Annotated in this window: 198 protein-coding genes and 3 pseudogenes (2 of these 201 only partly in view); 160 read left to right on the plus strand and 41 right to left on the minus strand. The window is 28.5% G+C overall.

Features of this window, described 5'->3' with window-relative positions; genetic code table 11:
- Window positions 1-870: the 3' end of a calcium-translocating P-type ATPase, PMCA-type gene (locus J2Z24_RS02435; RefSeq protein ID WP_035151624.1), read on the plus strand. 1902 nt of this gene lie to the left of the window's left edge; 870 of the gene's 2772 nt are visible here — the last part of the coding sequence; its start codon lies off the left edge, out of view; its stop codon occupies window positions 868-870.
- A gap of 46 nt (window positions 871-916) precedes the next feature.
- On the opposite strand, the gene J2Z24_RS02440 is transcribed toward J2Z24_RS02435, so the two are convergent.
- The 6 genes from J2Z24_RS02440 to J2Z24_RS02465 form a co-directional block, all read right to left on the minus strand.
- A complete protein-coding gene (locus J2Z24_RS02440) occupies window positions 917-1714 on the minus strand; it encodes an HAD hydrolase family protein (protein WP_035151627.1) in 798 nt (265 codons plus the stop codon).
- Between the two features lie 23 nt (window positions 1715-1737).
- A complete protein-coding gene (locus J2Z24_RS02445; protein WP_035151630.1) occupies window positions 1738-2853 on the minus strand; it encodes a cysteine protease StiP family protein in 1116 nt (371 codons plus the stop codon).
- Window positions 2854-2870: 17 nt separating this feature from the next.
- Window positions 2871-4235, minus strand: coding sequence for a phosphoribosyltransferase family protein (locus J2Z24_RS02450; protein ID WP_035151631.1), 1365 nt, complete (start codon window positions 4233-4235; stop codon window positions 2871-2873).
- Window positions 4174-5259: an HpcH/HpaI aldolase/citrate lyase family protein gene (locus J2Z24_RS02455; RefSeq protein ID WP_035151634.1), complete on the minus strand. Its 1086-nt coding sequence runs from the start codon at window positions 5257-5259 to the stop codon at window positions 4174-4176. Before J2Z24_RS02455 ends, J2Z24_RS02450 begins: the two co-directional genes overlap by 62 nt.
- A 262-nt stretch (window positions 5260-5521) precedes the next feature.
- On the minus strand, window positions 5522-6055 hold the full coding sequence (locus J2Z24_RS02460) for a hypothetical protein (protein WP_035151636.1): 534 nt from the start codon (window positions 6053-6055) through the stop codon (window positions 5522-5524).
- Window positions 6056-6189: 134 nt separating this feature from the next.
- Window positions 6190-6393: a cold-shock protein gene (locus J2Z24_RS02465; protein WP_035151638.1), complete on the minus strand. Its 204-nt coding sequence runs from the start codon at window positions 6391-6393 to the stop codon at window positions 6190-6192.
- A gap of 490 nt (window positions 6394-6883) precedes the next feature.
- Here J2Z24_RS02465 and hcp point away from each other — a divergent pair, with 490 nt between their 5' ends.
- The gene (hcp, locus tag J2Z24_RS02470; protein ID WP_035151641.1) at window positions 6884-8596 is read left to right on the plus strand and encodes a hydroxylamine reductase; all 1713 of its coding nucleotides are present in this window, start codon (window positions 6884-6886) and stop codon (window positions 8594-8596) included.
- 119 nt (window positions 8597-8715) lie between these two features.
- Here the strand turns inward: hcp and J2Z24_RS02475 are convergent, their stop codons facing one another.
- The 3 genes from J2Z24_RS02475 to J2Z24_RS02485 all read right to left on the minus strand — a co-directional run bounded on the left by J2Z24_RS02475 (window position 8716) and on the right by J2Z24_RS02485 (window position 9889).
- Window positions 8716-9159: a hypothetical protein gene (locus J2Z24_RS02475; protein WP_241393008.1), complete on the minus strand. Its 444-nt coding sequence runs from the start codon at window positions 9157-9159 to the stop codon at window positions 8716-8718.
- Between the two features lie 35 nt (window positions 9160-9194).
- Window positions 9195-9638 (minus strand): cell wall hydrolase, encoded by a 444-nt coding sequence (locus J2Z24_RS02480; protein ID WP_035151644.1) that lies wholly within the window; start codon window positions 9636-9638, stop codon window positions 9195-9197.
- A gap of 107 nt (window positions 9639-9745) precedes the next feature.
- Entirely contained in the window at window positions 9746-9889 is a 144-nt protein-coding gene (locus J2Z24_RS02485) for a hypothetical protein (protein WP_173680551.1), read from the minus strand.
- Between the two features lie 255 nt (window positions 9890-10144).
- Here J2Z24_RS02485 and J2Z24_RS02490 point away from each other — a divergent pair, with 255 nt between their 5' ends.
- The 20 genes from J2Z24_RS02490 to J2Z24_RS02585 all read left to right on the plus strand — a co-directional run bounded on the left by J2Z24_RS02490 (window position 10145) and on the right by J2Z24_RS02585 (window position 31395).
- Entirely contained in the window at window positions 10145-10681 is a 537-nt protein-coding gene (locus tag J2Z24_RS02490; protein ID WP_035151647.1) for a histidine phosphatase family protein, read from the plus strand.
- A 90-nt stretch (window positions 10682-10771) separates the two neighbouring features.
- Window positions 10772-11431 (plus strand): COG3650 family protein, encoded by a 660-nt coding sequence (locus J2Z24_RS02495; RefSeq protein ID WP_051593425.1) that lies wholly within the window; start codon window positions 10772-10774, stop codon window positions 11429-11431.
- Window positions 11432-11577: 146 nt separating this feature from the next.
- Window positions 11578-11856: a hypothetical protein gene (locus J2Z24_RS02500; RefSeq protein WP_035151651.1), complete on the plus strand. Its 279-nt coding sequence runs from the start codon at window positions 11578-11580 to the stop codon at window positions 11854-11856.
- 200 nt (window positions 11857-12056) lie between these two features.
- Window positions 12057-12758, plus strand: a complete 702-nt coding sequence (locus tag J2Z24_RS02505; RefSeq protein ID WP_035151652.1) for a TVP38/TMEM64 family protein — start codon at window positions 12057-12059, stop codon at window positions 12756-12758.
- A 62-nt stretch (window positions 12759-12820) separates the two neighbouring features.
- On the plus strand, window positions 12821-14353 hold the full coding sequence (locus J2Z24_RS02510; RefSeq protein WP_035151655.1) for a GTP pyrophosphokinase: 1533 nt from the start codon (window positions 12821-12823) through the stop codon (window positions 14351-14353).
- A 15-nt stretch (window positions 14354-14368) separates the two neighbouring features.
- Window positions 14369-15514 carry a THUMP domain-containing class I SAM-dependent RNA methyltransferase gene (locus J2Z24_RS02515; protein ID WP_035151657.1) on the plus strand — a complete coding sequence of 382 codons (1146 nt, stop codon included), beginning with the start codon at window positions 14369-14371 and terminating at the stop codon, window positions 15512-15514.
- A gap of 49 nt (window positions 15515-15563) precedes the next feature.
- Window positions 15564-17009, plus strand: a complete 1446-nt coding sequence (locus J2Z24_RS02520; RefSeq protein WP_035151659.1) for a DEAD/DEAH box helicase — start codon at window positions 15564-15566, stop codon at window positions 17007-17009.
- Window positions 17010-17222: 213 nt separating this feature from the next.
- Window positions 17223-17390 carry a zinc-ribbon domain-containing protein gene (locus J2Z24_RS02525; RefSeq protein WP_027623829.1) on the plus strand — a complete coding sequence of 56 codons (168 nt, stop codon included), beginning with the start codon at window positions 17223-17225 and terminating at the stop codon, window positions 17388-17390.
- 160 nt (window positions 17391-17550) lie between these two features.
- Window positions 17551-18465 carry a transposase gene (locus J2Z24_RS02530; RefSeq protein WP_035147696.1) on the plus strand — a complete coding sequence of 305 codons (915 nt, stop codon included), beginning with the start codon at window positions 17551-17553 and terminating at the stop codon, window positions 18463-18465.
- A 343-nt stretch (window positions 18466-18808) separates the two neighbouring features.
- A complete protein-coding gene (locus J2Z24_RS02535) occupies window positions 18809-19636 on the plus strand; it encodes an ABC transporter permease (RefSeq protein ID WP_035147697.1) in 828 nt (275 codons plus the stop codon).
- A gap of 1 nt (window position 19637) precedes the next feature.
- Complete coding sequence (locus J2Z24_RS02540) at window positions 19638-20420, plus strand: ABC transporter permease (protein ID WP_035147699.1); 783 nt, start codon at window positions 19638-19640, stop codon at window positions 20418-20420.
- A 16-nt stretch (window positions 20421-20436) separates the two neighbouring features.
- Entirely contained in the window at window positions 20437-21474 is a 1038-nt protein-coding gene (locus J2Z24_RS02545) for an ABC transporter ATP-binding protein (RefSeq protein ID WP_035147700.1), read from the plus strand.
- A 16-nt stretch (window positions 21475-21490) separates the two neighbouring features.
- Entirely contained in the window at window positions 21491-22549 is a 1059-nt protein-coding gene (locus tag J2Z24_RS02550; RefSeq protein WP_035147702.1) for an ABC transporter substrate-binding protein, read from the plus strand.
- A 21-nt stretch (window positions 22550-22570) separates the two neighbouring features.
- Window positions 22571-24277, plus strand: coding sequence for an adenine deaminase (locus J2Z24_RS02555; RefSeq protein WP_035147705.1), 1707 nt, complete (start codon window positions 22571-22573; stop codon window positions 24275-24277).
- An 18-nt stretch (window positions 24278-24295) separates the two neighbouring features.
- On the plus strand, window positions 24296-25609 hold the full coding sequence (locus J2Z24_RS02560) for an amidohydrolase (RefSeq protein WP_035147707.1): 1314 nt from the start codon (window positions 24296-24298) through the stop codon (window positions 25607-25609).
- 119 nt (window positions 25610-25728) lie between these two features.
- Complete coding sequence (locus tag J2Z24_RS02565) at window positions 25729-26406, plus strand: SIMPL domain-containing protein (RefSeq protein ID WP_051593225.1); 678 nt, start codon at window positions 25729-25731, stop codon at window positions 26404-26406.
- Window positions 26407-26512: 106 nt separating this feature from the next.
- Window positions 26513-27736 (plus strand): MFS transporter, encoded by a 1224-nt coding sequence (locus tag J2Z24_RS02570; protein WP_035147709.1) that lies wholly within the window; start codon window positions 26513-26515, stop codon window positions 27734-27736.
- 88 nt (window positions 27737-27824) lie between these two features.
- Window positions 27825-28229: a large-conductance mechanosensitive channel protein MscL gene (gene mscL / locus J2Z24_RS02575; RefSeq protein WP_035147710.1), complete on the plus strand. Its 405-nt coding sequence runs from the start codon at window positions 27825-27827 to the stop codon at window positions 28227-28229.
- An 88-nt stretch (window positions 28230-28317) separates the two neighbouring features.
- Window positions 28318-30504: a DNA topoisomerase III gene (locus J2Z24_RS02580; RefSeq protein WP_035147711.1), complete on the plus strand. Its 2187-nt coding sequence runs from the start codon at window positions 28318-28320 to the stop codon at window positions 30502-30504.
- Window positions 30505-30540: 36 nt separating this feature from the next.
- Window positions 30541-31395, plus strand: coding sequence for a mechanosensitive ion channel family protein (locus tag J2Z24_RS02585; RefSeq protein ID WP_035147712.1), 855 nt, complete (start codon window positions 30541-30543; stop codon window positions 31393-31395).
- Window positions 31396-31511: 116 nt separating this feature from the next.
- Here the strand turns inward: J2Z24_RS02585 and pdxT are convergent, their stop codons facing one another.
- Both pdxT and pdxS read right to left on the minus strand, forming a co-directional pair.
- Window positions 31512-32093, minus strand: coding sequence for a pyridoxal 5'-phosphate synthase glutaminase subunit PdxT (gene pdxT, locus J2Z24_RS02590; RefSeq protein WP_035147714.1), 582 nt, complete (start codon window positions 32091-32093; stop codon window positions 31512-31514).
- Between the two features lie 2 nt (window positions 32094-32095).
- Window positions 32096-32965, minus strand: a complete 870-nt coding sequence (gene pdxS, locus J2Z24_RS02595) for a pyridoxal 5'-phosphate synthase lyase subunit PdxS (RefSeq protein ID WP_035147715.1) — start codon at window positions 32963-32965, stop codon at window positions 32096-32098.
- 165 nt (window positions 32966-33130) lie between these two features.
- Between pdxS and J2Z24_RS02600 the strand changes: the two genes are divergently transcribed.
- The 6 genes from J2Z24_RS02600 to J2Z24_RS02625 all read left to right on the plus strand — a co-directional run bounded on the left by J2Z24_RS02600 (window position 33131) and on the right by J2Z24_RS02625 (window position 39053).
- Entirely contained in the window at window positions 33131-33577 is a 447-nt protein-coding gene (locus J2Z24_RS02600) for a cytochrome b5 domain-containing protein (protein ID WP_051593226.1), read from the plus strand.
- Between the two features lie 42 nt (window positions 33578-33619).
- Entirely contained in the window at window positions 33620-34480 is an 861-nt protein-coding gene (locus J2Z24_RS02605; protein WP_035147927.1) for a hydrogenase small subunit, read from the plus strand.
- A gap of 17 nt (window positions 34481-34497) precedes the next feature.
- Complete coding sequence (locus tag J2Z24_RS02610) at window positions 34498-35922, plus strand: nickel-dependent hydrogenase large subunit (RefSeq protein WP_035147716.1); 1425 nt, start codon at window positions 34498-34500, stop codon at window positions 35920-35922.
- A gap of 21 nt (window positions 35923-35943) precedes the next feature.
- Entirely contained in the window at window positions 35944-36378 is a 435-nt protein-coding gene (locus tag J2Z24_RS02615; protein WP_278320954.1) for a hydrogenase maturation protease, read from the plus strand.
- Between the two features lie 205 nt (window positions 36379-36583).
- Window positions 36584-37630, plus strand: coding sequence for a DNA polymerase IV (locus J2Z24_RS02620; RefSeq protein ID WP_035147720.1), 1047 nt, complete (start codon window positions 36584-36586; stop codon window positions 37628-37630).
- A gap of 121 nt (window positions 37631-37751) precedes the next feature.
- Window positions 37752-39053: an NCS2 family permease gene (locus J2Z24_RS02625; RefSeq protein ID WP_035147722.1), complete on the plus strand. Its 1302-nt coding sequence runs from the start codon at window positions 37752-37754 to the stop codon at window positions 39051-39053.
- A 94-nt stretch (window positions 39054-39147) separates the two neighbouring features.
- On the opposite strand, the gene J2Z24_RS02630 is transcribed toward J2Z24_RS02625, so the two are convergent.
- On the minus strand, window positions 39148-40449 hold the full coding sequence (locus J2Z24_RS02630; RefSeq protein WP_035147725.1) for a DUF4097 family beta strand repeat-containing protein: 1302 nt from the start codon (window positions 40447-40449) through the stop codon (window positions 39148-39150).
- The gene (locus J2Z24_RS02635; RefSeq protein WP_051593228.1) at window positions 40449-40928 is read right to left on the minus strand and encodes a hypothetical protein; all 480 of its coding nucleotides are present in this window, start codon (window positions 40926-40928) and stop codon (window positions 40449-40451) included. The genes J2Z24_RS02630 and J2Z24_RS02635 overlap by 1 nt, the downstream gene beginning before the upstream one ends.
- Before the next feature lie 296 nt (window positions 40929-41224).
- Between J2Z24_RS02635 and J2Z24_RS02640 the strand changes: the two genes are divergently transcribed.
- From J2Z24_RS02640 to J2Z24_RS02655, 4 genes are all read left to right on the plus strand, one after another.
- Window positions 41225-42208 carry an HD-GYP domain-containing protein gene (locus tag J2Z24_RS02640; RefSeq protein ID WP_035147727.1) on the plus strand — a complete coding sequence of 328 codons (984 nt, stop codon included), beginning with the start codon at window positions 41225-41227 and terminating at the stop codon, window positions 42206-42208.
- A 138-nt stretch (window positions 42209-42346) separates the two neighbouring features.
- Window positions 42347-42691: a cupin domain-containing protein gene (locus J2Z24_RS02645; protein ID WP_035147728.1), complete on the plus strand. Its 345-nt coding sequence runs from the start codon at window positions 42347-42349 to the stop codon at window positions 42689-42691.
- Between the two features lie 186 nt (window positions 42692-42877).
- On the plus strand, window positions 42878-43561 hold the full coding sequence (locus tag J2Z24_RS02650) for a response regulator transcription factor (protein ID WP_035147730.1): 684 nt from the start codon (window positions 42878-42880) through the stop codon (window positions 43559-43561).
- A gap of 1 nt (window position 43562) precedes the next feature.
- The gene (locus J2Z24_RS02655) at window positions 43563-44990 is read left to right on the plus strand and encodes a HAMP domain-containing sensor histidine kinase (RefSeq protein WP_051593229.1); all 1428 of its coding nucleotides are present in this window, start codon (window positions 43563-43565) and stop codon (window positions 44988-44990) included.
- A 32-nt stretch (window positions 44991-45022) separates the two neighbouring features.
- On the opposite strand, the gene J2Z24_RS02660 is transcribed toward J2Z24_RS02655, so the two are convergent.
- Window positions 45023-45946, minus strand: coding sequence for a glucosaminidase domain-containing protein (locus J2Z24_RS02660; protein ID WP_035147732.1), 924 nt, complete (start codon window positions 45944-45946; stop codon window positions 45023-45025).
- A 342-nt stretch (window positions 45947-46288) separates the two neighbouring features.
- On the opposite strand from J2Z24_RS02660, the gene J2Z24_RS02665 reads away from it, so the two are divergent.
- Complete coding sequence (locus tag J2Z24_RS02665; protein ID WP_035147733.1) at window positions 46289-47659, plus strand: MATE family efflux transporter; 1371 nt, start codon at window positions 46289-46291, stop codon at window positions 47657-47659.
- Window positions 47660-47738: 79 nt separating this feature from the next.
- Here the strand turns inward: J2Z24_RS02665 and J2Z24_RS02670 are convergent, their stop codons facing one another.
- A complete protein-coding gene (locus tag J2Z24_RS02670) occupies window positions 47739-48488 on the minus strand; it encodes an MBL fold metallo-hydrolase (protein WP_035147735.1) in 750 nt (249 codons plus the stop codon).
- 198 nt (window positions 48489-48686) lie between these two features.
- Here J2Z24_RS02670 and J2Z24_RS02675 point away from each other — a divergent pair, with 198 nt between their 5' ends.
- Window positions 48687-50054: an APC family permease gene (locus tag J2Z24_RS02675; RefSeq protein ID WP_035147737.1), complete on the plus strand. Its 1368-nt coding sequence runs from the start codon at window positions 48687-48689 to the stop codon at window positions 50052-50054.
- Between the two features lie 428 nt (window positions 50055-50482).
- Window positions 50483-51319: a PrsW family intramembrane metalloprotease gene (locus J2Z24_RS02680; protein WP_035147739.1), complete on the plus strand. Its 837-nt coding sequence runs from the start codon at window positions 50483-50485 to the stop codon at window positions 51317-51319.
- Window positions 51320-51389: 70 nt separating this feature from the next.
- Here the strand turns inward: J2Z24_RS02680 and feoB are convergent, their stop codons facing one another.
- Together feoB and J2Z24_RS02690 are read right to left on the minus strand one after the other, a co-directional pair.
- Window positions 51390-53552 (minus strand): ferrous iron transport protein B, encoded by a 2163-nt coding sequence (feoB, locus tag J2Z24_RS02685; RefSeq protein ID WP_035147741.1) that lies wholly within the window; start codon window positions 53550-53552, stop codon window positions 51390-51392.
- A 22-nt stretch (window positions 53553-53574) separates the two neighbouring features.
- Window positions 53575-53814, minus strand: coding sequence for a FeoA family protein (locus tag J2Z24_RS02690; protein WP_035147742.1), 240 nt, complete (start codon window positions 53812-53814; stop codon window positions 53575-53577).
- 286 nt (window positions 53815-54100) lie between these two features.
- Between J2Z24_RS02690 and J2Z24_RS02695 the strand changes: the two genes are divergently transcribed.
- From J2Z24_RS02695 to J2Z24_RS02705, 3 genes are all read left to right on the plus strand, one after another.
- Complete coding sequence (locus tag J2Z24_RS02695) at window positions 54101-54568, plus strand: iron dependent repressor, metal binding and dimerization domain protein (protein WP_035147743.1); 468 nt, start codon at window positions 54101-54103, stop codon at window positions 54566-54568.
- 194 nt (window positions 54569-54762) lie between these two features.
- Window positions 54763-55341 (plus strand): TetR/AcrR family transcriptional regulator, encoded by a 579-nt coding sequence (locus J2Z24_RS02700; RefSeq protein WP_035147746.1) that lies wholly within the window; start codon window positions 54763-54765, stop codon window positions 55339-55341.
- 1 nt (window position 55342) lies between these two features.
- Window positions 55343-56968 carry a SulP family inorganic anion transporter gene (locus tag J2Z24_RS02705; RefSeq protein WP_035147747.1) on the plus strand — a complete coding sequence of 542 codons (1626 nt, stop codon included), beginning with the start codon at window positions 55343-55345 and terminating at the stop codon, window positions 56966-56968.
- Window positions 56969-57172: 204 nt separating this feature from the next.
- On the opposite strand, the gene J2Z24_RS02710 is transcribed toward J2Z24_RS02705, so the two are convergent.
- Window positions 57173-58054 (minus strand): SDR family oxidoreductase, encoded by an 882-nt coding sequence (locus J2Z24_RS02710; RefSeq protein WP_035147748.1) that lies wholly within the window; start codon window positions 58052-58054, stop codon window positions 57173-57175.
- 233 nt (window positions 58055-58287) lie between these two features.
- Here J2Z24_RS02710 and J2Z24_RS02715 point away from each other — a divergent pair, with 233 nt between their 5' ends.
- The 20 genes from J2Z24_RS02715 to J2Z24_RS02810 all read left to right on the plus strand — a co-directional run bounded on the left by J2Z24_RS02715 (window position 58288) and on the right by J2Z24_RS02810 (window position 80533).
- Window positions 58288-60201: a response regulator gene (locus J2Z24_RS02715; RefSeq protein ID WP_051593230.1), complete on the plus strand. Its 1914-nt coding sequence runs from the start codon at window positions 58288-58290 to the stop codon at window positions 60199-60201.
- A 296-nt stretch (window positions 60202-60497) separates the two neighbouring features.
- Window positions 60498-61085: an HD-GYP domain-containing protein gene (locus J2Z24_RS02720; RefSeq protein WP_156950228.1), complete on the plus strand. Its 588-nt coding sequence runs from the start codon at window positions 60498-60500 to the stop codon at window positions 61083-61085.
- 30 nt (window positions 61086-61115) lie between these two features.
- Entirely contained in the window at window positions 61116-63146 is a 2031-nt protein-coding gene (locus tag J2Z24_RS02725) for a methyl-accepting chemotaxis protein (RefSeq protein WP_035147750.1), read from the plus strand.
- A 200-nt stretch (window positions 63147-63346) separates the two neighbouring features.
- Complete coding sequence (locus J2Z24_RS02730; RefSeq protein ID WP_035147753.1) at window positions 63347-64144, plus strand: Na-translocating system protein MpsC family protein; 798 nt, start codon at window positions 63347-63349, stop codon at window positions 64142-64144.
- 32 nt (window positions 64145-64176) lie between these two features.
- Window positions 64177-64845, plus strand: coding sequence for an HD domain-containing protein (locus J2Z24_RS02735; RefSeq protein ID WP_173680522.1), 669 nt, complete (start codon window positions 64177-64179; stop codon window positions 64843-64845).
- A 230-nt stretch (window positions 64846-65075) separates the two neighbouring features.
- Complete coding sequence (locus tag J2Z24_RS02740) at window positions 65076-65318, plus strand: acyl carrier protein (RefSeq protein WP_035147756.1); 243 nt, start codon at window positions 65076-65078, stop codon at window positions 65316-65318.
- A complete protein-coding gene (locus J2Z24_RS02745) occupies window positions 65315-66784 on the plus strand; it encodes an AMP-binding protein (RefSeq protein WP_035147758.1) in 1470 nt (489 codons plus the stop codon). The genes J2Z24_RS02740 and J2Z24_RS02745 overlap by 4 nt, the downstream gene beginning before the upstream one ends.
- Before the next feature lie 31 nt (window positions 66785-66815).
- A complete protein-coding gene (locus J2Z24_RS02750; protein ID WP_241393009.1) occupies window positions 66816-67931 on the plus strand; it encodes a LuxE/PaaK family acyltransferase in 1116 nt (371 codons plus the stop codon).
- Window positions 67924-69228, plus strand: a complete 1305-nt coding sequence (locus tag J2Z24_RS02755) for an acyl-CoA reductase (RefSeq protein WP_035147763.1) — start codon at window positions 67924-67926, stop codon at window positions 69226-69228. Before J2Z24_RS02750 ends, J2Z24_RS02755 begins: the two co-directional genes overlap by 8 nt.
- 192 nt (window positions 69229-69420) lie before the next feature.
- A complete protein-coding gene (locus J2Z24_RS02760; RefSeq protein WP_085059046.1) occupies window positions 69421-70911 on the plus strand; it encodes a sigma-54 interaction domain-containing protein in 1491 nt (496 codons plus the stop codon).
- A gap of 300 nt (window positions 70912-71211) precedes the next feature.
- Window positions 71212-72663, plus strand: coding sequence for a 4-hydroxyphenylacetate 3-hydroxylase family protein (locus tag J2Z24_RS02765; protein WP_035147765.1), 1452 nt, complete (start codon window positions 71212-71214; stop codon window positions 72661-72663).
- 152 nt (window positions 72664-72815) lie between these two features.
- Window positions 72816-73100: a NifU family protein gene (locus tag J2Z24_RS02770; RefSeq protein WP_035147767.1), complete on the plus strand. Its 285-nt coding sequence runs from the start codon at window positions 72816-72818 to the stop codon at window positions 73098-73100.
- Complete coding sequence (locus J2Z24_RS02775) at window positions 73100-73366, plus strand: hypothetical protein (protein WP_035147769.1); 267 nt, start codon at window positions 73100-73102, stop codon at window positions 73364-73366. Before J2Z24_RS02770 ends, J2Z24_RS02775 begins: the two co-directional genes overlap by 1 nt.
- A gap of 13 nt (window positions 73367-73379) precedes the next feature.
- Complete coding sequence (locus J2Z24_RS02780; RefSeq protein WP_207714642.1) at window positions 73380-74672, plus strand: acetyl-CoA hydrolase/transferase family protein; 1293 nt, start codon at window positions 73380-73382, stop codon at window positions 74670-74672.
- A gap of 17 nt (window positions 74673-74689) precedes the next feature.
- Entirely contained in the window at window positions 74690-76063 is a 1374-nt protein-coding gene (locus J2Z24_RS02785) for a membrane protein (protein WP_035147772.1), read from the plus strand.
- Between the two features lie 152 nt (window positions 76064-76215).
- Window positions 76216-76950, plus strand: coding sequence for a hypothetical protein (locus J2Z24_RS02790; RefSeq protein WP_035147774.1), 735 nt, complete (start codon window positions 76216-76218; stop codon window positions 76948-76950).
- Window positions 76951-77033: 83 nt separating this feature from the next.
- On the plus strand, window positions 77034-78044 hold the full coding sequence (locus J2Z24_RS02795) for a patatin-like phospholipase family protein (RefSeq protein WP_051593231.1): 1011 nt from the start codon (window positions 77034-77036) through the stop codon (window positions 78042-78044).
- An 83-nt stretch (window positions 78045-78127) separates the two neighbouring features.
- Window positions 78128-79267, plus strand: coding sequence for an aminotransferase class V-fold PLP-dependent enzyme (locus J2Z24_RS02800; RefSeq protein WP_035147775.1), 1140 nt, complete (start codon window positions 78128-78130; stop codon window positions 79265-79267).
- Window positions 79268-79278: 11 nt separating this feature from the next.
- Window positions 79279-80226: a hypothetical protein gene (locus J2Z24_RS02805; RefSeq protein WP_035147776.1), complete on the plus strand. Its 948-nt coding sequence runs from the start codon at window positions 79279-79281 to the stop codon at window positions 80224-80226.
- Window positions 80227-80254: 28 nt separating this feature from the next.
- Window positions 80255-80533: a putative Se/S carrier protein gene (locus J2Z24_RS02810; RefSeq protein ID WP_035147779.1), complete on the plus strand. Its 279-nt coding sequence runs from the start codon at window positions 80255-80257 to the stop codon at window positions 80531-80533.
- 111 nt (window positions 80534-80644) lie between these two features.
- Here J2Z24_RS02810 and J2Z24_RS02815 read toward each other — a convergent pair whose 3' ends face one another.
- The 4 genes from J2Z24_RS02815 to J2Z24_RS21235 all read right to left on the minus strand — a co-directional run bounded on the left by J2Z24_RS02815 (window position 80645) and on the right by J2Z24_RS21235 (window position 85363).
- Window positions 80645-81637 (minus strand): glycosyltransferase, encoded by a 993-nt coding sequence (locus tag J2Z24_RS02815; protein ID WP_035147780.1) that lies wholly within the window; start codon window positions 81635-81637, stop codon window positions 80645-80647.
- A gap of 16 nt (window positions 81638-81653) precedes the next feature.
- Window positions 81654-82631 (minus strand): CgeB family protein, encoded by a 978-nt coding sequence (locus J2Z24_RS02820; protein ID WP_035147782.1) that lies wholly within the window; start codon window positions 82629-82631, stop codon window positions 81654-81656.
- A 100-nt stretch (window positions 82632-82731) separates the two neighbouring features.
- Window positions 82732-83718 (minus strand): glycosyltransferase family 4 protein, encoded by a 987-nt coding sequence (locus J2Z24_RS02825; RefSeq protein ID WP_035147784.1) that lies wholly within the window; start codon window positions 83716-83718, stop codon window positions 82732-82734.
- 100 nt (window positions 83719-83818) lie between these two features.
- A complete protein-coding gene (locus J2Z24_RS21235; protein WP_207714643.1) occupies window positions 83819-85363 on the minus strand; it encodes a beta-propeller fold lactonase family protein in 1545 nt (514 codons plus the stop codon).
- Window positions 85364-85588: 225 nt separating this feature from the next.
- On the opposite strand from J2Z24_RS21235, the gene J2Z24_RS02835 reads away from it, so the two are divergent.
- The 3 genes from J2Z24_RS02835 (at window position 85589) to J2Z24_RS02845 (ending at window position 89090) form a co-directional block, all read left to right on the plus strand.
- Entirely contained in the window at window positions 85589-87160 is a 1572-nt protein-coding gene (locus tag J2Z24_RS02835) for a hypothetical protein (RefSeq protein WP_035147786.1), read from the plus strand.
- 148 nt (window positions 87161-87308) lie between these two features.
- Window positions 87309-88613, plus strand: coding sequence for a VanW family protein (locus tag J2Z24_RS02840; RefSeq protein WP_051593232.1), 1305 nt, complete (start codon window positions 87309-87311; stop codon window positions 88611-88613).
- Window positions 88614-88679: 66 nt separating this feature from the next.
- Window positions 88680-89090: a hypothetical protein gene (locus J2Z24_RS02845; RefSeq protein ID WP_156950230.1), complete on the plus strand. Its 411-nt coding sequence runs from the start codon at window positions 88680-88682 to the stop codon at window positions 89088-89090.
- 228 nt (window positions 89091-89318) lie between these two features.
- On the opposite strand, the gene J2Z24_RS02850 is transcribed toward J2Z24_RS02845, so the two are convergent.
- The 4 genes from J2Z24_RS02850 to J2Z24_RS02865 all read right to left on the minus strand — a co-directional run bounded on the left by J2Z24_RS02850 (window position 89319) and on the right by J2Z24_RS02865 (window position 92949).
- Entirely contained in the window at window positions 89319-90299 is a 981-nt protein-coding gene (locus tag J2Z24_RS02850; protein WP_035147793.1) for an acyl-CoA dehydratase activase, read from the minus strand.
- Window positions 90280-91377 (minus strand): 2-hydroxyacyl-CoA dehydratase, encoded by a 1098-nt coding sequence (locus J2Z24_RS02855; protein WP_035147795.1) that lies wholly within the window; start codon window positions 91375-91377, stop codon window positions 90280-90282. Before J2Z24_RS02855 ends, J2Z24_RS02850 begins: the two co-directional genes overlap by 20 nt.
- 52 nt (window positions 91378-91429) lie before the next feature.
- A complete protein-coding gene (locus tag J2Z24_RS02860; RefSeq protein WP_035147797.1) occupies window positions 91430-92356 on the minus strand; it encodes an acyl-CoA dehydratase activase-related protein in 927 nt (308 codons plus the stop codon).
- Window positions 92357-92487: 131 nt separating this feature from the next.
- Window positions 92488-92949 carry a hypothetical protein gene (locus J2Z24_RS02865; protein ID WP_051593233.1) on the minus strand — a complete coding sequence of 154 codons (462 nt, stop codon included), beginning with the start codon at window positions 92947-92949 and terminating at the stop codon, window positions 92488-92490.
- Between the two features lie 217 nt (window positions 92950-93166).
- Here J2Z24_RS02865 and J2Z24_RS02870 point away from each other — a divergent pair, with 217 nt between their 5' ends.
- Window positions 93167-94369, plus strand: a complete 1203-nt coding sequence (locus J2Z24_RS02870) for an EAL and HDOD domain-containing protein (protein ID WP_035147799.1) — start codon at window positions 93167-93169, stop codon at window positions 94367-94369.
- A gap of 51 nt (window positions 94370-94420) precedes the next feature.
- On the opposite strand, the gene J2Z24_RS02875 is transcribed toward J2Z24_RS02870, so the two are convergent.
- The gene (locus tag J2Z24_RS02875; RefSeq protein WP_035147801.1) at window positions 94421-94987 is read right to left on the minus strand and encodes a TetR/AcrR family transcriptional regulator; all 567 of its coding nucleotides are present in this window, start codon (window positions 94985-94987) and stop codon (window positions 94421-94423) included.
- A 191-nt stretch (window positions 94988-95178) separates the two neighbouring features.
- Here J2Z24_RS02875 and J2Z24_RS02880 point away from each other — a divergent pair, with 191 nt between their 5' ends.
- Both J2Z24_RS02880 and mnmM read left to right on the plus strand, forming a co-directional pair.
- Window positions 95179-96213, plus strand: coding sequence for a type I phosphomannose isomerase catalytic subunit (locus J2Z24_RS02880; RefSeq protein ID WP_035147804.1), 1035 nt, complete (start codon window positions 95179-95181; stop codon window positions 96211-96213).
- A 37-nt stretch (window positions 96214-96250) separates the two neighbouring features.
- Window positions 96251-96820, plus strand: coding sequence for a tRNA 5-(aminomethyl)-2-thiouridylate-methyltransferase MnmM (gene mnmM / locus J2Z24_RS02885; RefSeq protein ID WP_035147807.1), 570 nt, complete (start codon window positions 96251-96253; stop codon window positions 96818-96820).
- A 106-nt stretch (window positions 96821-96926) separates the two neighbouring features.
- Here the strand turns inward: mnmM and J2Z24_RS02890 are convergent, their stop codons facing one another.
- Window positions 96927-97430 (minus strand): SEC-C metal-binding domain-containing protein, encoded by a 504-nt coding sequence (locus J2Z24_RS02890; RefSeq protein WP_035147808.1) that lies wholly within the window; start codon window positions 97428-97430, stop codon window positions 96927-96929.
- Window positions 97431-97665: 235 nt separating this feature from the next.
- On the opposite strand from J2Z24_RS02890, the gene J2Z24_RS02895 reads away from it, so the two are divergent.
- From J2Z24_RS02895 to J2Z24_RS02910, 4 genes are all read left to right on the plus strand, one after another.
- Window positions 97666-98670 carry an acyltransferase gene (locus J2Z24_RS02895; RefSeq protein ID WP_035147809.1) on the plus strand — a complete coding sequence of 335 codons (1005 nt, stop codon included), beginning with the start codon at window positions 97666-97668 and terminating at the stop codon, window positions 98668-98670.
- A gap of 517 nt (window positions 98671-99187) precedes the next feature.
- Window positions 99188-103141: a cell wall-binding repeat-containing protein gene (locus J2Z24_RS02900; protein WP_051593234.1), complete on the plus strand. Its 3954-nt coding sequence runs from the start codon at window positions 99188-99190 to the stop codon at window positions 103139-103141.
- Window positions 103142-103224: 83 nt separating this feature from the next.
- Window positions 103225-103680: a hypothetical protein gene (locus J2Z24_RS02905; RefSeq protein ID WP_035147810.1), complete on the plus strand. Its 456-nt coding sequence runs from the start codon at window positions 103225-103227 to the stop codon at window positions 103678-103680.
- Window positions 103681-103734: 54 nt separating this feature from the next.
- Complete coding sequence (locus J2Z24_RS02910) at window positions 103735-107598, plus strand: hypothetical protein (RefSeq protein ID WP_051593235.1); 3864 nt, start codon at window positions 103735-103737, stop codon at window positions 107596-107598.
- Window positions 107599-108230: 632 nt separating this feature from the next.
- Here the strand turns inward: J2Z24_RS02910 and J2Z24_RS02915 are convergent.
- From J2Z24_RS02915 to J2Z24_RS02930, 4 genes are all read right to left on the minus strand, one after another.
- Entirely contained in the window at window positions 108231-111701 is a 3471-nt protein-coding gene (locus J2Z24_RS02915) for an autotransporter outer membrane beta-barrel domain-containing protein (protein ID WP_035147811.1), read from the minus strand.
- A 360-nt stretch (window positions 111702-112061) separates the two neighbouring features.
- A complete protein-coding gene (locus J2Z24_RS02920) occupies window positions 112062-112853 on the minus strand; it encodes a hypothetical protein (protein ID WP_035147812.1) in 792 nt (263 codons plus the stop codon).
- A 15-nt stretch (window positions 112854-112868) separates the two neighbouring features.
- Entirely contained in the window at window positions 112869-113729 is an 861-nt protein-coding gene (locus J2Z24_RS02925) for a tyrosine-type recombinase/integrase (RefSeq protein ID WP_035147814.1), read from the minus strand.
- 265 nt (window positions 113730-113994) lie between these two features.
- Entirely contained in the window at window positions 113995-116001 is a 2007-nt protein-coding gene (locus J2Z24_RS02930; protein ID WP_035147815.1) for a methyl-accepting chemotaxis protein, read from the minus strand.
- Between the two features lie 247 nt (window positions 116002-116248).
- Here J2Z24_RS02930 and J2Z24_RS02935 point away from each other — a divergent pair, with 247 nt between their 5' ends.
- From J2Z24_RS02935 to J2Z24_RS02990, 12 genes are all read left to right on the plus strand, one after another.
- Window positions 116249-116977: an Ig-like domain-containing domain gene (locus J2Z24_RS02935; RefSeq protein ID WP_051593236.1), complete on the plus strand. Its 729-nt coding sequence runs from the start codon at window positions 116249-116251 to the stop codon at window positions 116975-116977.
- Window positions 116978-117163: 186 nt separating this feature from the next.
- Entirely contained in the window at window positions 117164-118045 is an 882-nt protein-coding gene (locus J2Z24_RS02940) for a hypothetical protein (protein WP_035147816.1), read from the plus strand.
- 264 nt (window positions 118046-118309) lie between these two features.
- On the plus strand, window positions 118310-120031 hold the full coding sequence (locus J2Z24_RS02945) for a cell wall-binding repeat-containing protein (protein ID WP_085059048.1): 1722 nt from the start codon (window positions 118310-118312) through the stop codon (window positions 120029-120031).
- 201 nt (window positions 120032-120232) lie between these two features.
- Window positions 120233-120670 carry a MarR family winged helix-turn-helix transcriptional regulator gene (locus J2Z24_RS02950; RefSeq protein WP_035147817.1) on the plus strand — a complete coding sequence of 146 codons (438 nt, stop codon included), beginning with the start codon at window positions 120233-120235 and terminating at the stop codon, window positions 120668-120670.
- Window positions 120671-120708: 38 nt separating this feature from the next.
- On the plus strand, window positions 120709-122025 hold the full coding sequence (locus J2Z24_RS02955) for an efflux RND transporter periplasmic adaptor subunit (protein ID WP_051593237.1): 1317 nt from the start codon (window positions 120709-120711) through the stop codon (window positions 122023-122025).
- Window positions 122026-122046: 21 nt separating this feature from the next.
- Window positions 122047-122751, plus strand: coding sequence for an ABC transporter ATP-binding protein (locus tag J2Z24_RS02960; RefSeq protein ID WP_173680671.1), 705 nt, complete (start codon window positions 122047-122049; stop codon window positions 122749-122751).
- Window positions 122752-123963, plus strand: a complete 1212-nt coding sequence (locus J2Z24_RS02965; RefSeq protein ID WP_035147822.1) for an ABC transporter permease — start codon at window positions 122752-122754, stop codon at window positions 123961-123963. It abuts the gene before it with no gap.
- 85 nt (window positions 123964-124048) lie between these two features.
- Window positions 124049-125284, plus strand: a complete 1236-nt coding sequence (locus J2Z24_RS02970) for a TolC family protein (protein ID WP_051593238.1) — start codon at window positions 124049-124051, stop codon at window positions 125282-125284.
- 18 nt (window positions 125285-125302) lie between these two features.
- Entirely contained in the window at window positions 125303-126424 is a 1122-nt protein-coding gene (locus J2Z24_RS02975) for a TolC family protein (RefSeq protein ID WP_035147824.1), read from the plus strand.
- Window positions 126425-126704: 280 nt separating this feature from the next.
- Complete coding sequence (locus tag J2Z24_RS02980; protein ID WP_035147826.1) at window positions 126705-129635, plus strand: YhgE/Pip family protein; 2931 nt, start codon at window positions 126705-126707, stop codon at window positions 129633-129635.
- A 134-nt stretch (window positions 129636-129769) separates the two neighbouring features.
- The gene (locus J2Z24_RS02985; RefSeq protein WP_035147827.1) at window positions 129770-131881 is read left to right on the plus strand and encodes a leucine-rich repeat domain-containing protein; all 2112 of its coding nucleotides are present in this window, start codon (window positions 129770-129772) and stop codon (window positions 131879-131881) included.
- A 299-nt stretch (window positions 131882-132180) separates the two neighbouring features.
- Window positions 132181-134262, plus strand: coding sequence for a leucine-rich repeat domain-containing protein (locus J2Z24_RS02990; protein WP_162175682.1), 2082 nt, complete (start codon window positions 132181-132183; stop codon window positions 134260-134262).
- Window positions 134263-134564: 302 nt separating this feature from the next.
- Here J2Z24_RS02990 and J2Z24_RS02995 read toward each other — a convergent pair whose 3' ends face one another.
- Window positions 134565-135488 carry a transposase gene (locus tag J2Z24_RS02995; RefSeq protein WP_051593239.1) on the minus strand — a complete coding sequence of 308 codons (924 nt, stop codon included), beginning with the start codon at window positions 135486-135488 and terminating at the stop codon, window positions 134565-134567.
- 226 nt (window positions 135489-135714) lie between these two features.
- Between J2Z24_RS02995 and J2Z24_RS03000 the strand changes: the two are divergent.
- Window positions 135715-136108 (plus strand): annotated as a pseudogene (locus tag J2Z24_RS03000) (beta-eliminating lyase-related protein); the annotation flags it as partial.
- 460 nt (window positions 136109-136568) lie between these two features.
- On the opposite strand, the gene J2Z24_RS03005 reads toward J2Z24_RS03000, so the two are convergent.
- The 3 genes from J2Z24_RS03005 to J2Z24_RS03015 all read right to left on the minus strand — a co-directional run bounded on the left by J2Z24_RS03005 (window position 136569) and on the right by J2Z24_RS03015 (window position 139037).
- Window positions 136569-137441: a pyridoxamine kinase gene (locus tag J2Z24_RS03005; protein WP_035147832.1), complete on the minus strand. Its 873-nt coding sequence runs from the start codon at window positions 137439-137441 to the stop codon at window positions 136569-136571.
- A gap of 44 nt (window positions 137442-137485) precedes the next feature.
- Complete coding sequence (locus J2Z24_RS03010; protein ID WP_035147833.1) at window positions 137486-138418, minus strand: radical SAM protein; 933 nt, start codon at window positions 138416-138418, stop codon at window positions 137486-137488.
- Between the two features lie 112 nt (window positions 138419-138530).
- Entirely contained in the window at window positions 138531-139037 is a 507-nt protein-coding gene (locus J2Z24_RS03015) for a nucleoside-triphosphatase (protein WP_051593241.1), read from the minus strand.
- 218 nt (window positions 139038-139255) lie between these two features.
- Here J2Z24_RS03015 and yqeC point away from each other — a divergent pair, with 218 nt between their 5' ends.
- From yqeC to J2Z24_RS03060, 9 genes are all read left to right on the plus strand, one after another.
- Window positions 139256-140011: a selenium cofactor biosynthesis protein YqeC gene (yqeC, locus tag J2Z24_RS03020; RefSeq protein WP_035147835.1), complete on the plus strand. Its 756-nt coding sequence runs from the start codon at window positions 139256-139258 to the stop codon at window positions 140009-140011.
- A gap of 28 nt (window positions 140012-140039) precedes the next feature.
- Window positions 140040-140609, plus strand: coding sequence for an NTP transferase domain-containing protein (locus J2Z24_RS03025; RefSeq protein ID WP_035147836.1), 570 nt, complete (start codon window positions 140040-140042; stop codon window positions 140607-140609).
- 15 nt (window positions 140610-140624) lie between these two features.
- Window positions 140625-141500, plus strand: coding sequence for a selenium-dependent molybdenum cofactor biosynthesis protein YqeB (yqeB, locus tag J2Z24_RS03030; RefSeq protein WP_035147837.1), 876 nt, complete (start codon window positions 140625-140627; stop codon window positions 141498-141500).
- The gene (locus J2Z24_RS03035; RefSeq protein ID WP_035147956.1) at window positions 141490-142293 is read left to right on the plus strand and encodes an XdhC family protein; all 804 of its coding nucleotides are present in this window, start codon (window positions 141490-141492) and stop codon (window positions 142291-142293) included. The genes yqeB and J2Z24_RS03035 overlap by 11 nt, the downstream gene beginning before the upstream one ends.
- Window positions 142290-143369: a FecCD family ABC transporter permease gene (locus tag J2Z24_RS03040; protein ID WP_241392933.1), complete on the plus strand. Its 1080-nt coding sequence runs from the start codon at window positions 142290-142292 to the stop codon at window positions 143367-143369. The genes J2Z24_RS03035 and J2Z24_RS03040 overlap by 4 nt, the downstream gene beginning before the upstream one ends.
- On the plus strand, window positions 143366-144139 hold the full coding sequence (locus J2Z24_RS03045) for an ABC transporter ATP-binding protein (protein ID WP_085059050.1): 774 nt from the start codon (window positions 143366-143368) through the stop codon (window positions 144137-144139). The genes J2Z24_RS03040 and J2Z24_RS03045 overlap by 4 nt, the downstream gene beginning before the upstream one ends.
- Window positions 144140-144152: 13 nt before the next feature.
- Entirely contained in the window at window positions 144153-145262 is a 1110-nt protein-coding gene (locus J2Z24_RS03050) for an ABC transporter substrate-binding protein (RefSeq protein WP_035147841.1), read from the plus strand.
- Between the two features lie 133 nt (window positions 145263-145395).
- The gene (locus tag J2Z24_RS03055) at window positions 145396-145857 is read left to right on the plus strand and encodes a hypothetical protein (protein ID WP_051593243.1); all 462 of its coding nucleotides are present in this window, start codon (window positions 145396-145398) and stop codon (window positions 145855-145857) included.
- Window positions 145858-146100: 243 nt separating this feature from the next.
- Window positions 146101-147684, plus strand: coding sequence for an ABC-F family ATP-binding cassette domain-containing protein (locus J2Z24_RS03060; RefSeq protein ID WP_035147842.1), 1584 nt, complete (start codon window positions 146101-146103; stop codon window positions 147682-147684).
- A gap of 118 nt (window positions 147685-147802) precedes the next feature.
- On the opposite strand, the gene J2Z24_RS03065 is transcribed toward J2Z24_RS03060, so the two are convergent.
- A complete protein-coding gene (locus J2Z24_RS03065; protein WP_051593244.1) occupies window positions 147803-148228 on the minus strand; it encodes a winged helix-turn-helix transcriptional regulator in 426 nt (141 codons plus the stop codon).
- 269 nt (window positions 148229-148497) lie between these two features.
- Between J2Z24_RS03065 and J2Z24_RS03070 the strand changes: the two genes are divergently transcribed.
- The 3 genes from J2Z24_RS03070 to J2Z24_RS03080 all read left to right on the plus strand — a co-directional run bounded on the left by J2Z24_RS03070 (window position 148498) and on the right by J2Z24_RS03080 (window position 152093).
- Entirely contained in the window at window positions 148498-149274 is a 777-nt protein-coding gene (locus tag J2Z24_RS03070; RefSeq protein ID WP_035147844.1) for an enoyl-CoA hydratase-related protein, read from the plus strand.
- Window positions 149275-149310: 36 nt separating this feature from the next.
- Window positions 149311-150867 carry an acyl CoA:acetate/3-ketoacid CoA transferase gene (locus J2Z24_RS03075; RefSeq protein WP_035147845.1) on the plus strand — a complete coding sequence of 519 codons (1557 nt, stop codon included), beginning with the start codon at window positions 149311-149313 and terminating at the stop codon, window positions 150865-150867.
- An 86-nt stretch (window positions 150868-150953) separates the two neighbouring features.
- Window positions 150954-152093, plus strand: a complete 1140-nt coding sequence (locus tag J2Z24_RS03080; RefSeq protein WP_035147847.1) for an acyl-CoA dehydrogenase family protein — start codon at window positions 150954-150956, stop codon at window positions 152091-152093.
- Window positions 152094-152307: 214 nt separating this feature from the next.
- On the opposite strand, the gene J2Z24_RS03085 is transcribed toward J2Z24_RS03080, so the two are convergent.
- A complete protein-coding gene (locus J2Z24_RS03085) occupies window positions 152308-153090 on the minus strand; it encodes a DeoR/GlpR family DNA-binding transcription regulator (protein WP_035147849.1) in 783 nt (260 codons plus the stop codon).
- 291 nt (window positions 153091-153381) lie between these two features.
- Here J2Z24_RS03085 and J2Z24_RS03090 point away from each other — a divergent pair, with 291 nt between their 5' ends.
- From J2Z24_RS03090 to J2Z24_RS03305, 47 genes and pseudogenes are all read left to right on the plus strand, one after another.
- Window positions 153382-154536 (plus strand): iron-containing alcohol dehydrogenase, encoded by a 1155-nt coding sequence (locus J2Z24_RS03090; RefSeq protein WP_035147852.1) that lies wholly within the window; start codon window positions 153382-153384, stop codon window positions 154534-154536.
- A 5-nt stretch (window positions 154537-154541) separates the two neighbouring features.
- A complete protein-coding gene (locus tag J2Z24_RS03095) occupies window positions 154542-155387 on the plus strand; it encodes a class II fructose-bisphosphate aldolase (RefSeq protein ID WP_035147853.1) in 846 nt (281 codons plus the stop codon).
- 51 nt (window positions 155388-155438) lie between these two features.
- Window positions 155439-156425, plus strand: coding sequence for a 5-dehydro-2-deoxygluconokinase (gene iolC / locus J2Z24_RS03100; protein WP_035147964.1), 987 nt, complete (start codon window positions 155439-155441; stop codon window positions 156423-156425).
- Between the two features lie 32 nt (window positions 156426-156457).
- Window positions 156458-157246, plus strand: coding sequence for a 5-deoxy-glucuronate isomerase (locus tag J2Z24_RS03105; protein ID WP_035147854.1), 789 nt, complete (start codon window positions 156458-156460; stop codon window positions 157244-157246).
- Window positions 157247-157262: 16 nt separating this feature from the next.
- Entirely contained in the window at window positions 157263-159197 is a 1935-nt protein-coding gene (iolD, locus tag J2Z24_RS03110) for a 3D-(3,5/4)-trihydroxycyclohexane-1,2-dione acylhydrolase (decyclizing) (protein ID WP_035147856.1), read from the plus strand.
- 36 nt (window positions 159198-159233) lie between these two features.
- Window positions 159234-160241 carry an inositol 2-dehydrogenase gene (gene iolG, locus J2Z24_RS03115; protein ID WP_035147859.1) on the plus strand — a complete coding sequence of 336 codons (1008 nt, stop codon included), beginning with the start codon at window positions 159234-159236 and terminating at the stop codon, window positions 160239-160241.
- Window positions 160242-160351: 110 nt separating this feature from the next.
- Window positions 160352-161248 carry a myo-inosose-2 dehydratase gene (gene iolE, locus J2Z24_RS03120; RefSeq protein WP_035147860.1) on the plus strand — a complete coding sequence of 299 codons (897 nt, stop codon included), beginning with the start codon at window positions 160352-160354 and terminating at the stop codon, window positions 161246-161248.
- Between the two features lie 30 nt (window positions 161249-161278).
- On the plus strand, window positions 161279-162307 hold the full coding sequence (locus J2Z24_RS03125; RefSeq protein ID WP_035147862.1) for a Gfo/Idh/MocA family protein: 1029 nt from the start codon (window positions 161279-161281) through the stop codon (window positions 162305-162307).
- Between the two features lie 197 nt (window positions 162308-162504).
- Window positions 162505-164085, plus strand: coding sequence for a solute:sodium symporter family transporter (locus tag J2Z24_RS03130; protein ID WP_035147967.1), 1581 nt, complete (start codon window positions 162505-162507; stop codon window positions 164083-164085).
- Window positions 164086-164296: 211 nt separating this feature from the next.
- Entirely contained in the window at window positions 164297-165967 is a 1671-nt protein-coding gene (locus tag J2Z24_RS03135; protein WP_035147863.1) for a M14 family metallopeptidase, read from the plus strand.
- Between the two features lie 185 nt (window positions 165968-166152).
- On the plus strand, window positions 166153-167904 hold the full coding sequence (locus J2Z24_RS03140) for a cell wall-binding repeat-containing protein (RefSeq protein ID WP_051593245.1): 1752 nt from the start codon (window positions 166153-166155) through the stop codon (window positions 167902-167904).
- Between the two features lie 265 nt (window positions 167905-168169).
- Window positions 168170-169912 carry a gamma-glutamyltransferase gene (gene ggt / locus J2Z24_RS03145; RefSeq protein ID WP_035147864.1) on the plus strand — a complete coding sequence of 581 codons (1743 nt, stop codon included), beginning with the start codon at window positions 168170-168172 and terminating at the stop codon, window positions 169910-169912.
- 23 nt (window positions 169913-169935) lie between these two features.
- Entirely contained in the window at window positions 169936-170571 is a 636-nt protein-coding gene (locus J2Z24_RS03150) for a DUF6305 family protein (protein WP_035147865.1), read from the plus strand.
- Window positions 170572-170623: 52 nt separating this feature from the next.
- On the plus strand, window positions 170624-171898 hold the full coding sequence (locus J2Z24_RS03155) for a TRAP transporter large permease subunit (RefSeq protein WP_035147866.1): 1275 nt from the start codon (window positions 170624-170626) through the stop codon (window positions 171896-171898).
- A 16-nt stretch (window positions 171899-171914) separates the two neighbouring features.
- Window positions 171915-172058: a hypothetical protein gene (locus tag J2Z24_RS03160; RefSeq protein WP_173680486.1), complete on the plus strand. Its 144-nt coding sequence runs from the start codon at window positions 171915-171917 to the stop codon at window positions 172056-172058.
- Between the two features lie 17 nt (window positions 172059-172075).
- Window positions 172076-173203, plus strand: coding sequence for a succinylglutamate desuccinylase/aspartoacylase family protein (locus J2Z24_RS03165; protein ID WP_035147869.1), 1128 nt, complete (start codon window positions 172076-172078; stop codon window positions 173201-173203).
- 275 nt (window positions 173204-173478) lie between these two features.
- The gene (locus J2Z24_RS03170; protein WP_035147870.1) at window positions 173479-174198 is read left to right on the plus strand and encodes a succinylglutamate desuccinylase/aspartoacylase family protein; all 720 of its coding nucleotides are present in this window, start codon (window positions 173479-173481) and stop codon (window positions 174196-174198) included.
- 1 nt (window position 174199) lies between these two features.
- Window positions 174200-175345, plus strand: a complete 1146-nt coding sequence (pgsB, locus tag J2Z24_RS03175) for a poly-gamma-glutamate synthase PgsB (protein WP_035147872.1) — start codon at window positions 174200-174202, stop codon at window positions 175343-175345.
- The gene (gene pgsC, locus J2Z24_RS03180; protein WP_035147873.1) at window positions 175335-175778 is read left to right on the plus strand and encodes a poly-gamma-glutamate biosynthesis protein PgsC; all 444 of its coding nucleotides are present in this window, start codon (window positions 175335-175337) and stop codon (window positions 175776-175778) included. Before pgsB ends, pgsC begins: the two co-directional genes overlap by 11 nt.
- Complete coding sequence (pgsW, locus tag J2Z24_RS03185) at window positions 175775-176851, plus strand: poly-gamma-glutamate system protein (RefSeq protein WP_051593246.1); 1077 nt, start codon at window positions 175775-175777, stop codon at window positions 176849-176851. Before pgsC ends, pgsW begins: the two co-directional genes overlap by 4 nt.
- Window positions 176844-178241 carry a sensor histidine kinase gene (locus tag J2Z24_RS03190; protein WP_051593247.1) on the plus strand — a complete coding sequence of 466 codons (1398 nt, stop codon included), beginning with the start codon at window positions 176844-176846 and terminating at the stop codon, window positions 178239-178241. The genes pgsW and J2Z24_RS03190 overlap by 8 nt, the downstream gene beginning before the upstream one ends.
- Complete coding sequence (locus J2Z24_RS03195; protein WP_035147875.1) at window positions 178213-178836, plus strand: response regulator; 624 nt, start codon at window positions 178213-178215, stop codon at window positions 178834-178836. The genes J2Z24_RS03190 and J2Z24_RS03195 overlap by 29 nt, the downstream gene beginning before the upstream one ends.
- Window positions 178837-178946: 110 nt before the next feature.
- Complete coding sequence (locus J2Z24_RS03200) at window positions 178947-180032, plus strand: hypothetical protein (RefSeq protein ID WP_035147878.1); 1086 nt, start codon at window positions 178947-178949, stop codon at window positions 180030-180032.
- A gap of 22 nt (window positions 180033-180054) precedes the next feature.
- Window positions 180055-181551 (plus strand): cell wall-binding repeat-containing protein, encoded by a 1497-nt coding sequence (locus J2Z24_RS03205; RefSeq protein ID WP_051593248.1) that lies wholly within the window; start codon window positions 180055-180057, stop codon window positions 181549-181551.
- A 45-nt stretch (window positions 181552-181596) separates the two neighbouring features.
- Complete coding sequence (locus J2Z24_RS03210; RefSeq protein ID WP_035147880.1) at window positions 181597-182286, plus strand: YveK family protein; 690 nt, start codon at window positions 181597-181599, stop codon at window positions 182284-182286.
- Between the two features lie 237 nt (window positions 182287-182523).
- Entirely contained in the window at window positions 182524-183294 is a 771-nt protein-coding gene (locus J2Z24_RS03215) for a tyrosine-protein phosphatase (protein ID WP_035147881.1), read from the plus strand.
- Window positions 183295-183308: 14 nt separating this feature from the next.
- Window positions 183309-184046: a CpsD/CapB family tyrosine-protein kinase gene (locus tag J2Z24_RS03220; RefSeq protein ID WP_035147884.1), complete on the plus strand. Its 738-nt coding sequence runs from the start codon at window positions 183309-183311 to the stop codon at window positions 184044-184046.
- A 485-nt stretch (window positions 184047-184531) separates the two neighbouring features.
- A complete protein-coding gene (locus J2Z24_RS03225) occupies window positions 184532-185170 on the plus strand; it encodes a sugar transferase (RefSeq protein WP_372440067.1) in 639 nt (212 codons plus the stop codon).
- A 208-nt stretch (window positions 185171-185378) separates the two neighbouring features.
- A complete protein-coding gene (gene loaP / locus J2Z24_RS03230) occupies window positions 185379-185885 on the plus strand; it encodes an antiterminator LoaP (protein ID WP_051593249.1) in 507 nt (168 codons plus the stop codon).
- Between the two features lie 96 nt (window positions 185886-185981).
- Window positions 185982-186893, plus strand: coding sequence for a glucose-1-phosphate thymidylyltransferase RfbA (gene rfbA / locus J2Z24_RS03235; protein ID WP_035147886.1), 912 nt, complete (start codon window positions 185982-185984; stop codon window positions 186891-186893).
- Window positions 186894-186914: 21 nt separating this feature from the next.
- The gene (gene rfbB, locus J2Z24_RS03240) at window positions 186915-187970 is read left to right on the plus strand and encodes a dTDP-glucose 4,6-dehydratase (RefSeq protein WP_035147889.1); all 1056 of its coding nucleotides are present in this window, start codon (window positions 186915-186917) and stop codon (window positions 187968-187970) included.
- A gap of 47 nt (window positions 187971-188017) precedes the next feature.
- A pseudogene (locus tag J2Z24_RS03245) lies at window positions 188018-188131 on the plus strand (dTDP-4-dehydrorhamnose 3,5-epimerase); the annotation flags it as partial.
- A 400-nt stretch (window positions 188132-188531) separates the two neighbouring features.
- Window positions 188532-188666, plus strand: coding sequence for a hypothetical protein (locus J2Z24_RS21570; protein WP_276512133.1), 135 nt, complete (start codon window positions 188532-188534; stop codon window positions 188664-188666).
- A 689-nt stretch (window positions 188667-189355) separates the two neighbouring features.
- Window positions 189356-189547 (plus strand): annotated as a pseudogene (locus J2Z24_RS21745) (dTDP-4-dehydrorhamnose 3,5-epimerase family protein); the annotation flags it as partial.
- Window positions 189548-189563: 16 nt separating this feature from the next.
- The gene (locus J2Z24_RS03255) at window positions 189564-190556 is read left to right on the plus strand and encodes a glycosyltransferase family 8 protein (RefSeq protein ID WP_035147890.1); all 993 of its coding nucleotides are present in this window, start codon (window positions 189564-189566) and stop codon (window positions 190554-190556) included.
- Between the two features lie 47 nt (window positions 190557-190603).
- Window positions 190604-191704, plus strand: coding sequence for a glycosyltransferase (locus tag J2Z24_RS03260; RefSeq protein ID WP_035147891.1), 1101 nt, complete (start codon window positions 190604-190606; stop codon window positions 191702-191704).
- Window positions 191705-191706: 2 nt separating this feature from the next.
- On the plus strand, window positions 191707-193122 hold the full coding sequence (locus J2Z24_RS03265) for a lipopolysaccharide biosynthesis protein (protein WP_035147892.1): 1416 nt from the start codon (window positions 191707-191709) through the stop codon (window positions 193120-193122).
- Window positions 193123-193467: 345 nt separating this feature from the next.
- The gene (locus tag J2Z24_RS03270; RefSeq protein ID WP_181573765.1) at window positions 193468-194379 is read left to right on the plus strand and encodes a hypothetical protein; all 912 of its coding nucleotides are present in this window, start codon (window positions 193468-193470) and stop codon (window positions 194377-194379) included.
- A complete protein-coding gene (locus J2Z24_RS03275) occupies window positions 194372-195547 on the plus strand; it encodes a polysaccharide pyruvyl transferase family protein (protein WP_035147897.1) in 1176 nt (391 codons plus the stop codon). Before J2Z24_RS03270 ends, J2Z24_RS03275 begins: the two co-directional genes overlap by 8 nt.
- Window positions 195540-196535: a Coenzyme F420 hydrogenase/dehydrogenase, beta subunit C-terminal domain gene (locus J2Z24_RS03280; protein WP_051593251.1), complete on the plus strand. Its 996-nt coding sequence runs from the start codon at window positions 195540-195542 to the stop codon at window positions 196533-196535. The genes J2Z24_RS03275 and J2Z24_RS03280 overlap by 8 nt, the downstream gene beginning before the upstream one ends.
- A 2-nt stretch (window positions 196536-196537) precedes the next feature.
- Window positions 196538-196753: a 4Fe-4S dicluster-binding protein gene (locus tag J2Z24_RS03285; RefSeq protein ID WP_035147898.1), complete on the plus strand. Its 216-nt coding sequence runs from the start codon at window positions 196538-196540 to the stop codon at window positions 196751-196753.
- Window position 196754: 1 nt separating this feature from the next.
- Window positions 196755-196883, plus strand: a complete 129-nt coding sequence (locus J2Z24_RS21865; RefSeq protein ID WP_372440064.1) for a hypothetical protein — start codon at window positions 196755-196757, stop codon at window positions 196881-196883.
- 6 nt (window positions 196884-196889) lie between these two features.
- Window positions 196890-197060, plus strand: a complete 171-nt coding sequence (locus J2Z24_RS21870) for a GDP-mannose 4,6-dehydratase (protein ID WP_372440065.1) — start codon at window positions 196890-196892, stop codon at window positions 197058-197060.
- A gap of 369 nt (window positions 197061-197429) precedes the next feature.
- The gene (locus tag J2Z24_RS21875) at window positions 197430-197579 is read left to right on the plus strand and encodes a hypothetical protein (RefSeq protein ID WP_372440066.1); all 150 of its coding nucleotides are present in this window, start codon (window positions 197430-197432) and stop codon (window positions 197577-197579) included.
- A 46-nt stretch (window positions 197580-197625) separates the two neighbouring features.
- Window positions 197626-198618: an NAD-dependent epimerase/dehydratase family protein gene (locus J2Z24_RS03295; protein WP_035147901.1), complete on the plus strand. Its 993-nt coding sequence runs from the start codon at window positions 197626-197628 to the stop codon at window positions 198616-198618.
- A gap of 1131 nt (window positions 198619-199749) precedes the next feature.
- Window positions 199750-200991, plus strand: a complete 1242-nt coding sequence (locus tag J2Z24_RS03300; protein WP_035147902.1) for an ABC transporter permease — start codon at window positions 199750-199752, stop codon at window positions 200989-200991.
- A complete protein-coding gene (locus J2Z24_RS03305) occupies window positions 200984-201658 on the plus strand; it encodes an ABC transporter ATP-binding protein (protein ID WP_035147903.1) in 675 nt (224 codons plus the stop codon). Before J2Z24_RS03300 ends, J2Z24_RS03305 begins: the two co-directional genes overlap by 8 nt.
- A 62-nt stretch (window positions 201659-201720) precedes the next feature.
- On the opposite strand, the gene galU is transcribed toward J2Z24_RS03305, so the two are convergent.
- Window positions 201721-202626 (minus strand): UTP--glucose-1-phosphate uridylyltransferase GalU, encoded by a 906-nt coding sequence (gene galU, locus J2Z24_RS03310; protein WP_035147905.1) that lies wholly within the window; start codon window positions 202624-202626, stop codon window positions 201721-201723.
- Between the two features lie 457 nt (window positions 202627-203083).
- On the opposite strand from galU, the gene J2Z24_RS03315 reads away from it, so the two are divergent.
- The 13 genes from J2Z24_RS03315 to J2Z24_RS03375 all read left to right on the plus strand — a co-directional run bounded on the left by J2Z24_RS03315 (window position 203084) and on the right by J2Z24_RS03375 (window position 222044).
- Window positions 203084-203605 carry a VanZ family protein gene (locus J2Z24_RS03315; RefSeq protein WP_035147906.1) on the plus strand — a complete coding sequence of 174 codons (522 nt, stop codon included), beginning with the start codon at window positions 203084-203086 and terminating at the stop codon, window positions 203603-203605.
- A gap of 118 nt (window positions 203606-203723) precedes the next feature.
- Window positions 203724-206300: a cell wall-binding repeat-containing protein gene (locus tag J2Z24_RS03320; RefSeq protein WP_051593253.1), complete on the plus strand. Its 2577-nt coding sequence runs from the start codon at window positions 203724-203726 to the stop codon at window positions 206298-206300.
- 22 nt (window positions 206301-206322) lie between these two features.
- Entirely contained in the window at window positions 206323-208575 is a 2253-nt protein-coding gene (locus J2Z24_RS03325; RefSeq protein ID WP_035147908.1) for a cell wall-binding repeat-containing protein, read from the plus strand.
- A 170-nt stretch (window positions 208576-208745) separates the two neighbouring features.
- Window positions 208746-213596: a DUF5050 domain-containing protein gene (locus J2Z24_RS03330; protein ID WP_051593254.1), complete on the plus strand. Its 4851-nt coding sequence runs from the start codon at window positions 208746-208748 to the stop codon at window positions 213594-213596.
- A 188-nt stretch (window positions 213597-213784) separates the two neighbouring features.
- Window positions 213785-215110 (plus strand): transglutaminase domain-containing protein, encoded by a 1326-nt coding sequence (locus J2Z24_RS03335; protein WP_051593255.1) that lies wholly within the window; start codon window positions 213785-213787, stop codon window positions 215108-215110.
- 108 nt (window positions 215111-215218) lie between these two features.
- Window positions 215219-215920, plus strand: a complete 702-nt coding sequence (locus J2Z24_RS03340) for a hypothetical protein (RefSeq protein ID WP_035147909.1) — start codon at window positions 215219-215221, stop codon at window positions 215918-215920.
- 167 nt (window positions 215921-216087) lie between these two features.
- Window positions 216088-216921, plus strand: coding sequence for a response regulator (locus J2Z24_RS03345; protein WP_085059053.1), 834 nt, complete (start codon window positions 216088-216090; stop codon window positions 216919-216921).
- Between the two features lie 47 nt (window positions 216922-216968).
- On the plus strand, window positions 216969-217661 hold the full coding sequence (locus tag J2Z24_RS03350; RefSeq protein WP_035147910.1) for an Ig-like domain-containing protein: 693 nt from the start codon (window positions 216969-216971) through the stop codon (window positions 217659-217661).
- A 391-nt stretch (window positions 217662-218052) separates the two neighbouring features.
- Complete coding sequence (locus tag J2Z24_RS03355; protein ID WP_051593256.1) at window positions 218053-218862, plus strand: SLAP domain-containing protein; 810 nt, start codon at window positions 218053-218055, stop codon at window positions 218860-218862.
- A gap of 16 nt (window positions 218863-218878) precedes the next feature.
- Window positions 218879-219940 carry a cell wall-binding repeat-containing protein gene (locus tag J2Z24_RS03360; protein ID WP_035147913.1) on the plus strand — a complete coding sequence of 354 codons (1062 nt, stop codon included), beginning with the start codon at window positions 218879-218881 and terminating at the stop codon, window positions 219938-219940.
- Window positions 219941-219959: 19 nt separating this feature from the next.
- Window positions 219960-220772, plus strand: a complete 813-nt coding sequence (locus J2Z24_RS03365; RefSeq protein WP_035147914.1) for an SLAP domain-containing protein — start codon at window positions 219960-219962, stop codon at window positions 220770-220772.
- A gap of 234 nt (window positions 220773-221006) precedes the next feature.
- A complete protein-coding gene (locus J2Z24_RS03370) occupies window positions 221007-221558 on the plus strand; it encodes a manganese efflux pump MntP (protein ID WP_035147915.1) in 552 nt (183 codons plus the stop codon).
- Window positions 221559-221618: 60 nt separating this feature from the next.
- Window positions 221619-222044 carry a Fur family transcriptional regulator gene (locus J2Z24_RS03375; RefSeq protein WP_035147918.1) on the plus strand — a complete coding sequence of 142 codons (426 nt, stop codon included), beginning with the start codon at window positions 221619-221621 and terminating at the stop codon, window positions 222042-222044.
- A gap of 13 nt (window positions 222045-222057) precedes the next feature.
- Here the strand turns inward: J2Z24_RS03375 and J2Z24_RS03380 are convergent, their stop codons facing one another.
- A complete protein-coding gene (locus tag J2Z24_RS03380; protein WP_035147920.1) occupies window positions 222058-222387 on the minus strand; it encodes a hypothetical protein in 330 nt (109 codons plus the stop codon).
- Window positions 222388-222479: 92 nt separating this feature from the next.
- On the opposite strand from J2Z24_RS03380, the gene J2Z24_RS03385 reads away from it, so the two are divergent.
- From J2Z24_RS03385 to J2Z24_RS03395, 3 genes are all read left to right on the plus strand, one after another.
- Window positions 222480-222878, plus strand: a complete 399-nt coding sequence (locus J2Z24_RS03385; protein ID WP_035147922.1) for a DUF6762 family protein — start codon at window positions 222480-222482, stop codon at window positions 222876-222878.
- A 198-nt stretch (window positions 222879-223076) separates the two neighbouring features.
- Window positions 223077-224135, plus strand: a complete 1059-nt coding sequence (locus tag J2Z24_RS03390) for an HD-GYP domain-containing protein (RefSeq protein ID WP_035149730.1) — start codon at window positions 223077-223079, stop codon at window positions 224133-224135.
- A gap of 124 nt (window positions 224136-224259) precedes the next feature.
- On the plus strand, window positions 224260-225285 hold the full coding sequence (locus J2Z24_RS03395) for a rhomboid family intramembrane serine protease (RefSeq protein ID WP_035149733.1): 1026 nt from the start codon (window positions 224260-224262) through the stop codon (window positions 225283-225285).
- A gap of 90 nt (window positions 225286-225375) precedes the next feature.
- Here J2Z24_RS03395 and ftsH read toward each other — a convergent pair whose 3' ends face one another.
- Window positions 225376-227118 (minus strand): ATP-dependent zinc metalloprotease FtsH, encoded by a 1743-nt coding sequence (gene ftsH, locus J2Z24_RS03400; RefSeq protein WP_035149735.1) that lies wholly within the window; start codon window positions 227116-227118, stop codon window positions 225376-225378.
- 333 nt (window positions 227119-227451) lie between these two features.
- Between ftsH and J2Z24_RS03405 the strand changes: the two genes are divergently transcribed.
- The 4 genes from J2Z24_RS03405 to J2Z24_RS03420 form a co-directional block, all read left to right on the plus strand.
- Window positions 227452-228447, plus strand: a complete 996-nt coding sequence (locus tag J2Z24_RS03405) for a YkvA family protein (RefSeq protein ID WP_035149737.1) — start codon at window positions 227452-227454, stop codon at window positions 228445-228447.
- Window positions 228448-228527: 80 nt separating this feature from the next.
- Window positions 228528-228980: a ribonuclease HI gene (gene rnhA / locus J2Z24_RS03410; RefSeq protein ID WP_035149740.1), complete on the plus strand. Its 453-nt coding sequence runs from the start codon at window positions 228528-228530 to the stop codon at window positions 228978-228980.
- Window positions 228981-229070: 90 nt separating this feature from the next.
- Window positions 229071-229235, plus strand: a complete 165-nt coding sequence (locus J2Z24_RS03415) for a YtxH domain-containing protein (RefSeq protein WP_111947832.1) — start codon at window positions 229071-229073, stop codon at window positions 229233-229235.
- Between the two features lie 248 nt (window positions 229236-229483).
- Window positions 229484-230686 carry the 5' portion of a helix-turn-helix domain-containing protein gene (locus tag J2Z24_RS03420; RefSeq protein ID WP_035149743.1) on the plus strand. Its footprint extends 102 nt past the window's final position, so 1203 of the gene's 1305 nt are visible here — the first part of the coding sequence; the start codon lies at window positions 229484-229486; its stop codon lies beyond the right edge, outside the window.

Below are 230686 nucleotides of genomic sequence, written 5' to 3' on the forward strand. Positions count from 1 at the left end.
CAAGCTAATGAAGAAGTAGTTGCAGTTACTGGTGATGGTATTAATGATGCACCAGCGCTTACAAAAGCAGACGTTGGAATTGCTATGGGTATAGCGGGAACAGAAGTTAGTAAGAATGCTGCAGATATAATATTAACTGATGATAGCTTTGGTACAATTGTTCAAGGAATAAAATGGGGACGTGGAATTTATGAGAATTTCCAGAGGTTTATACAGTTCCAGATTACAGTAAATATCGTTGCATTTTTAACTGCTATATTATCAGTTATTTTCGATTTTGATATGCCATTTACCACAATACAATTATTATGGGTAAATATAATTATGGATGGTCCACCAGCCTTGTCATTAGGATTAGAAGCTGTAAGAGAAAAAGTACTTAACAAGAAACCTATAAATAGAAATTCAAGTATAATTACTAAGTCAATGATCACTAGTATGATTTTAAATGCATCATATATTACAGCCATAATACTCATTCAAATGAAGTTTAATATATTAGGTGCATCTACAACTATGGTTGGAAAAGCTAGTGAAATGGAAACTGTTTTATTCGGAATATTTGCTTTTAGTGCCTTATTCAATGCATTTAACTGCAGAGAATTTGGATTAGATAGCATTATACCTTATTTTACAAAGAATACTATTGCTATAAAAATTATATCAATTACAGCAATAGTACAGATTGTAATTACAGAAATGTTTTCTAATTTCTTTAATGCAGTACCATTAAGTGTTAATATGTGGCTTAAGATTATAGGGTTATCTGCATTGGTTATAGTTGTAAATGAAATAGTAAAGGTTGTATTAAGACTATTTATACCTACAAGCAACAAGATTGTTGAAGATTCTATGGGTATAAATTCATAAATAAAGTTACCCACTGGATTTTTTCCAGTGGGTATTTATTATAACTTTAACATACTAATTTTAAAATTCTTTCAAGGAATTCTTCACTACAGAGTAATCCTTGTTCTTTAGTGTAATATATATTATTATGCATATTTAAATTTTTTCTATATAGCTCTTGTATTTCTCCATGAAAGGGAACAATTCCATACATTGAATTAGATAACATAGGCAAATCTAAATATGAATCACCAGCGGCAATAAGTTTATGTTTATTTTCAAGAGTCATAATATACTCTAAAGGAGACCATTTATTAATAAATTTAGGGATGATATATACCTTTTTATTATTTTTAATTACAGAATATCCTTTTTTGGCACATAACTCATTAAGACTTTCAAAGTGATTAAAATCTAAATAATCACTTTTTAATACAGCATATAGAAACAACTCATCACAACAACGATAGGACTTTACATAATCGCTATTTAAAAAGAAACCACATAATTTTATTAGCTCTTTTGGAGAGATTATAGATTTCATTTTAGAAGATATTATTTTTTGCCATTGTAAATCTATTTGTTCATCTCTTAGTATAATTCCACCATTTGCAACAACTGCATATTTTATAGGAATATTATTATTGAAAATTGATATTCTTTTATATTGTTCAACGGATCTAGTAGTAGTGGGAATGAATAATATCTTTTTATTAATCGAATTTAATAAATGTATAGATTTTTTAGTCATATGAGATATGTTTTTGTTATCCTTTTTTTCTACTGTTATTATATCTTTTATATCAGGTTTCAAAAATGAATTTGAATATATAAGAGTTCTATCTAAATCAGAAGCAAAAATCATTTAGAATCACATCCTTAGTTTAATTATAAATCCCCAAAACCTTTAGGCTTTATTATGCCACAACAAGAATAAGACATATTTTTATAAGTCTCAATAGGAACGTTTCTATCTTCAGCAAGCTTTATTATATGCTTTAAATTAGGATTTTTCATGGAATCCACTAAAATCTTCCAAGGGATTCTTCTTAATAAAACACGAGTAGTTTCCCCTACACCAGGTTTTATAAGATTTATGTCATCTATCCCTAGAATTTTCTGGATTCTATGCACATCTTTAAGCCCTTTATAATCAGCAGTATCATTATTAAGTGATTCTACAGACAAAGGAATTCCAAGGCTATTATCTATTAATTTATATTGCTCAGTTATAGTATCAATGAAAAAATTAGATACGTCTATATCTGTCCATTCTTTATAAAATTTAGCTCCATGAAAGTCATTTTTTGAAGTAATATTTTTATTATAAACGGTTCTACTCATTAATCCTGAAACTGTGGAATTTAAACAAGCACTTGGTATCAAGAAGTCTTCTCTAGTTGCATATGTATTAGAGCAATAAGCTGGATCTGAGAGAACAGCAAGATCAGGATTAAGCTGTATATTATGATCCTTGTAAAAATCTTTACAAGCTTTTACTAAAGTATCTTGAATAACCCCTTTACCTGTCCAGCCATCTATAAATTGAAGCTCACAATTAGGATGAGTTTTAAGTATATAGAAAATAGCATTTTCATCTATACCCCTATCTCTGATTATGGAAATACTATAATGAGGTAAAGTTATATTATATTTAAACTGAATATAACGTTTAATAAGTATTCCAATAGGGGTACCAGCTCTAGCAAGGGAAACCAATATAAGGTTAGTGCCTCTTTTACTAATTATTTTTTCGCTTAGTAAAGCTACATATTGAGCTAGTTTATATTTTATATCATCTAATGTTTTATAAAATATATCCATATACTCCTTGGTAGGATGGTATTCAATAGGGAGCATTTCTGAATAATGAACTCCACTTTGAATAGCATTTTCTCTAACTTCATTACTTTGCTCAGTAATAAGCCCAGTAATTTCTTTTAAGAGAAATATAACATCATTTTTGGAATAACTTCCAGATAATAAAATATTATTTTTAAACAAAGTAGTTCCTCCTTTATTTATAGGGATTGCCAACTTACAAATATAATTTCTTTAATGTTAAATGAACTAAAAATTCTTTTAAATTCTTCCTTTTTACATCCAGCTATAGGTTTTTCAGTAAATAAAAAAACTTGTTCATAAAAGTCTTTTGGAATATTATATAAATAATTTAATATATGTTCATCATCTATACTATTAAATACTATTTTATTTTTTATAGCATAATCTGAGAAATTTCTAGAGAAAATAGGGCTCCTAGTAGTGGAATGAAAATACACTTTTTCACCAAGTTCTGCACTAATCATACAAGGTATATATATGAATTCTCCAGTACCTAGACAGAGACATTTCCCTTTTCTTCGTTCTTTTTTTAATAGATTTCCTATATCTTTTATATCTTCTATTAATTTTATCTGCTCATCAGATGTAATACCAAATCTTCCTGTATAGGGATGAAACCCTTCTATTAGCATTGAGTTTTTTAATATTATATCTTTGTGCAATATAGTTGAATTTTTAGCAATTTCAATTACAGAGTCTACTTTGTTTGTGTCTCCTTTTTTTATGCAATTAATAGTTCCTTTAATTAAAGAACATACGCGTATATCTAAATCTTTTAGTTCATGAAACATATTTATATGTTCATCATCTCTCCAATCTAATATTGATATAATACCAAAGGATTTAGCAGAAAGATTTTTTATCAAATTCAATGCGGTGTTTCCAGTAGTTAATTCATCATCAATAAGTACAATATCATCAAAGTGATTAAAAAAATCTGAACACTTTGGGAAAAGAAGATGATCAGTAGCATGAGAATGCTCTTCCTTAAATAAAAAGCTAGAAGGAATACTTTTAATATTTTCTCTTGTAGTATGTATATATTCTGCATTAGAAAAATTGTTAAATATAGATTGAGCAATACCAGTAGCAGTTTCAGCAAAGCCTATAAATAAAGTTTTATTATTCAATTTTAATGGATGTTTTATAATTGACAATGCTGAGTCTATTAAAGCTAACTTAGAGGAATCTAAATTAGAGCCTACTCCTTCTAAATAACATGAATCTTGTAAATAACATAAGGCTTGTACTAAAATATTAATATCAGGATAAATAATTCCTTCACGTTCTTCTAACCAGAGTCTTGCTAAAATTGCTCCTGATAATTTCAGAACATCAGGATGAACAGGAATATGTTTACCTATAATTTTACTAACAAATATAAATTCCCTTTTTATATTTTTTCTTAAAGCCATATTAAAAAGATTTTCTATAGGCATATTGTAAAGTTTTTTGTTTATTTTTAGCAACACTTCTAAATTAGAGTCTATAGGAATTGTTATTTGCGTATCTGATAATGTCTTTGTATGATTTACCATCATTTAAAACCCCCATAATACTTGATGTTAATAGTATCTCATGAGCCCATTTAAGATGGGGCTTCACTTCATTCATTTTGTTAGAATAAGAACTTTTTATTACGCCATCACTTATAGAATTTACGATAGATTCGGCATCAAGAAAATCTTCTTTAGATACGGCATATAAAGAATTAACTATATTTACTTGATTAGGATGTATTACTGTTTTACCCAATAGGCCGTTTACTTTATCTAAAAGAATCTCTTTAACTAACGGGCTAGAATCCAAATCTTGTGGTACGTCAAAATATTCATAAACAGGCCCAGAAATTATATATTCATCTCGTTTAAATACATTTAGAATATCAGAAATGCAATCACTAATTATAGATAAATCATAAATTGTACAATTTCTATTACGGCGTAAACTGAAAATACCTGAAAGATCTGTTCCACCTAATCTGATATTTAAAACTAATTCTTTGTAGGAATCTAGAAGGTATTTTATTTTAATTAATTCTTCAATTCTTTTTTCTTTAAATGCTACAGCTGATGTTTCAAGAATTGGCATTATATATAAGTTTTTATTGTTTTTATCATTATATATTTCTAATGTTTCTAAATGTTTTTTACCATTATATATATCAAATTTAGGTAGAACAAAACCGCAAAGTCCTATCAATTTTGAATTATCAAGAAACATTAAGAACTGATTATGACTTCTAGTCCTTATAAATATCATTGGAAGTTTATCTATAAAGGTATTATCAAGCTCTATAGCCGTTTCTATTTCATTAAAAAGTTTAATAACATTATTTTCAGCTTCATGTAAAAGACTGGTGGGTATGGAGTCTTCTAAGCAAATTACCACAGTGCAAGCAGTGGTAGAAAGAATATCTTTTAAGAGATTTTTTCTAGTTCCCCCCATATATAAGGCTGCTCCAACAGCATGAGAAAGAATTTTTTTACTAGAGTATAGTCCATAGCTTATTGGTTTTTTAAAAAAAAGTTCGTCATTATTCTCTACAAAGTTAAAATACCTCATATTAAGTTCCTTTCATAAATTTATACTTTGGTAAATACAATATTAAACAATATTTATATTAAAATACTTTTATTATATGACATTGAAACAGCATAGTCAAAGTTTTTTAATCAAATCTGATTATATGAAAAGTATATTTAAAAAACCATCAATACACATAGTGATAGTAATGATGGCTTTTTAAAGTACTTATAAACTCTATTATCATTTTATATGAGGATATTAAATTAGAAAACTATTATATGTGGAATAGGTAGATCTGTTAATGATAAGTTTTTCTATAAGAATTACTAGAGGCTTTACGTTCTGCATGGAAAATCATATCTTTCATAATTTCTTTATATCTTTGAGAAACTTCAGGACAGACTGTTAATATAGAGTCTATTACATAATCAATATTAGTATCATCTAATTTTTTTGCAGTACTACCATCATCAAGGGTTATAATTTCACTATCTAGAGATTTATATATGGTGTTTATAATTGGTGAGCGCATAACTTCATCGTTTTCTATAGAATTATCTGAAAAGTATAATGTTTCATCAATTACTACAAGACGACCATAAACGTATTCCTTTTTATGATATGTTTTATCCTCTTTAGAGTCGATACAATCATATTTTGTATGTTCTACATGTTTTATGTCAAGCTTATAAGCATCCTCTTTTCTTGTCAAAACACATCTTATTTCTAAGTCTAGTAATCTATCTTTTATATGTTCAGAAAAATTTTCTCCTAGGTCAGAAATAAGGCGCTTTACGGATATTGTTTTTTGCATTTTATAATTTTTTTTCACTATAAATATTCTCCTTCTAATTATATTTTTAACTTATACACTATTAGAAAATGTGTATAATATAAAGACCACCTTTATAAAGGTGGCTGAACATAGCTGTGCATATTAAAATTTAACAATGTATAATATCATTATTATAATTTTACTACATTAGCTGCTTGAGGACCTCTAGGGCCTTGTTCTATATCAAATTGAACTTTCTCACCTTCTTCAAGATTTTTTCTTGGGGCATCACTTTGAATTGCAGTGAAGTGAACAAAAACATCTTCTTCCCCTTCAACTTGGATAAATCCAAATCCTTTTTCAGAATTAAACCATTTTACTGTTCCAGTTTTCATTAAATTACCGTTGTGTAAAACTTATAAAACTTTATAAAAAAATTATAAAGTTTATGTTTACTTCCCAATTCATAGTGTTCAGTTTTGTAAAATTCAAATCTGTTTGGTCCAACACTCCAAGGGCTTAAATTCGGATGTAAATCACCCTAAATATCAGAATTTTTACTTTATCCTATGGCTGCCATTGCTAACACCCACATTTTCTATGAAATTTAGCCATAAGCACTGTTGCACTTTAGGATAAGTTCTTCTGAAGATAACGGTTTTTTCAACTCCTTTTATAATTTATTTGACCATATACTTATACTACTAGTATACCACAATAAACAAAAATTAATAAAAATTTTTGTTTTTGTAACATCTGTTACTGATTAAAGTGGAGTAACTTAGTATAATTTAAAATGTAAACAGCAAATAAGAATATAATAATTGCCTATTATAAAAGAAAAATATTTATTATAAAAAAATAAATTTTTAGGAGGAATAAATAATGAGTATGTTTTGTTATCAATGTCAAGAAGCAGCAGGATGCAAGGGGTGTACAATAAAAGGTGTCTGTGGAAAGACTGAGGATCTAGCAAAAGCACAAGATCTATTAATATATATATTAAAAGGAATATCTGTTTATAGTGTTAAAGGAAGAGAGGTTGGACTAGTTAATAAGGAGGTAGATAACTTTATAACAGAAAGTTTATTTGCTACCATAACTAATGCTAACTTTGATAGAAATGTATTTATAGAAAGAATTAAAAAAGGGTTAAAATTAAGAGAAGAATTAAAAGAGCAGGTTATTAAAGCAGGTGCAGATTTAGGAAGTTCAAATTCAAATGAAAATTGGTTAAAGAAAATGCTATCATCTGTAGGACTAAAGAAAGAAGAAGAAGCTAAACTTCCAGATGCGGCTATTTGGTTTGCAGACAATGCAGAAGAATTTAATAAAAAAGCGGAAACAGTTGGAGTATTATCAACAGAAAATGAAGATATAAGATCATTAAGAGAGCTTATAATATATGGAGTAAAGGGTTTGGCAGCTTATGTTAAACATGCTAATCATTTAAGATATGAAAATGAAGAAATAAATGGTTTCATGCATAAAGCTTTAGCAGCTACTTTAGATGACACTTTAACAGTTAATGATTTAGTGGCATTAACATTGGAGACTGGTAAGTATGGTGTAGATGGTATGGCGCTTTTAGATAAGGCTAATACTGAAAGTTATGGTCATCCAGAATTAACAAAAGTTAATATAGGTGTTAGAAATAATCCAGGTATATTAATAAGTGGACATGATTTAAGGGATTTAGAACAATTACTAAAACAAACAGAAGGAACAGGAATAGATGTATATACACACAGTGAAATGCTTCCTGCTCATTATTACCCAGCATTTAAAAAGTATTTACATTTTGCAGGTAACTACGGAAACGCATGGTGGAAGCAAACGGAAGAATTTGAGAAATTTAATGGTCCAATTCTTATGACAACAAACTGTTTAGTACCACCAAAAGATTCATATAAAGCTAGAGTTTATACAACAGGCGTGGTAGGATTTGAGGGAATAAAACATATAGATGCAAATAAGAAAGGAGAAAAAGATTTTTCAGCTATAATTGAACATGCTAAAAAATGTGCAGCTCCAACTGAAATAGAAAAAGGAGAAATAGTAGGAGGATTTGCCCATAATCAGGTATTTGCGCTAGCAGACAAGGTTGTTGAAGCAGTAAAGAGCGGATCAATAAAGAAATTCTTTGTTATGGCTGGATGTGACGGAAGAGCTAAGAGCAGAAACTACTATACAGAATTTGCTGAAAAGCTTCCCAAAGATACAGTTATTCTTACAGCAGGATGTGCTAAGTATAAATATAATAAATTAAATTTAGGTGATATTGGAGGAATTCCAAGAGTACTTGATGCTGGTCAATGTAATGATTCATATTCATTAGCTTTAATAGCATTAAAATTAAAGGAAGTATTTGAATTAGAAGACATAAATGAATTACCAATAGCTTATAATATAGCTTGGTATGAGCAAAAAGCTGTAATAGTATTACTTGCATTATTACACTTGGGAGTTAAGAACATTCATTTAGGACCAACTTTACCAGCATTTTTATCCCCAAATGTAGCTAAAGTTTTAGTAGATAACTTTGGTATAGGTGGAATAACAAATGTGGATGATGATATTAAGATGTTCTTAGGATAAATAATTAAAAGGTTCTATGCTAAATTAGCATGGAACCTTTTTTACAATGAATATTTATAATTATGGGTTATGTTTTATATAATAATAAAAATAGGGCTAAATAATTTAAATAACTTAACTTATTCTCTACAGAGCATAAGTTTTTGTTGATCATTAAAAATTCTTACAAATTTAATTGAATATATATCACACATTAATAAATCATTTGTTCCAGATTCTCTTATGACAATATAACTAATTCCAACCTCCATTAAAACACCTTCACGGTCAATTAGCATATTAGTTCCAATTAAGAATTCTATTTTTATATATTTTCCTATTTGAGTGGTTAACCAGCCTTGAGTATAATTTGTATCTCTCTTAACGGGAGGTCCTGGTTCAAGTTCAAAGTCAGGAGCTCCAGTAGAACCAGGAGTCAGTGGAGTAGCTGGAATATTTATTGGACCAGGAGTAATGGGAGTAATCGGAATATTTGTAGGACTAGGTGTAACATTAGAAGGCATCTGATATTGTTGATTAGGAATCATTGGACATTGATACATGTTAGGCATTCTATAAAACAAGCAAATTCCTCCTTTTAAATTATATTTATTATAGATTAAGTTTGAGCATAAAGCTCAGTTGGATTATAAAAACAATGGTCGCCAACTCTAACTTGAAATGTTCCTGTGCCATTACGAGGGAAAATAGTGGGACAGGTTTGGACAAACGGATTAAAATACCATAAAGCACTACCAGTAGTATATAATCTATTTCCGGCAAGAGCCCAATCAGCAATTTGGTAATGTATTTCTTCAGGGGGACTAGCCCAAATAGTTTGAGGATTAGGTACCCCTCTTAATATAGAAGTTGCACAATCAAATTGACCTTTTTGAAATATAACTTTTCTTAAATCACCTTGGCATACTCTAAGATACTCACCATAAGGAACATTAACCCTATTCATTACTACTGATGCAACGGCTTTCATCCCATTTTCACCTTCGCCGCCAGCTTCGCATTTTATAATCCTAGCTAATAATTCTCTGGCACTATAAGCCATTATAAACTCTCTCCTTAATTAAATTACAGTAGTAGTATATTCATATAGTTCATAAAAGGTTCTTAAAAAAATCCCTTATGTATAATTACATAAGGGATTTTAAAATTTTAATTTTTATTTCTTGTTCCATTTTCAGCATATTGCTTACTAGAATTTCCTCTATTCATATAGCCATTTTTAGCATTTCTACTATTATTACTGGAAGCTTCTGCAGATTGATTTATGGTTTTCATAGTTTTTTTAACTGACATAAATTAATCCTCCCTATTTTGAAGTTTATATTATTATTACATGTATATTTAAAATTATACCTAGTTACTTAAAGTTTATTTACCATATAAAGTAAAGTACAAATATACATTTTTTTATATTGTATAACTATAATATATTATAAAAAGTAAATTTTTTAAGAATATAATATATAGTTATGTAGATTATATTATGTAGATATAATCTGTTGAATAAAATAATCTGTTTTTATTAATATTATAGAATGGAGATAAAATATGAAGATAGGACTTGTAAGACATTTTAGAGTAAATTTAAAAAGGAAATATTTTATGACATCAGAACAATATAATCAATATAATAAGCAGTATGATATATCAGAAGTTATAGAAAATGAAATTGTTATAGATAAAGAGTGGGATAAATGTTACTGTAGTAGCTTGCCAAGAGCTGTTAATACAGCTAAGACTATATACCATGGTGAAATTATCATTAGTGATAAATTAATAGAAATCCCTGCAGCAGCTTTAATAAAAACCAATATTCCATTACCCTATTATCTATGGGCAATATTAAATAGAATAGCGTGGATTAGAAATAATGTTTCTCAACCAGAAGGAAGAACAGAAAGTTTAAAAAGAATAAATGAAGTTGTTGATGAAATATTAAAAGAGAAAGATAAAAATATTTTAATTGTAAGTCACGCAGGAGCAATGTACGAAATACGAAAGATACTTATAAAAAAAGGATTTAAAGGAAATTGGTTTTTAAAAGCTAGAAATGGCATACTTTATACTTTTACAAAGGATGAATAATATTAAATTTATAATCTCTTTATATGAATATATTACCTTAATATTCAAATAATAATGCTGAAAATAATTTTTCAACAAAGGAGATAGGATATGAAAAAGTGTAGGATATTATTAATTATAAGCATTATTATATGCATATTAGGGATGAATGATTCCAAAGGTGTTATATTAAATTCCATAAGTGTAAATACAGATAATGTAGTAGATTCAAAGGAAAAGAATAATAAAGATATAATAAAGCTTAAGAGTGTAGATAACATAGATTTATCAGAGATTCAGTATTTTATTTCAGAGCAAACAAGAGATTCGAGACTTGAAGAAGCTATTGCTAAAGTTTATAATTTGCAAAAAGGTAAAGATAAATTTAGGTATTATTTTAATAGGGTCCAACTTAATGATAATATTGAACCAGAAACATTTGTATATCTTGTAGGGCCTCAGTTTTGTGGAACGGGAGGGTGCAGTGCAGCAATTTTCAAATGTGAAAATGGAGAGTACAAGTTGCTTTCAAAGGTTACCCTTGTTAACAACCCAATAATAATTACTAATAATTTTACTAATGGATATCGAGATATTATTATGTATGTTTCAGGTGGAGGAGCTAAAGAAGCTTATAGTATAATTAAGTTTGATGGAACTTCATATCCACAAAATCCATCACTTCAACCTAAAGTAAGCCCAGGAACAAAGCTAGAAGGACCTGCAATAATTGCAGATGATATTACAAAAAATGTTGGAATAGAATTTTAAAATAATATTTTAATTTAAGTAGCTCTGTATATTATATGTATGGAGCTTTTAATTTGTACAAAAATTTACTTTGAATTATAATTAATAATTATGATAATATTAGGATTAGTAAAAAAGTATTGCAGTTTAAGAACGGGGAGGAAAACATGGTTAAAATATGGGGAAAACTAATAAAGGAAAATAAAATTATTAGAGATGAAGTAGCAGAATCTAATATTGATGCTAGCTATCAAGAAAATCTAAAAGCATGTATTATAGAATTATGTGACAAGTTTGATATTTCGAAACCCTATTGGTTACCAAATAATTTAGAAGAATTTAATAGAAGAGCAAAAACTGAGTTTAACTCAGATAATTTTATAGAAGAATTAGATTTTGATAAATTTGTTATAGAGGAACTAGATTTGGAAAAGAATAATTCTTAAATTAGTATATGTAATAAAAGCATATGTAAATAAACCCTAGAGTTGATCTAGGGTTTATTATTTTTATTAATGATTAAAATATATTTAGTACTTAGAATAATTATTTAATAAAAACTTAAGTATTTAAGAAGATGAATTTAAGAATTATATAGTAATATTAATAGAAAAGCTAAAGGATTTTAGCAATAATGGAGGAAAAAATGAGAAATATAATAAAGCTTTCAAAAAAATACAAATCTATAGTTATATTAAGTTTTATAGCATTAATATTAATTATGCTAGGTTATATTTTTAGAGAAAAATTAGAATATATTCTAAGCTTATTAAAAGACAAAAAACAAATTGAAGATTTTTTACTTTCTATGGGTTCATTTTCTATAGTGGTGTTTATTCTATTACAAATGCTTCAAGTTATAATATTTTTTATACCTGGAGAAGTAATACAGACCATAGGAGGATATGTTTTTGGAACATGGAAAGGGACTTGTTTGTCCATATTAGGAATAACCATAGGAGCAGCCATATTATTTTTAATAACAAGAAAATATAGAGAAAGATTAGTAAATAAAGTTGTAAGTAAATCAATAAAGATACAATTTGAAAAAGTGTTAAATTCAAAAAAATCAAGTCTAATAATTTTTTTAATTTATTTGTTACCGGGTATGCCAAAAGATGTAATGATTTTATTGTGTGGTTTATCTAAAATATCATTTAAAGATTTTATGATATATTCCACATTAGGAAGAATTCCAGCTTTGATTTTATCATGTTATTATGGAGACAGTATTGCTTTGGGAAATAAATCTATTATAATAATTGCAACTATAATAGTAGCTTTGATAGCTATAGTAGGAATAATGTTTAAAAAAGATATTTTTAGGAAGTTGGAAAGAATAAATTAAAACTATGATATAATTTGTTTATATTTATTTAATGGAAGTGTGGAGTTGTTGGGGGGATTTTTGTGGAACTAAGGATGTTTAGCTTTATTGAAGAAGCTATGGAGTATTTAGAGAATTTTAAGGAAGATTTAGAGATTAGTTGTAAAGATATAGAATTATATTTTAGAGAAATTCTATCAGTAAATGATGAAGGATATTTAAATATTAATTCTAGAGTAAAATCTGCTGGAAGTTTAAAAGAGAAAATTCTTAGAAATAACTATTATAAGAAGTACGAATCGCCAAAAGAACTTTTTTCAAAGTTATCTGACCTTATAGGAATAAGAATAGAATGTAGATTTATTGAAGATGAAAAAAATATATATAAGATTTTAAAAAAGCACTTTAATAAATTACATTGCGATGGATATTATTACAATACCTCAAATAAAAATTTAAGACTTAATTTAGCATGTAAACAACCACAGGAACAAAAAAACGGATTTGAAATATTTAGAATTGATGGAGCCTATGAATATAATAATAAAATAATTAATTTTGAACTTCAAATTAAGTCATTGGTTAATATATTTTGGGGGGAGATTGAACATAAAGTAATTTATAAAAATAATAATTATATAATTGTAGATGATTTTTTTAAGGATATAATGGCATCTGTTAAGAAAAATCTAGCTATGATAGATAATCAGCTTTTAATTATATACAATCAGGTTAATAAATTAAATACTATTGATCCAGTTGCTAGAAAAAATCAATTAGAATCAGTAGCGTCTAAAATAATTTATGATATTTTTTCTGTAAAGATGAAAAAGAGTATAGGGTTTATTGTAGATTTTAGGGAATCCTGTGATGCTATAATAAAATATATTTTTCGTACAAATAGTACTGAGAATTCACAGGACTATAATAAAGCTTTGTTAAACACATTGTCTAGACTAAATGACATTGGAAAAAATCAAATGGACTTTAATCGTGAAATAAAGTTTGAAGAAGAAATATACTTTGATGATGAATTTTCCAATATTATAGGCAGCAGTATATTACATTCTATAAATAAGGATTTTCAATGGAATTTGTTTTTTAGAATATTATTTGAAATAGAACTTGGAAACAATGTTGAAGATTTTAAAACTTATATAAAATTTTTAAGAAGTACATTATATTATAATGATTGTTTTTTACAATTATACAAATTGTTTAGATCAGAGGAAGCAGAGATTATAATAAATTCATTAATGAAGAACATAGCATATAGTTTCAAAGATATAGATTCAATAACTTTTATATATGATACTAATATAAAAAAAATAAAGAATAGTATTGAAGAAGTAGTAGAATTAATATGTAAAAATATTAATTCTTTTGAAGAATGGAAAGAATATAAACATCTTTATTTAGAGTTACTTATGTTGAAAGTGTTATCAGTCTTTAATTGTAAGGTTAAAGTAAGTAAGGTAAAAGAGTATATAGAAAAAGTTAAACAATATCCTGAAAAAATAGAAATAAGAAAAGGAATTTTAGAATATATAGATAAGCTAGAAACACTACATGAAATATCAGTAGCAGAAACTATAAAGATATTTAAAGTAAAATAGAATAGGGGAGATAAAATGAATTATACACTGATTGCAACAGCAACCTTTGGTCTTGAAAAGGTAGTAGCTGATGAATTAAAGGAACTAGGCTATGACAATCTTAAGGTAGAGAATGGAAAGGTTACTTTTGAAGGAGATGAGATGGATATAGTCACTTGTAATATGTGGCTAAGAACTGCAGATAGAGTACTTATAAAAATGGCTGAATTTAAAGCTGAAACCTTTGAAGAATTATTTCAAGGAACTTTAGAAGTAAATTGGGGGGATATTATACCTATAACTGGTTTTATGCACATAGTAGGAAAGTCAGTTAAATCTAAGCTTTTTAGTGTGCCAGATTGCCAGTCTATAGTGAAAAAAGCTGTAGTTGAAGCAATGAAGAGGAAGTATAGAAGAGATCTTTTTCCTGAAAATGGAGTAGAATATAAAATAGAAGTAGCAATACTTAAGGATATAGTAACTTTAACCCTTGATACCACAGGACAGGGATTACATAAGAGAGGATATAGACAAATGGCTGGGATAGCGCCGATGAAAGAAACTTTAGCAGCAGCATTAGTGCTTTTAAGTAAATGGGAACCATCAAAATTATTGGTAGATCCTTTTTGTGGTTCAGGTACAATAGCAATTGAAGCAGCTATGATTGGGAAAAATATAGCACCAGGACTTAATAGAAATTTTATATCTGAGCAATGGGACATAATATCGCAAGATTTGTGGGAAGATATAAGAAAACATGCTAGAAATTCTATTAATGATAAAGAATTTAGAATATTAGCTTCAGATATTAATGGAAAAGTGCTTCAAACTTCAAGAGAAAATGCTAAAAAAGCTGGAGTAGAAAATTACATATCTTTTCAAAAGTTAGATGTAAAAGATTTCTCCTCTAAAAAAAAGAGAGGATTTATAATAACTAATCCTCCTTATGGAGAAAGAATTGGGGAATTAAAAGAAGTTGAAAATTTGTATAAGGTAATGGGGGAAGTATTTCAAAACTTATATGATTGGTCTTATTTTGTAATTACATCACATCCAGAATTTGAAAAATATTTTGGTAAAAAATCTGATAAAAATAGAAAGCTCTATAATGGAAGAATAAAATGTTATTATTACCAATATTTTGGACCAAAAGAAGAGAAAAAATATAATTATGAAAAATAATTATTTCAAGATGTTTAAAATAAGAACTTGCTAAAAAGAGGTAAAAGATATGGAACAATTAAATTTTAAAAGTTTTCATTTAAGCCAAGAAATATTAAAAGCTTTAAAAAAGCTAGAATATAAAAAGCCGTCTGAGGTTCAAGAAAAAGTTATTCCATTAGCACTTAAAGGAAAAGATATTATAGTAAAATCAGAAACTGGTAGTGGAAAAACTGCAGCCTTTGCTATTCCAATTTGTGAACGAATAGAACTAGAAAGAAAAGAACCTCAAGCTTTAGTACTTACTCCAACTAGAGAATTAGCAGTACAAATAAAAGATGATATTTCAAATATAGGAATATTTAAAAGAATAAGATGTGCAGTGGTTTTTGGTAAGCAGCCTATGAGTATCCAAGTAAGAGAATTAAAACAAAGAATACACATTGTTGTTGGAACTCCAGGAAGAATTTTAGACCATATTAACAGACAAAACGTAAATTTAACTAAGATAAAATATCTTATTATAGACGAAGCAGATGAAATGTTAAATATGGGATTTATTGAGCAGGTTAAAGCTGTAGTAGAAGCTTTACCCAATAATAGAATAACTATGTTATTTTCAGCAACTATGCCTGAAGCAATTGAAAAATTATGTAGTAAGTATATGAATGATCCTATTAAAATAGAGGTCAATCCAGAAAAACTAACAACAGAAAATATAAAACAGTTTTATTATGAAGTTGAAGAAGATGAAAAGTTCAGTTTACTAAATAATATAATATATACTGAAAGACCACAAAGTTGTATTTTATTTTGCAGTATGAAAGAAAGGGTAGATAATTTACTTAAAAAGATGCAAAGTAAGGGCTACTCATGCAATGCGTTACATGGCGGAATGGAACAAAAAGATAGATTAGATACAATGGAAAATTTTAAAAGGGGAGAATTTCGTTTTTTAATAGCTACAGATGTAGCTGCCAGAGGAATTCATATAGAAGATATAACTCATGTTATAAATTATGATGTCCCTTTAGAAAAAGAAAGTTATATTCACAGAATTGGAAGAACAGGGCGTGCAGGAAATAAGGGAATAGCTATTACATTTGTATCATCTAGAGAAATAAAATTCTTTAAAATTGTTGAAGATTACATAGGATATAAAATACCAAAAGGAGAAATTCCTTCAGAAGATATGATACAAAAAGGAAAGATAATTTTTCAAAAAGAATCTAAAGTTAAACTTAAACCGAAAGTTGATAATAAAAACAAATTAAGTGAAGATATTACAAAACTATATATTAGTGCTGGAAAGAAAAAAAAGATAAGACCAGGAGATATAGTTGGAACTATAATAAGCATTGAAGGTATTAATATAAATGATATTGGAATTATAGATATACAGGACAATATATCTTATGTTGATATCCTTAATAAGAAGGGAAATATTGTATTAAAGGGTCTTCAAACAAAAACTATAAAAGGTAAGAAAGTTAGAATAGAGAGGGCAATAAAGTAGATAATAATTGTTTTGTATATAAATGTTAAAAAAAATTTAGTATTTAAGATTTAACTATTGATTATTATATTTAAATATGATATATTAATTAAGTAGTTGTAGTTTATACAATTATTTATCAAAAGATTTAATATGATGAACAACATTCCCTCTTTTTAGGAACGTAATGTGAATCAGATTTTAAATCTTAATTAAAAAAGGAGGAATGTTGAAATGGCAGATAAGACTTTAGTATGTAAAGACTGCGGAAAAGAATTCATATTCACAGAAGGAGAACAGGCGTTCTACAAAGAAAAAGGATTTGAAAATGAACCACAGAGATGTGCTGATTGCAGAAGAGCAAGAAAGCAACAGAACAACAATAGAGGATTCAGAAGATAGTATTAATTAGTACTATATACCCTATAAGAAGAAATTCTTATAGGGTTTTTTAATTTAAGGAATTAGAGAATTAGGGACAGTTCTCAATTATTAGGGTTACTTGAATATTAACCAAAAATTTGGCAATATTATTAGATAAAAAGCTAAGAGGAGAGATAGTATGCCAAGATGTGCTCGTGTTAAAAATAATAATTCAATATTTCATATAATGATACGAAGCATAAGTGAGATTTCTTTATATAAGGAAGATGAAGATAAAAATAAATATTTAAGTTTGATAAAAAAATATAAGAATGTCTTTGGGTTTAAATTATATGGATACTGTTTAATGAATAACCATGGACATTTAATTATAGATGTAAATGGATCAGATATTTCTAAAATAATGCATTGTATAAATCAATGTTATGCTCAATATTTTAATAAAAAATATAAAAGAAGAGGCCATGTTTTTCAAGATAGATTTAAAAGTAAAATAGTAAATAACAATAAATACTTAGTTACATTATCTGCATATATTCACAATAATCCAATAGATATAAAGAAATATGAAAAATGTCCTGAAAATTATAAATATTCTACTTTAGGTATATACTTAGGAATTAGAAGTGATAAGTTGAGAATTGTAGAAGAAGATTTTATAATGCAATTATTTGGTAGCAATGTTGTTAAGGCAAGAGAAATGTATGTAAAATTAGTTTATACGTGTAATGATAAGTATATAAAAGAAAATATAAGATTCAAAAATGAAAAGAGTGAATATAGAAGTGAAAGGGTTATATCAGTAAAAAATTATAATCCAGAAGATATAATAGATTTTGTAATAAAATATACAGGAATAGAAAAAAGAAAGATATACTTTAAAAATTTAAGAGAAGCTACAGAAAGTAGAGCATTATGTGTATTATTAATGCGTCATTTTTGTAATTTTTATTATAAGGATATATGTAAAACTATAGGTAACATAACTTTGTCCAGAATTTCTAAATTATGCTCGATTGGCATTAATACCATTTGTAGTAAGAGAAAATACAACAATATAATAGAAGATTTTTTAAGTTCTCAGACTGTTTAAAATAGCTATATGAAATTAAAAAATAAAAAATTAATAAATAAATATTTAATAATAAAAAGTACAAGCTAACTAATTTAAGTTTAATAAAATTTAAATTAGCTAGCTTGTTTTTATTATTAACAAAAAGCAAAGTAAAAGTATAATTAAGAGTTTCAATAAAATTAATATATAAACTTAAAGTTAAAACTGTTTAGAACTGTCCCGAATTTCTATTGACATAAAGAGAGGTTGATGTTAAAATCAAAAAAAGAATAATAAATATTTTATACATAACATTATTCGTATTGATACGAATAATGTTATGTATAAAATATATGAATTATTAATATAAAGGAGAGTACAAATGAAAAAAAAGTGGTCTTACATTTTACTTATTCCGGGATTATCTATTATTTTGTTTTTTTTAATCTTTCCTATTATAAATAGTATTATGCCTACATTTTTTACTAAGGGAAGTTTAAGTTTAGAACAATATAATAATTTTTTTAGGGATAAGTATTTTATGCAAATTTTTAACAGAACATTAAGGATATCTTTATTATCTGCACTTATATGTATGATATTAGGTGTACCAGTTGCTTATTTCATTTCACGAAGTTCTAAAAAGCTAAGAGGATTACTAATAGCCTGTACTGTATTTCCTATGTTAACTAATTCAGTTGTAAGAGCGTTTGCTTGGATGAATATTTTAGGTAAGAATGGAATGATTAATAAAGTGTTAATGTCGTTTAACATAATAGATCAACCATATAAGCTTCTTTATACTGAATTTGCAATCCTGGTAGGAACTGTGTATCTATTTTTGCCCCTAATGATTGTATCCTTGGTTGGAGTTATGGAAAATATAGACAATGATTTGTTAGAGGCTGCGGAAAGTCTTGGAGCAAATAGATTAAAAGCTTTCTTTAAAGTTGTATTTCCCCTAAGTATACCGGGGCTTATTGTAGGAACAGTGCTTGTATTTACAGGAGCTCTAACTGCTTACACCACTCCTCAGCTTTTGGGTGGAAATTCAAATATGGTTTTAGCTACACTAATTTATCAAAAAACCATGAGTCTTGGAGATTGGAATGGAGCAGCGGTGGTTTCTACGGTAATGATATTAACTACTCTTTTAGTAATAGGAACTATAAACAAATTAGCATCTAGGCTAAATGAAAGGGGTGTGTAATATGAGAAAAAGCAAATTTTTATTAGCATTTTCTATATTGATTTATATATTCTTATTTGCCCCATTAATTATAATTGGTGTGACAGCCTTTGGAGGAGAAAGCTATATAGCATTCCCACCGAAAAGTTTTAGTATAAAATGGTTTGTTAATATATTTAACTCAGAAGCATTTATGACTACACTAAAAACTAGTATGGAAATCTCTCTTATAGCAACAATTATAGCACTTATTTTGGGAATACCTGCTGCTTATGCATTGAGTAGATTTAACTTCAAAGGAAAGAGTATTTTAAAAAATTTCTTTTTTTCTCCAGTTATTATACCTGGAATTGTAGTGGGATTTTCATTGTTTCAATTTATGATAATAAAACTAAAGTTGCCTATATATACAAGTTTATTAATAGGACATACCATAGTTATTATTCCTTATATAATTAGAGTTATAGGATCAAGCCTTGAGGGATTTGATTATGCAATAGAAGAAGCCGCTATGAGCTTAGGTGCTGGAAAAATGCAAACTTTTTTTAAGGTTGTATTTCCAAACATTACTTCTGGAGTTATTGCAGCTTTTATGTTAGCTTTTATCAACTCTTTTAATAACGTGCCAGTATCTATATTTTTAACAGGTCCAGGAGTTAGTACTTTGCCTATAAGTATGATGAGTTATGTAGAATATAATTATGATCCTACAGTATCCGCTCTTTCTGTTTTATTGATGATTATGACTATAGTTGTAATGTTTATAGTAGAAAAAACTTTAGGATTAAGCTATTTTTCAAAGTAATATTTGGAGGTATAATATGGAATTAATTAATTTAAAAGATATAACTGTTTCCTATGATGGAAAAAATAATATTCTAGAAAAATTAAATTTGAAAGTAGAAAAAGGGCAATTAGTTTCACTTCTTGGACCAAGTGGATGTGGAAAAACTACTACACTTAGGGTAGTAGCTGGATTTATAGAACCAAATTCAGGTCAGTTTATTTTTGACAATAAAGATTATACAAAAATACCTGTGCATAAAAGAAATTTTGGATTAGTTTTTCAAAGCTATGCATTATTTCCTCATTTAAATGTTTTTGATAATGTAGCTTTTGGATTGAAAATGAGAAAACTAGATAAGAAAGTTATCGAAGAGAATGTAAATAGAATTTTAGAAGTGGTGGACATGAAGAATTTTGCTAAACGATATCCAAAGGAACTTTCAGGAGGACAAAGACAGAGAGTTGCTATAGGAAGATCTTTAGTCATAGAGCCTAATTTGTTACTTTTAGACGAACCTTTAAGCAACCTTGATGCAAAATTAAGATTAAAAATGAGAGTTGAAATAAGAAAACTACAGCAGGAATTAGGAATAACAACTTTATTTGTTACGCATGATCAGGAAGAGTGTTTTTCTATATCAGATAAAGTAGCAGTTATGAATAGAGGAGTGGTTGAGCAATTTGATACTCCTGAAAATATATATTCTAATCCAGCTACAGAATTTGTTGCTAGATTTGTAGGGTTTGAAAATTTTATAGATTTAAATCATTTAGAAGAGAATATCTATCAAGGAATAGGTGAAAATAAATTTAAAGTTGAAGCTGAAAGAAAGAACAATGAAAGTATAAAAGGTACTATTAGGCCAGAGGATATACAAATTTTACATGAAAATAAAGATGAGAACACAGTAGATGGAATTGTTGAAATAAGGACCTATTTAGGAAAGGCTTATCAATACAATGTAAAAACAGAACTTGGAACTTTAGTTCTAAATGAATCAAATGATATAGTTTATAAACAGGGAGATAATGTAAAACTTTATCTGCCATCAAATAAAATAATTTTAGTTTAAACTTAGGAGGGTAATTATGAAAAGAAGATTTATAGCACTAACATTAGCTTTAACTACTGTATTAGCATTTACTGGTTGTGGATCATCACAAAGCAAAAAAGAAGGAAAAAGTGAAGAAAAGAAATTAGTTATATCCACTTGGGGACTAAATGAAGACAAACTTAAAGAAAATGTTTTTAAACCTTTTGAAGAAAAACATAATGTAAAAATAGTATTAGAAACAGGTAACAATTCAGAAAGATTAACAAAGTTAAAAAATAATCCTAATTCAGAAGTTGATTTAATGTATCTTGCAGAATCTTTTTCAGAGCAGGGAGCAGAAGAAGGTTTATTTGATAAGGTAGATTATAGTAAGGTAACTAATTCAGAAAAAGTAAACGCAAAGGCAAAATCTATAATTGAAAGTGGCTATGGTCCAGCTTATACACTAAACAGAATAGCAATAGCTTACAATCCAAAGAAAACAGGATTTGAAATAAAATCTTGGAAGGATTTATGGAAGCCAGAACTTAAAGGTAAAATTGCAATACCAGATATAACAACAACCTTTGGACCAGCTATGGTTTATATAGCAGGAATAAAAGCTGATGTAGATGTAAAAAAGGATAAAGGAGAAGCGGCTTTTAAACAATTAGAAGCATTAAAACCAAATGTAGTAAAAACTTATAGTAAATCTTCAGATTTAACTAATATGTTTGCTAGTGGAGAAATTGTAGCAGCAGTAACAGCAGACTTTGTATATGGCAATATTAGTAAAGTAGCCCCAGATGTAAAATATGTAAATCCAGCAGAAGGAGCTTTTATAAACTTTAACACAATAAATATAGCTAAGAATTCAAAAAATAAAGAGTTAGCTTTAGAATTTATAAATTATGCTTTAAGTGAAGAAGTACAGTCAAGAACAGCAAAAGGTCTTGGAGAATCTCCAGTTAATGTAGATGTAAAACTTTCAACAGAAGAGAGTAAAAATTTAACATATGGAGATGTAATAGAGAAGTCAAATACTATAGACTATAAATTTGTTAACCCATTAATGAAAGATTGGATAGATAAATGGAATAGAATATTAAACTAATTATTTTATAAGGAGAGAAAAATGGAAGTAGATTTATTAATCAAAAATGTAAAAGTATTTAATACTTATATGAAGAAATTCATAAACGAAGATGTAACAGTATTAAATGGAAGAGTTTTTTATATAGGAAAAGATCAGGACAATAAACTACAGCCTAAAGAAATAATTGATGGAAAAGGAAACTATTTAATTCCTGGATTAATAGATATTCATATGCATATAGAAAGTTCCATGACTACTCCATTTCAGTTTTCTCAAGCAGTAATTCCACATGGGGTCACCACTATAGTGGCTGATCCCCATGAAATTGCTAATGTTTTTGGAATTAGAGGAATAAAGGCTTTTATGAATAAAGATGAAGAAATTAAATTAGATATATTTTATGGTATTCCAAGCTCAGTACCTTCCACATCATCTAACCTGGAAACTACAGGAGGGGTTATAAAAGATAGGGAAGTACTTGAGCTTTTAAATTACAATAAAATTCAGTGCCTAGGAGAAGTAATGAATTTTAAGGATTTAATTGAAAATGAAAATTCAACTATAAATAATATCATAAAAATTATTAAGGATAAAAAACCTTATATTCCTTTAGAAGGACATTGTCCTAAAATACAAGATATAGAACTTGCACAATATATTTATAGGGGGATTGATGGAGATCATACGCAACAAACCCCAAAGTCCTTAGAAGAGAAAATAAAAAATGGAATGTTTATTGAAATTCAAGAAAAATCCATGACGCAGGAAAATATGAATTATTTAGTGGAAAATAATTTATATGAACATTTTTGTTTTGTTACTGATGATGTAATGGCAGATAAGTTATTAGATGGACACTTAAATAGATTGTTAAAAAAAGCTATAAGTATGGGAATGAAAGCTGAAGATGCTATATATGCAGCTACATATACTCCAGCTAGACGAATGGGATTTAAAGATAGAGGAGCAATCGCACCAGGAAAAATTGCAGACTTTATTATACTTACAGATTTAAGTAACTTTAAAATATCTAGAGTATATAAAAAAGGTGAAATTGTATATGATGGACATGCAGTATATAAAGAGAAAAAAGGAAGTTTTCCAGAGAGTTTTTATAATAGCATACATCTAAATCTGTTAAATTATCAGGATTTTAAAATAACAGCTCCTATAACACAGGGGGAAATAAAATGTAACATAATGGAAGTTAAAAACAATACTACTTTTACAGAAGAAAAAGAAGATTTTTTACAGGTGGTTGATAAAAAATTAAATTGGGAAAAATCTTCTTATTGTCTTATTGGAGTTTTTGAAAGGTATGGGAAAAATGGAGGAAGAGCCTTTGGACTAGTTGGAGGAGATGTAATAAAACAGGGAGCTATTGCTACAACTTGGGCTCATGACCACCATAACTTGATGGTAATGGGAAGAAATGTAGAAGATATGGTGTTAGCTGCAAATCATATTATAGCAAATCAAGGTGGATACTGTGCTGTACACAATGGAAAAATTTTAGCTTCTATAGGATTACCAATTGGAGGTATTTTGTCAGAAGAAAGAATTGATACATTGGGAGAAAAGCTGAAAAACTTAAGAAGTACAATAGAAAGATTAGGATACAAGCATAATAATGAAATAATGTCTTTTAGTACGTTGTCTCTACCTGTTAGTCCAGATATTAAAATTACAGATAAAGGCATCATAAGAGTTAAAAGTCAACAAATAATTTCTTTATTTTGCGAGTAATATAATGGGGAGATAGATATGAATGGAATTTTAATTAAAAATGTTACTATTATAACTATGAATAAGGATAAAGAAATAATTGAAAATGGAGTTGTAGTATTAAAGGATAAAAAAATAATAGATATAGGGGACGGTTCATTAGAAAATAAATATGAAAGTTTTTTTGTTATAGATGGCAATGAAGGTATTTTGATGCCAGGTATGATTAATTGCCATAGCCATGTGTCCATGATAGCTTTTAGAAGTTTAGGGGATGATGAGCCGGATAGATTAAAAAAGTATATTTTTCCTCTTGAAAAAAGATTAGTGGACAAGGAATTAGTGTATAATGGGGCTAGATATGGGATATGTGAAATGCTTCTTTCAGGAGTAACAACTTTTTGTGATATGTATTATTATGAAGATGAAGTAGCAAGAGCAGCAAATAGATTAGGAATAAGAGCTGTTTTAGGAGAAACAATAGTGGATTTCCCATCACCAGACTCAAAAGAGCCTTACGGAGGAATACAATATTGTAAAGAGTTTATAGAAAAGTGGCATAAAGATGAGTTGATAACTCCAGCAGTAGCGCCACATGCACCTTATACTAATGATGATGCTCATTTAATTAAGGCACATAAACTTTCAAAAAAATATAATGTCCCATTAATAATGCATGTAGCAGAAATGGACTACGAATATAATAAGTATAAGCAAGAGTATAATATGACTCCCGTTCAGTACCTAGATAATCTTAAAATATTAGATAAAAATTTCATTGGAGCACATTTAATTTTAGTAGATGACAATGATTTAGATATATTAGAAAAAAGACATATAGGAGTTTCTCATAATATAGGAGCAAACTCAAAAGGCGCTAAAGGAGTAGCTCCTATTGTAAAGATGTATGACAGGGGAATGAAAGTAGGATTTGGAACTGATGGCCCTATGAGTGGTAATACATTGGATATAATAACGCAAATGCCTTTAGTAGGCAAAATACAAAAACTTTTTAATAAGGACAGAACATTATTACCTGCAAAAGATATTGTGGATATGGCTACAATGGGAGGTGCAAAAGTTCTTAATTTAGAACATGAGATTGGAAGTATTGAGATTGGAAAGAAGGCAGATTTAGTTATTTTAGAAACTGAATCAGTTAATATGCAACCAATATATGACTATTATTCAACTATAGTTTATTCAGCAAATCCAGCTAATGTAGATACTGTAATTGTAGACGGAAAGATTATAGTAAGAAAGAAAAAGATTTTGCATATAGATTTTAAAAACATAAGAAAAAGCTTATTGAGTATGAAGAATAAAATAATATCTACAGTCAAGGAAATTTAGAATTTAGGGACAGTTCTCAATTAATTCAATTCAAAATATATTAAATGTTATAGATAACTATTAATGGATTATTTCATAAGATGTAAAGAGAATATTTTTAAAGGGAGAATTTATATTTTATGATGAATTGTAATTTTTATAATCCTAATGTACCTTATTCTACAATGAAAGATGGTATAAAAAAAGGGGAAATGAGGGTAAAAGGAATAGGTACTATAAAGTTACAACCTAATATAGCTAGTGTAAGTCTAGGAGTCATAACGGAGGATAGAAGTTTAGAAATTGCTCAAAAAGAAAATGCACAAATCTCCACACAAGTTTTGAGTGGATTAATGCATATGGGAATACCTGAAAAAGATATAATGACAGGAAGTTATACTATTGATTCGCAGTATGATTATATTGAAGGAAAACAAATATTTAGAGGATATAAAGTTACCAACACTTTTATTGTAACTATAAGAGATATAGATAAAGTAGGAGCAATAATTGATGAATCAGTTAAAAATGGAGTGAATAGTGTTAACAATATAAAATTTACTGTAGATGATATTTCTATATATTATAATAGAGCATTACAGTTAGCAATAAAGGATACTATTGTAAAATCTAGACAAATTGCCGAAACTTTAAGAATTAAAGTAAATAGAACTCCATCTAATATTGTTGAAGAAGGTTATGATCAAATGGCACCAGAGCCAACTACACTAAAAATGTACGCATCTGTCACTCCAATAATGCCTGGAGAAATTCAAATTATTGCAAGGATAGAATCGGTATTTAATTATAACTTATAAATAGAATGTAAAGTTTGGAATAACTTTAAATATGATATAATAATTACAATAAGAATTATTGATCATTTAAAGAAATATATTTACAAACTATATAGGGTGAAAGATTATGAAAAAAAATAGTATGATAAATAGTTATTTTCCTGCACTTAAACACAAGGATTTTAGATATTTTTGGATAGGCTCAATGGTTTCATTAATTGGTACATGGATTCAAAATACTGGTCAGGCATGGCTTGTGTTAACACTAACTAATTCTTCATTTAAGTTAGGATTAGTTAGTGCTTTACAATTTACTCCAGTTCTTATATTCTCTATATTTGCGGGAGCACTTATAGATAATATATCAAAAAGAAAAATTTTATTATTTACACAAACTTCCTTTATGATTTTAGCATTTATCTTGTCATTTTTAGTATTTACTAATAAGGTTCAATATTGGCATGTATTAGTACTAGCAGTCCTTTTGGGATGCATTAATACACTAGATATGCCTACAAGACAATCTTTTATGATAGAGCTAGTAGGTAAAGAGAATTTATTAAATGCAATAGCTTTAAATTCTTCTGTTTTTAATGGAGCTAGACTCATAGGGCCAGGTATTTCAGGCATTATGATTCATTATTTTGGATTCACATTTTGTTTTTTATTAAATGCATTAAGTTTTATACCATTAATATATGGAATACATAATATGAATGTAAAAGAAAATAATAAAATCGCAAATAATAAAAAAAATATACTAAAAGATGTTAAAGAAGGACTCGTATATATAAGAAAAAATCCAATTATATATAGAACAATTTTGCTTATAGCTATAGTAGGAACTTTTGCTATGAATTATAGTGTTTTAATACCTTTACAGGCGAAAATGGTTTTAAATGAAGGTTCAAAAGAATATGGTTATTTAATGTCAAGCATGGGTGCAGGATCTTTTATTTCAGCAGTATTAGTAGCTGCAAAAAGTAAAAAGGGACCTAAAAAATTATTATTATACTTTAGTGGTACAATTATTTCTTTATTTCTAGTTGGAATAGGATTTACCAAATCTTTTTCAGTAAGTGCATTATTTTTATTTATAATAGGAATATTTAATATTTTATTTACTACTACAGCTAATTCTAGAATACAACTAAATGTTAATGATGAATATAGAGGAAGAGTTATGAGTGTTTATTCTTTAGTATTTACAGGCGTTACACCTATAGGTAGTTTATTTACTGGATATATAAGCAATACGTTTAATGTATCTTTTACATTTATTCTAAGTGGAATTATTACTACAATACTTGTGTGGATACTTTTTATTATTCCTTATAAAAAGATTTCATAAAATTTTATTTTTAATATCTATCTAAAATAATTTATAATAAATGAGAACTATTAATTTATGCATTTTATTAGTGAGGTGTTAAATTATTATGCTTAAAAATATAACTAAAGAATTTAAACAATTTGCAATTAAAGGAAATGCTATTGATTTAGCAGTTGGTGTAGTTATTGGTGGGGCATTTGGTAAAATAGTTTCATCTCTAGTTAATGATATTATTATGCCTTTTGTTGGAGTATTAATTGGTGGAGTTGATTTTACTAATTTAGCATGGAATGTAACTTCTATAAAAGGAAAATTAATTTCTATAAGATATGGACAATTTATCCAGTCTATAGTAGATTTTGCTATTATATCTTTTTCTATTTTTATTTTTGTTAAAGGTATAAATTCTTTTAAAAAGAAGGAAGAAGAAAAAATAGAGCCTCCTTCAAAAACTAATGAGGAATTGTTACTAGAGGAAATAAGAGATATTTTAAGAGCTAAAATGGATTAATACCGGATTAAACTGGTATTAATTTTTTTACTTTTACCACTCAATTTATGTTAATATTAGTTATAGTTATTTTGAAAGGAATGGTTACATGAGTAAGATATTAGTGCTAGCTGAAAAACCTTCTGTAGGAAGAGATTTAGCTAGAGTTTTAAATTGTAATAAAAAGAATAATGGATATTTAGAAGGAGAGAAATATATAGTAACTTGGGCACTAGGACATTTGATTACACTAGCTGATCCAGAAGCTTATGATGAAAGATACAAGGCTTGGAGAATTGAAGATTTACCTATGTTACCTTCTAAGTTAAAGCTTGTTGTTATAAAACAAAGTGGTAAACAATTTAATGTAGTTAAAGCACAAATGAATAGAAAAGATGTTAATGAAATTGTAATTGCTACAGATGCTGGACGTGAGGGGGAACTGGTAGCTAGATGGATAATAGAGAAAGCACATGTAAATAAAAAAATAAAGCGTTTGTGGATTTCTTCTGTTACAGATAAAGCTATAAGGGAAGGTTTCAATAAATTAAAAGATGGTAGAGATTATGAAAATCTTTATTCATCTGCTGTGGCCCGTGCTGAAGCAGACTGGGTTGTGGGAATTAATGCTACTCGAGCGTTAACTTGCAAATATAATGCTCAACTTTCCTGTGGAAGAGTTCAAACTCCGACTCTTGCTATAATTGCTAAAAGAGAAGAGGAGATTAAAAACTTTAAGTCTAAAGATTTTTATGGTATTACTGCTGTGACTAAAGGATTAAAGTTAACTTGGCAAGATAGTAAAACTAAGGATATTAGAGTTTTTGATAAAAGTAAATGTGATAAAATATTGCAATCGTTAAAAAGTAAAGATGCTGAAGTAATGGAAATTGATAAGACTTATAAAAAAAGATTTTCACCTGGGTTATATGATTTAACGGAGCTTCAAAGGGATGCTAATAAAATTTTTGCCTATTCAGCAAAAGAAACTCTTTCTATTATGCAAAGACTTTATGAAAATCATAAGATATTAACTTATCCCAGAACAGACTCAAGATATATTTCTACAGACATAGTTGATACATTAAAAGACAGAGTTAAAGCATGTGGAGTAGGCCCTTATTCAAAGGTGGCTTTTAAGGTTTTAAAGACCTCAATAAAGGGGAATAAGTCTTTTGTGGATAATAGCAAAGTTTCAGATCACCATGCTATTATACCAACAGAACAGTCTGTTTCATTAAGTTCATTAAGTGATAAGGAAAGAAAAATATATGATTTAGTAGTTAAAAGATTTTTAGCTGTTCTATATCCACCTTTTGAGTATGAACAAACCACAATAAAAGCTAAAATTGGAGAGCAAATGTTTATTGCAAAGGGAAAAATGGTTATTTCTCAAGGATGGAAAGAAGTTTATGAAAATAACTTTGAAGAAGATGCTTTAAAAGAAGAAGTTTCAGAGCAAATATTGCCTAATATAAATAAGGGGGATATTTTAAAGATATCTACTATTTCTCAAACTAAAGGAGAGACTAAACCACCAGCTCCATTTAATGAAGCAACATTACTTTCAGCAATGGAAAATCCAGTAAAATATATGCAAGGAGAAAGTGAGTCTTTAAAAAGAACTATTGGTGAAACAGGAGGTCTTGGAACTGTTGCTACAAGAGCTGATATTATAGAAAAATTGTTTAATACTTTCTTAATTGAAAAAAGGGGAAAGGATATTTTTGTAACCTCAAAAGGCAAACAGCTTTTAGAATTAGTTCCAGATGATTTAAAATCCCCTACATTAACTGCAGAATGGGAACAAAAATTATCTTCTATTTCAAAAGGATCTCTTAATAAAAATGTTTTTATTAATGAAATGAAGAATTATGCAAAAATAGTTGTTAATGATATAAAAAATAGTAAAGAAAAATTTAAACATGACAATCTTACAAGAAATAAGTGTCCTGAATGTGGCAAATACATGTTGGAAGTTAATGGTAAGCATGGGAAAATGCTCATTTGCCAAGATAGAGAATGTGGTTATAGAAAAGCTGTTACTAAAATAACTAATGCTAGGTGCCCAAACTGTCATAAAAAATTAGAGCTTCGTGGCGAAGGTGAAGGAAAAATATTTGTATGTAGTTGCGGATACAAGGAAAAACTTTCAGCTTTTAATGAAAGAAAGAAAAATGATATCAGTAAAGTTACAAAAAGAGATGTAGCAAAATATTTAAAAGATCAGAAAAAGGCAAATGAAGAGCCAATAAATTCTGCTTTAGCGGAAGCACTTGCAAAACTTAAGTTCTAAAAAGTTATTAAAGGGAAATTATAAAAGGTGGCTTAAATGGAGGAATTTAAATCTATTAGTTTAAAGTTTGCAGCAGTTGGAATACTACCTAAATTTTTATTAACTATAGCTTTATTAATAGTTCTTTATTGGATAAATAAAATTATAGTTAACTATATTGATAATATAAATTGGAGTTCTAAAAGAACAATAAAATTTAAAAAAATATTTTCTACTTTTATAAAGGTAATATTTTTAATAGTAGTAACTCCTATATGGGTATATGAATCAAAAGATATTTTAACATTTATAGGTCTTTTTTCAGCAGGTATGGCTTTTGCATTTAAAGATTTAGTATCTAGTTTTTTAGGATGGTTAATAATTAATTCTCATAAACCTTTTGTAGTTGGAGATAGAATTAAAGTTGGAGAGAGTATAGGAGATGTATTGGAAATAGATTGGTTCTATACAACTATAATAGAAGTAACTGAAACTAATAAAATATATGGGCAAAGTACAGGAAGACTTGTATATATTCCTAATATAAAATTACTTTCTACAGAAGTGATAAATGAAACAACTTCATTTCCTTATACTTGGAATGAAATGCAACTTGTACTTACTACAAATAGCAATTGGAGAAGAGCTAAAGAAATAATATTAGATGTAGCAGGTAAAGAACTTGGAAATATAGAGGAAGAAGCAAAAGAATCATTAGATATAGCCTCAAAAACCCATCCTATATATTATCAAAATCTTTCACATACGGTTTATACATCAATTGATATTGGAAAGATAATACTTACTTTAAGATTTATATGTGGTTCTAGAAATTTTAGAAATTTGGAACATAATATAATAGAAAGTATTCTTATAGAATTTAGTAAATTTGATGATATAGAAATTAAATAACTATTAATGTTACATTAGAGATAATAAAAAGAGGGACTGTCTCACAATAAAATGCAATATGAGAAGTCCCTTATCTGTTTTATAGCCAAATCTTATTTAGAAACTTAATCATATGGCTATTTTTTATTAAATTCATTCATACACATAGCTAAAAAATATTTATGGAATTCTAGATTGTTAGTAAGCTCTGGATGAAAGGAAGTAGCTAGCATATTTTGTTGTTCAGTAGCTACGATATTTCCATTAAGATTACAAAGTATTTTAACATTATTAGAGACCTCAGTAATAAAAGGAGCTCTTATAAAAACTAGGGGAATAGGATTAGGAGATATATTGTTAATAATCACTTCAGTTTTAAAACTATTTATTTGACTTCCATAGGCATTTCTTTTAACAGTTATATCCATAACTCTAAGATGTCCATCAAATAAGTCAATATGTTTAGCCAATAGAATCATTCCGGCACAGGTCCCCCATACAGGAAGGCCCGATAGAATTTTTTCTCTTAAAGGTTCTAACATATTACGCTCTTTTAAAAGCTTTGACATAGTAGTACTCTCTCCACCTGGAAGAATAATTCCTTGTATATTTTCTAAATCTTTAACAGTTTTTACTTCTACACCTTCATGATTCAATGACTTTATATGATTAATATGCTCTATTACTCCACCCTGTAATGACAAAACACCTATTCTCAATATTACCAACCTCTTTCTGAATATCTATCTTTAATTTCAGATAGCTCTAAGCTGTTCATTGCTTCTCCAAGGTTTTCTGAAACTTCTGCAACAACTTTTGGATCATTGTAATAAGTAGTAGCTAAAACTATTGCTCGTGCTCTTACTTCAGGATTTTCTGATTTGAATATTCCAGAACCTACAAAAACACCTTCTGATCCAAGTTGCATCATAAGAGCTGCATCTGCTGGAGTTGCTATTCCACCTGCTGCAAAATTCACAACAGGAAGTTTCCCATTTTCCCATACATACTCAACTAAATTAATAGGAGCAGCTATTTCTTTAGCTATGGTCATAAGTTCTTCTTTAGGAGCATTTTTAATTTTCCTAATTTCATCCATCATACATCTCATATGTTTTACAGCTTCAACTACATTTCCGGTACCAGCTTCTCCTTTCGTTCTTATCATAGAAGCGCCTTCACCTATTCTTCTTAAAGCTTCTCCAAGATTTCTTGCACCGCAAACAAATGGCACTTCAAAGTTTAATTTACTTATATGATAGGAATCATCAGCAGGAGTTAAAACTTCACTTTCATCTATAAAATCTACACCTATTTCTTGTAGTATTTGTGCTTCAACAAAATGACCTATTCTTACTTTAGCCATTACAGGAATGGATACAGCTTTTTTTATTTCCTTAATCATTGCAGGGTCAGACATTCTAGCAACTCCGCCTTCTTTACGAATGTCTGCAGGAACTCTTTCAAGAGCCATTACAGCACAAGCACCAGCTTTTTCAGCAATTTCAGCTTGTTTAGCATTTACAACATCCATGATGACTCCGCCTTTTAACATTTGAGCTAAATTTTTGTTTAATTCATATCTTTCCATAAAAAAACCCCCTTGGTTTAAATTCATTAATCTAATTATAATAAAGTATTGATAAATATAAAAATGTACCCATACATTTTGTTTGAAGAATACTATTATTTATTCAAAAGATTTATTTTTAAACATATACATATTAAGAAGAAATAAATTGAAAGGAGAAATAAATTGAGAATTTATAATAATTATAAATTTGATCTTCAAATCATGAGAGAAATAATTTGGAGAAGTCATTATTATAGAAAAATCATGAATTATATTCAGTGTCCTATTCAAAAGACATATTATAAAAATCTATTATTTGCAGATATAGGGGTTACTTTGAAAACTGTAAGTAAAATTTACAATAACATAGAGATAAAAAATAAAATCAATGAGTATAGACAAACTAAAGAATTTACATTAGAAGAACTGTCAAAGTATGATGGAGCTGTTGGAAATCCTGCTTATGTAGCTATAAATGGAGTAGTTTATGATGTGAGTTATGAAGCTGCTTGGGGAGGGGGAAGTCATTTTGGTCTTCTTGCGGGAAATGACTTAACAGCTCAATTTAATGGATGTCATGGAAATATAGATATACTAAAAAACTTGCTGAAAGTAGGCATTATAAAATAAGTATAGAAATTCTAGGGAGGAATTATATTGATAGAAGGAAATATGTGTCCTTTTATTTCCAAAAAAGAATCTACAGCTAAAATTATTTCAGAAGAGGTTATAAAATTAATAGAAAGAGAAAAGATTAAAAAAATTAATGCTATGTGGATAGAAGTAACAGGATGCTCGGGAAATATTATATCTTTTCTAAACGGAGAAAATCCAGGGTTAATATATATATTAAAGAATTTAGTCAACTTAACTTACAATAATAGTATCATGAGTCAGGAAGGACAGGGAGCATTTTACCAATTTTTAGATACACTAAATACGGAATTTATATTGTTGGTAGATGGAGCAGTATCTACCAAAGACAATGGACTATATAATATTATAGCTAAGTATAATGGAAAAAACATTACTGCTTTAGAAGGAATAAAAATGGCAGGAGAAAAAGCAAAACATGTATTATGTGTAGGAACTTGTGCATCATATGGTGGAATTTCAGCAGCAAAACCTAATCCTTCAGGAAGTAAAAGTGTAAAGGAAGTATTAAATAGGGAAGTAATAAGACTGCCAGGATGTCCTTGTCATCCTGATTGGGTAGTAGGCACATTAGCTCATTTAGTTGGATATGGACTACCAGAGTTGGATAGCCAAAGTAGACCTACTATGTTTTATGGAGCAACTATTCATGATACATGTACGAGAAGAGGATATTTTGATAAAAAAATCTTTGCAAAGAAATTAGGGGATAAAGAATGTATGTTTAAATTGGGGTGTAGAGGACCTGTTACAAGAACAGATTGCCCTATAAGAAAGTGGAATGGATATGTAAATTGGCCTATAGGTGATAATACTCCATGCATTGGATGTGCACAAGCATATTTTCCTGATGGAATGGAGCCTTTTATTAGATATTAATAAAAATGGAGGATTATATGAGTAAGAAAATTACAATTGATCCAGTTACCAGAATAAGTGGATTTTTGGAAATAAATGCTAATTTGGAAGGGAATTTAGTTACGGATGCTACCACTAGTGGATTATTATTTAGGGGATTTGAAAAAATGCTTAAAGGAAGATCTCCTTTAGATGCTATATATTTTACAGAAAGAATATGTGGAATTTGTTCTACTGCTCATGCCATGTCCTCAAGTTTAGCTTTAGAAGATGCTTTGAAGGTATTTCCAGATAAAAATGATAGATATATTAGAGATATATTGCATGGCTTCGAATTTCTTCAAAATCACATAAGACACTTTTATTTATTTGTAATTCCAAGTTATGTGAAATTACCGGATATAAAACCTATATATCCACAGGAATATAAAGATTTTAGGATACCTAGCAATTTAAACGAAAGAATAAGTAAAAATTATATAAAAGCTGTGGAGGTTAGTAGATTAGCTCATGAAGGTTTAGCAGTTTTAGGTGGTAAAGCACCTCATAATCATGGAATATTTGTAGGAGGAGTTACAGTAAACATAGATTCCTATAAGTTAGAAAAGATAAAGTCAATTATTGCATCTATTAATGATTTTGTTAATAGTTGTATGCTAGAGGATGCATACATTATCGCTAAATATTATCCAGATTATTTCTATAAGGGAGTAACTTACAATAACTTTATGAGTTATGGAGTTTTTTATGATTATGAGGATAAAAATTTGGACTATGTAACGCCAGGAGTAAGTGTTGATGGTAAGCTTTATCCTTTAGAGCCAGATAAAATAACAGAAAATATAAGATATGCTTGGTATGTAAGCGATAAGAATGTAGAAAAACCCCAAGAAGAGGTTAGTCACAATGATATTGAATTAGTAGATTTGTCTAAACAAGGAGCATATACTTTCGTTAAAGCACCTAGGTATGGAGGAATACCTATGCAAGTAGGACCCTTAGCAAGACTCATTATAAATGGAGAATACAAAGGAGGAAATGGCACAATGGATAGGATAATTGCTAGGGCAATAGAAACAAAGAGAATTGGAGAAATTTTATTAGCATTAGCAGAAAAAGTTGAAATCAGAAGAGCTAATCAAAGAGTTTATGAAATACCAGATGATGCTTATGGTGTAGGATTAGTAGATACTACAAGAGGAGCTTTAGGACATTGGTTATCCATAGAGAATAAAGTAATTAAAAACTATGATATTATAACTCCTACTGTATGGAATTTATCACCTAAGGATGAAAAAGGTTTTTATGGAGTGACAGAAAAGGCTTTGATAGGAACGAAAATAGGAAATATAAAAGAACCTATAGAACTAGGAAGGATAGCAAGAGCATTTGATCCATGTGTATCTTGTGCTACTCATGTAATATCAAATGGATATAATATTATGGATGTTAGGGTGGTTTAATATGGGGTAAAGATTATAGCTATAGGAAACATGCTAATGGGAGACGATGGAGTGGGAATTAGTGTGGGGAAAAATATAAAAGATAAATTAAAAGGTAAAAACATAGAAGTAATTATAGGAGAGACAGATTTTGAATATTGTATCTCTAAAATAAAAGATGATGACTTTATATTTATAATAGATTCTATTATAAGTGAAAAAGAATGTGGAAGCATCACTGTTATTCCAATGAAAGATTATATATATAATGAAAATTTATATTCACAACATGGTTGCAATATACTTACAGCTCTTAATTTATATAACAAAAATATAGAAGGTTATATTATAGCTATTGAAATAGAAGAAATAAAATTTCATTTCGGTATTACCAAGTCTTTAGAAGATAAACTAGGATATATTTCAAATGACATAGTAAAAATAATAGAAAAAATATTAAAGTTTAGAGTACTTTAAATATATAAGACATATATATAATTATAATATTTTGGTAATTTATAGGAAAATTATCTAAAGTATATTATCCGGGGGATCAAATAGTATTAAGAGTGGTTTGGCAAAAATTAGTTAACAAACCGCTTTTATTTTTTAAGTAAATTCTGTATTATAGATAATGAGATGTTATAAAACTGTAGATAAAATATTAAAAGGATTGATTTTCATGGATAAAGTTATTATGCATGTGGATATGGATGCATTTTTTGCCTCTGTAGAACAAATGGATAATCCAAGTCTTAAGGGTAAGCCAGTAATAGTAGGTGGAACAGGGGAGAGAGGAGTGGTAGCTACTGCATCTTATGAAGCAAGAAAATATGGTGTTCATTCGGCTATGCCAATGTTTATGGGAAAGAAAAAATGCCCATTTGGTATATATTTACCAACAAGACATGATAGATACAAAGAGGTTTCAAAAGAAGTATTTAAAATACTTTACTCAATAACTGATTTAATAGAACCTTTATCCATAGATGAGGCTTATTTAGATATAACAGGAGCACCTATGAAACCTATAGATGCAGCTTTGCATATAAAGAGGACAGTACGAAAAGAAATGGGTCTTACTATTTCTGTTGGAATTTCTTATAATAAATTTTTAGCTAAGCTTGCTTCAGATTGGAATAAGCCTGATGGAATAAAAATTATAACTAAAGATGAAATACCAGATATACTTATGCCTTTACCTATAAAAAAAGTTTATGGAATAGGGAAAAAATCTGTCCATAGATTACATAACATAGGTATTTTTACAATAGAAGATATGTATAAATTATCAAAAGAGTTCTGTGTTGATTATTTTGGAAAATTTGGAATAGATATATATGAGAGAATTAGGGGAATAGATAATAGAGAAGTAGAAGTTTTAAGAGAAAGAAAGTCTATAGGAAAAGAAATTACATTAAAAAAAGATATGAATGATAAAGAGGAAATGAAAAGATATTTGCAACACTTTTCACAAAGAGTTTCATCTATATTAAAAAGCAAAAATTTATGGGGTAAAACAGTAACTATAAAAATAAAAACTTCTCAATTTATAAATCATACCAAAAGTAAAACAATAAATAATTATATAAATGATGAAAAGACTATATATAGTATAGCATGTGTAATATTAGATGAAATGAAGATAGAGGATAGCATAAGACTTATAGGATTAACAGTATCCAACTTAACAGAAAATAAAATAGAACAACTTAAATTTGATTATTAGTTATTATATATCATATAATAATTATAATGTACCCTTATTTAAGATAGTGGATTTTATTGTAACTATTATATAAAAGGGGTATGGGCGGGAGAGGGATAGAGAAAAAAGGAAGAGAGAAGATTTGAAAGGAAAATTTAATAATCTATTCAGATTAAAAGAACACAATACTACAGTGAAAGGAGAAATAGTAGCAGGTCTAACGTCATTTTTCGCTATAGTATATATTATTGCAGTGAACTCCAGTATATTGTCAGATGCAGGATTACCAATAGAAGGAGCAGTTATTGCCACAATATTATCTTCTTTTGTTGGATGCTTAATTATAGCTTTTATGGCAAATGTACCAGTTACTATTGTACCTGGTATGGGGGTAAATGCATTATTTTCATATACTATTGCAGGGGTAATGGGACTTTCATGGAAGGAAGCATTAGCAGCGGTATTTATATCAGGAATTGTATTTTTTATAGTTGCTTTTACAAAATTAGCTACCATGTTGACAGAATCTATTCCAACCTCTTTAAAGGAATCTATAACTGTAGGAATTGGTCTTCTAATTACGTTTATTGGATTACAGAAAAGTGGTATTATAATTGATAGCCAGAGAACTTTTGTAGCCTTAGGACATTTAAGTAATCCAGAAGTATATGTAACTTTTATCAACTTAGTTCTTACATTGACCTTATTTATAATGAACGTACCAGGAAATTTTCTTATTGGCATGATAGGAGGAACATTTATTGCTTATTTTTTTGGACTTGTGGATATGTCTGAGCTTACATTTTCAGGTTTTTCTGTAGAAGGTTACAAGCAAGTCTTTTTTAGTATGGATTTTAGTAATATTGCTTCATTATCCTTTTGGATTGCAGTATTTTCATTAACTTTAGTACTTGTTTTTGAAAATTTAGGATTGCTTCATGCTCACGTCAACGTTATGTTAAAACAACCACATAAATATAGGACTTCATTTAAGGCTTGTGCAATATCTGCTATTACTTGCGGAATACTTGGAACAAGTCCTACAGTAGCAACAATTGAAAGTGCAGCGGGAATAGCAGATGGAGGGAAAACTGGATTAACATCTGTTATAACGGGAAGTTTATTTTTAATAGCATTATTTTTTCTTCCATTTATAAAGATAATACCTAATAGTGCTATTTCACCAATATTAATTATAATTGGTGGATTAATGATGAAAAATACATTAAATATAGATTTACATGATTTCACAGAAGGATTTCCAGCTTTTTTAACTATAGTTATGATACCACTTACATTTAGTATTGTAGACGGTATGGCTTTTGGATTCATTGCTTATCCAATTGTTAAAATAGCTAATAAAAAAGCTAGAGAAGTTTCTATTCCTATGTATGTAATTTCAGTTACATTTTTCATTAACTTTATATTACATGCAGTTTCATAATTAAAAAACATTAAATATGAACTAATAAAGACTAAATATGAAGAATTTTACTCCATATTTAGTCTTTATTAGTTTAGTAAATTACTTTGTAATTTTATCTAGAATTAATACTTATGCTTCCATTATCATTATATATTTTTATAGGAATATTATTGTTACCAATTATTTTATCAATAGATTCCTTTTCGTTATTTTCAGATTTATTTATAGGTAAATCTAAGTCACTACTTATTTTACCAAATTTAGTATCTAGTATAAAATGACCAGTTTGTTCTTTAGGAAGTGATAAATTAACATTTCCGTATTTACTAGTTAAAGTTATATCTTTATTTACAGTTTTTGAACTTTCAAGTTTTGTGTCACCATTATTATTGGCTATATCTATTTTTCCAGATATATTAGATGCATCTATGAGACCAAAAGAATTTTTTCCATTAAGAGATCCGTTGACTTTAACTACTTCTAAGTCTCCATTTTTTGATTGAGTAGTTACATTTCCGCTTATATTGTTTATAGAAGTTTTTCCAAAAGAATTTTTCACATCTAAAGATCCAGTAATATTAACTACTTCTAAATCTCCATTTTTCGATTGAGCAGTTACATTTCCATTTATATTGTCTATAGAAGTCTTTCCAAAAGAGTTTTCTATAAGTAAATTTCCAGAGATATTTTCTACTAATATAGAACCGTTTTTATTTGTTACTTTAAGTCCTTTAGATAAGTTTTTAACTTCCATATTTCCAAAAGAACTTAATACTTCTGCATATATTTTTTCTGGAAGTTTAATATGAAGATCTAAATTAACACGCATAGAATTACCATTAAAACTATCAGATTTATTATTAGCACTTATTTCAATAGCATTCTTTTCTGATATTTTAACTAAGGATTCTGATAATTTTTTGGCTTTACTTTCATCATTGCTAAATATCTCTGAATTTGCTGTTATCTCTATATTTTTACTTGAAGATTTATCAATAAATATATTTCCTGACTTAGTATTTATAATTGCTTTATTATGATTTTTAGGATCAATGGTATAGTTTTTGCTAAAACTAGATTGATATTTATAATGCCAGCTTTCTGGATTACGAAATTTTATACCGTCTTTAGTGAAATCAATAACATTACTACTAATAAATAAAACACCACATATGGAAAATAATACAAAGAACATAAAAATGCTCGTACCACTTAACTTTAATTTTTCGTTATTTTTTTGAGACATATATCCAGAACATAAAATTTCAATTCCAAGTAATATTAATATAATAGGCCAAAATCTTATCAAATTGCCCAATAGAGACATATCAATTATATTACCAATCATAAACATAATTCCTATAAGAACTAGAGTTAAACCTAGTGTTAGAGAACCTACTTTCCACTGACGCATTATTGAGAGTCCTCCTTTTTACCAGGTAATAATAATTTTCTATTTCCCATAAGAAGCTTAATTCCTATTCCTATAAATATTACAGAAGATATGATTGTTTTTATATAATGTTCTGTTCTCCAACTTAAATCTATGTCAAGAATAGGGAAAATTACATTTCTTAATAAAGCTATTGATCCAATTGCTATAAGAATATAAGCAAAAATTTTATTACCATTTCCATTGAAAGAAATATTAAAATGAACAGTATCTTCTGGTATAATTCCTGAATTTAAAATTTTTCTTACATCAAAAATACTATAGAACCATATTACCGGAAGAAATATTGAAAATAAAGGTATATTAATCCAATCATGTAAAGTCATTAATAGGAAAAATGTAACCATAATTTGTATTCCTTTTTTTTGTAATCCTATATACATATGCCCAGCACCAGGAATTAAAGAAAACAAAAATGCCCAAAACTTTTTATTTTGCATAACAGTCATCTCCTTAAATAAATTTAATTTTCATTTGTATATAATATATAATAAACTTCTTAATTAAAAGTCAAAGATATTATTAATATTTTCTTAATTTCCTTCTAACATTTTTATGGTAATTATTGAAATAAATTTAAAATAATAAATTATTTATATAAAAAACGTTTATATTTGTCATATAAATATGATTTATGTATTAAAATATCATAATATGCTATAATATAGATATTAATGGAATTAAAGTTAACATTATAACATAATTATTACTATGAAATGGAGGCGGGATATAAAGTATGAAATTAGTACTTGTTAATGAAAAAATAATCAATAAGGTTCTTGCTACCCCAATATATGCTCAGGACGGAAGAATATTTTTGAATAAGGGATATGTTTTTACCTCTAGCATTATAGAAAGGATTAAAAATTTTGGAATTAATACTACATATATAGAGGATGAAAATAATGATTTAACTGTAGAACATATTTTAGATATGCCTATTAAGTTAAAAAATATTGGGATTTTAAAAGATGTTTTTGAAAGAGCAAAAAAAGAAAAAAAAATAGAAGAAAAAATTCTATCTTTTATGATAGATGAGATTATTAATAATGTTAATTTATCTGAAAATGCCTTTATGTTTAATGACATTGTAAAAAATAATAATGATATAGAATTATATATACATTCTATAGATGTTTGTATTCTATCAGTTATACTTGGTATTAATAGAGGATATAATAAAAAATACCTAAAGAACTTAGCAATGGCAGCTCTTCTTCATGATATAGGAAAGATGTTTTCACAAGGAGATGACCATGTAAAAGAGGGATATAAGTTTATTAAAGGAACAAATAGTTTTCCACCTACTGTATATATGACAATATATCAACATCATGAAAATGAAGATGGTAGTGGATATCCAGAAGGAATAGATAGAGAAAAAATATATGAACTATCAAAGGTTGTACATATATGTGATTACTATGTAAACCTTATAAATGATATAAATAAAAATTTAATAAATGAAACTATGGAAAAAATAACGGCTCAAGCAAGTTCAAAGTTTAGTGAGGATGTATATAAGGATTTTATAAAGTCGATTTATTGTTATCCTAATGGATTACCTATAAAATTGAATAATGGACTAGATGGAACAGTAGTTATGCAAAATAAGAACTATCCGTTAAGACCTATTATAGGAGTTTTCGTAAATAATGAACCTAGACTGATAAATTTAATGGACCATCTAACCTTATTTATAGATAAAATAATATTATAAACAAGTTTAATATGATTTGGATAAAAAGAAATATTAGAAACATAATAAAAATATTATAATTGGTATCTCAAGTTACAGAATTTTAAGTATTAAGATACTATACTATAATTGTAGAAATTAATTAAGGAGGTATATTTTATGAATAAACATCTTATTAAAAATATAGATTTCGCAAAGGTTTTAGATATGGAATCATTAGTTGATTATCAAGAAGGCAAAGTGATAAGTAGAACTTTATCTCAAGGTAAGGCTTCTAGTATAACATTATTTGCCTTTGATAAAGGAGAAGAAATAAGTTCTCATTCATCTGGAGGAGATGCTATGGTTTATGTACTACATGGAGAGACAGAAATCACAGTAGGAGAAGAAAAGTTTAATGTTAAACAAGGAGAAACCATAGTAATGCCAGCAGGAATTCCTCATGCATTATATGCAAAGGAACAATTTAAAATGCTTTTAATAGTTATATTTTCTCAGGATTAATTATAGTTAGAAAAATTAACTCAAAACAGTCTTATATTATGAGACTGTTTTATTTTTTTATAAAATCTTTATAATTATGTTTTATTATTAAAAGATAGCATAATTTTTTACACAGATTTAAAAGGAAATAAATTAATTATATAATATATATAATAATTAATTTAAAAAATTAGAGAGGCATAAATTATGAAAGAAAAAATACTTGTAGTAGATGATGAAGAGGAAATAGTTTCTTTTATAAAGGACTATCTTCTTTTAAATGAATATGAGGTTATAACAGCCTTTAATGGAGAAGAAGCTATAAGAAAAATAGAGTTAAATCCAGACTTAATTTTATTGGATATAATGATGCCAGGAATAGATGGATTTAACGTTTGTAAAGAAATAAGAGATAAAATAAATTGTCCTATTATTTTTTTAACAGCAAAGAATTTAGAAGATGATAAGATAAAAGGGTTACTAATAGGTGGTGATGATTACATAGTAAAACCTTTTAGCCTAAAAGAATTAAAAGCAAGAATAATAAGTCACATAAGAAGAGATAAAAGATTAAATGATTTTAAAAATAATAATAAAACAAAGTTTGGTGACCTTTATATAGATATAAAAGGAAGACAAGTATATTATAAGGATGAGACAATTCCTATGACAAAAAGGGAATTTGATATAATTGAATTTTTATCATTAAATTCAGGACAAGTTTTTTCAAGGGAATATATATATGAGAAAATATGGGGATATGATGGAGAAGGAGATACTTCTACTATAACAGAGCATGTTAAAAAGATTAGAGCTAAATTTAGTAATATTTCAAAGGAATTAGATTATATCAAAACCGTATGGGGAATAGGATATAAGTGGGAGAAATAAAATGATAGAAAAACTTTCTTTAAAAAAGCAATTTATAATTTCTTTTATAGCTATAATAATTACAAGTATGTTATTAAGTTTTATGACTTATACAGTAGAACTTTTTCTTATATCAAAAAATGTAATATATCCAAGTAACTATTATGAAAAACAAATACCAGACATAGAAAAAAAAATAAATGAGAAAGGAATTGATATTTTAAATAAAAATTCCAGGAAATATATAGAAAGCATTGTCCCTCTACAGGGAATAGAATATATAGTTTTAGATAATAGAAAATACATTATATATAATACATATGAAAAAGATTTAAGAAAATATATTAAAAATAATAATAGGCCATTTGCTATACCCATTGGATTTCAGAAAGGTGCTAGATTTATTCCTATAAAAGAAAAAGAACAGATAAAAGGTTGGATTATACTTACTTATAATTTAAAGCCTTCTGTTGAAAACCAATTTTTTAATAGGTTTGTTCAGTATATGGACGTAATTATAATTATGATGCCATTTCTTTATATTTGTATAACTACCTATATATTTAGTAAAAAGCTTCATAAAAGAATAATAACTCCTTTAAATGAGCTAAAGGCAGCTTCACATAAAGTTAAGAATGGAGATTTAGATTTTTCTATAAATTATTCTAATTCAAATGAATTAGGAGAGCTTTGTGAAAGCTTTGAAGAAATGAGAAAAGAACTTAAAAATTCCTTGGATGCAAAATGGCAAATGGAAAGAGAAAGAAAAGAGAGTACATCTGCTATTGCCCATGATTTAAAAACGCCTTTGACTATAATAAATGGACATGTAGAACTTCTTTTAGAAAATGAAAATTTTAGTAAAGATTTTATAAAAAAGTATTTACAGGTTATAAAAGATAACACAGATAGAGCTAATAAACTTATAGAAAAGATTAATACATTAGCTAAAGTAGACTCAGTACAATTTAATTTAAATTATGAAAAAGTGAATTTAAAAAAGTATATAAATACAAAATACAATGAATATAAACTCTTATGTAATAATAAGAAAATAAAACTTAATTTAAATATTGAGGACAGAAGGGAAAAAGAAAAAAATTTTAATATAGACATTTGTGTTCTTTCAGAAATACTGGATAATATAGTTGTAAATAGTATAAGGTTTACAGATAACAATGGAGAAATATATTTAGATTTGGTTATTGATGAGAATAAAATAAATTTCAAGATAGAAGATACAGGTAAAGGTTTTTCTAAAGAAGATATAAAAAATTTATTTAAAATTTTCTATCAAGGGGATAAATCAAGATCTAAAGAAAAGGGACATTCGGGATTGGGACTTCATATATGTGAAAAGTTAGTTAAAAAGCATGGAGGAGAAATAAAAGCATATAATAGTGAAAAGGGAGCGGTAGTAGAGTTTTATATTGATAAATTCTTAGATTAAGAGCTTTAAGAAGGGTATCCTTCTTAAAGCTCTTAATTTTTAAAAAAGTCTAGTTGAGTTTTACTATCTATAAGTTGTAAATTATATTCTCTTATAATTTGGGTAAGAAGATCTGCATACATGTTTTTACCATTTTCATCTTGTTTTGTACTGTAACCTGCTTTGTCAATTGACGTAGCCTGAGTTATATAGTTAACAGCGTTGAATACACCATGTTCTTTATATCTTTTGTTGTTTTTAAGAAATTGTGCATAATCATCTAAAGAGTCTTTTTTAGATGCATAGGCTCTAAAAGTAGCTATTATAGTATCATTATAGTTTTCAGAGGTTTTCATTTTTACAGTTTTACCTTTCCAAGATTTTGTAGATTTTATTCCAAATAAATTATTGTAATCTGAAGAAAGGTCAGATTTTCCCCAGTTAGATTCTAGTATAGCTTGTCCGATAGTTATAGATGGAAGAATACCATAGTTGTTGTATATGTTTATAGCTGAAGGAGTTAATTCATTTATAAAATTTTTTTTATTTTCATCTACATTTACTAAGTATTTATCGTTTAGAAACTCTAAGAATTTATAAACCTTATCTTTTTCTTTATCATCATAAGAAAGATTATTCATAACCTCTTCTAAAGATAATAATTGATATTTGGAATTTTTAAATTTCTTTGTAGAATTATTTATTTCTATAAAATCATTAGCTATTTTTTTTGACTCTTCCATATTTGATTTTGAAAAATCTTTATTTATTCTAATGGCGTCTATGGCAGCTACATATTTCCAATTCACTTGAAGTGTATTTTTACTTACTTCATCAGAAGCTTTGATATAAATTTTCATAGATGATATAGGAAAAACATCTTTTGGAGAGTGAAAAATATCTGAAATTCTAAATATAAGCATTATAAATATGGTGAAAAATACAATTTTAAATAATAATTTTTTTAATTTTTTCATATAATCACTTACCTTATCCTAATTTGATATACTTTTTTATTATAACAAAAATTTATAATAATTTTGTAAAATAAAATATTTTTTAATAAATAACAACTTGAAATAATATTAAACATATAATATAATTGGTAAAAGTAGTAATACCCTTATATTCGTAATTAAATATTAAATAAATTATTTTTATATATTGCAGTTTGTGTAATATCATAAAAGTGAAGAAGCAACCACTTTGAAAAAACTTCAAAGTGGTTTATTTTTTTACTATATTTATCTTTTATTTTATAATATGAAGATTAAATATATGAGAGTATAAACAATTAGTAATGAAAAGGAGAATGTGATTTGGAAAGTGTTACAAGAAATTTATTTAAGGACAAGGAGTTTTTTAGAACCTTATTTAAATTAGCTCTACCTATTATTATACAAAATTTTATAGCATCCTTTTTAAATATGATAGATACTATAATGGTTGGTAGATTAGGAGAAGCACAGATAGCTTCTGTTGGTATAGCTAATCAATATTTTTTACTTTTTAATTTATTGGTATTAGGCACTTTTAGCGGCTGTGGTATATTTATATCTCAATTCTGGGGAAAGAGAGATATAAAAAATATAAGAAGAATATTAGGGTTAGCTCTTATTTCTGGAATAATTATTTCTCTTATTCTTGCAAGTATGGCAGCTATATTTCCTACACAAATAATTTCTATATTTAATAAAGATCCTAAAGTAATCTTATATGGATCTCAATATCTAAAAGTAATATGTATAAGTTATATCTTTACAGCTATAACTTTAGCTTATAGTGTTTCGTTACGCTGTGTAGGTCAAGCAATAGTTCCAATGCTAGTAAGTGCTGTAGCTTTACTATGTAATACATTTTTTAACTATATATTTATTTTTGGAAAATTTGGAGCGCCAGTTTTAGGGGTAAAGGGAGCAGCCTTAGCTACATTAATAGCAAGAATTATTGAATCAGTATTATTAGTAACATATGTATATAAAACTAAAGGAGTTTTAGCAGCTAAACTAGGTGAAATGCTAGATTTAACTAAGGAATTTATAATAAAAGTTGTATCAACAGTTATACATGTAGTGCTCAACGAAGCATGTTGGGGATTGGGAACCATAGTTTATTCAGCTGTATATGGAAGAATTGGTACAAAGGCAGTAGCATCTGTACAAATTTGTACAACAGTACAAAACTTATTTATGGTTATAACTTTCGGTATTGCAAATGCAGCTACGGTTATGATAGGTAATAAAATAGGAGCCAATAAAGAAGACTTAGGAAAGATATATGCAAAAAGATTTTCTATAATTGGATGTACAATAGGATTATCTTTAGGAATATTATTATGGATAAGCTCTTCGCACATATTATCACTTTTTAATGTATCCAACGAAGTTTTACATGATTCATTAATAATACTTCGTATAACTTCTATTATTATGATCATAAGAGTGTTCAATATTATACTTATAGTAGGAATTTTAAGAGGAGGAGGAGATGCAAAGTATTCTTTAATGGTGGAAGCTTTTACAATGTGGTGTATAGGAGTTCCATTGTCTTTGATAGGTGCTTTTCTGCTTAAATTTCCAGTTTATTGGGTAGTTGCTTTAGTAACTATAGAAGAAATAGTAAAATGTATCGTAGGACTAACCAGATTACTATCTAATAGATGGGTAAGAAATGTAGTTTTAGATATGTAGAATTTAATAACGGTGTTAATTATGTGAAAAAATGCTACTTTACCTGTGGATAATTTAAGTAAAGTAGCATTTAATTTTATTAAGTTAAATTTATAATTTGCCCTCTAGAGAATATTTCTATTATATTAGTGCTAATTTCATGACTACTTTCAAGAATTTTATTTTTAAAGTCCTTTGTAATAGAGTTTTTAGCCCAAAAGTGCATAGGAATAAACATTTCGGGGTGGATTTTTTCTATAAAATATTTACCGCCTAAATAACTAAATTCTTCCAGTCTTGGATCTACAGGAAAAAATGCAATATTGATGTTTTCGCCCTCTAGTTTAGTTATCTCTTTTTTAAAATCTAATTCCATTTTAACTCTTTCTTCTATAGGATCCTCTTTCCAATTCCACCAGTTAAGGTCTCCGGCATGAAATATAGTAAGTCCGTCAACTTTAACCAAGAAAGCTACTCCTATATCTGTAGAGTGAAAGGTTTTTATGTATATATCATCTAATTGTAAATCTTTATTTTCCCATATAGTATAATAATTATTCTTATATTCAGGAAGGGTGATATCACTACTCAAAATATACTTTATTTCAGAATTATATTTTTCCCAATCTAGTATAACTGGATTAAAATGATCATGATGTCCATGAGAAGAAAAAACAAATATGTTCTTTTTATTTTTAATATCATCTAATCCAACTACGCCGTTTTGTAGATTCATTTCTTCTCCCATTGGAGTATTATAGTAATAATCAAATATTAAAAAATGATTAGTTGTTTCCACTGCAAAGCCATCATGATATAAATAATGAATTTTAGCTTTTATTTCATTCATATTATTATACCTCCGTAATTTATCTAATTATTAATAATTAACTTAATATAATATTATATCATTATAATATTTATAATATAAAGTCAAATTTATAGGGACAAAAAATTATTGACATTAATTGCATACTTATGCTAAATTAAAGCGGAAATTGTAATTTATATGACTTTTAATTGTTTGGGAGAAAGGAATGGGGAATTTATGAAAGAGAAAGAAGAGGTGCATTTAAAAAAAGGATTAGGACTTATATCAACTACTGCTATAGTAACTGGAAATGTTATGGGATCAGGAATATTTTTGTTAGTAGCATCATTATCCCAGGAATGTAGTCCAGGTTCTGCAATGATTGGATGGATTATAAGTGGATTGGGAGCTATTTTTATGGGATTATCTTTTGCAAATTTAGGAGCAAAAATCCCTAAAACTGGAGGCCCTTATGAGTATGTAAAGCAAGCTTTTGGAGATTTTGTGGGTTTTACAAATGCCTGGTTGTTTTGGAATTCTTATTGGATAGCAATTATTGCATCCTTAGTGTCAGCTACAGCTTATGTAGCTGCATTTATACCGTTTTTAAATGAAAATAGATTAGCTGCATTTTTATTCACAAGTGCAGTGTTATGGATATTTACATATATAAACATAAAAGGAATAGAAGAAGCAGCTGTATTTCAAACTATATTAACTACAGCAGTAATAATTTTATCTATAGTATTTGTTTTTGTAACAGCACCTAAATTTGATATAAAAAATATAACACCTCTTTTTTCAGAGAAAAAGGGGTTAGGCTCAGTAAGTGTAGCCGTTTCAATAACATTATGGGCTTTTTCAGGTTTTGAAGCTGCGGCAGTTTCGGCAGGAGAGGTGAAGAATGCTAAAAGAAATGTAAAACTTGCTACTATATTAGGCATAGGGATAAGTATTATATTATATTTAACTTTAAGTTTTTCTACTATGGGAGCTATAGATTCTAAGGATTTAGCTAAAGTAGATGGAAATTATGTAGAAATATTAGCACCCTATTTTGGAAATAAATTTGCTTATATAGTTATTATAACAGAACTTATAAGTATATTTGGAACTGCTTTTGCAACAATATTAACCACAGCTAGAATGTCTTATGCAGCAGCTAAGGATAATATGTTTCCCAAAATATTTCAAGGGGTTAACCATAAATATCAAACACCATCTTCATCATTAATAATAGCAGCGGTTTTAGGAAATATATTACTTGCAATGAATTATACGAAAAGTTTATCTCAGTTGTTTACTTTCATGATACTTTTATCAAATTTATCCTGTTTGCCTATATATGCATGTACATCCTTATCAGATATAAAGTTATGGAGAAAAGAAAATAAAAAATACACAAAATTTCAATTAATTAAATATTCAATAATACCAATACTAGGATTTATATATGCATTATGGGCAATATATGGTTCAGGCTTAGAAAGCATAATTTATTGCTTAGTATTAATGGGTGCAGGGGTTCCACTGTATTTTTATCAAAAAAGAAAAAATATATCAGTTATAGACAACAAAGACATATATATTGATTTGTTAGAATAAAATTATAATTTAGGCTCATATCTTAAATTTAGAAATAAATTTAAGATATGAGCTTAAACTAATTTTAACTTAGAATTATTAATAAATCTTCTTATTTCTGTAGCTAATTTATTCGATGACTACCCGCTCTAATACTCACATCTTCTTTAAAGTGGGAGTAAAGAGCGGATACGTCCCTGGATAACGATTTCTAAGCTTCAGTGGAAGTAAAAACTCCTTCTGAAGCTTAGAAATCTGTTTATCAAGAATATAAATGGACGGAATTAAAAAGCTTATTATACAATAAAAAAATGTATATTATCTAAAACTTATATTATAGAAGGATGCTTAAAGAATTTAAAGGTGAGTATAGGGAATAATAGAGATAGCATAGAGAATAGTAGACAGATAACTAAATTAGTTAAGTGTGTACGGAATGAGGTTTTATAATGGAAGAGAATAGTTTAATAAAGAGAAGTAGCTACAAGCAAATAAGAAGATATAAATGGTACAAATTATTCATTATAGGGCTTATAACCTATATATTAGGATTAGTAGTTTTAATATGGACTGGAAATTCTATATTATTCCCTTCAGTAGTTATGTTAGGAAATTTTCTTATACCTGTAACATATGTGGCTTTCTTTTATGAAAGAAGACGTTTTAGTAATGTAAATATGACAGATACTGTAGCTAGTTTCTTTTATGGAGGATTTTTAGGAACTTTTGCAGCAGCTATATTAGAGCCTATTTTTATTACAAGCTTAAATTTTAGAACTGCTATAATAGTTGGAATTATTGAAGAATTTACAAAGATTTTAGGAGTATTATTTATATATAGACGCAAAAGGCATAGTCTAGAGATAGATGGCATAATCTTGGGAGCGGCAGCAGGCATGGGATTTGCGGCTTTAGAAAGTATAGGATATGCTTTTACATTTTTTTTAAAGAGTAGAGGAAGTTTATCGCTTACTGTTTATATTACTATGTTAAGGGGAATTTTAGCTCCTTTAGGTCATGGTACTTGGACTGCTATTTTAGCTGGAGTATTTGCTAGGGAAAATATTAAGGGACATTTTATCATAAATAAAAAGGTTATAAGAGCTTATATTACAGTAGTTTTATTACATGGACTTTGGGATGCTATACCTTCTCTTATGGCAATCATTATGCCAACAGGGATAGCTGTTTTTATAGGAGAATTTATAGTAGGTTTTACAGGTATCTTTATTCTTATGAGACTATGGTTTGAAGCTAAGAAACAGGCAAGAGAAAGTATAGAATAAAATAAATACCTTATTCATATATGTACTAAGGTTTTATATGAATAAGGTTAATTTTATAAAGTAAAATTTATTATGCTAATCCAATTAATCTTACAAATTGAGTAAAAACAAAGCATATACTTATACCTGCTATTGTAGGTACTAGAAAAGATACTAATGTCCACTTTAAACTTTTTGTTTCTTTTTTTATAGTTAAAAGTGTAGTGGCACAAGGAAAGTGCATCAAACAAAACAACATAACATTTATTGCTGTAAGTAAAGTCCAACCATTTGAAACTAATAAATCTCTTAAAGCTGATAGGTTTTCTAACTCTAACATTGAACCTGTAGCCATATAACTCATTATTAAAATAGGCATAACAATTTCGTTAGCAGGAAGTCCAAGTATAAAAGCCATAAGTATATAACCGTCCATGCCAATTAAATGAGCAAAAGGGTCTAAAAATTCTGCAGCATGAGTAAGTATGCTCATATTACCAACTTTAATATTTGCAAATATCCATATTACAAGTCCAGCTGGTGCTGCAACTATTATAGCTCGGCCTAATACAAATATGGTTCTATCAAGAATTGATCTTACAATTATTCTACCTATTTGAGGTTTTCTGTATGGAGGAAGCTCTAATGTAAAAGATGAAGGAACTCCTTTAAGTAATGTCTTTGATAAAATCTTTGAAACTAAGAGTGTCATAATGACACCAAATACTATTATGCCAGTAATAGTTAGAGTAGCAATTAGGCTTTTTTTATTGTTACCTGCAGATCCAGCAATAAATATAGTAGTAATAGCAATTAACGTTGGAAAACGACCGTTACAAGGAACAAAGAAGTTGGTAATAATAGCAATTAACCTTTCTCTTGGAGAATCTATTATTCTACATCCTACAACTCCTGCAGCATTGCATCCAAAGCCCATGCACATAGTTAATGCTTGTTTACCGTGAGTACAAGCTTTTTTAAAAAAGTTATCTAAGTTAAAAGCGACTCGAGGCAAATATCCTAGGTCTTCTAGAAGTGTAAATAGTGGGAAAAATATGGCCATAGGAGGAAGCATAACGGATATAACCCAAGCTAACGTTTTATAAACTCCAAGAACCAAAACTCCATGAAGCCATTCAGGCCAACCTTTACTTAAAAATAAATAAGTAAGTTTATCTTCTATAATGCCAAACATATTAGCAAGTGCTTCTGAGGGATAGTTAGCTCCTACAATTGTTATCCAAAATATTATAGCTAACATGCATATCATGATTGGAATACCAAAAATCTTAGAAGTTAGTATATTATCTATTTTTCTATCAAAGTCATTATAGTGTTTGTTCTCAAATCGAACTACTTTATTACTTATCTCTTCACCTAATTTAACAATATTTTCTACAATTTCATCTCTTAAGTCATGTACTTTTATAGAACAATTTGAACAGGATTTACAATTGCAATCTAGTGTAGTATCAATATTATCCAAACAAGTTAATTTTTTTTCTATATCAAAACCTATATATTTATTTATAGAATTCAATATAGTTTTATCATTATCTAAGAGTTTTAAGCATAGCCATCTATTATTTACTTTATCTCCTATTAAAGAGTTTATTCTCTTTTCTAGAGAGTTTATTTCATTTTCTATAAATTCATTGTATTGAACTTTTAATGGATTAGTTTCAAGTTTCCTTTGGGAAACTTGAAAAACTGCTTCCATTAAATCATCTAAGCCTTCGCCATCTCTTGCATTAGTTCCTATCACAGGTACTCCTAAAAGCTTTGATAGTTTATTAATATCAATATGAATTTTTTTTCTTTTGGCTTCATCCATTAAATTTACACAAACTACTACTCTATCCGTCATTTCAAGGATTTGAAGTACTAAATTTAAGTTGCGTTGTAAGGAAGTAGCATCTGTCACTACTACAGTAGCATGAGGATTAGCAAAGCATATAAAATCTCTAGCAATTTCTTCTTCAGCAGAATTAGAAAGCAAAGAATAGGTTCCAGGTAGGTCTACTAAAATAAAATTTTTATCTTTGAATTTGTAATTACCTTGAGCTGTGGTTACGGTTTTACCAGTCCAGTTACCAGTATGTTGATTTAATCCAGTTAAGCTATTAAATACAGTACTTTTACCAGTGTTTGGATTGCCAGCTAAAGCTACAATAATGTCATCTGGCGAAGTTAGATTTAAATCTAACATTTCTTTTAAAGCACCTGATCCAGTAGATTGACTAGTTAGGCCCATGATTTAACCTCCAAATAAATTATTACATTAATTCAACTAATATTTTACTTGCTTCTTCAGAGCGAAGAGCAATTACTGTACCACGTATTTCATAAGCTATAGGGTCACCAGAAGGGCTTTGTCTTAAAGATTCCACCTCTGTATCTGTAATTAGTCCAAGATCTAACATTCTTCTTCTAGAAATACCTTGTGAAGTTAGTTCCTTAACTTTTGCAATACTTCCAATAGGAATAAGATTTAAAGGAATAAGTGTATTTTCCATAAAATATACCTCCATTATATTTAATTAAATGACTACTTATAATCATAGAAAAAAGTTAGTCACGTGAAATTTTTAATATATCTATTCATAATATATTACTAATTAATTAAAAAGGTTACACATATTATTTATAGAGTACAAATAATAAAACTTTTATTTTGCTATTCTACAGAAAAAACTTTAATTATATAAATAATAAAGGATAGATGTGGAGAAAAGTTTACTTATTATTAAAAAAATTTGCAGTTTTAATTCTCAATTATTAAGTAAAAAAGGAGGGAGTTATTTGGGTAGAGATAATTTCTATACGGTTCGAGGTTATGAAATTTTAGAAAAAGAAAAAACTTTATTGACCCATAGCATGGAAGACTATTTGGAGATGATTTATAGAAAAAGTATTAATGAAGGATATACAAGAATTAGTATATTAGCAGAGTGTTTAAATGTACAGCCGTCCTCTGCTACAAAGATGGTTCAGAAATTAACTAAGTTAGGATGTATAGATTATAAAAAATATGGATTAGTTAAGTTGACAAACAAAGGTAAAAGTATTGGTGAATTTCTTTTAAATAGACATAAAATAATAGAAAATTTTTTTCAAATCATTGGAGTAGAGGATGAATTGTTAGTTAATATTGAGCTTATGGAGCATAATATAACAAAGGATGCTTTGTATAAAATTAAGAGATTAAATAATTTTTTTAAAGATAATAAAGAAGTTAGAGAAAGATTTTTAGAATATAAAAATAGATAAAAAATTGTATTTTAAATTAGGCTAATGATAAATATATTTTGTCATTAGTCTTTTTTATTTATAACAGAAATTTAGCACTTGAAAATATTTATAAAAGTATCCTTGACAAATGAATAATAAAGTATATACTTTAATAAGTAAGACTTCCTAACGTTAGGTAGGAAGATGATAAGTGAATTTAAAGGAGCGTTAGTATGTATACAAAGCAAAAAATAATGAATTCCGCATTTCATTTATTTGCCCAGAAAGGTTCAGATTTTTCATTAAATGAAGTGGCAGAAGAAGTAGAAATAAAAAAACCATCTATTTATGCTCATTTTCAAAGTAAAGAAGAATTATTACACAAAGTTATAGATAGAGAAATAGACACTTATTTTTTGAAAATAAATGACGAAATGGATAGTTTTTGTAAGAATGAAGACAACATAGAAAAAATATTAAAGAAAACATTTATGACTATATTACATTACTATGATTCTTTAGATAGATTATATTTTTGGAAAAGGATAATACTTTTGCCCCCTAAAGGATTTGAAGTAGAATTAATAGAAAAGTCTAAAGAATTGTTTAATCAACGTTATAATTTAGTAAAGAATCTTCTTTTAAAAGCTATAGAAGAAAATATAATAAGAAAACAATGTATTGAGACTATTGCATTAAGCTATTTTTCTACAATTCATGGAATATTAGCTAGTGTAATTATTTATAAAGAAAAAGATCTAACTCATTATTATGATAGTATATGGGAAAATTTTTGGAGAGGAATGAAATAAAATGTTTATGCCAAAGTTATTTTCTATTGCAAAAGAAGAAGGATTAGAAAAAGGACAATTGATGAAGGATTTTATTGCAGGAATAATTGTAGCCATCATTGCATTACCTTTATCAGTAGCCTTAGCTATTTCATCAGGAGTATCACCAGAAAAAGGACTTATTACAGCTATAATAGCAGGATTTTTCATATCTTTATTAGGTGGAAGTAAAGTACAAATTGGAGGACCTACTGGAGCCTTTGTTGTTATTGTGTATGGGATAATTCAAAAATATGGGATTGAAGGATTAACTATTGCAACAATTATGGCAGGAGTATTTTTAATAATTTTTGGTTTGCTAAAGTTTGGAGATTTAGTTAAATATATACCTTATACAATTACCATAGGATTTACTGCAGGAATTGCAGTGGTGTTATTTTCTACACAAATTAAAGATTTTTTAGGATTAAGTATCAATAAAGTTCCTTCAGAGTTTTTACCTAAGTGGTATAGTTATATAACTAATTTAAATACATTAAGTTATTCAACTGTTATAATAGGATTAGTATCTTTACTTACTATAATTTATTGGCCTAGGATAAATAAAACTATTCCAGGCTCATTAGTAGCCCTTATAGTTGCTACGGTAGCTGTAAAGTTATTAAATTTACCTGTTGAAACTATAGGAAGTCGTTTTGGGCAAATCTCTTCTAGTATACCTAAACCAGTTATACCTAATATGAATATGGAAGTAATCAAAGGATTAATAGGACCAGCCATGACAATTGCCATCCTAGCAGGAATAGAATCATTGCTTTCTGCTGTAGTAGCGGATGGTATGATAAGAGATAAACATGATTCAAATGCAGAATTAGTAGCACAAGGAGTAGCAAATATTGTTTCTGCACTATTTGGGGGAATACCAGCTACAGGAGCTATTGCCAGAACTGCTGCTAATGTTAAAAATGGTGGTAAAACTCCAATAGCAGGAATAATACATGCTATTACTCTTTTATTTATTATGCTAATATTTATGCCTTATGCTAAGCTAATACCTATGACTACTTTGGGAGCTATTCTTATAGTAGTATCTTATAATATGAGTAATTGGAGAACATTTAAAGAACTTTTAAAAGCACCAAAAGGAGAAGTGGCTGTGCTTTTAACTACTTTTACATTAACTGTAGTATTCGATTTGGTTGTAGCTATAGAAATAGGCATGGTATTATCTATGTTCTTGTTTATGAAAAAAATGTGTGATCATACAAAAATAAGTCCTATAATTTCTGAAAAGGAATTAGATAATAAGGTATTACTATATGAAATAAGGGGACCATTCTTTTTTGCAGTGTCACAGAATCTTAAGAATGTTTTAAATGAAATAAAGAGTGAAACTAGAGTTGTAATATTAAATATGAACAAGGTTCCAGTTATGGATGCATCTGCCTATAATACATTGAATGATATTTATTCTCACTGTAAGAAAAACAATATAAAACTTATTTACTCAGAAGTTCAAGAGCAACCTATGAGACTAATTAAGAGAATGAGTAATTTTGCAAAGCAGGAGGAAAAGAGATTTTTTTCTAGTTTAAATGAGGCATTAAGTGAAGCAAGAGAACTTATAAGTATAAAGTCTATGAGTTAACTTCATTTGAATAGATAGAATAATAAAATTTTAAATTAATATATTTTGAAGTGTAAATGTAAAAGATAGTATTAATAAAAAGGGACCATCTCACAATGCATAAAAATGTAATATGAGAGGTCTCTTCTCTGTTTTATAGGCAAATTATATTTAAAATACATTTTTGCTATTTTAAAATATTTTTGTATAATAATTTATTTTGTTTTATGCGTTAACAATTTTTCCTCCATTTAAATGAATTATTTCTCCTGTAATAAAAGAAGCATCATTGGAAGCTAAGAATACATAAGCTCCTGCCAGTTCTACTGGTTGCCCAGGTCTTTTTAGTGATGTATCATTGCCAAATGTAGCAACTTCAGCAGCTTCAAAGGATGAAGGAATTAATGGAGTCCATATAGGACCTGGTGCTATAGCATTAACTCTTATACCCATATTTGCAAGAGAAATAGCCATTGAACGAGTAAAAGAAACAATAGCTCCTTTACTAGAAGAATAGTCAATTAATCTTTCATTTCCTTTATAAGCAGTAATGGAAGCCGTATTTATAATAGAGCTTCCTTCTTTTAAATAAGGCATTGCAGCTCTTACTAAATAAAACATACTAAAAATATTTGTTTTAAAGGTTTTTTCAAGCTGTTCATCTGTAATGTCTTCAATACTGTTTTGTGCGTATTGTACTGCTGCATTATTAACCAATATATGAAGGCTTTTAAATTCATTTATAGTTTTTTGTATAACATTGTTACAAAATTTAGAATCTGTTATATCACCAGGAATTAGTAAACATTTTCGTCCTAATCCTTCTATTATTTTTTTAGTTTCCTCAGCATCTTCATGTTCATCGTAATAAACAATAGCTAAATTTGCACCTTCTTTAGCATAAGCTACAGCCACAGCTCTTCCAATACCACTGTCGCCTCCAGTAATTAAAGCAACTTTATCTTGTAATTTATTAGAGGCTTTGTAGTTTGTGTTATCAAAAATCGGTCTTGGATTCATAGTACATTCTATTCCAGGATGTTTAGTTTGCTTTTGTGCAGGTATAGACTTTGGAAAACTATTAATAAAATCTAGTTCTTTATCCATTGAACTTCGTCCCTTCTAAAAATATTTTCAAAAATTATTATTAGTAATTTCATATAAAAAATACCTAAGATATAACTAAATGAAAAAGTATGATGAAATTATGTTAAAATTGTTAAGAAATATTGAAGTTATTGTATTATAATGGGAAAGGTGATTATATAATAGTATTCACAAATATATTTTAAGATAGAAAAATTATTCAACAATTATGGAAAGGAAAGAGAAAATTACATATGAATAGAGAAAATAAATTAGAAATAGATTATGGATTAAAAATGATGCTTCAAAATTTTGAAAGTGTATCTGTCTTAATTTTAGATAGATCATATAAATATATTATGTTAAATAATAACCATAAGGAATTTATGAAAGAATTACTTGGAATAGAAATAGAAGTAGGAATGAATATTTTAGATATAATTTATAAGAATGTAAGAGATGATATTAAAGAGAATCTAGTGTTTAGAATAAAGCAAAAGTTAGAAAATGCTTTTAACGGAAATAAAGTGATTACTAATGAAGAACTATTAGTAAAAAAAAATGAAATAGAATATTTTCAAGCAGAGGTAATACCAATTAAAGATAGTAATGGAAGTATTTATGCAGTAGGAGTATATGTTTTAAATATAACTGATAAAATTAATTCTATGAAATATTCTCTTAAAAAAAAGTTAGATATATCTTCTGAATATGATGAAAAATCTAGCTTCCTAAGAAATATAAGTCATGAAATAAGAACCCCTATAAATGGGATTATTGGATTGACAGATATATTGTTAAAGGATGAATTAAATTTTAAACAAAGACAGTATATGATGTCAATTAGGCATTCAGCAGCTTCTTTACTAGAAAATATCGAAAACATATTATATAATTGTAAAAATGAATCTAGTAAACTGCAGATACAATATAAAGAATTTAATTTTTATAAATTTATAGATAATATTAAAAATATATTTTTAGCTAAGGGAGAAGAAACTAAAATAAAAGTAAAATACAGTATTGGTGAAGATATTCCACAATGGATTATTGGAGATGATCTGTTATTACAAAGATTATTAATAAACTTAATTTCAAATTCTTTAAAATTAAGTAGTTCAAGGGAAATGGAAGTTAATATAACAAAAGAGAGTAAATTTATATATCATTATAATAAAAAAGGTATTAGATTGAGATTTACAATAAAATACTTAGGTCATGAGTTAAATAAAAAAGATACTATTCAAATTATAAAAGAACTAATAAAAGATTTAGATGGAAATATTGAATTTAATAGTAATTACTCTAAGAATAAAATCAATATGGATATTCCTTTTATATTATCTAATAAAGTTGAAGAAAATATTGGAGCTGATGGAATTAAAGAAAATATTGAATTGGGAGCTAATGAGGGAATTTGTGAAAACAAGTTTAATGAGTTAGATAAATTAGAGAATATAAAGATATTAGTAGCTGAGGATAATCTAGTAAATCAGATGGTAATTAGTGAATTAATAAAAATATTAGGATGGGAAGGTAAAGTTGTAAATAATGGTAAGCAAGCAATAGAAGAATTAGAAAATGACAACTATAATTTAGTCTTAATGGATATTTCTATGCCGGAGATGAATGGATTAGAAGCAATGAAAATTATTAAAAGTAAAAAAAGATTTAAAGAAATACCTATCATAGCGTTAACAGCTTATGCATTAGTTGAGGATAAGGAAAAACTTATAGAATTAGGAATGGACGATTATTTATCAAAGCCAATAGATAAAGAAAGATTATATTATATGGTAAACAAACATTTAAACTTAGACAATGAATATTTTAATGGATTTAGAAGATTAGAGAAAGTTTTAGATGGAAATACTGAACTCATATTTGAATTAGGAAATAAAATAATTCAGATATTTTCTAAAGAACAAATGAATGAAATAATAGAATTATCAAATAATGGACAAATAGTAGAGCTAAGAGAGGTAATACATAAGTTAAAGGGAGCAATTTCTAATTTTAAGTTAACAGAAATTATAGAGGCTTTAAATAACATTAAGGAAAAGGCTATTAATGGAGAGATATATTTAGTATATGAGTTAACTGATAAAATAAATAGAAATATAGAGAAATTTCAAGAAAAACTTATAGAATACTGTAATAAACATTAATTTTGCTAATATTGAATTTAGTAGAAAATTGACTTATAAATTGTTATAGTGTAAAATCTTAATGCAGGTATTGAAGTGAATGTATCAATAAGACTAATGGAAAGTAAGAAATTATTTTGCCGTAAGTATATTGATATTTGTAAGATACATGAAAGTAATATATGTTACTGGTATGATTGATAGAGGATAAGTTTTTATTCTGCTAAATATAAACCAGCGTAATTAGTTTTTATATTAAAAACTAATTGTGCTGGTTTTTTTGTTTTTTATATTAATTGGGATTAGGGGGATATATTATGGAGATGAATTGTTCAATAAACAATGATTTTAAGGTTGTAAAGGATGAAAAGATAAGCTTAGAAACTTTTTTACATAGTAAAAGAGTAGCCATATATGCAAAGAAAATAGCACAATCTATGAATTATTGTTCTAAAGAGATTAATATTTTAATTTTGGCTGCATTATATCATGATATTGGAAAATCAAGGGTACCATTAAATATTATTAATAAAAAAGGAAAGTTAACAAGTTTAGAATTTGAAACGGTTAAAATGCATGCTAAGTATGGTGCAGATATATTAATGGAAAATAGATATTCTAAAGATTTTTGTGATATTGTTAAATTTCATCATGAGAACTATGAAGGTAGTGGCTATCATAATCTATATAGAGATTCTATTCCAATTGCTTCTCGTATAATTCGAATAGCAGATGTTTTTGATGCATTAACTACAGATAGGCCTTATAGAAAAGCTTATACAGTGGAAAATGCTTTAGAAATAATGTTATGTGAAAAACATATATATGATCCCAAAATATTTAATATATTTATTAAATATATTAGTAAAAATATAAAAAAACCTTTATTAAAAAACATATCATAAAACATATAAGACATAGCATGGAGGTATGGAATGAAGATAAAGAATAAAGTTATAAAAAAAGATAATTTTACTAGTTTTAGTACTATAATAATGCTGCAAATACTTATATTAATTATAGTTGTCTGTGGTTTTTTAGGATTTATATCCTATAAAAGCTCATCAACTGCCTTAAATGAATCTATAAAAAATACATTAGAGAGAAGAACCAATGATGGAGCAAAATTTTTATCTGCTAAAATAAATGAAAAAATCCAAAGATTGAATGTAATTGCAAGTTGGAATGAAATGAAAACAATGGATTTAGCTAAGCAGAGAGAAGAACTAAAAGAAGAAAGCGAAACAAAACTTTGGGGATTTGAAAGATTCAAAATTGTAAACCTAAAGGGTGAAGTATTTAACATTGATAATAACATGGTTAAACGTATATCAGATAAATATTTAAAGCAAATAGTTCAAGGGCAAACTTTCATAATAGATGATGAATTTTATAAAATTAAAGATATAGACGTTATGGATATATGTGTACCTATAAAAGATGCAGGAGGAAATGTAAAGGGAGCTTTAATAGGAGCTATAGATTTAAATTATATAAATAATATAGTTGTGGATATGAAATCAGGAGATGAAGAATCAGCTTTTGTTCTTAATAAGGAGGGGGATTATATTGCTGATGATGACATTAGTTTAGTTTTAAACAAAGAAAATGATATAAAGAATTTAGAGAAAAAGCCAGAATTAAAACAACTTGTTGAATTAGAAAAAAAGATGATTAAGGGGGAAATTGGATTTGGTACATATATATATAATGGAGTAGAAAAATTTATGGCATATAGGCCTATAGCAAATACTAATTGGGTTATAGGAATAGCAGTATGCAAAACAACATTATTTAAAAATATTTATACACTAAGAAAAATTATAGTAATTATTACGATTATATTCATTGTTATAGGAATAGCAGTGGCCAAATTAATTTCTAGTAGAATTAAGAAACCTCTTTCAAAGATGCAAGAACATGTAGAAAAATTAGCCACATACGATTTGAGTTATAAAAGTGAAACAGATAGTAATAATGAATTTGGGGAAACAGCTAGATCTTTAAATAATGCTTGTGATATATTAAGTAAAACTATAGAAAATGTAAAAAATAGTACTGATGATATAATGAATAGTAGTAGCAATACAAAAGAAATGTTTGAAGAAGTAAATGAACAAATTCAGCAGGTAACCGCATATACAGAGGAAATCTCAGCAAGTATGCAAGAATCTTCAGCAGCAGTAGAGGAAGTCGCATCTATGGCTGAATCTGTAAAAGAAGATGTAAAAATCAATGCAGATTCAGCGCAAAAAGGTTTAGAACTAGCTTCAAATGTAGAAAAGAATGCAGAAAAAGTTAATAAAGATATGTATGAATCCATGAATAGAGTAGAGAACATATATGAACATTCTAAAGAAAAATTAGAAAAATCAATACAGGATGCAAAGGTTGTTAATAATATATCTGAAATGGCTAATAGTATTCTTGAAATTGCAGAAAAAACTAACTTATTAGCATTAAATGCAGCAATTGAAGCAGCAAGGGCAGGGGAACAAGGAAGAGGATTTGCCGTTGTAGCAGAAGAAGTAAGAAAATTAGCAGAACAATCATCTAATGCTGTAGAGAAAATACAAAATGATGTAAAGACAGTATTAAAAACAGTACAAGAACTTTCTAATTCTTCAGAAGATGTATTAAAATTGCTAGGGGAAGATGTATTAAAAGATTATAGAAAGCTTATAAATATAAGTGTTCAATATAAGGAAGATGGAATTTCTATTAAAAATATTACTGAAGGTTTTGCTAAGGCTTCAGAAAGTATATTAATATCTATGGAACAAATGGCTAAAGGTATGGAAGACATAGCAACTTCTGTAACTGAAGTTGCAAGCTCATCAGAAGATATAGCAAATAATGTAAGTGATATTGGTAAAAAACATAATATTATATTGGAAGATGCTAAACAAAATGAAGTAAATGCAAAAGAATTATCTAGTATTATTGAAAAATTTAAAACAGAATAATCATGTGTTATAAAAAGGTATTTAATTTGTGTTAAATACCTTTTTATAATTAATAATTATATTAAAAGCAACTTAAACAATAAAAATTTGAACATTTAATACAAATTTGATAAAATTAGCTTAACAATGAGAGATATGCAAAATTAGGCCATTCATAGAATACTTAAATAACATATTTAAGATGAGGTGTTTATAGAAGAATGGACAAAGTTAATAAAATAGTTAATAATATTAAAGTCTTATATGTAGAAGATGAAGAAATAACAAGGATTATAACTAAAAAAATTCTAAAAGAATTTGTTGGTAAATTATTTATAGGTAAGGATGGCAAAGAAGGACTTGAGTTATTTATAAAACATAGGCCTCAAATTGTTATATCAGATTTAAGAATGCCTAGCATGAATGGAATAGAGATGATAAAAAGAATAAGGGAAATGGATGGAGAATGTGGCATTATCATAAATACTGAAGTTGAGGATATAGAATACATATTACAAAGTGTGGATATAGGCATTGATAAGTATTTAGTAAAGCCTATAGAAAAAGAAGAATTGTTGGAGTCTTTATATAAAGTATTATCTAAGGTTGTTAATAGAAAAAAGAATAATAATAAACTATATGAGATTTCAGAACTAACCAAGGAAGAAAAGCAAAATATTGAAGAGGAAATAAAAGCAAAGATTCCATCTTTCTTAAAAAAAGTTACAGGAAAAGGGCCAAAAGATACTCAAGTATTTTTTTCAGGAAGTATTATAGACATAAAAACATATGATATACTAACTCCTATGGAAAGAACTTTACTGAAGAATAGGGATAATTTAATGTTAGTTAAGTATTATAGAAGGTTGTTTTATAAGGAAATAGTCAATGATTTAATAAAGTTGATTACAGAAATTATAGGAATAAAAGTATCAGTAAGTAAAATTCACATAGATCCATTTGAAAATTTAGAACAGATTGTTCTTGAAGTTCAATTTGATAAAATTTTTAAAAGATAAGTAGGATTTTTATTATATAAAGGAGTAATAAAATGGACAAAAAATATGAAGAAATATTAAATATAGTAGAAAAGGAGTTATCTTGTTCTGCTCATAATATTCAGCATATATTAAGAGTTCATAATATATGTTTATATTTATCAAAGTATGAAGATAATGTAGATGAGGAAGTATTGACATTGTCAGCTTTACTTCATGATATTGCAAGAGTAAAAGAGGATTTAGACCCAGATAGAAAAATCAAACATGAAGTTTTAGGAAGTGAAATGGCTGAAAAAATATTAAAAGATAAAGGATATTCAATAGATAAAATTAAAAAGATAAAACATTGTATATTATGTCACAGATTCAGAAGCGGTAATAAACCTGAAAGCATAGAAGCAAAGATTTTATTTGATGCGGACAAGTTAGATGCCATAGGTGCTGTGGGATTAGCACGAGCTTTTATGTTAGGAGGAGAATTTGGACAAAGTGTATACTTAGATATATCGCCAGAAGAATACATTAAGGAAAATATATTGGAAAATGGAAGGATAAAAGATTTTAGTAAGCATTCTGTTAATATGGAATATGAGTTAAAGATGAAAAAAGTACCAGAAAGACTACATACTAAAAGAGCTAAAGAGATAGGGGAAGAACGATTAAAATTTATAGAAATGTTTTTTAATACAATTAAAGAAGAGATAAAGGGAAATAAATAATTTAGCTTTGTAAAAGTGTTGCTAAAATGCAATTTGTTGCATTTTAGCAACACTTTTATAATTTATAAATATATAAGCTTTATAAAGGAATATTACTAGCTTATATATTTATAAATTTATATATATTTGTTGCAAATCTGCAATTAAAGCTTTAGATTTATTAATGTTTAAGCACTGGTATGGTTATTGCTCTATTATAATTATAAATAATAGAAAATGGGAGGATTATTATGAATAACATAGATAAACTTAACAAAATATTACGTGATGTTTTTAATATTAAGGATGATTGTTATACAAAAGATGAATTAGGACCAGATGAAATAGAAGGATGGGATTCATTAGCACACGTTGATTTAGTTACTAATTTGGAAGAACAGTTTGAAATTTCTTTGGATGTTATAGATATATCTAGGATGTATACCATTGGGGATATAAAAAATATACTTAAAAAGTATGGGGTTTCAATATGAATTTTTCAGATTATATTTTTCAGTTTTCATCACATTATAATAAGAGTGCTGTTATAGATAAAGAAGAATATTGTTATAAATATATATATTCTAAAGTAGAAAATGTGGCTAATACATTAAATAACAAGGGATTGACTAGGAAAGATTCAGTTTTACTTATATCAGAAAATTCTATATTTTTTATAGAAAGCTATTTTGGCATTATAAAAAGTGGAGCTATATGTGTTCCTATAAATCCTAGTCTAGGACAAGAACATATAAAATATATATTAAATTCATTGAAAATAAGACATATATTTATTGAAAAGAAATTAATGAAAAACATAGAGAATTTATTAAATGAAGATATAGAAATATATACAGAAGAAGATTTAAAAAAACTAGGAGACATTTTTTTAAATACAGAGATTGAAAGTAATAAATCTGATGATGTAGCAGTTATATTATTTACATCAGGTTCTACAGCTAGGCCTAAAGGAGTAATGCTTACACATGAAAATCTAATAAGTAATACAAATTCTATTATAGAATATTTACAATTAAGTAAAGTAGATAGAATAGAAGTAGTGTTACCATTTTATTATTGCTATGGAACATCTCTCCTTCATACTCATATTAGAGTAGGGGGAAGTTTAGTCATAAATAATAGATTTATGTTTCCAGAAACCGTATTAGATGATATAGATAAGTATCAATGTACAGGCTTTGCTGGAGTACCAAGTACTTTTCAAATACTTTTAAAAATGAGTAATATAAAAAATAGAAGCATGCCTTCTTTACGATATATAACCCAAGCAGGAGGGAGAATGGCTAAAATATTTATAAAGGAATTAATGAATATTTTGCCCCATGTAGATATTTATATAATGTATGGACAAACAGAAGCCACCGCTAGATTATCCTATCTTCCACCTAAAATGTTAGAAAGCAAAATGGAGTCTATAGGCAAAGGGATTCCAGGAACAGAATTAAAAGTTATAGACAAGGACGGAAAAGAAGTAAATGTAGGAGAAGTTGGAGAAATTGTAGCCAAGGGAAAGAACATAATGAAAGGATACTTTAATGATGAAGAGGAAACTAAACGAGTATTGAAAAATAGATATTTATATACTGGGGACTTAGGAACTGTAGATAAAGATGGATATATATATATTGTGGGTAGGGGAAAAAATATTATAAAAAGTGCAGGCAATAGAATAAGCCCAAAGGAAATTGAAGATGTAATTTTACGAATAAATGAAGTTATAGAATGTGCTGTTATAGGTATTGAAGATGATGTTTTAGGAGAAGCAGTAAAAGCATTTGTGGTATTAAAGGATAAATTATTAAATGATAAGTATATTATAAATTATTGTAAAAATAACTTGCCTAGTTATAAAGTACCTAAGGTTGTTACAATATTAGATGAACTTCCTAAAAATTCCTCTGGGAAAGTAATTATAAATGCTCTGAAAGGAATGGATTAGCAATAAATGTATAGCAAAGTAGGTGAATCTATTGAATAATTATAATAAAGTACAACAGCTTATGTTTAATAAACTTTTTCAAATAACACAACATGAAAAGGAAAAGGCTTTAATTGAAATTTTTAAACAACAGCTAGAAAGAAATAAAAAAAATAAAAATATAGAAAGTATGTACAATAAATTGGGATTTGATATTAAATATTTAAATACATTAGATGATATTCCATATATACCAGTAAGTATGTTTAAACAGTTTGATTTATATACTTGTGAAAAAGAAGAAGTAGTTAGAGTATTAAATTCTAGTGGGACTACTAAAGGGGTACCAAGTAAAATATATATTGATAAAAAGACAAGCATAAGGCAATCTCAAGCTCTTATAACTACTTTAACGCACTTTTTAGGAGATAAGAGGAGACCACTATTAGTTATAGATAGTGAAAGCTCAAATAGCAATTCCTCTAATTTGACTGCTAGGGGCGCAGCAATTAGAGGAATAAGTAATTTTGCCAATAAAATAGTATATGCCATGGATAATGAAGGAGAAGAATTAAAAATTAATTTTGATAGAATTTCAAAGTTTCAACAAGAATATGGAAATGAAGACATATTGGTATATGGATTCACATATATAATATGGTCAAAATTTTTAAATCAACTTAAAGAAATGGGGAAAAAGTTACACTTTAATAAAGGGAAAATATTACACAGTGGAGGATGGAAGAAGCTTATATCTGAAAAAGTTACTAAGGAAGAGTTTAATAGAGAACTAGGAGAATTATTTCATATAGATTCCAATAGTATTATAGATTTTTATGGAATGGTTGAACAACTGGGAGTTGTATTTATTGACTGTGAATGTGGATATAAGCATGTACCAGACTTTGCTGAAGTAATAATTAGAAACATAAACAATTTGGAGGAAGTAGAAATAGGAGGAAAAGGATTAATACAAGTGATGAGTACTTTAGCTTCAAGTTATCCTGCTCAAGCCATTTTAACAGAAGATATAGGAGAATTAGTTGGAATAGATGATTGTAAATGTGGACGAAAAGGAAAGTACTTTAAATTCATATCTAGAGTTGAAAAGGCAGAAATAAGAGGATGTGGGGATACTTTTGCAGAAAGGGAGAAAAGAGATGATTAAATGCTACACATTAAATGGAGAATTTTATGATAATGGAAAATCCTTTACTGACTTTAAAGAAATTTGTGAATCATTAAGAAAAAATGGAGAAAATATTAAAGAATTTCCTTTAGAAGCAATGATACAAATAATAAATGAATACAGTAAAATAATATCTAAAAACAAGGAATTGTTGAAACAGGAAGGAATACCTTTTTTATGCTTTTATTTAAAAAAGAATAATCTTGAAAAAGTAATAAATTTAAATCTAAAAAATAAGGATTTTTTAGATAAGTTTATAGAAATAGAAGAAGGAAGATTTATTAAAGCCCAAAGAAGAGGTTTAGCATGTCATTGGATTTCAGCAAATGTCGCCACATTGGGAATATATTCTATATTTCAATCTCTTATTTGTAAAAATTATAATTTAGTAAAAATTCCCCTAGAAAGTATGCAATTAATAACAAAACTTTTAAAGCCATTGAAAAAAATACAGGTGAATTTTAATGGAAAGGAATACTTTGGAGAAGACATCCTAACCAATATTTGTATTGTTAATTTTCCCAGTTCTAACTTACAGATTAACAGGGAAATGTCACAGAATGCAGATTGTAGAATATTTTGGGGTGGAGAAGAAGCTTTAAATTCTATAAAAAAACTACCTCAAAAAACTACCTGTAAAGATATAATATTTGGTCCTAAATATTCTTTTGCAGTGTTTGATAAAGAAGCTATAGAAAGTATAGAGTTAGAAAAATATTTAGAAAATTTAGTTATAGATATAATAAATTTCAATCAAAAGGCTTGTTCATCACCTCAAGTATTATTTTTAGAGAAAAGTTCTATATCTATAGAGGAAGTTAGTCATAGACTTATAAAAGTTTTTAATAAAGTGAATAAAAGATATCCAGTCAAGCATATGGATGAATTTACTGCAGCTTCAATAATAAATAAAAGAGGAGAATATTTTTTAAGTTTAGATAAGATGATTCATTGCAGTAAGGGATTTGATTACACTATTTTACTAAATAATGATCTTAAGTTAGAAGAACCTATAGGAGGAAGAACCATATTTATAAAAGAAGTTAGCAACATTTTTCATATAAAACAGCTTATTACTCCTAGAATTCAGACTATAGGTATTGCTATGAAAAATAAAGAGAAAATAGTAGAGTTTAGCCATGAATTAACCGCACTAGGAGTAGATAGAATAGTAAAAGTAGGATATATGAATTTATATGATACTCCTTGGGATGGTACTTTTTTAATTAGTGAATTGGTAAGATGGTGTTCAATTAATGTAAGTGGAATGATATAACATAAAGATGGCTAAAGCTATGTGAAAAGCTTTAGCCTAACAATTTCATATAGCAATATAATTAGTTTGAATATTTTAAATTTTATAAAATTCAATTGTTTAATTTGTTAATTAAACTTATAATATATTTTAAAAGGGTGATTTGTGTTAAGGAAATTAAAGAATATTACTGAATTTGAGGTGATATTATTAATGAATAAAAAACACACATTTATAGGAGCTAAAGCATTAGAAAATAACAATGAAAGGAGTCCTAATAATAACTTAGACAAAATAATTAATGAGCTAGAAAAAACCAAATCACTATGTAGTGAATTAGACGCTGTAATAGAGTGCTCTTATGACGGTATATATATTACAGATGGACAAGCCAATACTTTAAAGATAAATAAGTCTTATGAAAAAATTACAGGACTTACAAGAGAGTATATGATTGGTAAGAATATGAAGGATTTAGTTAAAGAAGGAGTCATATCTCAGTCAGGTACATTATTAGTAATAAAAAGTAAAAAACCTACCACTATAGAACAAACCTTTAAAACTGGTAAAAAAGTTTTGGTATCTAGTAGTCCCATATTTCATGAGAATGGAAACATAAGGATGGTAGTCACCAATGTTAGGGATGTTACTCAACTATATGAACTTAAGGAGCAACTAGCTAAAAATGAAGAATTAACAAAAAAATATTATTCAGAGATAGAGGCCATGAGAAATCAACTTTTAAATTCTTCTGATATAATAGCTCAAGACAAGAATATGCTAGACACTTTAAGAATAGGCAAAAAAGTTGCCAATGTTGATACTACTGTACTTTTGTTAGGAGAAACTGGAGTGGGAAAAGAAGAGGTTGCAAAATATATACATAAGAACAGCAAAAGATGTAATAAGCATTTTATAAAAGTAAATTGTGGAGCTATACCAGAAAATTTAATTGAAAGTGAATTATTTGGATATGAGAAAGGAGCCTTTACAGGAGCAAATAAAGAGGGAAAAATTGGGTTATTTGAGGTAGCAGATGAAGGAACTATTTTTTTAGATGAAGTAGGAGAACTCCCTTTGGATATGCAGGTTAAACTCTTAAGAGTTCTACAGGAGAAGGAAATTGAAAGAGTAGGAGGGGTAAAGCCTATAAAAATAGATGTAAGAATACTTGCAGCTACAAATAGGAATTTAGAAGAAATGGTTTCAAAAAAATTATTTAGAGAAGATTTATATTATCGATTAAATGTTGTTCCCATTGAAATACCACCACTAAGAGAGAGGAAAAAAGATATAGTACCTTTGGTGGAACATTTTTTAAGTGAATTAAACAAGAAATATAATTTGAGTAAAAGATTTACCTCAGTAGCTATGCAAAGCCTTTTACAATATAATTGGCCGGGAAATGTAAGAGAGCTTAAAAATATAGTGGAAAGAGTGGTTATTATGAGTAGCAATGACGTAATACTTAAAAGTGATTTGCCAATAAATAATACATTTAATTTGCTTGAAGAAGAAATAGGAAGTATTGATGAAGAAGTAAATCTAAAGGAAATAGTAGAAAGATTTGAATTAAAATTTATAAATAAAGCTTTTGAAAATTATAAGAATGTAAGAGATGCAGCAAAATATTTAGGAATGGATCCTTCAACTTTTGTAAGAAAGAGAAAGAAGTATACAGATAAATATATGTTGCAAAAGTGAAATTTGTTGCATTTATGCAAAGAAATTAATTTTAACACATTTATCTATAATCATAAGGTTTATAAACTTGTATAAATTTTACATATCAAAGTTTGTTGCTTTTATGCAACAAACTTTGATATTTTTTTGTCAATACAAATAAAGTTTATAATATTAAAATCACTGAAAACGTTACAAATTCGATGTTTTAAAAATTTTCTAAAAAGTTATTTTAAAAAAATATTTTTGGCACAGTACTTGCTAAATATATAAGTGTAAAGAAAATAAAAAAAGATTGAAATAGGAAAGGGATGGTTTTAAGTGGCTTTAATGACAGGGGAAAAATATGTGGAAAGTCTTAGAAAACTTAATTTAAAGATTTATATGTTTGGAGAAAAAATAGAAAATCCAGTGGACAATCCAGTGCTTCGTCCATCAATGAATTCAGTTAAAATGACTTATGATTTGGCTCAGATGCCAGAATATGAAGATTTAATGACTACTACTTCTACATTAACTGGAGAGAAAATAAATCGTTTCTGCCATATTCATAATAGTGCTGAAGACCTTATTAAAAAGGTAAAAATGCAAAGATTATGTGGGCAGAAAACAGCAGCTTGTTTTCAAAGATGTGTTGGTATGGATGCTTTCAATGCTGAGTATAGTACTACATACGAGATAGATAAAGCACATGGAACAAACTATCATGAAAGATTTAATAAATTTTTAGAATATGTACAAAAAAATGATTTAACTGTTGATGGGGCTATGACAGATCCAAAAGGAGATAGAGGATTATCACCAAGTAAACAAGAAGATCCAGATCTTTATTTAAGAGTTGTAGAAAGAAGACCAGATGGCGTTGTGGTAAGAGGAGCAAAAGCACATCAAACTGGTATTTGTAATTCTCATGAAGTTTTAGTTATGCCAACTATAGCTATGAGACCAGAAGATAAGGATTATGCAATTTCATTTTCTATTCCAACAGATACTGAGGGCGTATTTATGATAATAGGACGTCAATCCTGTGATACTAGAAAACTAGAGAAGTCTGCAGATATTGATGTGGGAAATAAAAATTTTGGAGGAGTAGAAGCTTTAACTATATTTGATAACGTATTTGTACCAAATGAAAGAATATTCTTAAATGGAGAAACTGAATTTGCTGGAATGCTTGTTGAAAGATTTGCAGGATATCACAGACAAAGCTATGGTGGATGTAAAGTTGGAGTTGGTGATGTTCTTATAGGAGCAGCAGCACTGGCAGCCGATTATAACGGAGCAGCTAAAGCTTCACATATTAAGGATAAACTAATTGAAATGACTCATTTAAATGAAACACTTTATGCTTGTGGAATTGCTTGTTCTGCAGAAGGATATAAGACTGAGTCAGGTAACTATATAATAGATTTATTGCTTGCTAATGTCTGTAAGCAAAATGTTACAAGATATCCATATGAAATAGCTAGACTTGCTGAAGACATAGCAGGTGGATTAATGGTTACTGCTCCATCTGAAAAAGATTTAAGGCATGAAAAAATAGGACCTTATGTTGAAAAATATCTAAAGGGTGTAGCTTCTATTCCAACAGAAAATCGTTTGAGGATATTAAGGCTTATTGAAAATCTAACTTTAGGAACAGCTGCAGTAGGATATAGAACAGAGTCAATGCATGGTGCTGGTTCACCACAGGCACAAAGAATTATGATTGCAAGACAGGGGAATTTAGCTCATAAGAAATCATTAGCAAAGGCTATTGCCAATATTAAGTAGGATTAGCTAAGGAAAAGATAGTGACTTTTAGAGAATAGAATATAGAGTATATTAAATGAATTCAACATATCAGTAGATGGTCTCTATAATCTATTCTCTAATATTTGTAAAAGTTGAATATCAATTTTTATAGAGAAATGGAGTTGTGGCCTATGATTTCAGAAGTAGAAAAAACAATAGATAGAGAAATAAGACCCTATCTTAGAGAACATTATGGTGATATACAGTTATTAGATATTAAAAATGGTATTGTTCAAATTAAATTAATAGGACAATGTAGTGGCTGTCCATCAGCTAAATATACAGTGGAAGATGTAATTGAAACTAAATTAAAGGAAAGATTTGCAGAAGTAAAAAAAGTAGTTCTTATAAATGAAGTTAGTGAAGATTTATTGGATATGGCAAGAAAAATATTAAATGTCAACAAGGTGGTCTAATGAAAGTAGGTATAAAATATTGCGGTGGATGTAATCCCAAATATGATAGAACAAATATTGTTACTAAATTAACAAAGCAGTATGACAATTTAATAATAAATTTAGCTAAAGAGGATGAAATTTATGATTTTATTATAGTTTTATGTGGATGCACTAGTTGTTGTGCTAAAGATGAAAATTTAAAAAGTAAGTACGGAAAAATTTTTGTAAGTAGTGAAAATGATTACTATAAGATTTCTAAATTTCTTGATGGAATAGATAAATAGGAGGGGAGTTATTTTGGAGAATATATATAAAAGTAAAATAGTTTCTGCAGAAGAAGCGGCTAAAAAGATAAAATCAGGGGATAGAGTTGTATTAGGACATGCTGTTGGAGAACCAGTAGCTGTTATAGATGAAATGATAAAAAATAAAGAAAGATATAGCAATGTAGAAATTGTTCATATGGTAGCTATGGGAAAGGCTGAGTATGCTCAGTCAGGTATGGAGAAATATTTTAGACATAATTCAATATTTGTAGGTAGCACCACAAGAGAGGCTGTAAGTTCAGGTAGAGGAGATTTTACCCCATGTTTTTTTTATGAAGTACCGAAATTATTTAAAGAAAGCTTGCCAGTAGATGTAGCTTTAATTCAAGTTACACCACCAGATGAACATGGATATTGTAGTTTTGGTGTTTCAGATGACTATACTAAACCGGCGGCAGAATGTGCAAAAACTGTAATAGCAGAAGTCAATAATCAAATGCCAAGAACCATGGGAGATTGTTTTATACACATTTCGGATATAGATTATATAGTTGAAAGGTCACATCCAGTTATTGAACTTAAACCAGCTAAAATAGGTGATGTAGAGAAAGCTATTGGAGAAAATTGTGCATCATTAATAGAGGATGGAGCTACACTTCAGTTAGGAATAGGGGCAATTCCTGATGCAGTATTATTATTCTTAAAGGATAAGAAGGATTTAGGAATTCATTCAGAAATGATATCAGATGGAGTAGTGGAACTTGTGGAAGCTGGAGTTATAACTAATAAAGCAAAAACATTACATCCAGGTAAGATTGTTGTAACATTTTTGATGGGAACAAAGAAATTATACGATTTTGCCAATAATAATCCAATGTTAGAAATGTATCCAGTAGATTATGTAAATGACCCAACAATAATAATGAAAAATAATAAAATGGTTTCAATAAATTCATGTGTTCAGGTGGATTTGATGGGACAAGTTGCTTCAGAGAGCGTAGGATTAAAGCAAATAAGTGGAGTTGGAGGACAGGTAGATTTTGTAAGAGGGGCTAACATGTGTAAGGATGGGAAGTCTATTATGGCTATGCCAGCAACTGCATCAAAAGGAACAGTATCAAAAATAGTTCCAATTTTAGATGAAGGCGCTACAGTAACTACATCAAGAAATGATGTGGACTACATTGTTACAGAATATGGTGTTGCTCATCTTAAAGGAAAAACATTAAAACAAAGAGCTAGAGCATTAATAAATATAGCACATCCAAGTTTTAGGGAAGAATTAATACAAGAGTTTGAAAAAAGATTTCATAGTAAATTTTAATAAGAGGAGGAAATTATATGGCCATGCAAAGAGAACATGGAAAAGAGCACCCTTACTTATCCGCTGGCTTATTTAAAATTAGGCTTCCCTTTGTTCATTATAAGTGGGAATGGTCTGAAGCATTACAAGCTATATTAATGTGTGCTACTTGCCTTGGAGCTATTCCAATTTTAACTGAAGTTTTAGGTATATCCTTTGAATTAGCCTGGGGAATGGTTATAATAAATGGATTGTTATATTGTATGCATGCACTATTAGGAGACCCTGTGGTACCAGGTTGGATAACTCCATCTATTCCGCTTACTACTGCATATTTAAGTAGCTTTGCTATAGGAGTTGACAGAATACACGCATTAATAGCTTTACAACTTTTAGTAGGTATAATATTTATTATTATGGGTATAACAGGAATGGCTAGTAAGCTAATAAATATAGTTCCTAATTCAATAAAAGCTGGTATTTTACTTGGAGCAGGTTTTGCGGCTATAATGGGTGAATTTAAAGTTAGCGGAAGATATGGTAAATATCCAATAGCTATCACAATAGGAGTTATATTTGCATATTATGTTTTATTTTCAGAGGGCTTCAGAGCTTTGAGGAAGAAAAGCAAATTCCTAAATATAGTAGGTAAATATGGTATGTTACCTGCTATTATTGTAAGTATAATAGTGGGACCTATTGCAAAGGAATTACCAGTACCTAAAATAGAAATAGGTTCAGTTATTCATTTGCCTAATATTTCAGAGATGATAAAAACTATAAGTCCATTTGGAATAGGGTTCCCAAAAGCTCAATTATTTATATCAGCTATACCAATGGCAATTATGGTATATATAATAGCCTTTGGAGATTTTGTTACAGGAGAAGCTTTAATAAAAGAAGCTGATGAAATAAGAAAAGATGAAAAAATTGATTTCAATTCAAATAGATCAAATTTAATCAGCGGTTTTAGAAATGTAGTAATGGCATTTATAACACCTTATGTTCCTTTATGTGGTCCGCTTTGGGCAGCTGTAACAGCAGCAGTTTCCCAAAGATATAAAGAGGGACGTGAAGCAATGGATTCTATATTTGGTGGGGTAGGAACTTTTAGATGGGTAACTTTTATATGTGTATCTTTGGTTCCTATAGTATCACTTGTACAGCCGGTATTACCTGTAGCATTATCATTAACTTTACTAGTTCAAGGGTATGTGTGTACTAGGCTTGCAATGGATATATGTTCTACAGATTTAGAAAAAGGTATTGCAGGAGTTATGGGAGCAGTTTTAGCTACTAGAGGAGCAGCTTGGGGATTAATAGTAGGAATTATCCTTCATATTACATTAAGCGATTTAAAGAAAAATAAAAATGTAGTAACAAATTCTCAGGCTTCTACTGAAGTAAAATAATTATAGAAAAAGCTATTTTTCGTGTAATGCACGGAAGATAGCTTTTTTATCTTAAAAAGCTAAATTTACAATTATATACTTTTGATAATTAGTAAAAGTATATATTATATGTTAAAATTATGATATAAAAATATATTTTGGGGGATAGTTCTATGTATGAAGAGACTTGGAATAAGTATGTGAAAGGATTGAAATTTTTATTACCATTCATTTTGGTACAGGTGTTGTTTGAAATTATTAGTTTTAAAATTTTTAATAATATAGGAGTTGATAAATATAATTTTATCACAGAAGGGGAAAATTTAATAAGAAACTCCATAGGAAGAAATATTAAAGAACTGATAACCGGAAACTTAGCATTAATTATATTTTCTTTGCTTGTTGAACCATTGTTTTATTCATTTGTGATGATAATTATGAAAAAATTAATAACTGATAAAGACGTTAATTACACAGAAGATTTTAAAGTAAGTTTAAGTTTTTATTTAAGGTATTTAGGATTAACTATAATTATTGGTGCTATTTTATTAGGAACGATGCTTTTAAGTCTTTTTGCTATGGTGGTTATATTTGTATTTTTTTTAATAATTATTTTAGTAATATATCTTGCTATAGCAGTAACTCCATGTAGTGCTTATTTAATATATTATGATACAACACCAGAAGAAGCTTTAAGTAAAGGAATGGCTTTAGGAAAGAAGTATTTTTGGAAAATATTATTATTAAGTATTATAATGGGGGTACTTAATAGGTTTATAGATGTAGGTCCAAATGCTAGCATTATAGGTTATGTAGCAATAGCTTTTATAAGAACAAGTGTGAAATTTTATTTACTTATGTTTACTATGAATATTTGTAAAGAAGAAGAAATAATAGAAGGATATTAATTTATAAAAAAATCATGTCATCTGAAAATTAAAAGATGGCATGATTTTTATTTTCCCATATATTAATTATGGGAGGGAGCTTTATGAAAAAGATGGCAGATGCAGTTTTTGAAGGAGGAGGGATAAAAGCAGTAGCTTTTGCAGGAGCACTAAAGATTATGGAAGATAGAGGATTTACATGGAGAAATCTAGCAGGAACTTCCGCAGGAGCTATAATAGCTTCTCTTGTTTCTGTAGGATATACTGCAAAAGAAATTCAAAGTCTTATTCAAAATATAGATTATAATGATGTAGTAAAAAAGAGAGGAATTACAGTACCGGTAATTACCCCAGCAATTAATTTAATAGTAAATAAGGGAATAAATAAATCAGATTATATAGAAGAATTTATAGACAAACTATTATACGAAAAAATGAAAAATAAATTAAAAGAAAAAAGAAAAGTAAAGTTTAAAGATCTCATTATTCCAGGGGAAAATGATATATTGATTAATAATTCTAAATACAAAAGAAAGTATAAGCTTCATATAATTGCAGTAGATGTCACAAGAGAAAGGATGCTGATACTTCCTGAGGATATAAGATATTATGGTATGAATCCAGATGAGTTAGATGTTAGTTTAGCAGTAAGGATGAGTATAAGCATTCCTATATATTTTAAACCAGTAGTAATAAAAAATATTTTGGATGGGGAAAAGTATTTTATAGTAGATGGGGGGATTTTAAGTAATTATCCTGTATGGATTTTTGATGTAAATGGAGAACCACAATGGCCTACTATAGGATTTAAATTAACAGATACAGAAGAGAAATGCAAAAAAAACAAAATGAATACTATAGTAGGTTTTTCAAAAGCACTTATAGAAACTATGTTAAAAAGTGAAATTGATATGAATGTTATACAAATGAATAATTTAAGAACAATTGAAATTGATACTCTAGGTGTAAAAACAACTGATTTTAAAATGTCTAAAGAAAAAATGATGGAACTATACGTATCCGGGGAAAATTGTGCTGAAAAATTTTTAAATGATTGGGAAGAAAATTATAGTGTATATTTAAATTTAAGAAAAGCTTACTCTAAAAGCATATAGACTAAATAACTGTTACACATAACCATTGATAATAAATAATATATTAATATGAAAGAGATAATCTTTAATTTAGGGGGAACATTATGATATATGTAGATAATGCAGCAACAACTTATCCAAAGCCTAAGGAAGTATATAAAGAAGTCTTAGAGTGCATGGAAAAATATGCTGCAAATCCAGGGAGAAGTTCACATGATATGGCAATAAAGTCTCAACGAAAAGTGTGGGAAACAAGAGAAGCTATAGCAGATTTTTTTAATATAGATAATCCTTTAAATATAGTATTTACATCTAATGCCACAGAAGGGTTGAATATAGGAATTAATGGAGTACTAAAATCTGGTGATCATGTAATAAGTACAGTTATAGAACATAATTCTGTATTAAGACCCTTGACTAATGCAAAAGAAAAAGGTGTTGAAGTTACATTAGTTGATGTGGATAAGTATGGAAACTTAAATATAGAAAATTTAAAAAAACAAATAAAAAATAACACAAAACTTATAGTAATAAATCATGCTTCTAATGTTTTAGGAACTGTACAAAACATAAATTTAATAGGGAATATAGCTAGAGAAAAAGAAATATTATTTATGGTAGATGCATCACAAAGTGCAGGAATTTTAGACATAGATGTAAATAGGGACAATATTGATTTATTAGCTTTTCCAGGTCATAAAGGACTTCTGGGACCTCAAGGGACAGGGGGATTGTTTATAAGAGAGGCAGCTTTGGCAGAACCATTAAAATATGGAGGAACTGGAAGTAATTCTAATTTAATAACTCAGCCAGAATTTGCTCCAGACAAATTTGAAAGTGGAACATTGAATGTCCCAGGCATTGCAGGATTGTGTGAAGGAATTAAATTTATAAAAAAAGTGGGAAGAGATAATATAGAGAAACATGAAAAAGAGCTAATAGAATATTTACTAAAAGAATTAAAAAAACTGCCTTATATAAAAATATATGGATATGACTCTTATAAGAATAGATGTGGTGTTGTATCTATTAATATAGATAATATAGACAGTTCACAAGTAGGATATTTACTAAATAAAAAGAATATAGCTGTTAGAACTGGATATCATTGTGCTGCATTAATACATGAAATAATAGAAAGCAATAAATGGGGAACCGTAAGAATTAGTCCAGGATATTATAATACTTTTAATGATATAGAACAGGTAGTTACAGCAATAGTAGATATATATAATGCTAAATAGGGAGGTTTCTTGTGAATGATATAAGGGAGTGGGCAAAGGAATATTGTATAAAGAATAATATAAAGTATAAAGACTTATTATATAAATCTTTAAAAAATTATAAGAATTATATAGAAAATGATTGGAAGCTGGAAGATTATATAAATAGCAAAAACTTTAAACAAGCAGTGAAAAAATTAAATAGTTTGCTTAATGAAAATAGTGATAACTGGATTTTAAGAGTTATAAATAATTTTAATGATAAAGTGAATTATTGTGATGAGTATAAAGAATATTTAAGAGAAAATATAATAAATGGACAATGTGAATTATTACAGATAAAAAAAGGAGATATAATAAAGGCCTATTGTATAATAAGTTATGAGGATGATAATTATGGTAAATATGCATTTTTGCATAAAATAAATTTTATAGAAAAAGCAAATATGGCAGATTATAAACTAATAGAAGAAAAAATTATCAAGTATATTAAAAGTAAATCTATTATGTACATGGATAGGATTCTTATAAATGCAGACGAAGAAGATATAAAAAAAGCAGGATATTTTTTATTAGCAGATAATGTATCTGTGAAATTAAATGCATTTAGTAATAATAGCGAAATAGATTATAAATATGAGCAGTGTGATAATATACCAGAAAATTATTATTGCATTTCTAATACAATGCCCTTACGATTAGAAAAAAAATTAAATCAAAGTTATAGATTGTGTTTTAAAAAAGGAGAATTTTATATATCCTTTAAAATTTTAAAGGATAATAGCTTAGTTAATATATATATAAATAATGATAGTAGAAATAATGACTATTTAGTAGAACTATATAATACAATAAGAAGTTTCATGTTTAATAAGGGAGTAAAAACAATATACACCTCAATACCTAAAAAGCATATAATATTAATAAATAAAGACTTTGAAATTACAGGAAATATCCTTTGGATTAGAAAGAGTATTTAATCTAAAGTGTTATGGGAGTGAATGTGGTATGGCTTACTATAATAATGATAATAAGGAGTATATTGTTGTATTTCAATCCTACAATGGAGCAATTTACTTATATAATAAATTACTAAGAGAGAGATGTAAGGCAGAAATTATATCAACTCCTTGCAGAATATCAGCAGGATGTACCCAATCTATAAAATTTAAATGTGAATACATGGATATAGTTCAGAAAAATCTAAAACTATACAATATACCTATAAAAGGAATATATGAAATAGTAAAAAGTAATAAAAGATTCAATTATGTGAAAATTATGTAAAAAACAAGTGTAAAAATAGAGTTTCAAATTTTATATGCTCCCCTTATGGCAACAGTTTTTGTTATTTAAACTGTCTATCACAAGGGGAGCATTTTAATTTAGGAAACTCTATTATATTTTTAATTCTTTTTTTAATATGTCCAATATCTTATTGGTACGGCTACTCCAGCTATTATTTTCAGCGGTTTTTATTCTAAGGTTAATTAAATTTTTATCATTTTCATTTATAGCTAAATTGATATGCTTTTTAAAGCTATCTTTACTATTAGCAATATAACATAAATTAGAAAAATTAACTACTTCTTTCATAGCAGTACTCACAATAGGTTTTCCTGAACTCATATATTCATATAATTTTATAGGATTACACGCATTAGTCATGCTATTTATTTGAAATGGTATTATGCAACAATTAAAGTTGTTTATATAGTAAGGAATATATTCGTAATTCTTAACTCCTAAAAAATATACATTGCTTCGGAGTATAGGAAAATTATTTATATTGTACAAAGGACCTACAAAGACAAAATTGTGACTTGAGTCTTTAACTATATGATTTATAAGATTCCAATCTAACCAAGAGGCAACTGCTCCCACATAGCCTACTATCTTTTTATTTTTTGGTAAATCACGAGGAGTGAAAGTTTTGGATTTAGAAAAGTTATCTAAATCCACTCCATTATTTACAAGATAAACTTTATTATGCATTCCTTTAAATTTATCATATAATTGTTTGGAAGATGTAAATACTATATTAGCTCTGGAAAGCATGGAATTTATATGTCCAGACCAAGATGAAAATTCATGAGTAGCATCATCTACTACATCATATATTACATAATCATGTGGTATTTTATCAATATTAGATACTTGGTCAGGAGAAGAACACCAAAGAATAATAGGTCTGTTTAGATATTTAGAAGTAATATTATAATTTGCTCCAATTATATTTAAGTTATTATTTTCTTTTTTTATATAATTGCCTTGTTTTGACTCTATATAATAAACAGTATGTCCTTTTAGGCTTAGTTGTTTCATTATTTGTTGAGGTCTCTGAACCATCCAATTATAAGGAACCGTGGGCATTTGAATAAAGGTAACCATACTTATCCTCCTATAATTAGTTTTCCCATATATTTCTTAGTTTCATTTCTTTTATAAGGGAGTCTATTTTATTATTGTAATTATGATATAGAGAGCATTGAAGCTGTCCATTTTTAGCTATTTTAGTCCTATCTTTTTTGTGTTTTAAATAATATTCTATATATTTTAATGTGTCATTAGAGTTTCTACACCATACTAAATGCTTTTTATTTGTAAAGTATTTTTCTAATGAAGGAACATATTGAGATAAATAAAATCCACTACAACCCATTACTTCAAAAGTCCTCATACTCATCATGGTACTAGAATTACCTACGGAATGAAGTCCCAATATTATTTTTGCAGTACTATATGCATTAGGAATTTCTTCATAATTACAATATCCACCATAAAACTTTTTATCTAATATAAATTTTTGATTATCATCAAACCACCAATCATTTCCATATACTTTTAAATCATAGTTTCTTTCAATTAAAGGTTTTAACATTATGTTATTTCCATAAATTCTAGTTGCATGCCTTGAATAATTGTTACCTATAAATATTATGTCATGGTCAAATTTTTTATCATATATGCCGGATTTATGAAAAGTGTCGTTGATTCCAAACATCATAAACATGGCATTTATCCCATAGCGTTTATAAATAGGAATACATTCTATGGATGTAGTTAATGTTAAGTCTGCATTTAATGCATGAGGTAAGGAAACAGACTTAAAATCTACAGGATCCTCTATAGCCCAATAGATATATTTTATGTTGCTGATTTTTATCTTATATAGAAAAGCATTTATATTATTTATAATACACATACCTGCATTAAAAATCGCATTGGGTTTAAATGATTCAATTTCTTTTACTAAAGTGCTGAAATTACCATTTGATATATCAATATATAATTGACTATATTTAACTTCTATATTTTTCTTTTCCATAATAGGGCCTATTCCATATTTAACCAAGGGAGAATCCTCTAAAAATAGTATCTTCATAAGATGTACACCTCCATATTATTTATAGTATTCTTTTTATATAATTTAAGTTACTGTAAAAAAATCTGATACCACTTTTAAATAGGCATCAGATTTTTCTTTATATTAAATTACAATAACTATCATAAAGAGGGGATACACATTTATTCCAATTAAAGTTTTTTGCTATATAATGAGAAAGGTTCACATTGTTATCACTTTTTAATGCTATTTCAATTGACTTAAATATACTATCATAATCATAGGGATTACAATATATAGCCATGTCTTTAAAATATTCATTTGCACTTCCCTCTATAGTAGATACTATATTACAGCCATTTATAGCTGCCTCTAAAGAAGATAGGCCAGGAGTTTCCACATAAGATGGAAGGGCATGAACTTTAGCAGATTTATATATATTATAAATATGGTGATTATTTATAAAGCCTAAGTAATGAACATTATTAAAAGCTATGCATTTATTAAAATAATCTTTATCATTAATACTGCCTGCTAATAATAATTTAACTTTTAATTTATTACATATTTCAGCTAAAGCTAATTGATTTTTCCTAGGGCAAATTCTTCCAACACATAAAACATGATTTTCTAATTTATTTTCACTATCAATATTAGAAGAAAAAGACTTTGATTTAGGGATTTCTATACCATTATAAATAACAGTATATGGTAATGGAACTTTGAAATCTTTTTTTATAAGCTCTCCTTCAATAATACTATTTGGATACATCATAGTACAGGAGTTCAAAATTTCTTTTCTATAGGGATCACACTTTTTCCAAAGACTTATACTTTTAGAATCATGTATATAATTATAATATTTATTTAAATTCCAATATATAGGGGAAATAACTATAGGTTTATTATAAAATTTAGCTATTTTATAGTATTTATATGTTTCTCCCATTCGAGTTAAATTAAATAAGTGTATTAAGTCATAATTAGAATAGTTGGTTATGTTACCATTATTAATATCTATGTTGACTTTCATATTACGTAAATATTCTGCTGTTTTTAATAGTTGCATAGAATCTCCGGCAAAATTTTTTAAGTAGTCATTTCTTATACAAAACAACACTTTCATATAGGGAGCCTCCAAATTTTATATTATTTAAACTATAAAATTTAAGGAGCTGAATGTTACCAGCTCCTTAAATATTAATTTTATAGATAAAGTGTATTTTTTATAGTTGACAATTTATATCTTCATACTGTGGTGGGAAGAAATCCTCTGGGAATGGAGTTTGTGTAAAATCTAAGAAAATTTCACAAACATCTTCTGGAACAGGGCCAGTATAATCTTCACATTCTGGAGGTTCTGGGCAATACCCAAATGCAGGAATTAATAATTGAACCTCACCAACAACTTTTATTACTATGAATACTCCAGCTGCAAATACGATGTCTTCACCAGATATAATAGGAGTATTTAGTAAGTTAGTTCTTGTTTCTAAGACTATATCGAAGTTAAATTCATCACGAGATTTTGGCATAAACATAATAATATCTTTTGATATTGGAAGTAAAGATGTTTCTAAAGTTGAACCATTGTTATATTTGATAGTTACAGGAACATCAATTGTAAACTGTACTCTAGAAAAGTTAGGTCTTTCATCTAAAGGAGTTACAATTAGGCTTCCAGGAACTATTGTTCCATTACCAAATGTTACACTTTGGATACTATCAAAGGTAGTTCCAACAGGTGGTTCTATAACTACGTTATTTTGGCAATCCCTTGATTGGCAATGAGAGAATACTTTATTTGCAAGTATGCATACTGATTCAGTTATATCGTCTAACTGATAACTATCTGTTAAGTCAATAGGATCTCCAGGAGAAATTGAAGTACCTAAATATCCTGCAGCAACATCAAAAGGAACATCAGCTAATCCAATAGAGCCTTCCACAGTTTTGGTTGCTATATCTATTATTGTTAATGCTCCACTACCATTAGTAGCTAATAACTTGGTAGCATCTGGTGTAATAGCAAGCCTTATAGGTTGAATTGTAGGAATAGTTGTTGCAGATACATCATAATTTAATGTATTAATTAAAGTAATGTCATTTGATCCATTATTAGCTACAAATAAAGTTGTTCCTATCATTGCCAGTCCTTGAGGATTTGAGCCTGGGGTAAGAGGTATAGTTATTATTGTAGTAAAGGTAGTTAAATCAATAACTGATATTGTACTATCACCTGTATTGCTTATAAAGGCTCTCTTACCGTCTTCTGTAATTAATATATAATTTGGATTTAATCCTACAGGTATAGTTGCTATTGGATTCAAAGTAGAAGTACTAAATATTTTTACTTTATTATTGTCTAGAACTAATAATTTGCTTCTATCTGGTGTAACTTTAAGGAATGTTTCGTCTATAAAGCCAGGTATGGTTCCAAGTAATAAACCACTAGCTGTATTGTATATGCTAACTTCTGAACTATTTGATACATACAATTTTCCAGATATACCATCAACCTCTATATATCCGTTGTTTGGTATAGGTAAAGTTCGTATGGTTCCATCAAAACAAAGTATAGAAACTACATTATTGGTATAACTCGCAACATATGCAGTATTGTCATTTGATAACACTACTTGATATGCTCCAAGGCCTACAGTATAAGTTTGCACTATGTTGTTAGTAAGACCGTCAATTACAGTTAAAGTGCCTGCAGAAGGGCTGGATACGTAATATCTTATTCTTTTAGTAACATCTGCTACTGGCATAAATTTTACCTCCTCATGGATAAATATTTTTTAAATTAATAAAATGAATAATTTTATACAAGAATATACTTAAAGCGTATTTTATTTCTACACTTATAATATATGTTAATTTCTGAAACTTGTTATTGATTTTCCATATAAAAATTAATAAAATTATAAATTTTTACATATAAATTATTAAGAAGAAAAATATAGCTATTACTATAAAATTGGAGGAATATTTTAATGATATATAATAATAAATATTATTTCTTACTTAGGGATAGTAAAGGAATTTACTATAAATTTTCATTATATAATAAGATATTAAATATAGAAGAATATGATCATAAAGAAAAAATAAAAAACACTTCTTTGGATGACTATATCATTGACTATTCTGTAGATATAGATGAAAACAATAATATTCACATATTATATGTATCTTTAGATGGCAAAATCAAATATAGACTATATAATTCGCAAAAGGAAGTAATTGTATCAAATATTAATTTAAAAAATTATAATATCAATTTTTTAAGTTTAAAAATTTTATCTTCAGATATACATATCTTTTATATGTTATGTAGTAAAATTAATACAAAATATTGGAATGTATTTCATAGTTATTGGACTAATAATAATTGGTGTATAAAAAAGATTGGGGATATTTATTCTAAAAAATATGTATATCCATATATAATTGACTGTCATAATGACAATTTGTATTTTTTTTATTCTCCAGAATGTAATGGAAAGTACAAAATTAAAAAGTTTAATCTTACATTTAAAGTATGGACAGATTTAGATAATAATATAAATATAAGATCACAATACAATGCTGCTTTCTTTGTAAATAATGAAGGAATTGCAATAGTTTGTTATAATGCAATTATAAATGATAAGCTTATTCTTTTAATGAGATATAGAAATTTAGAAGGTAAAAATTGTAGTGTTAATTGGTCTAAAGATATAGTTATAGGTAGTGAACTTTTAAGCCCAATATATCCATCAATATTTTGTAAGAAAAATTTATGTTATATTATGTGGAAAGAAAAATCAAATATAGTATATAGAAAATGTGAAGAGTTAAATAAGTGGGAAGGGAAAAAGGTTATAAATACAGGTACTGGTAGTATAGGAAACTTTATTTATATAAGTAATAATAAAAAAGATGAATATCTTAAGAATAATTTTATGTTATTATCTATGGAGAATATTACTAAAGAATTCATTGAACTTAATGATAGTGTAGATAAAAATAATAACCTAAATTATGAAAAGTTTATTCCTTTTAATATGGAAAGTAATTCACTTAAGGGCATAGGAACTTTAAAGATTGGTGATAGTATGAATGTTATTAGTGATACCACAAATAAGGTAATTGAAAGTGAAATAGAACTAAAAGATAATTATATAAATCAACTTTCAAAAATTATCAATGATAAAAATAGATATTTAATTAATATAAAAAATGAAATAGAGAATTTACAAAGTAAAATTCAACAATCATCAAAATGTGAAGATGGTTTAAAAGCAGAAAATGGTGCTTTGAAAGAAGAAAATATTACTTTAAAAGAAGAATTAAAACAACTAAAGAATACTCACCAATCAGCCAATGAAAAGAATTTTATTATAGAAGATTTGAATACTAAAATAAATAATTTATATTCAATTTTAGAGACCAAGGAAAATATTATATCAAATTTAAAAAGCAAATTGGAAATTTTAGACGAAGATAATAAAGAAAAAGATGAAAAAATATCATCTTTAGAAGGAAAACTTAATAAAGGATTATGGAAAATATTTAAATCTTAAATAAATCTTATAGTAATACAAAAATATAAAAATTCATAAAAAATTTAACCATTTTGACACATTTGACAAAATATATGTTGTATTATATATATAGAGAGCTAAAATTCTAATTGCTAAAAGGACAAAATTTTAGGAAGGTGAAATGTACATGCTATTAGAAACAAAAAATCAGGCTTATTCTAGAAGAAAAAGTAAAGCACGTAAGAGAAAAATGCAAAGAAGAAGAATTGCTATCTTATCTTTAACTTTTCTTTTTATAGGCGCAGTATTAATAGGGGGAGGTAAGGCTTTTTCAATATATAATACAGTTAAAAAATATGAGAATTTAATTTATCCAGGAATATTTATAGAAGGAGTAAATGTAGGAGGGAAAACTAAAGAGCAAGCAATAGATTTGTTATCACAAAAATATAAAAACCAAAATAAAGCAAGAGATATTGTCATAAAAACATCAAATAATGAATATAAATTAAATTTTTCAAAACTTAATATAGAGTACAATTTTAGTGATGTAGTAAATTCAGCTTATCTTCTTCATAAAAATGACAAATTTTTAAAAAAATATGATAATATAAAAAATCCTAAAAGTGAGGATATGAACTTAAAATATAAATACAGTACTAGTAAAATAGATGAATTTATAAAAAACATAGAAGAAAAAAACAATATACAAGCTAGTAATGCAGAAATAACTAAAAGTCCATCAGGAAATTTTATTATAAAAGGGGAAACTTGTGGACAAGTTGTAGATAAAGAGAAAATAAAAAAAGAAATAGATAAGAATATGGATATTAGAAAAAAAGACAATATAGTTATAAGTTCTGTAATGAAAGAAGTAAAGCCTCATATTAATTCTCAAGACTTAAAAAAAATAGATACTAAAATATCTACATTTACAACTGATTTTGCTTCTTCAAACAACAATAGAGCAACAAATGTTGATCTTAGCACTAGGGCAATCAACGGTACAATATTAATGCCAGGAGATACATTTAGTTTTAACGAAGTAGTTGGTCAAAGAACTGAAGAAAAAGGGTATAAGCCCGCTACAGTTATAGTAGGAGATAAGTTCGTGGATGACTTTGGGGGAGGAGTTTGTCAGGTGTCTTCAACGCTTTATAATGCAGTAACAAGAGCTAATATATTACCTAAAGAGAGAACTCATCATACAATAGCTTCAACCTATGTGCCACTTGGAATGGATGCAACTGTGGATTTTGGGAATATAGATTATAAATTTGGTAATACTTTGCCGTATCCCATATATATAGAAGGAATTATATATAATAGAAAATTAACTTTTAATATATATTCAAACAATGCTCTAACTGATAAAAAGTATGATTTAATTAATGAAATAAAGGGAAATAGAGTTAATGTATATAAAGTAACTTGTAAAAATGGTAAAGAAATAGACAAACAGTTGATTAGTAGTGATAGTTATAAAGATTAAATGAAATATTTTCCAATAGATTTTATTCTAAATTATGGATATAATATATATGAGGTAGGTGATATTTTGGATAAAGAAATACTTGATATTTTAAAATTAATTCAAAGTGATATGAAATCAATGCAAAGTGATATGAAATCAATGCAAAGTGATATGAAATCAATTCAGGGCGATATAAAGAAATTAGATAGTAAAGTGGAAAATGTTGAAAATAACACAGATAAAAATACACTATTACTTGAAGAACTGAACAAAAAAGTGAAGGTTGTTGGAGAAGTACAAACTTCATTTGCAGAACAATTAGATAGAGAAAAAGGCAAAGAAGAAAAATCTTTAGATGATAGATTAGAAGTTATAGAATTAGCAATTAAAGATACATCATCAAGAGTGAAGGAAGTTCAAAAAGAATTGGCTAGAGTCGTAAGAAATACAGCAGAAAATTGGGCAGAGATAGTGGAATTAAAGGTAATAAAATAATTTTAGGCTGAGAACGGTAAATTATAATAGATGAGATTAATTACTATGGGAGATAAACTCCTGTAGTAATTTTTGTTTTTCTGGGCATTACTAAATAATGAGGTTATGTAGATTTACTATATGTTTTACACCTTTGTTTTTAAGTCATCACATACAGAAAGCCAGAATTTTGTAGAACGTAAGCACATTTGTATTTACACAAATCTGTTTACGTTCTCAAAGTAGTAGCTATAATTCATTGCATAGACTAGCAATGGCCATAGGAGAATTCCATTTTCCACATTTATCTCCAAAACAGCCTAGTACTTTTTCATCACCAATTATTTTTACAACTTCGCATCCATTGCCGCAGCCGGTACATTCAAAACTTTTAGAGGAAAAATTTATAGCCGATATATTAAAGCCTTTAAAGTAGGTTTTTCTTTTTTCTTTTTTTATAGTTTCCATAGCGATTATAGCAGCCCCTATAGCTCCCATAACTTTATGATTCTCGGGGATTATAAGATCTAATCCTAAAGCATTTTCAAAGGATGCCTTTATCCCCTTATTAGCTGCAACTCCACCTTGAAAAAATACAGGGGCTTTAATTTCTTTACCTTTACCTACGTTATTTAAATAGTTTCTAACTAAAGCATCACATAATCCGTTTATTATATCTTCTTCATCATAACCTAATTGTTGTTTATGAATCATATCTGATTCCGCAAAAACAGCACATCTTCCAGCTATTCTTATAGGAGTTTTAGATTTTAGTGCATAATTTCCAAAGGATTCTATAGGAATATCTAATCTTTCAGCTTGCCTATCAAGAAAAGAGCCAGTACCGGCAGCACAAACTGTATTCATAGCAAAGTCTGTTACAATACCATTTCTAAGTATTATTATTTTAGAATCCTGCCCACCTATTTCTATTATAGTCTTAACATCTTTATTTAAGTGTAAAGCTGCTACGGCATGAGCAGTTATTTCATTTTTAACTGCATCACCTCCAATGATAAAAGAGGCAATATGCCTACCACTACCTGTGACTCCTACAGCTTTTATATCAGTGTGTTTATATTTATCTTTTAATATTTTAAAGCCTTCCTGTATAATGTTTATAGGCTTACCTTTAGTTCTAAGGTAAAGACTTTCTACTAAATTTAAGTTTTCATCTAAAAGTATAATATCTGTGCTAACAGAACCAACATCAACACCCATGTAATACATTTTCTTTTCTCCTTTCAAGTAAATCTAAAAAAGCTTCTATTCTAGTTTGATAACCTCCCTCTCCGGTCATTTCATCTACTACTAAAGTCATAATAGGAAAATCTTTATCTTTAGATATATTAGGAAGTATGGATTTTGAAACTATCTCTGGCATACATCCCATAGGTAAGATTTGAATTGCTCCATCAAATCCTTGTTCTTTGGCAAGAACTGCTTCCCCTATACATTCTTTCCCAAACCCACCTATGTAGTAGGGAAGATACTTCTTTGAAGCCCTTTTTATGTCTAAGGAATTTAACTTTACTGGAGTTAAAACAGCATTTTTTACCCACCAGCTAGGGTATAAGAATCGTTTAGATGAAATTCCATAATCCATAAGTTTATCCTCTATATAGATGTTAGAAAAAGGTTCCATTAAAGTATATATTTCTCCAATTATGGCGACCTTTAAAGGAGTTTTAGATTTGTTTAAAGTTATATTATCTAAAAGAGCATTATATTTTCTAAATAAAGAAATCATTTCATCAGGTTTTTTAGTAAGAAGAGCTTTTCTTTTACATTCATTTAAAGCCCTTTTAAAGTCTCCTTTGTTTACCTCATAGCCTGTTAAAAGTCTAGCTTTTTGCTCTATTTTATCTATTAGATTTATAACTTTATATCCACTTATCAAAGCATTTATTTTTTCTTTATTATTTTTATCACTTTTAATAGAAACTTTATTTATTCTATTTAATAGTTCTTTTATCCCTATATCTTTAGGATAATCTAATACTATAAAATTTATATTATAGCCTAGTCTTTTTAATATTTTCATGTGAAGTTCTGAGTACTCTCCAAATCTACAGGGGCCACAGCTTCCAGGTATAAGTATAGTATCTGCCCCATTTTCTATACTCTTAATAAAACTTCCAAGCATTATTTTAAATGGAAGACACATTTCCTCAGGAGCATAATAAGAACCTATTTCTAAAGAGGTTTTATTGCTTACAGGAGGCAATATGTAATCTATATTTAACCCATCAAAAATTGCTTTTGCAGCAAAAGCTGTATTACCAAGATGGGGGAAAGTTATAACCATAATTAACAACATCTCCTTTCTTTTTAGTAGATGATTTCTTAATATTTATTCTTTAACTGTCAATTATCAATTGTCTTTTCTCAGCTAAAAATTCTCTTCTCTGTAACATATCCACAAAAGCTTCTATTCTTGTGTCTAGCCCTGCTTCACCAGTATGTTCATCTAGTTTTAAAACTAATATGGGAAATTCTTTCAATCTATCTTTTATAAGTTCTACTGTTACAGAATCTGTTCCGCAGGCAAAAGAAGATAAATATATAATTCCATCAACCTTTTCATGAGTTCCAACATAGGAAGAAAAACCATATGAATTTCTAGTAAAAGTCCAAAAGGGTCTCTTAAACAGCATCTTTACTTCTTTATCAATATAATTATTTTTTACATATTCTTCAGTAATTGCACCTACACCCATTTTGTGAAGTTTGGACACTAAATCCATATTTACAAAGTTATCGTAAATATTATATGGATGCCCTACTAAAGCTACTTTTAACTTATAATTATTATCATTAATTCCAGGGGTATATTTTTTTTGATGTTCTATAGCAGTTTGAAAAGCTTTATTTATTTTAAAATAATTTTTAGTAAATATAAGTCCCGTTTTAACTGCCCATTTATGTAAGCTTTTCTCAGAGTAAGCATATATAGGAAAAGTAATAGCTTTAGGCATATCTGGTATGCTGTTTATTATCATTTCAGGAAGTCCACAAAATTTAGGACATATGTATTCTCTTTCCCTTAACTGCATTATTCTCGGAAGGAATATAATGTCGCATTTATCTCTTAAATAGGCTGCATGTCCGTGAAAAATTTTTATAGGTAAACAGGCTTCATCTACAGAATACTTTGTACCTAAGTTTAATATGTCTTTATTTGTGTCTGGGGATAGTATTATTTCTCCACCTAATTCTTTGAAAAATGTAGTAATAAATGGATTATATTTATAAAATAATAATCCTTTTGGTATACCTATTTTCATAAAAATCTCCTTTAATAATTTAAGAATTATAGTTTTACATGAGATTTTAACCACATATAGAAATATTATTCATATTATATAAAGAAAAAATAAGTGGATTGAAAACATATAAATGCTTTACAATCCACATTTTAAGGATTACAGGATATATCTATAAGAATTTTAACTTTTCTTTTTAGTACTTTATAAATATCTTCACATTGCTCATTTATACTATATATAAGATTTATAGTATCTTTAATTTTTGAATCCTTAGAATGAACTATGATAGAAGTAGATAAAAGTGAAGAGGATGTGGATAAATTTAATGAGGTTGCACTAAGAGATAACAAAGTAGTAAGTAGTGGGTTTACATCATTATCAAAGTAAAGTCTGGCTTTTGGATTTAATTCTAATTTTATTAACTCCTCTCTAAGTAAGTTTATACTCCGAATTCTTAGAGCCATCTTAGCAATTAAATCATCTGTGTCTTTATCATAGTAGTCAGAGGTATGTTCATTAGTGTAACCTTTATTACTAGAAGAATCTTTTTTATTGGAATCTATATTGCTCTCAAAAATTTCATTTGGATTTTTATTATAATTATTTTCCATAACCCTCTACACAAAATAAGTATTATTATTTATTTATATGAAAATTCAATAAAAATATTATTATATAATATAAAAAGAGTAATATAAAATGTAATTTTATATTATCATTGACTGGGAAATATCAGATAACTAAAAAATATAACTGAAAATATGTGTGTTAATGCCGATAATGTAAATATAACTTTAGAGCTATTTCCAATATGAAAAGGAGATATTTATGAATATATTTATAGCGAGACAGCCTATTTTTAATAAAGACAAATCTGTAATATTTTATGAGTTATTGTATAGAAGTAATTTAAATAATTTTTGTGAAGAAATAGATGGAAATAAGGCTACTTATAAGGTGATAGCAGACAGTTTTTATTTAATAGGCATACATAATATTACAGCAGGAAAAAGAGCTCTTATAAATTTTACAGAAGATCTATTAAAAGAGGAAATAGGTACTATTCTTCCTAAAGAATTAGTTGCTATTGAAATACTTGAAACAGTTAAACCAACAAAAGAAATATTACAATGTTTGAAAAGGCTTAAAAACAAGGGATATGTCATAGCTTTAGATGATTTTGTGTTTCATAAAAAATATCAAGAGTTTATAGAATTGACAGACATTATAAAGATAGATTTTAGGACTACTTTAGGCAAAGAAAGAAAAGAAGTAATAAAAAAAATAAGTAGAAAAGACATTAAGTTTTTAGCAGAAAAAATTGAATGTGAAGAAGAATTTAAAGAAGCAGTTTCATATGGTTATACTTATTTTCAAGGGTACTTTTTTTGTAAACCTTCTGTACTTAAGGCAAGGGATATTCCAGCAAATAAATTAGCACATATAAAAATAATGGAAAAGATAAATTTAAATGAATTAGATTTTGATGATTTAGGAGAATTAATAAAAAGGGATGTATCCCTTTCGTATAAGCTTTTAAGAGCAGTAAATAACTCATACATGGGATTGAAAGGCAAAATAAGCTCCATAGAACAAGCTATGGGACTCTTTGGTATAAAAGAACTTTATAAATGGATAAATGTAGTATTGATAAGTAATATAGCTAAAGATAAACCAGATGAATTAATTAAAATAAGTATTATAAGAGCTAAATTTTGCGAAGAGATAAGCAAAAGAATTAAAGCTAATGTATGTGAATTTAATGCTTATATAACAGGACTATTATCTATGATAGATGTAATTTTAGATATGCCAATGGAAAAGGCTTTAGAAAACTTAGCAGTGCCTAGTGAAGTAAAATATGCGCTTTTAGGTAATAAAAATTATTTAAGTGATATATTATGTTTAGTTTTAAGTTATGAAAATGGAGAATGGAAAAGTGTTTCTAAGAAAGCTAAAGAATTAAAGATATTAGAATGGGATATAGGGGAGTGTTACTTAAAAGCTATAAAATGGATATCAATTACATGAAAAACACCATGTAAAAATTTACAAAAATAGATTTTTACATAGTGATTTAGTTTATTTGATAAATGCTTCTAATAATCCATTTAAAAATTCGATATTATCATCTTTTTCCTCTTTGTGGGATTCGATAAGGATGGGAATAGATAAAAGCAAGGTTTCTGATAACCTTCTATTTATCCCTACATCATTTTTAAAATTAGTTTTTTTCTCTATAGGTGCTAAAGATACTTCAATATTTTTAGTGAGTCTTTCTTTAAATTCTAAAATTCTAGGATCTTTAGTTAAATCATTTATATTGTTATTTACTAGTTCTTTAGCAATTCCTTGTCTGCTTTCTATATTTTCATAAAGAGTAACCAAAGCCTTTCTAATTTTTTCTTTAGGCTCATAGGAAGAAGTTTTAATATCTTCAAGCTTTTTAAAAATTTCATTCCAACTTTTATTTAGTATACATATATATAGTTCTTTTTTATTTGGATAATAGTTATAAAGAGTACCTACAGCTATATTACATTTTTTAGCAATCAATTTCATATCTACTTTTTCATAACCATTTTCAGAAAATAATTTCATGGAAATATTGAATATTGTATTATTTAAGTCCTTTATTATTTTAGGCATTATAAACTCCTCCTTATATAATGAACCTTAATTCATTTTAGAATAATAAATAAAATTTGTCAACAACTATTTGTTTAATTATTGACAAATTTAAAAAATTATATTGTATCCAATTTGAACATAATTTAAGTGGTAGGATATAATAATTGTATAGGTTAAAAAATTGTACTTTATAGAAAGGAGCGTAAAGAATGTTTTATCCTTTAAAATTCAAACCTAATTATAAAGATTATCTTTGGGGAGGAAGAAATTTAGAAAAGCTGGGAAAAGTACTACCAGAGGGCATAGTAGCGGAAAGTTGGGAAGTATCCACTCATAGGGATGGAATAAGTATAATAGATAACGGAAAATTTAAAGGTATGAAATTTAATGATTTTATAGAAGAATATAGATATGAAGCCTTAGGGAAGAAACAATTTAAAGAATTTCCTTTAATTATAAAATTTATAGATGCTAATAATAAGCTTTCTGTACAAGTACACCCAAATGATAGTTATGCATTTTACCATGAGAATGGCCAGCAGGGTAAAAATGAAATGTGGTATATTTTAGATGCAAAACCTGGAGCCAAACTTATTTATGATTTAAAACAAGGGATAGACAAGGAAAGTTTTTTAAAATCAGTTAAACAGGATAGAATAGAACAGTGTTTAAAATATATAGAGGTAAAAAAAGGAGATATAATAAATATATCTGCAGGAGTAGTACATGCTATAGGAGAAGGAATACTTTTAGCAGAAATACAGCAAAACTCTAATTTAACATACAGAATTTATGATTATAATAGAATTGATAAAAATGGTAATAAAAGAGATCTACATATAGATAAAGCATTAGAAGTAATAGATTTTAACGCTAAAGAAAGACAAGAAAAATACAAAGGTTTACAAATAAAGGAAAAGGATTTCATGGTTACTTACATTGCTTTAAGTAAATATTTTTCATTAGAACTTTATGAAGGCAATGGCAAAATGGAATTTAAAAATAATGAAGGAATATTTTCAGTTTATACTTTTTTAGAAGGAGAAGGCCAAATAGAATATGGTAAAGAGTTTTTAAAATTTAAAGCAGGGGAATCAATATTTATACCAGCAGCTTTAAAAGAATATAGCCTTTTAGGAAATTTTAAAACTTTAAAAAGCTATATTATAGATGATGAGGAAATAAATAAAAAAAAATCATATTTAAAAAATAGAGGATATTCACTAGAAGAAATTATATTATAATTACATGAAATTTAATTTTTAAAGTTGAGGGATGCATATGATAAAAAATTTTTTTACCAATTCCATGAATATAGCTAAAGAAATATGCAAGATAAAAGTAAAGAATGGGGATATAGTTGTAGATGCTACTATGGGTAATGGTAATGATACTTTGTTCTTAGCAGAATTAGTAGGAAATGAAGGTAAGGTGTATTCTTTTGATATTCAAAATATTGCCTTGGAAAATACAGAAAAGAAACTTAAAGAAATGAATATGGAAAATAGAGTTAAAGTGATACTAGATGGCCATGAGAATTTAGACAAGTATATACAGGGAAAGATAAAACTTGTCATATTTAATTTAGGATATTTACCTAATGCCTGCCATGAAGTAACAACAAAAAGTGAAACAACTTTATTAGCAATAAAGAAGTCTTTAAATATATTAGAAAAACATGGAATTGTTATTTTAGTTATATACCATGGACATGAGGAGGGAAAGAGAGAAAAGAAAGCTATAGAAGAATTTACATCATGTTTAAATCAAAAAGAATTTAACGTAGCTAAACTTTCTTTTACTAATCAAATAAATAATCCTCCAGAGCTAATATGTATAGAAAAAAGGTAAGTAAAAAATTCTACAAAAAAGATAAAAGACGGTGTAACACCGTCTTTTAAGGGGCTATCATTTATAAGCAAAGGAGAAGAAATATAAAATTGAGGGTAGAAAGTGATTAGGAATTTTTACCACAACAATTTTTATACTTCTTACCACTACCACAAGGACATAATTCATTTCTGCCTATTCTTGTAGGAGCTACTATAGTTTTCGTATCTCCGTAGGCAATCTTTAACTCCGTTATCTTTTCTTTTCCAAAAATAAGATTCCATTCAGGTAAATTATATAAATAATCTGTATTAGATTGGAGCATTTCAATATATAATTTTTCAAAATCTATATGTAATTCTATTTCAGAGTCTTCAGTCAAACTTTCTAGTTCTAAAGGTTGCTTTAAAGAAGTGTTTATTCCATCAAGAAACCCCATGAAGGAAACAGATGAAACATTAAAACTTTTTGCTAAATCCTTTAATTTTCCCTTTGTAGTATCTTTATAATTTTTAAGTATGTTAGGTATAATTTTTTCTTCTACGGAACCTAACTCCTTCCAAAATTCTTCTTCGCCTTCAGTTTGCACGAAAAATACAACTAACTTTTTCCATTCATTGTATAAGCTCATATCCTATTCTCCTTTTACTAAGTATAGTTCCACGCCTTATTATATAAAAAGTTCTGTGGATTTTCAACTTATATTTCTATTAAAGGATCTGCACCAAAAATTAAACTATAAAACTAGTTTAGCATAATATTAAAAAAAATCAATAAATAAAAATAAAAAAGCTATGATATAATGTAAATTGCAAGAAAAATGTGGAAGGAAGGTGTAGGTCATAGATAAAAAAAACATAGTAGAAATGAACGTTGGAAAGGCATTGGGAATAATAGGAGTGGTAATTATTCATATATCTGCATTTTCTTTAGGAAGCAGTAAAGAAGGAAGTTTTATCTATATATTATCTTTAATTATAAATCAATTATCAAGATTTTCCGTGCCCTTATTTGTATTTTTTTCAGGTTTGGGTTTAGCGTTAAGTTATAAAAGAGAAAAAGGATATCTATATTTTTTAAGAAGAAGATTAGGAAAAGTATTACCACTTTATATATTTTGGGGCATAGTATATTTATTGATAATTAATAAAAATTATGATTTTAACTCTTGGTGGGAAGCTTTTATGAAAGGCGATAAAATTTTCTATCATTTGTACTTTATGTCTATGATAATTAAACTATATATAATTTTTCCTATATTATATTTATGTTTTAAAAATATTTTAGGAGTATTTATATCATTAATTATATCTGGAGGTATTATTACTACTGGACATTATTTTAACATGCCTAATTTAACTTTAGATTTTTTTTCAAAGAGAAATATTCTATTTTGGTTATTTTATTTTATTTTGGGAATATATTTAAGTGGAAATATAGCAAATTATATAAAATCAATGAAAAAGCATAAAAAACTTTTTGACTTCATATTATTAGTATGTATAATATGTATATTGTGGGAAACTTTTCACAGTATTAAAATAGGTAAAAGTATGGATTATTCTACAACATTTATAAGACCTTCCATAATTATATATTCTATAATAGTTACAGCTTTTTTATTTAGTAGAAGTTTTAGCCAAAAAACCCTTAAGGTTTTAAGAAAGATTTCGAATAACTCCTATGTGGTGTATTTAGCCCACCCTTTAGTACTATATTATTACATAATTTTGTTTAAACATTTTAAATGGAGCATAGCTAGTATTGGTTTTATTACTGGAGCATTATGCTTATGTATTTTTTTACCTATGATATTTGGATATATAAGGCTAACATTTAAAATTATGATTAATAATGAAAAAAACATATGAATTTTAACAATATAATAAAATAATAAAAAAATTCTATTTTTTTAAAAATTAATCTTAAGAATTAGAAGGATTTATGGGGGTTATGTAGAATAATAAAGCTATGCAGTAAATATGAGTAAAATAGTATATAATACAATGGTATTCTTGGATATAATTTCTAAGGAAAAAAGTATAGAAAAATTACATATGTTGTTGTATAATAGTATTCGAGGTTAAAAATACTAATGTGTGAGATGTTTTCACTATGATGAAAAATATGGATTACATAAAATATATCCGGATATTGACACAATAAAATCCAAAAATATTTTCTACAACTATAGAAAATACTATATTTTTATGTTATAATTACCCTTAAGTTTAAAATTGGGCATCTTATGAATAATAATGTTTATAAACATAAATAATCATAGTGCACCGTTTTAAACCACAAAATCGTTATAAATTTATAATTATATAAATAAAATTTATATACATTAATTATTTAATTTCACTTAAATGAGGAGGTTATCATAATATGAGTAAAAGAAGCCACAAGGCACTAGCAAGTGCTACAGTTATGAGCTTAATTTTAACATCAACTTTAACTGCTACTAATGTACAAGCAGCAGCTGAAGTAACAAGAATGCCAGGAGCTGACAGATTTGCAACAGCTCAGGAAGTTGCTACACAGGCATTCGGAAAGGCTGAAAATGTAGTTTTAGTTAATGGATTAGGATATGCAGACGCAGTTTCTGCTACACCATTTGCAAAAGCAATAAATGCACCAATCCTTTTAACTGATGCTTCAAACAAACCATCAGCAGATTTATTAGCTACATTAACTAAGTTAGAAGCTAAAAATATATATATTGTTGGTGGAACTGGTGTTGTAACAGAAGCTATGCAAAGCGAATTAGCTAAAACTTACAAAGTAGAAAGAATAGCAGGAGATGCTAAAGATGGAAGATACGGTACAAACGCAGCAGTTGCTAAAAAAGTTTTAGAATCAACTAAAGCAACTAATGCAGTACTTGTAAGTGCTGAAGGATATGCAGATGCACTATCAGTAGCATCAATAGCAGCAACTAAAGGAATGCCAGTATTATTTGGAAACAGAAATGAAGTTCCTGAAGTTGTAAAGAACATCGCTAAAGACTTAAAAGTAATGGCAGTAGGTGGAGACGTTGTTTTACCTGAATCAGTTCTTTCACAAGTTAAAGCTGAAAGAATTGCTAAGGGAGCAGACAGATTTGAAACTAACTTAAAAGTTTTAGGTCATTTTAAAGCAGATTTAAAATTCGATAATATATATGTTGCAGCAGGTGGAGATGACAATAAGTCAAAATTTGCTGACGCTTTAGTTGCATCAGCAGCAGCAGCTAAAAATGGTGCTCCAGTTGTATTAAATGGATTAGGAGCTAACTCAACAAGAGTAAGTGAAGCTAACAAATTCATAAAAGACAATATGGGAGATAGCACTAAGGTTACTATCGTTGGTGGAGAAGCTTCAGTAAGCAAAGCTATAGAAGATGAATTAAGAGGTAAAAAAGATTCAGATGGTAAAGCAGAAGTTAGCAGCATTGAAGCACTTAACTTAAATCAAGTTAAGATTGTATTTGCTGGTAAAGTAGATTCAGATTCAGCAGAAGATGTTTCAAACTATGAAGTAGATGGAAATCAATTAACTAAATATGATAAAGATAAATCATACAGAGACACAGATGCAATTGCAGTGCTTCAGGATGATGATAGAACAGTTATATTAACTTTAGCTAAATCACAAGAACAACAAGATGAAACAACAGTTAAAGTTAGAAAAGGTGTTTTATCAGAAGATAAAGTTAAAACTGTAAAAGAATACGAAAAAGATGTTACTTTCAAAGACCTAGTTAACCCAACAGTTAAAAAGGTTGAAGTAAGAGGTAACAGCAAGCTAATAGTTGAATTCTCAGAAGCTGTATTTGTAAAAGATGCAATTGATGAACATGATGCAGCTGACAAATTAGCAGATGAATTAGAAATAAATGGCCAGACAGTTAAGAGCGTAGGTGCTGACTATGATTTAAGTAAAGCTAAAGATACTTTAATATTTGAAAAGGGAGCGTATGTAAATAAAGTAGAATACTACTTTGCATCATCTCTTGATACAGGAACAAATAAACTTAAAGTTCCAGATGGAGAAAAGGGAGAAATTCTTTGTGATGCAGCTGGATTTAAAGTTCAAGAAGTAACTAAAGAATTTAAAGTAGATGATGTAACTTCAAAACCAAGAGTTAAGAAGATTACTGGTGGAACTGATGGAAAAATCTACATCGACTTCGATAGAGCAATGGATGCAGAAACAGCTGTAGAAAAATCAAACTACAAGCTAAATGATCATACATTACCAAGTGATGCAAAAATAGAATTGAAAAAAGATGATACTCAAGTTAAGATAACTGGAGTAGGCGGAGATATAAAGACTGGTTCTAATACTGTAGAAATAAGCGATAATGTAAGAGATGCTTATGGAAACAAAGTAGCAGAAGATACAAGAGAAAACTTCAAAGCTGAAAAAGACGATACTAAGCCAAAGGTTGCAAGTATAACTTCAATAGATGCTGAAACTATAAGAGTAAGATTTACTGAAGATGTTAGATATACTCATGCAACAAATACAAAGAACTATGAATTAAAGGATTCAAGTGGAACAGATATTAGTAGCGATATTAAAGAAGTAAAAGCTGCTAATGGAACAGATGATGATACAGATGTATATGATATCAAATTAAAAGATGAAAAGAACTTAAGTTCAAAGAAATATACATTAAAGATTAAAAACATTGCTGATACTTCAGACAATATAATGGATGATTATGAAGGTCAATTAAATGGTGAAGACGATGTTGCACCAAAGGTTGATGGAGCAAGAAGAGATGGAAAGAAAATAGTTATCCAGTTCTCAGAAGAAATGGATTCATCTTCAGTTAAAAAAGCTGCAAACTACAGATATATAGATAAAGAAAATAAAGTAAAAGAACTTCCATCAAAGACAGATATTAAATTAGCTTCAGACAGTAAGACAGTTACAATAGAATTTAAGGATTCTTATGAAGCAGAAGATCAGATTAAAGGAATAATCGTAAAATCTGATGTTAAAGACTTAGCTGGAAACAACATGGAAGCTGATTACCAAGATAGAAACATGAATAGTGATCTTGCTATAAAAGTGTTAGATTCATCAATTAAGATGAGTGAACCATCAAGTGATGTTGAAGTAGAAATGCAATTTACTGCAGCTGTTAAAAAACCAGTTAAGAATAAGTTCTTATTCTACAAAGATGGAAATAGCAGTGATTATGTAATAGCAGATACTGTTAGACCTTCAGGAGATAAATTAATCTTCAAATTCAAGGATGGCGAAGATAATAATAAGTTTGTAAAAGAAGCAGGTGCTGACTTAAAGATTAGATTTGATAAGGACGCTGCTGAAAATGAAGCTGGACAAAGCATACAGGCAAATGATGTAAAATTATATGACAATTTAATTAAGCCAGAACTTGATATTGATGAAAAGAACGGATATGTAGATAACTGGGGATTTGATGAAACTAACAACACAGTTACAATCAAATTTGACACTCAACTAGATCCAACTATGGTTGGAGCTTATACAGATGACTTTAACTTTATAAGTGATAAAAACAGTAAGCTTGAAGTTAAGTCAGTAAAAATAGTTAACGGAACTTACTTAGTTTACACTATGGAATCAAGCACTCCTGTTAAAGGAAGCGATAAGATTACTGTGACAGCTATTAAAGATAAAGTAACTATTAGAACTAAGAAAGATAGAGCTGGTAACACTCAGCCATATGAACCATCAAGTAAAGATACTAACGGAAGAAAAGTTAATAGAAAAAACTTTAATGTTGAAGAAAATACTGAATATGCAAAGAAATTAGCTGATGCTAAAGCAGCAGTATCTAAAGCTGAAAGTAGCAGAAAGCAAGCTGATGTAGATGCTGCTAGAGAATTAGTTAAAGGCTTAAAAGATTCAGATAGAGAAGATTTAACTAAGAGATTAGATAGTATAAAAGTTATTAGCAATGGCTTTACAGTAGAAACAAAAGCAGGTGCAGTAGTAGGAACAACTATAGTTATGGTTAAAGATGTAGATGCTGCAAAATATGATGTATTTGTTGATGGACAGGAAGCAAGACTTGTAGATGGAACATTTGTAGTAACAATTAACAAAACATTAACTACTGCAGAAGCTGAAAAATTAGTTCAGTTAAAAGAAAAATCAACTACACCAGTTGAAAACTTCACAGTAGAAACAAAACCAGGTGCAGTAGTAGGAACAACTATAGTTATGGTTAAAGGTGTTGATGCATCAAAAACTGTAACAGTAGATGGCGAAGCTACAAGAAACGTAAATGGAACATTTGTAGTAACTATTAACAAGACTTTAACAGCTGATGAAGCTAAAGCTCTTGTAGTTATAAAATAGTTTTAGAGTTAAATTTATGATAGGGGTCTGTATAGACCCTTATCCATAAATTCAGAAAAATAAATTAAAGATGGGATAGACTTATGAAGAAAAAGATAGTTAGTATAATAAGTACATTAATGATATCCTTTCTGGTTTCAACATCAGCAAGTGCTAAAGTTGCTAGTGTATTGGTAAAAGATACTAATACATATTATCAATATTATTATGATGATATAAGATTAGCAGCTGAAGATAAAGCGTTGGGACTTGACTCACAATTATATGATGAGTATGTAAAAAGAAGTAGCAATGTAATATCACTTAGAGATGATTTAAAAGGCTATGTTGACTATAAAGCTATAAAGATTGCTGCTGAAAATGCGGCAGTATTCAACCAAACTTTTAATCTTGACAGTTTTACATCAAATGTAAGTGGTAGTGATATAATCTCTATTACATTTGATATACAACAAAGAATTGTTAAAGATGGAAAAGTTGTTGATGGTGGAATAATAAAACCTGGACAACAAGAATTTGATGTTGTAGATATTTATTAATAGGTTTAAATATAACATATGAATTTACGAGTAAGGAAAGGAATGAGAATGTTTATGAAAAACAATAAAAAATGTCTTTCAGTATTATCAACAGCTGCTATGGGTACGTTAATAGCAACTGCTCTTACTTCTGGCGTATCTGCAAAGACTACAGATGTAATAGTAAAATTAGCTTCACAGAACGTTAAGTTCAATTTTAGTGAGTTAAATAATTCATATGAAGATAAGTCATTAGGATTAGAAGCTCCATTATATGACAAATTTTCAACAAATGAAGGAATAATATCTTTATTAGATGATAAAACAGGATATGTAGATTATAAAGCAGTTTCAAAAGCAGCAGAAGATGCAGCTGTACTTGGTAAAGATTTCGCATTAGATACTTTCACAGAAGCAGCTAAAGGTGATCAGATTTTACCAGAAGTGAAAATAGATGCTGAATGGAAAGACGGACAAGTTACTCCAGTAGATGGACAATTAAAAGTTGAATCAGTAAGTGCTATTACCGATTCAAAATTAAACGTTAAATTATCAAAAGCAGTTGATGAAGCTAAAGCTGAAAACTTCAAAATAGAAGGAATGACAGTAATATCAGCTACATTAAGTGAAAATAAGAAAGAGATTACTTTAAAAGTAAGTGGTGCAGAAGTAAAAAAAGGCTATAATGTATTAGTTACTGGTCTTAAGGTAAGTGGAGAAACCCAGAAGGATATGACTTACAAATTCACTATGCCAGATATATCATCATTATATAGTACAAAAATGACCATTAAAGATGATAGAACTTTCTTAAAATCAGATGGCTCAGATAGTGCATTAGTTACATTTGAATTAACAGATTCAGAAGGAAATGTTGTAACAGATGCAGGAGATGTAGAAGTAGGATTTACAACTACATTTGGTAACTTTGCAGAAAAGCGTGTAACATTACAAAATGGTAAAGCAACAGTAATGCTTATATCTGAAGCATTGAATGTTGAAAGAACAGCAATTTTAAGAGCAACAGTTCTTGAAGCAGCAAATAAAAATTTAATTAATCTTACTGCAACAAGAAATATGCTAATGACTCCAAATCCTGATAACGGTGGAGAAGAAAAATTAGGAGCAACATTAACAGATGTTTTAGCAGAACAAGCTGATCGTGTTATTCTATATTTTAACAAAGATGTGCCAATAGAAAAATATGTTAATGCTGATGGTTCTATCAATGACAAAGTATCAATTAATGTTAGAACAGAAGCTGCGAATGATATGACAGCTGGAAAACCTAGAGTTATAAAAGGGCTTAAGGAAGTACCAGGAAATAGTAAAGCCTTATATGTTATATTAGATACAAGTAGTGTATTAACAGATAACGCCAATGTAGCTGTAGATTTTAGCGATGGTACAGGTACAGTTCCTACAAGTGGAACGAAAATGACAAAATTGACAGATGCTAGAAGACCGGCAATGTTAGGAATAGAAAGAGAAGGGCTTAAAACTATCAAAGTTACATTCTCAGAAGCAGTAGTTTCTAACGATGCAGAGAAACCAGAAAACTGGGTAATAGATGGATTCCAGCTAGGTAATGATAAATGGGGAGTAGGAACTAATAAGGCTACTGCAAAAGTAGGTACATTCAATGCTAAAACTGGAGAAGATACTAGAAATGTTGTTACAATTACTTTAGGTAAAGATATTAATGGGGATCAAATTTACTTTGTACCAGAAACACATTCATTACAAGGATCAAATATTGGTGACTGGGCAAACCAGACTGATGATCCTAATAATGTAATGAATACACAAACATTAGATTTTGTTATTCCAGAAGATGTTGGAGTTCCAGATGCAAAAGTTGAAGTTCAATCCCCAGAACAATATATAGTTACATTTAATAAAGAAATTACAAAAGATTTATCAAATGAAGCATTAATTAAACTTCAAAGATATAATACAACCTTAAAGGAATGGAAAGATGTTCCTATAGGTAGTATGGTTAAAGATCAACAAGAACTTAAAGTAACTAGAATAGGTACTGAAAATGTTAAATTTAAAGTTGAAGTAAAACAAGACTGGACAAAATTTTATGATACAGGAAATACAAATAAAAACTACTTTAATGATAGCTATCGTCTAGTAATAGAAAAGGATAAAGTAGTAGCAGCAAGTAATGGTAAGAAAAATGTAGAAATACTTATGCCTTTAGATGGAGCTATGAAGACTCCTGATGTAACAAGCCCAATAATAAGTAAAATTGAACAAGCTAAAGATGAACAAGGTAAACTTCTTCCACAATATAAAGTTACTATGTCCGAGCCAATTAAAATGCCAGGAGGTGGAGATACTTTACCAACTGAGGCACAAGGACAACCTGTTATTCCACAACCAACAGCAGAATTCATTAAAAAAGACAATAGCCAAACAATACAAGCTAAGGCAATTACTAAGGTTTTAGATGATTATGATACAGTTATAGAAGTAGAGCCAACAAAAGCCCTTGATCCAGGTGAATGGACACTTGTAGTAAGATCAATATCAGATGATGTTGGAAATACAGCAGCTTCAGCAACAAAAGCCTTTACAGTAGAAGGAACACCAGTATCACAAGAAAAATTCAAAATTTTATGGGCAGTAGCAGATACAAATTATTCTGATGGATTTGATACCCTAACAGATGAAAAAAATACACTAGAAAAAGATGCTGTTTATATTAAGTTTAATAAACCAGTTAAAGTTAGTGGAAGTTATGCAAATGCATTAACAACATCAAATTATACATTAAATGGAGCACCACTACCAACAGGTACACAAATTGTTGCTGATATTAAAAACTACGATGATAAGGATGCTCAAGTAGATTCTATAACTATAGTGCTTCCAAATGGAACATTAACAAATGCTAAAACAACAGTAGTAACAATCTCTAACTTTATAGAAAGTATAGATGGAGAGCAATTGACAAATGGAGGACAGAAGAAGCTTCCATACCAAATTAATGGCGATGTAAATACAGAAGCATCTGTTAAAGATGCGGATGAATTTAAAGCTGCAATAGCAAAAGATGCTGTTCGTGTAATAACATTAACTGATAATATTGATGTTGCGGATTTAACAATAGGACATCCAGTTGATATTAATTTAAATGGAAAAACACTTAAAGCAAATATAAGCTATAATTTCACATTAGGTGCAACAGTTAAATTAGATAACGGAACTTTGGATGGAGACTTAACAGTAAATACTCCAAATGCGGAATTTATAAATGGTTCAACAGTTACTGGAACTGTTAACATTAAAGATGTTGTAAGTGGAACATTTGTTAACCAAGGAACAATAGCTAATGTAGTTATAACAGATGCTAATGGTTCAGGATTCAAGAATGATGGTGGAACTGTTACTGGTAAAGTTACTGTGAATACTACAGGAGCAGTAGCTTTAGGTGGAAATATTACTAATGTAGAAGTTACAAAAGCTGCTAAATTAGCAATAAACGGAACTGTAACTAACTTAAATCTTACATCAGATGCAAAAGGTGTTAAAGTGACAGGTGATTCTGGATCAGTAATAAATATGAATGATAGTACTGGTGAAAAAGTTACTGTTGAAGATAAAGTAGCTCCAACAGTATCAAACATAAAAGTAAATGGTCAGAACGTAACTATAAGTGCTAATGGTGTTATAGACTTAAAAGCTGCTACAGAAAATGGTACTAAAGCTGTAACTTCAGCAACTGCTGTGTTAAGTGAAGATGCAACAGCAGAAGTTACAATTGGTGGAAATCCAATTTCTAAGGCTGTTAAAACAACAGATACTTTCAAAGTACTTTCAGCAGATGAAAATATAACACCAGAAATGGTTTCTGCATTAGATGGAGTAACTGTTACTCTAACAGATGCGGCTGGAAATGTAACAACTTACACATTAGATACTAAATAATAAAAGAGCCAAACCTTGCTCTCCAAACATTTAAGTGAAAAGAGCGTAATTTAAACTATAAACAAAAATGGATATAGAGTATAAATTATTTGTACTCTATATTCTATTGTTTATACTTACACGGTGTTAAGCACCTTAAAATAAATGTGAACGGATTTAAATAAACATTTCAAACCCAAATCATGTCAACACAAATTCAAATCAAATCTCATAAAATAGCCATTTCATATCACTGGCTGTAAAATTAAATATACATTTCATAGGGAACTAATCCTTTTTTGGGGGATTAGTTCTTTTTGTGCTTAAAATATATTGATTATAAGCTACGAAATTAATGTAGACGTAGTTTCATATCTATTTTACCTTTTGATATGCTCTAAATGCTTTTAAATGAATTTTACAGCTATAATATAAGAATAATATCTATATATTAAGAAACTGAAAATAGGATTGTAGAGAAATATTGATACATATATAAATAAAAGAAGAGAAGAGTACCATTTCTAGTACTCTTTTTTAATGATATGGCTTATTTTTAAGTTAGTTGTGTTTAATAGTTTAGTATAGATGTGATTTGTTTTTAGATATGTTTTTATTCATTAGGTTAAGTTTTTGTGAAAGAACTGAAGGTATTACACCTTTGGAACAACTAATGTTAATGTTGCGCCATTTGAATTAATAACTATTGTATTTCCGTTAACCTGTAAATCTCCTAAAGTAGCTTGAGTGTAATCTTTACCGTTTAAATCTAAAGCTTCTTTTATAGCATCTGCAGTTGAGCATGTTTTTCCGTTAACAACGATTGATGTTGGAGTTAATCCCATTGAAAGTATAGCATCCATACTTACTAAGCTATCTACTGATGCTGTGCTTTCAAGTATATTTGCAGTTATAGTAGTATTTTCTGCTGTAGCAGAAACTTTACCAATCAAATTAGCATTATTGTTTATTTTATAAGCAACTCCTTGTGCTAAACCTTTGTCTGTTATTTTAACAGTAAATGTTACAATTTTACCTTGGTATGAACCTGTAAATATTGCAGTATCGCCTACTTTAGCACCATCAGTTACTTTTATACTACCTGCAACATAAGTAGCTACTGAAGTATCTGATGACTTCCAGTTTGTTATAGTACTAGCTTTAATTGCTGGATTTGCTTCTCCACCAAAATTATCTTTTGCTAATAATGTTATAGTATTTAAGTCTAAGTCTACTTCTGTTATGTCTTTAACTTTATCTGCTTCTGCAAAATCTAAACTTACAAGTGTTGGCTCAGCATCTGTAAATGTTATTGTTATATTTCCTACTGCTTTACCTGCTTGATAAGCTGTAACTTTTCCTGTTGCTGTATGGTTTTCATCAATAGTGTCGGCTTTTACGCTAAATGTAGAATTAGCTTCATCAAATGTTATCATTGCTGGAAGTTCTGATGTATCCCATGTAAAATCTGATGCCTTTACTATTATTGAATTTCCATCTGCATCTAATCCAGTTAAATTAAGTGCAACTGTGTTATATGTGTCAGTATCACCCATTACTGTATCATGTAGTTTAGTATCTAATACTCCATCATTGTCAGCATCATCACCAAATTTAAGTGCTACAACATCTCCAGCAGCTTTAACCGCAGCATTTAAATCTATTGTTTTAGTAATTGTTTCTGAGAACTTAACTTTAACTGTTATTTGTTCTGATCCTTTAGCATTTCCTATAAGCGGTAATGTGTATCCAACTAATTTATCGCCATCTTTCTTTTCAGTTACTGTTCCTAATGCAACTGTAGTTGGTGTACCATCTAATGTAATTTGGAAAGCTTCACCGTTTTTAGGTATAGCTATAACATCTCCATATTGGTCTACTGGTGTTATTACAACATTTGCAGTTGAACCAAGAGTTACAACTATATCAGTATTTGCAATAGTTACTTTATCAAGTGCTCTTGCTTCTCTTACTACCATGTTAACTACGTTTGATTTAATTGTCTTATCAGCATTTTCTACCCATACGCTGTAAGTTCCAGCTGCTAAATCAGTAGTATTTGGAGTTAATTCTAGTACGATACCTACTGCTCCATCTTTTGTAACATCATAAGTTGCTGTGCCATCTTGTGCTAAATGTTTATATTTTAATGTAGCAAAAGCTTTTCCTAGGTTATCATTTGCATCTTTTATGATTACGCTTAGTCCTGACATATCCATCATAACTGCATCATCTGTATCCTTTAATACTACATCTACATATTGCTTAGCAGTGTCGTTAACAATAAATTTATCATCAGCAACTATTCCTTTTGCAATTTGCACACTCTTAAGTGTTGCTACTGAGCAACTTACTTTAGCTGTATCCATAGCTACTGTATCTTTTACTTCTGCTTTTAATGTGTAAGTTGTAGGGTCCGTTCCCTTAAATGTTACTCCAACTTTTGCAACTGCTGTTGTTGATGAAGCTGGTGTAGTTATTTCATTACCATCAATATCATAGTATTTTACAGTTATTGCAGATGAAATATCATCTACTTTTGAGCCAGTGCTATTAAACCATGTTAATAAAAGGTTTTGAGCTTGTACAGGAAGAACTTCATCATGTTTATTTATTGCTTTAACATCGAATTTAACTTCAGCTGCTCCTGTTTTAGTTGTAAAATCAGCAATATCAGCAAGTTTAACAACTGCTGTATCAGCTTCTGATATAACTGTGAAATCTGCTGTTTTATCAGCGTAAGTCATTGTAATTGTATAAGTTCCAGACTTTTTAGCATTTACTTTTAATCCTTTAAATGTTCCATCTTCGTTTGCAAGAGTTGTAAGAACAATATCATTGGCTGTTAATTTATCACCTGATTTAAAGGCAAAAGTTACATCTTTAGCAAGTGGCTTTAATGTATTTAGTTGATCGTTTATATCAGTGAAAGTAAATCCAGTTGTTACTTCTTTATCTTCAAAGTTTACAGCACCTGTTACATTAGTTGCTGCTATTGACTTTAATCCTGCTAATGTAATAGTTACCTTGTATTCAGTTTTAGCTCCATTTGCAAGATATGCTGTAACTATAGCTGTTCCTTGTGCCTTTACATCAAATGTTTGAGTTTTAGGTGCAGCATTTACAACTGTTTTTGCAGCATTTATACCATTAAATGCTATAACACTATTGTCTGAAATTGACCAAGTTACTATATTGTCATCTGTAGATGCATTTCCGTATTGATCTAATAAATTTGCTGTTAAATCAAATTGAGTTAGTTTTCCAAGTATAAATCCGTTGTTTTCAGGATCAGTTTCTCCTTGAGCATTTGATATTGTTATATTCTTTATTGATGCAGCAGCAGCAGCATCTCCTACTTTTAATTTAGTTGTAGCAGTTTTTGTTACATCTCCTGCTGTATAAGTTATACTAACTTCTATTTCTGTATCTTTAGCTAGTCCTGTAGCATTAAATGTTGCAGTTTTATCTCCAGTTATAGCAACTTCTATTGGAAGTCCTGAAACTGTAAGTGTTGCAGCAGCAGAAGTGATTTTTCCTGATGCTAAAGCTGTTGCATCTGTATATTCAATACCATAGTTATCAGTTAATTTATAAGCTATAGTTTGATTAGCTGCTGGTGCAACTCCAATTGATGTTATTTCTATCTTATCAGCTGCTGTCTTTTTTGTAACTGAAGCTGTGTTTTTATCAGCTATAGAAAGACCAGCCATGTCTGATATTCCAGATAATTTAACATCATATTTTGCATCAGCAAATATTGAACCATCCTTTGATGGTATAGTGATTGTTAAACCATCTTCACTTAATACTGGAGTTCCTACATCAATTAAAGTATCATCTTTTCTTACTTCCACAGAGATACTTCCTTCAGCTGTTGCTTTTACTTTTTCACTTAATGTTAAAACTAAATCCTTTGCACCAGTTTTAACATTTACGCTCTTTACTTCTGGTGCTGAAATATTGTATAATGTAGTTATATTAGCAGGAATTTCAAAATTTGTTGAAGTTACTTCATAAATTCCTTCTGGTAAATTAGTCTCAGATATAACAAAAACAGCTGCATTGTTGTCCAAGCTACCTTCTTTGTAGGTTGCTGTTACAGTTGTTTCTCCTTGCTTCAATGTTAAAGTTTTTCCTGTTACTTTGTCTTCTGTTACAGTTGACTGACTAGAAAATGTAACAGTTAATTCAGTTGTTTCGTTAATAGCACTTATATTTCCAATTTTTTTGGATTAATATTCCAATGAGTAAATAAGGCTATAGCTTGTACATAGGGGATTTAATGAAGGGGCAATTGTTAAAATAAATATTAATTAAATAAAGATAGTCTCTTGCATTATCAAATCTTTATTAAATATTTAATAAAATAAAAATATTGTTTCATTATAAAAATAAATATATAACTAATATTAAAAGAAAAAATATTATAAAAAGCAAGTAACTAGCTAAAAAATAAAATGTCATACCGAGGTATAGACATTTTATGAAAATAATGTATTGATTTCACTTTCATAACCGTATTTTTTTAGAAATTCTATAATAGCTACTTCAAAGATTTCTCTTTGGCTTATATTTTTTTCTTTACTAAATTCTTTAATCAATTCAGCTAAAGAATGTGACATGCAAAGAGATTTAGTTATAGTGATTCCACCCACTATATATCTTGGAATAGTAGCAGATGAATTTATGGATAAAAGTTCAGCTAATTTATCTTTATTTTTATTTATCATTTCTAGCATGGGTAGTAAACTTTCAAATTTTTCCATGCCATCTATTGATAAATCACTTTTATTTAATTGAGAATAATAATTTGAATTATCTGTATTATCTAATTCTAAAGAATCATCTAGTTCTATATTATTATCATTCTTATCATTAGAAGAAACATCACCCTTTAAAAGAATATAATTTTGCTGTTCTGAAGACCAAATATATCCTTTAGATTTCATGTAAGTAGCAATAGATCTATGATCCTTCATACCCAGTTTTTTAGCGATTTCAGTGGGATCCATACCAGCATCAAAAAGAGAAAGTATTCTCTTAATTTTTCCTGTAGTTGGTTGATCAAAATTTAATTTTTTTTCTGAATCTATTCCTTTAACATATATTTGTTTTTCAGAATTCCAACTATATCCATGTCTTCTCATATACATATCTATAGTCCTATAGTTTTTATGATTAAGTTCAATAGCTATTTCATCTCTAGTTATTCCTTCCATGAGACGTTTTAATATATATTTATCATCGTAATCAATTTTGGAGTATTGTTCCATGTTTTCACCTCTTAATTATAAAAGATTTATTGAATTATTTAAATCCTCAATGCTAGCATGGGTATATATAGAAGTAACCTTTAAATTTGAATGTCCTAAAAGTTTTTGAACATAAACTAAGTTAACCCCATTTTTTATTAAGTTAGAAGCAAAGCTATGCCTTAGTATATGGGCACTAACATGTTTTTTCCACCCTAATTCTTTTACAGTATCGCTTAATACTCTATTTACATAAGGCGCACTTAAGTGCCCTGACTTTTCTGTTGCGAAAAAATACTTACTATCTATTGAAGAACGATATGTTTTTAAATAATCTCCTAATATACATACTAAATTTTTATTTATAGGTATATTTCTGTCTTTTGCTCCTTTACCATTTATTATATAGATGATTTTATTCTCTAAATCCACATCTTTCATTTCTAAATTTAAGCATTCACTTATTCTCATGCCTGTATAAAAAAGCGCTTGGACAACGGTTTTAACTAGAGGATGATGTATAGCATCTATAAGGGTATGTACCTCTTCTATAGATAAAAATGTTCTCTCCTTATTTTGAACTTTTATAGGTTCTACTGCCATAGCTATATTCCATTGGCATAATTTATTTTTATACGCATAATTCCAAAAAGATCTTAAAGTATATAAGTTTCTACTTCTACTAGCTGTGGTTAGCTTTCTCTTTTTTAGATAAAAAAGAAAATCTTCTATATCTACCGATTTAATTTCGCTTATATATAAAGGACAATTATATTTTTCTTCTAGGAAGTATGAAAAACATATTAAATCAGAATTGTAAGCTTTAATAGTTTCTTCGCTTTTATTAGTTATGGTTAAATAGTAAATAAATTCTTTTATAGCTTTACTTAGTAGCATAATATACCTCCTTTCTGAAATAATTTCAATATAAACATAATAATTCATTATATAGAAAATAATATTAATATATGACATAATATTAACAATTGCGACTTGCGTTTGTCAATTTAATATGTCAATATTGGCATAATTATTTTGTCGTATATAATTATTATCACTTTATTAGTATTGTTCTCTTAAAAGTTTATATTATGCAGTTTAAAGTTCTAGTAAACGGTGATAGGCACCCCATGTATTAAATAGGGGGTGCCTAGTATCTTATTTAATTAACTGTGAAAACAGAAACGGATTCTTTTAGTTCATCTGCTAAGCTTTGAAGTTCTTGAACTTCCTGATGAACAGAAACTGTTACAGCGCTTTGTTCTTGTATTGTAGCACATATCTCTTCAGATGCAGCTGCAGTTAAACTAGAAACATTAGCTATGGAATCTATTTTTGATATTAATAAATTTTTACTATTTTCCATATTAAGTATGATATTATTAACAGAAGTTATTCCATCACTAATTTGAATTATTTTATTAACTATATTATTAAAGAACTCTTGAGTTTCTTTCATTATTTCTTTGTTGCTTAGTACTATTGTATCGGTTTTTTGTATAGCTAACACGGATTTTTCAATTTCCTGTTGTATATCTTCAATAATGTTAGATATTTCAGAAGTAGATGTTGCTGATTGCTCTGATAATTTACGAACTTCCTCAGCAACAACTGCAAAACCTTTACCAGCCTCACCAGCTCGTGCAGCTTCTATGGAAGCATTAAGAGCTAATAGGGTTGTTTGATCTGATATACCGTTGATAACATGAATTATATTCCCTATGTCTTTAGAACGCTTTTGAAGCATTGAAATCGTAGTTAGTATAGATTTAACAGATGAAGTTATTTCTTCACTTTTAGAATGAAGATTTTCAACGGTTATGCTTCCTTTACTAGCAAAAGATTTTATAGCATCAGATTCTACTTTTATTTCATTTGAATGATTGGAAGCAGTTTCAATTTTTGAAGATAAATCTGATACTTCAGTAACTAAATCATTTGAAGATTTTTCTTGTTCTCCTACTCCTTTTGCTACGTCTTCAATGGTTTTTGATATTTCTTCTGCTGATACAGAAATTTGTCCTGTAGTCTCTGAAAGAGAATTTGATGACTTCATTAAATATTGTGTAGTTTCTTGGGATTTATTTATTAAGTTTCCCATATTATCAACCATATGATTAAAACAATTTGATAAAATACCTATTTCATCATTGGATTTTATATTGGATTTTACATTTAAATTACCTTTTTCCACTTCATTTAATAATTTGCTAAGCTTTACAATAGGATTAGATATTTTATTTGAAACTGGAATTGCAACTATAATGGATATTATAAGTGATATTATGCTTATAATGAAAACCAAGTAACTAATTCCATTCATACTATCTGTAAAAACTGATTTATCAACAAACTCTACTATTTTCCAATCTGTTAGTTTGTTTGTTTTATATATAACATAATTGTTTTTATTGGAAAAATTTCCATTATCTCCTTCATATATTTTTTTAATCAAATCATTATCTTTAATTAATTGATTATTTTCTTCTTTGTCTGTACTAGATAAAATTGTATAGTTATCCCCACTTTTATTAACTACCCATATTTTACTTTTATCTATAGTTTTAAATGTAGTTACTTTTTCAGACAAATCTTTAAGGTATAAATCTATAGCCATAACTCCACTTACACTGTTAGTTGAATCTTTTACAGATTTAGAGAGAGTAATCATAGGTAACTTTGTTGTAGTATCAATATAAGGCTTAGACCACACAATTTGTCCATCTTTTGCTATAGCATCTTTATACCAAGTTCTTTCTGTAGCAAGCCATTTTGGATCTTTAGCTAATTTTAAATTAGAATCTGGCCAAGTAACTAACTTTTTATTACCTGATAAAACTTTTTTAGGACCAAAGTATACAAAAGCAGCAGCTGGTTTTGATTCTTTGAATGATTTAAATAGTTGCATAGTTTTAGGGTAGTCTTTTTCTTCATTTACTACTTCCTTTACAAGTTCAGTATTACTAAACATATTTAAAGAAGTTTGAAACTCATTTAAAAATTCATATATAGAAGCATCTAACTGCGTTATAGTTTTGTCTATGGATTTAGTGATTTCTTTTTTTATAATTTTAGTACCATAGTAATAGCTTGATACTCCTAAAATTAAAACACACATAATTGAAAGAGATACAAAAATTAAAATAAGTTTGTTTTTGATTTTTTTCATACCGTCACACTCCTAGTCTTTTCCAAATATAGATTTATTATAACATAATAACCATTATTTATATAATTTTTTTGAAAAATATTAGTTTAATAGTATTTAATAATATACTTTATGATATCCATCACTTTATGTTTTGAAAGTATGCCAAGTTAAATAAGGTATTTAAAGAAAATTTTTAATGAATAGTTATTTATTCATAGTAGAATTTAAAGTATAATATAGATAAAATCCAAAGGAGGAAAAGATTATGAAATTAAAAAGAACTATTATTATATCAATTTTTTTTGTTTTAATGTTATGTGGAAGTGTACTAGCTTCTCCAAGTAGTAACAATTCAAAAAGAATAAATTCTACATACATATCTGCAGCTACAGAGGAAACAAACATAAGATATATTAATGATAAATTTGAAGTAGCTCCAGATAAACAGTGGACAATAAAATTTAATAAAGAAGTAAATCCCTTAGCTATCAACACAGAGAATGTACAGGTATTAGACAGTAAAGGACAAGCTGTTAATATTACTTTAGGGTTATCATCTGATGGTAAACATGTTAGTATAAATCCTCCAGCTTCAAAATATATTAGCGGAGAAACTTATTCTTTAATTATAAAGAAGTCTTTAAGTAATAAATTAAATGAAACTTTACCAAAAGAAGTTAGAATGAAATTTACTATAATGAAAGATAACAGCAATGATACAGGGAATAATGTAAATCCAGTATTATATGAAGCAAGACAAGGGTTAGACAAAATTTATAATCTAGTAAAGACTGATAAAGAAAGAGCTTTGGTTTCAGCATTAAGAGATGGAGTAAACACCAAAATAAATAATCCATCTGCTACCATAGATGTAAATCCATTAAAGGATCAATATGGAAATCTTTCTTCAGATGAAAAAAGTGATTTTAAAAATGCTATATTAAGCAATTTTTCAATAGGAGCACTATTTGAAATTAAGAGCATATTTGAATAGAATTTAGGGACGGTTAACAAGTTTTTAGTTTTTAAATACACTTTTTATTAGATAGCATAATAATTAGATTAAATGTTAATTTTACCAGCAAGTATTTGCTGGTTTTGTTTTTTATATATTCTTTTAAATTGACTTATATGATGTTATACTATATTAGTATTAAAAGTACCATGGGAGGGAATAGGTATGAAGAAAAAATTAGCTTTAGTTTTAGCAATAGTTATGGTAGGAGGAATAGCTTTTTCAACTCAATTTGTAAAAAATAAAGGTAATAAAGAACAGAGTACTACAACAGATACGCAAAAGGAAAAGAAAAATGTTGAGTTTGCAGTTAAATATGCTTTTGCAGATATAGATATGGATCAAATAATACAGGAAATAGATCCAAAAGATGATGATACTAAAGCAGATTATGTATTCGTAAGATTTACAACAGGAGTTTCCAATGATAAAAAGGACACTAGTCCACTAAATTTTAAGAATTATAAGCTAGATAATAAAGAACTTCCTAAAGGAACACAGCTACATATTAAAAAGGACAGTAAGGATACTGTTGTAATTAAATTACCACAGGGATGTTTAAAAGGGAAAAATGCTGGACATACTCTTGAGTTATCAAAAGAGATAATAAATGTTGATACAAAGGTATCTGGAAACTTAAAATTAAACATGCCTTATAGTATACCTAATAATGCTGATAATAAAGATGATAAAAAAGATAACTTAAATAATAATACATCAAAAGATAATAAAGAACAAAGTAAAGATAGTAATAAAAACACCACTAATCCACCTGTAAAAAATAATGATAAAGATAAAGCACAATCAAATAATAGTACAGTGCCTAAATATACTGTAGAAGTTGGAAAAGGAATTCCATTTTCTACTACAATTTTAGTAAAACTTCAGACACCAAAGGTTGAAGAATATAAAGTAAGCATAGAAAACTTGCAACTAAAGATAAGAGAAAATAGTAAAAAAGAAAAAGTATTTATAGGAACTATAAAAAAAGACTTAACTTATGATGAAGTATTATCTAACATAAAGGTAGAGAAAATAAAAAAGTAGACTAATATTTGATATGAGCATGAAAACCTTCAAGTTTTCATGCTGCTTTTTTATAACATTTATAAAAATAGAAGTTATTTATATTGTAGAAAATTCTAAGGAGAAAAAATAGTTGTAAAATTACATTTTAGAGAAATTATACTTTAAATGTATTGAATAACATTGAAAAAACAGTTATATTATATAAAGAAGCTTCCCTCAATGGTAAATTTTACTTTGAGGGAAGCCTATGTTTTTAGTTTTACCCACAAAGGAGGTTTTTTAATGAAAAAAAGAAATAGAAGAGCACTAGTAAGTAGCTTTGTTACTACGTTTATTTTAACATCTACGTTAGTCCCAAAGACTAAGGCAAAAGCTGCAGCTACAGTCGAAAGAATGCCTGGAGCAGATAGGTTTGTAACTGCACAAAATGTAGCAAAGCAAGCCTTTGGAAGAGCAGAAAATATAGTACTTGTAAATGGACTTGGTTATGCGGATGCAGTAAGTGCAGCTCCACTTGCAAAAATATTGGATGCACCAATACTTTTAATAGATAATGCAAAAGAGCCTTCCATAGATCTTTTGGAAACATTATGGAGTCTTGGTACAAAGAAAATATATATAGTTGGTGGACAAGGCGTTGTATCAAAAGAATTAGAAGCTGATTTGACAAAAACCTATTCAGTAGAAAGGGTAGCAGGAAATTCTAAAGATGGAAGATATGGTACTAATGCTGCTGTGGCTAAAAAGGTTTTAGAGAAAACAAAAGCCACTACAGGAATCCTTGTAAGTGCAGAGGGATATGCTGATGCATTGTCTGTAGCTTCCATTGCAGCAAGTAAAGGATATCCAATATTATTTGGTAATAAAAGTGAAGTTCCCAATGTGGTAAAGGAAGCCTCAAAAGGATTAAAAGCTATGGCAGTAGGTGGAGAGGGAGTTTTACCAGATAAGGTTTTAGCAGGAGTTAGTGCCGAAAGAATTGCTAAGGGAGTAGACAGATTTTCTACTAACTTAAAAGTATTAGATTATTTTAAAGATGAATTGAAATTTAATAATATATTTGTAGCTGCAGGGGGAGATGATAGCAAGCATAAATTTGCAGATGCACTAGTAGCTTCAGCAGCGGCAGCAAAATATGGATCACCATTGGTTTTGAATGGTTTAGGAACTAAAGAGGAAAGTAAAACTGCGGCAAACGATTATATAAAAGGTAAACTTGGAAGAGATACAAAAGTAACCATTATTGGTGGAGCGGCTTCTATAGATGCATTTATAGAAAGTGAATTGAAAAATAAAGCAGAAGAGATAAATTCATCAATTATAAATAATGAAAAGGATCCAGATAAGAAACCAGTTACTGAATATATGAATGTACAATCCATAGAAGCATTAAGTTTACATCAAATAAAAGTAGTTTTTAATAAAGAAGTAAATAAAGATTTAGCAGAAAATTTAATAGCATATCAGATAGACGATAAAAATTTACTAGATGCTGAGGCAAAAACACTAGATGATGGAAAGACGGTTATTATAACATTTAAAAAGGCTTTAAAAGAAGGAAGTACTATAAGATTTAAAGTTAGAGAAGATCTTATCAGAGCTAAAAATACTGAAGATCCCGTGAAGGAAGAAGTAAAAAGCTTAACTTTAATTGATAAACAAGCACCTACAGTTCAAAATATTGAATCAAAAGGTAATAAAATTTATATTAATTTTAGTGAAGGAATAAGTTATGATGCTTTAAAGAAAGTAGATAATTTTAAGTTAGATGGAGATATTTTAGATTCTTCTAAGGTTTTTATTGAGCCAATTGGAGAAATTTCAAAGGTAATAGATGAAAATGGAGCAAATATTGATATTGTAAATGGAATAGTATTAAAATTTAGCACATCCTTAGATAAAGGACAACATACATTACTATTTCCTATAGATGATTCCTTAAAAATAGTGGATACTGCAAACCTTTCTTTAGGTAAAGATGCGTATACCTTTGAAGTGAAATAAATTTAATATTACAGGGTACAGCCTATAGCTTTATATTTAAGCTATAGGTTTTATTTTTGAACTAATTTTAAATAAGAATACTATGAAAATTAAGGAATTTTTAAGCAATATTTAATATTATTTTTATAGAAATATGCAAATCTATATGATAAAATTACTTCATATATGAAATAATTTTAAAAATATAAGAAAGGAATTAGCATGAAAGATGAAAAAATATACGAATTGTTAAGAGATTTGTCTAATATATCTAAAATTTTAAATAGAAAAATAAGCAGTAGGATGAATTGTAAAAGATTTAGTGTATATCCTTATTTAATAGTAAATCAATTGGAGGTGGATAAAGCAAAAACATTAACTGAATTAAGTAAAACTTTAGGGCTTCCTAATAGCACTACTTCTGTTATTATAGATAGACTTATGAAAGAAGGATTAGTTAGAAAAGAAAAAGATGAGAAAGATAAGAGAAGAAGTCTTATATATGTGACAGAAAAAGCATTAGCTGAAGAAAAAAAGCTTATATTTGAACATACTAAATATTTTAAAGAGTTATTAGAAGATGCAACGGAAGATGATATGGAAGCTATTATGCGTGGTGTGAAATTACTTATGGAAAATATTCAGAGAAGTGTAGAGTAAAGAAATTTTAAAAATTTTTATATAAAGGGAGAGAAGTCATGGAAAAGAAAAAAAAATTTAAATTAGGCAAGAAAAGTATAATTATTATTTTAATAGTTGCTTTAGTAGTTGCAGTAGGAGCTATATACTCCAATAAGGGTAAAAAAAGTAATGCTATTAGTGTAGATACTGGGGAAGTTGAAAAGAAAAAGTTAGTCCAGGTTACCACAGCTACAGGAAATATTGAGGCAAACTATAGAAATGACATAGCTTTAAATCCAGCTCAAAAAGTGATAAAGGTTTTTGTAAAAGAAGGACAAATCGTTAAAAAAGGTGATATTTTAGTTAAGCTAGATGATGAAGAATATAGAACTCAATTAGAAAAACAACAGTTAAATCTTCAAAATGCTAATTTAACCTTATCACAGCTTCAAGGAACAAGTACTGTAAATGAGAGAAAGAATGCAGCAAATGCAGTTTCACAAGCAGAGTTAACATTACAAAATGCAAAAAATAATTATTCAGATTTAAAGAGGAAATTTGATCAAAGTAAATCACTATATGAAGGTGGATATATATCTAAAAATGATTATGATGCAGCTGATAAAGCGTTAAAAGAAGCTGGAAATACTATGAAAAATGCTGAACTAGCTTTAACAAATTCTAAAAATTCTTTATCAAATATAAGTGTAAGCACAGATGATAAAATTGCAAGTCAAAGAAATCAGTTAGCACTTATACAAGCAGATATTAAAAATTTACAAAATAAAATAGAAGATTGTAATATAAAAGCTAATGTAAATGGAAAAATTGTAAAAATGGATGCAAAAGAAGATCAATATCCAAAAACAGGAGATATGATTATAGTTGATGATGTTTCTAAGTATAAAATGTCATTAGATATAAATCAATATGATGCTGTAAATCTTAAAAAAGGACAAAAAGCTACAGTAAAATTAAAAGGGGTAGATAAAAAATATCCAGCTACAGTGACAGAAGTAGGACAAGTTGCTCAAACTACTATAAATACTAATACTGGAGGGAATCAAGAATTTAAAATAAATGTAAAAATAACTTTAAATAATTCTGATGACAAGATAAAAGCAGGTTATGAAGGAGATGCAGAAATCATTCTTAATGAAAGAGCTTCATCTTTAGCAATTGGATTTGATGGAATTAAGGAAGATAGAGTAAAAAACCAAAAGTATGTATATGTAGTTGATGCAAACAATAAAGTTTCTAAAAGATATATAAAGAGCGGATTGGAAACAGAGTATGATGTAGAAGTTTTAGAAGGGCTTAAAGAAGGAGAAAAATATGTAATTAATCCTCCTGAAAATTTAAAAGAAGGGGACATAGTTTCACCAAGAAAATAGTTAAAGGAGGGGTTTAATGTGATTATAAGTCTAGAAGATATTAGAAAAACATATGATACTGGTGCAATTAAGCTAGAAGCATTAAAAGGTGTTAATCTTTCCATAGAAGAAAAAGAATTTGTGGCTATAATGGGGGCCTCTGGTTCAGGAAAATCTACTCTTATGAATATATTGGGATGTCTTGATAGATTGACTTCAGGAAAATACATTTTAGATGGAGTAGATATATCTTCATTAGATGATAATAGTTTAGCACAAATAAGAAATAAAAAAATAGGATTTGTTTTTCAGGCATTTAATTTACTACCTAAACTTACAGCTATAGCAAATGTAGAGCTACCTATGGTTTATGCTGGAGTACCAAAAGCTGAAAGACAAGAAAAGGCAAGAAAGGCTTTAGAAAGAGTAGGATTAGGGGAGAGAATTCATCATAAACCAAATGAAGTTTCTGGTGGTCAAAAACAAAGAATTGCCATAGCAAGATCCCTAGTTAATAATCCTTCTATAATACTTGCAGATGAACCAACTGGAAATTTGGATAGTAAGTCTAGTGAAGAAATTATGGGAATATTTCAAGCTCTTAATGATGAAGGTGTTACTATAGTAATGGTTACCCATGAACCAGATATTGCAATGCATACTAAAAGAGCCATAGTATTTAAAGATGGAAATGTAATCTCAGATAATCCAGTAAAAGATAGAATTATAATAGGGGGGCAGAAATAAATGAATATTTTTGAAAGTTTTCAATCTGCCTTTCAAAGTGTAAGGGCTAATAAATTAAGATCTTTTCTTACTATGCTGGGAATTATAATTGGTATATCTTCTGTAATTACAATAGTATCTATAGGAGATGGAGCCAAAAATTTTATAGCAGGAGAATTTGCAGATATAGGTACAAATTTAATAAATCTTAAAGTAAATTCATCCATAGAGGAAAGTGTAGAAGAAAGAGACTATTTTACAACAGATGATATAAAGCTTATAAAAGAAAAGATACCAGAAATTACTCATGTAATGCCTGATTTGAGTGGATTTGGAGCACTTAAGAATGAAAATAAATTAAAACCAGTAAGAATAGGAGCAACTAATCCAGATTCACAAAAGGTTTATAACATAAAGATGATTAAAGGAAGATACTTAAGCGAAAGGGATGTAGATGCGGCTAAAAATGTAGTTGTATTAGATGAGCCTACAGCTAAGAAATTATTTAACGATACAGATATAGTGGGAGAAAAGGTAAAGTTAACTGTAAGAGATAAAAATATAGATTTAAATATAATTGGGGTTTGCAAAGATCCTAATGGAAATTTATCATCTGCTTTTGGAGACAATATGCCAGGCCTTATTTTAATGCCAATGACTATAGCGGATAGAGTTTTCGAAAATACTGATGTATCGGGACTTTCGGTTATTTTGTCTGATATGACTAATGCAGATGAGCTAAGTAATAAAATGATAAGACTTATAGAAAATAGACATAAAAATAAGGAAAAATATTCTGCACAAAAAGGGTTTAAAGAATTAGAAACAATAAACAATGTGTTAAATACTTTAACTACAGTTTTAGGTGCTATAGCAGCTATATCCCTTTTAGTAGGGGGTATTGGTGTTATGAACATAATGCTCGTATCTGTAACAGAAAGAACAAGGGAAATTGGAATAAGAAAGGCAATAGGAGCAAAAACCAAGGATATAAGAATACAATTTTTAATGGAATCTGTAATACTTTGTTTAATAGGAGGAACCATTGGTACTATATTAGGAGTTTCTGTAGGTAAAATAGCAAGTAGTATAGTCCATGTAGATGTACCTGTATCTATAAAGGTTATTCTTGTATCTTTCGGATTTTCATCAGCAGTAGGTATATTCTTTGGATTATATCCAGCAAGTAAAGCTGCAAAACTAGATCCAATAGAAGCGTTGAGATACGAATAATTAATGTGGAGAAGAGCAAAGAAGATATCAGGCTGTTTTATTGCTCTTCTTTGTTAACTATTAATTTTGAAAAGGTGGGATGAGGATGAAGAAAGTTAAGGTTTTATGCACGGCTTTAATAATAGCCACTACTTTTGCAACAGGTGTATTCGCTCAAGAAGCTGGTGGAAAAGTTCTTGATGTAAATTCAGCCATAAATAGTGCCATAAAAAATTCTTATGAAGTAAAGAATAAAGAGAATTCTATAAAAAGAGCTGAAGATAATTATACTGATGAAGTAAGAAGAGGAAATTCACTCGAAGAAAGGGCAAAAATAAATGATAGATTTATTAGATTGGCTAATAAAAGTGATAGAACAGAGGAAGAAGAAGAGGATTACAAGTTTTATCTTGCAGTATATGGAAGCCCTATGAGTGATGAAGAGGTATCTGAATCACTAAAAATGGCAGGATCTATTGCAGTAAAATATGATTTTAATAAATTCCAAAATAAAAGTGCATTAGAAATTATTAAAAATAAGATTAAAGAAAATGTGTATGAGGAGTACGGAAATTTACTTAAGGATAAAGACAAATTGGAATTGGAAAGAAGAAAATTTGAAGTAGCTAAGGGAGAGTTTGAACAAGTAAAGCTTAGTGCTAAAATTGGAACAATTTCTAAACTTGAAGGAAAAGAAAAAGAGGTAGAATATTTAAAAGCAAAAGAAGAATATGAAGCATGCAAAAGAGATTTTAATATACAAAGAATGAATTTTAATAAATTAATTGGAGCACCAATTAATACAGAGTATGATAAATATTTGCAAGAATATACTGTAGATTCTGAGCAAATAAAAGATTATGAAGAATATTTAAATGATGCACTTACAAATAGGGCAGAAATTATAAATGGAAAAGAATATATAGAAGTTAAAAGATATGAGAGAAGCTTAGCTATTGGAGTATATTATTCAGAACATAGAGAAGCAAAAATTGCAGATGCAGCCTTTGAAAATTCAAAGGATATGTTAGAGTTAAAAAAGCTGGATATACAATTAGAAATTAAAAAATTATATGATGACATTGAAATAAAGAATAAAAATTTTAAAAGTGTATTACAGCAATATAAAGAAGCAAAGAAAAGTTATGATGAGATAAGCAAAAGATATTCTCTTGGAATGGTAAGTAAGTTGGAATATAATAAAAGATCTGCTCAGTTGTTTGAAGAAATGTTGAATTATAAAAATATAGAGAGAGATCTTTATATTGCAAAACTTAAATTAGAAAATGCATGTTCTTTAGGTACGGATGTAAATAAGGCCAATTATAGTGATATAGGATAAAAAAGGGAGGGATTTTTAATGAAAAAAGGAATATTATCTTTTATGATGTCTACAGTTATGATGTTTTCTCTAAGTAGTAATGTATTTGCCCAGGAAATAAATGATACAAAAAAAGACAATAAGGAAACTACATTAAACTTAACAATTGCAGACGTTTTAGATAGAGTAAAAAATGATAATTTAGAAATAAAAATAATTGATCAAAAAATAGAACTTTTAAGCAAGATATATGATAGGGATAAGGCAAGAGCTTTTGAGGCAGAATCAATGAATAGAAATGATGTTTTTAGTAAGAGAACTGAACTTATTATCCCTAAACAATCATCTCTTAGAATTGATGATGCGGAACATGAAAAGGATAAAAGGCTAAAGGAGATAAAACATGATTTAGAAAATCAATATCTAAATTTAGTTAATTCTAATAGAGAAATAAATATAATTAATAAATCCATAGAAAATGTTGAAGAAGAAATTAAAAAGACTAACGCAAAGATAAACCAAGGATTAGAAGTGACAAGGGCGTTGGAGTCATTAAATGTAAAAAAGGCACAGCTTTTATCATCATTAAGTAAGCCAAAGCTTGAAAGAGAAGAAGCTTTAATAAAGATTAAACAATATTTAAATATAGACAAAGACACTGAAATGAATTTGGCTGCAGCTAAAATAGACTTTATTAAGTATGATGATAATAATATAGAAGAAATTATAGAGAAAGCTTTACCTAAGAATTATGATTTAATTAGAAAGAATAAAGAGTTAGAGATTTCTAAAGAAGAAGAAAAAATTTATTCAAAATATGGAAGAAATACTATGGATGAAGAAACTGATTTAAGAATAAAAATAGAAGATTTAGAAAATGATATAGTGGAATTTAAAGCAAATTTAAAGATAAATTATTGGAAAGCTTATTATAATGTAAAAGCTAAGCAGAATATGGCAGAAATAGAGATGTTGAATTTAGAAAACGCTAAATCCAGGTATACTGAAATGGATAAAAAGTTTAAAGAAGGTATGATTGATAAGCTTCAACTTAATGAAGTGAAACTTCAGTTAGATAAACAGAATGTAGCTACAGAGAGAGCTATAAATGAATATATGATAATAGTAGATGGATTTAAGGATTTATTAGAAGGATTTTAAAATATTTTAGAAAAATAATTTTATTAAAAGCAACTTATAAGATTTTTACAATCTTATAAGTTGCTTTTAGTATTTTATAATTTAATAGTTTGTAAAAGCTACGATAATAATATATGTTAATTTTAAAAAGTTATGAGGATTTCTTCATATAAGGTAAAATTAACAAATTATTTTCAAATAATATGTTGACAGTAAGTCAAAAAAGTTGTTTAATAAAACTGACCAGTCAGTATTGAGTGAAGTTTAATTACAAAAATTTAATAAAGAAGAGGGAGAGGGCATGAAATTTCTAAAGGTATTATGGAGCGATATTCGCAACATTTCTAAAAGCAAGTTTTTAAAAATGACAATAATCGCAATAACATTGTTGCCACTTGCGTATGGAGGGCTCTACCTTGCAGCCTTCTGGGATCCCTATGGAAAAACGGAAACCTTGCCCGTAGCTGTAGTAAATCTGGATTCGGGAGGAGAAAGAGAAGATGTACGGGTAAAGTATGGGGATGATGTAGTTGATGGACTTAGGAATAATGATGATCTGGGATGGCGATTTGTAAAAACTCTAAAAGAAGCCGAAGAGGGGCTTGAAGGGGATGACTATTATGCAATGTTGGTTATTCCTAAAGATTTTACCGAGAGAGTATTAGATGTAGAAAATGGAAAACTTAGAAAGCCAAAGGTAATATTTAAGGCTAATAAGAAGAAAAATTATGTAGTAGGGCTTATAACAGATAAAGCATCTACTGCTATAGAGAAACAAATTAGAGAAAAAGCAGGTAGCAAGTTCACAGAAATAGTTGTAGATAGTTTAGAAGATGTAAGAGATGGTTTGGAATTAGCAACAGATGCAACATACTTAATGAAAGATGGAGTAACAGAATTAAAGGACAAAGTACCTAGCTTAACAAATGCGCTTGATAAAATTCATGATGGATCTTCTACACTAAATGAAAAGTTAGGAGATGCCAAAGATGGAAGTAGCAAACTCATGGAAGGAGTTGGTGCGTTAAAGGGTAAAATGCCTGAGCTTCTTGATGGGATTGATAGACTTGGTAATGCAACGTCTATGTTAAATGAAAATGTAAGTGATGCTTATGATGGAAGCGTACTTTTAAGAAATGGTGCATCAGGATTATATGATAAGCTTCCAGATCTATCTGACGGAGTAGATCAGATCCATGATGGTTCACAATCTTTAAGTGAAGGAATAGGCCAAGTAAATGATAAAATGCCAGATTTGATAGATGGAGTAAAAAAGCTAAAAGATGGTGCAGCTCAGCTAGATACAGGGTTGAAAACAGCAGCAGACAGTGTAAAACTCTTATATGATAAAGATGAAGAAGGAAATGTAAAAAAAGACGCAGGTCTTCCAGCAATAAAAAATGGCTCAGATAAAATGAGAGCTAAAATATCCTTAGGAATCATGGATAAGTTATATGAGAAGGATGGCAATATTAGAAATATAGATAAACTTTGCGGAGGATTTGGACAAATAGTTGGAGGAATCAACTCATTAGATGGAATAATTAAATCTGGTAAAGTTCCTATTTCGGAGGAATCTGTTGAGAAATGGCAAAAAGATGCAGTTGATATGAGAACTTTAAATAACCTATTTAATATACTTAGATCAGAGGATGCTACTGACGAAGATAAAAGTATAGCTTTATTAAGAATTGCTTTTATATTGAATGGGGATAATCTAGATGTACCAGTAGATAGACTTCAAGAAATAGCTATGGATTTAAAAGAAATGGCTATGGAAATAGAGAAGATACCTAATTATAATATACCGAATTATGAAAAGGTACCTCAAATTAAAGCGTTACATGATATACATGATGCATTAGTAAAACTTTCAATGGGAACATCAGGATTAAATAAGCAACTTAGTGAGTTAAAAACAACCCTTGCAATGTATCAGGGTATATCTGCTATATCAGCAGGTTTAGGACAGGCATCAGAAGGTGTAGGTGGACTAGTTGAAGGTCTTGATGCATTATATCAAGGATCAAATAAACTTTATAAAGGATTAGACTCTCTTTATGATAATACTAGAAATTTACAAGATGGAATAGGATTATTGTATACAGGATCTAAAGACTTAACTAATGGAGCAGATAAATTTCAAAGTACAGTACCCGTACTTACAAATGGTATAGCTCAGCTTACAGATGGAACCATAGATTTAAGTGATGGGTTGTTTAAACTTAATAAAGGAACAGAGACACTTACAGATAAAGTGGGAGAACTTAATCAAAAGGCTCCAGATATGGAGGAGGGAGTTCATGAACTCTATGATGGTTCTTCTGAATTGACTAATGGTCTTTCTAAATTAATTGATGGATCAGCGAAACTTACAGATGGAGTTTCTGCCTTACAGGGTAAAATGCCTGATTTACAGGATGGTGTGGACAGACTTTATGAAGGAACTGCAACATTAAATGATAGCCTTGGAAAAGGAGCAGAAAAAGTATCAGATAAGCTTGTAAGAAGCAGTAAAACTATGGGAGATTTTGTGGGAGATCCAATAAAATTAGATGATGAACCAATAGTTGAAGTAGATAAATATGGTTTAGGACTTTCACCATACTTTGTATCATTAGGGTTATGGGTAGGAGCTTTAATGATGTTCTTTGTAGTTGGTGGAGAGACGGGAAAAGATATAAATAATGTTAGACCAGCTTCAGTTGTTTTAGGAAAATATGTATTTTGTTGTATCATAGGAGCTTTTCAGGCAATACTTTTAAGCCTAGCTGTTATGAAGCTAGGATTAAGGCCGACTAATATACCGGCTTATATAGGATTTAATATATTCTTATCCTGTGTATTTATTGCAGTAGCTCAGAATTTAATATTCCTATTTGGGGATGTTGGAAAATTAGGTGTAGTTTTAATGTTATTATTACAGCTTACATCTTCGGGAGGTACTTTCCCAAGAGAATTGTTACCAACATTCTTTGATAAAGTAAATCCATTCTTACCATTTACTTATTCTATATCTGGTTTAAGAGAAATCAGTTGGGGTATAGACCCTCATGTATTACGTAAAGACATAGCTATACTTGGAGGAGTATTAGTAGCATTCCTTACAATGTCTATTATACTTAAGAGATATACAGATAAGTTTCAAGGCAATGTATCAATAGAACATCAGAAAGAAATTTCTTTGGAAGAAGAAACAATAGATACTCCTTCAAACACTATAAGTCAATAAATAATGTTTAATACCAGTTATAATATTTCTTTTAATATAAGAGTATTATAACTGGTATTTAAATAAATAAATACAATGTAATATTATTCCATAAGATAAGTGAGGTGAAGACGACTTTTAAAAGTCGAATTATTATGGGAAGAAGAAAGCTGACAATAGTTATATTAACTACTTTTTTATTTACAGGAATTGTTCCTAATTTTTCACAAAATGTTTATGCAAAAGATAACTATACAACTAATACTGTTGCAACGGATTCTATAGATTACTATGCAGCAAATTCTGATGCAATAGATAATGAAAATGAAATAAAATTTATTGATAAAAATTTAGAAAAAGTAGTAAGAGAAGAAATAAATAAGCCAGTAGGACCTATTAATAAAGATGATGTTTTAAATGTATCTGAATTAGATATAAGAAATAAATCAATAAAAAGTATTGAAGGAATACAATATTTTAAAAATTTACAAACCATAGATGCCGCAAATAATAAAATTAAGGATTTATCACCAATTAAAGAATGTACATCTTTAAGTAAAATAAATTTTTCATCAAATAAAATAGAGGACATAACACCTTTAAAATATTTATCAATACTTGAAAAAGTATATTTAAAGGATAATGAAATAAGTAATATATGGCCGCTTGAAGATTTAAGAGATATAAAGGAACTTGATTTAAGCAGCAATAAAATAAAAGATTTAAAACCTTTAACGTATATAGGAAATAGCTTGAAAACTTTAATGTTAGCAGACAATGATTTAAAAGATATTAATGAATTGGCTTCTTTGCAAAAACTTCAGAGTTTAACATTAAGCAAAAATAAAATATCAGATGTAAGTACTATAAGACTTTTAAGGGAACTGAATAAGCTTTATATAGACGAAAATGATGTAACAGATGTACAGGAATTAGCTAAAATGGGTAACCTTGAAAGAATAAATCTTGATAAAAATAAAATAAAAAATATTGAAGAGTTAGAAAGAAATAAAGCCAATCTTAAATGGGTTAAATATAGAGGAAAAGAAATAACTGATATTGGAAGTTTACATTACATAGTGGAACAAGCTAATGTAGATGTAAATTTTAAAGATAAAAATTTGGAAAGAGAAATAAGAAAAAAAATAGATAAACCAACAGGACAGTTAAAACTAGGTGATGTAGAATTTATAAAAGATTTAAATTTATTTAGTAAAAATATAAGGGATATTTCAGGAGTTGAATATTTACAAGGATTGAAATCATTAAACCTTGGAAGAAATAACATAAAAGATTTAACACCTCTTAAAGATTTAGAAGCATTGGAAAGTTTATATCTTTACAAGTGTAAAACAAATAATATATCAGCATTAGAAGGACTTGAAAGTTTGAAAAATCTGCAAATAACAGAAGCAAATATCTCAGAAACCACGGCGTTTAGGAATTTAACTAATTTGGAGAGTTTGGATTTAAGTGATAATGAAATATTAGATGTGGAAGACTTAATGGGATTAACAAAGCTTGAAACATTAAATTTAAGCAAAAATCATATAAAAGATATAAGCCCTCTAAGCAATTTAGATTATATAAAAGAGCTAAATTTAAATGAAAATAGCATAAGTGATATAAGCGTTGTAACATATATGCCAGACTTAGAGAGACTATATATGGATAAAAATAAATTATCATCATTAAAACCTTTAAGTAATAGTAAAGAAATAAATTGGATTTCAGTTAATGAGAATAGTATAAGTAGTCTTGAAGGTTTAGAGAATTTAATAAATCTAAAAGAAATTCATGCAGACAATAATAAAATAACTAAGCTTGATTCTATTAAACAATTAAGAGATTTAGAAACATTAAGTCTTAAAACAAATAAAGTAAGCGATTTGAAACCAATAGAAGAGTTAGACTATATAAAGAATCTATATTTATATGAAAATAATATTTCAGATATAACACCGCTTAAAAATATGACAGGTATTGTAAGATTAATATTGGACAAAAACAACATAAAAGATATAAGTACTGTATCAAATATGTCCCAACTTGTAACCCTCTCATTAGGAGATAACAATATAACAGATATAAAACCTGTAAAAGGACTTGAAAATCTTGAAACTCTAGATATCGGAAATAATGACGTAAGAGACTTAACGGTTTTATTTGACTTACCAGCATTAGATAAACTTGTAGTAACAGATAATGATAATCTACCTAAGTATCAAATAAATGCCTTACCAAAAGAATTGAAGGTAGTTTATTAAGTTTAAGTTTAATATTTTAAGGGACGGTTAACAAGTTTTGATAAAAAGCGTAAGTAGAACTGCTAAGTTTTGAAGGTAGGGCAGGCAGTAGGGACAGTTAACAATAGTTCATAAAATAAAAAACTGTTAACCGTGCCAAAACTCAAAACTCAACAAAACTCAAAACTTACCAAAATAAAACTCTAAATTTAAAATCAATTGCCTAAATTTTAAATTTGTAAAATTAAAGTTATGAGTTTAATCTAAATAAGATGAAACTAAAAAGAGAGGTGAATACTGGTTTTATACCAGAGGATGTTATGAATAAAAAGAAGATTTCTATAATTATTGCGTCAACACTAGCTTGTGTAATTAGTTTTTCAGTTTTGGCTTATTCTAATGAAGAAAATTTAAGCATAAAAAGTGCTGTTAGTAAAGTATTTGCAGCAGGAACAATAGATTCAAAAAATATAAAGTTTCCAGATAAAAATTTAGATAAGGCTATAAGAGAAGCTATAAACAAGGAAGATGATGTAACTATCCAAAAGGATGATTTAAAAAATATAACTAAGCTTAATCTAAGCAGTAAAAATATAAAGGATATATCAGGTTTGGAATTTTTTACAAGTATTCAATCATTAGATTTAAGTAATAATGAAATACTAGATTTAACTTCTTTAAGTGATCTAGAATATTTAAAAGACTTAAATCTTTATAAGAATAAGATAACAGATATAAAACCCTTAGAAAAACTTAAAAACTTAGAAAAACTTAATTTAAGAGATAATAAAGTTAAAAATATTGAAGCATTAAAAGGTCTTGATAAATTAAAAGATCTAGATTTAGGAATAAATAGTGTTTTTCAACCTCAACCATTAAAGGAATTAAAGAATCTTAAGAATGTTAATCTAGAAAGTAATAGTATAGGCGATGCTGAAGACTTAGAAGGATTAACTCAAATAGAAAGTCTAATATTAAGTAATAATACTATAAATGATGTGGAGAATTTAGCCGTATTAACTAACTTAAAAAAGCTATATTTAGATGATAATCCTATTAACCAAATAGGAAAACTTAAAAGCTTGTCAAAATTGAAACGATTAAATATAAACAATGATGATATAGATGATATATCTGAATTAAAAAATTTTAAAAGTCTTCAATGGGTAAGATATAGAAATAAAGATATTATAGATATGACAAAATTAAATGATTTAATTTCTGAGCCAAATAAAGAAGTCAAATTTGCAGATAAGAGTCTTGAAATGGCAATAAGAGAAAAGATAGAAAAACCTATAGGAGCTATTAAGAAATCCGAACTTCAAAGAATTTCACAGCTTAATTTATGGGATAAAAATATAACAAATCTATCAGGTATAGAGAACTTAATAGATCTTAGAGTTTTAAATTTAGGGAAAAATAATATAACAGATTTAAATCCATTAAAAACACTTAGTAATCTTGAAAATCTTTATTTAACTAAAACAAATATAAATAGTCTTTTAGGAATTGCAGAATTAACTAATTTGAAAGCTTTAGTTATTAATGAAACTAATGTTTCTGACTTGAAGCCTCTTAAAAATTTAATAAATCTTGAAAGGCTAACTTTAGGAGATAATAAGATTACATCGCTATCAGGAATTGAAAATCTAATTAATTTAGAATTATTAGACATCAATAAAAATAACGTAACTAGTTTAAATGAAATAAAGAAATTAACTAATTTGACATCATTAAACATAAATGAAAATAATATATCTGATTTAAGTGTTGTAAGTAATTTTAAACAGTTAGAAAGAATATCTTGTAACAAGAATAGTATAGGAAGCTTAACTTCACTTGCAGGACTCCCAGAGCTTGAATGGGTCACAGCTAAAGAAAATAACTTAGCTAATGCATCAGGACTTCAAAATGCATTAAAATTAAAAGAGTTATTCTTAGATAATAACCATATTTCTGATATATCAGCTTTAGCTAATCTAAAATCATTAGAAACACTTAGTTTAAGAACAAATAATATAAGCAATATAAATCCTTTAAGTGAGCTAACTAATATGAGAAATCTATATTTATATCAGAATAATATAAGCAGTCTTGCACCAATTAGTAAGATGACTGGACTTGGAACACTTTATGCAGATAAGAATAATTTATCTGATATAAATGTAGTATCTAACATGAAAAATCTTCAAGTTTTATCAGTAGGAGACAACATGATCTCAAGTATAGCACCTGTTTCAGGATTACCAATATTAAAAACTTTAGATGTAAGTGACAATTCAATTACAGATATAAGTCCAGCTATGGGACTACCTAAGCTAAAAGATCTAATGATAACAGGAACAAAGGTTTCAGATGCCCAGATTAATGCAATGCCTCCAACTGTAACTGTAACTAAATAGAACTACCACAAAACCAGAAACTAGAAACTAAGAAACTAAGAAAAACTAAGGGACGGTTAACAAAATATTGTTAATAAGCAATTACATTAAATTATAACTTAGTAAATATGATAATAAAAATACAGCTATCATTAATTAAAATAATAGCTGTATTTTTATTATATTTGAGTATTTAAAATATAATAAAATTAATTAGTAAAAGTATAATGCTTGTCCTATTTTTGATTTCAATAAGCATTTAAAATATAAAAACAAAAATAAGTATCAAGTATATTGTTAGTGTTTTAATAAATTTAATAAATTTAAACTTTATATGTCAATATGAAATTATTAATAATATTTTTAAATTGAGGGTCTGTATCAATAATATTTATACCCATACTACATAAACTTGAAACTCTTGATTGAGTTATGTTACCTAGAGATTTACATATATCACTACATTTGAAGTTACATAATCCGCGCATTAAAAGAACACACAATGCTCTTGCTTTTGTGTTACTATGACTATTTTTTATATATAATTTAAATTTATCCACTCCTGTTTTGGCAGATACAAAATCCATAATATCATCTGAAGAGAAATTTCTAATAATAATTTTTCTTTCACTTTTATATATGGTTTTTTCTTCGTTAAATTCTATTTCTTTAATAACGTTTTCATCAGTACACATATTCATAAGAGATTTATAATTGTTACGAGCTTTATTTACATCATGATTAAATAATTGCATTATGAAATCTTCATCAAGTATTTGAAAGGAGTCTTTTTTTAGACCTAAGTATACTGGTAAACTTGAAAATTCATATTTCTCAGGATGTTTTCTATATTTTTTTATGTCAATAGGATTATTATGAATATATGCTGAAACTGTAATTAGATATTGATCTGAAGTTATTATCTTACTTTTAAATCTATCTTGGAAAAGATGGCCATGTCTTTTATATCTTTTATTAAAATTTTTAGCATATTTTAAATTAATGCTATGCATAATCTTTGAAATATCAGCACCATTAGAATCTATTAGAAAATGTCCATGATTACTCATAAGACAATATGCGTAGACTTTAAAATTATATATTTTTTGATAGCTTTTTATAAAATCTAAATATTGTTTTTTATCAAAAGCAGTTTTGAATAACATTACTTCACTGATACTTCTTACCATTATATGAAAAATAGAGTTTGATGATTTTATTCTTGCACATCTAGGCAATGAGAACACCTTCCTTTAATATGATACTGTTTAAATTATTGACAGAATTTTAGATTATATTCAATTTTGAAGATTAAGTATCAAAAAATGTTAACCGTCCCCATTAGTAAAAAATGTTAACCGTCCCCATTAGTACTTACATTAGTAGTACTTACATTAGTACTTACATTAGTACTTAGTACTTAGTATTAGTACACATTAGTAGGGGGACGGGGAATTTGGGAATATGTCTATGATTAAGAGAAAAGTAGAACAATTTAAAATTAAAATGGTAGAACCTATTAGAATGGTTGATAAAGAAGAAAGAGATTTAAAAGAAGCAGTATATAATCCTTTCTTATTAAAAGCTGAAAGACGTATACATTGATCTTTTAACTGGCAGTGGTACAGGAGCTATGAGTGATAAGCAGTGGTTAGGACTTATACTTAGATATGAGTCTTATGCAGGAAGTAGAAATTATTATAATATTGTAAATGCAGTTAATGATATAATAGAATATCCTATGACATTGCCTACTCATCAAGGAAGAGGAGCTGAAAAGATACTATTTTCTTCACTTATTAAAAAGCCAGGACAATATGTCCTTGGAAATATGCATTTTGATGCTACAAAAGCATATATTGAATTATGTAGTATAAATTGGATAATTTTTGCTTGAAAGAGATCCAGAAACAGGAGAATAATTAGAGTCACTTTTGGAACTATTGAAACTCACTATTTCTAGAAGAGAGTTTACATTAATAATCATATAAACATAATTGCAGATGCATTAATAAAAAATTAAGAATAAAGCTCATGCTTTAAAAGAATTAGAATTTACTTATAAGACAGAGTAAGGAATGTAGAAGATCCTTACTCTTTTTAAATACTCTGATATAAAAAAGTTATAAATAATTCTAAATTTTAATAAGGTTAATTAATATTCTTTAAAAAGTCATTACCAAAGAATATTAACTGAACCCAATCTATCACAATGTTTCAATGTAAATGTTGCTTGTTTTTGTTAACCGTCCCTGCGTTTTCCACGCATTTCAAACAGTTAAAAAATGTTAACCGTCCCCCATTTTTCACATTTTTTACATTTTTCTTTAGATTAATTCATAACTGCTTACGATTACAGGCAATTTTAATGTGTCTAGAACTTTTTCAAGTAGAACACCTTCACGATTTGGATATTTAAAACCATAACTAGCCTTTATACAGGTGGTTATGAATTGAACGCTTCTGTCTAGGGCAATAGGGAGACTATCTCCTTGAAGAAGGCTTCCAACTAAAACACTAGTAAAGGAATCACCAGTACCAGGATAAAATGCAGGTATATGCTTACAGCTTACTTTCCAGAATATATTATCTTCTTTATTATAAGCTATCACATTAGCACTATTATCCTTTTGAAAATCAGGGACACTGGTAATTATTACAGTATCTGGCCCCATGTTTGAAAGCCTAATTAGCCAATCTTTAATATTACTTTGACTAATATTTTCATCACATTCTTCGCCTAAAAGATAAGCTGCTTCAGTAAAATTAGGAGTAATTATATTAGCTTTATTTATAAGCTTTCTCATATTTTCCACCATGTCAATACTCATGGTACTATATAATTTACCGTTATCGCCCATTACAGGATCAACTACTACGAGAGTATTATCCTTACGAAATAGATCTATAAATTTAGATACAATATTTATTTGTTTTACAGAACCTAAAAAGCCACTATATATACAATCGAAATCTATTCCAACTTTATACCAGTGATTTATATAATCTTCCATAGAATCTGTTAAATCAACAAAGCTATAATCATTAAAGCCTCCTGTATGAGTTGAAAGAATTGCAGTAGGAACAGGACAGACTTGAATACCCATACTAGATATTATTGGTATTATAGCGGTTAAAGAAGCTCTTCCAAAGCCTGATAAGTCATGAATAGCTGCTACTCTTTTCACTGGCCTAATCATTTTTAAAATCTCCTTCCTGAACTATAAATTAAGTTTATAACATTTTATTTAAGTTTATAAGTACAATATCCTTTGTAATTTATTTTATCTATATTTTCATCCTTGCTTAATTTGTCAAATATAGTTTCTATTTTTAAATTAGTACATTTTCTACTTGTAAGAAAATTTTTTATTTCATGCTGATTCATAGGATGTCTTTTTATTATACTAATTATACTTTCATAATCATCTGTAATTTGGCTAAAAAATTTACCTTGTTGAAGATGGTCTATAGAAATACCATTTAGTATTTTAACTGCTTTTTCAATACTTTCTTTTGATGCAGCTTTAATATAGGATTCAGCAGGAGGCCTTACAGCAGTATTTACGTATATTTTTGAATAATTAATATTGTTAATTAAATTTTTTAGTTTAAGTAAATCTTCTTCTGATGTATTAATATCCTCTAAAATCATAACTTCTAGCCATAATTCTCCCTGATATTTTTTTGAGAATTCTATTAATCCTTCATAGCAATCTTTAAATTTTATTTTTCCATAGGGACGATGAATAGTTTTGAAAGTTTCTTCATCAAAAGCGTCCATAGAAGGCAATACTATATCACTTTCTAAAAGTTCATTTTGTACTTCCTTATCATATAGCAAGCCGCCGTTGGTTATTACAGCTACAGGTTTTGAAGTTGATTTTTTTAATTCTTTTATAAGCTTTCCTAAACTTTTGTATAAAGTTGGTTCACCTTCTCCTACAATAGAAACTACATCAAAGTTATCATTGTTTTTTATATAATCCTTAAATTCTTTTAATATATCATCTAATAAGAAAAAGTCTTCTCTAGTGTTTGTAAGATTATGAGTTCTTCCTATTTGGCAGTAAAGACAAGAATAATTGCAATATTTCTTGGGAATAGGACTAACACCTAAAGACGTTCCTAATCTCCTAGAAGGAATTGGGCCGTAGATATAATTATAACCTGCCATATAAATCTCTCCTTTAAATTATAAATATTTTAACAATTATATAAAAGTTATCATTTTATTATTTCATACAAATAACAGTTTTTCAAATGCATGGGTACAATTTGTAGAGATTTTACAGAGAGATTTTTTTATATATAATTTCTGGTAATATGTTTCTGTTTTCCTTAGTAACTCTAAATATGATTACATCTTTTCTTTTTTTGATTTTATTTATAAAATCTCCATTAAAGTCTTTTAATACACCTAAAACTATTTTATTTGAATCCAGTGCATTCATTACAGCAGTTTTAAAATTATTACATTGAGATTCAATAAAACCAATTTCATCTAAAATAATAATTTCTTTTTTATTAATATCAGAATTAATTAATTTACTAGCGAAATTTTCTAATGCGTCCTCATAAATATGAATAATTTTTTTCTTATTTATGTCACCTATAGCCATTAAGGAATTTTCAATTCCATTATTAATAGAAGTTATATAAAAATATTTAAAATTCTCTCTTATTATAGGAATTACAGTATACCCACCTATACTATATTCATAACGTTTTATTATCTTATGTATTATAGTACTTTTCCCTATACCTTTTTCTCCAGTTAAAAAAATATTTAGCATATATTATCACCTAATGATTATTATAGCAAAATTTTGTCTAAAATATAAAATTTTCTTATATGGGATGAGAAAAATACTTAAAATTCTTTTTAACTAATGTTATATTCTAATTATACAGCTATGCTATATAAAATAGATTTTATTAGAAAATGGCGAAGGATATAGAAGCCTTTATAGCTAAGAATGATAAAGGGCTAAAGAATAAAGTGGAGGTATAAATGTATATTTATGAAGCTTTAAATATAAATGAACATAGAAAAGATGTAATAACTTTTGTAGGAGCTGGTGGAAAAACTTCTACCATGTTTAATTTAGGTGAAGAGCTTAAAAAATTAAATAAAAAAGTTTTAATAACAACTACCACCTGTATATATAAACCATGTAAAAAACAATATGATAATTTATTTATAGGAGAACTTTTAGATGACTTATTAAAGGAAATTAAAGAAGGAAGTATAACTGTTATTGGAAGTTACTTTATAAATGAAAATAAGTTAAAAGGTATATCTAGTGAATTAATTGACAGTATAGTTGAAAAAAATATATTTGATTTTATATTAATAGAAGGCGATGGAGCTAGAAGAAAATCTATAAAAGCTCCAGACTTTTATGAACCAATAATTCCTATTGGTACAAGTAAAACAGTTGGAGTTATTGGAATGGACTCTATTGGAAAAGAAATAAATGAGGACAATGTACATAGGACAGAATTATTTTGTAAAATTACAGAAAGTAAAATTGGACAAATAATAGGAGAAGACACAGTTGTTAAGCTTATAGAAAATAAGAATGGGCTTTTTAAAGGAGTACCTAAAAATTCGGAAAGATATTTATTATTGAATAAAGCCGACAGTTTATATAATCCCGAATTAGTATATAACATAATTAAAAATATTGACTTTAAATATGTTCATATGAATTGTATAATTGGAATTAATATGAAGAGCAAAAATTATAAAATAGAAATTACTTAAGCAAATTTAAAATTTTGGAGTGATTAAATTGATTTCAGCTATAATAATGGCTTCAGGATTTGGAAGAAGAATGAATAAAGAAAAGCTTGTGATGCCTGTACAAAATGTTCCAATGATAAAAAAAGTGTTGATAGAAATAAGCAGTTCGAAAGTGGAAGAAATAATTTTGGTATATAGAAATGTGGAAGTAATGAATATTTGCAAAGAATATAATACAAAAATGATACTTAATAAAAGAGCTTACTTAGGTCAGAGTGAATCAATAAAATTAGGAATAATTAATTCAAGCAGTGTTACAGAAGGATATATGTTTTTTGTAGGAGATCAACCCTTCATAAAAAAATATACTATAGATAAACTAATATATGAATTTAATAAGGATAAGAATTTTATTATTGTACCACGATATAGCGGAAAAAGAGGAAATCCAGTGATTTTCCCGAATAACTTAAAAGATCAATTGATGGATTTAAAAGGAGATATAGGCGGAAGGAATGTAATAAATAGTAACATAAAACTTGTAAAGTTTGTAGATATTGAAGATGAGAAGCAAGGCTTAGATGTTGATGATTTAGATACTTATAGTATTATAAATTAGTGGGGAAGGGATAAAATGTTTAAAGAATTAGTAGTAGTTAGAAGCGGAGGAGACTTAGGTACTGCCATAGCTCATAAGTTATTTAATTGTGGATTTAAAGTAGTAGTAACGGATATACAAAAACCTCTTGTAGTAAGAAGAACAGTATCCTTTGCTCAGGCCATATTTCAGGGGGAAATCACTATAGAAAACATAAAAGGGGTAAAGATTAATAATTTCAATGATATAGAAAGTACATTAAAAAATAAATGTGTACCTGTAATAGTAGACCCTTATTTAAATATATTAAAAAATCATAAGGTAGATGTAATTATTGATGCTACATTAAGAAAGAAAAATGTAGATATGAATAAGGATTTAGCTCAATTTACTATAGGGGTAGGACCAGGGTTTTATGCATCAAAGGATGTACATATAGTTATTGAAACAAAAAGAGGACATAATCTTGGAAGAGTAATATATAATGGTGAAGCTATAAAGAATACAGGAGTTCCTGGATCAATATTAGGTTATACAAATGAAAGAGTACTTAGGGCACCATGTAGCGGCAAAGTTAGAAATTTTCTTAATATAGGTGATTATGTAAAGAAAGGACAAATTATAGGCCAAATTGAAGTTGAAGATAAAGAAGATAATATTTTTTATAAGAAACAAAAAGAAAGTAATAAGTGCTTTAATTTTAAATCTGAAATAGATGGTGTACTAAGAGGACTTATAATGGAGGGAACATATATAGAAAAAGGAGTTAAGATAGGAGATGTTGATCCTAGGGGTATAAGAGAATATTGCTATAGCATATCTGATAAAGGAAGGGCTATTGCAGGTGGTGTTTTAGAAGGAATACTTTGGTGGAGAAATTCTTTGAAAGATGGTGATTTATATGGAAATTAAAATAATGGAAAGAATAACTAAAGAATTAGAAATGAATAAAAAAGTTGCTTTAGCTGTAATAACTGAAGTAAAGGGTGCTTCTCCAGGTAAAATAGGAACAATGATGGCGGTGTTTGAAAATGGAGAAACTCTAGGAACTGTAGGTGGAGGAAATTTAGAACATATGGTAATAAATGAATCACTTAAATGCTTAAATGAAGGCTTAAGTAAAGAATATGAATATAGATTAGAAAACGATGAAGGTTCATTACATATGGAATGTGGAGGAAGCGTAAAGGTATTTATTAAAAGTTTTGTTCCAAAAGATAAACTTTTAATAGTAGGAGCTGGCCATGTTGGGCAAAATATATATAAATTTAGTGAATTATTAGAATTTAATACTATAGTATTTGATGATAGAGAAGAATTTGCAAATAAAGAAAATTTCCCTAAAGCTGATGGGATAATATTAGGTGATATAAAAGAAAGCCTTTTAAAATATCCAGTAGATGAAAATACTTATGTAATAATTGTTACAAGAGGTCATAATTTTGATGAAGAAGCTTTAGAATCAGTTATATATTCAAAGGCAAAATATATTGGAATGATAGGAAGTAAGAATAAGGTAAAAACTATAATAAATAATTTAAAGAACAAAGGTATAGAAGAAAAAGCATTAAAAAAAGTTTATGCACCAGTAGGGATAAAACTTGGGGGTTCCACACCAATAGAAGTGGCACTTAGCATAATCAGTGAAATGATACTTATAAAAAATAATGGAAAGCTCATTCATATGAGAGATACTATTGTATGAATAGGGAAAAGAATGTAATTTTTAAACCAGGAGTTAGAGAATCTTTGATGAGAAAATGGAGAATTTCTAGAGAGAGTAAAATCAATATAGCATTATTTATTGTATTGATAATATTAATATTTATATCATTAATAATAGGGAAATATCCTATAGAGCCTTTAATGCTTTTCAAAAGTATATTTGCCACGGTATTTACAACAGAGCTAAACATACCTGAAGAAATCTATACAGTAATATTCAACATAAGATTACCCAGAATTTTTGCTGGAGTTTTAATAGGAGCTGCTCTTTCAACAGCAGGAGCTGCTTATCAAGGTATGTTCAAAAATCCTATGGTATCACCAGATATTTTAGGGGCTTCATCAGGAGCAGCTTTTGGAGCAGCCACAGGAATATTATTTTCTTTTAGTGTAGTGGGAATACAAATAATATCCTTTTTATTTGGCATTATAGCTGTAGTCATAACTTATATAATAAGTGAGAAAGTATGTAGAAGTGGAGATTCTACTCTAACATTGATTCTTTCAGGAATGCTTATATCTACCCTATTTTCTTCCTTTGTTTCCTTAATAAAGTATGTGGCGGATTCTTATAATAAACTTCCTGATATAACTTTTTGGCTTATGGGAAGTCTTTCTGCTATTAATAAAAAAGATTTATATATAATAAGTTTACCTATAATAATAGGAATAGCAGTGATTATTTTTGTAAGATGGAAATTAAATATAATGGCTTTTGGAGAGGAAGAAGCATTAGCTATGGGGGTAAACACAAAAAGGTTAAGAGTTATTGTAATAATGGCTTCTACCCTTATAATATCATCTTCAGTATCCATAAGTGGACTTATAGGATGGGTAGGACTTATAATTCCACATTTTGCAAGAATACTGGTTGGTCCTAATTATAAACATCTTATTCCCACTTCCATACTTGCAGGCAGCAGTTATCTTATTTTAGTTGACAATATGGCAAGGAATTTAGGTTTTGGGGAAATTCCTATAGGAATATTGACATCTATAATAGGAGCGCCATTTTTTGTATATCTTATGATGAATATAAAGAGGGGATGGGTATGACACTTCAATTAAATAACATAACAAGTGGGTATAAGAATAGAGAAATAATAAAAAATATAAGTTTTAAGATAGGTTTAGGAGAAGCACTTTGTATTTTAGGCCCTAATGGGGTAGGAAAAACTACCCTTTTAAAAACTATACTTGGGTTTATAAAGCCTAAAATAGGAGAAATACTTTTAAATGGTAAAGATATTTCTAATATGGAAAGAAGGGAAATAGCTAAGATAATAGGCTATGTTCCACAGGTTCATATACCACCATTCCCCTATAGAGTAAAGGATGTAGTAATAATGGGTAGATGCCCTTATATAGGAAGTTTTGGTTCGCCCATGATTAAAGATGAGGAGTTTGTTGATAGTTTACTTTTAAAATTAAATATATATCATTTAAAAGATAAATATTATACAGAAATAAGCGGAGGAGAAAGACAGCTTGTTTTAATAGCTAGGGCATTAGCACAAGAGCCAAAGATACTTATAATGGACGAGCCTACTTCCAGTTTAGACTTTGGTAATCAAATAAGGGTTTTAGAACACATAAAGAATCTTGTGAATTATTCTGATATAGGTCTAATTATGAATACACATCATCCTAATCATGCATTTTTATGCGGAACTAAAGTGGCACTTATGAAAGAAGGGGAAATACTTAAAATAGGGGATCCATCTTCTGTATTAACAGAGGAAAATTTAAATTTAATTTATGGAGTAAATACAGTTTTGATAAATGATAAAGAAAAAAGTATAAAAGGCTTTATAGCTAAAATATAAGGAGGGTTTATTCATGAAAAGAAAGTTAATAGTATTTTTGACTTCTATTATGCTCATAATGGTATTTTTTATAGGATGTGCAAATAAAGAAAGTGAAAATATAAAGAAAGATGAACCAGTAAAAAAAAGTGAAGCATCTATTACTAAAGATATGGCGGGAAGGGAAATAAAATTACCAGAAAAAATAGAAAGAGTATATGCTACAAACCCAGCAGGAACTATTATTGTTTATACTTTAGTTCCAGATAAGCTTACAGGATGGAATGTTAAACTTGCAGAAGAGGAAAAGAAGTTTATGCCAGAAAAATATAGAAATCTTCCTGTTGTAGGAGGATGGTATGGAAAGGATACCACAGGAAATGCAGAAACTATATTAAAGGCTAAACCTGACATTATAATTCATGTTGCTTCAATTAATGATAAGGAAAAATCTACAGCAGATAGAATACAACAACAGTTGAATGTACCTGTTATAATGGCAGACACTAGTTTGTTAAATTCTGATAAAACTTATGAATTCTTAGGTAAAATACTTAAGGAAGAAGAGAAAGCTAAAAAATTAGGAGACTATTGCAAAAAAACTATAAATGATGTTAAAGATAAAGTAAGTAAGATAGGACAGGATAAAAGAGTAAAAGTATATTACGCAGAAGGACTAAATGGACTTCAAACTGAACCAAAAGGATCTGTAAGAAATGAAGTGCTAGATATTGCAGGAGGGGAAAATGTAATCAAATCTGCAACAAATAAAAGCAGTTATGGAAATAGTAAAATATCATTAGAACAGCTTATAGCTCTTAATCCAGAAGTTATCATAACAAGAGCAAGTATAAATGATGGAAAAATAAATAGTGCTTATGATAATATAATAAAAAATAAAGACTGGCAGAGTATAAAAGCGATTAAAGATAAAAGAGTATATCAAATACCACAGGTCCCATTTAACTGGTTTGATAGACCACCTTCTGTAAATAGAGTCATTGGAATTAAGTGGATATATGGACTTTTATATGAAAATTCAGCTATGAATATTGGTAAGGAAGTGAAAGAATTCTATAAAGAATTTTATCATTATGAACTTACAGACAAAGAGGTAGAAGAGATTTTAAATAAAGCTAAGTAAATTATTGAATATAGTAAAAAGGCAAAAGTAATAAGGTGTAAATTTCCTATTAACTTTTGCCTTTTATTTGTAACTAAATTATAGAAATATGTTATAATTAACGATATGATGAATTGCTCAGGAGGTATTAGAAATGAATGAATCAAACAGAAAAAAAGTCATAGCTGTAGTAGTAGCCGTTATTGTAATAATAGGAGGTGCATTGTATTTTAACAAAGGAAGTAAAAATATAAGTTCAAATGGTTCAAATAAAAACAATACAGAATCAGTTAATAATTCAAATAATAATACTGAAGAGAAAAAACAATTAACAAAAGAAGAAAAAGAACAAGAAGAAAAAAATAAAATTGTGCAGAATGAAGATTTAACTAAGAAAATAAAGAATGAAAAGCTATTATTAGACGGTCAAGTATATATACAAAATGATATAGTTAATTGTACTATGGTAGCTAAAAAAGATGTAAATCCAGAAGAAGTTAAAAAACTTGCTCAGGATTATAGTAAAAAATTAAGTGCACAATTTAAAGGTAAAAAAATAAATGTACAGGCAGTGCAGAATAGAAAGAGTATAGCAGATATCACTATTAATAAATAATTTGGTAATAATGAAAAGATCACTATCAACGTGTTAAAAGTTTGATGGTGATTTTTATGTACAAATTAACTATGGATTACTTTCTATTAATATGGTATAATATCGAATGTTTATGCTTAGAAATTTAATTACATTTATTTAAATTAGATGAGAAGAAATTAGTAAAATGTTGAATGGAAGGAATAGTAAGTCTAGTTCAACTTTATACTAAATTATATAAATAAACGGAGGAATGTAAAAAGTATGATAAGTACTAATAATGTAAGTTTAAGATATGGAGCAAGAGCTTTATTTGAAGATGTTAATGTAAAGTTTACGCCAGGAAATTGCTATGGGCTTATAGGAGCTAATGGAGCAGGAAAATCTACATTCTTAAAGATACTTTCAGGAGAAATAGAACCTAATACAGGAGAAGTTAGTATAACTCCTGGGGAGAGAATGGCAGTTTTAAAACAAGATCATTTCCAGTTTGATGAATTTAAAGTTTTAGACGCAGTAATAATGGGACATGAAAGACTTTATCAGATTATGAAAGAAAAAGATGCTATATATGCAAAGGAAGACTTTACAGAAGAGGACGGAATAAAGGCATCAGAATTAGAAGGAGAATTTGCAGAGTTAAATGGATGGGAAGCGGAAGCAGAAGCAGCTACTATTTTAACAGGTCTTGGAATAGAAGTAGATTTACATGAAAAGACAATGAAAGATTTAGATGGTGGACAAAAGGTTAGAGTACTTTTAGCTCAAGCTCTTTTTGGAAAACCACATATACTATTGCTAGATGAACCTACTAACCATTTGGATATTAAGTCTATAGCTTGGTTAGAAGAATTTCTTATAAATTTTGAAAATACAGTAATAGTAATATCCCATGATAGACACTTTTTAAATAAGGTGTGCACTCATATAGCTGATTTAGATTTTGGGAAAATACAGTTATATGTTGGTAACTATGATTTTTGGTACGAATCCAGCCAGTTAGCATTACAAATGGCTAAAGATCAAAACAAGAAAAAAGAAGAAAAAATTAAACAATTACAAGAATTCGTTGCAAGATTTAGTGCTAATGCATCTAAGTCAAAACAAGCAACTTCTCGTAAAAAGATGTTAGATAAAATTAGTTTAGATGATATAAGACCTTCTTCAAGAAGATATCCATTTGTAGGTTTTAAACCAGATAGAGAAGCAGGCAATGACTTGCTTATGGTAGAAGGACTTACAAAAACTATCGATGGGGAAAAAGTTTTAAATAATGTAAGTTTTATAGTAAACAAAGGAGATAAAATAGCTTTTGTTGGAGACAATGGTATAGCTAAAACTACACTTTTCCAAATACTTATGGGAGAAATGGAACCTGATAGTGGAGAATTTAAATGGGGTATAACTACTTCTCAGTCATATTTTCCAAAGGATAATAGTAAGTACTTTGATGGAGTAGATTTAAATTTAGTGGATTGGTTACGTCAATTTTCTGAGGAGAAAAGTGAAACCTTTATAAGAGGATTTTTAGGAAGAATGCTTTTTTCAGGGGAAGAAGCTTTAAAAGATGCAAGTGTATTATCTGGAGGAGAAAAGGTAAGATGTATGTTGTCTAGAATGATGCTTAGTGGAGCTAACGTAATTATTTTAGATGAACCAACAAATCATCTTGATCTTGAATCTATTACAGCTGTAAACAATGGACTTATAAATTTCCCTGGAACAGTGTTATTTGCATCTCATGACCATCAATTTGTTCAAACTGTTGCAAATAGAATTATAGAAATAACTCCAGAGGGAATTATAGATAAACAAATGACTTATGATGAATATTTAGAATGGAAATAATATGAGCTAAATACATTTAAATACAGGATTTTGATTTTATCCCATGACTATATTTGTAGCATTTTAAATAGAAATGTTATAAAACAAGGTCATGGGATAATTCAATTAAATACAAAAATTATGATATTAAGTTTTTTTCTTCATCAGTTCTATTTTGAAAGTTCATCTTTTCATTTAAAACTTTATATATAGTTGAGTCACTTATTTTTAATTTTACATCAAAAGTTTTAGCATAACCTGTCCCCCATTCGAATATTGAATAAAGAATTGGGAGAAGAGTTCTTCCACAGTTAGTTAAGCTATATTCCACTTTAAGAGGTTTTTCATAGTAAATTTTTTTATTAATAAGATCTAATTGAATCAATTCTTTTAATTCACGACTAAGTACTTTTTCACTTATTCCATCTAAATATTTTTTTAGTTGACCAAATCTAATTTTCTCATTTCTCAAATACCAAAGTATCATTAGTTTCCATTTTCCGCTTAATATTTCAGAGGTAAGTTCTACGCCACAGGTGTAAAGTTCTTTTTTTGTTTTTATCATAATAGATCAGCCTCCTATGAAATTATATATTTTAGACATGATTATATAAATGGGAGTATATGACAAAAAAGTAACTACTTGTTGAATGATGTATTGTATAGTAATATTATAATATAAGATCAATATATAATCAAAATATACAATTAAATATATTAAGATATTATATAAATGTAATCATAATAATTAAATTTTAAATATATAATTAATCAAAAGTTAAATTAGACTTGCTTAAAATGCAGGTTTTAATATTATACATGGGAGTATTGATTATGGAAAATTTAATTGTAAAAGTGGAGGAAGGGATAGCTGAAATTACTATTGACAGACCTAAAGCTTTAAATGCTTTAAATAGTGAAAATTTAAAAGAATTAGCAGTAGTAATAAAGCAGATATCAGAGAATAAGGATGTTAAGGTTTTGATAATAACAGGAGCAGGAAACAAAGCTTTTGTTGCAGGTGCAGATATAACTGAAATGAAAGATTCAAATGCAGTACAAGGAAGAGAACTAGCAAGACTTGCACAAAAAGTATTTTCGGATATAGAAAATATGCCACAGATTGTTATAGCTGCAGTTAATGGATATGCCTTAGGAGGAGGATGTGAACTTTCTATGGCATGTGATATAAGAGTTGCTTCCAGCAAAGCGAAATTTGGACAGCTAGAAGTTAATTTAGGAATAACCCCTGGTTTTGCGGGAACTCAAAGACTTCCAAGACTAGTTGGTAAAGGAATAGCAAAAGAACTTATAGTTACTACAGATATGATAGATGCAAAAGAAGCTTACCGCATAGGTCTTGTAAATAAAATTTATGAACCAGAAGAATTAATGACAAAAGCAAAAGAAATGGCTAAAAAAATAATGAGTAAAGGAAGTTATGCTGTTAGTTTAGCAAAAGCTGCTATAAATAATGGAATGAATATGGATACTGAATCAGCTTATAACTATGAAGCAGACATATTTGGATTATGTTTTGCAACAGAAGATCAAAAAGAAGGTATGAAAGCTTTTGTAGAAAAAAGACAAGCTAATTTTAAAGGATGTTAGTAAGTTAAATAAGTAAAAAGAAAGGGCTGATATGGGGTGAAACTCTTAAAAGCTTATGAAGCTGTAAAGTTAGTGAAAGATGAGGATACTATTGTAACAGGTGGATTTGTAGGTAGTTGTTGTCCGGAAGCTCTTAGCGTTGCATTGGAAAAACGTTTTTTGGATACAGGTTGTCCTAAAAATTTAACTTTAGCTTATGCAGCAGCTCAAGGAAATGGAAAAGGAAAAGGAGCAGATCATTTTGCACATGAAGGTATGATAAAAAGAGTTATAGGAGGACACTGGAATTTGTCACCTAAGTTAGGAAAGATGGCTATAGAAAATAAAATAGAAGCATATAATTTGCCACAAGGAACAATTTCACAACTTTTTAGGGATATTGCAGGAAAAAGAATAGGAACTATAACTCATGTGGGATTAAATACTTTTGTAGATCCAAGAATACAAGGTGGAAAACTAAATGAAGTGACAAAAGAAGACATTGTAAAGCTAATAAATATTGAAGGAAAAGAAAAGTTACTTTATAAAGCATTTCCTATAAATATATGTTTTATAAGAGGTTCTTTAGGTGATGAAAACGGAAATGTTACTTTGCAAAGAGAAGTTGCAACTCTTGAAGCTACTTCTATAGCGCAAGCTACTAAAAATAGTGGAGGAATTGTTATAGTTCAAGTAGAAAAGATAGTAGCTGCAGGAACACTTGATCCTCGTCTTGTAAAAATACCAGGAATATATGTAGATGGAATTGTAGTTGCCAATAGTGAAGAACATGAGCAGTCATTCGAATGTGAATATAACCCAGGAGCAACTGGGGAAATAAGAGTTCCTATAAATAGCATAGAAAAAGCTGAATTTAATGAAAGAAAAATAATATCAAGAAGAGCAGCTTTAGAACTTAAGCCAAATACTATTGTAAATTTAGGTATAGGAATTCCAGAGGTAATAGCATCAGTAGCTAATGAAGAGAATATTAGTGAATATATGACGCTAACAGTAGAGGCAGGAGCAGTAGGTGGAATACCTGAAGGGGGATTGGCTTTTGGAGCAGCGATAAATCCTGAAGCAATTTTAGACCAAGCTTATCAGTTTGATTTTTATGATGGGGGAGGTTTGGATTTAGCTTTTTTAGGATTAGCTCAAGCGGATAGAAACGGAAATATAAATGTAAGTAAGTTTGGACCGCGTATAGCAGGGTGCGGTGGATTTATAAATATAACCCAAAATGCTAAAAAGGTGTTTTTCTGTGGAACTTTTACTGCAGGAGGATTAAACATAGAAATAAAAGACGGAAAATTGAAAATTTTAAAAGAAGGAAAGGTATCTAAGTTTGTAAAAGAGGTAGAACAGATAACCTTTAGTGGAAAGTATGCAAAGAAAATAAATCAACCTGTTATGTATATAACTGAAAGAGCAGTTTTTGAGTTAAGAGAAGATGGATTATATCTTACGGAAATAGCTCCAGGAATAGACTTAGAAAAAGATATATTAAGTTTAATGGAATTTGCACCTAAAATGGACGGAGAACCTGGAATCATGGATGAGCGTATCTTCTATAATAAACCTATGGGATTGAAAAAATCAAGTCACTCTTAGTCTTAGCTACAATTTATTTGTACAGGGTAGTTAACCTACAGAATGTGATTATATAAATATTGGAATTTAAAAGGGAGGAAATATATATGGATTTTAATCTATCAAAGCAACAAGAAATGATAAGAAATATGGTAAGAGATTTTGCTGAACAGGAGCTTAGACCTATAGCTATAGAAAATGATGAAAATAGTGAATTTCCAGTACAAGCTTATAAAAAGATGGGAGATATGGGACTTATAGGACTTCCATACCCAAAGGAGTATGGTGGAACAGATGGAGATTATCTATCTTATATCTTAGCTGTTGAGGAAATATCAAAAGTACATGGTTCAGTTGGAATTTCATATTCAGTAACTACCTCACTTTGTGCAGGAGCTATATTTAACTATGCATCTGAAGAACAGAAGAAAAAATACCTTCCAGATATACTTTCAGGAAAGAAGTTTGGATCATTTGGATTAACTGAGCCAAATGCAGGATCAGATGCAGGAAATGCTCAAACTATGGCTGTAAAAGAAGGGGATTATTATATATTAAATGGATCAAAATGTTTTATTACAAATGGTCCTTTATCAGATACCTTTGTAGTATTTGCTGTAACAGACCAAAGTAAAGGACCTAAGGGTGTATCAGCTTTTATAGTAGAAAAGGAGTTTGAAGGATTTTCTATAGGAAAAATTGAGAATAAATGTGGAATAAGGTCAGCCCAAGTATCTGAGCTTATCTTTAAAGACTGTAAGGTTCCTGTTGAGAATTTAATGGGAGAGGAAGGAAAAGGTTTAGGAATAGGATTAAGTACTCTAGATGGTGGAAGAATAGGAGTGGCAGCTCAGGGACTTGGAATAGCAGAAGGAGCTTTTGAAATAGCAAGACAATATATGAAAGAAAGAGTTCAATTTGGAAAGCCTATATATAAAAATCAATATTTAAGTTTTAAGATGGCAGAGTTAGATTTAGAAATTGAACAGGCAAAGTATATATTATATAAGGCTGCTCTTGATAAACAGGCAGGAAGACCATACTCAATTTCAGCAGCTAAAGCAAAACTTGCTTGCACAAATGCTGCTATGCACGTAACAGTGGAAGCAGTTCAAATGCTTGGTGGATATGGATACATGCGAGAATATAATGTTGAAAGAATGATGAGGGATGCCAAAATAACACAAATTTATGAAGGTACTAATGAAATACAAAAAATGATTATAGGTGGTAGTCTATTTAGATAATAGAATGTTCAATATAAACAAAGTTCTAAGCTTTAGAGGGAGTTTTTACTCCCTCTGAAGCTTAGAACTCGTTAGCCAGGAACGTAGCAGCTCTTTACTCTTACTTTGAAGAAGATGGGAGTATTAGAGCAGGTAGTGATTGAATAAAATCCTGTGCAATTAGATTGCACAGGATTTTGTATTAAGGTATTACCATATAACTAGTTTACATTAATTATAAGCTACTATGTTCTTCTGGAACTATTAAATTAACATTGTTAGTATTAAAGTAATCAACAATGTCCTTTCTAGGCGTTTTATTTGTAATAAATACATCTATATCCTTTAAGTTACAATAAGTCATTAGAGAAATTACTCCCAATTTTGAGTTATCTGCTAGTATTATAATTTCTTTACTTTTTTCTATAACAGCTGTTTTTATTTCATATTCAAAAGGAGAGGAATTGGTAACTCCCTTTTCTATAGTAACTCCTGTAGTAGCCATAAAACATTTAGAAATATTATAATTTCTTAGGAAATGTACTGCTTCAATACCAATTAATGAATTAGTTTTTCTAAATAAAGACCCTCCAGTAGATAATATATTTAAATTTGTATATGGAAAAGATTTCACTATTGCATTCATATTGTTTGTTATTATAGTTAAATTCTTTTTATCAGCTAAAAATGGTATCATGTGGATAGTAGTAGTTCCTGAATCTATAAAAATTATATCTCCGTCTTCAACTAATTTGCTAGCTTCTTTAGCTATAAGTTGTTTAGGAAGTTTGTTTGTTATTTCCCTTTGGCCAAAAGGAATAGTAGGCTTTTTATTGTTGTCATTTAAAGTAATACCTCCGTATATTTTTTTTATAATTCCTTTTTTTTCTAATTCTGCAATATCTCTTCTTATAGTGTTTTTAGAAACATCAAATAAAGAGCATAAAGTATCTATGGAAACATTCTCATGTTTTAGTACATAATTTTCTATTTCTTTTATTCTACTTTCTTTTAACATTTATACCTCCAATAATATAATATTATTTCAAGATCATAAGAATTTCTGGCACATTGTAAAATTATTATATAATACAAGTTGTAATATTACAAGTAAAATATAATAAATGTCATCAATAATTAACAATAATATACCAAAATGTATTCATAATATACATAAAAATACAAAACAATGTTGACAATGGGAAAAGCGTGTGATAAAATTTAACCAAAATATAATCAAAATATTAATTAAATATAATCATAATTATATCACAATATGCATATATATATAGTGAATGGGAGGGATAACATGGCGTATGATGTAACGATTCCAAAGAATATTATATATGGTAAAAATGCTTTAGAGAAATCATGTGATCATATAAAGGTATTAGGAAAAAAAGCGTTAATAGTCACTGATAAAGTAATGATAGATATAGGTAATATTTCAAAACTTACAACACTTCTAGACAATAATTCCATAAGTTATGCAGTATATAGTGAAGTTAATTCAGAACCAACTGATTTAATTGTAAATAGCGGAGTAGAGAAATATAAAAATACAGAATGTAATTTTATAATTGCACTTGGAGGAGGAAGTCCAATTGATGCAGCTAAAGCCATTGGAGCTATGGTTGTAAACTCAGGAAGCATAAATGATTATATGGGAAAGTTAATGGAAAAAACCTTACCTAATGTTGTAGCTATTCCAACAACAGCTGGAACTGGATCAGAAGCAACACAATTTACCATTATATCAAATACAAAAGATAATGTAAAAATGTTACTTAAAGGTAAGGCTTTAATGCCTACATTGGCAATTGTAGACCCAGAGTTTACTATGACATCACCACAAAAGGTTACAGCAGCTACAGGAATAGATGCATTAACTCATGCTATTGAGGCATACACTTCAAAATGTGCTAATCCATTAGCAGATACATTTGCGTTATCTGCAGCTAAACGTATCTTTAATAACTTAAAAAGAGCATATGAAAATGGACAAGATTTTAGCGCAAGAACTGAAATGAGTTTAGGTGCACTTGAAGCAGGTGTTGCTTTTAATAACTCATCAGTTACTATAATTCATGGAATGAGTAGGCCTATTGGAGCTTTGTTTCATGTACCACATGGTGTTTCAAATGCAATGCTAATTGTTAAATGTCTAAGCTTTGCAATTAAAGGACAAGAAAAAAGGTTCGCGGATATATCCAGAGCAATAGGTATATGTGGACTAGAAACATCAGATATAAATTGTGCTAATAAGTTGATAGAAGAAATTAAGAGATTATGTGAAGATATTCAGATACCTACATTAGAGAAATTTGAAGTAGATCGTGAAAAGTTCTTTCAAAGTATAGATAAAATGGCAGAAGATGCTTTAATAAGTGGAAGTCCTTTAAATACTAGACGACAGCCTAGTAAAGAAGACATAATAAAAATTTATAAGGAATTGTGGGAATAAAGATTATGCCTATTGTAAATATGAAAGAACTTTTAATAAATGCAGAGCAAGGAAACTATTGCATAGGGGCTTTTAGTATAGCTAATATGGAAATGATTATGGGAGTATTAAAAGCAGCAGAAGAAACAAGATCCCCTATTATACTTCAAATTGCAGAAGTTCGCCTTAAACATTCACCTCTTTCTTTAATAGGGCCAGTGATGATGGAAGGAGCACGACATGCAAAAGTACCAGTAGCAGTTCATTTAGATCATGGAGAAAGTCTTCATACTATAAAAGAAGCTTTAGATTTAGGATTTACTTCCGTTATGTATGATGGATCTCATCTTTCATTAGAGGAAAATATTAAAAATACTAAAAAAATTATATCTGTGGCAAAAACATACGGTGCAGCAGTAGAAGGGGAAGTAGGTATAATTGGTAGAAAGGAAGATGGATCAGGTAATGATGAGGTACTTATAACAAGCTTAGAAGATGCAAAAAAATTTTATAAAGAAACAGGAGTTGATGCATTAGCAATAGCTATTGGCAATGCTCACGGAATTTACAAAAGTAAACCAAATCTTAATTTTAAGAGGTTGAAAGAAATTAATAATAACGTAAAAGTGCCCTTAGTTTTACATGGTGGTTCAGGAATTACAGAGGAAGGGTTTAAGAAATCTATAGAATGTGGAATAAGAAAGATAAATGTGGCAACAGCTACTTTTAATAGTGTGGTGAAAACTGTGGATAAGTTATTTAAAAGTTCTGATGAAGTGGATTATTTTACTTATCATAATAAGATTATAGAAGCTGCTTATGAAAATGTTAAAGAACACATAAGAATATTTGGCAGTAATAATAAAGCATAATTAAAGGGAGGTAATTTAGTGAATAATATTAAGTTTCATAAGGAAAAGGAAATGGATGTAGTTCCTATAGGGAGAGTAGCTATAGATTTTAATCCTAATGAAATAAATAGACCTTTAGAAGAAAGCAGAACTTTTACAAAATATGTGGGTGGATCTCCTGCAAATATAGCAGTAGGACTAGCTAGATTAGGGAAAAAAATAGGGTTTATTGGAAAGGTATCTGATGATCAATTTGGAAACTTTGTAATAAATTATTTTAATAAAGAAGGAATAGATATATCACAAATAAGTAGATCAAAGAATGGAGAATCTTTAGGACTTACTTTTACAGAAATTTTAAGCCCTATAGAAAGTAGTATATTAATGTATAGAAATGGAATAGCAGATTTACAACTATCTCCAGAAGATATAGATGAAGAGTATATAAAAAATACTAAAGCTATAGTTTTATCAGGTACTGCTTTAGCGGCAAGTCCATCTAGAGAGGCAGCTTTTATGGCACTAGAATATGCAAAGAAATATGATACTAAAATTATATTCGATGTAGATTATAGAGAATATACATGGAAGTCAAAAGAAGAAATAGCTATTTATTATGCACTAGCAGCAAGAATGAGTGATATAGTTATTGGATCTAGAGAAGAATTTGATCTTATGGAAAGATTAATAAATCCACAAGGAAGTAGTGATAAAGAAACAGCAGATAGATGGATAAGCTATGGAAATAAAATTGTTGTAATAAAACATGGAAAAGAAGGCTCTACAGCTTATACAGATGAAGGAGAAATGTATAAAATAAAACCATTTCCTGTAAAGCTTTTAAAATCTTTTGGTGGAGGAGATGCTTATGCATCAGCATTTATATATGGACTAATGGAAGGATGGAACGTTATAGATGCTTTAGAATTTGGAAGTGCATCTGCAGCCATGCTTGTAGCTAGCCATAGTTGTTCTGAGGCTATGCCTAAGGTTAAGGAAATTGAAGAATTTATAAGAAAAGCAAAAGAAGAGTATGGAGAGATGGTAGTAAGAGACTAAAAATATTATACAGAAATAAGGAGGAATAAATTGTGGTTGAAAGACTTGAACAGCTTAATGAGGGATATAACTCATTAACTAAGATAGATGGAAAGCATAGTGATATGCTAATGGATATAGGTGTTTATAAGTTAAAAGAAGGACAAGAAAAACAATTTATAGATGATAATAAAGAAAGTGCATTTTTATTATTATCAGGAGAAGTTTTGATAAAGTGGGAAAAAACACAGGAGAAAATTAAAAGAAATTCTTTGTTTGATGAAGATCCTTGGTGTCTCCATGTGCCTAAGAATGTTAATGTTACAATTAAAGCATTTAGTGACTCAGAGGTGTTGATTCAAAAAACAATTAATAAAAAAGAGTTTCACTGTAAATTGTACACTCCCCAAGAATGTAAAAGTGATATATTTGGAGAAGGTGTATGGAATGATACAGCAAGAAGAGTTGTAAGAACTATTTTTGATTATTCTAATGCACCTTATTCAAATATGGTAATAGGAGAAGTTATAACTTATCCAGGAAAGTGGTCAAGTTATCCTCCACATCATCACCCACAACCGGAAGTTTATTATTATAGATTCAATAAGCCCCAAGGATTTGGATGTTCTATAATAGGAGAAAATGTATATAAAGTTGTAGATAATTCAATAGCAGCAATTAAGGGAGAATTAGTACATCCACAAACATCAGCACCTGGATATGCAATGTATTATTGTTGGATGATAAGGCATTTAGAAAATAATCCTTGGAAAGATAGAATTAATGAGAAAGAACATGAATGGCTTCTAGAATCCAATGTAAAGATATGGCCTGACAAGTAGAAAAGGAGGGGTTATTTTGAACACAATTAGAATGACAACAGCTCAAGCACTTGTAAGATTCTTAAATGAACAATATGTAGAATTTGATGGCATACAACATAGATTTATAAAAGGAATTTTCGCAATATTTGGACACGGGAATGTTTTGGGCTTAGGACAAGCTTTGGAAGAGAATCCGGGGAAACTGGAAGTATTTCAGGGACATAATGAGCAAGGAATGGCACATTCAGCTATAGCATTTGCAAAGCAAAGCCATAGAAAACAAATATGTGCATGTACATCTTCCATTGGACCTGGAGCAGCTAATATGGTGACTGCTGCTGCTACTGCTAGTGCCAATAATATTCCAGTACTTTTATTGCCGGGTGATACTTTTGCTACAAGGCAACCAGATCCAGTACTTCAACAAGTAGAACACATTCACAATTTATCTATTACTACAAATGATGCTTTTAAGGCAGTAAGTAAGTATTGGGATAGAATAAATAGACCAGAACAACTTATGATAGCTATGATAAATGCTATGAGAGTATTAACAGATCCTGCTAATACAGGAGCGGTGACAATAGCATTGCCTCAAGATGTACAGGGAGAGGCTTATGATTTTCCAGAATATTTTTTCAAAAAGCGTGTTCATAGAATAGAAAGAAGATTGCCATCAAAGGAAGCGATAAATGATGCAATTAATTTAATAAAAAGAAAAAGAAAACCTTTAATAATATGTGGTGGTGGAGTAAGATATTCAGAAGCTTGCGAGGCACTTAAAACATTTACAGAGAAATTTAATATACCATTTGGAGAAACACAGGCTGGAAAGAGCGCAATTCAGTGGAATCATAAATTTAACTTAGGAGGTATAGGAGTAACAGGAAACCTTGCAGCAAATACAATAGCCAAGAATGCAGATTTAGTTATAGGAATAGGAACTAGGTTTACAGACTTTACAACCTCATCAAAGTTACTATTTCAAAATGAAAATGTAGAATTTTTAACTATAAATGTGTCAGAATTTCATGCAGATAAGCTTGATGCAGTAAAAGTGGTAGGAGATGCTAAAGAAGTTTTATGTTCTCTAACTAAGGAATTAGAGAATATAGGATATAAATCGGGTTACAAAGATGAAATAGTAGAGGCAAAAGAAGTTTGGGAAAAAGAACTTAATAGGCTACTTAATATAGAGTATACGGGAAAAGGGTTTGTACCTGAAATAGCTGGACATTGCAATGAGGTTTTAGGGGAATTTTATGAAGAATTTAACTCTTGTTTAACACAAACGAAAGTACTTGGACAGTTAAATAAACTTTTAGATGATGACTCAATTATAGTAGGAGCAGCAGGAAGTTTGCCAGGGGATTTACAAAGAGTATGGTGTGCTAGAAAACCAAATACCTATCATATGGAATATGGCTATTCTTGTATGGGGTATGAGATAGCAGCAGCTTTAGGGGTTAAACTTTTAGAAGAGGATAAAGAAGTTTATGCAATGGTTGGAGATGGAAGCTATTTAATGCTTCATTCAGAACTTGTTACCAGTATAAGAGAGAGAAAGAAGATAAATATACTATTATTTGATAATGCAGGATTTGGCTGTATAAATAATTTACAAATGGCTAATGGAATGGGGAGTTTTGGAACTGAATTTAGATATAGAAATAAAGATACAGGAAAACTTGATGGAAACCTTTTTAAGATTGATTTTGCTAAATCAGCAGAAGCATATGGAGCAAAAACTTATACAGTAGAAAATATAGAGGAACTTAAATTAGCTGTGGAAGATTCTAAAAAACAGAAGGTTTCAACTTTAATTCATATTAAAGTACTTCCAAAGACAATGACTAATGGATATGAAGCATGGTGGCATGTAGGAGTAGCAGAAACATCAAAAAATAGTAAAATACAAGAAGCATATAAGGATAGAATTGAGCATTTAAATAAAGCTAGAAAATATTAAAATTATATAAAATATTAAGCTTAGGGAGGAAAAACAATGATTAATTTAGGAATTATCGGTTTTGGAAGAATAGGAAAGGTACATGCAGAAAGCTTAACAAAATATGTTCCAAATGCTGTAATAAAAGCTGTTGCAGATCCATTTATTGATGAAAAGGGAACAGAATATGCAAAAACTATAGGAATCAATTGTGTGTATAAAGATTATAAGGAAATATTAAATGATCCAGAAATCAATGGAGTGCTAGTATGTTCTTCTACTGATACCCATTCAAAAATATCCATTGAAGCTTTAAGGGCAGGTAAGCATGTATTTTGTGAAAAGCCAATTGACCACGATATTAACAGAATAAAAGAAGTTTTAGATGAAGTTAAAAAATCAAACCTTAAATTTCAAGTGGGATTCAATAGGAGATTTGATCATAATTTTAAAACTATCAAAGATACTGTCAAATCAGGAAAGATTGGAGATCCACATATTATAAAAATTACATCAAGAGATCCAGAAGCTCCTCCAGCAGAATATGTAAAGGTTTCAGGAGGAATATTCTTAGACATGAGTATACACGATTTTGATATGATACGTTATTTGTCCGGTAGTGAAGTAGAAGAAGTATATGCGCTAGGTAATGTACTTGTAGATGAAAAAATAGGAGAAGCAGGAGATGTGGACACAGCTATAATAACATTAAAATTAGCAAATGGGGCATTGGGAGTTATAGACAATAGCAGAAAAGCTGTCTATGGATACGATCAAAGAGCAGAGGTATTTGGTTCAAAGGGTTCAGTTGCCGTAACCAATGACACTAATTCTACAGCTATAGTTAGCACAGAAGAGGGAATAATCTCAGAGAAACCTTTATATTTCTTTTTAGAAAGATACATGCAATCTTTTGCTGATGAAATAAAAGAATTTGTTAGTGCTATAGAAAATGATGAAGATGTACCAGTAAATGCTTTAGATGGACTTAATTCTGTATTGATAGGACTTGCGGCTACAAAGTCTTTAAAAGAAGGAAGACCAGTTAAAATTTCAGAGATTTAATCTAACTATAATGAATCAAAGCTTATATATTTCTAATAAAAATCAATAAAATGTATACTTTTTTATTAAAATGATAATTTTTATGTATTCAAAGAAGTGGGGGAATAAAAATGTTTAATAAAGATAAAGTACAAGTTGGTATAGCTCCAATAGCATGGACTAATGATGATATGCCTGAATTGGGAGCAGAAAATACTTTTGAACAATGTATAAGTGAAATGGCTTTGGCGGGATTTAAAGGGACAGAGATAGGAAATAAATATCCTAAGGATACAACTATTCTTAAAAGGGCTTTAGAGCTTAGGGCAATGAAAATAGCTAGTGCATGGTTTAGTGCTTTTTTAACCACAAAACCTTATGAAGAAACAGAAAAAGAATTTATAAAACACAGAAATTTTCTTTATGAAATGGGAGCTAAAGTCATAGTTGTATCAGAACAAGGACATAGTATTCAAGGAAAAATGCACACCCCTATATTTAAAGAAAAACCAATATTTTCTCAGGATGAATGGGACAAATTATCCAATGGATTAAATAAACTTGGGAAGCTTGCTAAAGAAAAAGATATGAAACTTGTATATCATCATCATATGGGAACAGGAGTGCAGACTACAGAAGAAATAGATAAGTTAATGGAAAGAACAGATTCAGATTTAGTATATCTTTTATATGATACTGGACATCTTATATTCTCAGGAGAAGATGCTGTAGCCATTCTTAAAAAATATAAAAACAGGATTAAGCATGTTCATTTAAAAGATATAAGAATGGATATTGTAAAAGAGGTAGAGGAAAAAGAAATGAGCTTTTTACAAGCTGTAAAATCAGGAGCCTTTACTGTGCCAGGTGATGGATGTATAGACTTTAAGCCTATATTTAACATATTAGAGGAGAACAAATATGAAGGATGGCTTTTAGTTGAAGCAGAACAGGATCCAGCAAAAGCAAATCCACTTGAATATGCTATAAAAGCTAGAAAATATATAAAAGAAAAAGCAGAAATTTAAATGTTATTTCAATTTTAAGGGGTGTAAAAAGTGAAGAAGATAAAAGTTGGAATTGTTGGACTTGGAAGGCTTGGAAGAAAACATGCTGAAAATATAGCTTTTAAAATACCTAATGCAGAACTTACTGCAGTCTGTAGCGTGGTTAAAGAGGAAGTTGAAGAGATTCAGAAAAAATGGCGAATAAAATATGGATATATAAGTTATGATGAAATGCTTGAGAATAAAGAATTGGATGCTATATTTATATCCTCCCCTTCAGGATTTCATTGTGAGCAAATAATAAAAGCTTTGGAAAAAGGATTTCATGTATTTAGTGAGAAACCTCTTGGACTTTATTTAGAGGAAACTGAAAAAGTAGCTAAGATAGTTAATAAATATAAGGCTAAACAAGTATTTATGCTTGGATTTATGAGAAGATATGATAATTCTTATGAATATGTAAAGAAAAAAATAGAGGAAGGTATTATTGGAAAGCCTGTATTTATAAGATGTTATGGATTAGATCCAGCTAAAGGAATGGAAAGCTTTTTAAAGTTTGCTAAAGATAGTTATAGTGGAGGCTTGTTTTTAGATATGGCAATTCATGATTTAGATTTGGCAAGATGGTATCTAAAGTCAGAAGCTAAAAGTGTATGGGCCATAGGAGGAGCCTATGAGTACCCTGAATTTGAAGAAATAAATGATGCTGAAACAGGAGCAGCTTTAGTTAAGTTTGAAAATGGAGCTATGGGAATGTTTTTAGCAGGAAGAAATTGCGCCCATGGATATCACATAGAAACAGAAATAATTGGAACTAAGGGGACTTTAAGAGTAGGAGCTATACCAGAAAAGAATTTAGTTACTATATTTGATGACAATGGAGCTATAAGAGAATGTTCACAAGGATTTTTAGAAAGATTTGAACAAGCTTATTTAAGTGAAACAGAAGAGTTTATAAATTGTATAATTGAGAAAAGACAGCCAGATGTAACTGTAGAAGATGGTGTAAACTCAACAGCATTAGCTTATGCTTGTAAAAAATCTTTTGAAACTGGTGAATTAGTAACTCTTAAAGAATAGTTTTTATAAAAAATGGCATACTGGTTTTAGGTAAAAGGTTGTATATCAATGTCAGTATGCCTTAATTATATGTATAAATATATACACATAAATTTAAATAAATAAAAATATATGCTTTAAATAATTATAATAGAAAAAGAATATTTTGTAAAATGAAAACGTTAACCATATAAATAGGGGGGAGAAACTTGAATTCAATGACATTTATATCATTTATATTCTTTACAGTATTAGTAGCAGTACTATCATGGCTGAAAACTCGTAATGATGATTTGTCTAGTCAGGATGGATATTTTCTTGCAGGAAGAAGTTTAACAGGGATATTTATAGGTGGTTCTTTAATGTTGACAAATTTGTCCACAGAGCAATTGGTAGGACAAAATGGACAAGGATATAGATATACAATGGCTGTAATGGCGTGGGAAGTAACTTCAGCTTTTGCATTAATACTTATGGCTCGTGTATTTTTACCAAGATATTTGAAAAGTGGAATAACTACTATTCCAAATTTTTTAGAAGAGAGATATGATGCTACAACTCGTAGAATAATATCTATATTATTTTTAATAGGAAATGTAGTAGCTTATCTTCCAACGGTATTGTATTCAGGGGCTTTAGTTTTAAATAGCATATTTAATATTCAACAAGTGGTAGGGGGGTCAGAATTAAAAGCAATAATAATAATGGTTTGGACTATAGGTATAGTTGGTTCTATATATGCCATATTTGGAGGACTTAAAGCAGTTGCAGTATCTGATACTTTTAATGGAATTGGACTTTTAATTGGTGGATTTATGATAACTATATTGGCTCTGTGTAAATTAGGAGAAGGAAGTTTCCAATTAGGAGTCAATACTTTAGTTACAGCTCATCCGGAAAAATTAAATGCTATAGGGGGAAAAGATTCACCAGTACCATGGATGACATTATTTACAGGAATGCTGTTTAATAATTTATATTATTGGTGTACAAATCAAACAATAGTTCAAAGAACTTTAGGAGCCAAGAATTTAGCAGAAGGACAAAAAGGTACTTTGTTAGCAGGATTTCTTAAATTATTAGGCCCTTTATATTTAGTTTTACCAGGGATTATTGCCTTCAATTTATATGGAGGGTCAATTTCAAACCAAGATATTGTTTATCCAAAATTAGTAGTTGATATTTTACCGAAGCCTTTAGCAGGATTTTTTGCTGCGGTGTTGTTTGGAGCTATATTAAGTTCATTTAATAGTGCATTAAATAGTTCTTCCACACTATTTACATTGGATATATATAGACCAATGTTTAAACCAGAGGCTACAGATGAGGATTTAATAAAGATTGGAAAAAAATTTGGCACTATTTTATCCATAGCATCTATGGCTATAGCTCCTGTTATAATGTATACCCCATCTGGACTATATAATTATTTGCAAGAATGCAATGGATTTTACAATGTACCGATTCTAGCTGCCATTTTAGTAGGCTTCTTTACTAAAAGAGTACCTTCTATAGCACCTAAAATAGCTTTAGTATTTCATATCATGTTTTATAGCTTATCAAAAATATTTCTTAAGGATATAAATTTTTTACATGTATTAGGATTCTTATTTCCAGCATGTGTAATTATAATGCTTGTAATAGGAAAATTTAAGCCGCGTGAAGTTGAGTATGTACAGCAATACACTGAACAGGTTGATATAACTCCATGGAAAAATGCAAGACTAGTTTCAGTTATTATAGTTATATTAATGCTTTGCGTATATGCTTTATTCTCGAAAATAGGTATAGCATCTTAAAATTAATAACTGTTCTTTTATTCCACTATATTTTTTATAATTTAAGATTTGCTATAGAGTAGAGAAAGAAAATAATCCTTAATTGTCAGTTATAATTTAGTACTTGTAAAGTAAAACAAGGGAATATACTTTTATCATTGACAATGGAAAAATTTGAATATAAAATTTAATTATAATTACAAATGTTGTAAATAAATAAAGGGGGATATTTATGATTAGCAAGAGAACCTTCAGGAAAGTTGCAGCTTCCATAACTTTGTCATTAGTGCTAGCAACATCCACAGTCTCTTATGTTTTTGCAGCTCCTTATGCACCGGATTCATACTATAAACAGACTCCAGAAATAATACAAAATTATTTTCCAAAACCACAAGAACCTATATTTACACCAGCTTTTACTAAAGGAAAAGAAAACTTTACATCCCATGAAGAAATGATGAAATTTATTTATGACTTACAAAAATCCAGCCAATATATGAAGGTAGCTATAATAGGTGAAACTCAAGAAGGAAAGCCTATACCTCTTTTAATATTTAGTAAACCTTCCTATGATAAATCAGCAGACATATTAAAGCTTGGGAAACCTGTAGTTTGGCTTCAAGGACAAATTCATGGAAATGAACCAGCAGGTGGAGAGGCTATGCTTGGAGTAGCTAGAAATTTAGCTATAGGTAAGTTTGGAGAAGAAGTTTTGGAAAAGGTTTCTGTAGTTATTTTACCTAGATTTAATGGGGATGGCTCATATTATTATGATAGAAGAACTTCTACTAATATAGATTCAAATAGAGATCATTTAAAATTTGATAATATGGAAACTATAGCTGTGCATAAAGCCTTCAATAAGTTTATGCCTGAAGTTGTAGTAGATGCACATGAATATGGGGTAGAATCAAATTTTAAGAGTGTAGGAAAAAAAGGCTCACTAACAGCCTATGATGTTTTAATATCTTCAGCTAAAAATTTAAATATTCCTAAAGAGGTAAGAAGCGTTTCAGATAGTTTGTTTGTAAATAATGCTCAAAAGCAGTTGGCAGCAAATAAACATACAAGTCATATGTATCATACTGTATCTAAAAAAGGTAATAACTTTACTATTTATGAAGCAGGTACTGATGCGAAAATAGGTAGAAATGCTTATGGATTACAACCTTCATTTTCCTTCTTAGTTGAAACCAGAGGAATTGGTATAGGAAAAGAAAACTTTGAAAGAAGAGTGATGAGTCACATTATAACATCTGAAAATATAATAAAAACCACAGCAGACAATGCTAAGCTGGTTAAGGATACTGTAGATAATGCAAGAAATAAAATAACAAAATTAGGAGAAAAAATAGAGCCTTCAGATAAAATTACTATTGCAAGTGAAAGTAAAAACATGGGAAAATCAACTTTAGATATAATAGATGTGGAAACTGGTAAAAAAGTAAAATTAGATGTAGACGTATTCAGTAATACTGAGGGAAAACCAGTAGTGGAAAGGGTAAGACCTACAGCTTATATTTTACCACCAGCTTATCATGAGGTAGCTAAGAGACTATCCTATTCTGGAGTTACTGTGAGGAAATTAAATAATGCTATAGAATTGCCAGTAGAAGCATTTAAGGTTACTGATAAAAAGATTGATACAAATTATTATGAAGGTCATTTACGTAATAGTGTTACTGTAAATACAAGCAGTAAAGTTGTTAAATTTCCTAAGGAAAGTTATGTATTTGCTATGTCTCAGCCAAATGCTAATATAATTTCAATGGCACTAGAACCGGATGCTGATGACAGTTTTGTAAAATTTAATTTAATTCCTGTAGATATAAATGAAGAAGTACCGGTTTATAGATACATGCATAATAATAAATTGGATACTTATATTATAGAATTACAATAAATATATAAAATTTAATAATTATAAGGGTTTATTCTTGGCTAAAAAACATTATATTGATTTTTTAGTCAAGAATTTTTAATTTTGCAGAATTTAATTGTTGGTTGGAACATATTGTTAATAACTACAAATTTGAATATAATTGATATAAGGGTCATAGATAAATAAATTTAAGGAGGATTATTTATATGTATAAAATTAAAAAGTGTCCCATTATTATTTCCACAATGGTTGTTTCTATTTTAGCTGGAATATTAAATGGTGATAATGTAGTTGCATCAAATACGTTATCAAGTTCACAAAGACTTTGGGGAAAGGACAGATATGAAACAGCAGCAAATATATCTGAAGCTGGATGGGGATTTTCTAAGTACGCAATAATAGCATCAGGAGAAGGATATGCAGATGCATTATGTGCAGCACCACTTGCTAAAATTAGTGAAGCACCTATACTATTAACAAACAGTAATGAACTGAATAAAAATACCTTAGATGAATTAAAAAGACTAGAAGTAAAGCATGTATATATTGTAGGAGGGGAAGCTTCTGTTTCAAAAGAAGTAGAGGAAAAAATAAAATATTTAACTGGAGCGGATGTTGAAAGACTTCAGGGAAAAGATAGATATGAAACTTCAATAAAAATTGCAGAAAAATTAGGCAAACCAAATAAATTAATAATAGCATCAGGAGAAGGGTATGCAGATGCATTATCAGCAGCACCTGTAGCTGCTATAAAGGCAATACCTATAGTATTAACAAAGTCAAAGGAATTGCCAACATCTGCAAAGAAATATATAAATAATTTAGAGATTGATAATACTTATATAATAGGAGGAGAAGCTTCAGTAAGTAATAATATAAAAGATTTAGTTCCAAATGGAGAGAGGATTTATGGAAAAGACAGATTTGGAACTAATGTAGAAGTAATAAAAGCTTTTTCTTCTGATTTTGAATTTAAAAATGCGTATGTTGCTTTAGCTTCAGGAGAAAATGGAAATGAGTTTGCAGATGCATTAGCTGGATCTGCATTGGCAGGTAAAAAAAGTGCGCCAGTTGTATTAACAGGTAAATATTTAAATAATGAAACAAAAGAATTATCTCAAGAATTGTTTTTTCCAACAACTCAGGTAATAGGTTTAGGTGGAAAAAATAATGTTTCAGATGAATTGATAAATGATATTGGCATTAGTATAGTAAAAAACTTTAGTGATAAAGATAAAGATTATACTGGTGATGTAAATGGTAATGCCTTAATTAAAGCTGAAGATGTTAGACTTAAAGACATGAAAATAAAAGGAAATCTTTATATTCAAGAGAAAGATTCAGAAATAACTAACGTAACTGTAAATGGGAATGTATATATTGATGCAGGAAGAGAAGGGACATGCAATTTAAAAAATGTTACTGCTAAGAATATAGTTGTTTTATCAGGACATGATAATAAAGATAGTATACAATTAGAAAATGTTAAAGCAAATAAATTAAATGTATTAACTAAATCAATGTTGAAAATAGCTATCCAAAAGGGAACAGAGATATCCAATACTTTAATTTCAGGTAATGTTTCTCTTGAACGTAGAGATGGTTCTTTTGGTAAAGTTAGAATATTAGATACTTCTAAAAATAAAGAAGTTGAATTAGGTGGAAACTTTTCAGATACAGTTATAGTAGAAGGAAGAGCAGAACTAAAGTCACCTTATGCAGCATATAGTGGAAAGATTGAAATAAGAACTAAAAAGGATGAGCAGGTTTTACTAGATGGAAAGTTTGAAGAAGTAGAAGTATATAGCCAAACAGATATAAAAACTACTAAAGATACAAAGGCTACTGTAAAGGCAATAGACTCTAAAGCAAGATCAGGAGCTAAAATAAATTTACCATATGGGTCAGATGTTAAAGTAGAGGGAATTAGAAGAGACAATATAACTGAGAACAACTAATAATAAATTAAGTTCAAATGGAAATAGCTAGGGGATTTACCCTAGCTATTTTTATTTGAAAAATATTGAAGTTTGGTTAAATCTACAAATTAATTATTTTAAAATAAAGATTATTTTGAATTTTTAAAGAGAAATAAGAGAAAAAATAGAAAGGTAAGTTAAAGTTATAGTATTATAAAAATAGTTACAGAAACGTTACAAAAATGTTACAAATGTAATTGTAAATGTTTCACTAAAGGTTAATTTTATTTTAGGGGGTTAGGTTATGAATAAAAAGAAATTATTTAGTATTACTTCATTAGTTGCATCCCTAGTATTAACGGTTGGACTAGTGGGATGTGGGAAAAGTTCAACTCCTACAGCGGATACAGCAAAACAACAAGAACAAAAAGAAGAAAAACCTAAAATTAACTTAAAAAGAGATGCTAAAGGAAAAAATGGTGTTGTAGCAGCAGCAAAACCTGAAGCATCGCAAGTTGGGGCAGAGATCATGAAGAAAGGTGGAAATGCCATAGACGCTGCAGTAGCCACAGCTTTTGCATTAGGAGTAGTTGAACCAAATGCTTCTGGAATCGGTGGAGGCGGATTTATGTTAGTTAGATTTGCAAAAACCGGTGAAGAAGTGTTTATAGATTTCAGGGAAACAGCTCCTAAAAAAGCAAAACCAGATATGTATAAGTTAGATGATAAAGGAAAAGTAATTAATAATGAATCTGTTATTGGTGGGAAATCTGTAGCAGTACCTGGAGAAGTGGCAGGACTTTTAACAGCTCTAGAAAAATACGGAACTATGAAAAGAGAAGAGGTTATGCAACCAGCTATAGATTTAGCGGAAAAGGGATTTAAAGTAACAGCAAATTTTTCAGGAATAATAAAGGATGAATTTGAAAACATAAATAAATTTGAAGCTACAAAGAAAATATATACAAAAAATGGACTTCCTTTTGAAGAAGGAGATACTATAAAAAATCCGGATTATGCTAATACATTAAGATTAATAGCTAAAGGAGGTAAAGATGCTTTCTATAAAGGGGAGCTTGCAAAAGAAATAGCAAATGCAGTACAAAAATCAGGGGGCATAATTACTATAGAAGATTTAGCAAATTATTCAGCTAAAATGAGAAAGCCAGTAAAAGGAACTTATAGAGGATATGAAATAGTTTCTGCACCACCAGCAAGTTCAGGTGGTACTCATGTAATAGAAATGCTTAATATGATGGAAAACTATGATGTAAAAGCTATGGGAGTAAACACAACTGACTCTTTACACCTATGGTCAGAAGTTTCAAAAATAATGTTTGCTGATAGAGGAAAATACATGGCAGATACAGACTTTATAAAAGTTCCTTTAGCAGGTTTAGCATCAAAAGATTATGCAAAAGAACAAGTTAAAAAGATAAATAAAGATAAGTCAGCAGAAAAAGTACAACCAGGAAATCCAAATAAATATGAAAGTGGAAGTACAACTCACTTCTCAGTTATGGATAAAGAAGGAAATATGGTTGCTGTAACTAAAACTATAAATCACTTCTTTGGATCTTGTGTAACAGTTCCAGGTAGAGGAATATTATTAAATGACGAAATGGATGATTTTGAATTCAAACCAGGGGTTTCAAATTCAATTGCTCCAGGAAAGAGACCATTAAGCAGTATGACACCAACATTAATTCTTAAAGATGGAAAGCCATTTATGACAATAGGTTCACCAGGAGCTACAAGAATAATAACAACAGTTGCCCAGGTAATAAGTAATGTAATCGATCATGGTATGGACATTCAAACAGCTATAAATACGCCAAGAATGTATGATAAGAGTGGAGAACTTAATCTAGAAGGTGGAATAGATCAAAAGGTTATAGACGAACTTAAGGGAAAAGGTCACAAAGTTAAATCTACTAAAGAATATGATTTATTCTTTGGTGGAGTACAAGGGGTAATGATGGAGGCTTCAGGAGATTTACACGGTGGAGCTGATCCAAGAAGAGATGGACAAGCAGTAGCATATTAATAATATTTTAGGAGGAGATATTCATGACAAAAAGAAAGATGAAAGGGATATTAGGACTATTAGTTTCAGTAGCGCTGTGCACATCTTTAGTAGCCTGCGGATCAAAAACTGAAAGTAAGCCTAAAGCAGGTGATAAATCTGCTACAACAGAAGCTAAAAAGGAAGTTAAAGGTCTAGATAAAGCTATAGCAGAACAGCCAATACTTTTAACCTCTGTTGGGCAAAGTGCTGATTTAGAAATGGTAAAGGCTTTAATGGATAATGCAGCATTGAAATATAATTTAAATAAAGTTGTAAAAGCAAATGAAATTAAAGATGAAAAAACATTAGTGCTGGCAGTAGGAGGAAGTTCAAAAGGCCTTGGTGCAGCAGGTATTAAGGTAGAGGATGAATTAAAAAGAACTGAAGAATTAATAAAAGCTGCAAAGGACAAAAAAATGACTATAATTGCAGCCCATGTTGGAGGAGAGAATAGAAGAGGAGAACTTTCAGATAAATTTATAAAACCATCCTTAGAAAATGCTAACTATATTATTGTAGTAGAATCAGGAAATAAAGATGGATTGTTTACTAATATAGCTTCAGAAAAGAATATCCCAATGGATTCAGTTAAAAGTATAGCTGATGTTATGAATCCACTAAAAAAAGCATTTAAATAAAATTTAATATTGGGGGAGCATCTCTCCCCCTCCAAATAAAGGAGGGATTAATTTGCAAATAGAATTTATTATATTTATTGCAATGATATTAGTATTTATAGTTGGATGTTTTCTTTTAAAACTACCGGTAAGTATTTCAATGCTACTAGCCTCAATTACTGGTACGTTAATAGGTGGAAAGGGAATCCCTATAAGACATTTAGTGGAGGGAACTTTTGGGTACATAGATACCATATTAGTAATTGCCACGGCTATGATATTTATGAAAGTGGTACAAGAATCAGGAGCATTGGATGCACTAAGCTCATCTATAGTAAACAAATTCTATAAAAAGCCTGCCATATTATTAATTTTTCTCATGTTCATTGTAATGTTTCCAGGAATGATAACAGGTTCTTCTACAGCTTCAGTATTAAGTGCAGGAGGTATAATAGCTCCAGTACTTATGATGCTTGGTATACCTAAAATTGAAACTGCTGCAATAATTGCTATAGGAGGAATTCTTGGAATGATAGCACCTCCAGTAAATGTACCAGCTATGATAATTGGTGGCGGTATTGACATTCCCTATGTAGGATTTGGTACACCTCTTTTGCTGTTAACTATACCAACAGCAATTTTTACAGTACTATTCTTAGGTTATAAGCATACAAAGAATTTCGATTATGCCAAGTTGACAGAACATGTTGCTTCAACAACAGAAGAAAAGAAGGGTTTTAAGTTATATATACCTATAATAGTGGTTTTAGTTTTAATGGTAGTTACGAAATTCTTACCAGGTATAATACCTGATTTAGGAATGCCATTGATATTTACAGTAGGTGCAATATTAGGAATGTTTACTGGCAAAAAAATAAATATGTTAAAGGCATGCAAAGAAGCAGTTAATAGTGCACTACCTGTTTTAGGAATATTAATGGGGGTAGGAATGTTTATACAAGTTATGACTCTTACTGGTGTTAGGGGATTTATTGTAACAAGTTGTTTAAGTCTTCCATCAATACTACTTTATTTAGGAATAGCAATAGCAATACCAGCCTTTGGTGCAGTATCTTCTTTTGGAGCTGCTTCAGTTTTAGGAGTACCTTTCTTGTTAGCATTACTCGGCAAAAATGAAATAGTAACAGCAGCTGCTTTATCTTTTATTGCAGGATTAGGAGATTTGGTTCCACCAACAGCATTAGCAGGAATATTTGCAGCTCAAGTAGTAGACGAAAAAAACTATACAAATGTATTGAAAAAATGTGTAATACCAGCTTTATTCATAGTGGTATATGGATTGTTATTTATAGTATTTGCTAAAGAAATTGCTTCATTTATTTATTAAAAGTGAGGTGTGTTAAATGACTTTAATTTATAGATTGTTAGTGGCTATAGTTTTCATATTTACTTTATGGAATCTATTTGATGAGGAAGATATTAAAAAGCAGGCTAATGCAGCTTTAGTTTTAATTCCTCTAATCTTAAGAATATTAATGATTAAATAAGAAATGGAGGGGAAAAAATGAAGAAAACTAAGATAACAGCAGCCATATTTCTATGCCTTTCCATATGCTGCGATATAGTTGCAGGAAAATCTTTTTTATCAATGCGTAAAGAAGAGCCTATTGTAAAAGGAGATGGAGTATCAGAAGTTAAAATGTTAAGTGAATATTTCCCGAAGTTAAAAGGAACTAACGGAGATACAGAAATCTATGTGTTTAAAGGAAAAGAAGCAGGAGGAAGCATGATTGTATTAGGTGGAACTCATCCCAATGAGCCTTCAGGATTTTTAACAGCAGTAACTTTAATAGAAAATGCTAAGCTAAGTAAAGGAACACTTTATGTAATTCCAAGGGCTAATAATAGTGGATTTACCCATAATGATTCTCAGGAAGGGTCTCCACAAAAATTCACTATAAAAACTGCTAATGGAGAAAGATGGTTTAGATATGGTTCTAGGGCTACCAATCCCATTGATCAGTGGCCAGACCCTGATGTATATATTCATGCATCATCAGGACAAAGTTTATCTGGTAGTGAAACAAGAAATCTTAACAGAGGGTATCCAGGAAGACCGGATGGAACTCTTACAGAAAAAGTTTGCTATGGTATAACTGAATTGATAAAAAAGGAGAAAGTGGATATAACAGTAGACTTGCATGAAGCATCCCCAGAATATCCTGTTATAAATGCTACTGTAGCCCATGAAAAGGCAATGCCAATGGCATCTTTAGCAGTTATAAACTTACAGCTTCAAGGAATACAAATGGGGCTAGAACCTTCCCCAAAAAATCTTCATGGATTAACTCATAGAGAGCTAGGAGATTTTACAGATACCTATGCAGTACTTATGGAAACAGCCAATGCAGCTCAAGGAAGACTTAGAGGAAAAACAGATGAAAATCTAGTGGTAACAGGTAAGGATAAAGCATATGAAAAAGCAGCAAAGCTTGGAAGGTTATTTGTTCCTTATGATGAAAATGGGCATCCTATGGAAGAAAGAGTTGGTAGACATTTATCAGGAATAAATGAATTTGCAAAGGCTTATACAAAAGAAAAACCAGATAAAGCCATAATTATTGAAAATGTACCAAATTACAATGAAATGTTGAATAAAGGATTAGGTAATTTCTTGAAACCCCTTGAATAAAGTTTATATACAAAAGGCATCTTTTACTGATTATTTTTAGTAAGATGCCTAAAACCCCGACATCTTTGTTTATGTCGGGGTTATTAAGCAATTATATGTAAATTGTACAATTTTTAAAATATGGATTATTTTTGTTTAAACTATAAATTATAAAGAATAGATAATAAGGAATAAATAAGGAAACTTCAATTTTTAATTTTACTAAGTGCTAGTGAAAAAAAGCAACCTTGATTGAACTCTATTAATTGTACTTTGAATAAAGGGGTCTATATATAATGAGAAAAAAATATGTTTTTATTATAGTTATTTTAATATTGATAGCAGGGGTAGGCACTTATATAAAATCTGGAACGGTTAATAAAAGCTATTATATTATGAAGGGGAGTGAACTTGAGACTTCTGTGTATTTTATAAATGGAGAAGAAAATGGAGCCAAGATATTTATAATAGGGGGAATACACGGAAATGAAATTGCAGGAATAGAGGCAGCAGAAAAAATAAAGAAATTAAATATAAAAAAAGGAAAGATTATTGTAATACCTAAATGTAATATAGAGGCTTGTAAGAATGGAGAAAGAAATCCCTATTATATGCAGGATTTGAATAGAAATTTTCCTGGGAAAGATAATGGTACGGATACAGAAAGACTGGCTTATGAAATATATAATTTAATTAAAAAAGAGAAGCCAGATATAGTTATTGACCTGCACGAATGGGAAAGTAGTTCACCTGCTATTATTTTTAATTCAACAAAAAATGCATTTCCATTAATACTTACCATAATTGATAAAATGAATAATGATATAATAGGAGTAAAGAACTTTTCATATTATAGTACTCCTCCACCAGGTTCCATTAATAAAGAAGTATCACAAAGATTAAATATTCCTATAATAACTATAGAAAGTTACATGAAAGAAAAATTAGAAGATAGAATAAATATGCATATAAATATAGTAAATACAGTACTAAAATATTATGGAATGGATGAATAGTATGGATATATTGATTATAATATTAAGTATTTTTTATATTATTTACTTATTAATAGAATACAAAGAAAACTTAAATAGAAGAAAAAAATTTCTTCACATAATACATGTAAATGGCACAAGGGGAAAATCCTCTACTTGTAGGCTTATAGATGCAGCACTAAGACAGGCAGGGTATAAGGTGTTTTGTAAGACCACTGGTACAAGTGCAAGAACTATTGATGTATTTGGAGAAGAAAAGCCAATTAAAAGAAAGGGCAAGCCAAATATAAAGGAGCAAATAAAAATATTAAAAGAAGCAGAAAAACAGGGGGCAGAAATTGTAGTTATTGAATGTATGGCAGTAAAGCCACAGCTTCAATATGTATCCCAAAATAAAATATTGATGGCAGATATATGTGTAATTACCAATGCTAGAAGAGATCATTTAGAGGAAATGGGGCCAACATTACAGGATGTAGCAGAGTCTTTAGGAAATGTAATGCCAAAGGAAGGATATTTTGTTACAGGAGAAAAGAAATTTATAGATTATTATAGAAAGAAAGGACAAAGTCTAAAAACTCAGGTTATATTGGCTGAAAGTTATGAAAAAGGGTATTTGGTAGATTTTGGAGAAAATATAGGCATAGCTTTAGAAGTTTGTAGTATATTAGGTGTTACCAAAGAAACTGCTTTAAAGGGAATGAAAAATTACAAAAGAGATCCGGGAGTATTAAAAATATATAAAATTAAAACTCATAGCGATAATGAAGTATCTTTTGTAAACGGTTTTGCTATAAATGATCCAGATTCAACTAAAAATATATATGAGCATTTACAGAAAAATGGATTATTCAATAATAAAGAAGTTATCATTATGATAAATAATAGAAGAGATAGAGCTTATAGAATGACTCAACACATAAAGCTTATAAAGGAATTATCACCTAATAAAGTTTGGATAAGTGGTCATTATCTAAATCTAATGAGGGACAAGCTTATGAAAGAGGGTATGGAAGATAAAAAAATAATTATGATAAAAAATATAGAAGATATAAATATGAAAGAAATAAACAAAGATACAGTTATTTTTGGAATAGGAAATATAGTTGGAAATGGGGAGAAGATAATAAGTTATGTTGAAGGAGTAGGTGATAGTAATGTCAAATAACATAATTATTTTAGGAATTATAATTAGTATCATTTTTTATGAAATAACAGAAATATCACCAGGAGGAATGATAGTACCTGGATATATAGCACTTTTTTTAGACCAACCATTAAGAATTGTACTCACAATATTTTTAAGTATGGCAACTTTATATCTGGTGAATTTTTTATCAGAGTACACTATAATTTATGGTAAAAGAAAATTTGCATTAATGATTATAGTAAGCTTTATTCTAAAGTTTTTATTTAAAGAAAGTACAGAAGTACTATCAATAACTCTAATAACTACATCTGCTATAGGTTATATAGTGCCAGGTATAGCAGCACAAGATATGGACAGGCAAGGCATATTAAAAACAGTATCCTCTATGATGCTAGTAGCTTGCATTATTAAATTAATAACTATAGTTATAGGAAGAGGAATATCAATATGAAGAAAAAATTTAAAAAGGCAGATGGAATAATTATAGCACTTGCAGTATTTCTTATCATATTTACTTTTGTTATAAAAGGTGAAAGAGTTAAAGTTAAGGATAAATGGTATAAAGAAAAAATTGAAGCAGCTTCCCTTATGGATAAATGTATGAAAGAAATTAAGGAAGAAAAACTTAGAAAGAACATAAAAATAGATAAAAAATATGATATAAATTATACTGGACTTATTGGAGTTGAAATCAGTAGCATAACTACTACTTCTGGAGCTTTAGAAGCTAAGAGAACTTCCACAAATCCTAACTTTGCAGCAGTGGTAGTTCATATGATGAAAAAGGCAGGACTAAAAAAAGGAGATAAAATCGCAGTGAATTTTTCTAGTTCCTTTCCAGCTCTTAATATAGCTGTATTATCTGCCTGTGAAGTTTTAAAGATTAATCCTATAGTAATATCTTCAATTGGAGCATCCACCTGGGGAGCTAATATACCAGAATTTAATTATATGGATATGGAAGAGTTTTTATATAAAAAGAAAATATTAAATAATAAATCTATTGCTATATCTATAGGAGGAGCTGCAGATATAGGAAAAGATATGGAGTCAAAAGTAGTAGAAGAGATTTTAAAAAGGGCTAAGAACTATGGAAGGATTATAATTCATCAAGAGAATTTACAGGAAAATATAAAAGAAAGATATTCTATTTATACAAAGTATAGTAAAAATATAAAAGCTTTCATAAATGTTGGTGGAAATATTGTATCCTTAGGAGAGACAGAAGATTCGGCAGATATATCACCAGGATTAATTAAAACAGATAAATATAAAGCAAACTCTAAATCAGGACTTATTCAAATATTTTTAGAAAAGAATATTCCAGTAATACATATGTTGAATATTAAAAAGTTGGCTTCGGATCATGGCATAGGAATAGATCCAGTGCCATTGCCTAAGGTGGGGCAGGGAGAAGTATACTATGAAAATGAATATCCTATTAAAACTATATTAGCAGTTTTAAGTATTACTAGTATAATAATCATAATCTATGGAAGTAAGGTAAGGAGTAAATATGATTAAAGGAGATATTGAAATAAAATTCAATAGAGTAGGTATTACTTGGGGAATTGTTTTAATTTTAATTGGTATAATAGCTCCAGATATTATAAATGTACAGAATTTTGGAATATATGGTTTGTTATCTAATAGTATCAGAAATAATGATAAAAGTGCACTTATAATAGCAGCATTTAGACTTGTAATATTAAATAGTATAAGAGGACTACCACATTATTTAGGAACTTTTTTAATAGCAGAATCTATAGATATAAGTATGAAGAAAAAAAAGGTACCTCATGTTAAAGGTGCTGTAGCAGTGATAATAATACCTTTAGTATATGCTTTGATAAATCAAATTCATGATATTAGATATGACTTAGGTATACCAGCTTTTATTATTATATTTTCTATAGTACTTTTAGAAAAATTAAATTTTTCTACAGTAAATATATTCAAAAAATCAGCTATAATAATTCTCTTACTTATGGGGGTTCAGTGGATGGATATAATACCAGAACTTTCCCGTTTTAAATTTGGAAGAGGAGAAACTTCACAGGATATAAAAAATATTGCAAACTTTATTCATAGTTCCGAAGTACTTACAATGACTGCAGTAATGTTTTTTATAATATTTACTATAAATGCATTACTTATAATTAAGCTTGTAAGTGATGAACATAAATTGATTGTAACCACAGAAGAAAACAGAAGAGTGCAAAGTGAATTGGCAGAAGCTAGAATAAAAGCTTTAGAAGCCAGAAACTATATAGAAATCAAAAATTTAGTTCATGACTTAAAAACCCCCTTAACTTCTATGCAGGCATTAGTTAGTGTTATTGAGCTTATGGAACAGGATGAAAAGAAACTTTCATATTTAAATAGAATAGAAGGCTCTATAGATAAGCTTAGTGAAATGATTTCACAAATACTTTATGAAGAAAAGAAAAATATAATAAATACAGAGGAACTAGTTCAATTTGTATTGTCACAGGTTTCTCCATTTCCCTATGCTGAAAAAATCAAGTATGAAAATACAGCAAAGGAGAGTAATATATGTATAAACAAAATAAGAGTTTCGCGAGCCATTGTAAATGCTTTGGACAATGCATATAATGCCATAGATAAGGAAAGGGGAAGTATATATATAAATGTTTATGCTATGGAAAGACAGGTTTTCATAGAGATAAAAGATGATGGAATTGGTATAGAAGAAAAGATAATTCCTAAAATATGGAATATGGGTTTTAGTACTAAGAAATCTACAGGACTTGGGTTAAGCTTTATACAAAGTGTTGTAAAAAAACATAAGGGATATGTAGGAATTAATAGTGAATTAAATAAAGGAACTTGTATAAAAATAATTTTACCTGAGGTGATAGATTGTGAGCAATGTAAAAATATTAGTCATTGATGATGATAAGGAAATACTATTTGCTATTTCAGCAATATGCGAATATCAAGGATGGATTCCATTAACTGCTAGTAGTGTACAAGAAGGAGTTGAAAAATTTAAAGAAATTAAGCCAGACATAGTACTTATAGATTATCATTTACCTAAAACAAATGGAATTCAAGGGGTTAAAATGCTAAAGAAAATTTCAAATAATATCCCTATCATTGTTTTAACTATTGAAGAAAATGAAAAAGTAGCTTATGAATTTATGAAGGCAGGAGCTAGTGACTTTGCATTGAAGCCTATAAAGGCTCTAGATATAATTGCAAGAATAAATGTGCATTTAAGATTGAAGGAAACTATTGAAAATGTGAATAAAAATATTAATGATTATTCAAAAGGTATTAGCATAGAGACTTTAGAAAAGATTCAAAATTATATGAGTGGATTAAGTGGTTATATAAGTATAAATAACATATCTAAAAATACTGGATTAGCTTATCAAACAGTACATAGATATCTTCAGTATATGATAGAAAAGGGAAAAGTTGAAGTAAATCAAAGCTATGGAAAGATAGGAAGGCCAAAACAAAGCTATAAATTCATTAAATAAACATAAAAGGGTAGTTTTACTATCCTTTTGTTTAAGTAAAAATATATATTTTATGTAAATATACGATATAATAAATTTATATATAATATAGTTAACTAGGAGTGAATAGGATGAAAATGTTTAAAAAAGTGATTTTGGCTTTTTTTGTAGTTTTGATAGTATTAGTAATTGGCAGTTTAACTTTTCCATTGAGTAAAAATGGTTATCAAAAAGGGGACAACTCTTCTATTGAAGGAATAAGCAAAGTAAGAGAAGGGGAGAAAAAAGGAGAAAAGGTTACTTTAAATTCTAAGGAATTAAATAATATATTTGCAGTAGTATATAAAAATAATAAAAAGTTAGACAACATAGTTATAAAAACACCAGAAGCTTATGTAAAAGAAGATAAGATAGGAATTAAAATTCCTGTGGAAATAAAAGGTATGGAATTTATTGCAAGTTCAGAGGGAACATTAAAATACGAAAATGATAATGTTATTTATACACCGGAGTTTTTTAAGGTAGGTAAATTAAATTTGCCAAAGAATTTTGTAATAAATAAAATAAAAGAATTTAAAAATTTAGGTATCACAGTAGAAGATGGAAATATAAAATTAAATAAGAATAAAATACCATTTTCTATAAAAGATTTATATATAGAAAATGGTACATTAACTATATCTATGAATAAATTTTCCTCTAATACATTGTTTAAGCATAGAAATAATGTTAAAATTGAACTGTCTAAATTAAAAGAACAACTAATTTTACAAAGGGAAAAAAGCCCATCTGAGGAAGAAAAAAGGGAAATAGATAAAATAATAACTCAAATTGAAAAAGATAATCCATCACAACAACTGTTAGATAAAGTTAATAGACAAATAAAAGAAAATAATAATATATCACAGGAAATTAAGGAAGCCCAAAATAAGAATAATTCAGATAAAGTACAAGCTTTATCAAGAGTAAGAGATGGGTTGTCAAAGGCTATGGGACAAACTGGTTCAGAAGAAGGAAAAAAAATTATAGGCATGATGATTTCTACTATAAATAAAATGATATCTGATGCTGCCTATGACTATAATGGAGATGCAGTAGCTGTACGAAGCATTTATAGCAAGTTATCTCCACAAAAAAAGGCATCATTTAAAAGTGCTATTTTCTCTAATGTAGATGGAGGAAGCATAATGGAACTTAGAAATGCCTTTGGGATATAATTTATTTTAAGGAGTGTGCATAATGAATAAGATTAATTTTAGTTTAAGAAACTTTTATAAAAAGTTTTCAGTAATGATTACAATGGCTTTAGTATTATCACCAATAGGAGCTAAAGCAGAAGGAAATTCTTTTCAAAGATTAAATGGTAAAAATAGATATGAAACTGCGTCAGCTATTTCAAAGCATGGTTGGACACAATCACAATACATATTGATAGCTAATGGAGAAAATTTTCCAGATGCATTATGTTCAGTGCCTTTAGCTAAAAAATATAATGCCCCTATTTTATTAACAAATAAAAACACATTAAGTAAAGAGGCAGAGGAAGAAATAAAAAGATTAGGAGCTAAAAACATAATACTTGTAGGAGGAGAAGGTTCCATATCTTCAAATATTGAAAATTACATAAAAACTAATTTTAAAGGCAGTACTGTAGAAAGAATATGGGGTAAGGATAGATATGAAACTTCATTAAAAATAGCCCAAAAGTTAGAATTTAAAGGAGATGTAGTGGTAGCTTCTTCTATGTATTATGCAGATGCACTTTCTATAGCTCCAGTAGCAGCTAAAAATGGAATACCAATATTACTTACAGCAAAAGATAAATTGTCTGATGGAGCTAAAACTTATTTAAAAGATAAGAAAGTGAATAAAACCTATGTAATAGGTGGAGAAGGTGTTATTAGTAAAAAATCTGAATCAGAACTAAATAACGTTGTTAGAATAAGTGGAAAAGATAGATTTCAAACTAATGTAGAAATATTAAAAGCGTTTCAGAAGGATGCAAAATGTAATAATGTATTTGTAGCATTAGGACAAGGTCCAAAAGGCAATGAATTTGCTGATGCACTTCCAGGAGCAGCTTTAGCAGCAAAAGTAGATGGAGCAATGGTTCTTTCAGCTAAGGATTTGCCAAAGGATACAGAAGCTTACTTAAAAAATAGTTTAAGTAGTGAAGCAAAAATATTTGCATTAGGTGGAGAAGGAGTTTTACCAAATGCAGCAGTAGAAAAGATTAAACCAGTAGCTAATCCAAATAATAATGGTGAAAATAAACCTTCTACAGGAACTAGCGAAAACACTGGTAGTAGCAATACTGGCAGCAATGGTGGAAGTAGTGGAACACCAGTAGAAGAAAGTAAGTTTAAAGTAGATAAATTCTATTTAAAGGGATCTGATGGATATAAAATTGATGGAGAAGTTAAAGATGACAGCTTAGAATTAGCTATACCAAAGGATTATAAAGAGAAAATAACTAACGTAGTATTTGCTACATCCAATAGTATTAATAATGTTACTGCTATGGGGCAACAAATAACAAAAGAACAATTTGAAAAAATTTACGGAAAAGATGCTAAAGAATTTGACTTAATACTATATTTAAGACATATGGGCTTTGACAAAGAAGGAGATGGAGTAGGGTTAGGAAATATAAGTCTCTTAAATGGTTCCACTATTATCTTAAAAGATGATAAAAACAATGAAGCTAAATACAAACTAGTTGTTAAATCAAAGTAAAAAATAAATTTCAATATATAATAAGGTTCAGGAGGAATTCTACTAATGGAGGAAGAAATAACGTTAGATTTAAGGGACTTTTTTCGCATAATGAGAAAAAGAGGAAAGCTTATAGTTTTAATAACTTTAATTTGTACTCTAATATCAGGTGTTTTAAGTTTCTTTGTATTAAGCCCTACTTATGAAGCTAAAACCAGTATAATTATAGGTAAGCTGCAAACAGAAGAAGGAAAACTTAATAATAATGATGTAGTAATGTACCAAAATCTTGTTAAAACCTATGCTGTAATTGCTGAATCAGTTAGAGTTACGGATTCTGCTATAAAAAAATTAGGTGGAAATTATACAAGAAAAGAATTGGAAAAGATGATAACAGTGACCCCTCAACAAGGAACACAAATACTTTTAATAAAAGCAGAAAATAAAGATGCAAAAGATGCCGCAAGAGTTGCAGATGCAGTATCAAAATCCTTTGTTGAAGAATCAAAAATTGTATACCCAACAGGTGGAAATATAACTATAATGGATAATCCTAAAGTTCCAGAAAAACCTGTAAAGCCTAAGAAAGCTTTAAATGTAGCTATTGCATTTTTTATAGGTCTTATGGTATCAGTAGGTTTAGCTTTTGTGTTAGAATACATGGATAGTACTATAAAAACAGAAGATGATGTAGAAAGATATTTAGGCCTTCCAATTGTGGGAATTATACCAAAGCAAAATATGGATAACAATTAACAAAGGACAGATAGCAGAGTGCATATGTTAGGTAAGATGGCTAGAATTAAGATAATATTATTTTAATTCTCATATCGAAACATAGTAATTATATAGACATAAAAATGGCTTTTTGCTATTGGATAATTGCAAAGAGGTAACAAAAATGTTGTTTCTACAATAAAAACTATGAAACTTTAATTTAGAAAACTAATATCTGTACTCTGACTGTGTAATCTGAAAAAAGGGTTGATAAAAGTGTTAGATATACATTCGCATATATTACCACAAATAGATGATGGAGCAAAGTCATTGGAAATTTCTTTAGAAATGCTTAAAATGGCAAAGAAAGATAATGTGGAAAATATAATAGCCACTCCTCATTATTATAGAGGATATTATGAAACTGAATATGATAAAGTACTTACTGTAATAGATAAAATAAATTCAGAAGCATTAAATATGGGAATAGATATAAAAGTATTGCCTGGGCAAGAAATATTTTTAGATAAACATACAGCTAAGCTATATAGAGAAGGAATTGTAAAAGGACTTAATAATAGTAAGTATGTGCTTGTAGAAACAGCTATGATGGATATGCCTAAAGATGTTTTAGAATATATATATGAACTTAAGCTCCAAGGAGCCATTCCTATATTAGCTCACCCTGAAAGATATAAATACATTATAGAGAAACCTGCTCTTATAAATGAATTTGGTAAGGAAGGGTGCTTATTTCAAATAAATACGGGTAGTATTAGAGGAATATTTGGTGCAAAAGTACAAAATACTGCAAAACTTTTAATAAAACATGGTATATGCAATTTCATAGCTTCAGATGCACATTCTACAGGAAATAGGTGTCCAGGATTAAATTCATCTTTACAGTTAGTTAAAGATATAAATAAAGATGTGTATAATTCATTTGATATAAATTGTAATTTGTTATTAAAAAATCAGGATATAAATTATGAATTTGAAGAGATAAAAGAGAAGAAAAGTATCTTTAGTTTTTTTAGAAAAAAATAAATGGAGTGAATTAAATGGGAAAAGTTGATTTGATTTCTGTAAAAGATCCAAAATCTCCTATATCAGAAGCATATAGAACCTTAAGAACCAATATACAGTTTTCATCCTTTGATAAAAAAATTCAAACTATAGTAATAACCAGTTCTGGTCCTGGGGAAGGTAAATCAACCACGTCTTCAAACTTAGCTGTGGTAATGGCACAAGGTGGAAGTAAGACTATAATTATAGACTGTGACCAGAGAAAACCAAGATTACATAAGTTATTTAGTTTATCTAATGAATCGGGATTATCAGATCTTTTAGCAGGAAATACAGAGTTTTCACAGGCTGTACATAAAACTGAAATTGAAAATTTAGATATACTTCCAGCTGGTACAAGACCTCCTAATCCATCGGAATTATTATCATCTAAAAAAATGGGTAGTTTTATAGAGGAATTAAGAGGAGAATATGATTGTATAATATTAGATACTCCTCCTGTAATAGCAGTAACAGATGCTCAACTTTTAGCAAGTAAAGCGGATGGCTGTGTACTTGTGTTATCCTCGGGAGAAGTGGAAAGAGAAGCTGCTATGAAGGCTAAAGAGCTTTTAGAAAAGGTTCAAGCTAAGATAATAGGAGTAGTATTAAATAAATTAGAAGTATCAGAGAAAGGATACTATGGATACTACTATCATTATTATTATGGTAATGATGGAGAAAAGATTAAAAAGAAAAAAAGCAAAAATTCTAAAGAAGATTTAGCAGTTTAATGCTAAAAAGTAACTCTTAAAGTTTAATACTATAAGAGTTATTTTTTCTTAAGTTGCAGCATAAAATAACGAATTAGTTATTAAAGAGGACAAATTTAAGGAAGAAAATAAAATGAAATAAATGGTAATATAGTCTTTATTTTAATATATTATTTAGTCATATAATGATGTATAATGTATAAAAATGAATTAATACCATTTTTTTAGTTTGTTTCTATTTAATAATTGGATTTGAAAAATTGAAATTAAGAAGAAAATAGAGCAAATTATTAATTTTAATAGGAATTCAAAGAAAAATGAATAAAAACAGTTAAATTTTGTGATAAAGTATATATTTTCTTGCTTAATAGGCAATATGAATATTTATGTAAACCAATAAATGCTATAAAATAGAAGTTGTAATAGGCTATTAGTGGTTCAATCATGTATAGGGGGGATAAGTTGTGCAGGAGTTCAATAGTGGGCTGAAAAGTGGGTCAGAGAATATAGAAATAGTATATGAAAATAAATATGAAAAAAGTAATGGTTATTTTATATTAAAGAGAACAATAGATATACTAGGTTCTCTTTGTGGATTAATATTATTAAGTCCAATAATAATAATTACAGCTATAGCTATTAAGTTGGATTCAGAGGGGCCAGTATTTTTTTCACAAGAGAGAGTTGGACAAAATGGAACTATATTCAAAATGTACAAGTTTAGATCCATGGTAACCAATGCAGAAGAAATTTTACACCAACTTAAGGATAAAAATGAAATGTCAGGACCTATGTTTAAAATAAAAAAAGATCCTAGAATCACAAAAGTAGGTCATTTTATAAGAAAGACAAGCATTGACGAGCTGCCTCAATTAATCAATGTATTAAAAGGAGAAATGTCCTTGGTAGGGCCAAGACCTAATCTTCCAAGGGAAGTAATAAAATTTACAGACTATCAAAAAACAAAGCTTTTAGCAAAACCCGGTCTTACTTGCTACTGGCAGGTGATGGGTAGAAATAGTATTGATTTTGAACAGTGGATGGAACTGGATGTAAGGTATGTGGAAGAGAGAAGTACTTGGGTGGATATAAAGTTGATATTTAGGACTGTTAAAGTATTATTCGGAGATGAAAATGCAGGATAAAAACAGCTAATAGTATGGTCATATGCTTTATAAATTATTATAATTTGAAGTTTTTCAGGTTGTTGTAAAGTAATATAAATTTTAGATAATTAAAATCGTCGCATTGTCGCGTTTTGATTATCTAAATGCCATAAAGATATAGAATTCACAGTTAAAGAAGTATATTTTACTTGTGAAATGGCGAAGCCTGCCCAAAAGGAGGAAAATTATGTGGTATGCAGTTCAAGTTAGAACAGGAGAGGAAGAAAAGATAAAGCTTATATGTAATAAGATGATATCTAATAATGTTCTAGAGGAATGCTGTATTCCTTATTATGAGAAGAAGATAAAATATATGGGAAAATGGCATATAACAACTGAAATATTATTCCCAGGATATATCTTTATGGTTAGTAATCACATAAATGATTTGCTATTGGATGTGAAAAAGATTCCTAAATTAATTAAAATTCTTGGGGATGGAAAAGAGATGATACCTCTATATGATAGAGAAATAGAATTTTTAATGAGGTTTGGGAAAGAAGATCATCTTATTAAAATGTCATATGGATATATAGAAAATGATAAAATTGTAATAACAGATGGTCCAATGAAGGATTATGAAGGAACTATAAAAAAGATTGATAGACATAAAAGAAAAGCAATAATAGAAATAGAGTTTTTTGGAAGAAATATAGAAGTTAGTGTTGGAGTGGAAATTGTAAGGAAGGTATAAGAAGAAAATGATGTTTCTGTGTGAATTTGAAGTTGATATTTAAGACAGTCAGAGTGCTGTTTGTGGATGACAATGTAGTATAGGGGAGGGGCATAGATGAAAGGAATTATTTTAGCTGGAGGATCTGGAACTAGACTTTATCCAGTAACAAAATCAGTATCAAAACAAATATTACCTATATATGATAAACCAATGATTTATTATCCGTTATCAGTACTAATGCTTGCAGGAATAAGAGATATTCTTATAATCTCAACGACTAGGGATATAAGCTCTTTTAAGGAGCTGTTAGGAGATGGAAGTCAGCTTGGATTGAATTTTCAATATGCAATTCAAGCTGAGCCAAGGGGCTTAGCAGAAGCTTTCATAATTGGTGAAGAGTTTATAGGAAAAGATAAGGTAGCACTAGTCTTAGGAGATAATATATTCTTTGGGTATGGACTTACTGAAAGATTAAAAAGAGCAGTTGAAAGAGAAGAAGCCACTATATTTGGATATCATGTAAGTAACCCAAAAGATTTTGGAGTAGTAGAGTTTGATGAAAATAATAATGTTATTTCTATAGAAGAAAAACCACAAAATCCAAGATCCAATTATGCAGTGCCAGGTCTTTACTTTTATGATAGTAGTGTAGTAGAAATAGCTAAGTCAATAAAGCCATCAGATAGAGGGGAACTTGAAATAACTTCAGTTAATAATGAGTATTTAAGAAACAACAAATTGAAAGTGGAGCTTTTAGGAAGAGGAATGGCTTGGCTAGATACGGGAACTCATAGGGGCTTATTAAATGCTGCTAATTTTGTGGAAGCTGTACAAACTAGGCAGGGATTGTATGTAGCTTGCATAGAAGAAATAGCGTATAGAAAAGGATACATAGATAGAGCGCAGTTAATAAAATTAGCTAAACCTTTTTCTAAAGTAGATTATGGAAAATATTTATTAATCATAGCTGAGGAGCTAACTGATGTTGTAAGAGAAGTTGCTGGTACTATGCAAATAATAGAATAGATTTTAGTCTTGGAGGATATTATGAAGAATTATTTAGTTACAGGTGGAGCTGGATTTATAGGATCAAATTTTATTATATATATGTTGAATAAGTATTCAGATATAAGAATAATAAATTTAGATAAAATTACATATGCAGGTAATTTGCAAAACCTTAAATCCGTAGAAGACAATCAGAATTACGTATTTGTTCAAGGGGATATATGCGATGAACAATTAGTAGAAGGGTTATTTGAAAAATATGACATAGATTATGTAGTGAATTTTGCAGCAGAATCACATGTTGATAGAAGTATAAAAGAACCAGAAGTGTTTGTAAGAACTAATGTACTAGGAACAGTCATATTATTAAATGCAGCGAAAAAATCTTGGGAAACAAATGAGGGGATTAAAGGAGGAAAAAAATATATTCAAGTTTCTACAGATGAAGTATATGGTTCTCTTGGAGAAAATGGTTTCTTCATTGAGACAACATCAATAGATCCCCATAGTCCATATTCATCAAGTAAGGCTAGTGCAGATTTGATGGTAAAGTCATATGCTGATACATATAAGATGCCAGTAAATATAACAAGGTGTTCAAACAATTATGGACCACATCAATTTCCGGAAAAATTAATACCATTATTGATAAATAATTGTTTAAATCATAAAGTATTGCCTGTATATGGTGATGGACTAAATATAAGGGATTGGTTATATGTAGAAGATCACTGTAAAGCCATAGATATGGTTATAAATAGTGGAAGATTAGGAGAAGTTTATAACGTAGGTGGACACAATGAAAGAACCAATATACAAATTGTTAAGACAGTTATAAGGTATCTCAATAAAAATGTAGATAAAGAAATAAATGAGGACTTAATCAAATTTGTAGAAGACAGAAAAGGACATGATAGAAGGTATGGAATAGATCCAGCTAAGATAAAAGAAGAACTAGGATGGTATCCTGAAACTACCTTTGAAGTTGGAATTAAGAAAACAATTGAATGGTATTTAATTAATCAAGAATGGATGAAGAATATAACCAATGGTGAATATCAAAATTATTATATAAAAATGTATGGAGAAAAATAGAAGGTTATATTCATGGAGCAAGTTAAGTTTTATATGTAATTTAATCTAAGGTATTTGGTAATTACAGAGGATACTTTATGGGAATATATAATTATGAAGATTTTATTGAAGCTGGATTAGATATGATTTTTGTTCAAGATAGTCAGTCTAAATGTAAAAGACGTAGTTGATTACCAAACAGGAAATCCAACCAATGCATAAGATTTAGAATATCATATTTTAAAATTGGCATTAGAGATGAGGGGTTGGAGAGAGTTTTAAAAGTTTTTATTGAAAAATATAAATAGATATTATTATAAACTTAGAAGAAAATGTATAATATGAAGAAAAAATTAATCTTTTAAAAGTAATATAATGATAAGCAATAATATAAAATATTTAAAAATTAATCAAAAATTAATAAATTTTGGAAAATTATTGATAAAACATTTATTTTATGATAAAATTCACAATGTATTATTTAATTTAATTATAGGAAGAAGATAAAATGTATGGGAAAATGGGGTATAATAACTTAAATATTATTTCTCGAATATATCTTTATGATTAGTAATCAAATAAATGAGTTGCTATTGGAATTGTAAGAAAGATATAAGAAGTATGTATGGAGAAGTATTAGAATTAGTTGTTAAAGCAGCGAAGCAAATTATAGGAAAATTTGAATTACATAAAAATAAATATAAGAATATGGTATAATAAGCTTGTGTAATAATAGGGACAACAAATTAAGAGGTTATAGAATTCTGATTTGTATTCGAAAATTCTTGTTCTAGAAATGAGAAAAATCTTTGAAAATCAAGGAAATCTCGACAGGAAGGGAGACTGTTATTATACTGGTGGATGTTCAAAAGATATCTGTCTTTTCTTGTGTTTTGGGATGAAAAAGTTTCAAAATGGTTATTTTGAAAGATACGTTGCTAGATCAACTATTTATAAATCATTGAATAATGAATAGGAGAATAAAGTGTCTGTGAGGAATAGATATTTTCACGTTGAGACTTTATCGCAATAAGGTAAAAGTATAAAACAACTCAGTGTAGAAAAAACGTTGGTGGAATTGAAGGTTTGTGTATTATTGTTCCTGAGATATATCTTAATAATAAAGACTATTTTTTGAATCCTATGATTTACAAGATATAATTAATAACGGTTTAGATTTGAATTTTGTTCAATATAATCAGTCTAAAAGTTTTAAAGGTGTACTGCAAGTATTTCATGTTAATAGGAATTATCCTTAGAGGAAATTGATACGAGTGATAAGTGGTTTCGTATTTGAGGTTGCAGTGAATTTAAGGAAAGAAAGTAGTACATATAAGAAGTGATATGGTGCTGAGTTATCAGCTGACAATTGTAAACAGTTTTATTTACCAAAGGGATTTGGTCACGGATTCCTAACTTTGTGTGATATAGCTGAAGTGTGCTTCAAAGTTTCAGAGCATTGGTACACAAATTACGAAATTAGAATTGCATGGAATGATCCTAAGATAGATATAGAATGGCCTATTGATGATAATATCGAACTTGTTATGGCAGACAAAGATAAGAATAATAAACTTTTGGCTGAAATTGAATTGTAATGAAAGGGTTATGATTATGAATGTTCTTTACACATGTGATAACAATTATATATGGATAATGGGAATATCCATGATATCGCTTTTTGAGAATAATAAAGCGCAGAAGAGATTGAATGTATACCTTTTGGGAGATTGCATTTCAGAAGATAATAAGAAAATTCTTCAGATGATTGCGACAAAATATGAACGTAAATGTTTCATTATAGATGTTCCTAAGCTAGATATTCCAGAAGTTCTCATTTCACAGCGATGGCCTATTAGTGCATTCACTAGATTGTTTTCAGGACAATTATTACCAATAGAACTGGATAGAATTCTTTATTTGGATTGTGATACTATTATTGAGGGAGATATAAGTCCATTAGATAATTTTGATATGCAAGGTAAGGTGCTTTGCGGAATTAAGGATTGTATTGGAAAAACATATAAGCAGAATATTGGTCTACCAGGAGATGGACTTTATGTAAATGCAGGAGTTCTTTTGCTTGACTTGAATAAATTAAGAGAGATTGATATTTTAAAAGAAATAAAGAAGTATTTAAATAAATATACTTCCATAATAAATTATGCTGACCAGGATATTCTTAATGGGGTGTTTTCAAGTGTAGCTGGTGTATTAAGTCCTGAATATAATGTTATGACCTTATTAGCAGTATATAGTTATGAAGATGTAAAGAAACTTAGATTTCCAACAAATTTTTATACGAAAAAAGAAGTTGAGAATGCTGTTAAACATTCGAAAATAATCCATTATACAACCTGTATGCTGAATGTAAGACCGTGGTTTTCAAATAGTAGACACCCATATGTTAATGAGTTTGCAAAGTATAAGGCTATTAGTCCATGGGCAGATGTTGAGCTTACAGAATTTAAGTTTAAATCAAAAGTATCAAAAGTAGTAGCTATTGTGCAAAAACTACCTTATTGTCTTGCTATTAGAATATTAGGCTTAATTCATGCAGAGTTAAAACCACTCTATATTCGAGTCAAGGCAAATTTAAACAAATAATAATTTTAAATGATTAGAAGTAATTTTTTATATAAGGGTGATTTTTAATGACTAAAATTAGAGTGATGCATTTTGTTTCTGGATTAGTTTCTGGTGGAGTAGAACAGATGCTTGTAAATTACTGCAATAATATGGATCATGATAAATTTGAGTTTATAGTAGTTTATCAACATGAACCGGTCGAATTATGCATTAATAAAATTAAAGCTGCAGGCTGTAAGACAATTCGAATTACAGCAAGAAATGAGAGCTTTGTGAAAAATATCGTTGACAGTTATAAAATTATAAAGGAGTACAAACCGGATATTATTCACTGTCATATGAATCTAATGAATTTTTGTCCTGCTTTTCCAGCAATGCTATCTGGTGTTAAAGTTCGTATAAGCCATTCACATATAGCAGAAAAAGAAAAGTCTTTTATTTACAAAATAATGGCGAACATTTGTAAGACCTTAATAAAAATATCATCAAATGTTTTTTTGTCTTGCGGTCAAGAAGCCGGTTATTATCTATATGGTAAGAATCGTAGTTTTACTATCATAAACAATGCTATTAATCTTGAAGAGTTTCGATATAGAAGTTACAATTTTAGAAATTCTTTGAATTTACAAGATAAAGTTGTTGTTGGACATGTAGGAAGATTTTCCGAGCAGAAGAATCACAAGCGCCTTTTAGATATTTTTAAAGAGTTTCTCAAATTGGAAAAGAATGCAACGTTGTTGTTGGCAGGAACCGGTGAATTAGAAGAATCAACTAAAAAATATGCAGCTTCAATTGGAATTGACAATAACGTGGTTTTTCTAGGACCAGTTGAGGATATGCAAGGTTTTTATTCTAGTTTGGATTTATTTGTATTACCTTCTTTATTTGAGGGATTCCCAGTTGTTGCATTAGAAGTTCAAGCTGCTGGTGTAGTTTCCGTTTTTTCTGATAATATAGATTATTCAATAAAAATAACGGAGTTAGTACATTTTTTGAATTTAGATGAAAGTAATTCCGAGTTGGCAGAAACAATGAAATGTCTTTTAAAGCAAGAAAAATGTAGCGATTATAAAGAAAAATTAACTCAAGCTGGATACAATATTTTTAGTGAATCAATTAAATTAGAGAAAATATATTTTGATAATTATAGAAGAATGGACGCTTAGAAATGGATAAAAAATTAATTGTAAAAAATTTCGCATATGCGTTTTTGGCTAATGGTGTTCAATTGTTACTAAGTGTTATGATGACGCTGGTTATATCAAAAATTTTAGGTGTTAATGAATATAGCTATTGGCAGTTATTTATATTTTATTCAAATTATGTGGGATTTGTTCAATTAGGGCTAAATGATGGAATTTATCTAAAGTATGGAGGTTATGATTATAAGGAATTACCATATGATAAACTAAAAACACAATTTATAATTATGATGATACAACAGGCGATTATCACTGTAATTATAGCAAGTGCCTGTTTGTTGCTCTTAGATAATAATGATCGGAAGTTTGTTATTGTTATATTGGCTTTGTATGCTATTATAGTTAATGTAAATAGATTTTTTGGATATATTTTTCAAACTACAAATAATACGTCATGGTTCTCGATTTCTATAATAATAGACCAGTGTTCATTTGTAGTAATCGCTATAGCTAGTTTATTGTTTGGCTATAAAAACTATCAGCTTTTTATAGTTTTCTATACAGTGACAAAGTTATTTACCCTTATATATTGTGTATATAAGGGAAAAGAAATATTATCTACTAAATTTAGAATTAATAAAAATGGTTTTAGAGAATATAAGGGCAACCTTGCTCCTGGAATGAGTCTATTAATAGCTAATATGGTTAGCTCGTTTATTATTGGTATTTCTAGAGTTTTAGTAGATGTCAAATGGGGAATCGAAACTTTCGGAAAAATTTCTTTTTCAATTTCATTGACTAATTTTTTTCTTGCTTTTATAGCTCAGATTAGTATGGTGGTTTTCCCAGTACTTAAAAGAGTAGATAAGAATAATTCCAATTCAATATATAAAATGCTTCATGATATTGTTAACATAATACTGCCAATTATTTATGTCCTATATGTGCCTATAGGCATAATTTTATTACATTGGTTACCACAATACAAAGAGAGTATAGCCTATTTGGGATATATGATACCGATTTGTGTTTTTGATGGGAAAATGCAATTATTGAGTACAACATATTATAAGGTGTTACGAAAAGAAAAGACTCTTTTAAGAATCAATATATCTACGTTGATTATGAATACATTGCTAAGTTTATGCTCAGTATTTATATTTAATAATGTATTAGCTGTAGTATTTAGTATTGTATGTGCAATTATTATGAGGAGCATAATTGCAGATGTGATTTTGTGTAGATATCTTAATTGTAGCTTTATTAAGAGTATCATTCAAGAATTGATATTTGCACTTTTGTTTATTATTGCTAATATTATTTTAAGTAGCTATATATCATTTGCTATATTAGTAATGTTTTATGGTGCATATTTATTATTTAACAAAGAAAAAATTTTAGAAATAAAAAATTTTATATTCTATTTACAGAAGGGTAAATAAAAAATGGGAAAAAATAAAATTAAAAGAAATTCAATATTATATATTGTGATATTTACTTTGGCATTGTGTGCAATTCTAATTTTGCCGAAGAATAGAGAAGTGTTAATGATATTTAATCTTTTCCTTCTGTTAATTACAATTATTAAAGCAAAATTTTCTCTAATATCACTATGGTCAATTATCAATAATTATGTGTTAGTTAATGTATATTTTTATGAATTGACTGGAACGGCATATGGCATTTTAGGTCTAACAAGTAATATCTATTTTAATGATATGCTTTTTTATATGTTGATATACAATTTCAGTTTGTTCTTTTGGGGAACTTGCACGGATTATTGTAGATTGGAAAAAGAAATGCTTACATATGATAGTACGTATTTTAGTAAACAAATGAGTAGTATATATGCAATTATTGGTATTATTTTTGCATATATTGCTTTTCCTCAAATGCCATTTACATTTAACAGTAATACACGTTTTTCTGCTTTGCTTCCAGGAAATGGATGGAATCATTTTTCTATTGTTGCACTATTATTTGCAATGCCTGGATTGAGAAAAAATAGGATTGTTCAATTTTCGTATTTGTTTGTTTGTTCATGGTTTCTTATGCATTATGAGAGAGTAGATATACTTGGACTTATAATAGCTATATTATTAATATATGTGGTCAAAACAAGCAAAAATATTAAATTATCTACTGTTCTGAAAGTAGGAATTATCGTTACGCTGATTTTTATTATTTTAAGTTATGTTGGAGAAAGACGAACTGGCAATGTATCCTTTGGTATTTCGGATGTTTTAGCAAAATTAGTTTCTCAAAATACAGCATCAGATATAGGATATGTATATAATAGCTCATGTGATTTTGTAAAAAATGACAATTTGTTATATGGTAAAACTTATTTGACATATATTGAAGGATTGATTCCACTTGTTGATACACCATATAGAGCCGGATTGATCATTAAAAATTTGTACAATACACCTGGTGGTGAGTTTATCTTAACAGAGCCTTTGATTAATTTTGGAATGTTAGGAGTTATTATTATACCTAATATTTATTTATTCATATTTAAAATAATATTAAAGAAGAGAACCGTATTACGTTATAATTTATATATTTTTTTGATTGTTACAGCATTTAGATATTTATGGTATGGATTTAGTTATATAGAAACAGCAGTTATATGGTTCATACCATTACTATATTTATTATATAAATTCCTTAGATTGAGAGGTGTATCATATGGATAAAATCGGGATAGTAAACTGCTTTCAAATTAAAAATTATGGTAGTGTACTTCAATCTCTGGCATTAGAATATATTTTATATGATTTAGGATATGAGGGAGAAAGCATTTATTATAGCAACAAAAAGAATATACGTGACATCATTTCGTATTTGCCACAAATATTTGTACCGTCAATACGAAAAATGAAATTCGTAGCTATAAAAAAGAAGTTATATTTAAAATTACATAACAAGCAGCTTAAGACACTGATAAATAAGAGAAACGATAAATTTTTATCATTTGTTAATAACAACTTTCATTTAACGAAGTGTATTAGACAATACCAACAATTGCCAGAGCAAAGTAAAAAATATAGCGCTGTTGTATTAGGAAGTGATCAAGTTTGGCATCCTATAAATTTAGGAAGTCACTACTACACTTTAGAGTGGGTACAAGATTCAATTCCTAAGATTACATATGCTTCTAGCTTTGGTGTGAGCACAATACCATCAATTCAATGTGCTACCACAAAACGTTATTTAGCAAGGTTGGATGCAATTTCGGTTCGTGAAAAGGCGGGAGTAAGTATTGTAAAGAATCTTATTGGAGTAGAACCTTCATTAGTTGCTGATCCTACATTACTTGTAGATGTCAATCAGTGGTTTTCGCTTAAGAAAAATCCTGAATTGAATGAGAAGTATATTTTTTGTTATTTTTTAGGGGATAATGAATCTCATAGAGATTTAGCTGAAAAGTTAGCCAAAGAAACAGGATTGAAGATTGTAACGATACCGTTTATGGATGAAATCGTAAATAGAGATTTTGAATTTGGTGATTATAAACTTTTTGATGTTGACCCGAGTGACTTTTTGGGATTGATTTATAATGCAGAATATATTTTAACCGATTCGTTCCATGGAACTGTTTTTTCAATTGTATTTAAAAAGCAATTTTTGACGTTCAACAGATATGCTGGAAAAAATGGTTCAACAAATTCAAGAATTGATACTTTACTTAATATGTTTAATTTAGAGTCTAGACGTTATCATCAAGATATTGATGGTTCAGATATTGTAAATCAGTTAAATCAATATATTCCATATGACACTGTAGAAACTAGGATAGATGAATTAAGAAATAATAGTAAACAATTCTTAAGTAAAGCCTTGAGGAGATTGACCAATGAGTAATAATTTAGGTTACATAGTTCAAAATGTGAATATTGATGTACGAATGTCTAGCGCTTCAGGTGGCGCATTCACAGCTTTGGCACAAAATATTATAAATAAAGGTGGAATTGTATATGGTGCAGTTCTAGATGATAATCTGGAAGTTTGTCATAAGAGAATAACGAGAATCGATGATATTACTTCATTACGAGGTTCTAAGTATGTTCAAAGTAATCTTAAAAATACTTTTTCTGAAGCATTTTCTGATTTACAAGCTGAAAGCTTAGTTCTATTTAGTGGTACACCTTGTCAAATTGCTGGTTTAAAGTCTTACTTAAGAAAAGAATATGATAATTTGTACACTGTTAGTGTAGCTTGTAAAGGTGTAGCATCTAATAAATTCTGGGAAGAATATAAAGCATATCAAGAATCTAAATACAAAAGTAAGATAGAGAATGTTAAGTTTAGAGATAAACATTATGGATATTCCACTGCATCGATGGCTTTATCGTTTGAATATGGAAAAAACTATTACAAAGGATATGAAGAAGATCCATTTTTATTTTTTTATGTAAAAGAAATGATATCACGTCCGAGCTGTTCGAAATGTTACTTTAAAATTGAAAGTAATCCTAGCGATATTGTGATTTTTGATTGTTGGCATATTTATAAAATGCAGAAGGAAATGGATGATAATAAAGGTACAACTTCAGTAATTGTGAAAAATCTCAAAGGAAAGACTCTTTTGACAAACTGTATAGATTCTTTAAAAATTGTGGAGCATGATTGGAAAGAACTGATTGATTATGATGGAATTATGTTAGTAAAATCATTTCCTAAGAATTCTTATCGAGATGAAGTTTTTATGGATTTGAACAGTCATGGTATAGAGCATTGTATTAAAAAATATATGAACTTAAATACTAAAGTCAAATTAAAATCCATTTTAAAAGTATTATTGTATAAACTAGGTATGCTAAATAAGTTAAAGCGAATTAAGGGGAAATGATTATGAATAATGAAATAAAAGTACCCGTTTTATATATTGATAAATATGACTGTTGTGGATGTAGCGCATGTAAGATGGTATGTTCTAATGAGGCAATTAAAATGCTTTATGATAATGAAGGCTTTTTGTACCCTAAGGTTAATAATAATAAATGTGTAGGATGCAATAGCTGTATAGCAATTTGTCCAATTAAGAAATTAAAAAAAGGAGATTGTTAGTATGGCATCAAAACCGATTATAGTTACTGGTAGTAACGGTTTTTTGGGAAGCAACTTTATATTTCATATGTTAGATATCTATTTAACACCGGCATCAATAATAGATGTAAATGAATCTATTGCAGGTTGAGAAGCAATGTATAAGCTGTTTGAAGAAGAGAAGTTGGATGTCGTGGTGAACTTTGCAGCGGAATCACATGTGAATCGTTCCACCAAGAATCTGGAAGCATTCCTAGATAGCAATATTAAAGGAACGGAAGTGCTGATGGATGATTGTGGCAGGTGTAATATTGAAATATATCATTAGGAAGGTACTGGCTAAGTTTACAGATATCTGCCACTTGGCAAATCGCATATGTTCTTTATAGGGAAGATACATCAATTCATACAAGTAGTTCTTCTAAGGTTGGAGTGACCTGATAGTGTTTGTATACCATAGAACTTGTGGTCTGCTTGTTATCAATCGTTGTGCTAATAACTAAAACTCATATCATTTTCTAGAGAAGCTGATACTGCTTATGATTGCCAATGCGCTGAATGGTAAGTCGCTTCCGGTCTATGGTAGGGTTGAGAACATACGCGACTGACCTACATAGAGGATCATTGCTGAGCAATGGATCTGATTATTCATAAGGTGTGTGTCGGTGAAGTCTATAACGTAGGCGAACACAACGAAATGAAGAACATAGATATCGTAAAAGCTATGACATGTGTTATGCTATTGACCCTACTAAGACTTTCAATAAGTTTGGATGGTTATTGGAAACAAAGTTTGAAGATAATATTAAGAAAACCATCCAATAGTGTTTGGATAACAAAGAATTAATATGAGAAGATGTATAGTGATTTTAGATAGATACTAGAGGTGTGATATGAATATTTTGGTTACAGGTGGAACTGGATTTATTGGTGAATATTTTATTCCGCAATTATTAGAGAAGAATCATTCTGTGCGGCTATTAGTCAGAAACATTGAGAAAGCAAGGAGATTGTTTGGAGATAGTTGTGAGTATTTTTTGGCTGATATAAATGATAAGAAGTCATTAAAAGGTTGCTGTGATGGCATTGACATTGTATACCATATGGTAGCAAAAGTTGGAAATCAATTGCCTACAGAAAAAACAATGGCTGAGTTTAGAAAGGTTAACGTTGAGGGGACAAGAAACATAACAGAAGAAGCAAAGAAATCAGGTATTAAGAAGTTTATCTTTGTAAGTTCAATTGCTGCAATGGGTATTGTTCACGAAACACTGATTTCTGAAAAAAGTAAATGCACACCATACCTGCCATATCAGATTTCAAAGTATGAAGCAGAACAGATGCTTAATAAGGAATTTATTGAGAATAACTTCCCCGTTATAATAATTAGACCGACGAAGGTATATGGTGTTGGCGAACATGAATATTCTTATCTATCTTTAGCTAAGCTTTGTAGGAAAGGCTTCTTCCCGCGTGTTGGAAGAGGTAAGAATTATGTATCCAATGTATATGTAACGGATTTAGTTCAGGCACTCGTTAATCTTATTGACAATGGAAAATTTGGTGAGATATACATAATTACGTCTGCTCAATCAATTACGTTTGAAGATTCAGCAAAGATAATAGCAATGACTATGGGAGTAAAAATTCATTTTATTCCTGTTCCAAAGGGACTTATGATCTTTGTAGCCAATGTTTTTGAAAAGATATTTAACATCATGCGCAAGAAGCCTCCGGTTACAAAGAAGAATGTTGAAGCAACAGTGACTGATAGAGTATATGATATTTCTAAAGCTAGAGAGGACCTAAATTATAATCCGGAAGTGCATATGGTTGATGGAGTAGCTCGAGTAGTTGAGTGGTATATGAAGGACAAAATCGTATAACCCCTTCATCCCTCATCTTTCTGTTTCTCTGTTTCTCAAGAGGTTGAGTAGCAAGTTCAGCTACGTCTCGCAATGGTCAGTCCTATAGCCATCAACATTAGATAGGTTTTTGCTTACCTAATAGTTTCTTAAATTAAATTTAATATATTGGAAACATCAATTATTTAGTAATACTATATTGGAAGATATAAATTAAATTATTAGCCACTTAAATACAAATGTAATAATATAAGAATGTTTTTGTAATTTATGGTGTATTAAGTTGTTTAAATTGTCAATGATTCCAATTCACGTTCTTTAATTTTTACATTACTTACTATAATACATGGAGTTTTTTTCTTTATTTTTTAACTTAATGCCATCTTTTGATATGGATTTTATTGCCTGATAAAAAAATTAATTAATCCTATCTCATCATAGAATATTTTCTCTTGTAGGTTTCCAAAACGCTCTTTCACAATGTAAAAGGGTTTAAGCTCACTAATTTTTTCTTTTTTATCTTCAGGGATAATAGTAAGTTTGATCAAGACCTCGTAACGACACTTGGAGTTTGTGAACAGATTGTAAACAAAATAAAAAGAAAATTAATATAAATACTGTAAAAAACCAAGTTAGAAAAATTAACTATTGTTTTTTCTAGCCATCCTAAGAATACGGAGTAAAAATTGTTTTAATGGGTAGAATCAAATACACAAACTAACTGGAGATATATAGATATAACTGAATATGAGTTAAGAATATTGTATCTAGGAACAGCTTATCATATAATCATTATAGGAAATCATATAAAGATAAGCAGTATAATAGAAGAAGCATTAAAATGATCTTAGATAATTGCAAAAAAAATGGTATACAAGCAAATAAAGCAATATGTTTGAACTAATATTAAACAAATAAGATCAATTAAATAAATTTTAATAAACATGGAAGACTAAAAAAGTTTCCATGTTATTTTTTACGAAATTTTAAGGTACTAGCTACCTATAAAAAAATTTTGACAAATTAACTTTAATGCAATAATCTAATTTATATAGACATAGACATGTAAGGGTGGTGAGAGGCTTTAAGATTTTATCTGCATATAGTCGTAAATTTTATGATTATTAAAATATATAGTAAGTAGGTGTTAAAATGTTTACGTCAATGAAAATAGCTTTTAGGTTTTTAACTAAGGGCAAGCTTCAAAGTTTTATGATAATATTAGGTATTGCTATAGGGGTATCTGTTCAAATATTTATAGGATTACTTAGTAAAGGATTAGAAGGAAGTCTGTTAAGCAAAGTGGCTGGTAGTGCTACTCATATTGCCATATACTCTAAAAATAGTGATATATCTAATTATAAGTTAATAGAGAATAAAATAAAAACCGTTGAAGGTATTTCAACTATTTGTCCTGAATTAAATAAACATGCAGTTATAAAAGTTGATGACAAAAACTCTGAGCAGAATGTTGAAAATGAAATTAAAAATAAAAATGAAATTAAAAGTAAAATTGCATACGAAAATGAAGAAAAAAAAGGTAAACGAGAGGGAATATACTTAAGGGGTTTTATGCTAGATAGAATGAATAAACTATATAATATGGAAAGTAAAATTTATAAAGGCAAAATGGCCTATAAAGATAATGAAGTTATTATTGGAAAAGATTTAAATGAAAAACTAGGAGTAAATATTGGGGACAAGGTCACCCTACTTACTTCGGATGGTAATGATTTAGAAGTAGTGGTAACAGGATTTTATGATATTGGAGCAGTAAAAGTTAATAGCAGCTGGGTTATAACAAATTTAGCGACAGTTCAAAAATTAACAGGAGTAGGGGATAAAATTAATGCAATAGAAATGGGATTAAAAGACCCTTATGTGGCAGATGTAATGGCAAAGAAATTAGAAAAGATATTAGGAGATAAAAATTTAAAATTTGAAAATTGGAAAGAGCAAAATAAGATGTTGGTTAGTGCTATGTCCGGTCAAAAGATTTGTACTATTATAATCCAATTCTTTGTACTTTTAGCTACGGTGTTGAGTATAGTAAGTATATTAGGTATAAGTGTAGTTCAAAAATATAGACAAATAGGAATTTTAAAGGCAATGGGGACAAAGGATGGCTCCGCTTCTTCAATATTTTTGTTTCAAGCTTTTATGTTAGGAGTATTAGGAACTTTACTAGGTGTTTATCTTAATTTTGTATATATTCAAGAGTTTAATAAACACATAGTTACTGCAGATGGAAAACCAATAGTAGACATTATAATAAATAAAAGATTTATATTGATTTCTGCTGGTATAGATATTATAGCTTCAACTATTGCAGCATTTTTTCCAGCTATAAAGTCCTTTAAATTAAGTCCAGTGGAGGTAATAAAGAATGGCTAACATTATAGAGCTTAAAAATATAAATAAGATATATGGAAGAAGAGTAAAAACTCAAGTATTATATGATGTGAATTTAAATATTGAGGAAGGTTCTTTTAATTCTATTATTGGTGCCTCTGGAAGCGGGAAGACCACTCTTTTGAATATAATAGGCACTTTAGATAAACCTACCAATGGACAAGTTACTGTAGATGGGAAAAGAATAGATAAAATGGGAAGATGGTCTTTAGCGTCACTTAGAAATAAAAACATTGGTTTTGTATTTCAATTTCATTATTTGCTTCCTGAGTTTAATGTTATAGAAAATGTTTTAATGCCTCATACTATAAAAAGACTTTTTAATGGAAAAAAGGCTAAAAATAGGGCGGAGGAATTATTAGAATTGGTAGGACTAAATTCCATTAAAAAGAAAAAAGTGTATGATTTATCTGGAGGACAACAGCAAAGAGTTGCTATAGCAAGATCACTTATGAATAATCCTAAAATAATTCTTGCAGATGAACCTACAGGAAATTTGGATTCTCATTCTTCTACAGATGTATATAAAGTATTTAGAGATGTAAATGAAAAGTTTAAAACCACTTTTTTAGTAATAACTCATGATGATAGAATAGCTAAAAAATGTGATAGAATTATACAGATAGAGGACGGAAAAGTATCAGGATAAAATTATAGTTACATAAATTAGGAGAGAACTTTATTAAAGGTTCTCTCCTAATTAAATATACTCTATTCTTTCTGTAAAGAGGCAGAGAATTCTTTATAAAACTTATTTTCTTTTAAGGTAGATAAATATTTTAAGAAAGGCTCTCTTAAATCCTCTCTTTTTAGTGCAAATTCTACTGTAGCTTGTAAAAAGCCAAGCTTATCACCTACGTCATATCTTCTTCCTTCAAAAATGTAGGAATACATAGCTTCATCTTTAATTAAAGTTTTTAGAGCATCTGTAAGTTGAATCTCTCCATTTTTTCCAGGACAGGTTTTTTCTAATATATCAAATATTTTTGGAGTTATTATATATCTTCCTAGTATTGCTATATTGGAAGGCGCTTGTTCTACACTAGGTTTTTCTATTAAATCCTTTACTTTATAAACAGTATCTTCTATATGGAGTCCTTTTACAATTCCATATTTTGATACATTTTCTTTAGGCACTTCTTGTACACCTAAAATAGAGGTTTTATATTCATCATAGCAGTCTATAAGTTGCTTTAAACAAGGGGTTTTACTATCTACTATATCATCTCCAAGCATAACTGCGAAAGGTTCATTACCCACAAAGGTTTTTGCGCAGCTTATGGCATGACCTAATCCTTTAGGTTCTTTTTGTCTTATGTAATAGATATTTGCCATATTAGAAATCTGTTTTACCATAGATAAAAGCTTTGATTTATTATGTTCTTCTAATTCTTTTTCTAGTTCAATGGATTTATCAAAGTGATCTTCTATAGCTCGTTTATTTCGTCCTGTTATTATAAGTATTTCTTCTATACCAGAACATACGGCTTCTTCTATTATATATTGTATAGTAGGTTTGTCTACTATAGGAAGCATTTCTTTAGGTTGAGCTTTTGTAGCAGGTAAAAATCTTGTACCTAATCCTGCTGCAGGTATTACTGCTTTTCTAACTTTCATTTTTTCAAGTCCTTTCCTGGTATATTTTTTAACCTCATTTTATTATTCTCTAAAAATATTACAAAATCCTCTTTATTATTTAAATTAAATAGTTTTTTTAATTACATATTATAAAAATTAAATAAATAAAAAAAGAATCATTTTGATTCTTTTTTATAGATAAGATATAGCAGTAACAATTCCTGCCACTAATATTATAGCAAGTATGGATATAGTCCATGTGACTTTTTTTAGATGTTTTTTTCTTGCTTCAATAGGACTTAATTGTTGCACAATAGTTCACCTCTTGTATGTAAAAATTCACTAAAAAATTTAAAATGGTTAATATTATATTAAATTCCAATTACAATTATATAATCTTTTAACTATGAATACAATAATTTTTCCATAGTTAATATTGTGTTTAAATGGAATCTTAGGTTAGAATATGTTTATGCTTAGGAAGAAGGGTGATAATTTGAAAAGATATATTTATATAATTTTATGCCTACTTTGGATGGTATTTATTTTCTATAATTCTTCTAACACAGGGATTGAATCCAATAAAAAAAGCCATGAAATATTAAATGATATAAAAAATATATATAGCAAAATAGGAGAAAGTTCCACAAAGATTAGTGAAAATAATTCAAAAGTCTCCGAGAAAAAACATAGTAAATCATTAACTAAGGAAGAAAATAAAAAAAATTATTACAGAAATGAAAAGTTTAATTTGTTTTTAAGGAAAAATGCCCATGCATTTGAATATTTAGTATTAGCTTTGCTTTTAGCAAACATTTTTTATGCCTTTGGAGTAAAGGGGAAAAAAGCTATTATATATATTTTATTTATATGTCTTTTTTATGCTGTTACTGATGAATATCATCAATTATTTGTTAGAGGAAGAACCTCATCTGTTGAAGATGTTATAATTGACTTTTGTGGAAGTTTAAGTGGTATTTTCTTATATTATTTAATTTTTTTCAAAAAAAGATTTTAATTTTACAAAGTGATTATTAAAATGTCACAAATATGTCCTATTATAGGTAAAGAATTTAAAAAAAGGCACGACAACCATAGTAAAAAGTATATTAATTTTGACTAAAAAGGGTGAGTTTATGATAAGAAATAGAAAATGGCTATTAAGTTTTTTGTTAGGGGCAATAGGTAGTACAGTTATAAATTTTAATGTTTGTGCATCACCTATTAAAAATAGAATTTATGGTGAGGATAGATATGTAACTTCTGCTAAAGTAGCAGAAGCAGGTTGGGAAAATTCATATTATGCGGTTATAGCTTCTGGAGAAAATTTTCCGGATTCACTAAGTGCAGTTACTTTAGCTAAAAAATATGATGCACCTATTTTACTTACAAATAAAAACTATCTTAATTCCAATACAAGAAGTGAATTGAGAAGGATGAATGTTAAGAAAGTCTTTATTATAGGAGGATTAGGATCTGTAAGCTATGCTGCTGAAAGTTCAATAAAGTCTATGGGGATTTCTGTAGAAAGAATAGGTGGTAAAGACAGATATGAAACCAGTGTTAAGATTGCTAATAAACTAGGAAGTCCTAGATCAATATTTTTAGTTACTTCAAATCACTATGTAGATGCCTTATCTATAGCACCTATAGCTTCTAAAAAAGGTTCATCAATACTTTTAGTACCTAAAAATTATACTCCAGAATATATTAAGGAATATGTTAAAAGAAAAAGATTTGATAAAGTTTATGTAGTAGGGGATTCTAGCGTAATAAGTGATAATGTGGTTAGAGATTTTGAAGATTCAGTTCAAGACTATAATACAAACATAGAGAGAATACCAGGAGATAGCAAAACCGGTAAAGATAAAACTAAAACCTATGATATTTATGAAAGAAATTTAAATATAGGAGCTAAGTTTGAAAATGAACTTAATTTATACAAAAACATTTATATAGCTTCAGGACAGAGTTTTGCAGATGCACTTTCAGTTGGAGCTTTAGCAGCGAAAAAAGAGGCTCCTATTATGATGATAAATCCTAAGGATGGAAATCTTTTAAAAAGTTTTATATCTAAAAAATACGATGATATTCAAAATATGAATATAGTTGGAGGAACAGGAGTTATTTCTGAAAGCTATATGGACAGTATGATTGGATATTTTAAAGATGAAGAAATAGTATTCAATGATACAAATTTAAATAATGCAGTAAGAGAAAAGTTAGGTATAACAAATAAGAATAAGAGACTTTATAAATCTGACTTTGAAAAAATAACTTCTCTTGATTTAACAGATTGTCATATAAAAGATTTAACTGGTATAGAGGATATTACTACTATAAAGGATTTAAATCTAAGCAAAAATGATATAGAAGATATTTCACCTTTAAAGGATATGACAAGCCTTGTAAACTTAAATCTATCCAATAATAAAATAGTAGATATAGAAGATTTAAAGGAATTATATGATTTGAAGTCATTAAATTTATCCAAAAATAAAATATGGGATACGGACTATCTTGAAAAAAATATAAGACTTGAATATTTAAATTTATCAGGAAATGATATAAGTAGTATATCAAAATTAGATAAATTAACTAGACTTACTTATTTAGATTTAAGCAATAATGAGTCATTAGGTGGATTAAATGATATTTCTGAGTTAACTGATTTGACAGCACTTAAACTTAGCAATACTGGAATATCTAATTTAAGCTTCCTTGAGGATTTAGTAAATTTAACAGAATTGGATTTATCTAAAAATAGTATTGGCAATGTAAATGATCTTTCTAAGTTAAAGAAATTAAGAGTTCTTTATTTAAATGATAATAGCATAAATGATATAAAAGACTTAAAAGATTTAAAGGAGTTAAGAGAATTAAATCTTTGGGGAAACAAAATAGATGATGTAAGAGAATTGAGAAATTTAAGTAACTTAGAAAAATTAACTATAGATAAAGAGTTGTTAAATGATGATAATGAGGATGATTTAAAAACATTGTCAGTAAGAAACGTATATTATGAAGATACCTATTTAAGAGATTATGCAGATCCAAACGACTATTACAATAAAATAGATTCAAATAATAATCAGCTTGGAGAAGGAGAGTTTGAAGATGAGGAGCTAAATGATTTAAAACAACAACTTCTTACTTTTGAAAACATGTATGGATATAAATATAATCCTTATGAAGTGTTGTATAATTCTTATTCAGATGACAGATATAGAGGAGATGTTGAAAAATTCCTTCAAAAGGAGTTGGAAGTAGAGGCTTATATGAAGGATAGCAGTTATTCTTATGAAGTAAAGGCTATGATAAAAAAGGATTTTAAAGATGTTGTTAATAAGTATGCAATATTGGAAAAAAATCACCAAATGAATGAAAAGGTTAAAGCTTTAGAGATAAATTTAAAAACTAGTCTTACTGAAAAAGAAAAGAGAAGAATAAGAAATAAAATAAATTATACTTATGTAGACTATAGATTTGATTTTTATAAAAATGCAAATTATCTTTGTGAAAGACAAATGAAAGAACTTCAAGGTATGATAGAAGGATTAAAAATTGATGGAAGTTATAGTAGTAATGAAAGAATAAGAGAGTTAGAAGGGAATTTAAAGAATAAAAGGATAGAATATGCTATTATAAAAAGTAATTATGAAAAGTATTTTAACTATAGGAATTTCTTTGCTGTAGTTGATTCCTTAATCTAATATAAGGAGGTTTTTAATTGAGATGAATTTTAAGAAAAAGATGCAGTTGATTTTATCTATTGTATTTGCCGCCTCTACTTTAAATGTTCCAAAGGTACAGGCTGCTGAAATTACTACTAAAAGATTTGAAGGAGCAAATAGATATGAAACTGCAGCAAAAGTCTGTGAAGAAGGATGGAATGAAAATAGCGATTGGGCAGTAATTGTAAATGGAGAAAATTTTGCAGATGCTTTAAGTGCAGCTCCTCTTGCAAAGAAAAATAATGCCCCAATACTTTTAACCAATGGTAAGGTACTTAATATTTACACATCTATGCAGATTAATAGGTTAAAGGTGAAAAATGTATATTTAATAGGGGGAAAGGGAGTTATTTCTCAAAATGTAGAAGATGGTATAAAAGCTAGAGGAATCAAGGTAACAAGATTAGGGGGAAAGGATAGGTACGAAACTGCATTACTAGTAGCAGGCAAGGTTGGCAAGCCTAAGCAAATTGCTGTTGTAAATGGGAATGACTTTCATGATGCAGTATCTATAGCACCTATAGCTGCCCTAAAAGGAATGCCAATAGTTTTAGTTAATAAAAATTATATTCCACCTTCTGTAGTTAAATATTTAAGTTCAAATAAAAAAGTTGAACAAACTTATGTAATAGGTGGAGAAGATCAGATAAGTAGTAAAGTTTTTAAGGGTATTCCAAATGCTTTAAGGATTGGTAGTGGAGATTATTATAAAAGAAATATAGATGTAATAAATGCTTTTCAAAATGAATTGGATTTTAGTACAGTTTATATAGCTTCTGGTAGAGATTTTGCGGATGCTCTTTCTGCCTCAGCTATTGCACCAAAGACTTCATCCCCTATAGTTTTTGTTGGCAGTAGTTTAAATAGTTATACTAAAAATTTTATTCAAGGGAAAATAATAAATGATATAGGTATACTAGGAGGAACTGCTTCTGTAAGCTATGGTATGGAAACTACTATGAAGTATTTACCTTTAGAAGTATCAGATACAAACAATATTAAAAAAGATATATATCAAAATGAAGCATTTAATCCACCATCTACTATAGTAGTTACAGCAAGTGATGGAAGCAAAAAAGAGGTACAAGTTACTTGGAATCTAACAAGAGTAGATACTACAAAACCTGGAGTATATAATTTTATAGGTTCTATAGATGGATATGACAAGAAGGTTAATTTAACACTTGTAGTAAAACCTATTCCAGACAAGATTGAAGACATTGTTGCAGAGGCTGAAAGTAGATACAGTTACAATTTACCTAAGACTGTATCAGCTAAAATGACTGATGGAAGTATAAGCAGCGTATCTGTAGTATGGGACTATGGAACACAACAAAAGAGTAAACCTGGAACTTATGTATTTTATGGAACAGTGGAACATTATAAGAAAAAAGTTAAGCTAACTCTAAATGTTACTAATAAACCAAGTAATCAGATTATAAAAACTATAAATAATATAAAAGTAATAGTTCAGAGAAAATCTGATTTTAATTTACCAAGTACAGTTGTAGCCACTATGGAGGATAATTCTAAGAAGGATGTAAGAGTTACTTGGGGATCTGAAAAGAAATATCCTAATTATGAAGGTGTTTATACTTATGAAGGAATAGTTAGTGGATATAGCGGCAAGGTTAGACTTATGTTAATTGTTACTGGTGAAAATGGAGTGGATCCTAATGATCCTAACTATCCTGTAGATCCAGTGGATCCTAATAATCCAGATAATCCAGATGAGAATATCAAAGATTTAGGCGAACTTGGAGCTATAATGCAGGGAGAAGCATATCCAACTACTGTAATAGATCCAAGTACAAATAAACCTGTTCAAGTTTCTTGGACAAGAGCTGTTAATATCAATACTGACTTTATTGATGCAGAATATATAGATGATTGTAGAGTATCAAAGGTTACTTTAGAAGGAACTATAGGAGGAGCTAATGGTAAGAAGGTTAAAGCCACTATTGGAATAATTCCTAAGATTATAGGAATAACAACTGAAAATAACTATCCTAATATAGTACCTATAGTTATACCTGTAAATAGTAATGGAGTTTACGATATGTCACAAGCATCAGAAAAATTAAGAGCAGTGATAATAGGTAGTGATGGACATACTAGAACAGCTAAAAAGGTTAAGGTTCTTCTTTGGGACCCACCATATATTGATGTGGGTGATTCTCAAAACTATTATGTAAGAGCAACTATAAGTCACTATAATACTCCTGTTATGGTTACTTTAAAGATACAAAGATAAAAGCAAATATACAAAAAAATTAAAAGAGAACATAATTTATGTTCTCTTTTAATAAAATTTCGTGAAAATTACACGAATATAGTATCAAAGGAAGAAAAATTTTAATTAGCAAAATTTTGTCTTTAGGCAATAAATTGATAATCTTAATATATAAATGGAGGGAAGTATAAATGAAGAAAACCAAAATGATGGTTGTAACAGCCGGAATTGTATTTGGAGCTGGATCATCTGTGCAAGCTAAGTTACCTGCTAATTCCATAATAGTTGGATCTAATGTGTATAGTGCAGGGTATCTTTCTAATCCAAACAATTTGGCAATGGTAAATGACCAATTAATGAATAGTCTGGGTTTAATATACTTTGTAGATGATTCAGGAAAAGCAAAGGATGTATTTACTGGATCTGTAGTAGAAGATACCCAATTAGTTCAAAAAGTTGGAAATACTTTAACTTATTATACTGCAGTAGGTACAATGCAAAAGATAGTTACAGATTCTAATAATGAATTTACAGATCCTACAAATATGAACACAGATACATTTGCTATAATAAATGTAAGTTATAATCCCCTTACAACAGGATTAAATATGTATAATGTAAAAATAACTCGAATTGAAGGGGTAAGTAATGCAGCTTATTTTAAAATAGGAGATAGCAGTATTACTCCAATTAAAGATATAGTAAGATATTTTGGAGGAGCTACATCTGGAGGAAGTTTACTTTCTATATATGCTAGTGATGGATTAACGGAAATTGCTAATGGTTATGCAAATATAAAGCAAAATAGTAATATTGGTGGAGAGGAAAATGTTTCTGTTATTTTAACTCCAACAGCAGTACAAGATCCAACAGATAAGACAACCCATGGGAATACTGCTATAAATATATCTAACAATGGATTTGCTGCCATAGATAAAAATAATAAGTGGATATATTATCAAAATACAGGAGATAAGGACAAGCTTTATAAAAGAAGTGTAACTGGTGTAGAAGACTATGTTATAAGTAATGATAGTGCTGGATTTATAAATGTAGTTGGAGATTGGGTATATTATAGCAATTATGATGATAATGGAAAAATATATAAAATTAGAAATGATGGTACTCAAAAACAGAAAATAAGCGAGGATATGGCTTCATCTCTAAATGTAGTAGGAGACAAAATATATTATATAAATAACTCTGATAGAGGAAGAATATATATTATTGATTCACAGGGAAGAAGACAGCTTATATCAGATTCTGCTAAATTTTTAAGCGTTGGAGATAATTTTTTATTTTATGTAAATACTTCAGATGGGAATAAACTATATAGCTATGATTTATTAAGTAATAGAAAGTCAAAAATAAGTGACATAAATACTGCTTTTATAAGTGCATCAGGAGATTATTTAATTTTCTATACAGGTAAAGATGGAAAGCTTTATAGATCTACTAACTCCTTAATGCTTAATCCAGTTCCTATACCATTAATTACTAATATTCCTCAAAAAGGAGGAAAAGGTTCTGGAGATATGAAAGGGGTAGCAGATACAGCTACATCTATATGTGCAGTAGATGATAACAATATTTATTATAGAAGTCATGCAGATGGAGGTAAAATATACAAGCTAGATAATACAGGAAACGGATATAAAGTAGTAGATGCACCAGCAGATTATATCAATATAGTAGGAGACTCACTTTACTATACAAAGTCAGGTAAGGCTTATGTTATTCCTAAGGATTCAGATGGTACAGTAAAAGGAACACCAATAAAAAAACCAAAGTTAAATGAAAAGGTAGTAAAAGTAGAACCTTTTGATACATTTACTACAAGTGATATAACTAAGTTTAATTTTCCAGAAAGAGTATCTGCTATAATGAGTGATGGTACAATTCGTGAACTAGTAGTAGATTGGGATAAAAGTATTCCTAAACCAAAAAAAGGAGTATATAATTTTACAGGAAGTATATTAGGTTATGGAACTAAGGTTACTATGTCTGTAGCTTTAGATTCTGGAACATTAAATGCGGAGAGGGATGTTGTAGTTACAAATGAAATAGGAAGCAAGGATACTGTTAAAGTAACAGGAGCTGCTGCGAAATTAAATCCAGGAGATATAATAAATGTTTATAATGAATTGGGAGATGAAAAACCAATTAAAACAGCTGCTGTAGATAAAAATGGAAATGCTCTTGTATCTGGATTAAATTTAAATCCAGATGGCGGTGTTATTTATGTATCTATAACTAGAAAAGATAAAGCAGAAGGAAGTAAAATAACAGTAGCAGTTCCAGCAGAAGCACCAACAGGATTCTCTGTAGAAGCACAAACTGAACAGATAACTGGATTAAAGCCAAATAAACAATATAAGGTTTATATAAATGACTTAAGTACAGATGGTAGTATACCAGATTTACCTTTAGACTTTATATCAGTTACTTCTGACGATAAAGGTGTAATAACAGTAAGTGGAATGAAGAGTAAAATAACAAGCAATAAAGATAATAAGCAAATGCTTAGAGTTGTTGCTGTAGGTAATAAAGATAGTATGCCTTCATCACCAATAGAAATAAGCAAAGCAAAGGTTCCTGATTATGTATCTATTGATTTAATGCTTGGGAGAATTGTGGGAACTTCAGCTCAAATGCAATATAGATATAAGGATAGTGAAGAATGGAAAGATTGTCAGCCGGGAACAACAGGAATTTCTATGACAATGTCATTACAGGTACAAGTAAAGGTTAAAGCAGTAGGACCTGTTATGGAAAGTGATGTTGCTAAGTTTGGATTATTCCCAATGCCACAAATAAATGGAATTGAAAATGGTAAAATTTATGCGGTAAGTTCATTCCCAGATGTAACTTGGAGCCAAGATAATTCATCAAGTGGAATAAAATGTACTGCTACATTGACTAAGGATGGAAGTACAACAAATCTATTAAGTGATACAAATGCTGATGGAAAAATAGATGGAATAGATTTAAAGAAGAAGATTCAGGATAATGGAAATGGAGAGTATGTATTTACTGTAACTGCTACAAAAACTGATAGCAATATGACACCTTCTACGGCAACAAATAGTAAATCTATTAAGTTTACAGTTAACTCATCAGTACCAGGTAAGGCAGAAGTTACCATGACAGAGAAACCAGGAACTAAAAAAGTATCACCAACTGATCCAGATACTTATTATCAAGCAACTCCTGGTTGGACAGACTTAGCTGGAATTTATAGTAAAGCTACTCTTAAAATGACAAAGACTGCTTCAGGAACTGATGGAAATGTAACGTATACTGCTGTAGCTAATCCAGCAGAAGTATCTTTTATTAGAGGTAATACAATAACTCAGAACGGAGAATATGAACTTAAAGTTATAACAACAAGTAAGGAAAATGGAGCAGAAAATATTGTAACAGAGATATTTAGAGTTGATAACATCAATAAAGCAGTTTCACCAGATGTAGTTGGGGTAACTGAAGGCGGAGTATATAAGGATATTAAGACAGGTATAACTATAACTGATAAAGCAAATTGTAAGACTACAGCAACTATTATGCGTGATGGATATACTACACCATATAAATCAGGTGATGAGTTAACAGTAAATGGAAAATATGTGTTAATTCTTAATACTGTTAATGAAATTAATGGGCAACCTTTAGAAAAGAAGATTGCATTTACTATAGAAGATACAGGAAATGTATCTAGTGATGTACAAAATGTAATAGTAAATAATAATCCTTCAGGCGATGATACTATAGTTGTAAATGATACAATACCATTTGGAAGTACAATTAAAGTATATAGTGCTTCAGGAAGATTAATGGCATCACAAACTAATAATGGACCAGCAGGATCTGTAACTGTAACTATACCTGGAGGAATACCAGCTAGTGATGCTTATGTTTATGTAACAAGAACAGATTCAGGTAAAGAAGAAAGTAATAAGAAGAAAGTAGATGTAGATTTAGTACCAAGTATAAAATCAGTTTCACCGACAATATTAAAAGAAGCAGATACTAATGATGGAACTGTATCTGGAACTATAGTAGTTGAGATACAAAATGGAACTGTACAAGGAAATGTAAATGGACCAATAACTGTAACTCCAACTAATTTACCTGCAGGACTAACTTATAGTGCAGTAAAACTAGATGATACACACATAGGAATAACTATTTCAGGAAAAGCAACAAATCATACTAATGCTAATGATACTGATGAGTTAAGCTTTGCGATTTCAGCAGATCAAGTTGGTGGTTCAAATACTCAGGTATTAAATACAGGACATTTAACTATAGATTTTAATGATCAAGCAGAATTGAAAGCTTCACCAACAACTTTAACAGAAGCAGCAAGTAATGATGGAACTGTAACAGGAGACATAATAATAGAAGTTAAAAATGGAACATTTGTTGACCCAAGTATAACTGATACTAATACAGATAGTACTTCATATGTACGTGCAGCTAATTTACCAAGTGGATTACATTATAAGATGTCAAAAGTAGATAATACACATTTAAAAATATCTATTTCAGGAAAGACAACAGCACATGAAAATGCTAATGATGTAAATAATTTAGTTTTTACAATAGATAAATCTAAGATTATAGGCACAAATCAGGATTTGAATACAGAAAATATAATTATAGATTTTAAAGATAAATCAGCTATATCATATTCAGCTAATACATTTTCAGAAGCAACAACAAATGATGGAGCTATAAACAATAATACTCCAATAACTATTGTTCTTAGTGGAGATACACTTACTGGAAATAATAATGAGGATTTTGTTGCTACAGGAAAAGTATCTGTTAGTAATTGTCCAGATGGCTTAATTACTAAGGTAGTGAGAACAAGTTCAAATACGCTGTCAGTAACATTGGTAAATAAGGCAGCAAATCATACAAGTGCAAATAATGTAAATAATTTAACAATAACTTTTACTAATAGTGCATTTACAAATGAACCAGCATCTCAAATAATAGATTCTACTAAATCAGATTTAAAAATAAACTTTACTGATTAGGAATTGGGTGACAGGTGTTCGTTTAAAATTAATCCAGCAGTTTGAAATAAAGCTGCTGGATTTTAATATTTATATAAAAATGTATGTTTTTTATGTAAATAATGTAATTTTAGGTAATTTTATATCTTTATAAATAGTGATAATTATATTACGATAATAATATAACACTATTTATTTAGGAGGAATTTATGAAAAATATGAAAAAGTTTATAACAAGTTTTTTAATAATGATTTGTATAACTTTATTACCAATAAAGGCCGGTGCAGCACCAGACATAAATAAAAATAATGGTAAACAGTACAGAGTAGAAAGTGCCCAGGTAATAAATAAAAATACACTGGATTCGGAGAAAAACCAGACCATAAATACTCCAGTGTACAAAAGTTATGCTGAGTATACCTGTTATTCTGTAGATGATATTTTAGAAGTAGTTAAAGACTATTGTTTAAATAGAGAAGAAAGTTTTACTATAAGTTATATAGGAAATTTTGATGATTTACACAATATAGTTGATGAAATATACGATTATATAGAACGAACGGACGGTTATTTAGCTAATTCCATTAAGTCGTATTCGGGAAGATGGGCAATGTACACTGATGGAAGTATAGATTTACAACTTAATATAAGTTATAGAACTACTAAAGCGCAAGAGGAATATGTAGATGCAAAAGTAAGTTCTATATTAAACAATATAATTACTGAATATATGACTGATGATCAAAAGGAGAAAGCTATACATGATTATATTGTAGCTAATATAGCTTATGACACTTCTTTAACAAAATTTACTGCTTATGAGGCACTATATTCTGGCACAACTGTTTGTCAAGGATATGCTATGCTTGCTTATAAAATGTTAAATCAGGTAGGAATAGAAACAAAAATAGTAGTAGGGGAAGCAAATAATGGTAGTAGTACTGAAAGTCATGCATGGAATTTAGTAAATCTCCATGGAAAATGGTACCAATTAGATTGCACCTGGGATGATCCAGTTCCAGATAGAAAAGGAAGAGTAAGATATGATTATTATAATATAACAGATGAGAAGATGGGACAAGATCATTTTTGGGAAAGAGCAAAATATCCTGAAGCTTATACATATTATGATATGAGCAACATAGACAAGCCTTATGAAAAAAAAGATTTAAGCGGATTTAAGCAAATTACTGAAAAAAAGGATGTAGCTGTAGATAAAGTATGGAATATTGATTTTACAAAATCCGTAAATGTAGACAGTATAAATCATAATAATATATTTGTGGTTAGAGAAGATGAATTTAATAGTAGATTTAATTCTATAGAAGACATAAATGATATAAATTTTTTGAATAGTTTAAATAAAATTTCAACAAAGATAGGATATGATGAAAACAAGAGACTCTTAACTATTACTCCACAATATAAATACAATTCAGCATGTAGTTATTATATAATTATCACAGAAAAAGTATTGTCTTTATATGGTGAAAAAATACCGAAGCCAATTATAATGAAATTTACAACTAAGTAGATAATAGTAAAAAAAATAAAATATATTACGATAAGTATATTGTATACAACTATTTTAATAGTTGGATTAAAAGTTTAAATAATATAATTATAATGGAGGGATCATGTTTTGAAGGTAGTTAAGAACAAATGTAATGGTATTACTAATAAAAATTTAATAAAAACTTTTTCAGCTTTTTTATTGATTTTCTTTTTTGCGTTTTGTCTAGTTAATCAAAAGGTTTTTGCTGAAGAAGATTCAAAAAATTTAGGAATTAAATCTATAAATGATCCTAAATATGTATGGACAGTGGCTTTTACTAATGCAGGAGATTTTAATTCTATAAAAAATAATATAGGTGTTAGAGAATTAAATGGAAATAGTGTAGGAAAGTTAGTTAATGTAAAAGTTGAACCAGGAGAAGATGATAAAACAGTTAAAATAATACCTCCAACTAGCGGATATGAAATAGGTAAGTCCTATAGAATTATTGTAGGGAAAGGTGCAAAATCTAAAAATGATAAAAATATGAAGAGAGATGTATTATTAGATTTTAAAGTAACATCAGAGATAAAAGTTAATGTTAAGGTAGAGGTATCAGAGGTATTATCTATATTAAAGAAAATATCTGTAGATTGTGACAAAACAGCTAATGTTAAAAAGTATAAAATTGAAGGCAACAATAATTTGTTTCATATAGATAAGGAAGCTATTACTCTATTTAATGGAAATAGTGCTAAAATATATCTTTGTGATAATGAAAATAATATTTTAGGAGAAGGAACTATTGATGTAAGTAAATCTAATGAGAACACGATTATAGTAAGGTAGAAATAAAAGTTAAGAATTAAAGAGACAAGTTATGATTATGTTATGTAAAAGATCAGATTTTTGTCTGATCTTTTATGTAAACATTTTTCTTTTAGAATAAGTATAAGCTTTTTATAATAGAAGTATAGATAAGTTATTAGAATTTGTGTTAGATATAGAGGTGAAGTATGGCTAATGTATTAGTTGTTGATGATTCAGCCATTATGAGAATAAATATAAAGTCTATTTTAGCTCAAGCAGGGCATAATGTTGTAGCAGAAGCTGAAACTGCAACACAGGCCTATTGTGAGTATCAAAAGTATCATCCAGATTTAGTTACTATGGATATAAATATGCCGGGCATAAGCGGAATAGAAGGAACAAAAAAAATATTACAAACATATCCAGATGCTAAGATAATCATAGTAAGTTCATTAGAACAAAAAAATCAAGTAGTAGATGCTTTGGAAGCAGGAGCATTACATTATGTTTTAAAGCCTATTACTACGGAAAAACTTTTATCCAGAATAGGTTCTGTATTAGGAGATAATACAGATGCTGAAGAAGATAATGAAAAGGAAAAAATAGAAGAAAATAATGAAGAGGAAAAAGTAGAAGAAAATATTGAGGAAAAGAAAGAAGAACCTTTTTTAGTAATAAATAAAAATGGTGTATTTGTTATTAAAATAAATGGATCCATGGACATGGAAGGATTGGAAATATTAAAAAAGGTAATGTATGGTTTATCCTTTGTTAAGCCTTTACAAGTTATTTTTGATTTTAATGAAATTAAGTCTATTGAAATGACAATTTATAATGGATTAGTGGATTTAGCAAAAAATCTATTTGAAAAAGAAGCAGATGTAAAAGTTATTGTGAAGAATAGTGATTTGCATAAATTTATTATACATAATAATATAAATTCTTATGCAAAGATTTATAAAGATATGAGTGAAATAGAGAATGAAAATATTAGCGATGATAAAGAACAGGATCAACTTGAAACCAATATTAGTAAATAAGATGAAGTAGAATTACTTCATGTTTATTAATAAATTAGGAGGAAACTATGAATAGAAGAATAATATGTAAATTTATATGTACTATGTTGACCATTGCTTTTATGTCCATAGGAGCAACAAAAGCTTTTGCTAGTAGTATTGTAAAATTTTCAGATAAAACAGTAAAGGAAAACAAAGTTTGGGCTATAAAATTTAATTTTGAATTGGATTCAAATACAATTAATAACTCAGTTATTGTAAAGGATTCCTTGGGAAATAAAATAGATACAGATGTAAAACTTATAGAGGATAGAAAAACCATATTAGTATCCCCCCCTAATAATGGATATGAACATGGTAAAAGTTATACACTAGTTGTTGAAGATAATATAAAGTCTATTTATGGTAAAGAATTAAAAGAAGGAGCATCAGTTAATTTTGATATATCTAATAATACTAGTAGTGGAAATAATAGTTCAAGTACTTATAGCGCTAAGGCTAAGGTGGAAGTATCACCAGCTACTCCTTTATTTAAAGTAATTACTATAAAGTCTACAGATGTTTCTAATGCTAAGGGATTTAAGATTGAAGGAAATAATAATTTATTTCAAATAGGAAAATCAGCCTTTAGTATAGTAAATGAAGAAAAAGTAACTATATATTTTTATGGAGAAGACGGCACCACTATATTAGGAAAAGGAATTTTAGATGTTAGTAAAACAGCAGATAATGTAGATATCCAGGTAGAGAAGAGTAGATAAATTTATATTTTAATTCATGTAATAAAAGAGCTGTCGTATTAAGGAATTTACATACAATATACTTGTTTTGCAAGTTTAAAGTTAACACAATATATTGTAGAATTTATTCTTAATGCGACAGCTCCTTTGTAAATGAGTTTTGGTATTATTTGTTTCAATTTTTAGTGGAATCTGTTAAAATATAAAATAAGTTAATATAATTTTTATAGGAAAATATGTAGAAATTTATATTTTAAATTATATGGAATAAATTACTTTAAACTTATTCTACATAATACTTTACTAGTGTCTTCTAATGATGGTACTATTTAATTAAGATATAAATTTAAGTATACTATGTAGGAAGTTTAGAATAATTTTAGAGAAAAATAACTTTAAAGGAGAAAAAATCATGGAAGGTAGAAAAGACTTAGATTTAGAACTTTCATTAAAGCAAGAAATGGAAGATAGAATATCTGATTTACAAAAAGAGTGTATTTTAGATGATTTGCAAGAATTACCACCAGTAAAGGAAAATGATGTGAATATAAGTACCACTTATATATTTGAGAATGATGAAGGGTATGAAGCAAGCATTTTTTTGAGAAATGGATTAAATATACAAATAAATTTTGATAAGTTACCTCTTATTATAATAGATGAAAATAATAAGGTATTAGCATCAAAGGTATTTGATATGAAGGATTTAGGAGATATACCACCTTGTAGTGCAAGACCATATAAACTATTATTTGATAGAAATAGCTTATTAGTAGATAAGTTACCAGAAAGTAAATGTAAAGTAGTATTTAGTACTAATATTAAAGCAGTAAATAGTGTGAAAACTCAATATGAAAACTTACCTGAAAGTATTTCACCGAATTATAAAAGAGCACTAGAAAATTGTTTGACAAATTTACCTATTATAGAAAACGGACAAATATCTATGTCAGTATATGATATAAAGTATAATGGGGATGAGAAAAAAATATATGTTACAATAATTATACGTAATGGTGCACAGAAGAAAATTAAAGTAGAAAAGATACCTATGACATTATTTGATGACAAAAATAGAAAAGTCACTTCTGCAGTTTTTGACACAAATAATTTGGAAATTAATGCATTGAAAGCAGGAATATATAATTTTGTTTTTTTATGCGATAATATATATAATATAGAAGAATATGATTTGAAAAAATTATATGTGAAATTTGTTTAGTTGGAGGGGATAGTTTATGAATAAGAAAAAACTTAATAAAATTGTTTGTACTGCAGTTGTTTCTGTATTTTTAGCTACAGGATTTAATAGTGGACAGGTAAAAGCTGCTACTGTTACTAGAAAAGGTGGTGGGGATAGGTATTCCACAGCTTCAGCAGTTGCAATAGATTTGTTTAAAAAATCAGATAATGTAGTTTTGGTAAATGGAATGGGATATCCTGATGCAGTAAGTGCTACACCATTGGCAAAAAATCTAAATGCACCTGTATTATTAACACAGAAAGATAAATTACCTGATGAAGTTCTTTCAACTATAAAGAAAATAGGAGCTAAGAATGTATACATAGTAGGTGGAGAAGGTGTTGTAAGTCCATCTGTTTATAATGCTTTAAAAAGTAATGGATTCAATGTTACGCGTTATGCAAAGGATGGCGGAAGTAGATATGATACTAATGCAATTGTAGCTAAAGAATTAATTTCAAAGACAGGTGCTAAAAAAGCTATTTTAGTTAATGGACAAGATGGATATTCAGATGCACTAAGTGTAGCTTCTATTGCAGCAAAGCTTGGAATTCCGGTATTAATAACAAATTCTGTAAAATTAGATCCAGAAGTTAAAAAGATTATTGACACTTATAAATTAGATGTTATGGCAGTAGGGGGAACAGCTATATTACCAGACTCTATAATAAATTCTGTTAAAGGTTCAAGAATTGCACAAGGAAAGGATAGATTTAAGACTAATATTAATGTTTTAAATTACTTTAAGTCTGATCTTTCTTTTGATAATGTATATGTAGCTTCTGGTGGCAATGATCGTTTTAAAAACTTTGCAGATGCATTGGTTGCTTCAGCTACTGCAGCAAAATCAGGTGCACCTTTAATTTTAAGTGGAAATGCTGCCAGTTCACAGGACATACTAGCTTGTGAAAACTTTATTAAAAATAATATTAATAAAAATAGTAGTATTAATTTAATTGGAAGCACAGGAGTTTTATCTAAAGATATAGAAAATAATTTAAATAAGATAGCAGAAGAAACTTCAGAACAAGATCTTGAAATTATAGTAATAGAATAAAGAATTTGGAGGATAAAACATGAAAGCAGATGAAAATAGGCTAAATATTGAACTATCAATAAATGAGAATTTAGAAGATAGAATATCTGATGTTCAAAAAAGCTATTTAGAAGAAGAGATGAAAGAAGTTGTTCCTGAAATTAAGGAAGGACAATTAGGTGTATTTGGAGTTTATGCTTTTAACGAAGGAGATAAATTAGAAGTTAAAATATATATTATAAATGGACTTTCAAAATCAATAAATTTTGAACAAGTTCCCTTATACATTATAAATTCTAAAGGAGAAAAGTTGGCGGAACAAACGTTTGATCTTAGAGAAATGGGAGACATTCCTCCACATTCAGCAAGACCTTGGAAAGTATATTTTACAAAAGAAAATTTATTTGTAAAGGAAATACCTCAAGATGATTGGAAAATAGTTTTTGAAACTAAGGCAAGAGCGGTTAAATATGAAAAGATAGAATTAGAGGATATACCAGAAGGTATGGAAAAAAAGCAAATAGATACTTTTAATGAATTTATGGATTCATTACCTAAGCTAGAGAATGGACAAGTAAGTGTATCTCTTTTTACAATAACTCAGTATAAAAATAATAATTTATTAATGACACTTCTAGTTAGAAATGCTTTACCTACTCCTGTTAAATTAGAAAAAATACCTATTACAATAAAAACATCTAGTGAAGAAATAGCTCTTTCAGGAGAGTTTGCATTGGAAGATTTTGAAGTGAATCCATATAAAGCTAGAATATTAAGTTTAGTATTTGAAAAAGATTTACTTTTATTAGAGGAATTTGATTTAACTACATGCAGTGTAACTTTTGATAGATAGTAAAATATAATAGAAGGATTAGAGAAAATAAATTAGAAGAATAACTTATTAGTTTATAATTGACTAGTAAGTTATTTTGTTTTATTGACATATTTAATAAATTTAAATAATATTATTTTTTAGAGATTTCTTTTAAGTGAAATTTGGACTAAAAAATAAATTGTTGATTCTATACTAAGAATTTTATAAAATAAGATAATGACAAAAATTATCTTAACTAAATTGGAGGTAAATATGGATTTTCACTCGCTATTTTTAATTGCTATAGCATTATCTTTAGATGCATTTGGAGTGGCATTATGCGTTGGATTAAATAGACTTGCAACATTAAAATATAAAATTTTATGTGCTATATCATTTGGATTTTTTCAATTTTTATTTTCCATAATAGGAGCTTATTCAGGATTCTTATTTAATACATATATTGTATCTGTTCCTAAGATCATAGGAGGAATAGTTATAGTTTTAGTTGGAATCCTAATGATTAAAGAAGGGTTGGAAAATAAAGAAGAATGTGCAATTGTAAAACCATTAATGTGGATTATACTTGGAATTTCTGTTAGTATTGATGCTATGGTAGTAGGATTTACGGCTCTAAATAATATAGCAAGTTTAAATATCATGTTAAAAGATACCATATTTATAGGTTTTATTACTTTAATTATTAGTATTTTTGCTTTTACTATTGCTAAATACTTAAATAGAATTGAAGTTGTAGGAAAATATGCTGATTATATAGGTGGAGTGATATTAGTAATTTTTGGATTAAAGATGATATTTTTTTAAACTTAAACAAATGTTTATTTTTATGATATAATGAAGATAATATAATTATAAGGTGATAGGATGAATATTGAGCAGTTTTTTAAAATAAATAATATAAAAGTAACTAAAGGAAGAATTAGTATATTTAAAATATTGCAAGAAAGTGATTTTACAGTTACTGTAGAATATATTTATGAACAATGTAAAAATAAAAATATAAATATAGATCTTTCTACTATATATAGAAATCTAGAACTATTTAATAATAAAGGTATTGTTGATAAACTTAATTTAGGAGATGGGAAATATAATTATATAATAAATAAAAACAAGCATAAACATATTCTTGAATGTAGTATTTGTCATAAAGAAGTAGAAATAGACTGTCCATTACAACAAGTAGAGCAAATTATAAAGAATAAGACAGGGTTTACTGTTAAGGAAGAAGAATTAGGAATAAAATTAAAGGGGATTTGTGAAGATTGTATGACAAAAAAACATTCATAAATAAGAAAGAAGGTTAGGGAACCTGGTAAAGTTTTTTTACTTTCCAGATTCCTTTTGAATTTTTTTCTAAAAAAATATTATAATTTATTTTTTTATGAGGAGATTTTTTTTGTAATCCATTAACCTTTACTACAGCAACCTTACCATCAGAAAAAGATAGATGAAAGTTATTAATACCGTATAATTTATTAGTGTTGAAGATTCCAGTAGTAAGATATCTTTCAACTACATAAGTTATTTCTTTAGATTTATAACATATAATTCTATATCTTATAAGTGAACATATCATTAAGATAATTAGTAATATCAAAAAATTAAACTTAGAAATATTTTTACGTTTCATTATATTCCTCCTTGGAATAATATGGAATTGTATAATAATATTATAAACCAAAATTATTTAAAAGTAAATATATGGAAAATGGAGGTTTGAGTATGAATTTTTCTTCATTGGTTTTAATGGAAATAGATAAGGAAACAAAACAATTTATAAAAGAACTTGGAAGTTATGAAGTAACAGATGGGGCAGAATATATAACCAAAATGTATTATGATGGAGAAATGGTAAATTTATCTTTTGATGTAAAGAAGGATGTTGAAGATTGGGAGTATACAGCTATATATGATTTATTTAATGAAGAAATATTTTTAGATAAAGGATATATAATAGAGACTATAGATGATGAATATAATCCAACTTGGAATTTAAAATTTCAATATATTGAAGATATAAAAAGCATGGAAGAAAAGTTGCAGGAATTATGCAGTCTAATTAAAGAAGAAATAGATGAGGTGTTTAAAAAAATACAAAATAAGGAAGAGGATTACAAGTAAATATTAGAATATAATATAGATTTTAATAAAATTTTTAATTTTTATAATTTATTTATTAAATTAATAATACGTTTTCTTAAAAATTCCTTATGTGACTATTTCATTTTATTTATTAGTGTGATATTATCATAATTAGATATTTTAACCAATATATTATCTAATTATGTAATGTGAATTAGTATTTAAGGAGAAATTGTTATGAGGCTTGAATTTATAAATAGGGTAACTGAAAATGATATACTTGGTAAGAGTATTTTAACTAGTGATGGTAAAATTCTTCTAAGGGCAGGAATAAAACTTACAAATACCTATATAAAAAAGCTTCAGGATATAGGAGTATTTTACATTTATGTGGAGGATGAAAGGTTAGAAGATGTAGAAGTGGAAGATCAGCAGCTTAGTGAATTAAAACAATTTACTATGAAAAGTATGTCTGAAATAGTTAAAAACATTCATAGTTGCAATGGAAAAGAATTAAGACAATCATTAGGTGTAGTTGAAGAGTTGGTTGAGTACATAATTGATCTAGGAGATGTAAATAAAAGTCTTTATGATATAAAGACTTATGATAACTATACTTATATGCATTCATTAGATACATGCATAATGACTTCATTTTTAGGACTTTCTTCTGGATTTAAAGAAAATGAGTTAAAGGAACTAGGAGTAGGGGCAGTATTACATGATGTAGGAAAAACAAAAGTACCTAATAAAATTTTAAATAAAAAAGGTAAATTAACAGAAGAAGAGTTTAATGAAATTAAAAAGCATACCTTGTATGGAGGAGAAATATTAAGAAAGAATATTGCCATTCCTAACTCTGTAATAGATATAGTTGAACAACATCATGAGAGAATTGATGGAAGAGGATATCCTTTTGGATTAGAAAAAAATCATATATCAAAATTTGCTAAAGTAGTTTGTATATGTGATGTATACGATGCCGTAAGTAACGATCGATGTTATAGAAAGAAATTTAGCCCTAATGATGCATATGAATTAATACTTGCAGGATCAGGAACCAGTTTTGACAAAGAATTGATAAAGAATTTTAAGGATACTTTTGCTATATATCCGTTAGGATGTTGTGTAAGGCTTTCTAATGGGGAAGAAGGATATGTTATAAAACAAAATGAGGGTTTTCCAGATAGACCAACTATAAGGATATTTTATAATGGTAATACAAAAATGCCAATACCATTTTATGAAATTAATTTATTAAAAAATCCTAGTCTTGTTATAACATCCATTGTTTAAAAATTGAAATTATAATAATTTTATATGTATACTTTTAAAATTGAGCTTTTCATGTAAGGGGAAAGCTCAATTTTAAATTAAGGTAATAATATTATTATTAATTAAAAGGAGAAGAGAATAATATATGAATAATAGAGATAAAGTTATACAGTTTATTGTAGAGAATGTAACTACAAGCTTAGGATATACTTTGATAGAGATTAAAAATAATTACTATGGTTTAGTAAGTCCTTGGGTGTTATTAAAAGAGGAGGAAGATGGATTTAAAAAAGCAATAATATTTTGTAATGAGCAATATGAAAATAATAATGATTATCATATAAAAATAGATATAAATAACCATATAGGTAGTAATAATATAAGTTTAAATAAAGTTATATTCATTGATGATGAAGAAAAAGAAGATGAACTAATAAGAAATATAAATTGTTTTATATCAGAAAATAGTTCATATACTGGAGAATGTATAATATTAGATAAAGAAATTAGTAAAATATTTTATTATAGTGCTGGAAATGAGAATTTAGTAACTATAATATCATATTTTATTAATGAGATTAAAAATAAGGAAAAAAGAATTAGAGATAAAAATACATTTAGCATAACCTACATATTAATAGGAATCAATGTACTAATGTATTTAATTACAGCGATTTTATCGGGAAATATAATAGATAGTAATGTTAATGTTCTGGTATTTTTAGGAGCTAAGGTGAATCCGTTAATAGAAAGAGGAGAATACTATAGACTTATAACCTGTACATTTTTACATGGAGGAATTATACACTTAGGACTTAATATGTATGCATTAAATGCTTTAGGACCTTTAATAGAAAAAGTTTATGGAAAAGTTAAGTACATAATAATATATTTTATTTCTGGAATAACATCTTCGCTATTAAGTTATTTACTATCTGATAGTATATCTATAGGGGCATCGGGAGCTATATTTGGTCTTTTAGGTGCTTGTTTGATAATAGCTTTAAAATTAAAAGATCAGGTAGGAAAGGGGTTTGTTAGTAACATAATATCAGTTATATTTATCAATCTTATAATAGGATTTTCTATTGCTAATGTAGATAACTTTGGACATTTAGGTGGATTAATTGGAGGAACAGTTATATCTTTATTTTTATGGAAGAATGTATAGAACAGATATATTTTTTTAAAAATAAAAAGAGGATAGTTAGTAAAAGTTATAAGTCTTTACTAACTATCCTTATTTCCTGTTAAATAAAGATTAATGAACTGTTTCTAATCTTTCTAGATCTTCAAAATGAAGAGTTTCTTTAAGAAGTAGTTCTTCTGTTATTTTATTTAAAGCAAAGCCTTCTTTTTTCAGAAGATTTTTTGTTTCTTCATAAAGATTATCTACAAGATTTTTACATTCTTTTATTATGCTATCTTTATTTATATTTAAATTCATTAACTCTTGCATATTTAAAAGGCCTAAAGTTTCTCCCATACCATATTGAGTTACCATATGATATGCGATATTTGTACATTGTTTCAAGTCATTATGAGCTCCAGTAGTTATATAGTCCTTGCCAAAGACTAGTTCTTCAGCAGCTCTTCCACCTAAAAGTACCATTATTCTCTTTTTTAAATAATCTTTATTTTGATATAAGCTATCTTCAGGTATACTTAAAGTATAACCACCAGCACCTTTAGTACTTGGTATAATAGTTACTTTAGATACTTTTTCATTAGGAAGAATCTTTAGGGATACTAAAGCATGTCCAACTTCGTGAAAGGCTGTTATTTTTCTATCTTTTTCTTTTATAAAATCTCTATTTTGTTTTTCATAACCAGCAATAACTATAGAGAAAGCTTTATCCATATGAGTATTCTCTATAAATTCACTTTCTTCTTTACAAGCAAGTATAGCTGCTTCGTTTACTAAATTTTCCAGTTTTGCACCAGAGAAGTAAGCAGTTTTTTGAGACCACTCTTTTATATCAATAGATTTAGTTGGCTTGTTTTTTAAGTGAAGGTTAAGGATTTTTTCTCTAGCAGATAAGTCTGGTAAAGATACTTCAATATGTCTATCGAATCTTCCAGGTCTTAGTAAGGCTTCATCCAGCATATCTAATCTATTGGTAGCAGCCATAACTATGATACCATTTTTTTCATTAAAGCCGGACATTTCTGTAAGTAAAGCATTTAAAGTTTGATCTCTTTCATCAGAACCACCAGTTTTGGAATTATCTCTTTTCTTACCTATAGCATCTATTTCATCTATGAAAATAACTGCTTTTCCATGTCCTTTTGCTTTTTTAAATAATTGACGTATTCTACTAGCTCCAACTCCTACATAAACTTGTACGAAATCAGAACCTGACATTGCATAGAAAGGGACATTAGCTTCTCCAGCTACAGCTTTAGCTAATAGAGTTTTACCCGTACCAGGCTCCCCATATAGTATTATTCCTTTTGGCATTCTCGCTCCATAGGAACTATATTTTTCAGGATTTTTCAAAAAGTCAACAATATCCATTACACTTTCTTTTGCCTCTTCATTACCAGCTACATCTTTAAAAGTAAAAGGAATATCTTCTACAGCTGAGGCATCTAAAGAATCAACGGATAACATACCTTTAGAAGTTATTTTTGAAGATTTAATTAACACTACTATTAAAGAGATAACTGATATCATAAAAGAAGATGTAAATATAATAGATGGAACATCAGAAGGAGAGTTTTCTAAAACCTCAACTCCTTGTTTCAAGAGATTTTCTTTAAAATTATCGATTCTAGGATTTTCGGTTTCATATGTTTTGCCGTCAGACAATTTTAATTTTATTTTAGGTGTATCTGTAAAATACACTGTAGATACTTTCTTATGAGACAAGTATTCTAAAAATTGAACGTAACTTATATTTCTGTTTCTTTTAAACCCATAATTTACAGTAAATAACATAATCAAAGATATTACTGCTGTAATTATAGGAATAAAGATTTGCTTTTTCTTTATTTTATCCATTCATTAAAACCCCCATATAAATTTAGTTTTACTATCCCACTGTCAAAGAAAATATTTTTCGCATCATAATAGTATAATAATTCTGTATTTTAGTCCAATGAAAATCATAAAATTTTCTATAGTAATTTATGTGATAAAAGGTTGTTCATTCTAATTATAAGGAAAAATAAAGATAATATAGAAAAATTAATAACTATTTGTATGTAAAATATTATTGCAGAAACAATTATTTATTGTATACTTTAATATATAAGTAGTGAAAAATTATTTGATTTTAAATTAGAGGGTTACATAAGAATTTTTAAAATACCTGTGAATAATTGGAGGAGTTTTATGAAAATATCAGCAGTAAAAGCTGTTTTAACAGAGAAAGATGTATTAGGGATAATAAAAGAGTATGTAAAAATAGAAGGTTTATTTTTAGAAGAATTAACTATAAATGAATTTATAGTTCTTAAGGGTACTTATAAAAAGAAGATTAGTATACCTTTTATAATAAAGATAGGACTTGGAAGCATAAAAGATAATTTACTAAAGATAAAAATATTTAATGTTAAAATAGCAAAAATAGGTATACTTAATATTATCAAAAATTTTGCTCTAAAGAATATATTAAAAGATTTTAAAAAATACGGTATAGAGGTAGATAAAGATACAGTTTCTTTAGATTTAAATGGAGTTTCACAATTTATTCCATACTTTTATTTTAAGTTAAATAAAATAACTATAACAAATGGAGCATTAGAAGCTGAAATAGAAGATATGGTGTATGCAAAGGATAAAGAAATACCAGAAATAGAAGAAGAGGAGAAAAAGTATACTACTCCACAGGATTGCTATACTAAATTTAGAAAAGATATAGAAAACAATATACCAAGTAAGTATGAGAAAATTCTTGAGTATGCTATGATTATACCAGATATAGTAGCCTTATTGTGGAGAATATTTAAAGATAAAAGAGTAGACACTTTTACTAAAGCAAAAGCAATAGGGGTAGTAGGATATTTAGCAATGCCTTTTGATATATTGCCAGATTTTATTCCTTTTATAGGAAAAATAGATGACATAGCAGTAGCATTTTATGGACTAAATTCAATAATTAATGATATACCAGAAGAAATTATATTAGAAAATTGGCAGGGAGAAAAGAATATTATAATTATTGTAAAAGAAGGAGTAAAATACATAGCGGAAATAGTTGGAAGTCAAAATATTAGTACCTTACTTGCTACAATTAAGAACTTATCAAAAAATGAAAATAAAAAGAAAAATAATGAAAAAGATAAAAATTGCAATTTAGAAAATAATAGGGCTGTAAATGAAGAGTAAGATAAATTGATTAGGAACAATATAATACACAATTTTTATGTTTGTTATATGAGAGAAGATAAGGGAGGACATGGGAATATATGAAAAAAGTTATAATATATACTGACGGAGCCTGTAGAGGAAATGGGAAAGAAAATACTATTGGTGGTTACGGTATAGTACTTATGTATAACGAAGTGAAGAAGGAGATTAAAAAAGCTGTAGTAAACACTACTAATAATATAATGGAGTTAACGGCAGTAATAGAGGCACTTTCTTTACTTAAGGAACCCTGTGAAGCAGAAGTTTATAGCGATTCAGCTTATGTAGTAAATGCTATAAATAATAAATGGATAGATTCTTGGTTGAAGAATGGTTGGAAAACTTCATCTAAGGAGCCAGTTAAGAATAAAGAGCTTTGGGAAAAATTAATAAAATTATTAAATTATCATAAAGTAAAGTTTATAAAGGTTAAAGGACATTCAGATAATGAATTTAATAATAGATGTGATAAATTAGCAAACGATGCTATGGATGAATTATTACTAAAGTAAAAAATTTGCTTATGGTAAAAGTTCCTTGATTAAAAAATATTAAATTGCATAATCTATTCATAAGAATAAATTAGGAGAGGTGAATATATTATGCAAAGAAAGCTTTTAACTGGTATGGTTATAGGAGCAGCAGCTACTATGTTGTTTTTACCTGATATGAATAAAGGTACAAAAAGAAGAATAAAAAGAGCCAATAGATATATGAAGAATGCAGCAGGAGATATATATGATAACATGATGAGACGAATGAGATAATATAAAAAATATTATAAATTAAAGAAGATATTTATAGAAAAAGGCAGATTCGTACAATCTGTCCTTTTTTGGTGTAAATTTTTAATTTATAAGAAATTGTAATATATTTTTCTAAAATTTTAATATACATACCAAAAATATGTTATAATATATAAAGAATTTGCACAATAGTTAAATGTAATTAAATTTATTATATATATTTTTATTTTGGCATATTACGCAATTAAGAAGAAAAGGAAGAGTGGACTATGGAAATATTGTCTCTAGGTGAAAAAATAAAAAGAAGAAGAAAAGAATTAGATATGACACTAAAAGATTTAGCAGGAGATAGAATTACTCCAGGTCAAATAAGTCTTGTTGAATCTGGTAAATCTAACCCAAGTATGGATCTCTTAGAGTATTTAGCAGCAACATTAAATACTTCAGTAGAGTATCTAATGGAGTCAGAAGAAACCCAAGCGGAAAAAATATGCACCTATTTTGAGACTATTGCAGAATCTTATATATTGAATAATGATCTTTCGTTAGGTGAACAATATATAGAAAGAGCTTTATATTATGCGGAAAAATACAGCTTAGAGTATAGAAAAGCGAGAAATTTATATCTAAGAGGTATAATATATATAAGCAAAAAAGAAATGGCTTTAGCTCAACAGTTTTTTTTATCTGCTAACGTAATATTTATAAAAGATAATAAATATGAAGAAACTATAAATACATTTGTTAATCTTGGCAAAATAACTTTAGAACTTAAAGCATATCATTCATCTTGTAGTTATTTTCAACAAGCAGAAAAGGTGTATAATGATAATGATATAGGAAATGATTTTATGTTAGGAGAAATATATTATTATATGGCTTATACTAACTTTAAGTTAGAAAATTTAGACAAAGCTATAAATTATTCGTTCCTTGCAAAAGAAAAGTTTAAGCAAATAGATAATAAAAAAGAATATGCTAATACTTTACTTATGATTGCAGAACAATATAGTAAAAAAGGCGATATAGATAATGCTATAAAGTATTCTAAAAAGACTTTAAGTTTATTTAAAGAAATAGATGATCAAGTATATGTAGCTCAAATTGAAAATAATTTGGGAAGACTTTTCTATGAGTTTGAAAATATAGAAGAATCTTTTTTACATTTAAATAAAGCTAGGGAATTAAGAAGAAATATAAAGGATTCAAAACTAATTGAAACTTTAGTAAATATATGTGAAAATTATATTAAGCTTAAGAATATAGAAAAGTCTAAAGAGACCCTAGAAGAAATAATAGATAATATAGAAGATGGAGATCATAATGCATTAATTCAATATTATCTGTTAAAGTATAGAATTCACATGTTGGAAGGAGATTCAAAGGAGGCTGAAAATACTTTAATACTAGCGTTAAATTTTGTACAAAATATGGACTATTTAAAAGAAGCCGCTGAAATATCTATTATGATA

This window comes from Clostridium tetanomorphum (assembly GCF_017873215.1).
GTDB classification, from domain to species: Bacteria; Bacillota; Clostridia; order Clostridiales; family Clostridiaceae; genus Clostridium_AO; species Clostridium_AO tetanomorphum.

Coding starts and splice junctions, on each gene's coding strand:
- J2Z24_RS03070 (WP_035147844.1), top strand. CDS start 148,498: ATGGAAAATTTAATTGTAAAAGTGGAGGAAGGGATAGCTGAAATTACT.
- pgsB (WP_035147872.1), top strand. CDS start 174,200: ATGGATATATTGATTATAATATTAAGTATTTTTTATATTATTTACTTA.
- rfbB (WP_035147889.1), top strand. CDS start 186,915: ATGAAGAATTATTTAGTTACAGGTGGAGCTGGATTTATAGGATCAAAT.
- J2Z24_RS02730 (WP_035147753.1), top strand. CDS start 63,347: ATGGACAAAGTTAATAAAATAGTTAATAATATTAAAGTCTTATATGTA.
- feoB (WP_035147741.1), bottom strand. CDS start 53,552: ATGGGCCTAACTAGTCAATCTACTGGATCAGGTGCTTTAAAAGAAATG.
- J2Z24_RS02465 (WP_035151638.1), bottom strand. CDS start 6,393: ATGAAAACTGGAACAGTAAAATGGTTTAATTCTGAAAAAGGATTTGGA.
- J2Z24_RS02815 (WP_035147780.1), bottom strand. CDS start 81,637: ATGGTTACCTTTATTCAAATGCCCACGGTTCCTTATAATTGGATGGTT.
- J2Z24_RS02785 (WP_035147772.1), top strand. CDS start 74,690: ATGGCCATGCAAAGAGAACATGGAAAAGAGCACCCTTACTTATCCGCT.
- ftsH (WP_035149735.1), bottom strand. CDS start 227,118: ATGGATAAAATAAAGAAAAAGCAAATCTTTATTCCTATAATTACAGCA.
- J2Z24_RS03040 (WP_241392933.1), top strand. CDS start 142,290: ATGAATAGGGAAAAGAATGTAATTTTTAAACCAGGAGTTAGAGAATCT.
- J2Z24_RS02635 (WP_051593228.1), bottom strand. CDS start 40,928: ATGCAAAATAAAAAGTTTTGGGCATTTTTGTTTTCTTTAATTCCTGGT.
- J2Z24_RS03210 (WP_035147880.1), top strand. CDS start 181,597: ATGGAGGAAGAAATAACGTTAGATTTAAGGGACTTTTTTCGCATAATG.
- J2Z24_RS21870 (WP_372440065.1), top strand. CDS start 196,890: ATGTATAAGCTGTTTGAAGAAGAGAAGTTGGATGTCGTGGTGAACTTT.
- J2Z24_RS02650 (WP_035147730.1), top strand. CDS start 42,878: ATGAAAGAAAAAATACTTGTAGTAGATGATGAAGAGGAAATAGTTTCT.
- loaP (WP_051593249.1), top strand. CDS start 185,379: ATGTGGTATGCAGTTCAAGTTAGAACAGGAGAGGAAGAAAAGATAAAG.
- J2Z24_RS02865 (WP_051593233.1), bottom strand. CDS start 92,949: ATGGAAAATAATTATAATAAAAATCCAAATGAAATTTTTGAGAGCAAT.
- J2Z24_RS02565 (WP_051593225.1), top strand. CDS start 25,729: ATGATGAATTGTAATTTTTATAATCCTAATGTACCTTATTCTACAATG.
- J2Z24_RS03005 (WP_035147832.1), bottom strand. CDS start 137,441: ATGATTAGGCCAGTGAAAAGAGTAGCAGCTATTCATGACTTATCAGGC.
- J2Z24_RS02660 (WP_035147732.1), bottom strand. CDS start 45,946: ATGAAAAAATTAAAAAAATTATTATTTAAAATTGTATTTTTCACCATA.
- mnmM (WP_035147807.1), top strand. CDS start 96,251: ATGATAAAAAATTTTTTTACCAATTCCATGAATATAGCTAAAGAAATA.
- J2Z24_RS03330 (WP_051593254.1), top strand. CDS start 208,746: ATGAAGAAAACCAAAATGATGGTTGTAACAGCCGGAATTGTATTTGGA.
- J2Z24_RS03090 (WP_035147852.1), top strand. CDS start 153,382: ATGGCGTATGATGTAACGATTCCAAAGAATATTATATATGGTAAAAAT.
- J2Z24_RS03285 (WP_035147898.1), top strand. CDS start 196,538: ATGAATAATGAAATAAAAGTACCCGTTTTATATATTGATAAATATGAC.
- J2Z24_RS02535 (WP_035147697.1), top strand. CDS start 18,809: ATGAAAAAAAAGTGGTCTTACATTTTACTTATTCCGGGATTATCTATT.
- J2Z24_RS03190 (WP_051593247.1), top strand. CDS start 176,844: ATGATTAAAGGAGATATTGAAATAAAATTCAATAGAGTAGGTATTACT.
- J2Z24_RS02990 (WP_162175682.1), top strand. CDS start 132,181: ATGAATAAAAAGAAGATTTCTATAATTATTGCGTCAACACTAGCTTGT.
- pdxS (WP_035147715.1), bottom strand. CDS start 32,965: ATGGAAAGATATGAATTAAACAAAAATTTAGCTCAAATGTTAAAAGGC.
- J2Z24_RS03365 (WP_035147914.1), top strand. CDS start 219,960: ATGAAAGCAGATGAAAATAGGCTAAATATTGAACTATCAATAAATGAG.
- J2Z24_RS03380 (WP_035147920.1), bottom strand. CDS start 222,387: ATGAAACGTAAAAATATTTCTAAGTTTAATTTTTTGATATTACTAATT.
- J2Z24_RS03335 (WP_051593255.1), top strand. CDS start 213,785: ATGAAAAATATGAAAAAGTTTATAACAAGTTTTTTAATAATGATTTGT.
- J2Z24_RS02630 (WP_035147725.1), bottom strand. CDS start 40,449: ATGCGTCAGTGGAAAGTAGGTTCTCTAACACTAGGTTTAACTCTAGTT.
- J2Z24_RS02835 (WP_035147786.1), top strand. CDS start 85,589: ATGATATATAATAATAAATATTATTTCTTACTTAGGGATAGTAAAGGA.
- J2Z24_RS03370 (WP_035147915.1), top strand. CDS start 221,007: ATGGATTTTCACTCGCTATTTTTAATTGCTATAGCATTATCTTTAGAT.
- J2Z24_RS03385 (WP_035147922.1), top strand. CDS start 222,480: ATGAATTTTTCTTCATTGGTTTTAATGGAAATAGATAAGGAAACAAAA.
- ggt (WP_035147864.1), top strand. CDS start 168,170: ATGAATAAAAAGAAATTATTTAGTATTACTTCATTAGTTGCATCCCTA.
- J2Z24_RS02820 (WP_035147782.1), bottom strand. CDS start 82,631: ATGAAGATACTATTTTTAGAGGATTCTCCCTTGGTTAAATATGGAATA.
- J2Z24_RS02610 (WP_035147716.1), top strand. CDS start 34,498: ATGAGTAAGAAAATTACAATTGATCCAGTTACCAGAATAAGTGGATTT.
- J2Z24_RS02925 (WP_035147814.1), bottom strand. CDS start 113,729: ATGCTACTAAGTAAAGCTATAAAAGAATTTATTTACTATTTAACCATA.
- J2Z24_RS03035 (WP_035147956.1), top strand. CDS start 141,490: ATGGAAATTAAAATAATGGAAAGAATAACTAAAGAATTAGAAATGAAT.
- J2Z24_RS02770 (WP_035147767.1), top strand. CDS start 72,816: ATGATTTCAGAAGTAGAAAAAACAATAGATAGAGAAATAAGACCCTAT.
- J2Z24_RS02700 (WP_035147746.1), top strand. CDS start 54,763: ATGTATACAAAGCAAAAAATAATGAATTCCGCATTTCATTTATTTGCC.
- J2Z24_RS03135 (WP_035147863.1), top strand. CDS start 164,297: ATGATTAGCAAGAGAACCTTCAGGAAAGTTGCAGCTTCCATAACTTTG.
- iolG (WP_035147859.1), top strand. CDS start 159,234: ATGATTAATTTAGGAATTATCGGTTTTGGAAGAATAGGAAAGGTACAT.
- J2Z24_RS02985 (WP_035147827.1), top strand. CDS start 129,770: ATGGGAAGAAGAAAGCTGACAATAGTTATATTAACTACTTTTTTATTT.
- J2Z24_RS02440 (WP_035151627.1), bottom strand. CDS start 1,714: ATGATTTTTGCTTCTGATTTAGATAGAACTCTTATATATTCAAATTCA.
- J2Z24_RS03200 (WP_035147878.1), top strand. CDS start 178,947: ATGAAAATGTTTAAAAAAGTGATTTTGGCTTTTTTTGTAGTTTTGATA.
- J2Z24_RS03010 (WP_035147833.1), bottom strand. CDS start 138,418: ATGGCAGGTTATAATTATATCTACGGCCCAATTCCTTCTAGGAGATTA.
- pgsW (WP_051593246.1), top strand. CDS start 175,775: ATGAAGAAAAAATTTAAAAAGGCAGATGGAATAATTATAGCACTTGCA.
- J2Z24_RS03300 (WP_035147902.1), top strand. CDS start 199,750: ATGTTTACGTCAATGAAAATAGCTTTTAGGTTTTTAACTAAGGGCAAG.
- J2Z24_RS03165 (WP_035147869.1), top strand. CDS start 172,076: ATGAAGAAAACTAAGATAACAGCAGCCATATTTCTATGCCTTTCCATA.
- J2Z24_RS02800 (WP_035147775.1), top strand. CDS start 78,128: ATGATATATGTAGATAATGCAGCAACAACTTATCCAAAGCCTAAGGAA.
- J2Z24_RS03360 (WP_035147913.1), top strand. CDS start 218,879: ATGAATAAGAAAAAACTTAATAAAATTGTTTGTACTGCAGTTGTTTCT.
- J2Z24_RS02710 (WP_035147748.1), bottom strand. CDS start 58,054: ATGGATAAAGAACTAGATTTTATTAATAGTTTTCCAAAGTCTATACCT.
- J2Z24_RS02910 (WP_051593235.1), top strand. CDS start 103,735: ATGAAAAACAATAAAAAATGTCTTTCAGTATTATCAACAGCTGCTATG.
- J2Z24_RS03275 (WP_035147897.1), top strand. CDS start 194,372: ATGGATAAAATCGGGATAGTAAACTGCTTTCAAATTAAAAATTATGGT.
- J2Z24_RS03065 (WP_051593244.1), bottom strand. CDS start 148,228: ATGATAAAAACAAAAAAAGAACTTTACACCTGTGGCGTAGAACTTACC.
- iolC (WP_035147964.1), top strand. CDS start 155,439: ATGGATGTAGTTCCTATAGGGAGAGTAGCTATAGATTTTAATCCTAAT.
- mscL (WP_035147710.1), top strand. CDS start 27,825: ATGCTTAAAAATATAACTAAAGAATTTAAACAATTTGCAATTAAAGGA.
- J2Z24_RS02525 (WP_027623829.1), top strand. CDS start 17,223: ATGGCAGATAAGACTTTAGTATGTAAAGACTGCGGAAAAGAATTCATA.
- J2Z24_RS21875 (WP_372440066.1), top strand. CDS start 197,430: ATGAAGAACATAGATATCGTAAAAGCTATGACATGTGTTATGCTATTG.
- J2Z24_RS02505 (WP_035151652.1), top strand. CDS start 12,057: ATGAGAAATATAATAAAGCTTTCAAAAAAATACAAATCTATAGTTATA.
- J2Z24_RS21235 (WP_207714643.1), bottom strand. CDS start 85,363: ATGCCAGTAGCAGATGTTACTAAAAGAATAAGATATTACGTATCCAGC.
- J2Z24_RS21570 (WP_276512133.1), top strand. CDS start 188,532: ATGAGTTGCTATTGGAATTGTAAGAAAGATATAAGAAGTATGTATGGA.
- J2Z24_RS03220 (WP_035147884.1), top strand. CDS start 183,309: ATGGGAAAAGTTGATTTGATTTCTGTAAAAGATCCAAAATCTCCTATA.
- J2Z24_RS03260 (WP_035147891.1), top strand. CDS start 190,604: ATGACTAAAATTAGAGTGATGCATTTTGTTTCTGGATTAGTTTCTGGT.
- J2Z24_RS03095 (WP_035147853.1), top strand. CDS start 154,542: ATGCCTATTGTAAATATGAAAGAACTTTTAATAAATGCAGAGCAAGGA.
- J2Z24_RS03320 (WP_051593253.1), top strand. CDS start 203,724: ATGATAAGAAATAGAAAATGGCTATTAAGTTTTTTGTTAGGGGCAATA.
- J2Z24_RS03295 (WP_035147901.1), top strand. CDS start 197,626: ATGAATATTTTGGTTACAGGTGGAACTGGATTTATTGGTGAATATTTT.
- J2Z24_RS02520 (WP_035151659.1), top strand. CDS start 15,564: ATGGAACAATTAAATTTTAAAAGTTTTCATTTAAGCCAAGAAATATTA.
- J2Z24_RS02455 (WP_035151634.1), bottom strand. CDS start 5,259: ATGAGGTATTTTAACTTTGTAGAGAATAATGACGAACTTTTTTTTAAA.
- J2Z24_RS02850 (WP_035147793.1), bottom strand. CDS start 90,299: ATGTATTACATGGGTGTTGATGTTGGTTCTGTTAGCACAGATATTATA.
- J2Z24_RS03015 (WP_051593241.1), bottom strand. CDS start 139,037: ATGCTAAATATTTTTTTAACTGGAGAAAAAGGTATAGGGAAAAGTACT.
- J2Z24_RS02540 (WP_035147699.1), top strand. CDS start 19,638: ATGAGAAAAAGCAAATTTTTATTAGCATTTTCTATATTGATTTATATA.
- J2Z24_RS02955 (WP_051593237.1), top strand. CDS start 120,709: ATGGAAAAGAAAAAAAAATTTAAATTAGGCAAGAAAAGTATAATTATT.
- J2Z24_RS03080 (WP_035147847.1), top strand. CDS start 150,954: ATGGATTTTAATCTATCAAAGCAACAAGAAATGATAAGAAATATGGTA.
- J2Z24_RS03160 (WP_173680486.1), top strand. CDS start 171,915: ATGACTTTAATTTATAGATTGTTAGTGGCTATAGTTTTCATATTTACT.
- J2Z24_RS02605 (WP_035147927.1), top strand. CDS start 33,620: ATGTGTCCTTTTATTTCCAAAAAAGAATCTACAGCTAAAATTATTTCA.
- J2Z24_RS02945 (WP_085059048.1), top strand. CDS start 118,310: ATGAAAAAAAGAAATAGAAGAGCACTAGTAAGTAGCTTTGTTACTACG.
- J2Z24_RS02725 (WP_035147750.1), top strand. CDS start 61,116: ATGAAGATAAAGAATAAAGTTATAAAAAAAGATAATTTTACTAGTTTT.
- J2Z24_RS03390 (WP_035149730.1), top strand. CDS start 223,077: ATGAGGCTTGAATTTATAAATAGGGTAACTGAAAATGATATACTTGGT.
- yqeC (WP_035147835.1), top strand. CDS start 139,256: ATGTATATTTATGAAGCTTTAAATATAAATGAACATAGAAAAGATGTA.
- J2Z24_RS02740 (WP_035147756.1), top strand. CDS start 65,076: ATGAATAACATAGATAAACTTAACAAAATATTACGTGATGTTTTTAAT.
- J2Z24_RS02755 (WP_035147763.1), top strand. CDS start 67,924: ATGATTAAATGCTACACATTAAATGGAGAATTTTATGATAATGGAAAA.
- J2Z24_RS02585 (WP_035147712.1), top strand. CDS start 30,541: ATGGAGGAATTTAAATCTATTAGTTTAAAGTTTGCAGCAGTTGGAATA.
- J2Z24_RS02450 (WP_035151631.1), bottom strand. CDS start 4,235: ATGATGGTAAATCATACAAAGACATTATCAGATACGCAAATAACAATT.
- J2Z24_RS03050 (WP_035147841.1), top strand. CDS start 144,153: ATGAAAAGAAAGTTAATAGTATTTTTGACTTCTATTATGCTCATAATG.
- J2Z24_RS02485 (WP_173680551.1), bottom strand. CDS start 9,889: ATGTCAGTTAAAAAAACTATGAAAACCATAAATCAATCTGCAGAAGCT.
- J2Z24_RS02825 (WP_035147784.1), bottom strand. CDS start 83,718: ATGAAAGTGTTGTTTTGTATAAGAAATGACTACTTAAAAAATTTTGCC.
- iolE (WP_035147860.1), top strand. CDS start 160,352: ATGTTTAATAAAGATAAAGTACAAGTTGGTATAGCTCCAATAGCATGG.
- J2Z24_RS03395 (WP_035149733.1), top strand. CDS start 224,260: ATGAATAATAGAGATAAAGTTATACAGTTTATTGTAGAGAATGTAACT.
- J2Z24_RS02880 (WP_035147804.1), top strand. CDS start 95,179: ATGTTTTATCCTTTAAAATTCAAACCTAATTATAAAGATTATCTTTGG.
- J2Z24_RS02760 (WP_085059046.1), top strand. CDS start 69,421: ATGAATAAAAAACACACATTTATAGGAGCTAAAGCATTAGAAAATAAC.
- J2Z24_RS02580 (WP_035147711.1), top strand. CDS start 28,318: ATGAGTAAGATATTAGTGCTAGCTGAAAAACCTTCTGTAGGAAGAGAT.
- J2Z24_RS03345 (WP_085059053.1), top strand. CDS start 216,088: ATGGCTAATGTATTAGTTGTTGATGATTCAGCCATTATGAGAATAAAT.
- J2Z24_RS02890 (WP_035147808.1), bottom strand. CDS start 97,430: ATGAGCTTATACAATGAATGGAAAAAGTTAGTTGTATTTTTCGTGCAA.
- J2Z24_RS02545 (WP_035147700.1), top strand. CDS start 20,437: ATGGAATTAATTAATTTAAAAGATATAACTGTTTCCTATGATGGAAAA.
- J2Z24_RS02530 (WP_035147696.1), top strand. CDS start 17,551: ATGCCAAGATGTGCTCGTGTTAAAAATAATAATTCAATATTTCATATA.
- J2Z24_RS02775 (WP_035147769.1), top strand. CDS start 73,100: ATGAAAGTAGGTATAAAATATTGCGGTGGATGTAATCCCAAATATGAT.
- yqeB (WP_035147837.1), top strand. CDS start 140,625: ATGTTTAAAGAATTAGTAGTAGTTAGAAGCGGAGGAGACTTAGGTACT.
- hcp (WP_035151641.1), top strand. CDS start 6,884: ATGAGTATGTTTTGTTATCAATGTCAAGAAGCAGCAGGATGCAAGGGG.
- J2Z24_RS02900 (WP_051593234.1), top strand. CDS start 99,188: ATGAGTAAAAGAAGCCACAAGGCACTAGCAAGTGCTACAGTTATGAGC.
- J2Z24_RS02935 (WP_051593236.1), top strand. CDS start 116,249: ATGAAATTAAAAAGAACTATTATTATATCAATTTTTTTTGTTTTAATG.
- J2Z24_RS03170 (WP_035147870.1), top strand. CDS start 173,479: ATGAGAAAAAAATATGTTTTTATTATAGTTATTTTAATATTGATAGCA.
- J2Z24_RS21865 (WP_372440064.1), top strand. CDS start 196,755: ATGGCATCAAAACCGATTATAGTTACTGGTAGTAACGGTTTTTTGGGA.
- J2Z24_RS03350 (WP_035147910.1), top strand. CDS start 216,969: ATGAATAGAAGAATAATATGTAAATTTATATGTACTATGTTGACCATT.
- rnhA (WP_035149740.1), top strand. CDS start 228,528: ATGAAAAAAGTTATAATATATACTGACGGAGCCTGTAGAGGAAATGGG.
- J2Z24_RS03325 (WP_035147908.1), top strand. CDS start 206,323: ATGAATTTTAAGAAAAAGATGCAGTTGATTTTATCTATTGTATTTGCC.
- J2Z24_RS02555 (WP_035147705.1), top strand. CDS start 22,571: ATGGAAGTAGATTTATTAATCAAAAATGTAAAAGTATTTAATACTTAT.
- J2Z24_RS02645 (WP_035147728.1), top strand. CDS start 42,347: ATGAATAAACATCTTATTAAAAATATAGATTTCGCAAAGGTTTTAGAT.
- J2Z24_RS02860 (WP_035147797.1), bottom strand. CDS start 92,356: ATGAAAATAGGTATACCAAAAGGATTATTATTTTATAAATATAATCCA.
- J2Z24_RS02895 (WP_035147809.1), top strand. CDS start 97,666: ATGAACGTTGGAAAGGCATTGGGAATAATAGGAGTGGTAATTATTCAT.
- J2Z24_RS03130 (WP_035147967.1), top strand. CDS start 162,505: ATGACATTTATATCATTTATATTCTTTACAGTATTAGTAGCAGTACTA.
- J2Z24_RS03140 (WP_051593245.1), top strand. CDS start 166,153: ATGTATAAAATTAAAAAGTGTCCCATTATTATTTCCACAATGGTTGTT.
- rfbA (WP_035147886.1), top strand. CDS start 185,982: ATGAAAGGAATTATTTTAGCTGGAGGATCTGGAACTAGACTTTATCCA.
- J2Z24_RS02690 (WP_035147742.1), bottom strand. CDS start 53,814: ATGGAAAATACACTTATTCCTTTAAATCTTATTCCTATTGGAAGTATT.
- J2Z24_RS03055 (WP_051593243.1), top strand. CDS start 145,396: ATGAATGAATCAAACAGAAAAAAAGTCATAGCTGTAGTAGTAGCCGTT.
- J2Z24_RS02655 (WP_051593229.1), top strand. CDS start 43,563: ATGATAGAAAAACTTTCTTTAAAAAAGCAATTTATAATTTCTTTTATA.
- J2Z24_RS03355 (WP_051593256.1), top strand. CDS start 218,053: ATGGAAGGTAGAAAAGACTTAGATTTAGAACTTTCATTAAAGCAAGAA.
- J2Z24_RS02705 (WP_035147747.1), top strand. CDS start 55,343: ATGTTTATGCCAAAGTTATTTTCTATTGCAAAAGAAGAAGGATTAGAA.
- J2Z24_RS02950 (WP_035147817.1), top strand. CDS start 120,233: ATGAAAGATGAAAAAATATACGAATTGTTAAGAGATTTGTCTAATATA.
- J2Z24_RS03085 (WP_035147849.1), bottom strand. CDS start 153,090: ATGTTAAAAGAAAGTAGAATAAAAGAAATAGAAAATTATGTACTAAAA.
- J2Z24_RS02670 (WP_035147735.1), bottom strand. CDS start 48,488: ATGAATGAAATAAAAGCTAAAATTCATTATTTATATCATGATGGCTTT.
- J2Z24_RS03280 (WP_051593251.1), top strand. CDS start 195,540: ATGAGTAATAATTTAGGTTACATAGTTCAAAATGTGAATATTGATGTA.
- galU (WP_035147905.1), bottom strand. CDS start 202,626: ATGAAAGTTAGAAAAGCAGTAATACCTGCAGCAGGATTAGGTACAAGA.
- J2Z24_RS02940 (WP_035147816.1), top strand. CDS start 117,164: ATGAAGAAAAAATTAGCTTTAGTTTTAGCAATAGTTATGGTAGGAGGA.
- J2Z24_RS02975 (WP_035147824.1), top strand. CDS start 125,303: ATGAAAAAAGGAATATTATCTTTTATGATGTCTACAGTTATGATGTTT.
- J2Z24_RS02795 (WP_051593231.1), top strand. CDS start 77,034: ATGAAAAAGATGGCAGATGCAGTTTTTGAAGGAGGAGGGATAAAAGCA.
- J2Z24_RS03060 (WP_035147842.1), top strand. CDS start 146,101: ATGATAAGTACTAATAATGTAAGTTTAAGATATGGAGCAAGAGCTTTA.
- J2Z24_RS02720 (WP_156950228.1), top strand. CDS start 60,498: ATGGAGATGAATTGTTCAATAAACAATGATTTTAAGGTTGTAAAGGAT.
- J2Z24_RS02495 (WP_051593425.1), top strand. CDS start 10,772: ATGAAAAAGTGTAGGATATTATTAATTATAAGCATTATTATATGCATA.
- J2Z24_RS02965 (WP_035147822.1), top strand. CDS start 122,752: ATGAATATTTTTGAAAGTTTTCAATCTGCCTTTCAAAGTGTAAGGGCT.
- J2Z24_RS02810 (WP_035147779.1), top strand. CDS start 80,255: ATGGCTTACTATAATAATGATAATAAGGAGTATATTGTTGTATTTCAA.
- J2Z24_RS02640 (WP_035147727.1), top strand. CDS start 41,225: ATGAAATTAGTACTTGTTAATGAAAAAATAATCAATAAGGTTCTTGCT.
- J2Z24_RS03375 (WP_035147918.1), top strand. CDS start 221,619: ATGAATATTGAGCAGTTTTTTAAAATAAATAATATAAAAGTAACTAAA.
- J2Z24_RS02870 (WP_035147799.1), top strand. CDS start 93,167: ATGAATATATTTATAGCGAGACAGCCTATTTTTAATAAAGACAAATCT.
- J2Z24_RS02560 (WP_035147707.1), top strand. CDS start 24,296: ATGAATGGAATTTTAATTAAAAATGTTACTATTATAACTATGAATAAG.
- J2Z24_RS02855 (WP_035147795.1), bottom strand. CDS start 91,377: ATGGTTATAACTTTCCCCCATCTTGGTAATACAGCTTTTGCTGCAAAA.
- J2Z24_RS02620 (WP_035147720.1), top strand. CDS start 36,584: ATGGATAAAGTTATTATGCATGTGGATATGGATGCATTTTTTGCCTCT.
- J2Z24_RS02745 (WP_035147758.1), top strand. CDS start 65,315: ATGAATTTTTCAGATTATATTTTTCAGTTTTCATCACATTATAATAAG.
- J2Z24_RS02500 (WP_035151651.1), top strand. CDS start 11,578: ATGGTTAAAATATGGGGAAAACTAATAAAGGAAAATAAAATTATTAGA.
- J2Z24_RS02680 (WP_035147739.1), top strand. CDS start 50,483: ATGGAAGAGAATAGTTTAATAAAGAGAAGTAGCTACAAGCAAATAAGA.
- J2Z24_RS02515 (WP_035151657.1), top strand. CDS start 14,369: ATGAATTATACACTGATTGCAACAGCAACCTTTGGTCTTGAAAAGGTA.
- pgsC (WP_035147873.1), top strand. CDS start 175,335: ATGTCAAATAACATAATTATTTTAGGAATTATAATTAGTATCATTTTT.
- J2Z24_RS02905 (WP_035147810.1), top strand. CDS start 103,225: ATGAAGAAAAAGATAGTTAGTATAATAAGTACATTAATGATATCCTTT.
- J2Z24_RS02490 (WP_035151647.1), top strand. CDS start 10,145: ATGAAGATAGGACTTGTAAGACATTTTAGAGTAAATTTAAAAAGGAAA.
- J2Z24_RS03150 (WP_035147865.1), top strand. CDS start 169,936: ATGACAAAAAGAAAGATGAAAGGGATATTAGGACTATTAGTTTCAGTA.
- J2Z24_RS02715 (WP_051593230.1), top strand. CDS start 58,288: ATGAATAGAGAAAATAAATTAGAAATAGATTATGGATTAAAAATGATG.
- J2Z24_RS02875 (WP_035147801.1), bottom strand. CDS start 94,987: ATGCCTAAAATAATAAAGGACTTAAATAATACAATATTCAATATTTCC.
- J2Z24_RS02980 (WP_035147826.1), top strand. CDS start 126,705: ATGAAATTTCTAAAGGTATTATGGAGCGATATTCGCAACATTTCTAAA.
- J2Z24_RS02480 (WP_035151644.1), bottom strand. CDS start 9,638: ATGGCTTATAGTGCCAGAGAATTATTAGCTAGGATTATAAAATGCGAA.
- J2Z24_RS02920 (WP_035147812.1), bottom strand. CDS start 112,853: ATGGAACAATACTCCAAAATTGATTACGATGATAAATATATATTAAAA.
- J2Z24_RS02675 (WP_035147737.1), top strand. CDS start 48,687: ATGAAAGAGAAAGAAGAGGTGCATTTAAAAAAAGGATTAGGACTTATA.
- J2Z24_RS02550 (WP_035147702.1), top strand. CDS start 21,491: ATGAAAAGAAGATTTATAGCACTAACATTAGCTTTAACTACTGTATTA.
- J2Z24_RS03305 (WP_035147903.1), top strand. CDS start 200,984: ATGGCTAACATTATAGAGCTTAAAAATATAAATAAGATATATGGAAGA.
- J2Z24_RS03265 (WP_035147892.1), top strand. CDS start 191,707: ATGGATAAAAAATTAATTGTAAAAAATTTCGCATATGCGTTTTTGGCT.
- J2Z24_RS02840 (WP_051593232.1), top strand. CDS start 87,309: ATGCTATTAGAAACAAAAAATCAGGCTTATTCTAGAAGAAAAAGTAAA.
- J2Z24_RS02735 (WP_173680522.1), top strand. CDS start 64,177: ATGGACAAAAAATATGAAGAAATATTAAATATAGTAGAAAAGGAGTTA.
- J2Z24_RS02970 (WP_051593238.1), top strand. CDS start 124,049: ATGAAGAAAGTTAAGGTTTTATGCACGGCTTTAATAATAGCCACTACT.
- J2Z24_RS03255 (WP_035147890.1), top strand. CDS start 189,564: ATGAATGTTCTTTACACATGTGATAACAATTATATATGGATAATGGGA.
- J2Z24_RS03405 (WP_035149737.1), top strand. CDS start 227,452: ATGAAAATATCAGCAGTAAAAGCTGTTTTAACAGAGAAAGATGTATTA.
- J2Z24_RS02790 (WP_035147774.1), top strand. CDS start 76,216: ATGTATGAAGAGACTTGGAATAAGTATGTGAAAGGATTGAAATTTTTA.
- J2Z24_RS02570 (WP_035147709.1), top strand. CDS start 26,513: ATGAAAAAAAATAGTATGATAAATAGTTATTTTCCTGCACTTAAACAC.
- J2Z24_RS02930 (WP_035147815.1), bottom strand. CDS start 116,001: ATGAAAAAAATCAAAAACAAACTTATTTTAATTTTTGTATCTCTTTCA.
- J2Z24_RS03045 (WP_085059050.1), top strand. CDS start 143,366: ATGACACTTCAATTAAATAACATAACAAGTGGGTATAAGAATAGAGAA.
- J2Z24_RS03415 (WP_111947832.1), top strand. CDS start 229,071: ATGCAAAGAAAGCTTTTAACTGGTATGGTTATAGGAGCAGCAGCTACT.
- J2Z24_RS03205 (WP_051593248.1), top strand. CDS start 180,055: ATGAATAAGATTAATTTTAGTTTAAGAAACTTTTATAAAAAGTTTTCA.